The organism is Rahnella sp. AA (assembly GCF_002834385.1).
Taxonomy (GTDB): Bacteria; Pseudomonadota; Gammaproteobacteria; order Enterobacterales; family Enterobacteriaceae; genus Rahnella.
Genome location: NZ_PITQ01000002.1, coordinates 230,687 through 461,372, shown reverse-complemented (window position 1 = coordinate 461,372; position 230,686 = coordinate 230,687). Strand labels below are relative to the sequence as shown.

Annotated in this window: 187 protein-coding genes (2 of these 187 cut by a window edge); 114 read left to right on the top strand and 73 right to left on the bottom strand. The window is 53.3% G+C overall.

Annotated features, from left to right (window positions below; all coding sequences use genetic code 11):
- Positions 1–1,014: the 3' portion of a c-type cytochrome biogenesis protein CcmI gene (gene ccmI, locus CWS43_RS06815; protein WP_101076158.1), read on the top strand. It extends 201 nt beyond the left edge of the window; the window shows 1,014 of its 1,215 coding nt (coding positions 202–1,215); its start codon lies beyond the left edge, outside the window; it ends in the stop codon at positions 1,012–1,014.
- Between the two features lie 34 nt (positions 1,015–1,048).
- The gene (mlaA, locus tag CWS43_RS06810) at positions 1,049–1,816 is read left to right on the top strand and encodes a phospholipid-binding lipoprotein MlaA (RefSeq protein ID WP_101076157.1); all 768 of its coding nucleotides are present in this window, start codon (positions 1,049–1,051) and stop codon (positions 1,814–1,816) included.
- Between the two features lie 74 nt (positions 1,817–1,890).
- Here the strand turns inward: mlaA and fadL are convergent, their stop codons facing one another.
- Positions 1,891–3,168, bottom strand: coding sequence for a long-chain fatty acid transporter FadL (gene fadL, locus CWS43_RS06805; protein WP_101076156.1), 1,278 nt, complete (start codon positions 3,166–3,168; stop codon positions 1,891–1,893).
- Positions 3,169–3,584: 416 nt separating this feature from the next.
- Here fadL and CWS43_RS06800 point away from each other — a divergent pair, with 416 nt between their 5' ends.
- From CWS43_RS06800 to sixA, 4 genes are all read left to right on the top strand, one after another.
- Positions 3,585–3,917 (top strand): YfcZ/YiiS family protein, encoded by a 333-nt coding sequence (locus tag CWS43_RS06800; protein ID WP_101076468.1) that lies wholly within the window; start codon positions 3,585–3,587, stop codon positions 3,915–3,917.
- A gap of 204 nt (positions 3,918–4,121) precedes the next feature.
- Positions 4,122–5,435, top strand: a complete 1,314-nt coding sequence (gene fadI, locus CWS43_RS06795) for an acetyl-CoA C-acyltransferase FadI (RefSeq protein WP_101076155.1) — start codon at positions 4,122–4,124, stop codon at positions 5,433–5,435.
- Between the two features lie 8 nt (positions 5,436–5,443).
- The gene (fadJ, locus tag CWS43_RS06790) at positions 5,444–7,600 is read left to right on the top strand and encodes a fatty acid oxidation complex subunit alpha FadJ (protein WP_101076154.1); all 2,157 of its coding nucleotides are present in this window, start codon (positions 5,444–5,446) and stop codon (positions 7,598–7,600) included.
- A 447-nt stretch (positions 7,601–8,047) separates the two neighbouring features.
- A complete protein-coding gene (gene sixA, locus CWS43_RS06785) occupies positions 8,048–8,536 on the top strand; it encodes a phosphohistidine phosphatase SixA (protein ID WP_101076153.1) in 489 nt (162 codons plus the stop codon).
- 84 nt (positions 8,537–8,620) lie between these two features.
- On the opposite strand, the gene smrB is transcribed toward sixA, so the two are convergent.
- Entirely contained in the window at positions 8,621–9,160 is a 540-nt protein-coding gene (smrB, locus tag CWS43_RS06780; protein ID WP_101076467.1) for an endonuclease SmrB, read from the bottom strand.
- A 202-nt stretch (positions 9,161–9,362) separates the two neighbouring features.
- On the opposite strand from smrB, the gene prmB reads away from it, so the two are divergent.
- From prmB to CWS43_RS06750, 6 genes are all read left to right on the top strand, one after another.
- The gene (prmB, locus tag CWS43_RS06775) at positions 9,363–10,295 is read left to right on the top strand and encodes a 50S ribosomal protein L3 N(5)-glutamine methyltransferase (protein WP_101076152.1); all 933 of its coding nucleotides are present in this window, start codon (positions 9,363–9,365) and stop codon (positions 10,293–10,295) included.
- 81 nt (positions 10,296–10,376) lie between these two features.
- Entirely contained in the window at positions 10,377–11,462 is a 1,086-nt protein-coding gene (gene aroC, locus CWS43_RS06770) for a chorismate synthase (RefSeq protein WP_101076151.1), read from the top strand.
- Between the two features lie 85 nt (positions 11,463–11,547).
- Positions 11,548–12,321, top strand: a complete 774-nt coding sequence (gene mepA / locus CWS43_RS06765) for a penicillin-insensitive murein endopeptidase (RefSeq protein WP_101076466.1) — start codon at positions 11,548–11,550, stop codon at positions 12,319–12,321.
- Between the two features lie 47 nt (positions 12,322–12,368).
- Entirely contained in the window at positions 12,369–13,169 is an 801-nt protein-coding gene (locus tag CWS43_RS06760) for a sulfite exporter TauE/SafE family protein (protein ID WP_101076150.1), read from the top strand.
- Positions 13,170–13,263: 94 nt separating this feature from the next.
- A complete protein-coding gene (locus CWS43_RS06755) occupies positions 13,264–13,821 on the top strand; it encodes an elongation factor P hydroxylase (RefSeq protein WP_101076149.1) in 558 nt (185 codons plus the stop codon).
- A 30-nt stretch (positions 13,822–13,851) separates the two neighbouring features.
- A complete protein-coding gene (locus tag CWS43_RS06750) occupies positions 13,852–14,130 on the top strand; it encodes a YfcL family protein (protein WP_101076148.1) in 279 nt (92 codons plus the stop codon).
- A 69-nt stretch (positions 14,131–14,199) separates the two neighbouring features.
- Here CWS43_RS06750 and mnmC read toward each other — a convergent pair whose 3' ends face one another.
- Positions 14,200–16,230, bottom strand: a complete 2,031-nt coding sequence (mnmC, locus tag CWS43_RS06745; protein WP_101076147.1) for a bifunctional tRNA (5-methylaminomethyl-2-thiouridine)(34)-methyltransferase MnmD/FAD-dependent 5-carboxymethylaminomethyl-2-thiouridine(34) oxidoreductase MnmC — start codon at positions 16,228–16,230, stop codon at positions 14,200–14,202.
- Positions 16,231–16,399: 169 nt separating this feature from the next.
- Here mnmC and fabB point away from each other — a divergent pair, with 169 nt between their 5' ends.
- The 4 genes from fabB (at position 16,400) to CWS43_RS06725 (ending at position 21,174) form a co-directional block, all read left to right on the top strand.
- The gene (gene fabB, locus CWS43_RS06740; protein WP_101076146.1) at positions 16,400–17,620 is read left to right on the top strand and encodes a beta-ketoacyl-ACP synthase I; all 1,221 of its coding nucleotides are present in this window, start codon (positions 16,400–16,402) and stop codon (positions 17,618–17,620) included.
- 228 nt (positions 17,621–17,848) lie between these two features.
- On the top strand, positions 17,849–18,322 hold the full coding sequence (locus tag CWS43_RS06735) for a DUF2946 domain-containing protein (protein WP_101076145.1): 474 nt from the start codon (positions 17,849–17,851) through the stop codon (positions 18,320–18,322).
- An 88-nt stretch (positions 18,323–18,410) separates the two neighbouring features.
- Positions 18,411–19,886: a PepSY domain-containing protein gene (locus CWS43_RS06730; protein WP_101076144.1), complete on the top strand. Its 1,476-nt coding sequence runs from the start codon at positions 18,411–18,413 to the stop codon at positions 19,884–19,886.
- 163 nt (positions 19,887–20,049) lie between these two features.
- Positions 20,050–21,174, top strand: a complete 1,125-nt coding sequence (locus CWS43_RS06725; RefSeq protein WP_101076143.1) for an SLC13 family permease — start codon at positions 20,050–20,052, stop codon at positions 21,172–21,174.
- Here CWS43_RS06725 and CWS43_RS06720 read toward each other — a convergent pair.
- A complete protein-coding gene (locus CWS43_RS06720; RefSeq protein ID WP_232776713.1) occupies positions 21,167–22,642 on the bottom strand; it encodes a PLP-dependent aminotransferase family protein in 1,476 nt (491 codons plus the stop codon). The two genes, CWS43_RS06725 and CWS43_RS06720, sit on opposite strands and share 8 nt — an antisense overlap.
- A 100-nt stretch (positions 22,643–22,742) precedes the next feature.
- On the opposite strand from CWS43_RS06720, the gene CWS43_RS06715 reads away from it, so the two are divergent.
- Positions 22,743–23,198: a rhodanese-like domain-containing protein gene (locus tag CWS43_RS06715; RefSeq protein ID WP_101076141.1), complete on the top strand. Its 456-nt coding sequence runs from the start codon at positions 22,743–22,745 to the stop codon at positions 23,196–23,198.
- Here CWS43_RS06715 and flk read toward each other — a convergent pair.
- Both flk and CWS43_RS06705 read right to left on the bottom strand, forming a co-directional pair.
- A complete protein-coding gene (gene flk / locus CWS43_RS06710) occupies positions 23,195–24,244 on the bottom strand; it encodes a flagella biosynthesis regulator Flk (protein ID WP_101076140.1) in 1,050 nt (349 codons plus the stop codon). The genes CWS43_RS06715 and flk overlap by 4 nt on opposite strands.
- A 252-nt stretch (positions 24,245–24,496) precedes the next feature.
- Positions 24,497–25,393 (bottom strand): DMT family transporter, encoded by an 897-nt coding sequence (locus CWS43_RS06705; RefSeq protein ID WP_101076139.1) that lies wholly within the window; start codon positions 25,391–25,393, stop codon positions 24,497–24,499.
- 127 nt (positions 25,394–25,520) lie between these two features.
- On the opposite strand from CWS43_RS06705, the gene CWS43_RS06700 reads away from it, so the two are divergent.
- The 15 genes from CWS43_RS06700 (at position 25,521) to hisP (ending at position 40,082) form a co-directional block, all read left to right on the top strand.
- On the top strand, positions 25,521–26,312 hold the full coding sequence (locus tag CWS43_RS06700; RefSeq protein ID WP_101076138.1) for a helix-turn-helix domain-containing protein: 792 nt from the start codon (positions 25,521–25,523) through the stop codon (positions 26,310–26,312).
- Positions 26,313–26,411: 99 nt separating this feature from the next.
- The gene (gene pdxB / locus CWS43_RS06695) at positions 26,412–27,539 is read left to right on the top strand and encodes a 4-phosphoerythronate dehydrogenase PdxB (RefSeq protein ID WP_101076137.1); all 1,128 of its coding nucleotides are present in this window, start codon (positions 26,412–26,414) and stop codon (positions 27,537–27,539) included.
- Between the two features lie 128 nt (positions 27,540–27,667).
- On the top strand, positions 27,668–28,678 hold the full coding sequence (locus tag CWS43_RS06690; protein WP_101076136.1) for an aspartate-semialdehyde dehydrogenase: 1,011 nt from the start codon (positions 27,668–27,670) through the stop codon (positions 28,676–28,678).
- Positions 28,679–28,680: 2 nt separating this feature from the next.
- A complete protein-coding gene (gene truA / locus CWS43_RS06685; RefSeq protein ID WP_101076135.1) occupies positions 28,681–29,511 on the top strand; it encodes a tRNA pseudouridine(38-40) synthase TruA in 831 nt (276 codons plus the stop codon).
- Between the two features lie 59 nt (positions 29,512–29,570).
- On the top strand, positions 29,571–30,239 hold the full coding sequence (locus tag CWS43_RS06680) for a DedA family protein (RefSeq protein WP_101076134.1): 669 nt from the start codon (positions 29,571–29,573) through the stop codon (positions 30,237–30,239).
- Positions 30,240–30,500: 261 nt separating this feature from the next.
- Positions 30,501–31,415, top strand: a complete 915-nt coding sequence (gene accD, locus CWS43_RS06675) for an acetyl-CoA carboxylase, carboxyltransferase subunit beta (RefSeq protein WP_101076133.1) — start codon at positions 30,501–30,503, stop codon at positions 31,413–31,415.
- Positions 31,416–31,605: 190 nt separating this feature from the next.
- Positions 31,606–32,892 carry a bifunctional tetrahydrofolate synthase/dihydrofolate synthase gene (gene folC / locus CWS43_RS06670; RefSeq protein ID WP_101076132.1) on the top strand — a complete coding sequence of 429 codons (1,287 nt, stop codon included), beginning with the start codon at positions 31,606–31,608 and terminating at the stop codon, positions 32,890–32,892.
- A complete protein-coding gene (gene dedD, locus CWS43_RS06665) occupies positions 32,882–33,652 on the top strand; it encodes a cell division protein DedD (RefSeq protein WP_101076131.1) in 771 nt (256 codons plus the stop codon). Before folC ends, dedD begins: the two co-directional genes overlap by 11 nt.
- Before the next feature lie 271 nt (positions 33,653–33,923).
- Positions 33,924–34,415: a colicin V production protein gene (gene cvpA, locus CWS43_RS06660; protein WP_013574561.1), complete on the top strand. Its 492-nt coding sequence runs from the start codon at positions 33,924–33,926 to the stop codon at positions 34,413–34,415.
- A gap of 30 nt (positions 34,416–34,445) precedes the next feature.
- A complete protein-coding gene (gene purF / locus CWS43_RS06655) occupies positions 34,446–35,963 on the top strand; it encodes an amidophosphoribosyltransferase (RefSeq protein WP_101076130.1) in 1,518 nt (505 codons plus the stop codon).
- Between the two features lie 132 nt (positions 35,964–36,095).
- Positions 36,096–36,668 (top strand): UbiX family flavin prenyltransferase, encoded by a 573-nt coding sequence (locus tag CWS43_RS06650; RefSeq protein ID WP_101076129.1) that lies wholly within the window; start codon positions 36,096–36,098, stop codon positions 36,666–36,668.
- A gap of 322 nt (positions 36,669–36,990) precedes the next feature.
- The gene (gene argT / locus CWS43_RS06645) at positions 36,991–37,773 is read left to right on the top strand and encodes a lysine/arginine/ornithine ABC transporter substrate-binding protein ArgT (RefSeq protein WP_101076128.1); all 783 of its coding nucleotides are present in this window, start codon (positions 36,991–36,993) and stop codon (positions 37,771–37,773) included.
- Positions 37,774–37,879: 106 nt separating this feature from the next.
- Positions 37,880–38,566, top strand: a complete 687-nt coding sequence (locus tag CWS43_RS06640; protein WP_101076127.1) for a histidine ABC transporter permease HisQ — start codon at positions 37,880–37,882, stop codon at positions 38,564–38,566.
- Entirely contained in the window at positions 38,563–39,279 is a 717-nt protein-coding gene (locus CWS43_RS06635) for an ABC transporter permease (RefSeq protein WP_101076126.1), read from the top strand. Before CWS43_RS06640 ends, CWS43_RS06635 begins: the two co-directional genes overlap by 4 nt.
- Before the next feature lie 29 nt (positions 39,280–39,308).
- A complete protein-coding gene (gene hisP / locus CWS43_RS06630; protein WP_101076125.1) occupies positions 39,309–40,082 on the top strand; it encodes a histidine ABC transporter ATP-binding protein HisP in 774 nt (257 codons plus the stop codon).
- Positions 40,083–40,151: 69 nt separating this feature from the next.
- Here hisP and pepT read toward each other — a convergent pair whose 3' ends face one another.
- Complete coding sequence (gene pepT / locus CWS43_RS06625) at positions 40,152–41,384, bottom strand: peptidase T (protein WP_101076124.1); 1,233 nt, start codon at positions 41,382–41,384, stop codon at positions 40,152–40,154.
- A gap of 159 nt (positions 41,385–41,543) precedes the next feature.
- Between pepT and CWS43_RS06620 the strand changes: the two genes are divergently transcribed.
- Positions 41,544–43,139 carry an ABC transporter substrate-binding protein gene (locus tag CWS43_RS06620; protein WP_101076123.1) on the top strand — a complete coding sequence of 532 codons (1,596 nt, stop codon included), beginning with the start codon at positions 41,544–41,546 and terminating at the stop codon, positions 43,137–43,139.
- A gap of 275 nt (positions 43,140–43,414) precedes the next feature.
- Here the strand turns inward: CWS43_RS06620 and CWS43_RS06615 are convergent, their stop codons facing one another.
- Positions 43,415–44,311: a TIGR01777 family oxidoreductase gene (locus tag CWS43_RS06615; protein WP_101076122.1), complete on the bottom strand. Its 897-nt coding sequence runs from the start codon at positions 44,309–44,311 to the stop codon at positions 43,415–43,417.
- Positions 44,312–44,461: 150 nt separating this feature from the next.
- Positions 44,462–45,091: a GSH-dependent disulfide bond oxidoreductase gene (gene yfcG, locus CWS43_RS06610; protein ID WP_101076121.1), complete on the bottom strand. Its 630-nt coding sequence runs from the start codon at positions 45,089–45,091 to the stop codon at positions 44,462–44,464.
- A 315-nt stretch (positions 45,092–45,406) separates the two neighbouring features.
- Between yfcG and yfcD the strand changes: the two genes are divergently transcribed.
- Complete coding sequence (gene yfcD / locus CWS43_RS06605) at positions 45,407–46,021, top strand: NUDIX hydrolase YfcD (protein ID WP_101076120.1); 615 nt, start codon at positions 45,407–45,409, stop codon at positions 46,019–46,021.
- A gap of 43 nt (positions 46,022–46,064) precedes the next feature.
- Here the strand turns inward: yfcD and CWS43_RS06600 are convergent, their stop codons facing one another.
- Positions 46,065–47,081 (bottom strand): LacI family DNA-binding transcriptional regulator, encoded by a 1,017-nt coding sequence (locus tag CWS43_RS06600; protein WP_101076119.1) that lies wholly within the window; start codon positions 47,079–47,081, stop codon positions 46,065–46,067.
- Between the two features lie 350 nt (positions 47,082–47,431).
- Between CWS43_RS06600 and CWS43_RS06595 the strand changes: the two genes are divergently transcribed.
- From CWS43_RS06595 to CWS43_RS06570, 5 genes are all read left to right on the top strand, one after another.
- A complete protein-coding gene (locus tag CWS43_RS06595) occupies positions 47,432–47,875 on the top strand; it encodes a PTS sugar transporter subunit IIA (RefSeq protein ID WP_101076118.1) in 444 nt (147 codons plus the stop codon).
- A 139-nt stretch (positions 47,876–48,014) separates the two neighbouring features.
- Positions 48,015–48,296: a PTS sugar transporter subunit IIB gene (locus CWS43_RS06590; RefSeq protein ID WP_101076117.1), complete on the top strand. Its 282-nt coding sequence runs from the start codon at positions 48,015–48,017 to the stop codon at positions 48,294–48,296.
- Between the two features lie 174 nt (positions 48,297–48,470).
- Positions 48,471–49,847, top strand: a complete 1,377-nt coding sequence (locus tag CWS43_RS06580) for a PTS ascorbate transporter subunit IIC (RefSeq protein ID WP_101076465.1) — start codon at positions 48,471–48,473, stop codon at positions 49,845–49,847.
- Between the two features lie 104 nt (positions 49,848–49,951).
- Positions 49,952–50,785 carry a transketolase gene (locus CWS43_RS06575; RefSeq protein WP_101076116.1) on the top strand — a complete coding sequence of 278 codons (834 nt, stop codon included), beginning with the start codon at positions 49,952–49,954 and terminating at the stop codon, positions 50,783–50,785.
- Positions 50,778–51,731 (top strand): transketolase family protein, encoded by a 954-nt coding sequence (locus CWS43_RS06570; protein ID WP_101076115.1) that lies wholly within the window; start codon positions 50,778–50,780, stop codon positions 51,729–51,731. Before CWS43_RS06575 ends, CWS43_RS06570 begins: the two co-directional genes overlap by 8 nt.
- 64 nt (positions 51,732–51,795) lie before the next feature.
- On the opposite strand, the gene pta is transcribed toward CWS43_RS06570, so the two are convergent.
- Together pta and ackA are read right to left on the bottom strand one after the other, a co-directional pair.
- Positions 51,796–53,940, bottom strand: coding sequence for a phosphate acetyltransferase (pta, locus tag CWS43_RS06565; RefSeq protein WP_198555797.1), 2,145 nt, complete (start codon positions 53,938–53,940; stop codon positions 51,796–51,798).
- 189 nt (positions 53,941–54,129) lie between these two features.
- Positions 54,130–55,332: an acetate kinase gene (gene ackA / locus CWS43_RS06560; protein ID WP_101076113.1), complete on the bottom strand. Its 1,203-nt coding sequence runs from the start codon at positions 55,330–55,332 to the stop codon at positions 54,130–54,132.
- A gap of 519 nt (positions 55,333–55,851) precedes the next feature.
- Here ackA and yfbV point away from each other — a divergent pair.
- From yfbV to CWS43_RS06535, 4 genes are all read left to right on the top strand, one after another.
- Positions 55,852–56,307 carry a terminus macrodomain insulation protein YfbV gene (gene yfbV / locus CWS43_RS06550; protein WP_101076112.1) on the top strand — a complete coding sequence of 152 codons (456 nt, stop codon included), beginning with the start codon at positions 55,852–55,854 and terminating at the stop codon, positions 56,305–56,307.
- 197 nt (positions 56,308–56,504) lie between these two features.
- Positions 56,505–56,999, top strand: coding sequence for a YfbU family protein (locus tag CWS43_RS06545; RefSeq protein WP_101076111.1), 495 nt, complete (start codon positions 56,505–56,507; stop codon positions 56,997–56,999).
- Between the two features lie 27 nt (positions 57,000–57,026).
- Positions 57,027–57,680 (top strand): sugar phosphatase, encoded by a 654-nt coding sequence (locus CWS43_RS06540; protein ID WP_101076110.1) that lies wholly within the window; start codon positions 57,027–57,029, stop codon positions 57,678–57,680.
- 243 nt (positions 57,681–57,923) lie between these two features.
- Positions 57,924–59,756, top strand: a complete 1,833-nt coding sequence (locus CWS43_RS06535) for an SLC13 family permease (RefSeq protein ID WP_101076464.1) — start codon at positions 57,924–57,926, stop codon at positions 59,754–59,756.
- A 13-nt stretch (positions 59,757–59,769) separates the two neighbouring features.
- Here the strand turns inward: CWS43_RS06535 and yfbR are convergent, their stop codons facing one another.
- A complete protein-coding gene (yfbR, locus tag CWS43_RS06530; RefSeq protein ID WP_101076109.1) occupies positions 59,770–60,369 on the bottom strand; it encodes a 5'-deoxynucleotidase in 600 nt (199 codons plus the stop codon).
- A gap of 114 nt (positions 60,370–60,483) precedes the next feature.
- On the bottom strand, positions 60,484–61,698 hold the full coding sequence (locus CWS43_RS06525) for a pyridoxal phosphate-dependent aminotransferase (protein ID WP_101076108.1): 1,215 nt from the start codon (positions 61,696–61,698) through the stop codon (positions 60,484–60,486).
- A 985-nt stretch (positions 61,699–62,683) separates the two neighbouring features.
- Here CWS43_RS06525 and lrhA point away from each other — a divergent pair.
- From lrhA to menE, 22 genes are all read left to right on the top strand, one after another.
- The gene (gene lrhA / locus CWS43_RS06520; RefSeq protein ID WP_101076107.1) at positions 62,684–63,628 is read left to right on the top strand and encodes a transcriptional regulator LrhA; all 945 of its coding nucleotides are present in this window, start codon (positions 62,684–62,686) and stop codon (positions 63,626–63,628) included.
- Between the two features lie 704 nt (positions 63,629–64,332).
- Positions 64,333–64,776 carry an NADH-quinone oxidoreductase subunit A gene (locus tag CWS43_RS06515; RefSeq protein ID WP_101076106.1) on the top strand — a complete coding sequence of 148 codons (444 nt, stop codon included), beginning with the start codon at positions 64,333–64,335 and terminating at the stop codon, positions 64,774–64,776.
- Between the two features lie 22 nt (positions 64,777–64,798).
- Entirely contained in the window at positions 64,799–65,473 is a 675-nt protein-coding gene (locus tag CWS43_RS06510; RefSeq protein WP_101076105.1) for an NADH-quinone oxidoreductase subunit B family protein, read from the top strand.
- Between the two features lie 80 nt (positions 65,474–65,553).
- Entirely contained in the window at positions 65,554–67,353 is a 1,800-nt protein-coding gene (nuoC, locus tag CWS43_RS06505) for an NADH-quinone oxidoreductase subunit C/D (RefSeq protein WP_101076104.1), read from the top strand.
- 2 nt (positions 67,354–67,355) lie between these two features.
- Positions 67,356–67,892 carry an NADH-quinone oxidoreductase subunit NuoE gene (gene nuoE, locus CWS43_RS06500; RefSeq protein WP_232776711.1) on the top strand — a complete coding sequence of 179 codons (537 nt, stop codon included), beginning with the start codon at positions 67,356–67,358 and terminating at the stop codon, positions 67,890–67,892.
- Positions 67,889–69,250 carry an NADH-quinone oxidoreductase subunit NuoF gene (gene nuoF / locus CWS43_RS06495; RefSeq protein ID WP_101076103.1) on the top strand — a complete coding sequence of 454 codons (1,362 nt, stop codon included), beginning with the start codon at positions 67,889–67,891 and terminating at the stop codon, positions 69,248–69,250. The genes nuoE and nuoF overlap by 4 nt, the downstream gene beginning before the upstream one ends.
- Positions 69,251–69,394: 144 nt before the next feature.
- The gene (gene nuoG / locus CWS43_RS06490) at positions 69,395–72,121 is read left to right on the top strand and encodes an NADH-quinone oxidoreductase subunit NuoG (RefSeq protein ID WP_101076462.1); all 2,727 of its coding nucleotides are present in this window, start codon (positions 69,395–69,397) and stop codon (positions 72,119–72,121) included.
- Positions 72,118–73,095, top strand: a complete 978-nt coding sequence (nuoH, locus tag CWS43_RS06485; protein ID WP_101076102.1) for an NADH-quinone oxidoreductase subunit NuoH — start codon at positions 72,118–72,120, stop codon at positions 73,093–73,095. Before nuoG ends, nuoH begins: the two co-directional genes overlap by 4 nt.
- Positions 73,096–73,109: 14 nt before the next feature.
- Positions 73,110–73,652 (top strand): NADH-quinone oxidoreductase subunit NuoI, encoded by a 543-nt coding sequence (nuoI, locus tag CWS43_RS06480; RefSeq protein ID WP_101076101.1) that lies wholly within the window; start codon positions 73,110–73,112, stop codon positions 73,650–73,652.
- A gap of 12 nt (positions 73,653–73,664) precedes the next feature.
- Positions 73,665–74,222, top strand: a complete 558-nt coding sequence (gene nuoJ, locus CWS43_RS06475) for an NADH-quinone oxidoreductase subunit J (protein ID WP_101076100.1) — start codon at positions 73,665–73,667, stop codon at positions 74,220–74,222.
- Positions 74,219–74,521, top strand: coding sequence for an NADH-quinone oxidoreductase subunit NuoK (gene nuoK / locus CWS43_RS06470; RefSeq protein ID WP_004936014.1), 303 nt, complete (start codon positions 74,219–74,221; stop codon positions 74,519–74,521). The genes nuoJ and nuoK overlap by 4 nt, the downstream gene beginning before the upstream one ends.
- Complete coding sequence (gene nuoL / locus CWS43_RS06465; RefSeq protein WP_101076099.1) at positions 74,518–76,365, top strand: NADH-quinone oxidoreductase subunit L; 1,848 nt, start codon at positions 74,518–74,520, stop codon at positions 76,363–76,365. Before nuoK ends, nuoL begins: the two co-directional genes overlap by 4 nt.
- Before the next feature lie 97 nt (positions 76,366–76,462).
- A complete protein-coding gene (nuoM, locus tag CWS43_RS06460; protein WP_101076098.1) occupies positions 76,463–77,992 on the top strand; it encodes an NADH-quinone oxidoreductase subunit M in 1,530 nt (509 codons plus the stop codon).
- A 6-nt stretch (positions 77,993–77,998) separates the two neighbouring features.
- The gene (gene nuoN / locus CWS43_RS06455) at positions 77,999–79,459 is read left to right on the top strand and encodes an NADH-quinone oxidoreductase subunit NuoN (protein ID WP_101076097.1); all 1,461 of its coding nucleotides are present in this window, start codon (positions 77,999–78,001) and stop codon (positions 79,457–79,459) included.
- 193 nt (positions 79,460–79,652) lie between these two features.
- Positions 79,653–80,168: a DUF1097 domain-containing protein gene (locus CWS43_RS06450; RefSeq protein WP_101076096.1), complete on the top strand. Its 516-nt coding sequence runs from the start codon at positions 79,653–79,655 to the stop codon at positions 80,166–80,168.
- A 104-nt stretch (positions 80,169–80,272) separates the two neighbouring features.
- Positions 80,273–80,581, top strand: a complete 309-nt coding sequence (locus CWS43_RS06445; protein WP_101076095.1) for a DUF883 family protein — start codon at positions 80,273–80,275, stop codon at positions 80,579–80,581.
- A 230-nt stretch (positions 80,582–80,811) separates the two neighbouring features.
- On the top strand, positions 80,812–82,149 hold the full coding sequence (menF, locus tag CWS43_RS06440) for an isochorismate synthase MenF (protein ID WP_101076094.1): 1,338 nt from the start codon (positions 80,812–80,814) through the stop codon (positions 82,147–82,149).
- A gap of 19 nt (positions 82,150–82,168) precedes the next feature.
- A complete protein-coding gene (gene menD / locus CWS43_RS06435) occupies positions 82,169–83,842 on the top strand; it encodes a 2-succinyl-5-enolpyruvyl-6-hydroxy-3-cyclohexene-1-carboxylic-acid synthase (protein WP_101076093.1) in 1,674 nt (557 codons plus the stop codon).
- Complete coding sequence (gene menH, locus CWS43_RS06430; protein ID WP_101076092.1) at positions 83,839–84,636, top strand: 2-succinyl-6-hydroxy-2,4-cyclohexadiene-1-carboxylate synthase; 798 nt, start codon at positions 83,839–83,841, stop codon at positions 84,634–84,636. Before menD ends, menH begins: the two co-directional genes overlap by 4 nt.
- On the top strand, positions 84,623–85,480 hold the full coding sequence (gene menB / locus CWS43_RS06425) for a 1,4-dihydroxy-2-naphthoyl-CoA synthase (protein WP_101076091.1): 858 nt from the start codon (positions 84,623–84,625) through the stop codon (positions 85,478–85,480). Before menH ends, menB begins: the two co-directional genes overlap by 14 nt.
- Positions 85,480–86,481, top strand: a complete 1,002-nt coding sequence (menC, locus tag CWS43_RS06420; RefSeq protein WP_101076090.1) for an o-succinylbenzoate synthase — start codon at positions 85,480–85,482, stop codon at positions 86,479–86,481. Before menB ends, menC begins: the two co-directional genes overlap by 1 nt.
- Positions 86,466–87,842, top strand: a complete 1,377-nt coding sequence (gene menE, locus CWS43_RS06415; RefSeq protein ID WP_101076089.1) for an o-succinylbenzoate--CoA ligase — start codon at positions 86,466–86,468, stop codon at positions 87,840–87,842. Before menC ends, menE begins: the two co-directional genes overlap by 16 nt.
- A gap of 60 nt (positions 87,843–87,902) precedes the next feature.
- On the opposite strand, the gene CWS43_RS06410 is transcribed toward menE, so the two are convergent.
- Positions 87,903–89,336 carry a catalase gene (locus tag CWS43_RS06410; RefSeq protein WP_198555785.1) on the bottom strand — a complete coding sequence of 478 codons (1,434 nt, stop codon included), beginning with the start codon at positions 89,334–89,336 and terminating at the stop codon, positions 87,903–87,905.
- Between the two features lie 320 nt (positions 89,337–89,656).
- Between CWS43_RS06410 and CWS43_RS06405 the strand changes: the two genes are divergently transcribed.
- Together CWS43_RS06405 and CWS43_RS06400 are read left to right on the top strand one after the other, a co-directional pair.
- Entirely contained in the window at positions 89,657–90,202 is a 546-nt protein-coding gene (locus CWS43_RS06405; protein ID WP_101076087.1) for a YfaZ family outer membrane protein, read from the top strand.
- A 262-nt stretch (positions 90,203–90,464) separates the two neighbouring features.
- Positions 90,465–91,670, top strand: a complete 1,206-nt coding sequence (locus tag CWS43_RS06400) for a nicotinamide mononucleotide deamidase-related protein YfaY (RefSeq protein WP_101076086.1) — start codon at positions 90,465–90,467, stop codon at positions 91,668–91,670.
- Between the two features lie 645 nt (positions 91,671–92,315).
- Here CWS43_RS06400 and yfaE read toward each other — a convergent pair.
- The 4 genes from yfaE to ubiG form a co-directional block, all read right to left on the bottom strand.
- The gene (gene yfaE, locus CWS43_RS06395; protein ID WP_101076085.1) at positions 92,316–92,576 is read right to left on the bottom strand and encodes a class I ribonucleotide reductase maintenance protein YfaE; all 261 of its coding nucleotides are present in this window, start codon (positions 92,574–92,576) and stop codon (positions 92,316–92,318) included.
- Positions 92,577–93,707 carry a class Ia ribonucleoside-diphosphate reductase subunit beta gene (gene nrdB, locus CWS43_RS06390; RefSeq protein ID WP_101076084.1) on the bottom strand — a complete coding sequence of 377 codons (1,131 nt, stop codon included), beginning with the start codon at positions 93,705–93,707 and terminating at the stop codon, positions 92,577–92,579.
- A 64-nt stretch (positions 93,708–93,771) separates the two neighbouring features.
- Entirely contained in the window at positions 93,772–96,054 is a 2,283-nt protein-coding gene (nrdA, locus tag CWS43_RS06385) for a class 1a ribonucleoside-diphosphate reductase subunit alpha (protein ID WP_101076083.1), read from the bottom strand.
- Between the two features lie 501 nt (positions 96,055–96,555).
- Positions 96,556–97,293, bottom strand: coding sequence for a bifunctional 2-polyprenyl-6-hydroxyphenol methylase/3-demethylubiquinol 3-O-methyltransferase UbiG (ubiG, locus tag CWS43_RS06380; RefSeq protein WP_101076082.1), 738 nt, complete (start codon positions 97,291–97,293; stop codon positions 96,556–96,558).
- 248 nt (positions 97,294–97,541) lie between these two features.
- Here ubiG and gyrA point away from each other — a divergent pair, with 248 nt between their 5' ends.
- Together gyrA and rcsC are read left to right on the top strand one after the other, a co-directional pair.
- The gene (gene gyrA / locus CWS43_RS06375; RefSeq protein ID WP_101076081.1) at positions 97,542–100,190 is read left to right on the top strand and encodes a DNA topoisomerase (ATP-hydrolyzing) subunit A; all 2,649 of its coding nucleotides are present in this window, start codon (positions 97,542–97,544) and stop codon (positions 100,188–100,190) included.
- Positions 100,191–100,366: 176 nt separating this feature from the next.
- A complete protein-coding gene (rcsC, locus tag CWS43_RS06370) occupies positions 100,367–103,225 on the top strand; it encodes a two-component system sensor histidine kinase RcsC (protein ID WP_101076080.1) in 2,859 nt (952 codons plus the stop codon).
- 64 nt (positions 103,226–103,289) lie between these two features.
- Here rcsC and rcsB read toward each other — a convergent pair whose 3' ends face one another.
- Genes rcsB through CWS43_RS06355 form a run of 3 tightly spaced genes read right to left on the bottom strand, consistent with a single transcriptional unit; the run spans position 103,290 to position 107,861 of the window.
- A complete protein-coding gene (gene rcsB / locus CWS43_RS06365) occupies positions 103,290–103,940 on the bottom strand; it encodes a response regulator transcription factor RcsB (protein WP_013574620.1) in 651 nt (216 codons plus the stop codon).
- A 4-nt stretch (positions 103,941–103,944) separates the two neighbouring features.
- Positions 103,945–106,638: a phosphotransferase RcsD gene (rcsD, locus tag CWS43_RS06360; protein ID WP_101076079.1), complete on the bottom strand. Its 2,694-nt coding sequence runs from the start codon at positions 106,636–106,638 to the stop codon at positions 103,945–103,947.
- Positions 106,639–106,676: 38 nt separating this feature from the next.
- On the bottom strand, positions 106,677–107,861 hold the full coding sequence (locus tag CWS43_RS06355) for an MFS transporter (protein WP_198555784.1): 1,185 nt from the start codon (positions 107,859–107,861) through the stop codon (positions 106,677–106,679).
- 650 nt (positions 107,862–108,511) lie between these two features.
- Between CWS43_RS06355 and CWS43_RS06350 the strand changes: the two genes are divergently transcribed.
- The 4 genes from CWS43_RS06350 to CWS43_RS06335 all read left to right on the top strand — a co-directional run bounded on the left by CWS43_RS06350 (position 108,512) and on the right by CWS43_RS06335 (position 127,227).
- On the top strand, positions 108,512–122,350 hold the full coding sequence (locus tag CWS43_RS06350; RefSeq protein ID WP_101076078.1) for an Ig-like domain-containing protein: 13,839 nt from the start codon (positions 108,512–108,514) through the stop codon (positions 122,348–122,350).
- A gap of 85 nt (positions 122,351–122,435) precedes the next feature.
- Positions 122,436–123,812 (top strand): TolC family outer membrane protein, encoded by a 1,377-nt coding sequence (locus tag CWS43_RS06345; protein WP_101076077.1) that lies wholly within the window; start codon positions 122,436–122,438, stop codon positions 123,810–123,812.
- Positions 123,813–123,862: 50 nt separating this feature from the next.
- A complete protein-coding gene (locus tag CWS43_RS06340) occupies positions 123,863–126,040 on the top strand; it encodes a type I secretion system permease/ATPase (RefSeq protein ID WP_101076076.1) in 2,178 nt (725 codons plus the stop codon).
- A 17-nt stretch (positions 126,041–126,057) separates the two neighbouring features.
- Positions 126,058–127,227, top strand: a complete 1,170-nt coding sequence (locus CWS43_RS06335; RefSeq protein ID WP_101076075.1) for an HlyD family efflux transporter periplasmic adaptor subunit — start codon at positions 126,058–126,060, stop codon at positions 127,225–127,227.
- Positions 127,228–127,964: 737 nt separating this feature from the next.
- On the opposite strand, the gene CWS43_RS06330 is transcribed toward CWS43_RS06335, so the two are convergent.
- Complete coding sequence (locus CWS43_RS06330) at positions 127,965–129,956, bottom strand: DUF4034 domain-containing protein (RefSeq protein ID WP_101076074.1); 1,992 nt, start codon at positions 129,954–129,956, stop codon at positions 127,965–127,967.
- 782 nt (positions 129,957–130,738) lie between these two features.
- Between CWS43_RS06330 and ompC (CWS43_RS06325) the strand changes: the two genes are divergently transcribed.
- Positions 130,739–131,863 carry a porin OmpC gene (ompC, locus tag CWS43_RS06325; protein WP_101076073.1) on the top strand — a complete coding sequence of 375 codons (1,125 nt, stop codon included), beginning with the start codon at positions 130,739–130,741 and terminating at the stop codon, positions 131,861–131,863.
- Between the two features lie 118 nt (positions 131,864–131,981).
- Here the strand turns inward: ompC (CWS43_RS06325) and CWS43_RS06320 are convergent, their stop codons facing one another.
- The 6 genes from CWS43_RS06320 to CWS43_RS06295 form a co-directional block, all read right to left on the bottom strand.
- On the bottom strand, positions 131,982–132,368 hold the full coding sequence (locus CWS43_RS06320) for a helix-turn-helix domain-containing protein (protein WP_101076072.1): 387 nt from the start codon (positions 132,366–132,368) through the stop codon (positions 131,982–131,984).
- Between the two features lie 504 nt (positions 132,369–132,872).
- Complete coding sequence (locus CWS43_RS06315; protein ID WP_101076071.1) at positions 132,873–134,645, bottom strand: penicillin-binding transpeptidase domain-containing protein; 1,773 nt, start codon at positions 134,643–134,645, stop codon at positions 132,873–132,875.
- 221 nt (positions 134,646–134,866) lie between these two features.
- Positions 134,867–135,109, bottom strand: coding sequence for a DinI family protein (locus CWS43_RS06310; protein ID WP_101076070.1), 243 nt, complete (start codon positions 135,107–135,109; stop codon positions 134,867–134,869).
- 75 nt (positions 135,110–135,184) lie between these two features.
- Positions 135,185–136,150, bottom strand: coding sequence for a glutathione S-transferase family protein (locus tag CWS43_RS06305; RefSeq protein WP_101076069.1), 966 nt, complete (start codon positions 136,148–136,150; stop codon positions 135,185–135,187).
- A 185-nt stretch (positions 136,151–136,335) separates the two neighbouring features.
- The gene (gene yejM, locus CWS43_RS06300) at positions 136,336–138,117 is read right to left on the bottom strand and encodes an LPS biosynthesis-modulating metalloenzyme YejM (protein WP_101076068.1); all 1,782 of its coding nucleotides are present in this window, start codon (positions 138,115–138,117) and stop codon (positions 136,336–136,338) included.
- A 24-nt stretch (positions 138,118–138,141) separates the two neighbouring features.
- Complete coding sequence (locus CWS43_RS06295; RefSeq protein ID WP_015696497.1) at positions 138,142–138,369, bottom strand: YejL family protein; 228 nt, start codon at positions 138,367–138,369, stop codon at positions 138,142–138,144.
- 221 nt (positions 138,370–138,590) lie between these two features.
- Between CWS43_RS06295 and yejK the strand changes: the two genes are divergently transcribed.
- Positions 138,591–139,592, top strand: a complete 1,002-nt coding sequence (gene yejK / locus CWS43_RS06290; protein WP_101076067.1) for a nucleoid-associated protein YejK — start codon at positions 138,591–138,593, stop codon at positions 139,590–139,592.
- 237 nt (positions 139,593–139,829) lie between these two features.
- On the opposite strand, the gene rplY is transcribed toward yejK, so the two are convergent.
- Positions 139,830–140,120 (bottom strand): 50S ribosomal protein L25, encoded by a 291-nt coding sequence (gene rplY, locus CWS43_RS06285; protein ID WP_101076066.1) that lies wholly within the window; start codon positions 140,118–140,120, stop codon positions 139,830–139,832.
- A gap of 132 nt (positions 140,121–140,252) precedes the next feature.
- Positions 140,253–142,016 (bottom strand): DEAD/DEAH box helicase, encoded by a 1,764-nt coding sequence (locus CWS43_RS06280; RefSeq protein ID WP_101076065.1) that lies wholly within the window; start codon positions 142,014–142,016, stop codon positions 140,253–140,255.
- Positions 142,017–142,352: 336 nt separating this feature from the next.
- On the opposite strand from CWS43_RS06280, the gene rsuA reads away from it, so the two are divergent.
- The gene (gene rsuA / locus CWS43_RS06275) at positions 142,353–143,060 is read left to right on the top strand and encodes a 16S rRNA pseudouridine(516) synthase RsuA (RefSeq protein WP_101076064.1); all 708 of its coding nucleotides are present in this window, start codon (positions 142,353–142,355) and stop codon (positions 143,058–143,060) included.
- A gap of 28 nt (positions 143,061–143,088) precedes the next feature.
- A complete protein-coding gene (locus CWS43_RS06270) occupies positions 143,089–144,294 on the top strand; it encodes a Bcr/CflA family multidrug efflux MFS transporter (RefSeq protein WP_101076063.1) in 1,206 nt (401 codons plus the stop codon).
- A 42-nt stretch (positions 144,295–144,336) separates the two neighbouring features.
- On the opposite strand, the gene CWS43_RS06265 is transcribed toward CWS43_RS06270, so the two are convergent.
- Together CWS43_RS06265 and CWS43_RS06260 are read right to left on the bottom strand one after the other, a co-directional pair.
- Entirely contained in the window at positions 144,337–145,692 is a 1,356-nt protein-coding gene (locus CWS43_RS06265) for an MFS transporter (RefSeq protein WP_101076062.1), read from the bottom strand.
- Between the two features lie 176 nt (positions 145,693–145,868).
- Positions 145,869–146,852: a LacI family DNA-binding transcriptional regulator gene (locus CWS43_RS06260; protein WP_101076061.1), complete on the bottom strand. Its 984-nt coding sequence runs from the start codon at positions 146,850–146,852 to the stop codon at positions 145,869–145,871.
- A gap of 207 nt (positions 146,853–147,059) precedes the next feature.
- Here CWS43_RS06260 and idnO point away from each other — a divergent pair, with 207 nt between their 5' ends.
- Positions 147,060–147,824 carry a gluconate 5-dehydrogenase gene (gene idnO / locus CWS43_RS06255; RefSeq protein WP_101076060.1) on the top strand — a complete coding sequence of 255 codons (765 nt, stop codon included), beginning with the start codon at positions 147,060–147,062 and terminating at the stop codon, positions 147,822–147,824.
- A 94-nt stretch (positions 147,825–147,918) separates the two neighbouring features.
- Here idnO and CWS43_RS06250 read toward each other — a convergent pair whose 3' ends face one another.
- From CWS43_RS06250 to CWS43_RS06240, 3 genes are read right to left on the bottom strand one after another with little or no spacing between them, the layout of a single operon-like run.
- The gene (locus CWS43_RS06250; RefSeq protein ID WP_101076059.1) at positions 147,919–149,322 is read right to left on the bottom strand and encodes a cytochrome c; all 1,404 of its coding nucleotides are present in this window, start codon (positions 149,320–149,322) and stop codon (positions 147,919–147,921) included.
- The gene (locus CWS43_RS06245) at positions 149,319–150,974 is read right to left on the bottom strand and encodes a GMC family oxidoreductase (protein ID WP_101076058.1); all 1,656 of its coding nucleotides are present in this window, start codon (positions 150,972–150,974) and stop codon (positions 149,319–149,321) included. Before CWS43_RS06245 ends, CWS43_RS06250 begins: the two co-directional genes overlap by 4 nt.
- Positions 150,974–151,588, bottom strand: a complete 615-nt coding sequence (locus tag CWS43_RS06240; RefSeq protein WP_101076057.1) for a sorbitol dehydrogenase family protein — start codon at positions 151,586–151,588, stop codon at positions 150,974–150,976. The genes CWS43_RS06245 and CWS43_RS06240 overlap by 1 nt, the downstream gene beginning before the upstream one ends.
- A 691-nt stretch (positions 151,589–152,279) precedes the next feature.
- Between CWS43_RS06240 and CWS43_RS06235 the strand changes: the two genes are divergently transcribed.
- Entirely contained in the window at positions 152,280–152,624 is a 345-nt protein-coding gene (locus tag CWS43_RS06235; RefSeq protein ID WP_101076056.1) for a YejG family protein, read from the top strand.
- A gap of 17 nt (positions 152,625–152,641) precedes the next feature.
- Here CWS43_RS06235 and yejF read toward each other — a convergent pair whose 3' ends face one another.
- The 8 genes from yejF to CWS43_RS06195 form a co-directional block, all read right to left on the bottom strand.
- Entirely contained in the window at positions 152,642–154,255 is a 1,614-nt protein-coding gene (gene yejF / locus CWS43_RS06230; RefSeq protein ID WP_101076055.1) for a microcin C ABC transporter ATP-binding protein YejF, read from the bottom strand.
- Between the two features lies 1 nt (position 154,256).
- A complete protein-coding gene (locus CWS43_RS06225) occupies positions 154,257–155,306 on the bottom strand; it encodes an ABC transporter permease (protein ID WP_101076054.1) in 1,050 nt (349 codons plus the stop codon).
- Positions 155,306–156,400, bottom strand: coding sequence for a microcin C ABC transporter permease YejB (yejB, locus tag CWS43_RS06220; RefSeq protein WP_101076053.1), 1,095 nt, complete (start codon positions 156,398–156,400; stop codon positions 155,306–155,308). The genes CWS43_RS06225 and yejB overlap by 1 nt, the downstream gene beginning before the upstream one ends.
- Positions 156,401–156,410: 10 nt before the next feature.
- Positions 156,411–158,216 (bottom strand): extracellular solute-binding protein, encoded by a 1,806-nt coding sequence (locus tag CWS43_RS06215; protein WP_101076052.1) that lies wholly within the window; start codon positions 158,214–158,216, stop codon positions 156,411–156,413.
- A 194-nt stretch (positions 158,217–158,410) separates the two neighbouring features.
- Positions 158,411–159,994 (bottom strand): cyclic di-GMP phosphodiesterase, encoded by a 1,584-nt coding sequence (locus tag CWS43_RS06210; protein WP_232776708.1) that lies wholly within the window; start codon positions 159,992–159,994, stop codon positions 158,411–158,413.
- A gap of 163 nt (positions 159,995–160,157) precedes the next feature.
- The gene (gene mepS, locus CWS43_RS06205; protein ID WP_101076051.1) at positions 160,158–160,733 is read right to left on the bottom strand and encodes a bifunctional murein DD-endopeptidase/murein LD-carboxypeptidase; all 576 of its coding nucleotides are present in this window, start codon (positions 160,731–160,733) and stop codon (positions 160,158–160,160) included.
- A gap of 428 nt (positions 160,734–161,161) precedes the next feature.
- Positions 161,162–161,875: a phosphatase PAP2 family protein gene (locus tag CWS43_RS06200; RefSeq protein WP_101076050.1), complete on the bottom strand. Its 714-nt coding sequence runs from the start codon at positions 161,873–161,875 to the stop codon at positions 161,162–161,164.
- Positions 161,876–161,935: 60 nt separating this feature from the next.
- Positions 161,936–162,910, bottom strand: a complete 975-nt coding sequence (locus CWS43_RS06195) for a GTP-binding protein (RefSeq protein WP_101076049.1) — start codon at positions 162,908–162,910, stop codon at positions 161,936–161,938.
- Positions 162,911–163,124: 214 nt separating this feature from the next.
- Here CWS43_RS06195 and CWS43_RS06190 point away from each other — a divergent pair, with 214 nt between their 5' ends.
- Together CWS43_RS06190 and CWS43_RS06185 are read left to right on the top strand one after the other, a co-directional pair.
- The gene (locus tag CWS43_RS06190) at positions 163,125–163,433 is read left to right on the top strand and encodes a type 1 fimbrial protein (protein WP_101076048.1); all 309 of its coding nucleotides are present in this window, start codon (positions 163,125–163,127) and stop codon (positions 163,431–163,433) included.
- A gap of 256 nt (positions 163,434–163,689) precedes the next feature.
- Positions 163,690–164,421 (top strand): GntR family transcriptional regulator, encoded by a 732-nt coding sequence (locus CWS43_RS06185; RefSeq protein ID WP_101076047.1) that lies wholly within the window; start codon positions 163,690–163,692, stop codon positions 164,419–164,421.
- Between the two features lie 58 nt (positions 164,422–164,479).
- Here the strand turns inward: CWS43_RS06185 and CWS43_RS06180 are convergent, their stop codons facing one another.
- Together CWS43_RS06180 and yeiP are read right to left on the bottom strand one after the other, a co-directional pair.
- Positions 164,480–165,949: a mannitol dehydrogenase family protein gene (locus CWS43_RS06180; RefSeq protein WP_101076046.1), complete on the bottom strand. Its 1,470-nt coding sequence runs from the start codon at positions 165,947–165,949 to the stop codon at positions 164,480–164,482.
- Between the two features lie 274 nt (positions 165,950–166,223).
- Positions 166,224–166,796 (bottom strand): elongation factor P-like protein YeiP, encoded by a 573-nt coding sequence (yeiP, locus tag CWS43_RS06175; RefSeq protein ID WP_101076045.1) that lies wholly within the window; start codon positions 166,794–166,796, stop codon positions 166,224–166,226.
- Between the two features lie 244 nt (positions 166,797–167,040).
- Here yeiP and CWS43_RS06170 point away from each other — a divergent pair, with 244 nt between their 5' ends.
- Positions 167,041–167,295 (top strand): YkgJ family cysteine cluster protein, encoded by a 255-nt coding sequence (locus CWS43_RS06170; protein ID WP_101076044.1) that lies wholly within the window; start codon positions 167,041–167,043, stop codon positions 167,293–167,295.
- Here the strand turns inward: CWS43_RS06170 and CWS43_RS06165 are convergent.
- A complete protein-coding gene (locus tag CWS43_RS06165) occupies positions 167,292–168,506 on the bottom strand; it encodes a sugar efflux transporter (RefSeq protein ID WP_101076043.1) in 1,215 nt (404 codons plus the stop codon). The genes CWS43_RS06170 and CWS43_RS06165 overlap by 4 nt on opposite strands.
- 475 nt (positions 168,507–168,981) lie before the next feature.
- Here CWS43_RS06165 and fruB point away from each other — a divergent pair, with 475 nt between their 5' ends.
- Genes fruB through fruA form a run of 3 tightly spaced genes read left to right on the top strand, consistent with a single transcriptional unit; the run spans position 168,982 to position 172,757 of the window.
- The gene (fruB, locus tag CWS43_RS06160) at positions 168,982–170,112 is read left to right on the top strand and encodes a fused PTS fructose transporter subunit IIA/HPr protein (RefSeq protein ID WP_101076042.1); all 1,131 of its coding nucleotides are present in this window, start codon (positions 168,982–168,984) and stop codon (positions 170,110–170,112) included.
- A complete protein-coding gene (gene fruK / locus CWS43_RS06155) occupies positions 170,109–171,044 on the top strand; it encodes a 1-phosphofructokinase (RefSeq protein WP_101076041.1) in 936 nt (311 codons plus the stop codon). Before fruB ends, fruK begins: the two co-directional genes overlap by 4 nt.
- 15 nt (positions 171,045–171,059) lie before the next feature.
- Positions 171,060–172,757, top strand: a complete 1,698-nt coding sequence (fruA, locus tag CWS43_RS06150; RefSeq protein WP_101076040.1) for a PTS fructose transporter subunit IIBC — start codon at positions 171,060–171,062, stop codon at positions 172,755–172,757.
- Between the two features lie 823 nt (positions 172,758–173,580).
- Here the strand turns inward: fruA and nfo are convergent.
- Positions 173,581–174,438, bottom strand: coding sequence for a deoxyribonuclease IV (gene nfo, locus CWS43_RS06140; RefSeq protein WP_101076038.1), 858 nt, complete (start codon positions 174,436–174,438; stop codon positions 173,581–173,583).
- 88 nt (positions 174,439–174,526) lie between these two features.
- Complete coding sequence (locus tag CWS43_RS06135; protein ID WP_101076037.1) at positions 174,527–175,597, bottom strand: YeiH family protein; 1,071 nt, start codon at positions 175,595–175,597, stop codon at positions 174,527–174,529.
- 189 nt (positions 175,598–175,786) lie between these two features.
- Here CWS43_RS06135 and yieE point away from each other — a divergent pair, with 189 nt between their 5' ends.
- From yieE to CWS43_RS06115, 4 genes are all read left to right on the top strand, one after another.
- Positions 175,787–176,656, top strand: coding sequence for a DNA-binding transcriptional regulator YeiE (yieE, locus tag CWS43_RS06130; RefSeq protein ID WP_101076036.1), 870 nt, complete (start codon positions 175,787–175,789; stop codon positions 176,654–176,656).
- A 134-nt stretch (positions 176,657–176,790) separates the two neighbouring features.
- Entirely contained in the window at positions 176,791–178,266 is a 1,476-nt protein-coding gene (locus CWS43_RS06125) for an amino acid permease (protein ID WP_101076035.1), read from the top strand.
- 223 nt (positions 178,267–178,489) lie between these two features.
- On the top strand, positions 178,490–179,572 hold the full coding sequence (locus tag CWS43_RS06120; protein ID WP_101076034.1) for an iron ABC transporter permease: 1,083 nt from the start codon (positions 178,490–178,492) through the stop codon (positions 179,570–179,572).
- A complete protein-coding gene (locus tag CWS43_RS06115; protein WP_101076033.1) occupies positions 179,572–180,408 on the top strand; it encodes an ABC transporter ATP-binding protein in 837 nt (278 codons plus the stop codon). Before CWS43_RS06120 ends, CWS43_RS06115 begins: the two co-directional genes overlap by 1 nt.
- 58 nt (positions 180,409–180,466) lie before the next feature.
- Here the strand turns inward: CWS43_RS06115 and CWS43_RS06110 are convergent, their stop codons facing one another.
- Positions 180,467–181,273, bottom strand: a complete 807-nt coding sequence (locus CWS43_RS06110; protein ID WP_101076032.1) for a 5'-nucleotidase, lipoprotein e(P4) family — start codon at positions 181,271–181,273, stop codon at positions 180,467–180,469.
- A 225-nt stretch (positions 181,274–181,498) separates the two neighbouring features.
- Complete coding sequence (gene ompC / locus CWS43_RS06105; RefSeq protein ID WP_101076031.1) at positions 181,499–182,608, bottom strand: porin OmpC; 1,110 nt, start codon at positions 182,606–182,608, stop codon at positions 181,499–181,501.
- A gap of 323 nt (positions 182,609–182,931) precedes the next feature.
- Between ompC (CWS43_RS06105) and dinG the strand changes: the two genes are divergently transcribed.
- From dinG to CWS43_RS06085, 4 genes are all read left to right on the top strand, one after another.
- Positions 182,932–185,106: an ATP-dependent DNA helicase DinG gene (dinG, locus tag CWS43_RS06100; protein WP_101076030.1), complete on the top strand. Its 2,175-nt coding sequence runs from the start codon at positions 182,932–182,934 to the stop codon at positions 185,104–185,106.
- Between the two features lie 44 nt (positions 185,107–185,150).
- Positions 185,151–186,113: a DNA-binding protein YbiB gene (ybiB, locus tag CWS43_RS06095; RefSeq protein ID WP_101076029.1), complete on the top strand. Its 963-nt coding sequence runs from the start codon at positions 185,151–185,153 to the stop codon at positions 186,111–186,113.
- A gap of 344 nt (positions 186,114–186,457) precedes the next feature.
- On the top strand, positions 186,458–186,799 hold the full coding sequence (locus CWS43_RS06090) for a zinc ribbon domain-containing protein YjdM (RefSeq protein WP_101076028.1): 342 nt from the start codon (positions 186,458–186,460) through the stop codon (positions 186,797–186,799).
- 111 nt (positions 186,800–186,910) lie between these two features.
- Complete coding sequence (locus CWS43_RS06085) at positions 186,911–188,773, top strand: M3 family metallopeptidase (protein WP_101076027.1); 1,863 nt, start codon at positions 186,911–186,913, stop codon at positions 188,771–188,773.
- A gap of 74 nt (positions 188,774–188,847) precedes the next feature.
- On the opposite strand, the gene CWS43_RS06080 is transcribed toward CWS43_RS06085, so the two are convergent.
- A complete protein-coding gene (locus tag CWS43_RS06080) occupies positions 188,848–189,480 on the bottom strand; it encodes a flavin reductase family protein (RefSeq protein WP_101076026.1) in 633 nt (210 codons plus the stop codon).
- A 197-nt stretch (positions 189,481–189,677) separates the two neighbouring features.
- On the opposite strand from CWS43_RS06080, the gene rlmF reads away from it, so the two are divergent.
- Positions 189,678–190,646: a 23S rRNA (adenine(1618)-N(6))-methyltransferase RlmF gene (gene rlmF / locus CWS43_RS06075; RefSeq protein WP_101076025.1), complete on the top strand. Its 969-nt coding sequence runs from the start codon at positions 189,678–189,680 to the stop codon at positions 190,644–190,646.
- A gap of 343 nt (positions 190,647–190,989) precedes the next feature.
- Positions 190,990–192,300: a PAS domain-containing methyl-accepting chemotaxis protein gene (locus CWS43_RS06070; RefSeq protein ID WP_101076024.1), complete on the top strand. Its 1,311-nt coding sequence runs from the start codon at positions 190,990–190,992 to the stop codon at positions 192,298–192,300.
- A 78-nt stretch (positions 192,301–192,378) separates the two neighbouring features.
- On the opposite strand, the gene glnQ is transcribed toward CWS43_RS06070, so the two are convergent.
- The 9 genes from glnQ to rhtA all read right to left on the bottom strand — a co-directional run bounded on the left by glnQ (position 192,379) and on the right by rhtA (position 199,372).
- Positions 192,379–193,101, bottom strand: a complete 723-nt coding sequence (glnQ, locus tag CWS43_RS06065; RefSeq protein WP_101076023.1) for a glutamine ABC transporter ATP-binding protein GlnQ — start codon at positions 193,099–193,101, stop codon at positions 192,379–192,381.
- A complete protein-coding gene (gene glnP / locus CWS43_RS06060; protein WP_101076022.1) occupies positions 193,098–193,757 on the bottom strand; it encodes a glutamine ABC transporter permease GlnP in 660 nt (219 codons plus the stop codon). The genes glnQ and glnP overlap by 4 nt, the downstream gene beginning before the upstream one ends.
- A gap of 124 nt (positions 193,758–193,881) precedes the next feature.
- Positions 193,882–194,625, bottom strand: coding sequence for a glutamine ABC transporter substrate-binding protein GlnH (gene glnH / locus CWS43_RS06055; protein WP_101076021.1), 744 nt, complete (start codon positions 194,623–194,625; stop codon positions 193,882–193,884).
- 401 nt (positions 194,626–195,026) lie between these two features.
- The gene (locus CWS43_RS06045; RefSeq protein WP_101076019.1) at positions 195,027–195,293 is read right to left on the bottom strand and encodes a DksA/TraR family C4-type zinc finger protein; all 267 of its coding nucleotides are present in this window, start codon (positions 195,291–195,293) and stop codon (positions 195,027–195,029) included.
- A gap of 102 nt (positions 195,294–195,395) precedes the next feature.
- Entirely contained in the window at positions 195,396–195,899 is a 504-nt protein-coding gene (gene dps, locus CWS43_RS06040; protein ID WP_101076018.1) for a DNA starvation/stationary phase protection protein Dps, read from the bottom strand.
- Between the two features lie 413 nt (positions 195,900–196,312).
- A complete protein-coding gene (locus CWS43_RS06035; protein WP_101076017.1) occupies positions 196,313–196,990 on the bottom strand; it encodes an anti-sigma factor domain-containing protein in 678 nt (225 codons plus the stop codon).
- Positions 196,987–197,568, bottom strand: a complete 582-nt coding sequence (locus tag CWS43_RS06030; protein WP_101076016.1) for a sigma-70 family RNA polymerase sigma factor — start codon at positions 197,566–197,568, stop codon at positions 196,987–196,989. The genes CWS43_RS06035 and CWS43_RS06030 overlap by 4 nt, the downstream gene beginning before the upstream one ends.
- 64 nt (positions 197,569–197,632) lie before the next feature.
- Entirely contained in the window at positions 197,633–198,196 is a 564-nt protein-coding gene (locus CWS43_RS06025; protein ID WP_101076015.1) for a fasciclin domain-containing protein, read from the bottom strand.
- Positions 198,197–198,385: 189 nt separating this feature from the next.
- Complete coding sequence (rhtA, locus tag CWS43_RS06020) at positions 198,386–199,372, bottom strand: threonine/homoserine exporter RhtA (protein WP_101076014.1); 987 nt, start codon at positions 199,370–199,372, stop codon at positions 198,386–198,388.
- Between the two features lie 399 nt (positions 199,373–199,771).
- Here rhtA and ompX point away from each other — a divergent pair, with 399 nt between their 5' ends.
- The gene (gene ompX / locus CWS43_RS06015; RefSeq protein ID WP_101076460.1) at positions 199,772–200,305 is read left to right on the top strand and encodes an outer membrane protein OmpX; all 534 of its coding nucleotides are present in this window, start codon (positions 199,772–199,774) and stop codon (positions 200,303–200,305) included.
- Between the two features lie 111 nt (positions 200,306–200,416).
- On the opposite strand, the gene CWS43_RS06010 is transcribed toward ompX, so the two are convergent.
- The 3 genes from CWS43_RS06010 to CWS43_RS06000 are packed head-to-tail and all read right to left on the bottom strand — an operon-like array spanning position 200,417 to position 202,465.
- Positions 200,417–201,181: a molybdopterin-dependent oxidoreductase gene (locus tag CWS43_RS06010; RefSeq protein WP_101076013.1), complete on the bottom strand. Its 765-nt coding sequence runs from the start codon at positions 201,179–201,181 to the stop codon at positions 200,417–200,419.
- Positions 201,174–201,815: a cytochrome b/b6 domain-containing protein gene (locus CWS43_RS06005; RefSeq protein ID WP_101076012.1), complete on the bottom strand. Its 642-nt coding sequence runs from the start codon at positions 201,813–201,815 to the stop codon at positions 201,174–201,176. Before CWS43_RS06005 ends, CWS43_RS06010 begins: the two co-directional genes overlap by 8 nt.
- A 26-nt stretch (positions 201,816–201,841) precedes the next feature.
- Entirely contained in the window at positions 201,842–202,465 is a 624-nt protein-coding gene (locus tag CWS43_RS06000) for a hypothetical protein (RefSeq protein WP_101076011.1), read from the bottom strand.
- A 212-nt stretch (positions 202,466–202,677) separates the two neighbouring features.
- On the opposite strand from CWS43_RS06000, the gene CWS43_RS05995 reads away from it, so the two are divergent.
- From CWS43_RS05995 to CWS43_RS05975, 5 genes are all read left to right on the top strand, one after another.
- The gene (locus tag CWS43_RS05995) at positions 202,678–203,352 is read left to right on the top strand and encodes a heavy metal response regulator transcription factor (protein WP_101076010.1); all 675 of its coding nucleotides are present in this window, start codon (positions 202,678–202,680) and stop codon (positions 203,350–203,352) included.
- Positions 203,345–204,790 (top strand): heavy metal sensor histidine kinase, encoded by a 1,446-nt coding sequence (locus CWS43_RS05990; protein WP_101076009.1) that lies wholly within the window; start codon positions 203,345–203,347, stop codon positions 204,788–204,790. Before CWS43_RS05995 ends, CWS43_RS05990 begins: the two co-directional genes overlap by 8 nt.
- Before the next feature lie 235 nt (positions 204,791–205,025).
- A complete protein-coding gene (gene eptB / locus CWS43_RS05985; protein WP_101076008.1) occupies positions 205,026–206,702 on the top strand; it encodes a kdo(2)-lipid A phosphoethanolamine 7''-transferase in 1,677 nt (558 codons plus the stop codon).
- 245 nt (positions 206,703–206,947) lie between these two features.
- Complete coding sequence (locus CWS43_RS05980) at positions 206,948–208,054, top strand: endonuclease/exonuclease/phosphatase family protein (RefSeq protein WP_101076007.1); 1,107 nt, start codon at positions 206,948–206,950, stop codon at positions 208,052–208,054.
- 24 nt (positions 208,055–208,078) lie between these two features.
- The gene (locus tag CWS43_RS05975; RefSeq protein WP_101076006.1) at positions 208,079–208,993 is read left to right on the top strand and encodes a LysR substrate-binding domain-containing protein; all 915 of its coding nucleotides are present in this window, start codon (positions 208,079–208,081) and stop codon (positions 208,991–208,993) included.
- A 5-nt stretch (positions 208,994–208,998) separates the two neighbouring features.
- Here the strand turns inward: CWS43_RS05975 and leuD are convergent, their stop codons facing one another.
- Both leuD and leuC read right to left on the bottom strand, forming a co-directional pair.
- On the bottom strand, positions 208,999–209,607 hold the full coding sequence (gene leuD, locus CWS43_RS05970; RefSeq protein ID WP_101076005.1) for a 3-isopropylmalate dehydratase small subunit: 609 nt from the start codon (positions 209,605–209,607) through the stop codon (positions 208,999–209,001).
- A gap of 10 nt (positions 209,608–209,617) precedes the next feature.
- A complete protein-coding gene (leuC, locus tag CWS43_RS05965) occupies positions 209,618–211,024 on the bottom strand; it encodes a 3-isopropylmalate dehydratase large subunit (protein ID WP_101076004.1) in 1,407 nt (468 codons plus the stop codon).
- A 171-nt stretch (positions 211,025–211,195) separates the two neighbouring features.
- Here leuC and CWS43_RS05960 point away from each other — a divergent pair, with 171 nt between their 5' ends.
- From CWS43_RS05960 to CWS43_RS05950, 3 genes are all read left to right on the top strand, one after another.
- Positions 211,196–212,071 (top strand): alpha/beta fold hydrolase, encoded by an 876-nt coding sequence (locus tag CWS43_RS05960; RefSeq protein WP_101076003.1) that lies wholly within the window; start codon positions 211,196–211,198, stop codon positions 212,069–212,071.
- A 221-nt stretch (positions 212,072–212,292) separates the two neighbouring features.
- Positions 212,293–212,514: a type II toxin-antitoxin system Phd/YefM family antitoxin gene (locus CWS43_RS05955; RefSeq protein ID WP_101076002.1), complete on the top strand. Its 222-nt coding sequence runs from the start codon at positions 212,293–212,295 to the stop codon at positions 212,512–212,514.
- Positions 212,511–212,894 (top strand): type II toxin-antitoxin system death-on-curing family toxin, encoded by a 384-nt coding sequence (locus CWS43_RS05950; protein ID WP_101076001.1) that lies wholly within the window; start codon positions 212,511–212,513, stop codon positions 212,892–212,894. Before CWS43_RS05955 ends, CWS43_RS05950 begins: the two co-directional genes overlap by 4 nt.
- 34 nt (positions 212,895–212,928) lie before the next feature.
- Here CWS43_RS05950 and CWS43_RS05945 read toward each other — a convergent pair whose 3' ends face one another.
- Positions 212,929–214,983, bottom strand: coding sequence for a choline transporter (locus CWS43_RS05945; RefSeq protein WP_101076000.1), 2,055 nt, complete (start codon positions 214,981–214,983; stop codon positions 212,929–212,931).
- Positions 214,984–215,219: 236 nt separating this feature from the next.
- Between CWS43_RS05945 and betI the strand changes: the two genes are divergently transcribed.
- The 4 genes from betI (at position 215,220) to CWS43_RS05925 (ending at position 219,615) form a co-directional block, all read left to right on the top strand.
- Positions 215,220–215,807, top strand: a complete 588-nt coding sequence (gene betI / locus CWS43_RS05940) for a transcriptional regulator BetI (RefSeq protein WP_101075999.1) — start codon at positions 215,220–215,222, stop codon at positions 215,805–215,807.
- A 45-nt stretch (positions 215,808–215,852) separates the two neighbouring features.
- Complete coding sequence (gene betB, locus CWS43_RS05935; RefSeq protein ID WP_101075998.1) at positions 215,853–217,322, top strand: betaine-aldehyde dehydrogenase; 1,470 nt, start codon at positions 215,853–215,855, stop codon at positions 217,320–217,322.
- 24 nt (positions 217,323–217,346) lie between these two features.
- Positions 217,347–219,032, top strand: coding sequence for a choline dehydrogenase (betA, locus tag CWS43_RS05930; RefSeq protein WP_101075997.1), 1,686 nt, complete (start codon positions 217,347–217,349; stop codon positions 219,030–219,032).
- Positions 219,033–219,156: 124 nt separating this feature from the next.
- Positions 219,157–219,615 (top strand): GNAT family N-acetyltransferase, encoded by a 459-nt coding sequence (locus CWS43_RS05925; RefSeq protein WP_101075996.1) that lies wholly within the window; start codon positions 219,157–219,159, stop codon positions 219,613–219,615.
- Between the two features lie 690 nt (positions 219,616–220,305).
- Here CWS43_RS05925 and CWS43_RS05920 read toward each other — a convergent pair.
- Positions 220,306–221,235 carry a LysR family transcriptional regulator gene (locus tag CWS43_RS05920; RefSeq protein ID WP_101075995.1) on the bottom strand — a complete coding sequence of 310 codons (930 nt, stop codon included), beginning with the start codon at positions 221,233–221,235 and terminating at the stop codon, positions 220,306–220,308.
- Between the two features lie 117 nt (positions 221,236–221,352).
- Here CWS43_RS05920 and CWS43_RS05915 point away from each other — a divergent pair, with 117 nt between their 5' ends.
- Together CWS43_RS05915 and CWS43_RS05910 are read left to right on the top strand one after the other, a co-directional pair.
- Positions 221,353–221,787, top strand: a complete 435-nt coding sequence (locus CWS43_RS05915) for a DMT family transporter (protein ID WP_101076459.1) — start codon at positions 221,353–221,355, stop codon at positions 221,785–221,787.
- Between the two features lie 3 nt (positions 221,788–221,790).
- Positions 221,791–222,243, top strand: a complete 453-nt coding sequence (locus CWS43_RS05910) for a DMT family transporter (RefSeq protein WP_101075994.1) — start codon at positions 221,791–221,793, stop codon at positions 222,241–222,243.
- Between the two features lie 48 nt (positions 222,244–222,291).
- Here the strand turns inward: CWS43_RS05910 and CWS43_RS05905 are convergent, their stop codons facing one another.
- On the bottom strand, positions 222,292–222,750 hold the full coding sequence (locus tag CWS43_RS05905) for an RES family NAD+ phosphorylase (RefSeq protein ID WP_101075993.1): 459 nt from the start codon (positions 222,748–222,750) through the stop codon (positions 222,292–222,294).
- A complete protein-coding gene (locus tag CWS43_RS05900; protein ID WP_101075992.1) occupies positions 222,747–223,208 on the bottom strand; it encodes an antitoxin Xre/MbcA/ParS toxin-binding domain-containing protein in 462 nt (153 codons plus the stop codon). The genes CWS43_RS05905 and CWS43_RS05900 overlap by 4 nt, the downstream gene beginning before the upstream one ends.
- 351 nt (positions 223,209–223,559) lie before the next feature.
- Between CWS43_RS05900 and CWS43_RS05895 the strand changes: the two genes are divergently transcribed.
- Together CWS43_RS05895 and CWS43_RS05890 are read left to right on the top strand one after the other, a co-directional pair.
- Complete coding sequence (locus CWS43_RS05895) at positions 223,560–224,447, top strand: nucleoside-specific channel-forming protein Tsx (RefSeq protein ID WP_101075991.1); 888 nt, start codon at positions 223,560–223,562, stop codon at positions 224,445–224,447.
- 188 nt (positions 224,448–224,635) lie between these two features.
- Positions 224,636–226,228 carry an ABC-F family ATPase gene (locus CWS43_RS05890; RefSeq protein WP_101075990.1) on the top strand — a complete coding sequence of 531 codons (1,593 nt, stop codon included), beginning with the start codon at positions 224,636–224,638 and terminating at the stop codon, positions 226,226–226,228.
- Between the two features lie 184 nt (positions 226,229–226,412).
- Here the strand turns inward: CWS43_RS05890 and moeB are convergent, their stop codons facing one another.
- Both moeB and moeA read right to left on the bottom strand, forming a co-directional pair.
- On the bottom strand, positions 226,413–227,174 hold the full coding sequence (moeB, locus tag CWS43_RS05885) for a molybdopterin-synthase adenylyltransferase MoeB (RefSeq protein WP_101075989.1): 762 nt from the start codon (positions 227,172–227,174) through the stop codon (positions 226,413–226,415).
- A 2-nt stretch (positions 227,175–227,176) separates the two neighbouring features.
- A complete protein-coding gene (gene moeA, locus CWS43_RS05880) occupies positions 227,177–228,418 on the bottom strand; it encodes a molybdopterin molybdotransferase MoeA (protein ID WP_101075988.1) in 1,242 nt (413 codons plus the stop codon).
- Between the two features lie 245 nt (positions 228,419–228,663).
- On the opposite strand from moeA, the gene CWS43_RS05875 reads away from it, so the two are divergent.
- Together CWS43_RS05875 and CWS43_RS05870 are read left to right on the top strand one after the other, a co-directional pair.
- Positions 228,664–228,897: a DeoR family transcriptional regulator gene (locus CWS43_RS05875; RefSeq protein WP_101075987.1), complete on the top strand. Its 234-nt coding sequence runs from the start codon at positions 228,664–228,666 to the stop codon at positions 228,895–228,897.
- Positions 228,898–229,053: 156 nt separating this feature from the next.
- Positions 229,054–229,698, top strand: a complete 645-nt coding sequence (locus CWS43_RS05870) for a CPBP family intramembrane glutamic endopeptidase (RefSeq protein WP_157825354.1) — start codon at positions 229,054–229,056, stop codon at positions 229,696–229,698.
- 75 nt (positions 229,699–229,773) lie between these two features.
- On the opposite strand, the gene tsgA is transcribed toward CWS43_RS05870, so the two are convergent.
- A protein-coding gene (tsgA, locus tag CWS43_RS05865; protein ID WP_101075985.1) for an MFS transporter TsgA crosses the window boundary here: on the bottom strand, positions 229,774–230,686 show its 3' portion. The gene runs 284 nt beyond the window's last position; only the last 913 of its 1,197 coding nucleotides appear in the window; its start codon lies beyond the right edge, outside the window; its stop codon occupies positions 229,774–229,776.

Here is a 230,686-nt window from a genome sequence, read left to right as displayed (position 1 = left end):
TTGCAGGAAAATCTGCTGACCGATATCCCTGACGGTCATGCACCGGCAGCGGCGCAGCCGATCGGCCGCTGGACACTGGTGCCGGGCGCGATTTTGCTGGTGATCATCACGCTGGGCCTCTATTTATATGCAGGCGGATTAGGGCAGGTGAGCGCGTGGAACCAGGTCATGCAACACATGCCCGATTTGCGTCACCGCATTGCAGACGACCACGGCACGCCGCTGACCGCCACCGATGTGCAGGATTTAGGGCTCGGATTGCGTACCGATTTACAGGCAAATCCGGCTAATATTCAGGATTGGGTGATGCTGGGCCGGGTAGGAATGGCGCTTAATAACGCCGCGACGGCGACGCAGGCTTACGCCCATGCCTACCAGCTTGCACCGGACGATATGTCAGTGAAACTGGGTTATGCCGAAGTGTTAACGCGCTCGTCTGATCCGCAAGATAACCTTACCGGCGGAAATCTTTTGCGCAGTATGCTGGAGAAATCACAGGGCGATCTGCGTGTACTCAGCCTGCTGGCCTATAATGAATATGAACAAGGCCATTACCCGCAAGCCATTGGTGCGTGGGAAGTTATGTTGAAGATCCTCCCGGCCGGTGATAAGCGTCTTGAGATGGTTCAGGCAAGCATAGAACAGGCAAAACAAAAGGCCGGCCTTGATCAGGTTAAACTGGCCGTCAACGTAACGCTTTCTGCTGATGCTCAGCAGAAACTTCCGCAAGATGGCACGGTCTTTATTTCTGTGACAGATGGCAGCAGCCCGGTGCCGGTTGCCGTTAAAAAACTGCCGCTGAGCCGCTTCCCGCTGGCAATCACGGTAGACGACAGCAATGCGATGATGCCAGAACGCTTGCTTTCTTCGCTGCATCAATTAAAAGTACGCGTTCGTATTTCACAGAATGGCCTGGCAACGCCAGCATCGGGTGACTGGTACGGTGACAGTCCGCTGACAGATTTTTCCGGTAACGGCCAGGTCAGCATTGAGATTAATCAGCAGGTTCCTTAATAAGGAACTGAAGATCAAAAACAGGGAGATATCCATGAACTTACGCCTGACTGGGCTGGCGTTTGCGACAGTTTTTCTGGTCGGTTGTGCCGGCACTTCCGGATCATCGGACAGTGAACAACAGGGACGATCTGATCCGCTGGAAGGCTTCAACCGGACGATGTTCAATTTCAACTACAACTATATGGATCCGTACCTTGTGCGGCCTGTCGCAGTGGCGTGGCGTGATTATGTGCCGCAACCTGCGCGTAACGGTACCAGCAACTTCCTGAGCAATCTGGATGAACCGGCCAGCATGGTCAACTCCTTGCTCAAAGGCGATCCGTACCGTGCCGCGATCCACTTCAACCGCTTCTTCCTGAACACTATTTTGGGGATGGGCGGCCTGATCGACGTGGCCGGGATGGCGAACCCGAAACTGGCACGTGAAGAGGCGCAGGGCTTCGGCAGTACGCTTGGACACTATGGCGTGGGCTATGGCCCTTACGTCGTGTTGCCGGGTTACGGCAGTGCGACCGCTCGTGATGAAGGCGGGGATCTGGTCGATGACCTGTATCCGATGCTCAGTTACCTGACCTTCTGGATGTCGGCGGGCAAATGGGTGCTGGAAGGCGTAGAAACCCGTGCTGAGTTGCTGGATTCTGACGGCCTGGTGAGAAATTCAGCCGATCCTTATCTGTTTATACGTGAAGCTTACTTCCAGCGTCATGACTTCCTGGCGAAGGGCGGCCAGCTGACACCACAGGTCAATCCGAATGCGTCGCTGATTCAGGGTGACCTGAAAGATATCGATTCTGAGTAACCAGTGGTTCAGTGAAGCCCGTAAAAAAAGCGCCTTTCGGCGCTTTTTTCATTTCCGGCATCAGAGTCTGTTGATCAGAAGCTGTAGTTAAAGTTCGCGCCGTATAGCATGGCGGTGCCTTTTGCCTGGAATTCATAGTTTGGTACGCCATCAGCCACTTTCTCGCTGATATTCACGGTCTGACCATGCATGTACGACACGCCGACATCGACGGAAGCATCTTTATTAAAGGCGTAAGTGGTACCGGCTGAAATCCAGAAGCGATCCTGATCCGGGATAGAAATCGTGCGGTTATCTGCCGGAACCGGGCTGTCATCAAAGGCAATACCGGTACGGAAGGTCCAGTTATCGTCGTAGTAATAAGTGGTACCCAGCGCTATGCGGTAAGCATCATGGTAGCCTTCATCTTTTTGGAACAGCGTCTGGCCGTTTGAACCGGTTGCTTTCAGTTCCTGGAACTGGCTCCAGCTGGTGTACGCCAGGCTGTAGTGAATCGCCCATTTTGGCGCGACACGGTTATAGCCGGACAATTCCCACATTTCAGGCAGATTCAGGGTTAATGCACCTGGCACGGTCTGGCCGCCGGTGCCGCCTAAGACCTGAGGAAGATTGCTGCGGTATTCGCCGTCAAAGTCGACTTTAACTTCTGAGCGGTAGGTAAAGCCGTAGCGGTTGTTATCATCCACTTCATACAAAATACCGGCGTTCCAGCCGTAGCCCCATTCATTGCCTTTCAGCTTGGCGGCTTCGGTATCTTCTGAGACCAGGCCTCTGGTTTTCAGCGGTAACAGTTCACCGGCTGTACGGGTGATTTTCGCTTTTGCGTATACCGCATCAAAGCCCAGACCGAAGCTAAAATGCTGATTCAAACGGTAAGCAACACTTAAGTTAGTGTTAATGGTTGTGAGGTCCGTTTCACCGCCGATCGGGCCTGCCGGATAGTTATCGTTAAATTCTGTTGCCAGCCCGTAGTTAGACGTCGCCGAAGCCCCCACTGCCCACTGGTCATTCAGAGGCATAATAAAGTGGATATTAGGGATCCACTGGCTTGGTGCAATGTTACTGGCATCGGTGCTTGCGCCCGTGACCGGAGATTTACCGGTAATGTTGACATCAGGATCGACATAAATCGCCCCGATGGAAAACGCCGGACGATTAAACATGGTCATGGTTGCCGGGTTACGGCTGCCGGACGCTGCGGTATCCGCAATTGCGCCTTCACCAGAGAAAGAGCGACCTAAACCCGCAGCGGTATATTCATTTAACTGAAAACCTGCTGCATATACGTTGGAGGAAACAATTGCCACTGCAGCTGCCAGAGCTGATCTTTTAAACAGGTTTTTCTGGTTCATGACCAAAACCTCAATTTTATGTTTTTATCAAACAATGTTACATGGAGTAACAATGAGCGCGGGATTGTAGGGTCCGTTATCAGTCTGACAAATCAGACCAGTGACGGAAGTATAGGTCTGACCTGTGGTGTAGTTGCAATAATGTTTCACAGATATTTCCTTTTTGATGCAAAAAATTGGATCGACTTAACAAAAAACCAACAATAAAAGTTCAATTAAGAAACGTTAAAGTAAACCGGGTGATTTAGTTTTAACCGTACCGACGCTTTTTGGTGATCTGGATCACCAAAAAGGCACATAAAAAGTAAGTGCTAGCTGTAGCCAGACCGGTGGCGTAAAATACAGGCTGAAAATAAATCTTTAATTCGCAAACAGGCCAGACGGTGGACGTTGCCGTTGATGCCGGGGAGAAAATTATGTCTGACGTAACCATGTCCTCTAAATCCACCCAACCTCTGCATTCCATCAACAAATGTGGCGCGGAAGAAACCGCAGCCTGTTGCTGTGTTGATGTGGGCACCATCATGGACAACACCGATTGCACCGCTTCTTACCTGCACGTCTTCGAAACCGAAGCGCAGGCCAAAGAAATGCTGCAAACCCTGACCGAACGCGCACGCGGCGTTGAATCAGAGCCTTGCGAAATTAACAGTAAGATTGAGAAAGTTGACGGTGGCGTTGAGCTGAAAGTAGATTTCACTTTCTCCTGCCAGGCAGAGACGATGATCTTCCAGCTCGGATTACGTTAATTAATCCTGCTTTTAAAATACCGCTGCCAGCCAGCGGTATTTTTTTGCCTGCCATTTCTTCCGCTTCTTTCTTCTCATTCAAATTTCAGAAAAATTTGCTGTTGCTCGCACTTCAATACCTTTCACTTTGCCAAATGTAAATACATGGTTAAAACTGAGTTATCAGGTCTGACCTCTTAAGACCCTATTTCCTCAGGAGCTTGTATGAATAAAGTCATTCCACTGGTGACGCGTGAAGGCGATCGCATTGCGATTGTTGACGGTTTACGCACGCCGTTTGCGAAACAGGCCACCGCTTATCACGGCATTCCTGCCGTCGATCTCGGCAAAATTGTGGTCAGTGAGCTGCTGGCAAAAAGTGGGATCGACCCGAAAGATATCGATCAACTGGTGTTCGGACAGGTAGTCCAGATGCCGGAAGCGCCAAACATTGCGCGCGAAATCGTGCTCGGCACGGGAATGAATGTTTCTACGGATGCTTACAGCGTTTCCCGCGCCTGCGCGACCAGTTTTCAGGCAGTGGCAAACGTTGCGGAAAGCATACTCAGCGGAACGGTCAGCGTCGGGATTGCCGGCGGGGCGGATTCTTCTTCAGTGCTGCCGATTGGCGTGAGTAAACGCCTCGCCAGAGCACTGGTTGACGTCAATAAGGCCCGCACGTTGTCGCAGCGTCTTTCGATTTTCAGCAAACTGAAATTACGCGATCTGTTGCCGGTTCCCCCTGCAGTGGCGGAATACTCCACTGGCCTGCGCATGGGCGATACCGCCGAACAGATGGCAAAAAGCCACGGAATTTCCCGCGAAGAGCAGGATGAGCTGGCGCACCGTTCGCATACGCTGGCCGCGCTGGCCTGGGAGCAGGGCTACCTGAAATCACAGGTGATGGCGTCACAGGTTCCGCCTTATCGCGAAGTGCTGGAAAAAGACAACAACATCCGCCTGAATTCGGAAATCGGGCAATACGCAAAACTGCGCCCGGCGTTTGACCGTAAACACGGCACTGTCACCGCTGCAACCAGTACGCCGCTGACGGACGGCGCTGCTGCCGTTCTGATGATGAGCGAATCCCGCGCTCGCGAATTAGGGCTTAAGCCGCTGGGGTATCTCACGAGCTTTGCGTTTTCCGCCATTGATGTCTGGGAAGATATGCTTCTCGGCCCGGCATATGCCACGCCGCTGGCTTTAGACCGCGCCGGGCTGACGCTGGCGGATCTGGATCTGATTGATATGCATGAGGCCTTTGCCGCGCAGACGCTGGCAAACATCAAAATGCTGGCCAGTGATGAATTTGCTCGTGAAAAACTGGGGCGCAGTCAGGCAGTTGGCGAAATCGACTGGGATAAATTCAACGTTTTAGGCGGTTCGCTGGCATATGGCCACCCGTTTGCCGCAACCGGTGCGCGGATGATCACACAAACGCTGCATGAATTACGCCGTCGCGGTGGAAAGTACGGGCTGACGACGGCCTGTGCCGCTGGTGGTCTGGGCGCCGCAATGATTCTGGAGGCAGCGCAATGAGGGACAACATGGACAACTCCGTGCTGACAGAACAGTCAGCCGCAGAGCCGGTTTCCGCTTTCTCGCTGATGTTTACGGCAGAACATGTCGGCATCATCACCATTGATGTTCCCGGTGAAAAAGTGAATACCCTGAAGGCTGAATTTGCTCAGCAAATTTGCGCTATTTTGCAAAAAGCGCAGCAGTATCCGAATCTGAAAGGCCTGGTGCTGGTTTCTGGTAAAACTGATTCCTTTATTGCCGGTGCGGACATTACGATGATTTCCGGCTGTAAAACGGCGGCACAAGCCAGCCAGCTGGCGCAAAAAGGCCAGACGGTTATGTCGCAGATTGCCTCATTCTCCGTGCCGGTTGTGGCGGCGATCCACGGTGCCTGCCTTGGCGGCGGGCTTGAACTGGCGCTGGCATGTCATTCACGGGTGTGCTCTCTGGATGATAAAACACAGCTCGGCCTGCCGGAAGTTCAGCTGGGGCTGTTGCCCGGTTCGGGTGGCACGCAGCGTTTACCGCGGTTAATCGGCACGCCGAAAGCGCTGGATATGATGCTCACGGGGCGCAGTATTCGTGCGAAACAGGCACTGAAAATGGGGCTGGTGGATGATGCCGTGCCTTATTCCATTTTGCTGAAAACCGCGCTGGAACGCGTCGCCAAAGGCCGTAAATCCCGGCCACCTTTACCGTGGCCGGCGCGTCTGGCGGGCGGCCCGCTGGGTAAAAGCCTGTTGTTCTATTTTGTGCGTAAACAGACCCGTGCAAAAACACACGGCAATTACCCGGCCACAGAAAAAATTATTGATGTGGTGCAGACGGGTCTCGATCAGGGCAGCGGAAACGGTTATCAGGCAGAGGCCAAAGCTTTTGGCGAGCTGGTCATGACGCCGCAATCTGCCGCACTTCGCGGGTTATTCTTTGCCTCGACGGCGCTGAAAAAAGAAAAAGGCGCTGACGCGGAGCCGTTGCCGGTTCGTCGCGTCGGGATCCTCGGTGGCGGGCTGATGGGCGGCGGCATTGCGAATGTTACCGCGACCCGCGCGGGGCTGCCGGTGCGCATTAAAGATATTAATCACGAAGGCATCCGCCACGCGCTGAAATACAGCTGGGATCTGCTGGAGAAAAAAGTCCGCAGCCGCAGGCTCACCCGTAACGAACAGCAGCGGCAGATGATGCTGATTTCCGGCACCACGGATTACAGCGGTTTTTCGCAGATTGATATTGTGGTGGAAGCCGTGTTTGAAGACCTGGCGCTCAAGCAATCTATGGTGGCGGAAATTGAGAAAAATGCCGCGTCGCGCACTATTTTTGCTTCAAACACTTCTTCTCTGCCGATTCATCAGATTGCGGAAAAGGCCACAAGGCCTGAGCAGGTTATCGGCCTGCATTATTTCAGCCCGGTAGACAAAATGCCGCTGGTGGAGGTTATTCCCCATGCGGGCACCAGCGCACAGACTATTTCGACCACGGTTTCACTGGCGAAGAAACAGGGGAAAACGGCGATTGTGGTCGGCGACAGCGCCGGGTTCTACGTAAACCGCATTCTTGCTCCCTATATCAACGAAGCGGCACGCTGCCTGCTGGCCGGTGAACCTGTCGATCACATCGATAACGCGCTGGTGAATTTTGGTTTCCCGGTCGGACCCATTCAGCTTCTCGACGAAGTGGGCATTGACGTTGGTACCAAAATCGGCCCGATTCTGGTCGAGGCGTTTGGTGAGCGTTTTGCCGCGCCTTCTGGCTTTGACGCTGTCTTGCAAGACGACCGCAAAGGCCGAAAAAATGGCAAAGGTTTTTATCTCTACGGCCAGAAAGGGCGCGGGGCGAAGAAAAAGCAGGTCGATCCGTCGGTCTACCGTTTGCTGAATGTCACGCCTAAAACGCAGTTGTCGGGCGAAGAGATCGCACAGCGCTGCGTCATGCTGATGCTGAATGAAGCCGTACGCTGCCTGGATGAAAATGTTATCCGCAGCCCGCGCGATGGTGATCTTGGCGCAGTCTTCGGTATTGGTTTCCCGCCGTTTCGTGGTGGGCCGTTCCGTTACATCGATACGCTGGAAGCCGCCAGCGTGGTGAAAACGCTGGAACAGCTGGCACAGCGGTATGGTGAGCATTTCACGCCGTGTGAAGGTCTGCGGCAACGGGCGGAGCAGGGGGCACGTTTCTGCCCCTGAGAGCGGTGCGCGAAAAGGTCGGCAGAGTGTGACCAATATCACTGCTTAATGCTGAGTTTCGCGACAATCTGGAACGGATCCTGCTTGCAGCCTGACGACAGCGCGCGGGATCTTTTTTATGGTGAGGCCGGCTTTGTGTACGAACAATCCCAAGCGGTTGATCTACAACCCGAGTGGTTAAATATTCGCCGCAATGGTTTACAAGCTGTAAGGGTTGGTGTAAAAAACAGCGTTTTCTTTACGCGAACTTTCAGGCAAAATGCCCGACCGCTGTTGCTGCACAGACAGAATCTGTGGGCACGGCGTGTTAAGTGGATGTACTGCCTTACAGTTATCTTGTAATGAGAAGGGTCGCCCGAACGGCGATCAAAAAGGCTGGGCAATGGGTAATACAGCACGCAAGGCGTTTCTGTATAGCGCTATTTTTGTTAACAAAAGCGGTGCAATATGCAAGTTGTAATTATGCGTCACGGTGATGCGGTTCTTGAAGCTGCCAGCGATTCGGTTCGCCCGTTAAGCGAATGCGGATGTGACGAATCAGTACATATGGCGGCGTGGCTGAATGGCCGGGGTATCAACATTGATCGCGTTCTGGTCAGTCCTTACCTGCGTGCGCAGCAGACACTCGAAAAAGTTCGTCAGTGTCTGGCTCTGCCTGAAAATGTTGAAATTGATATTCTGAAGGAACTGACGCCGGGCGGCGATCCAGCCCTGGTCGCCAGCGAACTGCAGCATCTGGCGCAGACGGGCGTCAACGCGGTACTGGTGGTTTCCCACCTGCCGCTGGTGGGCTATCTGGTCGCAGAACTGTGTCCGGGAGTTTGCCCGCCGATGTTCGCTACCTCTGCAATGGCGAGCGTGGAGCTGAATGCGCAAACCGGGCAGGGCAGCTTTGACTGGCAGTTTAGTCCGTGCCAGGTGATGGCAAAAGTGTAGTTTTTCGGGACGAAAAACGACACAAAGAAGGGCACAGCTTATGCTGTGCCCTTCTCGTTTCTGAATGCGGGTGATTTTTCGCGGTCAGCTGATTTTGTCATCCAGTTCAATGAGCACCAGCAGGGCCGCGGTGCCGCCTAACTCTTTTGGTGCCTGATGAAAGGCTTCAACGTCAGGATGCTGGGCCAGCCAGAGCGGGGTTTGCTGCTTGAGAATATGTTTGCCGTGGCCGTGCATGACGCACGCGCAGTGAACATGCTCGCGGCGGCAGGCGGCGATCAGCGCCCCTAATTCCTGCTTGGCTTCTTTCTGCGTTAATCCGTGCAAATCGAGAAACAACTCAGGGGAATAATCTCCGCGACGTAATTTTTTCAATTCAAAATGGCTGACGTCTGGCCGGATATGGCGCACCGGACCCTCTTCCTGCAACATCGGCTGGAATTCATCAGAAAAATAGTAGCTTGCGTCCACCTGCTCCTGAATCAGCTTTTTAGGTGACAGCTCTGTTACCTTTTTGCGCTTCGGGCGGTGTGTAATTATATCGTTTTTCAGGCGCTTGACGCCCGGCACAGCCTCGCGAAAGAGCGCGGTTTCCTCCGGGCTGAGCTGGTGTTTTTTCTTCATCTTTTCATCGTCATTTTCGCTCAATACGGACAGTGTACCTTTCGTCGCCCTGTGGTTTAAAGAAAACTCAGGGTTAAATTCTTCGAGACATCGCGCAAGTGCGTTGACTAGCTGCTGATTTGTGGCGGGCTTCGTGGCAAACTATGCGGAAAATTACGGGTTAAACGTCTGTTAAAAACCCTGTACTGCCTGGAGAACAAAATTGGACAAAATTTTCGTCGACGAAGCCGTCAGTGAACTGCATACCATTCAGGATATGCTGCGCTGGACCGTCAGCCGCCTGAACGCGGCCAATGTTTATTACGGCCATGGCACCGATAATCCGTGGGACGAAGCCGTGCAGCTGGTCTTGCCAAGCGTGTTTTTACCGCTCGACATTCCTGAGGATATGCACACGGCGCGCCTGACCTCCAGCGAACGCCACCGTATCGTTGAGCGCGTGATCCGTCGCGTCAACGAACGTATTCCGGTCGCCTATCTGACCAATAAAGCCTGGTTCTGCGATATGGAGTTTTATGTCGACGAACGTGTGTTAGTACCGCGCTCACCGATTGGCGAGCTTATCAGCAACCGCTTCTCCGGCATTTTGCATGACAAGCCACAGCACATCCTCGATATGTGTACCGGCAGCGGCTGTATTGCTATCGCCTGTGCTTATGCTTTCCCGGAAACGGAAGTGGACGCCGTGGATATCTCTGCGGACGCGCTGGCCGTGGCTGAGCGCAATATCGATACGCACGGCATTGAACACTGGGTTACGCCAATCCGCTCCGACCTGTTCCGTGAACTGCCGCCGCTTCAATACGACCTGATCGTCACGAATCCGCCTTACGTTGACGAAGAAGACATGTCCGATTTGCCGCAGGAATATCGCCACGAGCCTGTTCTTGGTCTGGCCTCCGGCACTGATGGCCTGAAACTGACCCGCCGTATTTTGGCCTGCGCACCGGATTATCTGACCGATGACGGCGTGCTGATTTGTGAAGTGGGTAACAGCATGGTGCATCTGATGGAGCAATACCCTGAGATCCCGTTCACCTGGCTGGAATTTGAAAACGGCGGCGACGGTGTATTTATGCTGACTAAACAGCAACTGCAGGATTGTGCAGAATACTTCACCGGCTACCGCGACTAAGTTCCGATACAGGCAACGATGGCCGGCAAATTGCCGGTCATCAGGCAATCAAACAAACAACATAATGGTTAAGGAGCCGTGATGGCAGGGAACAGTATTGGGCAGTTTTTCCGCGTCACTACTTTTGGTGAATCCCACGGCGTGGCGCTGGGTTGTATTATTGATGGCGTGCCGCCGGGCATTTCGCTGACCGAAGCAGACCTGCAACACGATCTCGACCGTCGTCGTCCGGGGACCTCGCGTTATACCACGCAACGTCGCGAAGCCGACGAAGTCAAAATTCTTTCCGGCGTCTTTGAAGGCGTGACGACCGGCACCAGCATTGGTCTGATCATCCAGAATACCGACCAGCGCTCGCAGGATTACAGTGCGATCAAAGACGTGTTCCGTCCGGGGCATGCCGATTACACCTACGAGCAAAAGTATGGCGTGCGCGATTACCGCGGCGGTGGTCGCTCTTCAGCTCGTGAAACGGCGATGCGTGTTGCTGCGGGTGCGGTAGCGAAGAAATATTTACTTGAAAAGTTTGGGGTGAAAGTCCGTGGTTATATGTCACAGATGGGCGATATCGTCTGTGAGCTGAAAGACTGGGATCTGGTCGAAACCAACCCGTTTTTCTGCCCGGATGCCAGTAAGCTGGAAACGCTGGATGAGCTGATGCGTGCCCTGAAAAAAGAGGGCGATTCCATCGGCGCGAAAATTACCGTCGTCGCGGAAAATGTCCCTGTTGGCCTGGGCGAACCGGTATTTGATCGCCTTGATGCTGATCTGGCGCATGCGCTGATGAGCATCAACGCGGTGAAAGGCGTAGAAATCGGCGATGGTTTTGCCGTCGTAGCGAAACGCGGCAGTGAAAACCGTGATGAAATTACGCCAAAAGGCTTCGAAAGCAACCATGCGGGCGGCATTCTTGGTGGGATTAGCAGCGGCCAGCCAGTGGTTGCACATCTGGCGCTGAAACCGACCTCCAGCATCACCGTTCCGGGGCGCACCATTAACCGTGAAGGCGAGCAGGTTGAGATGATCACCAAAGGCCGTCACGATCCGTGCGTGGGGATCCGCGCTGTGCCGATCGCCGAAGCCATGATGGCAATTGTGCTGATGGATCATTTGCTGCGCCAGCGCGCGCAGAACGGCGACGTTCATTCCACCGTGCCACGCTGGTAAGCCTTCGATGAAATTCTTACGCAACGTTCCTGCGTTTAAAATTGCCTGCGCCAGTCTTCTGGCGCTCGCGCTTTGCGCACCTGCTATGGCGGCAACGCCGTGGCAGAAAATTACTCAACCGATTTCCGGCGCACCGCAGGCGGTAGGCAGTTATGCCAACGGATGTCAGATTGGCGCGCAACCTTTGCCCCTGAACTCACCAGATTATCAGGTGATGCGTACCGATCAGCGTCGTTATTTTGGTCAGCCGGATCTGCTGGCGTTCATCACGCGACTCGGTACTCAGGCGCAGCAAAAAGGGCTGGGCACTATGCTGGTGGGAGATATGGCGATGCCAGCGGGCGGGCGTTTCAGCAGCGGCCATGCCAGTCATCAGTCCGGGCTGGATGTGGATATCTGGCTGCAACTGCCACGCCAGCGCTGGAGCGAGCAGATGTTGCTGAAACCGCAGCCGATCGACCTGGTCAGTGCTAACGGCAAATCTATTGTGCCGAGCCAGTGGCAACCGCGTATCGAAACGCTGATCAAAATGGCGGCGCAGGATAAAGACGTGGTGCGCATTTTTGTTAATGCGGCGATCAAACAACAGCTTTGTCAGGATGCGGGCGCAGACCGTGAATGGCTGCACAAAGTGCGTCCGTGGTTTGGTCATCGTGCGCATATGCACGTGCGTCTGCGTTGCCCTGCGGGCAGTACCGAATGCGAGAATCAGGCGCCACCGCCTCCGGGTGACGGATGTGGTGCAGAGCTGCAGAGCTGGTTCCTGCCGCCGAAACCTTCTACCGGTAAACCGGTGAAATCTGAACCACCTCCGTTGCCGCCGACCTGCCAGGCGCTGCTGGATAAACACGTTCTTTAATAACGTTTTGATAATTCTTCGCTACGTAGAGCAGGACTGATAGAGAAATGGACTGGTTGATTGTTGCCCCCTGGGTGTTAGTCGTTTTATTTTTCGTCGCACTGTTTGCTGGTTTCATTGATTCCATCGCGGGGGGAGGCGGGTTAATCAGCCTTCCTGCGCTGCTGGCGGCGGGTGTTCCTCCGGCGCAGGCGATTGCGACCAATAAATTGTCATCCATCGGCGGCTCCTTTTCCGCCAGCCTGTACTTTGTACGGCGTGGTGTCGTGGATCTCAACGATCAAAAGCTCAATATCGCCTGTACATTTGCAGGCTCTGTGATCGGCGCGATTTTGATCCAACATCTTCGTGCCGATATGTTGCGCCAGATCCTGCCGCTCCTGATCATCTGCATTGGCCTGTATTTTTTGCTGACGCCGCGCTTAGGTGAAAGTGACCGGGCGCGCAGGTTGAACGCATTGCCCTATGCATTGGTAGGCGGTGGTTGCGTCGGTTTCTATGATGGGTTTTTCGGGCCTGGTGCCGGTTCATTATATGCGCTGGCTTTCGTGACGTTGTGCGGGTTTAATCTGGCAAAAGCCACGGCACATGCAAAAGTCCTGAATTTCACCTCTAACCTGGGCGGGCTGATCTTCTTTATCCTCGGTGGCAAAGTGATTTGGGTGCTGGGATTTGTGATGGCGGCTGGACAGTTTATCGGTGCCCGGCTGGGGGCGAGAATGGTGCTCAGCAAGGGCCAGAAGATGATTCGCCCGATGGTGGTGGTGGTTTCCGTGGTGATGAGCTGTAAACTGATTTATGACAACCACGGTGCCGAAATCCACCAGTGGCTTGCCCTTCATATTTGAAGCTGCAGAATGCTTGCCCGAAGTCATGAAATAGGTCATTCAATCAAGGGTATATTGTCGCCCCTGATCTTACTTACAGAGTTTCACAGCCAATATGTCTGATTCGACTGCAACACATAACTATCATCAATTGATGGACATTTTTGATTCCTGTTTCTTTGAGGAATTCAACGTGCGCCTGGTGAAAGGCGACGACGAGCCTATCTATCTGCCCACTGATGAGCAGGAATCGTTTAACCGCATTGTGTTTGCACACGGCTATTACGCCAGCGGGATGCATGAAATCTCTCACTGGTGCGTTGCAGGCGCTGAACGCCGCAAGCTGGTGGATTTCGGTTACTGGTATTGCCCGGATGGCCGCGATGCGCAAACCCAAAGCGAATTCGAGAAAGTGGAAATCAAACCACAGTCTTATGAATGGCTGTTTTGCGCTGCTGCCGGCTTTAATTTCAACGTGAGCTGTGACAACCTGAGCGGCGATTGCGAGCCAGACCGCGTGGGCTTCCAGAACAAAGTGCGTGAAGAAGTACTCCGCATGCTGGATCAGGGCATTCCTGAAAGACCGGCGCGCTTTATTAAAGCGTTACAATCGTTTTACAATACCGCCCCTTTGACGCCTGCAGATTTCCCTGCGTTGCAGCCGATTGAATAAAAAAACAGAGTCCGGATACGAGGAAGAGTAATGATCGCAGAATTTGAAACGCGGATTTTAACGCTGATCGACGACATGGTCGAAAGCGCCAGCGACGATGAATTATTTGCCAGTGGCTATCTGCGAGGCCATCTGACCGTCGCGGTTGCTGAAGCGGAAGAGAATGGCGAACATACCGCCGAAGCGCTGAAAATTCGTGTTCAGGATGGTCTGGATAAAGCCATTAAAGCCGGTGAATTATCACCGCGCGATCAGGCTCTGGTTCAGGGCATGTGGGAAACTCTTTATCAGGCTTCATTACCAAACTAACCGGCATCTCAGTAAAAAAAGCGCAGCACGGTGTTACGGCTGCGCTTTTTTATTGCCTGAAAAGGGCAATCAGCGGGATTCGACCGGGCGGCCTTTGAGTAATTTTCTCACCCACATCCGGTTCGGATTCAGCGCGGCCAGCGTTTCACTGTCCAGCGGCAGTGGCTCACCGGCAATCTGCGCAGCCAGCACTTCTGCACCGAGCGGCGCAGAGCTCAGACCACGCGAACCGAGTGCGCCAAACAGGAACAGATTCTCATGCACCGGCGCATTGGCGACCGGACGATGGCGCTGAACGTCGAGATCTAACTTCTGATAACTTTCCAAAAGTGCATCGTAATCAGAAACCGACCCGATCATCGGCAGGTGGTCGCGCGTGGCGCAGCGCACGCCGTTCCGCGCCTGCGCGTCACTGACGTCCACGTCTTTAGGCCATTGCTGCTCCGGCAGGCAGCTCAGCAAACGCTGACGGTTTTCCTGCTGATCGTCTTCACGGTAATCCGTACATTTATCGGCACGATGATAGCTGGCACCGATGCAGTGATGCTGGTTGAGCGGATTCACCGGCGTCAGATAACCGTCGTAGCACAGCACTTGTTTAAGTTTGCTCAGTTCCGGCGTGGTGGGAATATGCGAAACCTGGCCGCTGACCGCATAAACCGGAAGCTTTTCACTCTGGGCAAAATCAGTGATATCCGCACCGTTTGCCAGCACTACGGCCTGATGGCGGGTTTCATGCCCATCGGCAAACTTCAGCGTCCAGTTTTCGCCCGCATCGCGGGTTAGCGCCGTGGCCCGCTGACGATAATGCACCGCTAATCCCTGCGTTTGCGCCAGCGCGATCAGCGATGCGGTCAGTTCCGCCGGGCACAGCCAGGCTCCCAGCGGATACGTGATACCGCCGCTGCCGCAAGGCAATCCGCATAATGCTTCAGCCTCGGCTTCACTCAGCCCTTTCGCCAGCCCTTCCGGCCAGTTACCGCCCAGAATTCCGTCAATTTTGCCCTGGCTTTTTTCGTCATACCCCAGTTGGGTTACACCGCTCCAGCCGTGATCAAAAGGCACGCCCAGCTTTTCCAGCTGGAAATACTGGCGACGGGCGAACGTAAAGGCATGTGCAAAGAACTGTTCCAGCGTGTCGCCCCGGCCATTGAGCAGCGGATAAACCGCGCCCTGACGGTTACCGGATGCGCCCAGCGCCGGTTTTTCATCGGCGCAGTACAGCGTTACGGCATAACCACGGCGCAACAGCGCCAGCGAAAGTACGGCGCTGGCGACGCCGCCGCCAAGAATTGCGAATTCAGTGGCATTTTTAGCAGACGGGCGGAAATACCACGGCGCAGGATGAGGAATATCAATTCCTGCGGGCAGAACGCCGGATAACATATGCCGCTTTTCACCGAACCCGGGCACTTTCGCGATGTCAAAACCCGCGTCCTGCAAGCCGCGGCGCACAAAACCGGCGACGGTGAAAGTGGCGAACGTTCCCTGCGGGCGGGTCATTTTGGCCATCGAACGGAAAAGTGCTTCCGTCCACATGTCCGGATTTTTTGATGGCGCAAATCCGTCCAGGAACCAGGCATCGACCTGCTGATTCATACTGGTGTCACATGCGGGCAGCAGGGTAGTCACATCGCCAAACCAAAGGTCGAGCGTGATGCGTCCGCCCGCGAGTAAAAGGCGGTGACAACCGGCGAACGGCATCGGCCATTGTTCGCAAAGCTCAGCGGAATACGCAGCCAGTTCAGGCCATTGCGCATGGGCAGCAGCCAGATCGCTGGCGGATAACGGGAATTTTTCGTAGCTGATGAAATGCAGGCGTTGCAGCGTGGCGCCGGGACTTTCAGCGCGGAAAGCATCGAACGCCTGCCACAGCGTCAGGAAGTTCAGCCCTGTGCCAAAACCGGTTTCGGCAATGATGCAAAGCGGGCGAGGGTGGGCGGAAAAACGCGCCGGAAAATGGTTGCCATTCAGAAAGACATGACGTGTTTCCAACAAACCGTCCTGATTGGAAAAATAGACGTCATCAAAATGTCGGGAAACAGGTGTACCCTGTTCGTTCCAGCTTAATTCAGCCGGCGTGATCGGGTTATGGCTCACGTGAAACTCTCTCAGTTCAAGGCGATGCCGGAGTTTAACGCTGCGTTTGACCTCGCGCAAATTTACCGCGATTTACACAAGGAATTGCTGATCGGACTTGTTCGGCGTACAACTGTACGCTAGAGTGCGTGACGAAATCCCAAATGGTGAATAGTACAAGAGGTATTAAATGAAACGTGCAGTGATTACTGGCCTGGGTATCATCTCGAGCATCGGTAACAACAAGCAGGAAGTTCTTGCATCTCTGCAGGAAGGTCGCTCTGGGATCACCTTCTCGCAAGAGCTGAAAGATGCCGGGATGCGTAGTCACGTCTGGGGTGATGTCAAATTAGACACCGCAGGCCTTATCGATCGTAAGATTGTGCGTTTCATGAGTGATGCCTCGATCTACGCTTACCTTTCCATGCAACAGGCGATTGAAGACTCCGGTCTGACCCCTGAAATGGTCTCTAACGAACGTACCGGCCTGATTGCAGGTTCCGGCGGCGGTTCTCCACGCAATCAGGTTGCGGGTTCAGACGGCATGCGTGCCAAAGGCCTGCGCGGCGTTGGCCCTTACATGGTGACCAAAGCGATGGCTTCCGGCGTTTCTGCCTGCCTCGCAACCCCGTTCAAAATTCGTGGCGTTAACTATTCCATCAGCTCTGCCTGCGCAACCTCTGCTCACTGCATCGGTAACGCGGTAGAAATGATTCAGCTCGGCAAACAGGACGTTGTCTTTGCCGGTGGCGGTGAAGAACTGTGCTGGGAAATGGCGTGTGAATTTGACGCGATGGGCGCATTGTCCACCAGCTACAACGAAACCCCTGAAAAAGCTTCCCGTACCTACGACAAAGCGCGTGACGGTTTCGTCATTGCAGGCGGCGGCGGTATGGTCGTGGTTGAAGAGCTGGAACACGCTCTGGCACGTGGCGCACATATCTACGCAGAAATCGTTGGCTACGGCGCAACGTCTGACGGCGCAGACATGGTGGCTCCATCTGGCGAAGGCGCAGTGCGTTGCATGAAAATGGCAATGAACGGCGTGGATACCCCAATCGATTACGTTAACGTTCACGGGACTTCTACCCCTGTCGGCGACGTGAAAGAACTGGGTGCAATCCGTGAAGTGTTCGGTTCCAAAACTCCGGCACTGTCTTCCACTAAAGCCATGACCGGTCACTCTCTGGGTGCCGCGGGCGTGCAGGAAGCTATCTACACCTTGCTGATGGCTGAACACGGTTTCATCGCGCCAAGCATCAACATCGAAAACCTCGATGAGCAGGCAGAAGGCATGGACATCATCACTAAACCGACTCAGCGCGAGCTGACGACTGTGATGTCCAACAGCTTCGGCTTCGGTGGCACCAACGCCACTCTGGTGATGCGTAAGCTGAAAAACGACAAATAACTCCTGTCGTTAAGCCATAAATTAAAGCCCGCTTAATGCGGGCTTTTTATATCCTTCATCCTTCAAGCCGCCTCTGCGTTGGCTTCGTTCGTTCACCCCGGTCACTTACTTCAGTAAGCTCCCTGGTTCATTCACTTGCCGCCTTGATGCAACTCGAATGATTTTGGATATCTAATCCAACATTTCAGGTACAATTTCGCCGCTTATTATTTTCACCTTGTTGACATAATGCTCTCACTCCAACGCCTTCATCACCGACATCGGCACTTCCCGGCCTGGCTGGGTATTGTGGCGATTTTGATGTTGTTTATCGCACCGGTGGTTTCTAAATCACTGGTGGCTGAGGGTGCGCAGCACATGATGATGCCCGGAATGGTGATGTCCGATATGGACATGCCGGACGGGGAAATGGCTGACATGGCGTTGTCAGACACCGAAACATCAGGTGAACATTGCCATCCGCAAGCCTGTAAAACGGCGCAACATGACACCGTGAAAGGGTTGCTTTCCGGAGACATGAGCGATGCTGCCTGCGGTTATTGTGTGCTGCTGGCGCATTTACCGCTGCTCGGTTTACAGGCCATGCCGATGCTCTGGTCGCTGGAGCTTTCCAGCCGCGCGCCTCCGCGTTCTCTCAGGCAACGTCCTGTTCCTTCGCTGTTCTTTACCGATTCACAACCCCGCGCCCCGCCTGTTTCCTGATATTCACTTTTTAAGCCATTCCTTTTCAGGTTAACGACGATTTTTCGGCGTTAGCGATGTGCTATTTGAAATTCAGGAAATCAGATTTATGAACCAGCCTGCAAACCTGCGTGCAAACGCGGGGGAAAAACTGCCTGCACAAACCGCGTTTCTCGCCCTGTTGCGGCGTCTGCATTTTTATATTGGTCTGTTTGTCGGGCCGTTTATTTTCGTCGCTGCGCTGACCGGCACGCTGTATGTGCTGACGCCGCAGTTCGAAAATTACCTGTACGCGGACGCGCTGTTTACCGGTTCACAGGGCGCATCACAGCCGCTTTCACGCCAGATAGAGTCGGCGACAAAAGTGGCGGGGATAAATCCAAAAATTTATGCCGTCAGACCCGCGCCGGAACGCGGAGATACCACGCGGGTGATGTTTTCGGATCCGCAACTGGGCGCGTCCAAAAGCCGGGCAATATTCATCGACCCGGTGACGCTGGCGGTAAAAGGCGATATGACAGTTTACGGAACCAGCGGGATTTTGCCGTTCCGCACCTGGCTGGATGACTTACATCGCGGGCTGTTACTGGGAGATATTGGCCGCGTGTACAGTGAACTGGCCGCCTCGTGGTTATGGGTAGCCGCGTTGGGCGGCATTGTTCTCTGGTTCACCGGTCGCAGAAAACCCCATGCGCCACGCAAGCTGAGCGAAAAAATTGCAAAGCAGCAGCGCAGCCGCCACTGGCACAGCACGCTGGGCGTGATTCTGCTGGCCGGGCTGTTGTTCTTTTCCGCGACGGGGCTGACGTGGTCGCAGTGGGCAGGGGACAATATCGGTGTTCTGCGTGCGCATATGGGCTGGATGACACCGGCGGTCAAAACCAGTTTATCTCCTGAGCCGGTGGCCGCTCCGGTGGATGAACATGCAGAACATCATGCGCACATGGCTGACATGCCGGATATGCCCGGTATGGACATGTCGGGTGATGCGATGCCTGCCGCACCGGCTGCCGTGGCGGTTTCCGCGCTCACTTTCGATGGTGTTGTTCAGGCGGCCAGGGCATCAGGTATTGAGGCGCGCCGGATAGAAATCCGCCCGGCTTATACCGCCGGTAAAGCGTGGACGGTGACGGAAGTTGACCGCAGCTGGCCAACACAGGTTGATGCGGTTTCCGTCGATCCGGCATCATTGCAGATTACCGATCACGTGCGTTTTGCGGATTTCCCGTTGCTGGCGAAGCTCACGCGTTGGGGCGTTGACGCTCACATGGGCATCCTGTTTGGCATCTGGAATCAGGTCATTCTGGTTGCCTTTGGCACCGGGCTTTGCGCGATGATCGCCTGGGGATACCGGTTGTGGTGGTTGCGTCGTCAGGGGGATGTCGGCAGCAGCCCGGCCATCACCTTGTTGCAAACCTGGAAACGTGTGCCTTTTGCCCTGCAATGTCCGATAGTGCTGGTCACTTTAGGGTTAGCGATTTCATTGCCGGTCATGGGCGGCAGCCTGGTTATCTTCCTGCTCATTGATATCTTGCGCTGGCAGCGTCAGAAAAAGGCGCTTAAAGCGGCCTCAGCCCTGAGCTGAAATATTTTTTTGGGGTGAATATCCTTCCGGCGGTGCAATATTTGCACCGCCGTTTTTTTATTTGCGCGATGCCTCGGGGAAATCACTTTTGGAGTGGCAGCGATTAATTTCTTCGGGTAACGTCAGCGCATCGGATAACCGGCTTTTTTAATTAAGAAAAACCATGCTTACAACAGCTTTCAGCACAGTTTTTAAACCCTTTCTGCGCGACCGGTTTTTGCATCTTCTGGTGTTGCTGGGCGTCGTCCTGACGCTGTTCCAGACTGAGAAAATCATGCAGTTTCCGCAGTTCGTCGACTGGGATACCATCATCACCTTACTCGGCCTGCTGATGCTGACCAAAGGCGTTGAAGTCAGCGGCTATTTCGATTTTGTTGGTCGCAAAATGATTAACGCCATCGACAACGAACGCAGGCTGGCGTTGTTTCTGGTCACGGCTGCCGCCGTGCTTTCCACCTTTATGACCAATGACGTCGCGCTGTTTATCGTGATCCCGCTGACGATTACGTTGAAAAAACTGACGTCGCTGCCGGTTACGCGGCTGATCATTTTCGAAGCACTGGCGGTGAATGCGGGCTCATTACTGACACCGATTGGCAATCCGCAAAATATCCTTTTATGGAATAAATCCGGCCAGTCATTCCTGCATTTTATCGGGCAGATGGCTCCGCTGGCGCTGGTAACGCTTGCCGCATTGCTGATTGTCACCGGTTTTTGCTTCCCGTCGCGCAGCCTTAAAAAAACGGCGAACAATCAGGGCTATCCGTTTCAGAAACGCCTTTTAGCCAGCTGCGGTGTGTTGTATGTCGTGTTTATAGCCTGCGTGGATCTGGGGCTGGCGCTGTACGGATTGCTCGCGGTGATTTTGTGTTTTCTGCTGCTGGCGCGAAAAGTTCTGCTGCGGATCGACTGGCCGCTGATTCTGGTGTTTATCGTGATGTTTATCGATGTGCGTCTGATTGTCGGGTTAGACGTTTTACAGCCGGTCTTTGCACGAATTAACGGACTGCCGGATTACGGACATTATTTGCTGAGCATCGGTTTATCTCAGGTGATCAGCAACGTTCCGGCGACAATCCTGATGATCAACTATCTGCCTTCCGGCCCGTTGCTCGCCTACGCCGTGAACGCCGGTGGCTTTGGCCTGGCAATGGGATCGCTGGCTAACCTGATTGCATTACGCATGGCGAATGACCGGAAGATCTGGCTGAAATTCCACTTTTACTCTTTCCCGTTTCTGCTGTTCAGCGGACTTGCAGGCTGGTTCCTGCTCCCGTTAATCAGCTGATCGCGCCGGTATCAATAGCGGCCAGCCGGTTAACGGCGGAAGTGATTTCAGCGGGCGTGAGGGCTGAAAAGCCCAGAAGCCAGCCATCACGATGCTGCACATGCGTTTCGTGCTGATTGAGAAACAACGGTGAAAGGCGCGGTGTTTCAACACCCGCTTTTGCGGCCAGTGCGCTGAGCCGCTGCTCTTGTCCTGCGGGCAAATGCGCCGCAAGCTGCAAGCCTCCGGCGGCAACCTGCGGGGTCAGCCAGTCAATTTTTTGCCGGATTTGCTCCAGCAGATGATCGCGGCGGCTGTGATAAAGCTGGCGGGAAAGACGCAGGTGCGAGGCGAAATGGCCGCTTTGCATAAATTCGGCCGTCACCGCCTGCATCAGCTGTGAAGAATGGCCGTCACTGACGGTGCGCAGCGTCACCATCGGTGCGACCAGTGACGGAGGCAGCACGATATAAGCCAGACGCAGCGACGGGAATAAAACCTTCGAGAAGGTGCCCAGATAAATAACCTGCTGATGCTTATCCAGCCCCTGCATGGCCGGAAGCGGGCGTCCGTCGTAATGCAGTTCGCTGTCGTAATCGTCCTCGATGATCCAGCTTTCCTGACGTTTTGCATAATCCAGCAAATGCAGGCGGCGGGGCAAAGTCAGGCTCACGCCGGTGGGGTAATGGTGAGAAGGTGTCAGATAGATCAGGCGCGGCGAAGGAGAGCCGGCAGCGGGATTGAGGCCATGCGCATCCACCGGAATCGCACAAAGGCGCGCACCGGCACTGGTAAATGCATTACGGGCTCCCGGATAACCGGGTTCTTCAAGCCAGACCGTATCGTTGGGATCAATCAGCAACATCGACAGCAGTTGCAGCGCCTGCTGGGAGCTGGTGGTAATCATGATTTGTTCAGCTGTACAAAGCACGCCGCGCGACTGTTGCAGATATCCGGCAATCGCCTGGCGAAGGGGCAAATATCCCAGTGGATCGCCATACCCGAACAATCGTTCGCCGTGCATGCGCAGTTGTTTAGCGGTGATTTGCTTCCAGATTTTCATCGGAAATGCGCGTAAATCGGGCGATCCTGCGGCAAAAGCCGTGGGGAACTGCGGATCGCTGCAACCACCGGTCGCCACAATGATCCGGCCACGCGATGAAAGCGTGGAGAGTTTTGCGGGTGCATTAGCGCTTGCACGTGGCACAGAAGGGCGGGGAAGCGACTGGCTGACGAACGTGCCTTTTCCGGTCTGGCGCTGTAAATACCCCTCGGCCTCTATCTGTGCATAGGCCGCTTCCACCGTAATGCGTGAGAGCTTCAAATCGGCGGCCAGCGTTCGAGAAGAGGGAAGCCGCTGCCCGGCGGCCAGCGTACCGGTATTAATCGCTTTCCGAACAACCGCGCAAAGCCGGTCGCGCAGGCCGGACATTTCGCCCGCGTTTTCAAAAAGAGTAATCAGTGCTGACGGTTGAGGCTGGGTAGCCATAATGGGTCTTATTGATAGACGATAATTGGTATTAATCATAAGGCCAAAAACAGAGATGATGAACCTGTTTTCAACACAGTAAATTGCAGAGGAAAATTTTATGTCACAGACGTCTTATGTTCTGGCTTACGAACCGCCTTCTCCTGAAGTCAGCGCAGCCTATTTGCAGTCAAAGCTGAGCTTTTATACCGATGCCGCTGATGTGGCAGCCGATTTACAAAATGGCGTGACCGGCATTGTGGTTATTGATGCCCGTTCTGCTGAACATTATGCGCGCGGTCATGTGCCCGGTGCGGTCAGTTTTCCGCATAAAAATATGACGGCGGAAAGCACCCGTGGCCTCAATAAAGGCCTGGTGTATGTGACGTATTGCGACGGGATTGGCTGTAACGGTTCTACGCAGGGCGCGTACAAACTGGCGAAGCTGGGCTTCCGCGTGAAAGAAATGATCGGCGGGTTGGATTTCTGGATCCGCGATCAACACCCGCTGGCAACGGGGGAAGAACGCGGGAATTATTCGCCGGAACATGCTCCGGACGATTGTGGTTGCGCTTAAAAAAGCATCCAAAGCAGGAAGACGACGACGACAAACGCAATGAACAGCAACGGTTTGCCGCCAGCAGCCTGCATGGAAGGCGGCAACATCGCGATGAACGGATTCATAATCGGTTTCGGATCGGTGCGTGCCACCGTTGTGAATGTATCGTCGGTATCTTCTGCCCGCGGGGAACGGTCAACCCGCTGGCTGAAGAGCACGCCAATCAGATCACTGACCTGCGCCTGATTCAGCGGTGTGGATAATGTTGCACTGAAATGATTCTCTGCATATTCCGTCAGCTGATGAATTTCATGCGTGCTGGCGGGTTGTTTGAGCACACTCAGCAATGTGGTCAGCGTCGGTGCGCTGGTTTGCTGGCTGAGTGAGGCTTTCACCTGCATAAATTGGCTGAGTAACTGGAAATGCTTCGCCGGAATCGGCTCCCCAACTTTTACACCCACCAGCGTAAACAGCTCATGCCAGACTTTGACCGGTGCTTCGCCAGTGGCTGCACTGAGACGGGTGACCAGTTGCTGAAGGTTATTATGCTCAGCAGGTAACAAAGGGCGATCGGTGACCGGCGTCTGCTGCGGTTGTGGAATATTCATCTGACGTGTCTGAATCAGATCCAGCACTTGTTGCAACTGCGGATGTGTCAGCTGGCTCAGAACGGTATGGCCAAAATTTTGTCGGATAAAATCACTGACGGCCTGACGATTGTTGCCCTGCGGCAACAGATCTGTCAGTTGTAGCATCAGCTGGCGTGAGGCATGGCTGTCCTGTGCCTGCACGAGTTTCCCTTGCAATAGCGCTTCGGCCTGCGGGAACTGCTGTGAGGTGATTTCCGCACCGTGAGGCAGGGAAAGGTCATGGCGCAGGTTGGCCCAGATTTCGGCTGATTTGATGGGCGTCAGCGCCATCAGTTTAACGATCAATTTTTCCAGCGTAGTGCGCTGTATCGGCGTTAACGGAAGCTCAGCCCCTGATTTAGCCGGAACAGCCTGCCCCTGTGGTTGTGTTCTGTTGTCGCCAACCGGCATGCCCGGGCCGCTCAAAGGTTGCATATCACCGTCCTTCGCTGGAAATTTAAAATATCACTTGAACTTCAGTTAAAAGTTGCAAGCACGGCGCAGAGCGCGGAAGCGCCTCATCATACCTGTAAAGTGTATTAATCGACACCGTGAATAGCAGGCAGCTTCAGATTCCTGAGGTTATTTTTTCGTAAAACGACGGGTAAAAATGTCTGGCGGAGCGCGAAAGTGGAAAACAGCAGTTCGCCACCTTCTTTTGTGGAGGTGGCGGAACGGTTAACGGGTTTATTTCTGAGTGTCAGCGTCCTGGCGTGCAAACAGCGGTTTGCGCAGACGTTGTGCCAGAACCACCCCGGCAAGTGTTATTCCACCGCCGATAATATGGTAGCTGTGCAGCTGTTCATGCAAAAACAGCACGGCAATAATAGCGGTGAAAATGGGAGACAGGTTCATGAAAATGGAGGCTTTGTTAGCTCCGAGGCGAATAACCCCCTGGATCCATAAAAAAGGCGCGATGATAGAGGCTGGGATCCCTGCGAAAAGCACCAGCGGGATATTGTGTGCGTTCAGGCTGACGTCGTTTGCCATCAGGAAATTAGGCAGCAACAGTAAAACGCCGAAAATAATCTGCACATACAAAGACTGCCAGTTAGGTAACGGAATTGCCCAGCGCTTGGTCAGTACACCATAAAGTGCATACGACGCTGACGCGGCAAACATCATCAGCTCGCCCTTGCCAATCCCATGCTGTAGTAACTGCGTCGGATCCCCCGCGCTGACCAGCCAGATCAGCCCGCCGAACGAGATAACGCTGCCCAGAGCCACGCCGACAGTAGGAACAACACTCAGGACAAACAGCCCAATCAGCACCGTCAGCAGCGGGATCAGTGAGTTCAGGATCCCCATGAACAGCGCGCTGACGCTGTGCGCGGCGTAGTACGCGAGGCTCTGATACAGCACCATCCCCAGCAAACCGAGGATCAGCAGTTTCCATCCGTATTGTTTTACCGTCCGAAGGTTGCGTAACAAGCCGGGAAGGATGAACGGGGTGAGCGTCAGTAAAGCCAGGAGCCAGCGGTAGAAGGAGATCGCTGCCGGATCTATCGCACTTGCTGATGCTTTACTGACCACCGCATTCAGCGACCAAATCAGTACAGCCAGCAACGGAAAAAGTACATTCATTAAAAATCATCCCTAAGTAAATCGTCACGCCAGTGTACGGTTGTCTTATTCGTTATATATAACGATAATCAGACAATACTTCGCGCAATTCTGACAATCCCGGTATGGCTCACAGACAAAGGTTTTTATGTCACTTCCCCGTTCTTCTCTGCCCCGATATTACCCGCCCCTGCCAGAAAAAACGCCGTTAACTTTGCTTTTTCGCGGTGAGATTGTCGAAGGGAATTCTGAATACGTGCAGCATTCTCATCCGTGGAGCCAGATTATTTGCGTGAAATCCGGCGTTCTGGCGATGATGGTGGCCGGGCAACGTTATCTGGCACCGCGCGAATTCGCCATCTGGTTACCCGCCGGGATTCAGCATTCCAGCTACAACCGCAAAGAGACGCGCTTTTGTGCCATTGATATCGCGCCTGATCTGGATGAAAATTTACCTTCCGCCCCGTGCCTGCTGACGCCGACAGCCATTTTCAACGCGATCGCTGATGATTGCTTCTCACGAAACCTGACGGAACCGCAAACTGAAGCGGATCTGCGCATGTGCCGTGTATTACTGGATCAAATCAGTCTGGCACCCCGTCAGGACACTTATTTACCGATGTCCGAAAATAAGTTGCTGGCTCCGGTACTGGCCGCGCTGGAAAAAAATCCTGCGGATAACACATCGCTGGCGCAATGGGCAACGCGGGTGTATACCACCGAGCGGACACTGTCGCGACGATGCGTGCAGGAACTGGGAATGGGGTTCGCGGAATGGCGGCAGCGCCTGCGTTTTTTACATTCCATTTCTTTGCTGGAGCAGGGGAAAACCGTGCATGAAGTCGCACTTGATGTGGGCTACAGTTCGTCTTCGGCATTTATTGCTATGTTCCAGCAAATTTCAGGCACCACGCCGCAGCGTTTTCGCAATGACAGGTAAACCTGTGCCCTGAAAGTTGGGATCTGCCCTGTATCGTGGCAAAATTGATGCCCTCTTTATTTTCTATTCTTTCTTTAGGCCATGCTGCCGGAGACAAACGTGAAAATCCTGGTTGATGAAAATATGCCGTATGCCGTCGAGCTTTTTAGCCGGTTAGGCACTGTGCTGGCTGTTCCTGGCCGTCCTATCCCACAAGATGCCCTGAACGACGCTGATGCGCTGATGGTGCGTTCTGTGACCAAAGTGAACGAAAGTTTGCTGGCGGGAAAACCGGTGAAATTTATCGGAACAGCGACAGCGGGCACCGATCACGTTGATGATGCCTGGCTGGCCACGCAGGGGATCGGTTTTTCAGCCGCGCCCGGTTGTAATGCCATTGCCGTGGTCGAGTACGTATTTTCTTCATTACTGATCCTTGCCCAGCGCGATGGTTTTCAGTTGCGTGGTAAAACGGTCGGGATCATCGGTGTGGGCAATGTCGGTTCGCGCCTGAACGCCCGTCTGGAAGCGCTGGGTATCCGCACGTTGCTTTGCGATCCACCCCGCGCCGATCGCGGTGACGCCGGTGAATTCTGGCCGCTGGAAAAGCTGGTCGCCGAAGCCGATATTCTGACGTTCCATACTCCGCTGAACATGTCAGGCCCATATGCCACGCATCATCTGGTCGATGCGGATTTACTGGCGCGTCTGCCTGCTGACCGCATTCTGATCAATGCCTGCCGGGGGGAGGTCGTGGACAACGCCGCGCTGCTTGATGCGCTGAACGGAAGCAAAAAACTGACCGCCGTGCTGGATGTCTGGGAACCGGAACCGGATTTATCGCTGGCATTGCTGGATAAAGTCGCCATCGGGACTGCGCACATCGCCGGTTACAGCCTGGAAGGGAAAGCGCGTGGCACCACGCAGGTTTTCGAAGCCTTCAGCCAGTTTATCGGACAACCGCAAACCGTGACGCTGGGATCCCTGCTGCCAGCGCCGGAATTTGCTGAAGTCACCTTACGCGGTGCGCTCAGCGAAGCCAAACTGCTGCGGCTTATCCACTTAGTGTATGATGTGCGCCGCGATGACCGGCCTTTACGCCGTGTCGCCGGTAAACCGGGTGAATTCGACAAGTTGCGCAAGTTTTATGAGGAGCGCCGCGAGTGGTCATCTTTACGCGTGATTTGCGACGATGCCGCAACCGCAGAAACGCTGAAAAAACTGGGTTTCAACAGCCAGTTGGGCTGATTTGAGCCTCGCCTTAACATGGCCTTAAGCTTTTTCGCTTACAGTGATGCGATAACTATTTGAAAGCCGGGCGGTGATTATTCATCGCCCCTTGTATTTTGTACTTTTATTTTCTGGAGAATACCAACATGTCTGATGGCTGGAATATTGCGCTGCTTGGCGCGACGGGCGCAGTCGGTGATGCGTTACTGGAATTATTGGCTGATCGTCAGTTCCCGGTTGGTGAGCTCTTCCCGCTGGCCAGTGAACGCAGTGCGGGTCAGACGGTGCGCTTTAATGGCAAAAGCCTGCGCGTACAGCAGGCGTCCGAATTTGACTGGTCGCAGGTTCAGCTGGCGTTTTTTGTTGCAGGCCACGAAGCCTCTGCATTATATGCCGAAGAAGCGGCAAACCAGGGCTGCCTGGTGATCGACAGCAGCGGCCTGTTCTCGCTTGAACACGATATTCCTTTAGTGGTGCCGGGCGTAAACCCTGATGCGTTGTCGCATTACCGCAACCGCAATATTGTTGCCGTTGCTGATAGCCTGACCAGCCAGCTTCTGACCGCAATCAAACCGCTGACCGAACAGGCCGGGCTTTCCCGCCTGCACGTCACTTCGCTGCTGTCCGTTTCTGCTCTGGGTAAAGCCGCCGTGGACGATCTGGCCGGGCAAAGCGCCCGTCTGCTCAACGGCATTCCGGCAGAAGAAGGCATTTTCAGTAAGCAACTGGCGTTTAACCTGTTACCGCTGGTGAGCGATGAAGAAGGCAGCGTTCGTCAGGAACGTCGTCTGGTCGATCAGGTTCGTAAAGTCCTGCAAGACGATGGCCTGCCAATTTCCGTCAGTTGCGTGCAGTCACCGGTATTTTATGGTCATGCGCAGATTGTGCATCTCGAAGGATTGCGCCCGCTGTCTGCTGAAGAAGCGCGCACAGAACTTGAGAGTATCGATGATATCAATCTCAGCGATGAAGATGATTTCCCGACACAGGTCAGTGATGCATCCGGTAACGCCAATCTGAGCATTGGCTGCATCCGCAATGACTACGGTATTCCTGAGTTACTGCAATTCTGGTCCGTCGCAGACAATGTGCGTTTCGGCGGAGCTTTGATGGCGGTTGAAACGGCCGAAAAGCTGATCAATGAGTACTGGTACTGATTATGTCCGATGAAGTGGTTGCTGACGTCGCCGTTCCGGTTGTTGCGGGGCGCGTGGCGTTAGGCATTGAGTACAATGGCAGTGAATATTATGGCTGGCAGAGGCAGCAGGGTGCGGCAAGTGTTCAGGAATGCCTGGAAAAGGCCCTGAGCCGCGTGGCCGATGCCCCGATTGTGGTGCTCTGCGCCGGTCGTACCGACGCGGGTGTCAGCGCCACCGGGCAGGTGGTGCATTTCGACACGCCGGTTTTGCGCAAAGATGCCGCGTGGACGATGGGCGTCAATACCCATCTGCCGAAAGATATCGCCGTGCGCTGGTGTGCCAGTGTTCCTGAAGATTTTCATGCACGTTTCAGCGCTACCGCACGCCGTTATCGTTACGTGATTTACAATAATCGCTATCGTTCGGCGATTTTGCATACCGGCGTCACGCATGTCCATATGCCGCTGGACGTTGAAAAAATGCAGGCCGCCGGGCAGGCACTGCTTGGCGAGAACGATTTCACGTCGTTTCGTGCGTCCCAGTGCCAGTCGCGCACGCCGTGGCGTTATGTGATGCATCTTAACGTCAGCCGCCACGGTCACTATGTGGTGGTGGATATTAAAGCCAACGCTTTTGTGCACCATATGGTGAGAAATATTGTTGGCAGCCTGGTCGAAATCGGTGCCGGAAATCAGCCGGTGGGCTGGATGGCAGAACTGCTGGCGGCGAAGGATCGTAACCTTGCCGCAGCGACCGGAAAGCCGGAAGGGTTATATCTGGTATCTGTTGATTACCCTGAGAAATTTGCATTACCTCAGGTCAGTATGGGCCCCTTGTTCCTGGAAGATTAGGGAACAGTACACGTGATTTTAACGCCACGTTTTAAAGAACACATGGGACGGTAAATCAGATGAGTTTTATCCACTTTATTATTGATTTTATTCTACATATTGATGTGCATTTAGCGGAGCTGGTTGCGCAGTACGGCATCTGGGTTTACGGGATTTTGTTCCTGATCCTGTTTTGCGAAACGGGGCTGGTGGTGACGCCCTTTTTACCGGGGGATTCGCTGCTGTTTGTGGCAGGCTCGTTAGCTGTTTTGCCAGGTAACGACATTAACGTGCACGTAATGGTGTTGCTGATGGCTATTGCGGCGATCCTTGGCGATGCCGTGAACTACACTATCGGACGGGTGTTTGGTGAGCGGCTGTTCAGCAATCCGGATTCGAAAGTTTTCCGTCGCAGTTATTTAGACAAAACGCACAAATTTTACGAGAAACATGGCGGCAAAACGATTATTCTTGCGCGCTTCGTGCCAATCGTCCGGACTTTTGCGCCGTTTGTGGCCGGTATGGGGCATATGTCCTACCGACATTTTGCGGCCTATAACGTGGCGGGTGCGCTGATTTGGGTGCTGCTGTTTACCTATGCAGGGTACTTTTTCGGAACCTTGCCATTCGTTCAGGAAAATCTGAAATTACTGATTGTTGCCATCATCGTGGTTTCGATTCTGCCGGGTGTGATAGAAATCTGGCGGCACAAACGTGCGGCGGCGAAAGAAAAGCGTCAGCAGGATTAATTCCCGGCGTTTTTGGCGTAAGCGCTTTAAAGTTTAAGACATTAAACCAGAGGGTAAGACCAGTTTTTTATCCACAGTGTCTGGCCGTTATGGTTTAATGAGCGACAATTTATGGTCTGTTCCTGCGAACAACCCTTCTGTGATGCGGTGTGTGAGGTTTTTTATCATGCCGCGCACAGACGTATTTGGGTAAGTTTAGGGGACTTGTTACAGCATGAACAGCGGACTGGCTTCGGCCGGGTTCAAACAGAAAGGTTATCGATGAGCTGGATTGAACGAATTCTTAGTAAGAGCACTGACTCGCAAACCCGTAAGGCAAGCATTCCTGAGGGCGTCTGGACTAAATGTGACAGCTGCGGGCAGGTACTTTATCGCGCCGAGCTTGAGCGCAACCTTATGGTGTGCCCTAAGTGTGACCACCACATGCGCCTTACCGCGCGTATGCGTCTGTCCACTTTCATGGATGAGGGCAGTGAGGTTGAATTAGGCAGCGAGCTTGAGCCTAAAGATGTTCTGAAGTTTAGAGATTCCAAGAAATATAAAGATCGTCTGGTTGCTGCTCAGAAAGAAACCAACGAAAAAGACGCGCTGATCGTCATGAAAGGCACCTTGTTCGGTATGCCAATTGTGGTGGCTTCATTTGAATTTGCCTTCATGGGCGGTTCAATGGCGTCGGTGGTTGGCGCTCGCTTCGTGCGTGCCGTTGAGCAGGCGATAGAAGATAACTGCCCGCTGGTGTGTTTCTCTGCCAGTGGCGGTGCGCGTATGCAGGAAGCGCTGATGTCGCTGATGCAGATGGCGAAAACCAGCGCGGCGCTGGCGAAATTGCAGGAACGCGGCTTGCCGTATATTTCTGTACTGACTGACCCGACGATGGGCGGCGTTTCTGCCAGCCTCGCCATGTTGGGTGATATCAACGTCGCCGAGCCGAAAGCGCTGATCGGTTTTGCCGGTCCACGCGTTATCGAGCAAACCGTCCGTGAAAAGCTGCCGCCGGGCTTCCAGCGTAGTGAATTCCTGATCGAGAAAGGCGCGATTGATATGATCGTCCGTCGTCCGGATATGCGTGCCAAACTGGGCAGCGTTCTGGCGAAGCTGACCGGTCAACCCGAGCCGAATGTGGTTGACGTCCATGTTGCTGTCAACGGTTCTGCCGCTGATAACCAGGATGCCTGATCGAACAGAGTAAAAGCCGGTCAGTTTTCAGGGCGGCCATCTGTTGCTGTGCCGCCCTCGCTGTTCTTCTGCAAAACAGGCAGCCCGTGCTTTTACTCTGTCGGTGAGATCTGACAAAGAGGGCATTGCCTGCTGTCACAGTCTGGTGATGTAGTGTCGAAGTGAACCTGACATAGGTTAAACGGGACTCATGCAAAATCAACTTATCCCCCAAGCCACGTCGCCTTTGGCCACGTGGCTTTATTATCTTGAAAATCTCCATTCTCAGGCTATCGAGCTTGGCCTTGACCGGGTCAAAGCGGTGGCGACAAAACTCGATTTGCTGACACCTGCGCCACGCGTTTTTACCGTCGCAGGAACCAACGGCAAAGGCACCACCTGTGCGACGCTGGAAGCCATTCTGATGGCCGCTGGCTATCGCGTTGGCGTGTACAGCTCCCCGCATCTGGTACGTTACACGGAGCGCGTGCGTATTCAGGGCGAAGAGTTGCCAGAATCGGCGCATTGCGAATCTTTTGCTGTGCTGGAAGCCGGGCGGGGCGATATTTCCCTGACCTATTTCGAGTACGGCACGCTGTCGGCGTTGCAACTGTTTAAACAGGCGAAACTGGATATTGTCATCCTCGAGGTCGGGCTTGGCGGGCGTCTGGATGCGACCAATATCGTTGATGCGGATGTGTCGGTCGTCACCAGCATCGCGCTGGATCATACTGACTGGCTGGGCTCGGACCGCGAAAGCATTGGCCGCGAAAAAGCCGGTATTTTCCGCTCAGGCACGCCCGCTGTGGTCGGTGAACCGGATATGCCGCAGTCGATTGCCGATGTGGCAAAAGAGAAACACGCTGATTTGTACCGCCGGGGTGAAAGCTGGAATTTTACGGCAAGTGCTGGAAACTGGCGCTGGACAGCTTTGCAGGATGGCCAGGAAGTCACCATACTCAACGGATTACCGCTGCCGAATGTTCCGCTGCCGAATGCTGCGACGGCGCTGGCTGCGCTGCATTATTCTACGCTGGATATTCCTGAAGAGGCGTTACGCAACGGCTTACAGCGTGCGGCGTTGCCGGGACGTTTCCAGACGGTCAGTGAATCGCCGCGCCTGATCCTTGACGTGGCACACAACCCGCACGCCGCTGCATATCTGGCCGGACGCCTGGCTGAACAGCCGCGCAATGGCGGGAAAGTACGTGCGGTGGTGGGAATGTTGAAAGACAAAGATATTGCCGGTACGCTGGCTTGTCTGTCGCCTCAGGTGGATGAATGGTATTGCGCACCGCTGGAAGGGCCACGTGGCGCCAGCGTTGAAGAACTGGCCTCACATCTGCCTCAGGCACGCCGGTTCGATGATGTGGAGTCTGCCTGGAGACAGGCTATGCAGGAGGCGGCTCCTCAGGATATTGTGATCGTCTGCGGTTCGTTCCACACCGTAGCGCACGTAATGGATGCTATAGATACGGGGAAAACCAGTGGCAAGTAAGTTTCAAAATCGTCTGGTCGGGACGGTCATTCTGGTAGCGCTGGGCGTTATCATTTTGCCCGGTTTACTCGACGGCAAGAAAAAGCATTACGAAGACGAATTTGCGTCTATTCCATTGGTGCCAAAACCGGGTGATGTTGAGGAGCAGGATTCCGTACCGCCTGTGACGCAATCATTGCCTGCTCAGCCGCCGGAAGGTGCTGATCAAGCCATGAACGCCGGGCAGAATGACAGTGCGGCAAATAACACCCGCGCAGCCAGCCAGGGTAATGTGGCACCGGGTAATACCACGGTAGAACCGCCGCCGGTCACGACGCTCCCTGAGCAGAAAAAGCCCGTGCTGGTGAAACCTCCGGTTCAGAAGCCAAAAGTCATCGAGCCTAAACCGATGGTGGAAGCGAAGCCGACGGTGAAACCAAAGCCTGTCGAACAACCGAAACCGGTTGAGGAACCGAAAGCCGTTGCTGTGCAACCTCAGCCTCAGTCTCAACCCGCGCCGCAAGAAAAAGCGCCTGCAGGACAGTCTTACGTTGTGCAGTTGGGGGCGTTGAAAAATGCCGCGAAAGCGACCGAGATTGTTGCGACTCTGCGGCTTTCCGGGTTCCGTGCTTATTCTGTTCCGGCGACGCCGGTGCAGGGACAAATCACGCGGCTTTATGTGGGCCCGGATGCGTCAAAACAAAAACTGGAAGCTTCACTCCCTCAGCTGCAACAGCTCAGCGGGTTAGGCGGACAGGTGCGCGCTTATTCGGCGCACTAATCTTGCGGTTCCCCGTGAGAACGGGGAGGCCGGAAGGCATTAAAAACACAAAAAATACCAGGGAGGGCACAAGCGATTTGTGCCCTTTTTCTATAAGATCTGCGGGTTCGGATTTTATAGGTTTATGCTGCGGTTGAGGTTTTTTTAATCGCTATTATTAATTTGTCTGACCGGCAGATTTCCCCTACGCAAACGTTTTCTTTTTCTGTTAGAATTCGCCGCGAACTGGATGCCGGGGCAGACGTGACTGGATTAGACACTGGAATAGTTAATGGTCTGGATTGATTACGTCATCATTGCGGTTATCGGATTTTCTGCTTTAGTCAGCTTAATCCGTGGCTTTGTTCGCGAGGCTTTATCGTTGGTAACCTGGGCTTGCGCCTTTTTCGTTGCCAGCCATTATTACCCGTACCTCGCCATCTACTTCACGCGTTTCGAAGATGAGTTAGTTCGAAACGGGATCGCAATTGCCATCTTGTTCATCGCGACGTTGATCGTAGGTGCAATTGTCAACTATGTGATTGGTTCGCTGGTGGAAAGAACCGGGTTGTCCGGCACTGACAGGGTGTTAGGTGTGTGCTTTGGCGCGCTGCGCGGGGTGTTAATTGTCTCCGCGATGCTGTTCTTCCTGGATACCTTCACCGGTTTTTCACAAAGTGAAGACTGGAAGCAATCCCAGTTGATCCCACAGTTTAGTTATATCATCAGGTGGTTTTTTGACTACCTGCAGAGCACGTCGAGTTTCTTGCCAAAACATATTTAGTTCTGGCAGCGCTGAAGAGGAAAAGACAACATGTGCGGTATTGTCGGTATCGCCGGTTTCATGCCGGTAAACCAGTCGATTTATGACGCGTTAACGGTGTTACAACACCGTGGGCAGGATGCCGCGGGCATCACGACCATTGATGCGAATAATAACTTCCGTTTACGTAAAGCGAATGGCCTGGTGAAGGATGTTTTCGAAGCCCGCCATATGCAACGCTTACAGGGCAACATGGGTATCGGCCATGTGCGCTACCCAACGGCTGGTAGTTCCAGCGCTTCAGAAGCTCAACCTTTTTACGTCAACTCTCCGTTCGGCATCACGCTGGCCCACAACGGTAACCTGACCAATGCTCACGAATTGAGAAGTAACCTGTTCGAAGGCCAGCGCCGTCATGTGAACACCACTTCCGATTCTGAGATCCTGCTCAATATTCTGGCGAGTGAACTGGACCGTTTCCAGCATTACCCGCTGGAAGCCGACAACATTTTCGCCGCTGTGGCTGCCGTGAACCTGAAAATTCGTGGCGCTTATGCCTGCGTGGCGATGATCATCGGCCACGGTATGCTGGCGTTCCGTGACCCGCACGGTATCCGTCCGCTGGTTATCGGCAAACGTACGCTGGAAGATGGCCGCAATGAGTACATGGTGGCGTCTGAGAGCGTAGCGCTTGATACGCTGGGCTTTGAGTTCCTGCGTGATGTCGCGCCGGGCGAAGCGGTGTACATCACCGAAAAAGGCCAGCTGTTTACGCGCATGTGTGCTGAGGATCCGCAGTACAACCCGTGCCTGTTCGAGTACGTGTATTTCGCACGTCCTGACTCGTTCATCGACAAAATTTCCGTCTACAGCGCCCGTGTCCGCATGGGTGAAAAGCTGGGCGCGAAAATTGCCCGTGAATGGGAAGATCTGGATATCGATGTGGTGATCCCAATCCCGGAAACCTCCTGCGATATCGCGCTGGAAATCGCGCGTATTCTGGATAAACCGTACCGTCAGGGTTTTGTGAAAAACCGCTACGTGGGCCGTACCTTTATCATGCCGGGGCAGCAGGAGCGCCGTAAGTCAGTTCGTCGTAAACTGAACGCTAACCGCGCGGAGTTCCGTGATAAAAACGTTCTGCTGGTCGATGACTCCATCGTGCGTGGCACTACCTCTCAGCAGATTGTTGAGATGGCGCGTGAAGCCGGTGCGAGACGTGTTTATCTGGCCTCGGCTGCGCCGGAAATTCGTTTCCCGAACGTTTACGGCATTGATATGCCAAGCGCGAACGAACTGATTGCACACGGTCGCGAAGTCAGCGAAATCAATCAGATCATTGGTGCCGATGCGCTAATCTTCCAGGATCTGAGCGACCTTATCGCCGCAGTGAAAGAAGACAATACCGACATCGAGAAATTCGAATGTTCAGTTTTCGACGGTGTTTACGTCACGAAAGACGTTGACCAGAACTATCTGGAATACCTCGAAGCACTGCGCAACGATGACGCTCAGGCGCTACGTGGCCAGCAGGAAGCTGAAAATCTTGAGATGCATAACGAAGGCTAATCAGCGCGTTGCTGACAGTCTCTGATACGCGCCCCTCCGGTGACCTGACCGGGCGGGCGCGTTTTTTTATGCCTGAATTTATGTCAGTATTGGCGCTATCGGGTCTGGTACCATTTTTCTGAGGCAGTGTTCATGAAACGACTTATCGTCGGTATTTCCGGCGCCAGCGGCGCAATTTACGGTGTCAGACTATTGCAAGTTTTGCAGAGCGTGCCGGATATCGAAACTCACCTGGTGATGAGCAATGCTGCCCGCCAGACACTGACGCTGGAAACCGATCTGTCGCTGCGTGAAGTTCAGGCTCTGGCCGATGTGGTGCATGATTCCCGCGACATCGCCGCCAGCATTTCGTCGGGTTCATTTAAAACGGCAGGTATGGTGGTGTTGCCATGTTCAGTCAAAACGCTTTCCGGCATTGTGAACAGCTACACTGACGGCCTGCTAACCCGCGCGGCGGACGTGGTGCTTAAGGAAAGACGTCGGCTGGTGCTGTGTGTCCGCGAAACCCCGCTGCATCTGGGCCATTTACGGCTGATGACGCAGGCCGCTGAGCTGGGCGCAATCATTATGCCGCCGGTTCCGGCGTTTTATCATCGTCCGGCGACGGTCGGGGATATCATCGATCAAACCGTCAACCGGGTCATTGATCAGTTTGATATTGAACTCCCGCAGGACTTATTTGTTCGATGGCAGGGCAGTCACTAAACGTTAACATCCCGTTACGCACTCATTTCGCGCAAGAAGGTAACATTGCACCAACAATGATCACAATTTGATTCATTGAGGTGCATTAATCTTCAGGGCTTCAGCTATTCTTCCTTCAGACCTTTGAAAACTTTCATTATCCCGATGCTTTTTTGAACGGTTTTCGTTCTCCTGCCGGTGAAAATCACGGTACGGAGAAACGGCACGAAACGTGCATGAGAAAACCTGGCAAAAAGCCATTTGCGCCGTTCAGCAAACTATAAAAAGATGTTCATTCACGCACACACAATCACAACAGATGAATAATCACTGAGGCTAATGTATGAAAAAGTTGTTCAAGGTTCTTCCGCTGGTTCTGGTCTTAGCCAGTGCAGGTAGTGCATTTGCTGCCGCGCCTAAAGCAATTAATATCGGTACTGATCCGACTTATGCCCCATTTGAATCAAAAGACTCCAGCGGTAAGCTGGTTGGTTTTGATATCGACCTGGCTAACGAGATGTGCAAACGCGCTGCCATCAAATGTACTTACGTTGAAAGTGATTTCGATGCGCTGATCCCTTCCCTGAAAGCGAAGAAAATTGATGCGATCATCTCCTCCCTGTCGATCACTGAAAAACGTCAGCAGGAAATTGATTTTACAGAAAAACTGTACGCGGCTAACGCCCGTCTGATTGCGCCAAAAGGCTCTAAAATTCTGCCAACGCTGGATGCACTGAAAGGCAAAAACGTCGGTGTTCTGCAGGGTTCGACTCAGGAAGCTTATGCCAACGCAATGTGGCAGCCAAAAGGCATCAACGTGGTGGCTTACCAGAACCAGGATCTGATCTACGCCGATCTGGCTTCAGGCCGTCTGGATGTCGCTTTCCAGGATGAAGTGGCAGGCAGCGAAGGCTTCCTGAAACAAGCCGCTGGTAAAGATTACGCGTTTGCAGGTCCTTCCGTGAAAGACGACAAATTCTTTGGTGTGGGCACCGGTATGGGTCTGCGTAAGAACGAAACCGATCTGCAGGCTGCGCTGAACAAAGCGTTCGACAGCATGCGTAAAGACGGCACTTACGACAAACTGGCTAAAAAATACTTCGACTTTGACGTTTACGGCGGCTGATTAGCGCTGTGAGATGTGCCAAAGGGAGCGGTGTGCCGCTCCCTGCGGTTCTGACGCAGGTTTGAATTTGGCCTGCGCCGGGATCCACTGAAGACAGGAAAACTACATGCTGTATGGGTATTCCCAGGTAATTATCCAGGGCACTTTGGTGACACTGGAACTGGCGATTTCGTCGGTGATCTTAGCGTTGGTGATCGGGCTTATCGGGGCGGGCGGGAAACTGTCAAAAAGCCGGGTTATTTCGGGTTTTTTTGGTTGCTACACCACGCTTATTCGCGGCGTCCCTGACCTGGTGTTGATGTTGCTTATTTTCTACGGATTGCAGATTGCGCTTAACAGCCTGACTGAATCCTTAGGTTTTTCTCAGATTGATATCGATCCCATGAGCGCGGGTATTATTACCCTGGGCTTTATTTACGGCGCTTATTTTACCGAGACGTTCCGCGGTGCTTTTATGGCGGTTCCCCGTGGCCAGATTGAAGCAGCGACGGCGTTTGGTTTCAGCGGTTCGCAAATCTTTCGTCGAATCTTATTCCCGGCCATGATGCGTTTTGCGCTTCCCGGAATTGCCAACAACTGGCAGGTTATTTTGAAAGCCACCGCGCTGGTGTCCCTGCTCGGCCTGAATGACGTGGTGAAAGCGACGCAGCTGGCGGGCAAAGGCACGTATCAGCCTTTCTACTTCGCGATTGTCGCGGGTGTGGTTTATCTGATTTTTACGACGCTGTCGAACGGCGTACTGGTATGGCTTGATCGCCGCTATTCGCTGGGTGTGAAGAGGGCGGATCTATGATCGAAATTTTACAACAATACGGCATGTCCTTGCTGTACAGCGACGGCTACCGTTTTACCGGTCTGGCGATCACGCTGTGGCTGTTGGTCAGCTCCGTGGTGATGGGTGGGTTGCTGGCAGTTCCGATGGCAGTTGGCCGGGTGTCCTCCAACAAATTTATTCGTTATCCGATCTGGCTCTACACCTATATTTTTCGCGGAACGCCGCTGTACGTTCAGTTACTGGTGTTTTACTCCGGGATGTACAGCCTGGAAATCGTGCGCGGTACGGATTTTCTCAATGCGTTTTTCCGCAGCGGCCTGAACTGTACGATCCTCGCGCTGACGCTGAATACCTGTGCATATACCACGGAGATCTTTGCCGGTGCGATCCGTTCGGTTCCGCACGGTGAAATTGAAGCGGCCAATGCCTACGGTTTTTCGCGCTTTAAACTGTACACCTGCATTATTTTGCCGTCGGCCCTGCGTACCGCGCTGCCTGCGTACAGTAACGAAGTGATTCTGATGCTGCATTCCACCGCACTGGCCTTTACCGCCACGGTGCCGGATGTGCTGAAAATCGCCCGCGATATTAATTCCGCGACCTATCAGCCTTTCTACGCATTCGGGATTGCAGCGGTGATTTATCTTTGTGTTTCTTTTGTCCTGATTGGCCTGTTCCGCAAGGCGGAAAAACGCTGGCTGGCGCATGTTAAGCCTCAGTCCAGCCACTGATAAAAATAACCATTGCGGATATAAATATTATGCCAGAAAACAAATTAGCGGTTCTCGACTTACACAAACGCTACGGTGACCATGAAGTGCTCAAAGGCGTGTCTTTGTCTGCGAATGCGGGCGATGTCATCAGCATTATCGGTTCATCTGGTTCCGGGAAAAGTACCTTTTTGCGCTGCATTAACTTCCTGGAAAAACCGAGCGAAGGCTCGATCAGCGTCAATAATCAGGATATCCGTATGGTGCGTGACACCGACGGGCAACTGAAAGTCTTCGACAAAAAACAGCTGCAACTGCTGCGCACCAAACTGACGATGGTTTTCCAGCATTTCAACCTGTGGAGCCACATGACGGTGCTGGAAAACGTTATGGAAGCGCCGGTTCAGGTGCTGGGATTAAGCAAAGCCGAAGCGCGCGAACGTGCGGTGAAATATCTCGATAAAGTGGGTATCGACGCCCGTGCGCAGGGGAAATATCCGGTGAACCTGTCCGGCGGTCAGCAACAGCGTGTGTCTATCGCACGTGCGCTGGCGATGGAGCCGGAAGTGCTGCTGTTCGATGAACCGACGTCAGCGCTTGACCCTGAACTGGTGGGCGAGGTGTTGCGTATCATGCAAAAACTGGCGGAAGAGGGGAAAACTATGGTGGTAGTCACACACGAAATGGAATTTGCCCGTCACGTTTCCAGCCATGTGATTTTCCTGCATCAGGGTGTTATCGAAGAGCAGGGCGATCCTGGTGAAGTCTTTGGTAACCCGAAAAGCGCCCGTTTACAGCAGTTCCTGTCCGGCGCGTTGAAGTAATATCCGTACGCTCCTTCCCCTCTCACGAGGGGAAGGCTGGGATGGTGTGTGGTTTTTACCTGAGGAAAATCAGCCTTTCGCAGCCAGCAGGCAAAGCTGTACGGTCAGTTCATAGGATTTCACAAACGAGTTCACCGGCAGGAACTCATATTTCGAGTGGAAATTATGCGCGCCCGTGAAGTAGTTTGGCGTCAGCAAACCTTTCGCTGACAGCGCTGCACCGTCGGTGCCGCCGCGCATCGGGATCACTTTTGGCTCAACGCCAATCTCTTTCAAACCCGCAAAAATCAAATCAATTGCACGACGGTCTTCGCCGATGGCGCTGCTGATATTGCTGTAGGTATCGCTGATTTCAACTGACACTTTTGCTGTCGGATACTGCGCGGCAATTTCTTTCGCGACATCCTGAATCTTCTGCTTACGCGCAGCAAAACTGGCGCTGTCAAAATCGCGGATGGATGCGTTCAGCTTAGCCCCTTGCTGCGATGCGCTCATGCCGTTAAACCACACATAACCTTCACGGCCTTCGGTGTTTTCCGGCGTCTCAGCGCGGTCAAAATGGCTGATGAAATCCTGTGCCATCAGCAGCGGATTCACCAACACGCCTTTGGCGGACATCGGGTGCGCGGTGACGCCGGTAAAGGTAATTTCAGCGGCGGCGGCATTGAAGTTTTCGTACACCACTTCGCCAAGCTCGCAGCAGTCGATGGTGTAAGCAAAATCCACGTCAAAACGGGCGAGATCCAGCGCTTTTGCACCGCGCAGGCCAATCTCTTCGTCAGGGACAAATGCTACCACGATGTCGCCGTATTCCTGCTCCGCGCTGAGGTTTTCCAGCAGCGTCATCACCACGGTCACGGCCGCTTTGTTATCCGCCCCAAGGACGCTGGTGCCATCGCTGAAAATAATCTCTTCGCCTATATAAGGCAGAATTTCCGGTCTTTGTGCCGGGCGCAGCCAGATATCCTGTTCTTTATTGAGGCACACATCATCGCCGGTGAAACGCAGCGTTTGCGGGTGGATATCCGGACGCAGGCCGACATCCACGGTATCAATATGTGTAATGAAGCCGATACGCGGACCGCCTTTTTTCGTGCCCGGCTTGACGGCGGTGACGGTCGCGTGTTCGTCAATCTGAATGTTCTCCAGGCCGAGCTGGTGCAGTTCATCGGCCAGTAAACGCGCCATATCATGCTGCCCCGGTGTACTTGGCAACGTGGTGGCGCTGGCATCACTTTGTGATGTTACGGAGAGATAGCGGTAGAAACGTTCGGTAAGCTGTTTTGCGATTGTTGTCGACATCTTGACCTCTGAATGATCGCCAATAGGGTTCCTTGTTATAAGATTTTCATATATAACAAAGTATTACTACGTGTTATGTAGATGTTAATCTGTTTTTGCTTTAGGTTCCACGATGAAGAAGATCTAAACACTCTCCGGACAGGGAAAATAGGGAAAATAATGAAACACAACATCTTAAAAATAAGTACAGGGTTACTGGCATTAGCCATCACCGGCGGCGTTTCCGCCAAAACGCTGGTTTACTGTTCTGAAGGGTCGCCGGAGCAATTTAACCCGCAACTCTATACTTCAGGCACGTCAGTTGACGCCAGCGCGGCACCCATCTATAACCGCTTGGTTGATTTCAAAATTGGCACCACGGAGCTGATCCCAAGCCTGGCTGAAAGCTGGGATGTCAGCCCGGACGGCAAAACATACACGTTCCACCTGCGCAAAGGCGTGAAATTCCAGAGCAGCAAACTGTTCACGCCGACCCGTGACTTTAATGCTGACGATGTCATCTTTTCGTTTATGCGCCAGAAAGACGAAAATAATCCTTACCATAAAATTTCTGGCGGCACGTATCTGAACTTCGACAGCCTTAAAATGGGCGATTTGATTGGCAGTATCGACAGGGTGGACGACTATACTGTGCGCTTCAATCTGACCCGTCCGGAAGCGCCATTTGTTGCCGATCTGGCCTGGTATTTTGCGTCTATCCTTTCGGCTGAATATGCCGATCAGATGCTGAAAGCCGGTACGCCGGAGAAGGTGGATCAAAACCCGATCGGGACTGGCCCGTTTGAGCTGGTGCAATATCAGAAAGACACGCGTCTGTTATACAAAGCATTCCCGGATTACTGGCAGGGCAAATCTAAAATCGACCGCCTGGTGTACAGCATCACGCCGGACGCCTCGATGCGTCTGGCAAAACTCGAAAAAAATGAATGTCAGGTGATGCCGTTCCCGAATCCGGCTGATCTTGATCGTATGCGCGCCAATAAAGACATCAACCTGATGAGCAAAGCAGGTCTGAATACCGGTTTCCTGTCTTTCAATACGCAGAAACCGCCGCTGGATAATGTGAAAGTTCGTCAGGCGCTGAGCATGGCGATCAATAAGCCGCAAATCATCGACGCTGTTTTCCACGGCACCGGAACCGTCGCCAAAACGCTGCTGCCAACGGGCGTCTGGAGTTATGACGACAAGCTTGCTGACTACGATTACTCGCCGGAAAAAGCCAAAGCACTGCTGGCGGAAGCCGGGATGCCAAACGGTTTTGATATCGATCTGTGGGCAATGCCGGTTCAGCGTCCGTACAACCCGAATGCGCGGCGTATGGCAGAGATGATTCAGGCCGACTGGGCGAAAATTGGCGTCAAAGCGCACATCATCAGCTATGAGTGGGGCGAATATCAGACCCGCATCCGCAACGGCGAACATATGGCCGCGCTGATGGGCTGGACAACGGCCAACGGTGACCCGGATAACTTCTTCGGCCCGCTGTTCACCTGTAATGCGGCAAAAGGCGGTTCAAACTCCGCAAAATGGTGTTACCCGCCATTCGACCAGCTGATTACCGAAGCCAAGGAAACCACCGACCATGCGAAGCGTGTCGCGCTCTATGAGCAGGCTCAGCAGATGATGCATGATCAGGCACCTGCGGTGATGATCGCGCACTCGACGATTTTCGAACCTGTGCGGAAAGAAGTGAGTGGGTATGAGATTGACCCGTTTGGGAAACATGTCTTTTATCAGACGGATATAAAGGAGTAGGGCTAGCGGCTGGGCCGGTTAAATATAGAATTGTGAAAGTTTCGGTTTTTCAATATATGTGATCGCTTAGCCGTTCGTGCAGAAACCGCCCAAGAGAGGCCCGTCCTGGCCTCTTTTGGGCGGTTTCGGCGAGAATGTCCGGGCGATCCCCGCAATTGAGAAACCGAAACTTTCTCGGTCTAGCCTTCACTGCAAGTAATAAGCCGGAACTCCCTCGATCCAGCCCTCACTGCAAGTGAAAAATCCTCCGAGCGGGTCGAAGGGCAGCAAGCCCTTCACGTAAGCAAATCCTCAAGTGCTTCCTTCAGTTCCTTATGCCGGTAGGCAAATCCCGCGGCTTCTAGCTGTTTCGGCACGGCACGTTGCCCGCCGAGAACTAACACCGCCGATTCCCCCATCAGCAGGCGCACCACCGGCGCCGGTGCGCGCATAAACGCCGGACGGTGCAGGACTTCACCGAGCAGGGCGCTGAACTGTTCATTGCGGGCAGGATAAGGCGAAACCATATTGAACGGGCCGGAGAGCGTTTCGTGCGTCAGCAGGAAAATGATGCCATCAATCATGTCATCGATGTGGATCCACGGCATATATTGCTGACCATCGCCCAGCGGGCCGCCCAGACCGGCGCGGAAAGGCAGCACCATTTTGGCCAGCGCGCCGCCTTTTTCAGCCAGAACGATGCCGGTACGCAACAGACAAACGCGGGTGCGCGGGCTTTCGGCGGCCAGTGCCAGTGCTTCCCAACGTGCGCACAATTGCCAGGTAAACTGCTTATTAGGGGGTTCATCCTCCGGCACCAGTGCCTGACCCTGATCGCCGTAGTAACCGACAGCAGAGCCGGAAATAAAGACCGACGGCGGCGTCTGGCTGGCGTTGATCAGCGTCGCCAGCTTTTCCGTCAATTGCCAGCGACTTTCGCACAACAAGGTTTTATGTTCTTTCGTCCAGCGCTTGTCGGCGATCGGCTCGCCCGCCAGATTAATTACCGCGTCAAAGCCCTCCAGTGATGTTTTGCCGTCGAGGGTTTCCCAGATCTGAACCTGTGGCCCTAATAGTTTTGCCGCCCGTTCAGGCGCGCGGCTCAAAGCGGTAATCTGGTGAGATTGCTCAAGAAGCCGTTCAGTAAGTTTACGGCCAATGAGCCCGGTGGCACCGGTAATCAAGATCTTCATATCGTGATCCTTAACTGTCTGAATACGCGGATGAACTCCTTCTAATCATAGATGAGTCATCATCATTAACTCGCGATATAGAACACAATTAGGAATTATTTATTCAGCGGAAATCAGAATGCCTCCGGCAGGCACCGGAGGCGGAAGCGCTTACTGCACAGTGGCCAGTGCGTAGGCTTTTTGTGTCGCAGGGCGGCCCTTTACCCGTTCGAACCAGTTGCGGATGGCTGGATATTCCTCCAAATCAATGCGCTGGCGTTCGTGCGCGACAACCCACGGATAGGTGGCAATATCAGCGATGCTGTAATGTTCACCGGCGATATAGGCATTTTTTTCCAACCTGCGGTTCAGAACACCATACAGACGCCGGGTTTCCTGCTGAAAGCGTTCAATGGCGTAAGGGACTGGCTGGGGAGCGAAATGAGTGAAGTGGTGATTCTGGCCCAGCATAGGGCCAAATCCCGCAACCTGCCAGGTCAGCCATTCCAGCGTGACGGTCCGTTCACGCAGTTCTTTACTGAGGAATTTCCCGGTTTTTTCTGCCAGGTACTGCAAAATAGCACCGGATTCAAAAACGCTGATGGGGGCACCACCGTCGACGGGATGATTGTCGACGATTGCCGGGATTTTATTGTTGGGGGAAATGGCGAGAAATTCAGGTGTGAACTGGTCACCCGCACTGGTATTGATGCGGTGAATTCTGTACGGCAAGCCACTCTCTTCAAGAAAAAGAGAAATTTTATGGCCGTTAGGCGTTGGTGCGTAATAAAGATCGATCATATTGCCTCCTGCGTTGTTTTAATCACTCTCCGCGGCTTGCGGGGCGGGATGCGTCAATGTGGTATTGATATTCACAAACTTTTTATCTGAATGGATAGGGTATCATAATGCAGATATTTCGCAGTCTATGTCAGAGTTGTCTGATGGCGAACTTTGTGGGGTAACATGGCTTTTACGTTGCATCAACGCATCCATAGCTATTGAAGCAACCCAGCAGACCCAGATAGAATCTCCGGACATTATCGACGTGTTGCAAATCACTGCGCACAGACTTATCGCGCACAGACCAGCGCTTAAAAGAGAAGGTTCCAGCGGATGTCAGAACAAGAGCAAAACATCAGTACGGATGAGTGGGTTGATATCGTCAACGAAGAAAACGAAGTCATTGCCCAGGCCAGCCGAAAACAAATGCGCGCTCAGGTCCTGCGTCACCGTGCCAGCTATATTGTCGTTCATGACGGGATGGGGAATATCTTGATCCAGCGCCGGACGGAAACCAAAGACTTCTACCCGGGCTGGCTGGATGCGACCGCGGGAGGAGTGGTGCAAAGCGGTGAAAATATTCTTGATTCTGCCCGGCGTGAAGCTGAAGAAGAGCTGGGGATTGCGGGTGTCCCTTTCGCGGAGCATGGTCAGTTCTACTTCGAAGAAGAGAATAAATGTCGCGTGTGGGGGGCGTTATTCAGTTGCGTTTCACACGGCCCGTTCGCCCTGCAGGAAGAAGAAATTGATGCTGTACGCTGGATGACGCCGGAAGAAATTACCGCACGGTGTGATGAATTTACGCCGGACTCCCTGAAGGCATTATCCCTGTGGATGACGCGTAACAATGAGAAAGAACACGGCAAACCGCTGATCCGTGAAACGTCAGCGTCAGACGCGGAAAGCGTAAAAAACGATGACGACGCACAGCAAAAAGACGATATCTGATAGCGCATAAGGGGCGGGCGGTGTGAAGCCGTCCGTTCCTTTTTTAGCAACTGTCTCGTTTGCATAATGACGAGGCAATCGTCACTTCCTCCCATTCTTCTTCATGTATTCTCGCCAGTAATGCCTGTGCAGCACGGATACCAATCTCTTTATGCGGTATGGCAATCGTCGTCAGCGGCGGCTGGCAGACTTTACTGACGTCTGAATTCCCAAAACCCACCACGGCAAGATCATCCGGTACTTTGATGCGACGGCGCTGACATTCGTACAGTGCACCGCAGGCCAGATCGTCAGAAACACAAACCAGCGCGTCGATTTCCGGCCAGGCGAGCAAGAATTCCGGCAATTGCTGCGCGCCGGTAGAAAAGCAGGCCGGTTCGGCGGCGTTAATCACGCGATGCGGCGACATGTGCGCCTTGAGCATCGCCTTACGCCAGCCTTGCAGGTGTTGCTGGAAAATCCACTGTTCCTGATTGGCACACAGCATGCCGATGTTCTGATAACCCTTTGCCACCACGGTTTGCGTGAGCTGAAACATAGCCTCGACGTAATCGATGCCGATATTCATGTCGATTGGTGAATCAGTCAGCGCACCGATTTCCAGCACCGGAATCGTCAGGTTGTCCAGCCACTGACGCACATTTGCGGAGTGCTCGACGGAAAGCAAAATAGCTGCCGCCAGATTGTAAGAAAGCAGCGTTTCCAGCAGCTTTTCCTCGCGCTCCATCCTGTGCTGGGATTCCGCCAGCATGATCTGATATCCCGCAGGCTGCAGCACCTTTTGCAAACCGGCAAACATTTCCGCGCAGCCCGCTTCAGAAAGACTCGGCACAATCATCGCAATAGTATTAGACGACGCGGAGGCCAGCGAACTGGCGGCCTGATTGGGCAGATATCCCAGCTGGCTGACCGCTTCTTCAATCTTTTCCCGCAGCTTATCGGAGACCTGTTCCGGCGTTCGCAGCGCGCGGGAAACGGTCATGCTTCCCACGCCCGCAAGCTGCGCGACATCGGCCAGCGTCACTCTCCCGGTACTGCGTCTTTTTTTGTTAATGGACATTCACGATCCTGACTGCGCATCTTGCGCACAAATTATACCCGCAGGCATTGCGAAAAAAACAGGCCGCAGCAGGACCGGTATCGAACAGGAACCACGGCAGAATTCGGTAAATTATCGGCAATTTCCAGACAAAGTATACCGTTATTTATGCGGCCATCGGGCTGATGGTTTCGCAACGGGACTATTTTTGATAGCGCTATCACAGATCTCAATGATAGAAGTTTGGTAGCGCTATCTTTGTGAGATGTATCACAGATGTTAACGCTACCGCTGAAGTAGAGTCTGGATCGTTGGTGGTGTCTGGGGGAAATTCGACCCGCCATCTTAAAAAATAAACCGGAGCCATAACTATGCTGAATGATTGGCTGACTTCTGACAGAATTCAGATCAGAACAGATATCACTGACTGGCGTGAGGCCGTGGAAGTGAGCGCCGAACCGTTGCTCAAAGAAGGGACGATTACGCCCGATTACCTGACGGCGATTTTTGCTCAGCGGGAGAAACTGGGCCCCTATTTTGTTCTGGCCCCCGGCATTGCGATGCCACATGCCAGGCCGGAAGAGGGCGCTAACGGATTAGGATTGTCTTTACTGACATTGCCGCACGGGGTGAAGTTTAATTCGGAAGATAACGACCCGGTATATACGGTCGTGATGTTATCTGCACCCGATAAGCACAGCCATATTGAGCTTATTTCCGAACTGGCAGAATTGTTCTCCAGCGAAGAAGATATGCAGAAAATATTCCGGGCCAAAGCCTTAGATGAAATTCAGGAAGTCATCGCCCGTTATTAATTTTGGTTAAGTGTGGTTTCGCTTATTAACGGGCTGACGATTTCACTCTCAGAAAAATAGTGTTTTTAATATGCATTATCCTGCGTAACGGATACGTGTACCCTACGCTTTTCAAAACAGATAAAAATCAGGTGAATTTATGAAAATTATGGCGATTTGCGGTTCCGGTTTAGGCAGCAGCTTTATGGTAGAAATGAATATCAAGAAAGTCCTGAAGAAATTAAACATTCAGGCCGATGTTCAGCACTCCGATCTGTCATCGGCTATCCCGGGGGAGGCGGATCTGTTTGTCATGGCGAAGGACATTGCTGCCAGCGCCAGTATTCCGGAAAGCCAGCTCGTGGTCATTACGAATATTATTGATATTAATGAACTTGAAACCAAACTGATTGCGCATTTTGAAAAACACCCAATATCCTGATTGGCACTGAAAATACCTGACTAATAAAATTAATATTTCCCCTAAATAATTCGAATGGCAGGAAGGCGGCAAGTGAAGGAATCCCGATGAGCTTACTACTGTAAGTGATTCGGGTGAGTGAACGCAGTCAACGCATCTGCAGTTCGAAGTATGACGGGGAATAACGAGGTTGATATGTTTATCCAAGAGACACTCAAGTTTGTGGTTGATATATTAAAAGTGCCTTCTGTGCTGGTCGGGCTTATTGCATTAATTGGCCTGGTTGCGCAAAAGAAAAACTTTTCAGATGTCGTCAAGGGAACCGTTAAAACAATACTGGGCTTTTTAGTATTGGCCGGCGGTGCCACCGTATTAGTGGGCGCATTAAATCCACTCGGCGGCATGTTTGAACACGCTTTTAATATCCAGGGTATTATTCCAAACAACGAAGCCATTGTTTCCATCGCACTTGAGAAGTTTGGTGCACCGACGGCCTTAATTATGGCGTTCGGTATGGTGGCAAACCTGGTTGTGGCGCGCTTTACCCGTCTGAAATATGTGTTTCTGACCGGCCATCATACGTTTTATATGGCCTGTATGATCAGCGTTATCCTGACCGTTGCCGGTTTTGAAGGGGTTTCGCTGGTCTTCACCGGTTCCCTGACGCTGGGTCTGATCATGGCGTTCTTCCCGGCACTGGCGCAACGTTATATGCGCAAAATCACCGGCAGCGACGATGTGGCATTCGGCCATTTCGGCACCATCGGTTATGTGTTATCGGGTTGGATCGGCAGCAAAGTCGGGAAGGGCTCACGCTCAACCGAAGAAATGAACCTGCCTAAAAATCTCAGCTTCCTGCGAGACAGCTCAATCTCCATCTCGCTGACCATGATCATCATTTACCTGATTATGGCGGTGTTTGCGGGGCAGATTTTCGTCGAGCAAACTTACAGCGCAGGCCAGAACTATCTGGTGTACTCCATCATCATGGCGATTACCTTTGCGGCTGGTGTGTTCATCATCCTGCAAGGTGTGCGTCTGATTCTGGCGGAAATCGTACCGGCGTTCGTCGGCTTCTCTGAAAAACTGGTCCCGAATGCCCGCCCGGCGCTGGATTGCCCGGTTGTGTATCCGTACGCACCGAATGCCGTGCTGATTGGCTTCCTGTTCAGCTTCCTTGGTGGTCTGGTCGGTCTGTTCCTGTTAGGCCAGATGCATCTGGTGCTGATCCTGCCGGGTGTTGTACCGCACTTCTTCACGGGAGCAACGGCGGGCGTATTCGGTAATGCAACCGGTGGCCGCCGCGGCGCGATGGTGGGTGCATTTGCCAACGGCGTGCTGATTACCTTCCTGCCTGTTCTGTTGTTGCCGGTGCTTGGCGCGCTGGGCTTTGCCAACGCGACCTTCTCTGATGCGGACTTCGGCGTTATCGGCATTCTGCTGGGTAATCTGGCCCGCTTCATGTCGAAGGAAGGCATCATGGCGCTGATTGTCGGCATCTTCGCGGTACTGGTTGCCTGGAACTATCTCGGCAAAAAACCGGTGGCTGATAAAGAAGTCACTGAGAAGTAATTCCCTGCATCAATACGTTTCTTAAATCCATCCGGGAAACACTGTCCTGCCTGTTAGCAATAACAGGCCAGGATAAGTGCTCACTAAAATAAGGACCCATCAAGATGAAAGATGTCCAGGAGGTTCGTGAACTGGCCCGCCATATCCGCATCGAAACGCTGAAAATGCTGACCGGTCTGGGGTTTGGGCACTACGGCGGCAGTATGTCAGTGGTGGAAACGCTGGCCGTTTTGTACGGTGATGTGATGCGTATCGACCCGGCTAAACCCGACTGGCAGGCGCGTGATTATTTCGTGCTTTCCAAAGGCCACGCGGGCCCGGCTTTGTACGCCACGCTGGCGCTGAAGGGCTATTTTCCGGTCAGTGAGTTGCAAACGCTGAACCAAAACGGCACCCGTTTGCCGAGCCATCCGGATCGTCTGCGCACCACGGGTGTGGATGCCACAACAGGATCACTCGGGCAGGGTGTTTCCATCGCGGCGGGTATGGCGCTTTCGCATAAACTGGCTGGCCGTTCCAACCGCGTTTTCTGCATTCTTGGCGATGGCGAGCTCAATGAAGGACAGTGCTGGGAAGCCTTCCAGTTTATCGCTCACCACAATCTGCACAACCTGACGCTGTTCATCGATTACAACAAACAGCAACTCGACGGCACGCTGGACGAAGTGATTAAGCCGTTTGATCTGGCAGGAAAATTCAGTGCATTCGGATTTGATGTTCAGACCATTAAAGGGGATGACGTGGTGGCTATCAGTGAAGCCGTTACGCCAGTTCGCCATGCCGAACAACGTCCGCTGGTGGTGATCCTCGACAGCATAAAAGGGCAGGGTGTGAAGTATCTCGAACAGCTGGCGAACTCCCATCACCTGCGCTTAACGCCTGATGTAAAACTGGAAATTGAAAACGCTATTGCTGAGCTGGAGGCCGCCCATGATTGAAGTCACGCTGGAATTGCAGAAAGATGCGGTTGAGATGCGTAAAGTCTATGCCAATACCGTGCGTGAAAAAATTGTCGAAAATACGCCGATAATCGCGCTGGAAGCGGATCTGATGAGTTCGATGGCAATGGATGGCGTACATAAAGATCACCCGGATCACGTGATTAACTGCGGCATCATGGAAGCCAACGTGATTGGCGTCGCGGCGGGTTTATCGCTGACCGGGCGCGTGCCGTTTGTGCATACGTTTACCGCTTTCGCCAGTCGCCGCTGTTTTGATCAGCTGTTTATGTCGCTGGATTACCAGAAGAATAACGTCAAAATCATCGCCTCGGATGCGGGCGTCAGCGCCTGTCACAATGGCGGCACGCATATGTCTTTTGAAGATATGGGCATTGTGCGCGGGCTGGCAAGCTCGGTGGTGATGGAAGTGACCGACGCGGTGATGTTCCGTAATATCCTGTTGCAGCTAATGGATCTGAAAGGTTTTTACTGGGTGCGGACTATCCGCAAACAGGCCACGCAGGTTTACAAGGAAGGTTCGACGTTCACCATTGGTAAGGCGAATCTGCTGCGCGACGGCAGCGATGTAACGCTGATTGCTAACGGTATTATGGTGGCGGAAGCGCTGAAGGCGGCAGAAATGCTGGAGCGCGAAGGCGTCAGCGCCGCGGTGATCGACATGTTTACACTCAAACCTATCGATAAAGACATCATCATCAAGTACGCCGCGAAAACGGGCAAAATCGTGACCTGTGAAAACCACAGTATTCATAACGGTTTGGGATCGGCGGTAGCTGAAGTACTGGTAGAAAATCACCCCGTTCCGATGCGCCGTGTCGGTGTGAAAGAGCGTTACGGTCAGGTGGGAACGCAGGAATTTTTACAGCAGGAATATGGCCTGACGGCGGAACATATTCTGGAAGCCGCAAAAGCGTTGCTGTAATTTTATTTGCGCCAAAAAAAACGCCGGTCGTCAAGACCGGCGTTTTGCGTTCAGAGGGTCTGGCTTATTTAGCCGGAACCGCCGCTTCTGCCTGAGCAGACTGAATCGCTGTCAGGGCAACGGTGTAGACGATATCGTCAACCAGCGCGCCACGGGACAGGTCGTTAACCGGTTTGCGCATGCCCTGCAACATCGGCCCGATAGAGACCAGATCCGCAGAACGCTGAACCGCTTTATACGTGGTGTTACCGGTGTTCAGGTCAGGGAAGATGAACACGGTAGCTTTACCTGCAACCGGTGAGTTTGGTGCTTTGGATTTCGCTACGTCAGCCATGATAGCGGCGTCGTATTGCAGCGGGCCATCGATGATCAGGTCAGGACGTTTTTCCTGCGCCAGACGTGTCGCTTCACGCACTTTCTCAACGTCGCTGCCTGCACCGGAGTTGCCGGTGGAGTAGGAGATCATCGCAACGCGCGGCTCGATACCGAATGCAGCCGCGGAGTCCGCAGACTGGATTGCGATTTCTGACAGCTGTTCAGCGGTTGGATCCGGGTTGATCGCGCAGTCACCGTAAACCAGAACCTGGTCAGGCAACAGCATGAAGAAAACGGAAGAAACCAGTGAGCTGCCCGGTGCAGTTTTGATCAGCTGCAACGGAGGACGGATGGTGTTTGCGGTGGTGTGAACAGCACCTGAAACCAGACCGTCAACGTTACCCTGTTCGAGCATCAGTGTGCCCAGAACCACATTGTCTTCCAGCTGTTCGCGGGCAACCACTTCAGTCATGCCTTTGCTTTTACGCAGCTCAACCAGACGTGCAACGTATTCTTCACGCACAGCAACCGGATCAACGATTTCGATGCCTTTACCCAGCGTCACGCCCTGAGCGGCTGCAACGCGTTTGATTTCGTCAGGGTTACCCAACAGAACGCATTCCGCGATACCACGTTCAGCACACAGCGCTGCGGCTTTCACGGTACGCGGCTCGTCGCCTTCTGGCAGAACGATACGTTTGCCGGCTTTGCGGGCCAGTTCGGTCAGCTGATAACGGAAGGCCGGAGGAGACAGACGACGTGAACGCTCGGAGTGTGCGCTCAGGGAGTTGATCCAGTCCGCGTTGATGTGAGAAGCCACGTATTGTTGCAGTTTCTCAACGCGCTGATGGTCGTCCGCAGGCACTTCCAGATTGAAGCTTTGCAGGCTCAGGGAAGTCTGCCAGGTGTTGGTGTCGACCATGAAGACCGGCAGGCCAGTCTGGAAAGCACGTTCGCAAAGCTGGTTGATGCGGTCATCAATTTCATAACCGCCGGTCAGCAGGATTGCGCCGATCTCAACGCCATTCATCGCGGCCAGACAGGCGGAAACCAGCACATCAGGACGGTCTGCGGAAGTGACCAGCAGTGAACCCGGACGGAAATGTTCCAGCATGTGAGGAATGCTGCGTGCGCAGAACGTCACGGATTTCACGCGGCGGGTTTTGACATCACCTTCGTTGATGATGCGGGCATTCAGGTGTTTTGCCATGTCGATTGCGCGGGTGGCAATCAGTTCAAAGCTCCACGGAATGCAGCCCAGAACCGGCAGCGGGCTGTTGGCAAACAGCTGAGTCGGATCAATGTTCGCAACGCTGGCTTTAGTGGAATCATCAAAGATTTCAGACAGGTCCGGACGCGTACGACCCTGATCGTCAACCGGTGCGTTCAGTTTGTTGATGATAACGCCGGTGATGTTTTTGTTCTTGCTGCCGCCGAAGCTGCTGCGCGCCAGTTCGATACGTTCTTTCAGTTGTGCCGGAGAATCATTACCCAGTGCCAGAACGAAGACGATTTCTGCGTTCAGGGTTTTGGCGATTTCATAGTTCAGGGCATTCGCGAACTGGTGTTTACGGGTCGGAACCAGACCTTCAACCAGAACGACTTCAGCATCTTTGGTGTTTTCGTGGTAACGCGCGATGATTTCTTCCATCAGCACGTCTTGCTGGTTTGAACTCAGCAAGGCCTCAACGTGGCTCATTTTCAGCGGTTCCGCTGCGGTCACGGTGGAGTTAGCACGAATGATGGTAGTGGTCTGGTCAGGTGCATCGCCGCCGGTGCGCGGTTGCGCGATAGGCTTGAAGATGCTCAGGCTGACGCCTTTTTGTTCCATTGCACGGATCACACCCAGGCTGACGCTGGTCAGACCCACGCTGGTGCCTGTTGGGATCAACATAATTGTACGAGACACGGCTAAACCTCTTTGACGGTTGCCAGGCAAGAACATTCGCAGGTTTGTGCAAAGGGGATAATGATCAGCATAAGCGCGATGATTATCCTGCGCGGTGCGTCCAAACGGGCGGCGTTTGCCTTTAGTGATGGTAGAATAATGACTGCCAGCTTTCGCTGGCAGTTTAGGGTCGTTTTATGCGGTCAGACGCGCGGCGTCTTGGGCAATCACCAGCTCTTCGTTGGTTGGAATAACCAGAGCTGCGCGGGTGCCTTCTTTGTTGATCGCGCCTGATTTACCAAAGCGGGCAGCCAGGTTGCGCTCATGGTCAACTTCAAAGCCCAGCAGAGCCAGTTTGTCCAGAGACAGTTCACGAACCATTGCTGCGTTTTCACCGATACCGCCGGTGAAGACAACCGCATCCAGACGGCCTTCCATCAGTGAAGTATAAGCACCGATGTATTTCGCCAGACGGTGGCAGAACACGTCCATCGCACGTTTCGCATCAGCTTTCGTGGTGTAGTTATCTTCAACATAACGGCAATCGCTGGTCACTTCAGTCAGGCCCAGCAGGCCAGATTCTTTGGTCAGCAGTTTGTTGATTTGCTCAACGCTCATGCCCAGGGAATCATGCAGATGGAAGACGATTGCCGGGTCGATGTCACCGCTGCGGGTACCCATGACCAGGCCTTCCAGCGGGGTCAGCCCCATGGAGGTATCCACACATTTGCCGTTACGAATTGCACTGACAGAACCGCCGTTACCCAGATGGCAAGTGATCAGGTTCACTTCTTCCACTGGTTTGTTCAGCATTTTCGCGGCTTCCTGAGTCACATAGAAGTGGCTGGTGCCGTGTGCGCCATAACGACGGATGTGATGATCTTTATACAGGCTGTACGGCAGCGCGTAGAGATAGGATTCTTCAGGCATGGTCTGATGGAAAGCGGTGTCGAAAACGGCAACGTTTTTGTCAGCCAGTTTAGGGAAAGATTTCAGCGCTTCGTCGATGCCGATCAGATGTGCCGGGTTATGCAACGGTGCAAACGGGATAGATTCTTTGATACCCTCAATGACCGCGTCGGTGATCAGCATTGATTGGGTCAGCTTCTCGCCGCCATGAACGATGCGGTGGCCGATTGCAACCAGCTCTGCAGACAGCTCAGGTTTTTTGCTCAGAATGTTGTTAACGATGAATTTCAGCGCTTCGCTGTGTGCGGCACCCGCGCCTAAAGCGGCTTCTTCTTTGCCACCGTCCATTTTCCATTTAATGCGCGCTTCTGGCAGATGGAAACATTCGGCTAAACCTGAAATGTGTTCTTCGCCGTTTGCAGCATCAATGATGGCAAACTTAAGGGAAGAACTACCACAGTTAAGAACCAGTACAAGCTTACTCGACATGGAAGTACCTATTTATTGTTGGTGTTGTTTAAAAAAAACAATACACGTGGTTAATAAATCGTCAGTCTGACATCAAGCGTAGCGCATAATGGCGGTGACAATTATGATTAACATCATGCCGGAGAGCCAAAACCGGCATGATGATGAAAAAGCTGGAGAATCGCCGGGCTTTACTTTATTAAGCCCTCAGATAGCCGAAAATACTTCATGCAGATGCACAAGATGTTTCAGCTATGCGTCTTCAGAATGTTACTAATCAGTAAAAACACTAACAAAAAATACAATAACTAATTACAAAACCGCCCGTAGCAAGGCACTATGCTTAATATGGGGGGCAAACATTGCAATTCACCGCTTTTACCCCAACTTTATAAAAATGCCGTTGCCTGAGAGGTATGGAAGGCTGCGATAGAATAGCGGCAGGTGTCAGCAAAAACAAAATATATTTTATCGTGGTAAACTCCAGTTTGTGTTTTACAACTATTTTTTAAATTTTACGCGCGAAGTTGAGGTGCAAATATGACGAGTAAGCCAACAGGCTCCGTAGGCTGGTTCCAGGTATTCCAGCGCGGGCAGCACTATATGAAGACATGGCCGTCAGATAAGCGCCTGGCTCCGATGTTTCCGGAGAACCGGATTTCCACAGCCACACGCTTTGCTGTGCGCATCATGCCACCGGTTGCCGTGTTTACCCTGACCTGGCAGATAGCGTTGGGCGGGCAACTGGGGCTGGCTGTGGCGACGGCTATTTTTGCCTGCAGCCTGCCAATGCAGGGGCTGTGGTGGTTAGGACGCCGCTCCCTGACGCCACTGCCGCCATCATTACTTGGCTGGTTCCATGATGTTCGCCACAAGCTTGCTGAAGCAGGGCAGGCGCTGGCTCCGATTGACGGTACACCCACTTACCAGTCGCTGGCTGATGTTCTTAAGCGGGCTTTCAAGCAGCTGGACAAGACATTTCTAGACGACCTGTAAGCCTGATTTCCCTCTCCTTACCCAGTCCGGCATCATCTATAGTCTTTCATACGTCGCATTTCACCGGAGGAAAGTCTCCTCCGGTGATTATTTCAGATGAGATCCAGACCCAAATCAAAGAATGGTGTGCTTGCGATTTCGCAGAAGTTTGCGCTATGCCATGCTTTGCTCATTATGCAGACATGAGGATTTTCACGATGGAAATGACTAACGCTCAACGCCTGATTTTGTCGAATCAATACAAAATGATGACCATGCTGGACCCCGATAATGCGGAACGCTATCGCCGGTTACAAACGGTGATCGAACGAGGTTTTGGTTTGCAAATGCGCGAGCTGGACAGGGATTTCGGTGAATTGCCGGAAGAGACCTGTCGCACCGTGATTAACATTATGGAAATGCATCATGCGATGCAGGTGTCATGGACCAACCTGAAAGACTCACAGGATTTGGATCGCCGCCGCCTGGATTTTCTGGGCTTTGATGCCGCAACCGAATCCCGCTATTTAAGCTATGTCCGCTTTATGGTGAATACCGAAGGACGTTACACTGATTTTGATGCGGGGACGCACGGGTTTAACTCACAGACCAAAATGTGGGATAAATACCAGCGGATGCTGTCTGTCTGGCAATCTTGCCCTCGTCAGTACCATTTGAGCGCCGTCGAGATAGCGCAAATCATAAATGCCTAAATTGAGATAACTAAAGAGGAATTGCCTGTGGAGTGCAAAGGTTTCTTGTTCGACCTTGATGGAACGTTAGTGGATTCACTGCCTGCCGTAGAGCGTTCCTGGATTAGCTGGGCGCTTAGCTGGGGGGCTAACCCGCAGGATGTCCTGGCATTTATTCATGGTAAACAGGCAATCACTTCTTTACGCCATTTCATGGAAGGCGCAAGCGAAGAAAAGATTCAGGAAGAGTTCCTCAAACTGGAAAAAATTGAAGCCACCGACACCGAAGGTGTGACGGCTTTGCCGGGTGCTCATCTTATTTTAAGTGAACTCAACCGCATGAACATTCCGTGGGCGATTGTGACGTCGGGTTCCATGCCGGTGGCCAGTGCACGTCATAAAGCTGCACATTTGCCTGAACCGGAAGTGTTCATCACGGCGGAGCAGGTCAAACACGGCAAACCTCAGCCGGATGCCTATCTGCTGGGCGCTGAACGCCTCGGACTGGCACCAGAGGATTGTGCTGTCGTGGAAGACGCCGCAGCGGGCGTGATGGCCGGCCTGGCTGCCGGTTGTAAAGTGATCGCGGTAAATGCGCCGTCAGACACACCGGGAATCGAAGACGTTGATTTCGATCTTTCGACGCTGGAGATTCTGCTGATTAATCCTTCCGAGCACGGTGTGACCGTCAGCCTGCGCTAAGCGTATAAAAAGTACAATTAACGCCTTTTCATTGATATAAACCCCGCAGCAGCGGGGTTTTTTTATGCCATCCTGATACCCGTCATACTTCAAACTGCCTCTGCGTTGGCTGCCTTCACAAATCCCGGTCACTTACTCTTGTAAGCTCCCGGGGTTTATTCCGTTGCCGCCTTGATGCAATTTGAATTATTTGGGGTATTCGCTGAGTTTATGCCCGCCATCTCAACGCAAAAGGAGTTTGTTTTGACCGGTGAATTAATCTGGGTAGTGATACTGCTTGTGATCGCCATGGTGTTATTCGCGCGTAATACGCTGCGGATGGATATTGTGGCGTTACTTGTCATCATTGCTTTCGTGCTGAGCGGAACGCTGACCATCAATGAGGCGCTGGCCGGATTCAGTGACCCGAACGTGATTCTGATTGCCGCGCTGTTTGTTGTCGGGCACGGGCTGGTGAGAACCGGCGTGGCTTATCAGGTGGGCGACTGGCTGATGAAAGTCGCGGGCAACAGTGAAACCCGTATGCTGGTTTTACTGATGTTAACTGTTGCCGGGCTGGGTGCGTTTATGAGTTCGACTGGCGTAGTGGCGATTTTCATTCCTGTCGTAATCAGTGTTTCTGCCCGCATGAAAACGTCTCCCGCGCGGCTGATGATGCCGCTGAGTTTTGCCGGGCTTATCAGCGGGATGATGACGTTGGTTGCCACGCCACCCAACATGGTGGTTAACAGCGAATTACTGCGCGAAGGGTTTGACGGTTTTGGTTTCTTTGGCGTGACGCCTGTAGGGATGGTGGTTCTGATGATGGGCGTGGGATATATGTTGCTTGCCCGTCGCTGGCTATCTGCCGAAGACGCCTCGCAGGATAAACAGCGCTGGAAACGTCGTACTTTCCGTGATCTCATTCGGGATTATCATCTGACTGGCCGTGCGCGCCGTATGACGATCCGTCCTGGCTCCCCGCTGGTCGGGCGTACGCTGGATGATTTGCATCTGCGCTCACGCTATGGCGCAAACGTGGTGGGTATCGAGCGCTGGCGCAAGTTTCGCCGCGTCATGATCAGCGCAACCGGGAACACCGAACTGTTTGCGCGGGATGTATTGCTGCTGGATATGGCCGATCCTGAGGTCTCTGTCCGCCAGTTTTGTACCGATGAAATGCTTGAGCCGATGGTTTTACGCGGTGAGTATTTTTCCGAGCAGTCACGGGATGTCGGTATGGCGGAAGTGTCACTGATCCCTGATTCTGAGCTGCTGGGTAAAACGCTGCGCGACGTGGCGTTCCGCTCGACTTACGGCCTGAACGTGGTGGGTATCCGCCGGCAGGGCGAAGCGCTGGATGGTAAACTGGTTGATGAAGTCTTACAGCTGGGCGATATGTTGCTGGTGATTGGCGACTGGAAGCTCATCCGTCAGTTACAACAGCAGATGCATGATTTCATTGTGCTGAACCTGCCCGCCGAAGTGGATGAAGTTGCGCCCGCACTCAGCCAGGCACCGCACGCGCTATTTTGTCTGGCGCTGATGGTCGCGTTAATGCTCACCGACGACGTGCCCAATGCTATCGCGGCCATTATTGCCTGTATGCTGATGGGGAAATTTCGCTGCATCACAATGGAAGGCGCGTATAAAGCCATTCACTGGCCGAGTCTGCTGCTGATCGTCGGGATGATGCCCTTCGCGCTGGCGCTGCAAAAAACCGGCGGCGTGGCGCTGATCGTCAAAGGCCTGATGGAAGTGAGCGGCGGATACGGCCCGTACATGATGCTGCTGAGCTTGTTTGTGCTCTGCGCTGGTATCGGATTGTTTATTTCCAATACCGCAACGGCGGTACTGATGGCACCGATCGCCATTGCGGCGGCGCATCAGATGGGCGTTTCGCCTTACCCGTTTACCATGATTATCGCGATTGCGGCCTCGGCGGCGTTTATGACGCCGGTTTCATCACCGGTGAATACGCTGGTGATGGTGCCCGGTAACTACAAGTTCGGCGATTTCATCCGTATCGGCGTGCCTTTTACGCTGCTGGTGATGGTCGTCAGCATTTTTCTGGTGCCGGTGCTTTTCCCGTTCTGACGCGCAGAAAGCGTCAGAGCGGAGAATCGAGACTGATTTCATCCAGTGACAGACTGAAGCTGGGGATAAAAACTTCCATGAAGTAGTCCATTTCCGGGCTTTTTCTGTCGGCCAGCGTCTTCTCCAGACGCGCTTTGGCCAGCGTAAATTCGTTATTTCCCGCAGACAATTCTTCCAGACATTTCAGGTATGCGCATAACGCATCGGCCTGTTTTACCGTCAGTTTTTCGTCTTCCGTGTAATAGTGTTCGTCGATTAGCGGGCGGAAATCTTCCTGCAATTCCTTTGGCAGCATTTCAATCAGTTTTTGCTGGGCAATCTTCTCGATTTTTTTGTATTCATGGGCAATTTGCGGATTGTAATACTTAATCGGTGTTGGCATATCGCCAGTCAGCACTTCGCTGGCATCGTGATACATCGCCAGAAGAGCAACGCGTTCTGCGTTCAGGTTACCGTTAAATTTACGGTTTTTAATCACGGCTAATGCGTGAGCCACAAAGGCCACCTGCAGGCTGTGTTCGGACACATTCTCGGTGCGGACGTTGCGCATCAGCGGCCAGCGGCTGATCAGTTTAAGACGGGAAAGGTGGGCAAAAAAATGACTCTGACTCATAGCACTCTCAATAACAACGGTGAATGAGAGACCATTGTGAGCAGTGCGAAACAGTTATGCAAATGCGGAAACCATCAGAAAGAAAAAAGGGCGCAGATGTCTGCGCCCTGATTACTACTGACGGTAAGTTTCGAGGAAACGACCGAACTTGTTCACTGCCATTTCCAGTTCGTCTACGCGCGGGAGTGTCACGATGCGGACGTGATCCGGATAAGGCCAGTTAAAGGCGGAACCCTGAACCAGCAGCACTTTTTGCTGTAACAGCAAATCGAGCACCATTTTCTGGTCGTCGTGGATATTGAAACGCTTGGCATCAATACGCGGGAACATATACAGCGCACCTTTCGGTTTCACGCAAGATACGCCCGGGATCTGATTAATCAATTCCCATGCGCGGTCACGCTGTTCGACCAGACGTCCGCCCGGCTGAATGAATTCGCTGATACTCTGGTAACCGCCCAGCGCCGTCTGAATGGCGTGCTGCATCGGCACGTTGGCGCACAAGCGCATCGAGGCCAGCATTTCCAGACCTTCTATATAGCCTTTGGCGTGCTTTTTCGGGCCGTTCAGCACCATCCAGCCCTGACGGAAACCTGCCACGCGGTAGGTTTTTGACAGACCATTGAATGTGACGGTCAGCAGATCCGGTGCCAGCGATGCAATAGAAATGTGCTGGGCTTCGTCGTACAGGATCTTGTCGTAAATTTCGTCGGCAAAGATAATCAGGTTATGTTCACGTGCAATCTCGACGATCTGCATCAGCAATTCTTTGCTGTAAACCGCGCCGGTCGGATTGTTCGGGTTGATGATCACAATGCCACGGGTACGCGGTGTGATTTTGTCTCGAATATCAGCGATATCCGGGAACCAGTCGGCCCCTTCATCACAGAGGTAGTGCACTGCATTACCGCCAGACAGAGAAACTGCGGCGGTCCACAACGGATAATCGGGCGCGGGCACCAGCATTTCATCGCCCGTGTTCAGCAACGCCTGCATTGACTGAACGATCAGCTCAGAAACGCCGTTACCGATGTAAATGTCTTCAACTGTAATGTCGCGCATATCACGCGCCTGATAGTGCTGCATGATCGCTTTACGCGCAGAAAACAGGCCTTTTGAATCACAGTAGCCCTGTGAGGTCGGCAAATTGCGGATAACGTCGATCAAAATTTCATCAGGCGCATCAAAACCGAACGGGGCGGGGTTACCGATGTTCAGTTTAAGAACTTTGTTACCTTCTTCTTCAAGGCGTTTTGCTTCTTTAAGCACCGGGCCGCGAATGTCGTAACAGACGTTGTCCAGTTTGCGGGATTTTTCAATCGGGGACATGTAAATAGGAACCTTTTGCAATAAAGCCTGTTCTTCCCTGGTGCCGAACGACCGTAGAACAGTGCGAAGGGCTCAATTTACTCCCCCAAAGAAGGCGTGAGAAGGGCTGTGCACCGTTTTGGTGAAAAACAGCAGTAAAGATACTGGTGGTGGGGGTTTACCTTGGGTAATAAGAGATGTAATGGTTTTTAATTCTTATTTTTTAGTATTTTTTGTTTTTTTATTTTGCGAATGCGGGTTTTTTAATCGATAAATTCACTGTTTTTGCTGTGCAACCTCCATTGATGAAGACACGTTTTTGGGCTTTTCTGGCTCAGAACATCATGAAATCTTACCAAAGCTCGACAAATTCTGAAAAAAGAGCAGGTAAATTTGGTTTATCTACAAAATCCTTAACAAGAATCAGTTTTATTTATCTAATGAGTAATAGTGAGTGCTGGATAAATGATCATGTTGTAAGCATTATCTGAACCCTATTTTTTTAGATTATGTAAATGCTTTTACAGCATATATTTACTAAAGCTGGCATCAACAATTTTTGATGAAACGAGAAAAATCTTAATTTTACTTTAACTAAATCCTTTGTGGTTAAATCTGTTATTCATGTGACTCAATGAATTTATTGAATTATATTTTATTTCGTTAGCTTAATTTGTAAATTTAACTTATGTTTTTAGTACGGCGACGGCGTTGAGAGGCGGCTTGTAGTCAGCGTTGGGCGCGCTCAGGCGGCATGTGGAACGGTTTGCAGGGACGGACTATATTAAATAAGACACTCTAATCATTTGGTTCTTGTGAGGAATTAATGTGCACAATTTTAATGTCCAGTCGCTCACAATGATGAAAACTTTCATGCACAAATATTTCTCAATTTCGGTTATCAAATGAGTGAGTATCCGACATATCTGGTATTCTGCATTTTGCGGGTACTTTGACGCACCATCAGGGTAGCTTGTTATTAGATTCTATAAAGTGAAGAAAAACTATGACAATTGCAAATCGTCCAATCCTCAATCTCGACCTTGACCTGTTGAGGACATTTGTAGCTGTTGCTGATTTAAATACGTTCGCTGCGGCAGCTGCTGCTGTGTGTCGTACTCAGTCGGCGGTCAGCCAACAAATGCAACGTCTAGAACAACTCGTGGGAAAAGAACTGTTTGCCAGACATGGACGCAATAAATTATTAACTGAACACGGTATTCAGTTATTGGGGTATGCACGGAAAATTCTTCGTTTCAACGATGAAGCCTGCACCTCTTTGATGTACAGCAATGTTCAGGGTGGGATAACGATTGGTGCGTCAGACGATACGGCTGACACCATCTTGCCTTTCCTGCTCAGCCGCGTGACCTCGGTATACCCGAAGTTGTCTATTGATGTCCGCGTGAAACGTAGCCCGTTTATGTTGTCGATGCTGGAGAGTGAAGAGGTCGATTTGGCTATCACGACGATGACCACTACCGATCATCCCCACATCGTCCTGCGTACTTCGCCTACATTATGGTACTGCTCGGCTGATTTCGCCTACCCGTCAGGGGACAGTGTGCCGCTGGTTGTGCTGGATGAACCCAGCCCGTATCGTTTAATGGCGATAGAGCACCTTAATCAGGCGGGGATCCCGTGGCGTATTGCTTACGTGGCTTCCACCTTATCGGCGATCCGTGCGGCCGTTCGGGCCGGGCTGGGCGTGACTGCGCGACCTATCGAAATGATGAGTCCGGAGTTACGTGTGCTTGGTGAACAGGACGGTTTACCTCGTCTGCCTGATACACAATATGTCCTGTACAAAAATGCCCGTTGTGAAAATGAGCTTGCAATGGCGATTTTCAATGCAGTTGAGCAAGGGAATGATCCGTATTCTCTCAGTGCTTATGGTCCGCGTCCGGCAGTGGATGATGATCAGGAGTTCCTGGCAGACTCTCAAAGTTAAGACAATCCCCCCGGCTTTACCTTCCGCCTCTGGATAACGGGGCGGGGGTAAAGGCTTCTACCTCTTTTGAGGGGTAAAGTTATATTTTTAGTTATTCTGATTGATATCTTACCTTAAACCACCATTTTTTATTGCTAACGCTTCTGACTTCCCGCCAGGACAGCTATCCTTATCAATTTCCTTTGCATTAACTCGCGAAAAAATCAGTGCTTTTCCAGGTTAAAAAAAAGCATCAAATTTTTCCGCAAATCGCTTGTCGTTTTTTGAAAATCAGCAAAACTTGTTAAATGTGTGCCTTTTTTTCTATCAAAATTGACAGAACTCTGACATGGATCAAAAAAATACCCCTATTAAGAGAGTGGAAGCGTTGTCTATTCCTGCGACAATAGGAAAGTTCGAAAGATGTCATAACTCCCATCACAGGTTCATGCTTTATCTCGGTATTTTACTGACACGATTTAGCTTAAGTATCGGCGCATGATATGTTAATTAAATGCTAAGCATGTAAACTAATGTGGAGATACTTTTGTCAAAGTTGACAAAAGGTTATAGAAAAGGGTAAAAAGCCCACAACAAATCACTGGCTTAATCCTTTGTTGAGCCGTGAACTGTGTGGTTTTTAATCCTTCCCTTGAATCGATGTGGTGCGCAAGCTGCCGACGCTATAGAGCAGATGCCAAAGTGCCACTTTTGATGAGTAAGCAATGAGTATGTCAACAGCCACTGAAGTCATCGCTCAACACTGGGCGTTCGCCGTTTTTCTTGTCGTCGCAATGGGGCTTTGTTGCCTGATGTTGCTGGGTGCCGCGTTCCTCGGCGGGAGAGCCAGAGCGCGCTACAAAAACACGCCATTTGAGTCAGGTATCGCCTCCGTCGGCACCGCCCGACTGCGTCTTTCCGCTAAGTTCTATCTGGTCGCAATGTTTTTCGTCATTTTTGACGTTGAAGCCCTGTATCTGTACGCATGGTCAACGTCTATCCGCGAAAGCGGCTGGACCGGATTCGTTGAAGCCACCATTTTCATTTTGGTACTGCTGGCCGGTTTGTTCTATCTAGTGCGAATTGGCGCACTAGACTGGACGCCTACACGTTCGAAAGGACCTGTTAAACCAAGCCCGGCAATTAATACCAACAGTCACCCTCAGTAAGCAGTCATAGCGAGGCATTAAGATGGACTATACGCTCACCCGCATAGACCCGGACGGTGAGAACGACCGTTACCCCCTGCAAAACCAGGAGGTCGTCGGCGATCCTCTTCAGGAGCAGGTTAAACGCAGTGTTTTCATGGGAAATCTCCAGGAATCGCTGCATGGCATGGTGAACTGGGGCCGTAAAAACTCCCTCTGGCCATACAACTTCGGCCTTTCCTGCTGCTACGTTGAAATGGTGACGTCATTCACTGCGGTGCATGATGTTGCGCGTTTTGGCGCAGAAGTACTGCGCGCATCGCCCCGCCAGGCTGACTTTATGGTTGTTGCAGGCACTTGCTTCACCAAAATGGCACCCGTTATTCAGCGTTTATATGACCAGATGCTCGAACCTAAATGGGTGATTTCGATGGGTGCCTGTGCGAACTCGGGTGGCATGTACGATATTTACTCTGTGGTGCAGGGCGTAGATAAATTCCTGCCTGTCGATGTGTACATCCCGGGATGTCCTCCGCGTCCTGAGGCTTATATGCAGGCTCTTTTACTGCTGCAGGAGTCTATCGGTAAAGAACGTCGCCCATTGTCATGGGTCGTCGGCGATCAGGGCGTTTACCGCGCGAATATGCAGTCTGAAAAAGAGCGTAAGCGTGCTGAGCGTATTGCAGTGACAAATCTGCGTTCGCCGGACGAGATTTAACACTGCGGTCTGAGAGTCAACCCTGAGGGGGAGGTGTCCCCCTTACGGCATAAATGACCATTTAGTGTGGTGAAAAAAATATGACAGATTTGACGACGCAAGATTCAGCCCTGCCAGCATGGCATACCCGTGAGCATCTCGATGATCCGGTAATCGGCGAATTGCGTAACCGTTTTGGGCCAGAGGCCTTTACTGTTCAGGCAACCCGTACCGGAATTCCCGTGGTATGGTTCAAGCGCGAACAGGTACTGGAAACGATTACCTTTTTACGAAAACAGCCAAAACCTTATGTCATGCTTTTCGATTTGCATGGCTTTGATGAGCGTTTACGTACGCACCGCGACGGTTTACCGGCTGCGGATTTTTCCGTTTTCTACCACCTGATTTCTGTCGAGCGTAACCGCGACATCATGATCAAAGTGGCGCTGTCGGAAAACGATCTCCATGTTCCGACAGTCACCAAAGTGTTCCCGAATGCCAACTGGTACGAGCGCGAAGTCTGGGACATGTTTGGTATTACCTTTGATGGCCACCCGCACCTGACGCGCATCATGATGCCGCAGACCTGGGAAGGCCACCCGCTGCGTAAAGATTATCCGGCGCGCGCCACTGAGTTCGACCCTTATGAGCTGACTAAGCAAAAAGAAGAACTCGAGATGGAATCGCTGACCTTCAAGCCGGAAGACTGGGGCATGAAGCGCGGCACCGACAACGAGGACTTCATGTTCCTCAACCTCGGGCCAAACCACCCGTCTGCGCACGGTGCTTTCCGTATTGTCTTGCAGCTTGATGGCGAAGAAATTGTCGACTGCATCCCGGACGTTGGCTACCACCACCGTGGTGCTGAAAAGATGGGCGAACGTCAGTCCTGGCACAGCTACATCCCTTACACCGACCGTATCGAATATCTTGGCGGCTGTGTTAACGAAATGCCTTACGTTCTGGCGGTTGAAAAACTGGCCGGTATCGTAACGCCTGATCGCGTTAACACCATCCGCGTGATGCTGTCTGAACTGTTCCGTATCAACAGCCACCTGCTGTATATCTCTACGTTTATTCAGGACGTGGGCGCGATGACGCCAGTGTTCTTCGCCTTTACCGATCGTCAGAAAATCTACGATCTGGTGGAAGCGATCACCGGTTTCCGTATGCACCCGGCCTGGTTCCGTATTGGTGGCGTTGCACATGACCTGCCGAAAGGCTGGGATCGTCTGCTGCGTGAGTTCCTTGACTGGATGCCAGCGCGTCTGGATTCCTACGTCAAAGCGGCACTGAAAAACACCATTCTGATTGGCCGTTCCAAAGGTGTGGCAGCGTATAACGCTGACGACGCTCTGGCCTGGGGCACTACCGGTGCTGGCCTGCGCGCAACGGGTATTCCGTTCGACGTGCGTAAATGGCGTCCATACTCTGGCTACGAAAACTTCGATTTTGAAATCCCGACCGGCGATGGCGTCAGTGACTGCTATTCCCGCGTGATGCTGAAAGTGGAAGAGCTTCGTCAGAGCCTGCGCATTCTGGAACAGTGCTACAAAAACATGCCGGAAGGCCCGTTCAAGGCTGATCATCCGCTGACCACGCCGCCACCGAAAGAGCGCACGCTGCAACACATCGAAACCCTGATCACGCACTTCCTGCAAGTGTCGTGGGGGCCGGTCATGCCTGCGCAAGAATCTTTCCAGATGGTTGAAGCTACCAAAGGGATCAACAGCTACTACCTGACCAGTGACGGCAGCACCATGAGCTACCGCACGCGCGTCCGTACGCCGAGCTTCCCGCATTTGCAGCAGATCCCGTCCGTAATCCGTGGCAGCCTGGTATCCGACCTGATCGTGTATCTTGGCAGTATCGATTTTGTAATGTCAGATGTGGACCGCTAACGATGACAGATATCAACAAAGACTCAGAAGTTCAGTACATCAACGTCAGCGAGCCCGTTGCGCCGCCGGTGTTTGTGCTGAGCGATGCTGAACGTGAAGCGATTGAGCACGAAAAATATCACTACGAAGATGCCCGCGCGGCCTCTATCGAAGCGTTGAAAATCGTGCAGAAAGCGCGTGGTTGGGTGCCAGACGGCGCTATCTACGCGATCTCCGATGTTCTGGGCATTCCCGCCAGCGACGTTGAAGGTGTGGCGACATTCTACAGCCAAATCTTCCGCCAGCCGGTTGGCCGCCATGTGATCCGTTACTGTGACAGCGTGGTGTGCCACATCACCGGTTATCAGGGGATCCAGGCTGCTCTTGAACAACAGTTGCACATCAAGCCGGGCGAAACGACCGATGACGGGCGCTTCACCCTGCTGCCGACCTGCTGCCTGGGGAACTGTGACAAAGGCCCATCAATGATGATTGATGAGGACACGCACAGCCACCTGACGCCAGAAGCGATCGGCCAGCTACTGGAGCGCTACGCATGACCTATACACCCCGACATATCGAACGCACGCCGGAGATGCATCCGCTGACCTGGCGCATGCGCGATGACAAACAGCCTGTCTGGATTGACGAATACCGCAGCAAAAACGGTTACGCCGGTGCAGAAAAAGCGCTGAAAGGCATGGCTCAGGAAGAAATCGTCAATCTGGTGAAAGACGCAGGCCTGAAAGGGCGCGGCGGTGCAGGTTTCTCCACGGGTCTTAAGTGGAGCCTGATGCCGAAAGACGAAAGCATGAACATCCGCTATCTGCTGTGTAACGCCGATGAGATGGAACCGGGTACTTACAAAGACCGCATGCTGATGGAGCAAATGCCGCACCTTCTGGTGGAAGGCATGTTGATCTCCGCGTTCGCGCTGAAATCTTACCGTGGCTACATCTTCCTGCGTGGCGAATACATTGAAGCCGCCGTGAACCTGCGTCGCGCGATCGAAGAAGCCACCGCGGCGGGTCTGCTGGGTAAAAACATTCTCGGCACCGGTTTTGATTTCGAACTGATTGTTCACACCGGTGCGGGTCGCTACATCTGTGGTGAAGAAACCGCGCTGATTAACTCGCTGGAAGGCCGCCGCGCCAACCCGCGTTCCAAGCCACCGTTCCCGGCTTCTGCCGGTGCATGGGGTAAACCGACGTGTGTAAACAACGTCGAAACCCTGTGTAACGTGCCTGCAATCCTTGAGCACGGCGTGGACTGGTACAAAGGTATTTCTGCGGGCAAAAGTGAAGATGCCGGTACCAAACTGATGGGCTTCTCTGGCCGGGTGAAAAATCCGGGCGTATGGGAACTGCCATTTGGTACGACTGCACGTGAAATCCTTGAAGAGTATGCCGGTGGCATGCGCGATGGTCTGACTTTCAAAGCCTGGCAGCCGGGCGGGGCAGGGACTGACTTCCTGACCGCTGACCATCTCGACCTGCCGATGGATTTTGCCAGCATTGGTAAAGCCGGAAGCCGTCTGGGTACGGCACTGGCCATGGCGGTAGATAATGAAATCGGCATGGTCCCGCTGGTGCGTAACCTCGAAGAGTTCTTCGCCCGCGAATCCTGTGGCTGGTGTACACCGTGCCGCGACGGTTTGCCGTGGAGTGTGAAAATTCTGCGCGCGCTGGAACGTGGCGAGGGCCAGCCAGGGGATATCGAAACCCTTGAGCAGCTTTGCCGCCAGCTGGGTCCGGGCAAAACCTTCTGCGCACACGCGCCGGGTGCCGTGGAGCCATTGCAGAGTGCGATTAAATATTTCCGGGAAGAGTTCGAGGCGGGTATCGCCAAACAGCATTACAACAATGCGCGGGCGATTGGCGGTATTCAGCCAAACAACCTGCTCAAACAACGCTGGTAGTGAAGGCAACAGACGGCGGACGTGAGCCCGCTGTGCGCGAATTCCCGGAACAAGGGACGCGCTGCCAACAGGACAGACGCCAACCCGGCAAGAATTTTTGATTAACGCCCGCCGTCAGGTGGGCCACGTGGAAGCATGCTGACTATGGCTACGATTCATGTAGACGGCAAAGAATACGATGTAGACGGAGCGGACAACCTGTTACAGGCTTGCCTCTCTCTCGGACTCGATATTCCTTATTTTTGCTGGCATCCGGCGCTGGGAAGCGTCGGCGCTTGCCGCCAATGTGCGGTTAAGCAATACCAAAATGCGGAAGACACGCGCGGTCGTCTGGTGATGTCATGTATGACACCAGCGTCTGATGGCACCTTCATTTCCATCGACGACGGAGAAGCAAAAGAATTCCGTGAAAGCGTCGTGGAATGGCTGATGACCAACCACCCGCACGACTGTCCGGTGTGTGAGGAAGGCGGTAACTGTCACCTTCAGGATATGACGGTGATGACCGGCCACAGTATGCGCCGCTACCGCTTTACCAAACGTACCCATAACAACCAGGATCTCGGTCCGTTCATCTCGCATGAAATGAACCGCTGTATCGCCTGCTACCGTTGTGTCCGTTACTACAAAGATTACGCGGACGGCACCGATCTGGGTGTCTATGGCGCGCACGACAACGTCTACTTCGGTCGCCCGGAAGATGGCCCGCTGGAAAGCGAGTTCTCCGGTAACCTGGTAGAAGTCTGTCCGACAGGCGTGTTCACCGATAAAACGCACTCCGAACGCTACAACCGTAAATGGGACATGCAGTTTGCACCAAGCATCTGCCAGCAATGTTCTGTTGGCTGCAACACCAGCCCGGGCGAGCGTTATGGCGAACTGCGTCGTATCGAAAACCGCTATAACGGTACCGTAAACCACTATTTCCTCTGCGACCGTGGTCGTTTCGGTTATGGCTACGTGAACCTGAAAGATCGCCCGAAGAAACCACTGCAATTGCGTGGCAACGACTGGATCGAGCTGAACGCCGAACAGGCGATGCAGGGCGCGGCGGATATCATCCGTCAGGCGAAGAAAACCATCGGTATCGGTTCTCCGCGAGCCAGCCTGGAAAGCAACTTTGCGCTGCGTGAACTGGTCGGGGCAGAAAACTTCTACACCGGCATCAACGCGGCAGAACAAGGGCGTCTGCAACTGATGCTCAACGTTCTGCGCAACAGCGGCGTTCACACGCCAGCGCTGCGTGAAATCGAAGAATATGATGCGGTTCTGGTGCTGGGCGAAGATTTAACCCAGACCGGCGCACGTATCGCGCTGTCTGTCCGTCAGGCGGTGAAAGGTAAAGCGCGCGCGATGGCTGCGGCACAACGTGTTGCCGACTGGCAAATCGCGGCGGTGCAAAACATTGGTCAGCACGCCAAGCATCCGTTGTTTATCACGAACGTGGACAACACCAAGCTTGATGATATCGCGGCTTACAATTACCGCGCGCCGGTAGATGAACAAGCGCGTTTCGGCTTTGCTATCGCCCATGCGCTGGATAATTCAGCACCGGCGGTCACTGATCTGGCTGAAGGCCTGAACAAGAAAATCGACGTGATCGTGCAGGCGCTTACCGGTGCCCGCAAGCCACTGATCATCACCGGTTCTAACGCCGGTTCTGACGCGATTATCGAAGCGGCAGCCAACATCGCGAAAGCACTGAAAGTGGCGGGCAGCAATGTCGGCATCACCTTCGTGGCTTCTGCGGCCAACAGCATCGGTTTGTCGATGATTGGCGGCGGCACGCTGGATGACGCGCTTGAGCTTCTGACCCGCGGCGACGCTGACAGCGCCATCGTGATGGAGAATGACCTTTACCGTCAGGCTCCGGCAGCGAATGTGGACGCGGCGTTAGCGAAAGTGCAGAACCTGCTGGTCGTTGACCATCAGCGCACCCGCATCATGGATAAAGCCAGCCTGATCCTGCCTGCGGCAAGTTTTGCTGAAAGCGACGGTACGCTGGTGAATCAGGAAGGCCGCGCACAGCGTTTCTTCCAGGTTTATGACCCGGCTTACTACGACACCACCGTTTCCATGCTGGAAAGCTGGCGCTGGATGCACTCGCTGCATTCCACCCTCAACAGCCGTCATGTGGACTGGACTCAGCTTGATCACGTTATCGACGCCTGCGTTGCAGCACTTCCACAGCTGAAAGGCATGGTGGAAGCCGCGCCAAACGCCAGCTTCCGTATTCGTGGTCAGAAACTGGCACGTTCTCCGCACCGCTCAAGTGGCCGTACCGCAATGCGCGCCAACATCAGCGTGCACGAACCGCGTCAGCCGCAAGATAAAGACACCATGTTTGCCTTCTCGATGGAAGGGAACAACAGCCCGACAGCCAACCGCAATCAGGTGCCATTCGCCTGGGCGCCGGGCTGGAACTCACCGCAAGCCTGGAACAAATTCCAGAGCGAAGTGGGCGGCAGTCTGCGCCACGGTGATCCGGGTGTGCGTCTGATTGAAGCAGGGGAGGGTAACCTCGACTACTTCACCGGTATTCCGGCGGCCTTTACTGCACAGAGCGATAACTGGCGTGTTGCGCCTTACTATCACCTGTTCGGCAGTGAAGAAATGACTCAGCGTTCTGCGGTTATTCAGCAGCGTATGCCACAACCTTATGTGATGGTTAACCCGGCCGATGCGGCTCAGTTAGGCGTGAATGCCGGTTCTCAGGTGGAATTCACCTGCGCCGGTCAGCAGCTTAAACTGCCGGTTCGCCTGAGTGAAACCCTCAGTCAGGGTCAGCTTGGCCTGCCACTGGGCTTACCGGGTATTCCACCGGTGCTGGTTGGCGCAACGATTGAAAATCTGCGGGAGGCAGCACAATGAGCTGGTTTACACCTGTTGTGATCGATTCGTTGATCGCTGTCCTGAAAGCCGTTGTGATCCTGCTGGTCGTCGTGACCTGCGGGGCCTTCATGAGTTTCGGCGAGCGTCGCTTGCTGGGCCTGTTCCAGAACCGGTACGGGCCAAACCGTGTCGGCTGGGGCGGTTCCCTGCAACTCGTTGCTGACATGATCAAGATGTTCTTCAAGGAAGACTGGGTTCCTAAATTCACCGACAAAGCCATCTTTACGCTGGCGCCGATGATTGCGTTTACGTCCCTGTTGATCTCCTTTGCGATCGTGCCGGTCAGCCCGACCTGGTTCGCCGCAGACCTGAACATCGGTATCTTGTTCTTCCTGATGATGGCCGGTCTGACTGTCTATGCGGTGTTGTTTGCTGGCTGGTCGAGTAACAACAAATACTCGCTGCTGGGTGCGATGCGTGCATCGGCCCAGACCCTGAGCTACGAAGTGTTCCTCGGCTTGTCGCTGATGGGCGTTGTGGCGCAGGCGGGTTCGTTTAACCTGCAAGACATCGTGAATTCGCAGGCGCATGTCTGGAACATCATTCCGCAGTTCTTTGGCTTTGTGACCTTTGCGATTGCCGGTGTGGCTGTGTGTCACCGTCACCCGTTTGACCAGCCGGAAGCCGAGCAGGAACTGGCCGATGGTTACCACATTGAATATTCCGGTATGAAATTCGGTCTGTTCTTCGTGGGGGAATACATCGGTATCGTGACTGTCTCTGCGCTGATCGTCACCTTGTTCTTCGGTGGCTGGCAGGGTCCGTTCCTGCCGCCGTTTATCTGGTTTGCGCTGAAAACCGCTTTCTTCATGGTGATGTTCATTTTGATCCGTGCTGCTTTGCCGCGTCCCCGCTACGACCAGGTAATGTCATTTGGCTGGAAAGTTTGCCTGCCGCTGACGTTACTTAATCTGCTGGCGACCGCTGCGGTCATCTTGTACAACGCGCAATAAGGGGTGATGAAACCATGACATTGAAAGACATAGTGGTCGGGTTCGGTACCCAGGTTCGCAGCTTGTGGATGATAGGCCTGCACGCCTTCGCCAAGCGCGAAACCCAGATGTATCCTGAAGTTCCGGTCAATCCACCTCCGCGCTATCGTGGCCGTATCGTGCTGACGCGCGACCCGGACGGCGAAGAGCGCTGCGTTGCCTGTAACCTGTGTGCGGTAGCGTGTCCGGTAGGCTGTATTTCTCTGCAAAAAGCAGAGCATAAAGACGGCCGCTGGTACCCGGAATTCTTCCGCATCAACTTCTCACGCTGCATCTTCTGCGGCCTGTGTGAAGAAGCGTGCCCGACAACCGCGATTCAGCTGACGCCGGACTTTGAACTGGGTGAATTCAAACGCCAGGATCTGGTGTATGAAAAAGAAGATTTGTTGATTTCAGGGCCGGGTAAGTATCCGGAATATAACTTCTACCGGATGTCCGGTATGGCCGTTGACGGTAAGCCGAAAGGCGAAGCGGAAAACGAAGCCAAACCGATCAACGTCAAAGGTCTGTTGCCTTAAGGAGCCGCAAGCATGGAATTTGCATTTTATATTGCAGCCCTGGTGGCCGTGTTGGCGACATTGCGTGTTATCACGCACACCAATCCGGTGCATGCATTGCTGTATCTGATCGTCTCTTTGCTGGCGATTGCTGCGGTCTTCTTCTCGCTCGGTGCCTACTTTGCCGGTGCTCTGGAGATCATCGTTTACGCCGGAGCCATCATGGTTCTGTTCGTGTTCGTCGTGATGATGCTGAACCTTGGCAACGTCCAGGAGCAGGAACGCGCGTGGCTGAAACCCGCGACCTGGATCGGGCCTTCAATTTTGTCGGTCATCCTTCTGGTGGTCATGATCATGTCGATTCTCGGATTGCATGAACACGGCATCAAAGGCGACATGATTGACGCGAAAGCCGTCGGTATCGCGCTGTTCGGGCCTTATGTTCTGGCGGTTGAACTGGCGTCCATGTTGCTGCTGGCCGGTCTGGTGGTGGCGTTCCATATTGGTCGTGAACATAAACCGGGCGAAGTTTTTGGTGACGCACCGGTCACGACAGAAATGGCAAAAAGAAAAACGGAGGAGAGAGCATGATCCCTCTACAACATGGCCTGATTCTGGCTGCAATTCTCTTTGTTCTCGGGCTGACCGGCCTGCTGGTTCGCCGTAATCTGCTGTTTATGCTGATCAGTCTGGAAGTGATGATCAACGCGGCAGCGCTGGCGTTTATCGTGGCGGGAAGCTACTGGGGTCAGGCAGACGGGCAGGTGATGTACATTCTGGCCATCAGTCTGGCTGCGGCGGAGGCCAGTATTGGCCTGGCGTTGCTGCTGCAACTGTATCGCCGTCGCCATACCCTGAATATTGATACTGTCAGTGAGATGCGCGGATGAACTTACTCTATTTAACAATTCTGTTCCCGCTGATTGGCTTTATTTTGCTGGCCTTCTCACGCGGTCGCTGGTCTGAAAACACGTCGGCAACGGTGGGCGTAGGCTCCATTGGTCTGGCTGCACTGACCACTATTTATGTGGGCATCAACTTCCTCAGCCAGAAAGCGGCGGGCGTTGAAATCTTCAACCAGACACTGTGGAACTGGATGCAGGTCGGAAACTTCAACATTTCCGCGACGCTGACCCTCGACGGTTTGTCGATGACCATGTTGTCCGTGGTCACCGGTGTCGGTTTCTTCATCCACATGTTCGCGTCCTGGTACATGCGCGGTGAAGAAGGCTACTCACGCTTCTTCGCGTACACCAACCTGTTTATCGCCAGCATGGTGATTCTGGTACTGGCAGACAACCTTTTGCTGATGTACCTCGGTTGGGAAGGCGTGGGCCTGTGCAGTTACCTGCTGATCGGTTTTTACTACTCCAACCCGGCTAACGGCGCAGCGGCGATGAAAGCGTTCATCGTGACCCGCGTCGGTGACGTGTTCCTGGCTTTCGCACTGTTCATCCTTTACCGCGAACTGGGTACGCTGAACTTCCGTGAGCTGATGGTGCTGGCACCGCAGAAACTGGCGGTTGGCGACACGGCAATTACCTGGGCAACCCTGATGTTACTGGGTGGCGCAGTGGGTAAATCGGCACAGCTTCCGTTGCAGACCTGGCTGGCAGACGCCATGGCCGGTCCGACACCGGTTTCCGCGCTGATCCACGCCGCGACCATGGTGACCGCCGGTGTTTACCTGATTGCACGTACTCACGGCCTGTTCCTGATGGCGCCGGAGATTCTGCATCTGGTCGGTATTATTGGTGCGGTAACGCTGGTGCTCGCAGGCTTTGCGGCGCTGGTACAAACCGATATCAAACGCGTTCTTGCTTACTCGACCATGAGCCAGATTGGTTACATGTTCCTGGCGCTGGGCGTTCAGGCGTGGGATGCCGCCATCTTCCATCTGATGACGCACGCATTCTTCAAAGCCTTACTGTTCCTTTCTTCCGGTTCGGTCATTCTGGCCTGCCACCACGAACAGAACATCTTCAAGATGGGGGGATTACGTAAATCCATTCCGCTTGTTTATATCTGCTTCCTGGTCGGCGGCGCGGCACTTTCCGCCTTACCTGTCATCACTGCGGGCTTCTTCAGTAAAGACGAAATCCTCGCGGGTGCGCTGGCTAACGGCCATCTGAACCTGATGGTTGCCGGTCTGGTGGGGGCGTTTATGACCTCGCTGTACACCTTCCGCATGATCTTCATCGTGTTCCACGGCGAAGAGAAAATCAAAGCGCATGCGGGTAAAGGCATCACTCACCACCTGCCGCTGCTGGTGTTACTGGTTCTGTCCACCTTTATTGGCGCGATGATTGTTCCGCCACTGAAAGGTGTTCTGCCAGAAACCACTGAGCTGGCGCATGGCAGCGTGCTGACCCTGGAAATCACCTCTGGCGTGATTGCGATTGCCGGTATCCTGCTGGCGGCTGCCCTGTATCTGGGTAAACGCTCACTGGTTAACAGCATCGCGAAAAGCGCACCGGGCCGTTTCTTCACGACCTGGTGGTTCCATGCCTGGGGCTTCGACTGGCTGTACGACATGATTTTCGTCAAACCGTATCTGCTGGTGGCGAAACTTCTGCAACGTGACCCGCTGAACTCAATGATGAATCTGCCTGCGATCTTTGCCCGTCTGGGTAACCGCGGCCTGACGTTGAGTGAAAATGGTCAGGTGCGTTGGTATGTCGCGTCAATGGGGCTCGGTGCAGTGGTCGTTCTGGCGCTGCTGCTGGTGATTTAAGCCTGCATTACGGGTGTAGTTATCAATGCTGGTCTGTTGGTGTAACGGGCCAGCAAGTGAAATAGCCTTCGGGCATAAAAGAAGGGAACGACACGCCATGCTATTACCTTGGCTAATATTTATCCCCTTTATCGGCGGCCTGCTGTGCTGGCAGACTGAGCGCTTTGGGACCAAAGTACCGCGCTGGATCGCGTTGATTGCGATGGGGCTGACGCTGGCTCTTTCCGTGCAACTGTGGTTGCAGGGAGGATATTCATTAACGACGCCTGCAGGTATTCCACAGTGGCAGTCCGAATTCTCGGTGCCGTGGATCCCGCGTTTTGGTATCAGTTTCCATCTGGCGCTGGACGGTCTGTCCCTGCTGATGGTGGTGCTGACCGGTCTGCTGGGCGTGCTGGCGATCCTCTGTTCGTGGCGTGAAATCCAGAAATATCAGGGTTTCTTCCACCTGAACCTGCTGTGGATCCTCGGCGGCGTTATCGGCGTGTTCCTGGCCATCGACCTTTTCCTGTTCTTCTTCTTCTGGGAAATGATGCTGGTGCCGATGTACTTCCTGATTGCCTTGTGGGGTCACAAAGCGTCAGACGGTAAAACGCGTATCAGCGCAGCCACTAAATTCTTCATCTATACGCAGTCCAGCGGTCTGGTGATGTTGATTGCCATCCTCGGATTAGTGTTCGTGCACTACAACGCCACTGGCGTGTGGACATTCAACTATGCAGACCTGCTGAAAACGCCGATGTCGCATACCGTTGAATATCTGCTGATGCTGGGCTTCTTCATCGCCTTCGCGGTGAAAATGCCGGTTGTGCCATTGCACGGCTGGTTACCGGATGCTCACAGCCAGGCACCAACCGCCGGTTCCGTTGACTTAGCCGGTATCTTGCTGAAAACCGCGGCCTACGGGATGTTACGTTTCTGTCTGCCACTGTTCCCGGAAGCGTCCCATCAGTTTGCACCGATTGCCATGTGGCTGGGTGTGATTGGTATCTTCTACGGTGCGTGGATGGCGTTCTGCCAGACCGACATCAAACGTCTGATTGCTTACACCTCGGTTTCGCACATGGGCTTCGTGCTGATTGCGATTTACACCGGCAGCCAGCTGGCGTACCAGGGCGCAGTGATTCAGATGATTGCACACGGTCTGTCCGCAGCCGGTATGTTCATCATCTGTGGTCAGCTTTACGAACGTCTGCATACCCGCGATATGCGTCAGATGGGCGGATTGTGGGGACGCATTAAATACCTGCCAGCGTTGTCGCTGTTCTTTGCCGTGGCGACCTTAGGGATGCCGGGTACCGGTAACTTTGTGGGTGAATTCATGATCCTGTTTGGCAGCTTCCCGGTTGTGCCGGTGATCACTGTCATCTCGACCTTCGGCCTGGTGTTCGCTTCGGTGTACTCCCTGGTGATGATGCAGCGCGCTTATTACGGCAAAGCAAAATCCGACGAGCCGCTGCAAGGCATGACCTCACGTGAACTGTCGATCATCCTGTTGCTGGTGGTATTGCTGGTGGCGCTGGGCGTGTTCCCGCAGCCAATTCTGGATACCTCGGGTGCAGCGATGAGCAACATTCAGCACTGGTTCGGGTCTTCAGTTTCCACTATTTCAACGACAAGGCCGTAATTCGCCATGACATTTACACTTCAAAATCTGATCGCACTATTACCGCTGATGATCGTCGGATTGACGGTGGTGGTGGTGATGCTGTCCATTGCGTGGCGACGCGACCATTTTCTCAATGCCACACTGACAGTCATCGGGCTGAACGTTGCCTTACTTTCCCTTTACTACGTCGGGCAGGTCGGGCCGCAGGATGTCACACCGCTGCTGCGTGTTGACGGTTATTCGATGTTCTACATCGGGCTGGTGTTGCTGGCGAGTCTGGCAACCAGTACGTTTGCTTATCCGTGGCTGGCCGGTTATCCGGACAACCGTGAAGAGTTCTACCTGTTAGTTCTCATCGCGGCCATGGGCGGTATTCTGCTGGCCTGTTCTAACCATCTGGCGTCAATGTTCCTGGGGATCGAACTGATTTCCCTGCCATTGTTTGGCCTGGTCGGTTACGCCTATCGTCAGAAACGTTCGCTCGAAGCCGCTATCAAATACATGCTGCTGTCTGCCGCTGCGTCGTCATTCCTGCTGTTCGGTATGGCGTTGCTGTACGCACAATCGGGTGATTTGTCCTTCGCGTCATTGGGCAAAAACCTGGGCGACGGACAGATGCTGCATCAGCCGCTGCTGATGGCCGGTCTGGGCATGATGATTGTCGGTCTGGGCTTCAAACTGTCACTGGTTCCGTTCCACCTGTGGACGCCGGACGTGTATCAGGGTGCTCCGGCGCCGGTATCGACTTTCCTGGCGACCGCCAGCAAGATTGCTATCTTTGCCGTGGTTATGCGTTTGTTCCTTTACGCACCGGTGGCTGACAGCGAATCCATCCGCATCGTTCTGGGCATTATCGCCTTCTGTTCGATTCTGGTCGGTAACCTGATGGCGATAAGCCAGAGCAACATCAAGCGTCTGCTGGGTTACTCGTCAATCGCTCACCTGGGTTATCTGCTGGTGGCGCTGATTGCCGTGCAAACGCATCAGTTGTCGATGGAAACCGTCGGTGTGTATCTGGCCGGTTACCTGTTTAGCAGCCTTGGTGCGTTTGGTGTGGTCAGTCTGATGTCCAGCCCGTACAAAGGCCCGGATGCAGAATCGCTGTTCTCCTACCGTGGGCTGTTCTGGCACAAACCGATTCTGTCTGCGGTGATGACCGTGATGATGCTGTCACTGGCCGGTATCCCGATGACCCTCGGTTTCATTGGTAAGTTCTACGTGATTGCGACTGGTGTGACCGCGCATCTGTGGTGGCTGACCGGCGCTGTGGTAGTCGGTTCTGCGATTGGTCTTTACTACTACCTGCGCGTTACAGTCAGCCTGTATCTCAGCGCGCCGGAAACGCTGGTCCGTGACACCCCGAACAACTGGGCGTTAACGGCAGGCGGCGTGGTGGTTCTGATTTCCGCGATTCTGGTGCTGCTGCTGGGTATCTTCCCGCAACCGTTGATCTCGCTGGTGCAGATGGCTCAACCGCTGCTCTGACAGCCCGTGCGATAAACGACGAAGCCGCTCACATGAGCGGCTTTTTTAATCAATAATCCTGCAATATGTGATGCTGATCACGTTTATATGTACGTTCCACTAATTATTACATCAATTTTGTGATCTCTCCCATTCCATTCTTCCCGTCAATGCGTAAACTGCGCGCTTGTTCAAATTTGTGCAGGTTTTAAACATGAATGTTTTAGTGATGATCGCGATCACCACCGGGATCCTCTCCGGTCTCTGGGGCTGGGTGGCTGTCAGTCTGGGTCTGATCGGCTGGGCAGGTTTCCTGGGCTGCACCGCATATTTCGCCTGCCCGCAGGGTGGGTTGCGCGGACTCGTGATCAGCACGCTGACCTGCATGAGCGGCGTCTTCTGGGCGGTTGTCATTATCGCGGGCAGCGCGATGCGTCCGGAACTGAGTATTCTCGGTTATCTGCTGACCGGCGTTGTTGCCTTCCTGATGTGTATTCAGGCCTGGCAACAGTGGCTGGCGTTTGTTCCCGGCACTTTTATCGGCGCGTGTGCGACGTTTGCTGCACAGGGTGACTGGCGGCAGGTGGTGTTATCGCTGCTGGTGGGGCTGGTGTTTGGCTATGCAATGAAAAACAGCGGATTATGGCTGGCGAAACAGCGCGAAAAACCGCATGCGCAGCCGGAAACCACTGCCGTTTTTGCGAAAGCAAAAGGGTCAGAAGGTTCTTAAATCCCCCGAATTTACGGCAGTTTATGCGGATCTGGCGGGCATTTAATCCCGTTATGCGCTAGGGTTATAGGCAGTGTGAACTTCCACATCATAAGGAGATAATCATGGCTGACCAATTTGAGACACAGCAAAATTCGTTGGATGACGATTTGCGTATGCTGACTGAAACACTGGAAGAAGTGCTGAAATCCTCCGGTGATAAAGCCGATGAAAAGTACGTTCAGATTAAAGCGCGTGCTGAAAATGCACTGAAAGATATAAAATCGCGTATTGATCCCGCCGCCCGTTCCTATTGTAAAAAAGCCCGTCACGTCGCTGAGCAGACGGACAGTTATGTGCGCGAAAACCCGTGGCATGGCGTCGGCGTGGGGGCTGCCGTTGGTTTAGTGGTCGGTTTGCTGCTGCGTCGCTAGATTTGTTTTTCAGGAGCAGCTGTCTGCTGCTCCTGTGTCCGCGTTTGATAACTCCTTTCACTCCCCCTATACTCCTTCTTAGCTATCGGCACTCACTTCAGCTTGATCTGTCGCATATTTTCATTTTTCGTATCGCCGCATAATTCATCCGTAATTGATCCAACCCGTTTTTTGATCCAGAAGGGTATTTACTACCCGTCACTAAACATCCGGTATGGCCCGAGGTAGCGGTGAAACAAATATCAGCAATCATTGAGCAGCTTGATACAGCGCTGACAGGCGAATGGCCTGATGCAGCGGGGATCCGACAGTTCAGTTATTCCCTGCAAAAACAGCCTGACACCGGCCTGCTTGAATGGCTGTCATCGCAGCCCTGCTACCCGAAATTCTACTGGCAACAACGTGAGGGTAATGAGGAAGCGGCTGTTTGTGGCGATGCCTATGCGTTTGGCAATATCCGGCTGGCGCAGGCTTTTATCCGCCAGCATCACGACGTTCCCGATCTGCATGTCTGGGGGCTGAACGCTTTCAACGGCGCTGATGGGTCAGCATTGGCCGCCAACGCACTCTTTCTTCCCCGTATAGAACTCTGCCGCCAGGGCACGACGTACTTTCTGCGCTGCACTGTTTTCAGCACCACATCGTTGCGTGATGAAATGCGTCGTACACGTTTATTCCTGCGCTCACTGGTGGTCAGCCATGCTTTGCCGCCGATAACATCCCGCGTTTTACAGCATCAACATCTACCGGCTGAACCCCAGTGGAATCAGATGATTGCGCGTGCGCTGGCGGGAATTGAACAACAACAATTCGAGAAGGTCGTGCTGGCGCGCAAGACGACCTTAACGCTCAGCCAGCCGCTGAATGCCTGTGCTTTTCTGGCCGCCAGCCGCGAGGTCAATCATCACTGCTATCACTTTATGCTGGCATTCACGCCGCAGCAGGCTTTTCTCGGCTCCAGCCCTGAACGGCTGTTCCTGCGCGATCATTTTGAGCTTTATACCGAAGCGTTAGCGGGCACCGTTGCCAGCCATCCTGATAATCATGAAGCACAGGCACTGGGGGAATGGCTGCTGAATGATGGCAAAAATCAGCGCGAAAATTTGCTGGTCGTTGATGATATCTGCCAGCGCTTACAGGGCGGAGCGCATTCGCTGGATGTGATGCCCGCTGAGATTTTGCGTTTGCGCAAAGTGCAGCATCTGCGCCGCAGTATTCATGGTGAGCTGACCGAATCAGACGATGCCGGATGCCTGCAGCGCCTGCAACCGACGGCGGCGGTGGCCGGGCTACCGCGTCAGGCTGCGCGTGAGTTTATCGCAGAATTTGAACCGTTTGACCGCCAGTGGTATGCCGGTTCTGCGGGTTATCTCAGCACTGAACAAAGCGAATTTACCGTGGCATTGCGTTCTGCGGCTGTAAAGGGGAATCAACTGGAACTTTACGCTGGTGCGGGGATCGTCGCCGGCTCTGATGCTGCACAGGAATGGCAGGAAATCGAAAACAAGGCCGCAGGGTTGCGGACGTTGTTGGAAGAGCACTATACACCTGCCGTCCAGGCCGGATAATCCTTTGCCGGAGTTCATCATGTCTGTTGCCGTCTTTAACCGCCGTTGGGCTACGCTGGTTCTTGAAGCATTAACCCGTCATCAGGTGCAACACGTTTGCATCGCTCCCGGTTCCCGTTCCACACCGTTGACGCTTGCGGCGGCAGCGCATCCGCACCTTATTTGTCATACCCATTTTGATGAACGTGGTCTTGGCCATCTGGCGCTCGGTCTGGCGAAAGCCAGCGGGCAGCGGGTTGCCGTCATTGTGACTTCCGGTACGGCGGTTGCGAATCTTTATCCGGCGCTGATAGAGGCAGGGCTGACCGGCGAGAAACTGGTGCTGCTCACCGCCGATCGCCCGCCAGAGCTTATCGGTTGCGGCGCGAATCAGGCTATCCGCCAGACGGGGATGTTTTCCAACCATCCCGTTGAAACGCTGGATTTACCCCGTCCGACGCCGGAAATCAGCGCCCGCTGGCTGGTGTCGGCGCTCGATAACGCGCTCGCGCAGCAAACGCACGGCGCGGTACATGTCAATTGTCCGTTTGCTGAGCCGCTTTATGGCGAAGATAACGGCGAACATCAGGACTGGCTGCAAACGCTGGGCGACTGGTGGCAGGGAAATCAGCCGTGGCTGTCTTATTCGCCTGTGCAGCATCCGGCTGCGCAGTCTGACTGGTTTTCATGGCGGCAAAAACGCGGTGTGATTATCGCCGGACGAATTTCTGCGCATGAAAGCGAATTGCTGGCGCATTGGGCAGAACAGCTCGGCTGGCCGTTGATCAGTGACGTTCAGGCTTCGACTGGCAACCCGCTTCCCTGTGCGGATCTGTGGCTGGCATCGCCGAAGGCACAGGCCGTGCTGGCGCGCACTCAACTGGTGATTCAGTTTGGCGGCGGTCTGACCGGCAAGCGCTTATTGCAGTGGCAGGCGGCTTGCGGGCCGGAGGATTACTGGCTGATAGATTCGCTGCCTGGCCGTCTGGATCCGGCGCAGCATCGGGGGCGCCGGATCCAGGCTGATGTGGCCGGTTGGTTGCAAGTGCATCCCGCGCAGCCTCAGCCAGACTGGGCTGAAGAGCTCGAACAGTGTTCCCAACGCGCGTTAAACGCAGTGGAAAACCGCCTTGAAGGCACCTCCGGCGAAGCCGCCGCGGCGTGGCTGCTGCCGGCATTATTACCGGAGCACGGTCAGCTTTTCCTCGGCAACAGCCTGATAGTCCGTCTTGTGGACGCTTTCGCGCAGTTGCCTGCCGGTTATCCGGTTTTCGCCAACCGCGGCGCCAGTGGAATCGACGGGCTGCTCTCGACCGCGGCGGGTGTGCAGCGCGCGACCTGCAAGCCCACGCTGGTGCTTCTCGGCGATATCTCAGCACTTTACGATTTAAACGCATTGGCGCTGATGCGCCAGTGTTCTGCCCCCACGGTCATCATCGTGGTGAACAACAACGGCGGGCAGATTTTCTCTCTGCTGCCGACGCCGCAGGCCGAGCGTCAGCGTTTTTACTGCATGCCGCAAAATGTTGAGTTCAGCCACGCCGCAGCGATGTTTGGCCTGGACTATGCCTGCCCGGACTCCATGAGTGCTTTGCGCGAAGCCGTCAGACAATGCTGGCAGCACGGCGGCGTAAAACTTATCGAGCTGAAAGTCAGTGAAACGGAAGGCGCAGAGTGCCTGCGTGATTTAGTTAAAGAGGTCGGTGCATCATGACGCTGGCCTGCACGCGGCTCAACAGCGAGGTCAAAGGGCGTCCGTGGCTGGTCTTTCTCCACGGTTTGCTGGGTAGCGCAACGGACTGGGAGCCGCTGTTCCCTTCACTCAATGGCTGGCCTTGCCTTTTTGTCGATTTACCGGGTCACGGCGGTTCTGCCGCAGTGACGGCGGCCGGGTTTGCTGATGTCAGCCAACTGCTGACGAATACGTTACACCAACAGGGCATAACGGCGTACTGGCTGGTGGGTTATTCGCTGGGGGGGCGTATCAGCCTTTACCATGCCTGTCAGGGAGATCGCTCGGGTTTACAAGGCGTGCTGGTTGAAGGCGCACATCCTGGGCTGACCTGTCAGGCGGATCGCGCGCAGCGCCGTCATCACGACCAGCAATGGGCGACACGTTTTTTGCAATTACCCTGGAAGCATGCCCTCGACAGCTGGTATCGCCAGCCGGTCTTTGCCAGCCTGACGGATGCGAAGCGTCAGCAACTGATCCTGCTGCGTGAAAATAATAATCCGCATACCGTGGCTGCGATGCTGGCTTCCACATCGTTATCCGTACAGCCGGATCTAAGCGAAGAACTGCATCAGCTTCATCTGCCGCTGGCCTGGTTATGCGGCAGCCACGACACTAAATTTACTCATCTTGCGCAGCATTCTGGTTTCGAACTGCGCACTATCGCCAATGCCGGGCATAACGCCCATCGTGACAATCCCGGTGAATTCGCCCGTCAGGCGCTGGCATTTATTATTTCACCTGTCTTAAAGGAAGTTGAACATGATTTATCCTGATGAAAAAGAGCTCTACGCCCCTGTTGAATGGCGTGATTGCACCGGTGAGTTTGAAGATATTCGTTATCACAAATCCATTGATGGCATTGCTAAAATTACGATTAACCGCCCGCAGGTGCGCAACGCATTCCGTCCCCTGACCGTCAAAGAGATGATCCGCGCACTGGATGATGCCCGTAATGACGAAGGCATTGGCGTGATTGTGCTTACGGGCGAAGGTGAAAAAGCGTTCTGTTCAGGGGGCGATCAAAAAGTTCGCGGGGACTACGGCGGTTATCAGGATGACAGCGGTGTGCATCATCTGAACGTGCTGGACTTTCAGCGGCAGATTCGTACTTGTCCGAAACCGGTAGTGGCGATGGTTGCTGGCTATTCTATTGGCGGTGGTCACGTTCTTCATATGATGTGCGACCTGACGATTGCCGCAGATAACGCTATCTTCGGCCAGACTGGCCCTAAAGTGGGATCGTTTGACGGCGGCTGGGGCGCATCTTACATGGCCCGCATTGTCGGCCAGAAAAAAGCCCGCGAAATCTGGTTCCTGTGCCGTCAGTACGATGCTAAGGCTGCGCTGGAGATGGGGCTGGTGAATACCGTGGTTCCTCTGGCCGATCTGGAAAAAGAAACCGTACGCTGGTGTCGTGAAATGCTGGAAAACAGCCCGATGGCGCTGCGTTGCCTGAAAGCCGCGCTGAACGCCGATTGCGACGGTCAGGCCGGGCTGCAGGAACTGGCGGGTAACGCCACCATGCTGTTCTATATGACCGATGAAGGTCAGGAAGGCCGCAACGCGTTTAATGAAAAACGCCAGCCGGACTTCAGCAAATTTAAGCGTAATCCATAATGCGCCGCGCCATGGTGTACCGGTATAGCGTGCCGATGGAGGCAGGCGTGGTGCTGCGTAACCAGCGTCTGAAAACCCGCGACGGGCTTTTGGTTTCATTGTGGCAGGACGATAAAACAGGGTGGGGCGAAATCGCGCCGCTGCCCGGTTTTAGCCTCGAAACGCTGACTCAGGCACAGGACGCCGTCCGGCATGGCCTGAGTCAGTGGATACAGGGCGCATCACTGAAAGCCGTAGCCTCAGCGTTTAGCACGTTACCTTCTGTCGCGTTTGGGCTGAGCTGTGCCGATGCGGAATTGCGCGACGAGCTGCCTCCGGTGTTGAGCACCCGTTGCGCGCCGTTATGTCATGGCGATCCGAACGAGCTGTATGCTCGCCTTGGTGCATTGCCCGCTGATTTATATGGCAAAAAAGTTGCAAAGGTAAAAGTTGGGCTATACGAAGCGGTAGGGGACGGGCTCAATGTCAGCATGTTGCTGGAAGCACTACCCGATCTGCATCTGCGTCTTGACGCCAACCGTAGCTGGACCCCCGTTAAAGCGGAAGGGTTCGCACGGCATGTCGCACCGGAACTTCGTTCGCGTATCGCCTTTATTGAAGAACCTTGCCTTACCCGTGAACAATCCCGCGATTTTACCCGCTTAACCGGCATCGCAATTGCCTGGGATGAAAGTGTGCGTGAAGCCGGTTTTACCGTCGAAGCCGAACCGGGGCTGGCGGCAATTATTATTAAACCAACGCTGACCGGTAGCCTGATGCGTTGTCGCCAGCTGATTGCTAAAGCACACGCGGCAGGGCTGGAGGCAATTATCAGCTCCTCCATTGAGTCCAGCCTCGGGCTGACGCAACTGGCGAGGATCGCGCAGTGGCTGACGCCGGATGCGATTCCCGGACTTGATACACTGGATTTAATGCAGACACAGCTGGTCCGTCGTTGGCCGGATTCTGTATTACCCCTGACTGAAGCCTCTGAGCTGGAGATTTTGTGGCAGAGCAAATAATCAAAGACTGGCCGTGGCGCGACCGGGCGAACCGTTCGCCCTTTGCCGTCGCGCTGCAGGCCGGTGATATCACCTGGTGCTGGCGAGATTTACAACATCGTATCGATTCGCTGGCCGCCGGATTTATCCAACAGGGTGTAGGTGAAGGCCGTGGTGTGGTGTTACGCAGTAAAAACAATCTCGATGCATTACTCAGTTATTTAGCCATATTGCAAACCGGTGCGCGAATATTGCCGCTGAATCCGCAATTGCCCCAAAGCCTGTGCGCAGAACTGCTGCCCCAGATGAATATTGATTTTATTCTCGATTTTACCGGCCAGCCGCTCTGCCTGAATATCCCTGAGCTTGCGCTGCAAAATGCGTATTCTGCCAGCGCCGCCGGGTGGCAGCCACAGCGTATCGCGACGCTGACGCTGACTTCAGGCTCAAGTGGTTTACCTAAAGCAGCAGCGCACAGCATTGAGGCTCATCTTGCCAGTGCGCGCGGCGTACTCGGGCTGATTCCGTTTGCACAAAACGACAGCTGGTTGCTCTCGTTGCCGCTGTTTCATGTTTCGGGGCAGGGGATTATCTGGCGCTGGCTGACGGCGGGAGCCACACTGGTACTGGCTGCTGAGCAAACGTTTGAAACTGCGTTGGCGCAGAGCAGCCATGCGTCGCTGGTACCCACTCAGCTCTGGCGTTTGCTTAAACAGCCTCATTTGCCTGAAAAGCTGAAAGACGTCTTGCTCGGTGGCGCACAAATCCCACGGGAATTAACCGAACAAGCTGAGCTTGCGGGTATTCGTTGCTGGTGTGGCTACGGCATGACGGAAGCAGCTTCAACGGTGACCGCTAAAAGAGCAGACGGTTCTGCTGGTGTCGGGCAGGCACTGGCAGGACGTGAGGTTCGTCTGAGCGACGGTGAAATCTTGATCCGTGCGCAAAGCCTGGCGGCGGGTTACTGGAAAGACGGTCACATAATGCCGCTGACCGGGAGTGATGGCTGGTTACACACCCGTGACCGGGGCGAATGGCTGGGCGATGAACTGCGTATTATTGGCCGGCTGGATAATTTATTTTTCAGCGGTGGTGAAGGTATTCAGCCGGAAGATATTGAGAAAGTGCTGGTCAGCCATCCGAAGGTTTCTCAGGCTTTTGTTGTGCCGGTGGCCGATGAGCAGTTCGGTCATCGGCCGGTGGCCGTGCTCGACGCGCAGGCTGATTTGCACTATGAAGAGCTTCATCTCTGGCTGGGCCATCAGATCCCACATTTTCAGTTACCTGTGGCATATCACGCGCTGCCAGCGGTGCTGATGCAGGGAGGCATCAAAGTTTCCCGCCTCCGTCTCCGCCAGTGGGTAGAAACGCTGAGCGCATGAATACCGGAATAAAAAAGAGGGCCGCTATTGCGGCCCTCATCGTTTCGGCGGGCGGGCAGATCAGGCTTTCAGCGCCCGCTCAACGCCTGCGCCGTACGCCGGATCGACTTTAGAGAACAGGTCAGTCTGGCGTTTTTGCGTTTCAGGTGATGCATGTTTCAGCTCACCGGCAATGCGGGCAAACATACGCTGATGTTCTTCCTCAGACAGCAGATTGAACAGCAAGCGTGGCTGAGTGAAATAATCGTCATCTTCGCGGTGATTCCAGTGGTCCGCTGCGCCTTCAATCGTCAGCGGTGGTTCGCTGTAATCCGGCTGTTCCTGGAATAAACCTGCGCTGTTTGGCTCGTACGTCACGCCGTTGCCGCTGTTGCCGTCAACGCGCATAGCACCGTCACGATGATAATTATGGAACGGACATTTTGGCGCATTAACCGGGATCTGATGATGGTTTACGCCCAAACGATAACGCTGAGCGTCGCCATAAGAGAATAAACGGCCCTGCAACATTCTGTCCGGCGAGAAGCCGATACCGGGCACCACGTTCGCCGGGTTCATCGCCACCTGCTCAACGTCGGCAAAGTAGTTTTCCGGATTACGGTTCAGCTCGAACTCACCGACTTCAATCAGCGGGTAATCGCTGTGCAGCCAGACTTTGGTCAGGTCAAACGGGTTATACGGCAGTTTGGAGGCATCCGCTTCCGGCATGATTTGCACGAACAGTTTCCAGCGCGGGAAATCGCCGCGTTCAATGGCGTCATACAGATCACGCTGTGAACTTTCGCGGTCGGTGCCCACCTGTTTTTCGGCTTCATCGTCCATCAGGTTTTCAATACCCTGCTGGCAGCGGAAATGGAATTTCACCCAGAAACGCGCATTTTCCGCATTGATAAAGCTGAAAGTATGGCTGCCGAAACCGTGAATATGGCGATAAGATGCTGGCAGTCCACGGTCACTGACGTCGATCGTCAGCTGATGCAGCGCTTCCGGCAGATGCGAGAAGAAGTCCCATTTATACGCCGGGTTACGCAGGTTGGTGCGCGGGTCGCGTTTCACAACGTGGTTCAGATCCGGGAATTTCAGCGGATCGCGCAGGTAGAAGATCGGGGTATTATTGCCGACTAAATCCCAGTTACCTTCTTCGGTGTAAAACTTCATAGAGAAGCCGCGGATATCGCGTTCTGCATCCGCCGCGCCGCGCTCACCGGCCACGGTGGAGAAACGGATAAACATGTCGGTTTGCTTACCGATTTCAGAGAAGATTTTCGCACGGGTGTACTGAGTAATATCGTGCGTCACGGTAAACGTCCCGTGCGCGCCGGAGCCTTTTGCATGCATACGACGCTCAGGGATCACTTCGCGGCCAAAGTGCGCCAATTTCTCAAGAAACCAGACATCCTGCAGAAGCAGCGGGCCACGGCGGCCCGCGGTGATGACATTGTTATTATCGACGACGGGTGCGCCAGCGGCAGTTGTTAATCCTTTCTTCGTCATGACAATTCCTTCCAGTTTGAAACGGGTGTGGGATAAAAGGGGCAGTGGTAAGCCTTTTGCATTCCATGTCAGAGGGTTGCTTTCCTAAGCAAAATTCACTCTACTCATAAGTAATAAACCCTATATTGATCATGGGCAAATAGGTGGGAGTTATCATTTCGATTAGAAATCTTCGTTTCATCAATGAAATCGATGTTTCTTACAATTTACCGCCTTCCCGCGAATGTTTTAAAGTTCCAAAAAGTTGTTACAACAGAGTGAATTGCTTTAGACTTCAGGCGGAAGAATCATTGTCGTTTAGCAATTATTTAGGATAAATAATGAAAAAGTTTCTTGTTGCTGGTGTTGCAGCCAGCCTGATGTTCGCGGCGGCTTCTGCAAACGCTGTCAGCGTGAATGGTGAAATTGGCGAACACTACACTCACTTAGGCGTGGGCTTCGGCACCACCACTCCGGGCCTGGCGTTGAGCGGTGACTGGACGCATAACGATGACGACGGCGATGTCGCGGGCCTGGGTCTGGGCTACAACATTCCGCTGGGGCCATTCATGGCAACTGTCGGCGGCAAAGGCCTTTACACGGATCCGAAAGACGGTGACTCAGGCTATGCGGTTGCAGTCGGCGGCGGGCTGCAATTGCCAATCGCTAAACTGTTCACTTTGTACGGCGATTACTATTATTCACCGGATTCACTGTCCAGCGGCATTGGTAATTATAAAGAAGCCAACGCAGGCGTGCGCCTGACGGCGATTCCGTTAGTGACCGTGAGCGTGGGTTACCGCTACATGGCGCTGGACGGCAAAGATGGTAACCGTGACAACATCGTAGCCGATGGCGCGTATGTTGGCGGCGCAATCAACTTCTAATTCTCCGTCATCTTTCGGGCCGCAGATGCGTTGGCTGCTTTCGCTCACCCCGGTCACATACTTGTGTATGCTCCCGGGGATTCGCTCTTTTGCCGCCTTTCTGCAACCCGAAATCTTTCGGGGAATCTTTTGATAGAGCCTGCTTAGCGGGCTTTTTTTTCGTCTGGGCCTTCACTTTGGCGCTCTCACTTTGTGCTTTTGCAATTGTGTTTCGGCCTGAGCCTTTCTACAGTGGGGTGACAATAACCAGAAGGAGAACGGGATGCTTAGGGTTGAGATGCTGAGTACGGGTGATGAAGTGCTGCATGGTCAGATTGTGGATACGAATTCTGCGTGGCTGGCGAATTATCTGTTCGAACAGGGTTTACCGATGACCAGCCGTGAAACGGTGGGTGACAGTCTGGACGCGCTGGTGGCCGTTCTCAAAGAACGCAGCCACATTGCTGATGTGTTAATTGTAAACGGTGGTTTAGGGCCGACGACGGATGACCTGAGCGCGCTGGCCGCTGCCAAAGCCTGTGGCGTGGAACTGGTGGAAGATGCCGGGTGGATCAAAACCATGCAGGCATTCTTCAACGAACGTGGCCGTCCGATGGCTGAATCTAACCGTAAACAGGCGCAGATCCCTGCCAATGCCGAATTGCTGGATAACCCGGTTGGCACCGCCTGCGGGTTCAGCGTGAAGCTCAATCGCTGCCAGATTTTCTTCACGCCGGGCGTACCTTCCGAATTCAAAGTGATGGTTGAACAGCAAATTGTTCCGCGACTTCATAAACAATTCCCCGCACTCGAAGCGCCGTTATGTCTGCGTCTGACCACCTTCGGACGCGGCGAAAGCGATCTCGCCACCGAACTGGATAAACTCGAACTGCCGGATGGTGTGGTGATGGGCTATCGCTCGTCGTCACCGATTATCGAACTGAAAGTCACCGGTCCGCGCTCGCAGGAAGCGGCGATGCATAAAGCTTTCGAACGCGTCCGCGAAGTGGCGGGTGAGAGCACGATTTTTGAAGGCCTTGGGAGTTTGCCGGATCGTCTGGCAGAACGCCTGCTGGCGCAAAACCTGCGTCTTGCGGTCAGTGAAAGTTTCACCGGCGGTCTGCTGTACTGGCGTCTGCAAAGCGCAGGCGTTCCGCTGGCTGGTGGCGAACTGCTGGCGCACAGCGAAGAAGCGTCGCCGGAAAAATCCCTCGAATGCCTGCTGGCGCGTGCGCAAAATCTGGCGGAAAAAAACGATGCACAACTCGCGCTGGCTGTCGGGGCATTATCAGGCGATCAGCTTAGCCTTGCCTTACATACGCCGTCCGGCACCAGCGGATTAACGATTCGTTATACCGCCACACGTCACGGACTGACGTTACGGCAGGAGACGATGGCGATGGTCGCGATGGATATGCTGAGGCGCTACCTGAACGGATGGGAGGTGGTGGCGGACTATCCGTGGTTGGATCGGGTGGAGAAGGTGTAGCTTTTGAAAAGCTAAGGTCAAGACCTTGGGTTGCCACCCAAACTGGCAAAACCTTGGGCTCGCCGCCCAAACTGGCCCAAAGGGCGCGTTAACGCGCGCGCCCTCTGGACACCCGCGCTTTTTAACTCCGCGCTGCCGCTCGCTGACTATGTTTCAGTAATTCCTGCTAGTGCCGCGAAAACTTGCCGCTGCGCGGTACCTTCAATTCGGTCTTCGAGCCTTTCGGTCTCGAAACACTCATTCAGCAAGCTTTCTGAAAGCGGCCACTGCCTATGTAGTTCACAACCTCGCCATCTTTTTTCAACCACTTGAAAGCTAGATATATCGCTCGTTAAGCAAGGCAAAACTGTTTTTTTAAATGGTGAGATGGCGCACTCAAAAATCCTGCTGAACGAAGCGGGCTGGAGACCCAAGGCTCCAGCACCGAGAGAAGGCACCGCGCAGCGGCAGGGTTTTGCGCCACGCGCCCAAGCCTCGGAACATGTCCATCGGCCCAGCGACAGCGCGCAGTGAAAAAACGCGGGAGTCCAGAGGGAGAAGGTTTATTCTCCCTCTGGTCGGTGTGGGCCGATGCCCACGACCTTGATTTTGATTTAGAATTTAAACCGGAAGCCAATCTCAACAGCGGGTACGGGCAGCAGCCCGCTAAAATTCAACTTCAATATCCCCCACCGGCAGGCAGCAGCATGGAAGGACATCTCCTTCCGCCACAAACGCCAACGGTTTCTCACTATACTCAACCGTCCCGCGAACGAGCTTCATGCGGCAAGAGCCGCAATAACCTTCCCGGCACTGGTATTCCACTTCAACCTGATGATGCTCAAACACTTCCAGCAAATTCCGGTGGCCGGATTTGCAGGCCAGTTGCTGGCCGCTTGCTGAAAGTGTGATCGTCCTGTCCGTCATTTAAAGCTCGAAATCACTCAAATCGTCGGCGTGAACTTCAGAGTCAATCTGACCGACCAGATAGGAGCTGACTTCCACTTCCTGTGGCGCAACCTGCACGTTGTCAGAAACCAGCCACGCGTTGATCCATGGGATCGGGTTAGAGCGGGTTTTGAATGGCGCATCCAGACCTACAGCCTGCATACGGATGTTGGTGATGTATTCCACGTACTGGCACAGAATGTCTTTGTTCAGGCCAATCATGGAACCGTCTTTAAACAGATATTCCGCCCAGTCTTTTTCCTGCTGTGCCGCCAGCACAAACAGGTCATGGCATTCCTGCTGACATTCCTGCGCGATTTCTGCCATTTCAGGATCATCCTGACCTGAACGTAACAGGTTCAGCGCGTGCTGAGTGCCGGTCAGATGCAGCGCTTCGTCGCGGGCGATCATCTTGATGATTTTCGCATTCCCTTCCATCAGCTCGCGTTCAGCAAAGGCGAAGGAACAGGCGAAGCTGACGTAGAAACGCACGGCTTCCAGAGCGTTAACGCTCATCAGGCAGATATAGAGTTTTTTCTTCAGTTCACGCAGGTTTACCACGACGGTTTTACCGTTCACCTGATGCGTGCCTTCGCCCAGCAGGTGATAGTAGCTGGTCATTTCGATCAGCGTGTCGTAGTAACCGGAGATGTCTTTCGCACGCTTGAGGATTTCTTCGTTGGTCACGATATCGTCAAATACAATCGCCGGGTCATTCACGATATTGCGGATGATGTGCGTGTAAGAACGGGAGTGAATCGTTTCTGAAAACGCCCAGGTTTCGACCCAGGTTTCCAGCTCTGGAATGGAAATCAGCGGTAACAGCGCAACGTTCGGGCTGCGTCCCTGAATGGAATCGAGCAGAGTCTGGTATTTCAGGTTGCTCAGGAAGATATGCTTTTCGTGATCCGGCAGGGCCTGAAAATCGATACGGTCGCGGGAAACATCAATCTCTTCAGGACGCCAGAAGAAGGACAGCTGCTTTTCGATCAGTTTTTCAAAGATCTCATGTTTCTGCTGGTCGAAACGGGCAACGTTGACTGACTGGCCGAAAAACATCGGTTCCAGCAATTGGTTATTTTTGTTCTGAGAGAAAGTGCTATAAGCCATATTGTCCTCGGACAAAAGCCCCGTTTAAGGGGCTTTATTTAAAATGATAAATCAAAACAGACGATTAGATTTTGCAGGCACCGCTTTCGCAGTCGTCAGCCACTTCCGCTTTCATGTCTTCCTGCACATCGTCAGCACCGTCGCGGGTGTTCTGATAGTACAGAGTTTTCACGCCGAATTTGTAGGCCGTCAGCAAGTCTTTCAACAACTGTTTCATCGGCACTTTACTGTTCGGGAAACGTGACGGGTCGTAGTTGGTGTTCGACGAAATCGCCTGGTCGATGAATTTCTGCATCACGCCAACCAGTTGCAGGTAACCGTCGTTGTTTGGCATATCCCACAGCAGTTCGTACTGATCTTTCAGACGCTCATACTCAGGCACCACCTGACGCAGAATGCCGTCTTTCGACGCTTTAATGCTGATGTGGCCGCGCGGTGGTTCGATGCCGTTGGTGGCGTTGGAGATCTGCGAAGACGTCTCAGAAGGCATCAATGCAGACAGCGTGGAGTTACGCAGGCCGTGGGTTTTGATGCTTTCACGCAGGGAATCCCAGTCCAGATGCAGCGGCTCGTCGCAAATCGCATCCAGATCTTTCTTGTACGTATCGACCGGCATGATGCCTTGCGAGTAAGTGGTTTCGTTGAACCACTGGCACGCACCTTGTTCTTTCGCCAGCTCGTTGGAGGCTTTCAGCAGGTAATACTGAATGGCTTCAAACGTTTTGTGCGTCAGGTTGTTGGCGCTGCCGTCAGAATAACGCACGCCGTTTTTCGCCAGATAGTAAGCGTAGTTGATCACGCCGATACCCAGCGTACGGCGGCCCATCGCACCGCGTTTTGCGGCCTTGATCGGGTAATCCTGATAATCGAGCAGGGCGTCGAGCGCACGAACGGCCAGAACCGCCAGTTCTTCCAGATCGTCCAGGCTTTCAATCGCGCCGAGGTTAAAGGCTGACAGCGTACACAGCGCAATCTCACCGTTTTCGTCGTTAACGTCGTCCAGCGGTTTGGTTGGCAGCGCGATTTCCAGGCACAGGTTGGACTGGCGAACAGGCGCGATAGCCGGATCAAACGGGCTATGGGTGTTGCAGTGATCAACGTGCTGAATGTAGATACGGCCGGTAGAAGCGCGTTCCTGCATCATCAGGGAGAACAGCTCAACCGCTTTCACTTTCTGCTTACGGATGCTGTCGTCCTGCTCGTATTTTTCATACAGACGCTCGAACTCGTCCTGATCGGCGAAGAACGCATCGTACAGGCCCGGGACATCAGACGGACTGAACAGCGTGATGTCGCCGCCTTTCACCAGACGCTGATACATCAGTTTGTTGATCTGCACGCCGTAGTCCATATGACGTACGCGGTTGCCTTCAACACCCCGGTTGTTTTTCAGCACCAGCAGGCTTTCCACTTCCAGATGCCACATCGGGTAGAACAGCGTCGCTGCGCCACCGCGAACGCCACCCTGAGAGCAGGATTTCACTGCGGTCTGGAAGTGTTTGTAGAACGGGATACAACCGGTGTGGAACGCTTCGCCGCCACGGATCGGGCTGCCCAACGCACGGATGCGACCGGCGTTGATACCGATACCGGCACGTTGAGAAACGTATTTCACGATGGCGCTGGACGTCGCATTAATGGAATCCAGGCTGTCGCCACATTCAATCAGAACGCAGGAGCTGAACTGACGGGTTGGGGTGCGCACGCCAGACATGATCGGCGTAGGCAGGGAAATTTTGAACGTAGAAATCGCGTCGTAGAAGCGTTTGATGTAGTCCAGACGGGTTTCACGCGGGTAGCCGGAGAACAGGCACGCGGCAACCAGAATGTAGAGGAACTGTGCGCTCTCGTAGATATCACCGGTTACACGGTTCTGTGCCAGGTATTTCCCTTCCAGCTGTTTTACCGCAGCGTAGGAGAAATTCATATCACGCCAGTGGTCAATAAAACTGTCCATCTGCTCGAACTCTTCAGCCGTGTAGTCTTCCAGCAGATGTTTGTCGTATTTACCCATTTCAACCATGCGGGTGACCTGGTCGATCAGTTTTGGCGGTTCAAACTGGCCGTAGGCTTTTTTACGCAGGTGGAAAATCGCCAGACGGGCAGCCAGATACTGGTAATCCGGAGCGTCTTTAGAGATCAGATCAGCAGCCGCTTTGATAATGGTTTCATGAATATCAGCGGTTTTGATGCCGTCATAGAACTGGATGTGTGAACGAAGTTCTACTTGAGAAACTGATACGTTTTGAAGACCTTCCGCTGCCCAGTCAATGACACGGTGGATTTTATCAAGGTTGATGCGTTCTGTGCGGCCATCACGTTTAGTAACAAGCAGGCTTTGGTTCATGGGGTGCGATACCTTAAAGGTTTATAAAGGGTCTGACCCGACCGCATAAACACGCACGGCAGCACAAAGGGTCCCTTGTGTGCTGGTCAGGATATAAACACAATATATTGTGGGTTTGTTATTTTCTGATGACAAGATAGTGACTGAATGGCCCTTTTGCAAGTGAACAAAACGGGCAGATTTGTGGATAAGTTGGGGAGAAATTTTTAGCCTGAGCCTGAAGAGTCCGTCATTGCTGGCGCGACAAACCTGTCAATATCTGAGATACGATTTTCTTATATTTTTATGAAAGGTGATCGACTGCCGGTTTATTAAACGTTAGAAAAAAACGCTATATTGATCTGGATAACTATTCTAAAAAATCATGTTGCAGCAGACGGGGACACCAACGCCCTAAAAACTAAGGTTTAAGTGAAATTCAGGGGCGGGATGTCTGTGAAAAGTCTGAGAGTTTTAGCCCGGAACGCATCTTCCGGGCTTGACGCGGAGAGATTTTGGCAATCAGCTCGCGCTGGTGTTTTCTGCCTGCGTATGAATCATGTAATTCACATCGACGTTTGGCCCGAGTTTGAAATGGTCGGTCAGCGGATTGTAATGCAGGCCCATGATGTGGCGTTCAAACAGCGGCGTGCGGTCAATCATGCCCAGCAACTCGGAAGGCTTGATGAACTTTTTGATGTCATGCGTGCCCTTTGGCACCATCTTCAGCACGTATTCCGCACCGAAAATTGCCATCAGCCAGGCTTTATTATTGCGGTTGATGGTGGAGAAGAAGACGTGGCCGCCGGGTTTCACCAGACGGGCGCAGGCCGCAACCACAGAAGCCGGGTCCGGTACGTGCTCGAGCATTTCCATGCAGGTGACAACGTCGTATTGCTGCGGATGGGCTTCGGCGTGTGCTTCTACCGTCTCCTGAACGTAATCCACTTTCACACCGCTTTCGAGTGCATGCAAACGCGCAACCTGCAATGGCTCGCCGCCCATGTCCAGACCGGTGACTTCCGCGCCCGCTACCGCCATGCTTTCACTTAAGATCCCGCCGCCGCAGCCGACGTCGAGCACCTTTTTGCCAAACAGGCCATCGGCGCGCTCAAGAATGTAATTCAGGCGCAACGGATTGATCCGGTGCAGGGGCTTGAATTCACCTTCCAGATCCCACCAGCGTGAGGCGACAGCCTCAAATTTAGCGATCTCTTCGTGGTCAATGTTTTGCGTGGTTGAAGACGATGTGGTTGTCATGAGCGTGATGAACTCCTTATATCTTGATTAGCGGATTATACATATTCCATCTGCTTTGGCTCAGTTTTGTCGTTATGGTTAATGTTTGTACGAAATGACTGCCTTTGCGCAAAGGTTTGAATCATGTTGGATAATACTGCGCAAAAGGGGGCGGTTGTTTCCCACGTTTGGCAGGTTTGTGGTATAGTTTTACACCTTTGCCTATACAGGCAGCGGCCATGAATAATCAGTAGAGGGATAGCAGCTCCATGAGCGACCTTGCCAGAGAAATCACACCGATTAACATCGAAGAAGAGCTGAAAAACTCTTACCTGGATTATGCGATGTCCGTTATTGTCGGACGTGCGTTACCAGATGTGCGCGATGGTTTGAAACCGGTGCACCGCCGCGTACTTTTCGCAATGAATGTCCTCGGTAACGACTGGAATAAAGCCTACAAAAAATCGGCCCGTGTGGTCGGTGACGTTATCGGTAAATATCACCCGCACGGTGATACCGCTGTTTATGACACCATCGTTCGTATGGCTCAGCCTTTCTCACTTCGCTATATGCTGGTGGACGGGCAGGGTAACTTCGGTTCGGTGGATGGCGACTCCGCCGCCGCCATGCGTTATACCGAAATCCGCATGTCAAAAATTGCACACGAATTGCTGGCAGACTTAGAAAAAGAAACTGTCGATTTCGTGCCAAACTATGACGGCACCGAACAAATTCCTGCGGTAATGCCAACGCGTATTCCTAACCTGCTGGTTAACGGCTCGTCAGGTATCGCAGTCGGTATGGCGACCAACATTCCGCCGCACAACCTCACTGAGGTGATCAACGGCTGTCTGGCGTACATAGAAGATGAAAACATCAGCATTGAAGGGCTGATGGAACACATCCCGGGGCCTGATTTCCCGACGGCGGCGATCATCAATGGCCGTCGCGGTATCGAAGAAGCTTACCGTACCGGCCGTGGCAAAATCTCCATCCGTGCCCGCGCTGAAGTGGAAGCGGACGCCAAAACCGGTCGCGAAACCATCATTGTTCACGAGATCCCGTATCAGGTGAACAAAGCCCGTCTGATCGAAAAGATCGCCGAGCTGGTTAAAGAGAAACGTGTCGAAGGCATCAGCGCACTGCGTGATGAGTCCGACAAAGACGGTATGCGTATCGTCATCGAAATCAAACGCGACGCCGTCGGTGAAGTGGTCCTGAACAACCTCTATTCACTGACTCAGCTCCAGACCTCTTTCGGCATCAACATGGTGGCATTGCACCAGGGTCAGCCGAAAATTCTCGGTCTGAAAGAAATCCTGTCTGCGTTTGTTCGTCACCGCCGCGAAGTGGTCACGCGTCGTACCATTTTCGAACTGCGCAAAGCCCGTGACCGTGCGCATATCCTTGAAGCGCTGGCGATCGCGCTGGCAAACATCGATCCCATCATCGAACTGATCCGTGCGGCACAATCTCCGGCTGAAGCGAAAGCGGGCCTGATTGCGCGTTCATGGGATCTGGGTAACGTTGCTGCGATGCTGGCAAGCGCTGGTGATGATGCTGCCCGTCCTGAATGGCTGGAACCTGAGTTTGGTATTCACGACGGTAAGTATTTCCTGACTGAACAGCAAGCACAGGCGATTCTGGATCTGCGTTTGCAGAAACTGACCGGCCTTGAGCATGAAAAACTGCTGGATGAATACAAAGAGCTGCTGGTACAAATCGCCGAGCTGCTGTTCATCCTGTCCAGCCCTGAACGTCTGATGGAAGTCATTCGTGAAGAACTGGAAGCAATTCGCGATCAGTATAACGATCCGCGTCGTACCGAAATCACGGCAAACTCTTCTGACATCAACATCGAAGACCTGATCAATCAGGAAGACGTTGTGGTGACCTTGTCGCATCAGGGCTATGTGAAATATCAGCCTCTGACCGACTATGAAGCGCAGCGTCGCGGTGGTAAAGGCAAGTCAGCCGCCCGTATTAAAGAAGAAGACTTTATCGATCGTCTGCTTGTGGCTAACACCCATGACACCATTCTGATGTTCTCAAGTCGCGGACGTTTGTACTGGATGAAAGTCTATCAGTTGCCGGAAGCCAGCCGCGGTGCCCGTGGCCGTCCGATTGTCAACTTACTGCCGCTTGAGCCAAACGAACGTATTACCGCCATTCTTCCTGTACGCGAGTACGAAGAAGGTCGTCATGTGTTTATGGCGACTGCCAGCGGTACCGTAAAGAAAACGGCTCTGACCGATTTCAGCCGCCCACGCAGTGCTGGCATCATCGCCATCAACCTGAACGAGGGTGATGAGTTGATTGGCGTTGACCTGACTGACGGTAAAGATGAAGTCATGCTGTTCTCTGCGGCTGGTAAAGTGGTGCGCTTCTCTGAAGAAGCCGTCCGCTCGATGGGCCGTACGGCGACCGGTGTTCGCGGTATCCGTCTGGGTGAAGGCGACAGCGTTGTGTCCCTGATTATCCCACGCGGCGAAGGTTGTATCCTGACTGTAACGCAAAACGGTTTCGGTAAACGAACTGAGTCCACCGAATATCCAACCAAATCTCGTGCAACGCAGGGCGTTATCTCAATCAAAGTGAGCGAGCGTAACGGGCCGGTTGTTGGCGCGATCCAGGTGGATGAAGCGGATCAGATCATGATGATCACCGACGCCGGTACGCTGGTGCGTACCCGTGTTTCTGAAGTGAGTACCGTAGGCCGTAACACCCAGGGTGTGACGCTTATCCGTACCGCAGAAGAAGAGCACGTCGTCGGCCTGCAGCGTGTTGCAGAACCGGTGGAAGACGAAGAGCTGGATGGTGTGGCCACCGAAGCGGGTGAACTGGAAGCGGCGCAGGCAGCCGATCTGCCAGACGACGCTGAAAGTGAAGACGATCAACCTGCTGACGACGAAGAATAAGTTTTCTGCGTCAGTGAACAGAGGGGCATAACATTTGTTATGCCCCTTTTTACTGGATTCGTCTCAAAACAACGGTTTCACCTGAACGGCGTTATCCTGCGCTTTTTAGAAAGTCTGGCAATAGTGTATTCTGAATCTCATTCCGCTCCCTGAGCCGTTTTGCTAATGGTTAATCCTTGAAATATCTTGCTTCGTTTCGCACAACGCTAAAAATCTCCCGTTATCTTTTCCGGGTGCTGGCGCTTATGTTGTGGACACTGGGTGTGTTGCTGACCACCTTTTATGTGCTGAATATTTTCCACAACAAAGAATCCGAGATCCGCGATGAGGACAACCTCAATTACGGTCTGGCGCAGAGCTACGTCAAAAATTCCAATGACGTTATGCACAGCATTAAGTTTATGGCTGAAAAGCGGCTCAGCGATTCGATGAACGGGCTGGATATTATCAATGGCATGATCAGCACCAAAAATACGCCGCCGACCTACCTTTCATTGTTTCCGGAGTCCGATTGTTCCTTAATTAATGACAGCTACCGAAATTCGCTGGCGTCGCTGGGCAACATGATCCACTACTGGAAAGATAATTTTTCCGATGCTTACGATCTCAACCGGGTGTTCTTCATCAGCGGTGAGAGCCTGTGTCTGGTGGATTTCGGTATCAGCAGCGAACCGCTTGAGCGCGAAAGTCAGGATCAACTGAAGTCCTTGCATGAAAAAATCCTGCAATACCGCAACGGTAAAAGTCAGGATAAAGAGAACAGTCTTTACTGGGTATCGCAATCGGAAAACAAAGACTCAGGCTATATGTACGTGCTGACCCCGATTTATGTCGGCAACAAACTGGAAGCGCTGATGGGCATCCAGCAAAATCTCCGTCTGGAAGACTTACTCAATCCCAATGCCCAACATACCTCGGTCACGCTTCTTGATGCTGACGATCAACCACTGCTGAGCATTTCTGAGGATGGCCGCGACGCCGCATCGGCGGGCAGCTATCCGCCGGATAATTCGTTTTTTGGCTATGTGAACGGCTATAAAGATCTGGTTTACAAAAAGCCGCTGCCACCTTCGTCATTGAGCGTGGTGTATTCTATGCCCTTTAACACCGTGATTGAACGTTTCAAGATACTGATTTTCAATGCTGTTTTACTGAATATATTCTCGGGGCTGCTGCTGTTTATTCTGGCCTGGGTCTTTGAGCGAAAAATGTTTTTACCGGCCGAAGAGAACGCATTTCGGCTGGAAGAACATGAGCAATTCAACCATAAAATTGTGGCTTCGGCGCCGGTGGGCATTTCGATTCTGCGTATCAGCGATGGCGTGAATATCCTGAGTAACGAGCTGGCACATAACTACATCAATATGCTCACGCAGGAAGACCGTCAGCGTATTACGCGGATCATTTGCGATCAGCAGACAAACTTTGTCGACGTTATTACTAAAAACAATAACAACATACAGTTAAGTTTCGTGCATTCACGCTATCGCAATGAGGATGTGGCGATTTGCGTGCTGATTGACGTCAGTGCGCGGGTGAAAATGGAAGAATCCTTGCAGGAAATGGCAAACGCCGCCGAACAGGCCAGCCAGTCGAAATCGATGTTTCTGGCGACGGTCAGCCACGAATTACGCACACCACTCTACGGTATCATTGGTAATCTGGATTTACTGCAAACACAGGGATTGCCGCAGGGGGTTGACCGGCTGGTCACAGCCATGAATAACTCGTCTGCCCTGTTGCTGAAAATCATCAGTGATATTCTCGATTTCTCTAAGATTGAATCTGAGCAGCTGAAAATCGAACCTCAGGAATTTTCCTGTCGCGAGGTGATCACACATATCGCTGGCAACTATTTGCCACTGGTCGTGAAGAAACGTCTGGGCCTCTACTGTTTCATCGAGCATAACGTACCGCTGTCGTTTAATGGCGACCCTGTACGTTTGCAGCAGGTCATATCCAACATCCTTAATAATGCGATTAAATTCACCGATACCGGCTGCATTGTGCTGAATGTCAGAACCTGTGGGAACTATCTCGAGTTTCAGGTGCGCGATACCGGCGTCGGGATCCCCGAGCGTGAAATTACGCGCTTGTTTGACCCGTTTTTCCAGGTGGGAACCGGTGTGCAGCGCCATTTCCAGGGCACCGGCCTTGGCCTGGCAATCTGTGAAAAGCTGATTAACCTGATGGATGGTGATATTGAGGTCGAATCCGAACCGGGGCTTGGCAGTTCCTTTACGGTGCGTATCCCGCTTTATAACGCTACATTCCCATCGGGTGAACCACTGGATAACTGGCAGGATAAAACGGTCTGGCTGGACGTGCGTAATGCTTATCTGGAAAGTTATCTGATGCAACTGATGCGCTATCACGGCGCGAATGTACAACGTTGCGAACCGGGGCTGAAAAGTCAGCGGGAGGATGTGTTGATCACCGATACGCCGCTGATTCATAAAGGTGAACTGGCGGCGCAGATTGAATTCTCCATCGACCATATCGGGCCGCCGGTTGAAACGCGTCCGGGTTACTGGGTGCACAGCACATCAACACCGTTGGAAATCACGGCGCTGCTCAACCGCGTTTATCACCTTGAAACCATGACGGAAGAGGGCGTCGCAGTATCAGAGAGCATCGTTGCGCAAGATTACAGCGACGTCACGCTGCTGGTAGTGGACGATCATCCTATCAACCGCCGCCTGCTGGCAGACCAGCTGGGTACGATGGGCTATATCGTGGTGACGGCGAACGACGGGATCGATGCACTGGACGCCATGCGTGCTCACGAGATTGATATTGTGCTGAGCGACGTCAACATGCCGCGCCTTGATGGTTATGGCCTGACGCAAAAACTACGCGAGCTGGGCCATACGTTACCGGTGATTGGTGTGACGGCTAATGCACTGGCCGAGCAACGTCAGCGTTGCCTGGAGGCCGGGATGGATAACTGTTTATCGAAGCCGGTCACTCTGGAAACGCTGCGTGATACGCTGAGCTACTACAGCGCGCTGGTCAGAAAAAACCGCGAAGCGTAACTGACTAAATTGGCGTAATAAAAAAGGCACCTTCCGGTGCCTTTTGCTTTTTTGCGGGCAAAACTCAGTCTTTATCTACCGGCTGAGAACTTACCGAAGACAGATAGTTCAGCAGGGCAATATCGTTTTCCACGCCCAGTTTCAGCATCGCTGATTTCTTCTGGCTGCTGATGGTTTTGATGCTGCGGTTCAGCTTTTTAGCAATCTCAGTCACCAGGAAGCCTTCTGCAAACAGGCGCAGAACTTCGCTTTCTTTCGGTGACAGGCGCTTGTCGCCGTAACCGTTGGCACTGATTTTTTCCAGCAGCTTCGCCACGCTGTCTGGTGTGAATTTTTTGCCTTTCTGCAGTGCTGCCAGTGCTTTAGGTAAATCGGTTGGCGCGCCTTGCTTAAGGACAATCCCTTCAATATCCAGATCCAATACGGAGCTCAGGATTGCCGGGTTGTTGTTCATGGTCAGAACAATGATGGACAGCTGTGGGTAATGGCGTTTGATGTATTTGATCAACGTAATGCCATCGCCAAATTTGTCGCCTGGCATCGAAAGATCGGTGATCAACACGTGGGCATCAAGTTTGCTTAAGCTGTTGACCAATGCTGTTGAGTCTTCGAACTCACCGACAACGTTCACCCATTCAATTTGTTCAAGGGACTTACGAATACCAAACAGGACGATAGGATGGTCATCAGCAATAATTACGTTCATATTATTCATGTGATTAGCTACCTTGCTGGAGCAGTCTGGAGACAAAAGAATTAATGTGATTGATGGTTTCAGTAATCTGTAAAACATCGCCATCAGCAATGTATTGTTCTAACGATTCACACATTTGCTTGCCTGGGGTCAGGTTCAGCATGGCAAACACCCCCTTGAGGCGATGTGCTGTCTGGGAAAGTGATGTGAAATCACGGCGTTGGTTTTCATTATACAATTTCTCAAGATCTTCCGGTACTGTCTCGACAAAAAGCTGATAGTAATCGCTTGATTTTAGCTGCTTTTCATACTGGTCGAGAGAGTCTTCACCGGGTTCTTCGGGTGAAACACTGTCATCAGTTACAGCAAATTGCTGTTCGATTAACAGTAAGGTTGCGTCGATCAGCGCACTGCTGATGTTGTAATTGACGCGGATATAATGCTTTTCGAGCTGCTGGAAGCCGGATTCATCGTCGGTTAGCAGAAGCGTAAATTTGTCACTGTTCTGCGGGTTGTCCGTCAGTAATACATCGTATTCCCGCGCGACCTGTCGCTCATCAGCCACGATACACACTGCGCCGTATGCATTCATCGTCCGGGTCACAATGCCACGGACTTCATCAGACGTAATGTCGAGCAGGGCGGTGACATCGTTGAGTAACTTTTCATGCTCCGCTTCAACTTCCTGTGCTTCCGGGCGCTGTTTGACACGTACGGTATAGCGCGTGCCGATATTGAGCTTGCTGCGGATTTCTAATTGCCCGCCCAGTTTTTTGCACAGCTGATTGCACAGGAAGAATGTCAGCCCGGAACCGTGATTAAAGCGATCGACTAATGCCTGGCTCAGGAAAGGATAATTCAGATTGCTCAATTCTTCTCTGGAAATTCCGCTGCCGGTATCATTAATGTGGAAAATCAGCTGATCCGGGCGATCTTCGTCCTGTTCGCTGGTTAATGTCACTTTGCCAAGTGACGTGGTGACAATGGCGTAATCGAGCAACAGCGAAAGGATTTTTTTCACTGCCTGCATATCACCGGTGAAGGTGGCTTCCGGCGCAATCTGGAAATGATTCAGCAACCCGAGGCCTTTCTGGTTCAGGCGGGGCAGGGCCTCGAGCAGCAGTTCATCAACCATTGCCGACAGCACATACTTCTCGCCAGAAGGCTGCCAGTCCTGAGTTTCAAGGCGTGTCAGCAGGGTGATATTGTCCACCAGCGTTAATGCATTGCGCGATTCGCTGAGGAGTTTGCTCTCCAGTATCTGGCGCTCTTCCGGTTTTTGTTCTTCCACTAACGCGGTCACCAGACCGTTCAGCTCCTGTAATGGCTGATTCAGCTCAATGCCCAGATTATGCAACATCAGCTTACGCGCCTGCAGGTTCTTTTCAAACTCGCGCTTAGCCTGTTGCAACGTCCGGTTCACCATCACTTCTTTATCCTGATCATGCAGCATGAACAGGTAAGTTTCCGGCGAGATCTGGCTGCGGATCATGCGGATTTCATACACTTCGTTATTCACGGTGGCCTGAATTGTGCCGTGATGCTGTTCCGCCATATTGGCGATTTTATTCAGGCTCAGGTGCGGCAATAGCTGGTCGGCAATTTTATTGCTCAGGATCACGCTGTGGTTACTGAAGTTGTACACCAGCAGGCCAAGAGGAAGGCCGGAAATAATTTCCTGATTCAGCGCCTGCTGTATCTGCAATTGTGCCGCCATATTTTCGCTCGGGCGAATGTACTGGTGGCGGATGAAATAGATGCTGGTCATTGCCAGCCCGATCAGGAACAGGTTGATCAGGATTAACCAGAAGTTATTGCGTGACAGATCGATAATCAGGCTTAAAAGCGGCACATGATAAGTCAGCGAAAGCGGGGAGTTACTCAGCGGTACGTCAAATACCAGCGACCAGCCTTGCATGACAATGCTGCTGGTTGCTGTGCTATCGTCGCCCGGATCACCCTCATTAACGGCGGTAGCATTGCCGTTGAGCTGGAAATTGTCCCGCGCCATGTTGTAGGGGATCAGGTCACTCATCGGTAAATCGAAAGCAATCACCGTCGCCAGATGGCCAGGATTGTTAAATGTGGTGCGCAGCGAGAAGGAATAGTCACTGCTTTGGCGGGATTTACGTAAAGCAGAATAGCTTTCACGTTCGTCCAGCGTGTTGGCCTGTTGCAACATTTCGGCACGGCGCGATTGCAGCGTGCTGGTGAAATAGTTTTCCTTCAGGCGGGAGTCTTGCTGCTGAAGCGGGACAGTGGTGATCAGCAGCATGCTGTTATCCTGCCCGTTCAGGTAATACAGCGAATACGGCAGGGAACTCGCGCCCCACTGGTCATCCAGAAACGAAGAGATTTTCAGGGTGAGATCCAGCGTGGAGCTGTCGTGTGCGCCAAAGATCAGCGCATCTGTTTTCTTATGAGGCTTGGAGACAAAATACATATCCTGACGCAGGCGAATTTCCTGCGCATTAACCACATCAGGTGTTAAAGGCTGACCGTTGAAATTGTCATAAATCTGGTATGTCATATACCGGTATTTATCGATGCGTTTTTGCAACAGTTCGGCGGTGTTCTGGACAGTTCGCAGTTTATCGTTCAGATATGCGTTAGTGTAATTGTAACCGTAAAGGCCCAGCCCCATCACCAGCAGCAAAATAAATAACCAAAAAAATCGTGTGATATTGGTTGATGTCAGCGATAAATATTTACCAGCCATAATGATGAGTTTTTCCCTTCATTCTTGTTATCACTCTCTTATCGGACGACCGCTTTGGCACAGACAGTGACGCATAGCATCATTGCCGCCACGCACCCTAATGCAACAGATAAACTGCTGACCTGCGCGATAAAACCAATCAGCGCCGGGCCTGCCAAAATACCGGCATAGCCCAGCGTTGTCACGGAAGCAATCGCCATACTGGCGGGCATGGACGTCTGGTTTCCCGCCGCGCTGAACATGATCGGTACCAGGTTTGATGCCCCAAAGCCGATCATGACAAAGCCCAGCCCGGCGATCCACAAATTATCAACCGCTGTCAGCAGTATCAGCCCGCAGGTTGCGCACAGGCTGCCGTACATCAGCACGTTATAACGCCCGAGTGCGCTGACGATGCGATCGCCCGCCAGACGTCCTGCGGTCATGGCTACTGAGAAAATAGCGTAGCCCAGTCCGGCCTGATGTGCCGACACGCCACGTTCAGTGGTCAGGAACAGAGCCCCCCAATCCAGCATTGAACCTTCGGTCATAAACATCACAAAACATAAAAAACCCAGCAGAATCACCCAGCCACGAGGGAGCACAAACATTGGCCCGTCACCGTCGTGGCGAGTTTCCCGCCACAAATGCGGGCTGGTTATGGTCACAAGTATTGCCAGCAAAACGACGACCAGCATGACAGACTGAAAAGGCGTCAGGCCCACAAAAAGCAAACCCGTCACAGCCACTGCGCCAAAAATACTGCCCAGGCTGAAAAAACCATGAAACCCCGACATCATTGCGCGTCCGCTGGCCTTTTCTACAACCACCGCGTGCACATTCATCGCCACATCGATCATGCCGATAGCGGCACCGAACACCAGAAGAACCAACGCCATACCGGTGATGCTATCCATCAGTGACAGCAGAGGTAAAGCCAGCAAAAGCAGAATACTGGCGATCAAAATCACGGTCTTGCAGCCAAGCTTTCCGGTCATAAAACCGGTCAGCGGCATCGAGAATGTCGAGCCAGCCCCAATGCATAACAGCAGCAGCCCCAGCGTTCCGTCACTGATTGCCAGCCGCAATTTGACAAAAGGCACCAGCGGAGCCCAGGCCGCCATCGCAAAGCCGGAAAGCAGAAAAATAATGCGCGTCGCATGTTGCTGCGCGACTCCGGGTTGTGCAGCGCCGGTTGCAATAATTGCTGACGATGATTGCGCGGTTATCGGGTCGTGAGACATCTCGGAAAAATTCCTTTTCGGTATATAAAAAAGACTGACTCAGTATCCACCCGCCTGACTGACCGGGCACTTTATCAGAAAGCTTAAGTTCCTGTGATTGCGCATAATCTTAAATACTTTTTCTCAGGAACGCACCGGTACTAAAAAATCTAAAAGGCGGTCACACAATTGGTAAGTCATTTTGATGGGTAACTCTGTGGCTAATGATTGATTTTATTAATAATGACCCTGCTTATGCTCTTGCGTAAAATTTATATAATATTGTTTTTTATGAAATTATTGGGTCGATGGATTAGCTAGATCAGGATCCAGCACGCGTCAAACTCACTTTTCGTACTTCTTTAATGAATTTTTTTTATCTCAATGATTATGTTTTTCTATGGCACTTAACTTAAATCATGCATATAACTTATGGAGTTTTGGGCAAAAATATGCCGGAACGATAAATCATAGAAGTCATAAAAAAAGATCTCAATGCATTAGCGGCGCTTTTATTTGTTCGTTTTGTAGTCTATGACGTTCCCCAACACCAGTTGGAAGTTAACCCATTTTATTAATGGTCTTCATACATGCCAGACCGCCTTTTACTCAAAAAAGGCCGAGGGGCGGTTCGCGTGTGTGCATAACAACTGGCGTAATAGGGGTACCATATGGCTCAGAACGGTAGCGTTGTTATTGATATTCTTTCCCGCAAAGACGGTTCGGTAATCTCCCAGGTTTCCAATTCCAGTCAAAATGTCACCCTCAATCAGGCCAGTATCGTCCGTATCCATGCGGCGCGTGATTCCGTCACCAGTTATGAACGTGTGGGTAACGATTTGATTGTCCACATGAAAGATGGCAGCACTGTCCGCTATCACAGCTTCTTCAATACAGACGGTAAAGACACAGACAGTGAGCTGATTTTCGATGACGGCGTGCATCCGATTGAGCATGCCGCATTTATCGATACCGGCGCGACGGCGGCTGCGGTCCCGATCGTTCCCGCTTATGAAACCATTCCTGAGGTCGGGGCGTTGGTTCTCGACTCTTCCACTTTTAGCACCGCAGCTTTAGCGACTATTTTAGGCGTAGTTGCGCTCGGTGCCGGTATTGCAATTGCAGCAGGCGGTGGCGGCGGTGGTGGTGGGGGCAGCAGCAGTAATGGCGGCGGTGGTACCGGTGGTAATCCTGGGGGAAATCCTGGGGGAAATCCGGGTGGTAATCCTGGGGGAAATCCTGGGGGAAATCCTGAAGGGCAAACGCCAACCCTGACGCTGGCGACCTTTGCCAGCGATAACACCCTCAACCGCTCCGCAGTTGAAAGCACGCAAAACTTCAGCGGTACGACGACCAATGCTGCCGCAGGTAGCACCATTGTGCTGACTATCAATGGCAAAAGTTTCACTACGACGGTTGACGGCAGCGGGAACTGGGGTGTTCCGCTTTCAGCCAGTGAACTGCAAACACTCGCTGACGGGACTTATGTCATTTCCGTCACCCTGACCAATACGGCAGGTGAAAGCATCACCAAAAGCGTCACCGTGGTGGTCGATACCACGCCACCGACGCTGACGGTCAATCCGGTCGATGGCGATAGCGTTCTCGATGCCAATGAACATCAGCAGCCGCTGGTTATCAGTGGTACCGCGTCGGCTTCCGAGGCCGGACGTTCCGTTGATATCGTGCTTAACGGCGTGCATTACAGCGCTACCGTGGGGGCCGATGGCACATGGTCTGTCACGATCCCGTCCGCCATCGTCTCTGCACTGGCCGAGGGCGATTACACGCTGACCGCTTCACTGAGCGATAAAGCGGGTAACACGACGTCAACACCAGAAAGTTTCATGATCAACGACAGCGCGGGCATTTTGACCATTAATGCCATTTCCGGCGATGGTCAGCTTAACGCCACTGAAGCGCAAAGCGCGCTGGTGATCTCTGGCCTTGCGGCTAATGTCGCCACGGGCACCCCGATTACCGTGATCATCGGCGGCGTGGATTATCACACCAACACAACCGCAGGCGGTGGCTGGAGCCTGAGCATTCCACCTTCTGCCTTGCAGGCCCTCAGCGACGGCACAACGTCGGTGACGGTCAGCATGGTGGATACGCAGGGCAACCCGATCAGTCAGGGTTCATCCTTCAACGTTGCCACACATGGCGTTCCGCCGACGCTGAATCCGGCGTTTGGAGGGGACAATACGCTCTCTGCCAATGAGGCCACCTCCAGCCAGACGCTGACCGGTAATACCGGCCTGACCGGCGACGGCCAGACGGTGACGATCACCCTGGGAGGGCAGCATCTTACCGGCACTGTGGCGGCGGATGGCTCTTTCACCGTGACGGTTCCGACTTCTGCGCTGGGTAATCTCTCGCAGGGCGCTAACAATGTGACGGTGACGGTCACTGACCCGGCAGGTAACCATAACAGCGTAACAACATCTTTAAATGTGGACACCGTTGCCCCAACGCTGACCGTCAATCCGCTGCTGGGTGATGGTTACATCAGCGTCAGTGAGGCGTCTGCCGCGATGGTGCTGACCGGTACTGCATCGGTCAGCGACGCCGGGCGTCCGGTGGTTGTGAATATTGACGGTATCGATTTTAGCGGTGCTGTGGTTCAGCCAAACGGTACCTGGAGTGTCACTATTCCGGCGGGTTCCCTGATCAATCAGTATCAGGATGTTACGGTCACTGCGACCCTGACTGACCTGGCAGGTAATCAGACGACCAATATCAGCACCATCCATCTGGCGACCGATCCGATCCTGCAACCGTTTATCAGCATCAATCCGTTTACCGGAGACGATTTTATCAACGGGGCGGAAGTCCAGACCGCGCAGCAATTAAGCGGGACCACCAGCCGCGTTGAGGCGGGTCAGATAGTGACCATCTCATTAAACGGGCTCACCTACACGGCAACCGTGCAGGCCAACGGAAACTGGAGTGTCATTATTCCTGCTGCGGATATCGTTGTGCTGGGGGATAGCCAGCACACCATTACCGCGACGGTTTCTGATAAAGCAGGCAACGTGGCTAACCCGGCCACTGATACCTTTAACCTGGATTCGTCACAAGAAGGTATCTCTATTGCGCCGATCGCCGGTGATAACGTCATCAACGCGCAGGAAACCGTGGACGGCGTGCTGGTTACCGGTACTACGCTGGGCGTATCGACTTTTGAACTGGTCACGCTTCATTTCGGTGTACTGATCCGTCTGGCTTTAGTGCAACCTGATGGCACCTGGGCGGTTCAGCTGACGCAGGCTGAGTTGCAGTCGGCTGGCCTGGGGCCGGGGACTTTGCAATTCACGGCCACCGTTCAGGCCATGGATGGTACGACAGTAAGTAACAGTATTTCAGTGGGTTATGATGCGGTTAACCCGACTCCAAGCCTGAGTACCCCATTTGGCGACGGGTTGCTGAGCATTGCCGAAGCGGCAACGGCGGAAACGCTGTTTGGTTCAACAGGGAAGACAGGCAGTGGTCAGACAGTGACCGTCACGCTGGGCGGCCATACCTATAACGCTATTGTCGCCTCTGATGGTAACTGGAGCCTCAGTGTCCCGGCGGCTGATTTGCAGGCATTGCCGTCAGGCAATAATGCGATTGTGGTACAGGCTACCGACAGCTCAGGCAATTCAGGAACGTTCAATGGAACGGTGGTGGTAGATTTCACACCGCCGGCGCTGACCGTCAATCCGGTCAGTGGCGACGGGTATATCAGCAGCGCTGAGGCGGCCGCAGATATTGTGGTGACCGGCACGACGGGGATCGCTGAGGCAGGGCAATACGTTATTCTCACGCTGAGCGGCCAGACTTACGTCGGCATCGTGGGGGCCAATGGTCAGTGGAGTATCACCGTGCCCGCAGGGGCGCTGGCGGGCGTTGCGGATGGCCAGTATCCAGTCACCGTCCAGCTTTCTGATGCCGCAGGCAACAGCACGACCGTGACATCGAATGTCCAGCTGGTGGCTGATCCGGCTAACGCGCCGACGGTCACACTGAATGCATTCGCTGGTGACAACATTCTTGATGGTGCTGAACAAAGAACCTCGCAGACGGTGAGTGGCACCACGACGCATGTCGAGGCCGGGCAATTAGTGAGCATCACGCTCAATGGTATCGCTTACATTGCCACCGTGGGGGCTGATGGTAGCTGGAGCGCCAGCATTCCGTCAGCAAGCCTTACGGCTCTGGCCAATGGGTCGACGCAGTTAAATGTCACTGTGGTTGATAAGGCAGGCAATCCGGCCAGCGACAGTGAAAATATTACGGTAAACAATCAGCTGAGCGGTTTGTCGGTCAACACCGTTGCCGGTGATAATCAGCTGAATGCCTTTGAAGCGGCAGCCGGTGTCACGATTACCGGTACTTCAACTAACGTGCCGGTAAACGGCGTGGTAACGATTATCCTCAACGGTAAATCCTACACGGCTAACGTTGGCGTGGGTGGTGGCTGGAGTGTACTGGTATCCGCTGCGGATCTGTCGGCGTTAAACGACGGCCCGAACACGATCACCGCCAGTGCCAGAGATACGGCGGGGAACCTGGTCAGCGGCAGCGATGTGCTGAACGTGATCATCCACAATTTGCCGGCAGCGACCCTGAATACACCGTTTGGCGATGGCATTCTCAACGCCGCCGAAGCCGCCGTCGCACAGACACTGACCGGGAATACCGGCGTGTCTGGCAACGGGCAGACGGTCATTGTGACACTGGGCGGGCAGCCTTATACCGCGACGGTAGCCGGTGATGGCTCATTCTCCGTCACGATACCTTCCTCTGCGCTGACGTCACTGGGGCAAACCCCGACGACGGTGCAGGTTGCAGTCACCGATGCGGCGGGAAATACCAGCAACATTACGGTGCCGCTGAATGTTGATACCGTCGCCCCAACGCTGACGGTGAATCCGCTGACGGCCGATGGCATTGTGAACGCCTTTGAGGCCGGTGGATTGTTGTCAGTCACCGGTACTGCGTCTCTGAGTGAAGCCGGACGTACGGTAACCGTGTCCATCGCCGGGCATATTTATACCGGCGTTGTTGCCCCGGATGGCACATGGCACGCAGATATTCCGGCCAATGCCTTGTCGGGGATTGCTAACGGTCAGTATACCCTGACCGCGACGCTGTCTGACGCGGCAGGTAATACGACAACGGCGACTGAACCTCTGACGCTGGCGGCCGATCCGGCTTTACTGCCGACGCTGAGTATTACGACCTTCGCCGGTGATGATGTACTGAGTGGTGCGGAACAGCAGACAGCACAGCTGATAAGCGGCACCACCACCCACGTGGAAGCGGGCCAGATAGTGACGGTTATGCTGGGCAGCCACCAATACTTCGCCGTTGTGCAGGCCAGTGGTGCATGGAGTGTTTCTGTTCCGGCAACTGATCTGCAGGACTTGGGCAATAACCTGTATATCATTACGGCCAGCGTCAGTGATGCGGCGGAGAACCCGCAAAACGCCGCACATCTGATTACTGTAGATGCGACTCTGGGTGGCATTTCTATCGATACCATCTCCGGTGACAACAAGATCAGTGCCTCAGAGGCACTGTCTGATGTCATCATCAGTGGCTCGACGCATAATGTGCCGCCTAATACGGGTGTCGTCACAGTCAGTCTGGGGGGGAAATCCTATATCACGACGACTGACTCACTGGGGAACTGGAGTGTCACGGTTCCTCAGGGGGATATTGCGCGCCTGGCGGATGGCACCAGCCATGTGATCGCCACCACGGTGAGCACCGATCTGGGTACCGTCACCAGTACGGTGGATATTGGTATTTATGCCCATGCGCCGGTACCGACGATCAACACGCCGTTTGGCGACGGGCTGTTGGGCACCGCCGAAGCTGCGGCTGCGCAGACACTCACCGGGACTACCGGTGTAACCGGTGATGGTCAGACGGTCAGTGTGGTGATCGATGGCCACACCCTGACCGGCACTGTGGCGACCAACGGGACATGGACGGTGACTGTCCCTGCGGGCACTCTGACGGGTGTGACGGAAGGCCTGACGCCTGTCCAGGTCACCGTGACGGATGCCGCAGGAAACACGGGCGTAACGAACGGTTCGGTCAATATTGATTTCACACCGCCGACGCTCTCAATCTCCAATATCACCAGCGACAATATTCTCAACGGGCCAGAGCTGGCGGGGGTAATCGCGCTCTCCGGTTCAGCCGGTCAGATTGATGCCGGTCAGACGGTCACGTTGCAATTTAACGGTGAAACCTATCAGGCGCTTGTGCAGAGCAACGGATCCTGGACGGTTAACGTACCTGCCGGTGCCCTCACGGGGGTAGCAGACGGCAGCTATACGCTGACCGCGACCCTGACGGATCAGGCGGGTAACTCGGTGACGACAACGCATTCCTACACCGTTGTTGCTGCGCATCCGCCAGTGCCGTCACTCAACACGCCGTTTGATAATACTTTCCTCAACCGTGATGAAGCCGATTCCGCCCAGACTCTGACCGGGACAACGGGCATTACGGGCGCAGGCCAGACGGTGATGGTCAGTATCGGTGGTGGTGTTGCGCACCCGGCTACTGTGGATGCTAACGGCGTCTGGTCGGTCACCATCAGCGCAACTGATTTGCAGGCCATACCGGAAGGCCCGCAAACGGTGCTGGTCACGGCAACTGACAGCGTCGGCAACGTGGGCACAACCAGCAGCGCGATTACAGTCGATTACACGCTGCCAACGCTGACCTTCGACCCGGTCGCCACTGATAACATCATCAATGCGGCGGAAACCCTGCAACCGGTAGTGATCAGCGGGACGTCAGATATCCCGGATGCGGGGCAGACGGTTTCTGTGGTGCTGAATTTCAACAACACAACCTATACCGCGACGGTACAGCCGGATGGCACCTGGAGTTTCACACTGCCAAGCTCTGTCGTTCAGTCACTGACGGATACGACTTATACGTTCACTGCGACCATTACGGATGCAGCCGGTAACGCGAGGACGGTAACCCATTCGTTCAGCGTTGATGCGGCAGCGGCAAACCTGCCAACGCTGACGATTACCTCTATTTCGGCAGATGACTATATCAATGCCCTTGAGAAAGGGAGCTCTGTCCCGATCACCGGTACCACCACGCATGTCGAAGAAAATCAGGTTGTTTCCGTCGTTTTCAATGGAACAGCGTACCCTGCTACCGTCAATGCGGACGGTACCTGGACGGCGTACGTGCCTGCATTAGCGCTCACGGGATTGTCTGACGGGCAACTGACCGTGACCGCATCGGTCACCGATCTGGCGCAGAACCCGGCGTCGGCAACGCACAATGTCACGGTCATTGCCCAGTCGGGTGACCTGCCGACGCTGACAATCAATGCGGTGTCCGGCGACGATAAAATCAATGCGCTGGAACACAACCAGGGGATGACCATCAGCGGTACCTCAACGCATGTCCCGGTAAACGGGACTGTGACGGTGGTGGTTACCGGTGAAAACTATACGGCGACCTTTACCGCCACAGTGCAGGCTGATGGTAGCTGGAGCTTCCCGATGTCGGCTGCGCAGGTTCAGGCTATGCCTTCGGGCAATAACGTCTTTACCGCCACGGCGAATGATGTGGCGCAAAATCCGGCAACCGCAATCCATAACGTCACTGTCGATACCCTTGCTCCGTCGCTGAGCGTGACGGTAGCGACTGGCGGTGATGGCATCATCAATCTGGCCGAAGCCGCTCTCGGCGTGCCGGTCAGCGGGACAACGGATCCGAACCTGGCGGTAAAAGTTACGTTTAACGGTAAGGATTATCTGACCACTGCGGACAATTTTGGGGCATGGAACCTGACCATCCCTGGCGCAGATGTGCAGGCTGTCACCTCCGATGGCACCAAAACCATCAACGTCAGCGTCAGCGATGCCGCGAATAATAGTGTTAACGGGTCGGCAAGCTTCACGCTGGCCACGCATTCTCTGCCAACGCTGACTATCGATACGATTACAGGCAACGGCGTGCTGAATATCGCGGAAGCGACGGCCGGCATTACCCTGACAGGGACCAGCAGCGGGCTGCTGGCCGGTACAACGGTACTGGTCACTATCCCGGGGCTGGCGCAGCCTATTCCGGGCACGGTGAATTCAGATGGCCTGGGCTGGACCGTGATAGTCGCCCCTGGCGCGCTCAGCGGTTTAACCACCGGCGTGGTGCAGGTCAGCGTCTCGGCTTCTGATGCGGGCCATAACCCGGCATCGTCCAGTACGAGCCTGGATGTTGAGCTGACCCAGCCAGGCATACCGACCATCAATACGCCATTTGTCAACGGCATCCTCAATGCCACAGAGGCAGGGGCTGCTCAGATTCTCACCGGGACAACCGGTATTATCGGTGCCGGCCAGACTGTCACGGTGAAAATTGATAATACGACGCTGACGGCAACCGTTGGCCCTGACGGCGTGTGGACGGCGACAGCTCCGGCTAACGTCTTGCAGGGGCTGACCGATGCGTCACACACCATTACGGTGACGGCAACCGACAGCGCAGGGAACACCAGCAGCAGCGCTGGCTCACTTGATTTTACCGCGCTGACGCACGTTCTGCCTGTCGCAGGCATTAACGTGCCGTTTACTGACGGTGTGCTGAATTTTGATGAGGCCTCCGATCTGGCAGGGCAAGTGATTACCGGGACGACCGGGATCACCAGCGCAGGCCAGACTGTAACGGTGGTGATTAACGGTAATGCTGTACCGGTGCTTGTCAATGCCGCTGCCGGTACCTGGAGTGTGTCGCTCAGCTCGGTGGAACTTCTGGCTTTACAGGACGGCACCTGGCCTGTCGTGGTCACGGTAACTGACAGCGCCGGTAACAGTTCGGTACTGCCTGTTTCTGTCGGGGTGCAGATTCACTCCCTGCCTGCGCCGACCATCGATTTGCCATTTGGCGATGGAACGCTGAATATTTCGGAAGCTTCAGTGCTTACCGGTGGGCAGACAATTACGGGGACAACCGGTGTCATCGGTGCCGGGCAGACGGTCAGTGTGGCTATTGCTGGCATGACCGGAAGTCCGTTTACGGCAACCGTTGATGAGACCACCGGGCTCTGGAGCCTGACCCTGACCCCAACTCAACTGGCAACGCTGGGGCTGGCTACGGCCTCTCACTTGATTACCGTCACGGCAACGGATTCCGTCGGTAACCATACGGATGCAACGCTGAACTTTACCTCACACCTTTCTGCGCCGGTTCCGACCATCAGCCAGCCATTTGGTGACGGTATTCTCAGTATCAGTGAAGCGGCCGGTATCAATGTGATCAGCGGAAATACCGGCATCACCGGTAACAACCAAAACGTGAAACTGACCATTGACGTCGGTGGCACGATTTACACAGGAACCGTTGATCCGCTCACCGGTGCCTGGACGGTCTCTCTGCCTGCCGGTGTCCTCAATTCGCTGGGCAATGGCACCCATGATATCAATGTGACGGTCACGGATGCGGCGGGTAACAGCACACCAACAACCCTGCCATTTACCAGCTTTGTGACGACGCCAAACGTGACAATCGTTACGCCGTTCCTTGATGGTCATCTGAATGCGACTGAAGCCGGAAGTACCCAGACACTGACCGGGACTACCGGGATCCTTGGCGCAGGGCAAACTATTTCAGTCCTGATTGCGGGTCAGACGTTTACCAACGGTACGGTTGACAGCACCGGGCACTGGTCCTTGTCGCTGGACTCTGCGGCGCTCGCCACGCTGGCGCAGGGCGCTCAGACCGTGGTGGTCACGGTAACGGATCCGGGCGGTAACTCCGGCTCGGCCTCGGCTAACGTCGGCATTGCGGTAACCCTGCTGCCGACGGTCAGCGTAACGTCCTTTGCCGGAACCGGGTTTGACCTGAATTACACCGAAAGCCTGAGCCCGCAAACCATTACCGGGTCGACAACCCACGTTGAGGCCGGGCAGAAAGTGACGGTCACGGTGGGCGGTATCAGCCATGACGCCACGGTTCTGGCAGATGGCTCCTGGAGTGTGACACTGACCTCGGCTGAGCTGAACACATTAGCCGGTGCGACTACTGTCAGTGCCTCTGTTTCCGATGTGGCGGGTAACGCTGCGCCGGCGGCCAGCGCGCCAATTACGGTTAACCTGAGTGTTCCTGTTACGCCAACGCTGAGCATCGATCCGGTGACCGGCGATAACATCATTAACGTAGCCGACGGCAACCCGGTGAATATCACCGTGTCCGGTAAAACGATTAGTGTTCCGGATAATACGGTCGTCACGGTCTTTGTCGGAGGAAATCAGCATACGGCAACCGTCACTGCGGGTGTCTGGACGCTAAGTGTGGCAGCCAGCGAGTTTACGGATGGCCTCACGACAACGATTACCGCGACAACGTCGAGCCCGGTAACCAGCGCCATACAAACGGTGCTGGTGGATATCACCGCACCAACCGTCACCATCAACGCCTTTGCAACTGACGATATCCTGAATAATACCGAGTCAAAATCGGCACAAGCCATTTCAGGTACGGCAGACCTGTCGGATGTGGGCCGTGTGGTCACCGTCACGCTGAACGGTAAAACCTATACCGCCACTGTCACATCGAATGTGACCACGGGCGTATGGACGGTCAGCGTACCGGCTGCCGATTTGCAGGCATTACCGCAGACCGCGACAGGCGGAAACAACGTTATCACCGCAACCCTGACGGATGCGGCGGGTAACACCGGCAGTGCGGTGCCGCATCCGATTACGGTTGATACCGCACCACCGCTGCTGGGTATTGATGCGGTGGCTGGCAACAACGTTCTCAATCTGGTGCAGGCGCTGGGTACGGTCTTACTGAGCGGGACATCCTCTGGCGCTGACGGGCAGACCGTGACCCTGACGCTCGGTGGAAGTCCGCTGACAACGGCGGTCATTCAGCCGGGCGGCCTGTGGGCGGTTAGCCTGACGCCAGGGCAGCTCAGTTTGCTCAATGACGGCACGCTGACGCTGGCGGCGACGGTCATGGATGCTGCGGGTAACACCACCAGTGTCAGCACCGGTCTGAATATCTTCTTTAACCACGTGCTGGATCTGTCTCTTACCAGCGGTCTGGGGCTGACCGACGGCTACCTTAATCTGGCGGAATCTCAGGTGGCGCAGGTGCTCAGCGGGACAGCCATCGGGGCAGGGGTAGGATCCATTATCACCACCACCATTGCCGGTACACCGTTGTCTGCGGTTGTCGGTGCTAACGGCTTGTGGTCAATGACGGTGCCTGCGGCGGTTCTCGGCGCGCTGACGAACGGGGCTAAGGTCATTGAGCTGACCATCACCGACTCCTCAGGCAATTTCAAACTTGAAACGCTAAACCTTGATGTCGTCAAAACGGTTCCGGTGCTGGGTGCGCTGAACCCTATCTTTGGCGGCAACAGCCTGCTCAATGCGCTTGAATCAGCGACTACTCAGGCCATTGGCGGGGTGGCAACGGCGGTAGACGGCACAGCAGTGACCGTGACGCTCGGTGGTAAAACATACAACACTACCGTGACGGCAGGGGCCTGGAACATCAATATTCAGCCGTTAGATTTGGCGTTACTGACGGACGGAAATCTGAGTCTGGGAATTACCCTGACCGACGTGGCGGGGAACACCACCAGTACGAATATTCCGGTGGGGATCGCTATCCACAACCTGCCTCAGGTGGTGCTCAACACCGTATTCGGTGATGGCGTACTGAATATTAATGACCTGCTGAGCACGCAGGTGGTGAGCGGTACCATCTCCAATGTGGCAGCGAACACGGCGATTGTGGTGCATATCGGCAGTCAGATCGTAAATGGCGTGGTGGATGCCACCGGTCATTTCTCCGTGAACGTATCGCCGGCCATTCTCTCGACGCTGACCGGAACCTCGGTCGTTGTCAGCGTGGATGTGGCAGATGCTGCGGGTAACCCGGGGACGGCAACGGCCAACGCCGTGCTGGATCTGGTCAGGCCGGTTGTTGCCCTGACGTCAATACTGGGTGATGGCCTGCTCAACGCGACGGACGCGCTGACGGCGCAGGTCATTGGCGGTACGGTCAGCGGCGTGGCGACCGGGACGCAGGTCACCGTCACTCTCGGGGGGAAAACTTTCCTGGGCGCGACAGACAGCACCGGTGCATTCAGCGTGACCCTGCAACCGGGCGACCTGAAAGCGCTGGGGGATGGCTCCTTCACCGTCGGTGTTTCGGTTTCTGACAGCAACGGAAACATTGGCAGCACCAGTGGCTCGCTGACGTCCATCGTCAACGCCGTGCCGAAAATTGTGCTCAACGCAATCTTTGGGCCTGACGGTATTCTGAGTGCCACGGAAGCCCTGTCTTCGCAAGCGATCAGCGGGACAATCACCAACGGGTATCTGGGCGAAACGGTCACTATCCATGTTCCGGGGCTGACGCCTGATCTGACCGCAACGGTGGGCAGTAACGGAACCTTCTCCGTCGCACTGCTGCCAGCTCAGCTCGCACTGCTCAGTGACGGCAATCTGGGCATCACCGTGACCGTCACGGATACGGTGGGGAATACCGCGACCAGCAACGTCGGTCTTGGCGTCATTATTCACAACCTGCCATCGATTGTTCTGAACCCAATCTTTGGCGACGGCGTACTCAACGTGGTTGACCTGCTGACCGGCCAGACCATCAGCGGTATTGCCACCAACGTCGCGGTGGGGGCTCAGATACAGATCACGCTGAATGGCAAAAGCTATGCAGCGACGGTCGGCACCGGTGGCGTCTTCAGCGTGACCGTCCCGACCACCGATCTGACGTCCATCATCAATGGCACATTGACGGTGAACGCCAGCTTCACGGATGCAGCGAGTAACCCGGCTAACGCCAGCGGATTGCTGAGCATTGTCTCTCAGTCACTGCCGACCATTACGCTCAATACCCTGTTTGGTGACGGATTGCTGAATGCGGCCGATTTGCTGCTCACGCAAACCATCAGCGGGACGACGACTAACGCACAGGGTTCGACGGTCAGTATTAACGTCGGCGGTAATGTTCTGACGGCGCTGGTGAAAGCGGATGGCACCTTCAGCGTGGCCGTTCCGCAGCTGGTACTCTCAAACCTGCTTGACGGTACGCTCAATGTTGGCGCATCCGTTACCAACGCCGCCGGTCATGCGGTGAGTGGCAGCGCAACGGCGGCGGTGGGGACGCATACCTTGCCAACGCTGGTGGTCAACACGCTGTTTGGCGGCGACCATTATCTGAATGCGGCCGAAGCGGGTGTGAATACCAACATCACCGGGACATCTAACCTGCTGAACGGCACCGTCAGTGTCACTGTGGGTACGGTGACCCATACCGGGACCATCACTAACGGTGTGTGGAGCGTGCCGTTTACATCGGCAGAGCTGAAAGGCATTGCCGACAGCTCAACGCAGGTTTCTGTTGTGGTGACCGATGCGGTGGGCAATATCGCGACGTCGTCCAGCGCGCTGACGGTCATTACTCACGCACTGCCACTGGCGGCGCTGAACCCGCTTCTCGGACTGACGCTGGGGGTTGTTGGCGGCATTCTGGGCGGGCAGGGTCTGACCCTGAGCGGTACCAGCCGCAATATTGCACAAGGCGGCCTCATCAGCGTCACCTTACTGGGCAATACGCTGGCAGGCACCGTACAGTCTGACGGTTCGTGGACGGTCAAGTTCAGCAGCGCATTGCTGAGCAGCTACGGTCTGACAGGATTACTGGCGGCATTGCTGGGCGCGGTTGTTGAACTCAAAGCCGTCGATGCAGCCGGTAACGGTTTTGATGCACATGTCGGGCTGACGGTCGGGTCAACATTACCTGCGGACACCAGTGCTCTGAGCGTTCAGTCACTGGCGGTGGACGATACCCACACGCTGGCGGCGGTTCATACCTCAGATACCAGTTCTTCAACCACCGATAGCAGCACGACAACGCATGACACCACCGCGGCGGCCAGTACGCTGACCGATCCGCTGGTGACTGCCGATACCAGTTCGTCTTCATCGACCACCACGACGGCCGATACCACTTCCCATGCGGATACTGCGTTCTCAATTGGCGGCGTGACTATCGACCTGACGGCAACGGACGGCGTGGCGGTTGGCGGCGCGGGTAATGACACGATTTCGGTTCATACGCTCGATTTCTCACAAATCGACGGCGGAACCGGTGTCGATACCCTGCTGCTGGCGGGCACCAATCAGCATCTGGACCTGACGCTGCTGGGGCTGAAAGTCGAGCACATCGATATCTTCGATCTGGGCACTTCCGGCACCAACAGTATTTCACTGAACCTGCATGAGGCGCTGAACGTGAAGGATAACCCGGCGGATGAGGTGATCATCAAAGGGGGCGAAGGCAGCCTGGTGAATCTGCAAATGGGCACTGACGGGGCATGGAACGAAACCGGGCAACGCACGGTAGATGGCCTGACCTTCGACGTTTACCACAACGCATCAATGGATGCCTCCAATACGCTGGGAGACGTACTGGTACAACACGGGTTGCACGTTCAGCAAAGCTAATGGTCAATCAGAGCCCGGTCTGCACCTCCCCCTGGCGGGGAGGTGTTGAACCAAAATATATCGGCGTAATTAAGTGGTGTCGGTAATGACAAAAAAGACAGTGATACGGTCAATGGCCGTGATATTGGGCACATTGTGCCTGACAGGATTAACAGGGAATCAGGGTGTGATGGCGGCTGATAAACAGCCGGAATTCAACTGGCAGGCAGCACCAACGGAGGAAATGCGGGCCAGTCTGACATTGCGGGATGCCATCTTGCGGGCGTTTGCGCGAAACCCACAAATTGCGGAAGCGGCGGCGCAAATCCGCGTGGGCGGCGGGAATCTCGATGCCGCGAAAAGTGCGTGGTATCCGCAGGTGTCCTTACAGGGTGCGGCGGGGCAATCCCGGCAGACCTATTCGTCGGGCGATCAGAGCAGCACTGGCTCCGCGGGCATACAGCTCAGCCAGTTGCTTTGGGACTTTGGTAAAACCAACGGCAGCATTGGCGAGCAGGAATACCTGTCGGATTCTTATCGTTTTTCTCTCTACAGCACCATGACCGACGTGGCACTGAGCACGATGCAGGCGTATCTCTCGGTAAAACGCTATCAGGCTCTGGGCCTGGCGGCGCAGGATAATATTGCTTCGCTGACGCGCGTCAGGGATACCGCCAAACTGCGTGCGGATGCTGGCCTGAGTTCGCAGTCAGATGTCTTACAGGCGGAAACCCGCATTGCCGGTATGAAGGCGACCGTCGAGCAATATCGCGCTCAGGAGCGATCGGCGCAGGCGCAGCTGACCGTGCTGACCGGTGTGGTCTCCAACAACTTACCGGATTTGCCGCAAAGCCTTCTTAATCAGAAAGTCACTCTCGACAAAATCCCTTATGAAAACAGCACGCTGGTTCGGGCCGCGCAGGCCAAGCAACAGGCGGCGATCGAACAGGTCAATCAGGCTGAGGCGCAACACTGGCCGACGGTAAAAGTCCAGGCAGGCCGCACCCGTTATGACAATAACGGGACGACCGGTTCTTACTGGGATGACCGGCTACAGCTGGCCGTGGATGCGCCGGTTTATCAGGGGGGCGCGGTGAGTGCCAAAGTCCGGGCGGCAGAAGGGCAGCGGCAGGCGGCGCAGGCGGATGTCGAAAAAGCCAAACTGGATATCAATCAGAAAGCCTCGACGGCGTATGCAGACATGATCGGGGGGCAGCAGCGCAACCTGGCAGGTGAAGAACAATATGCCAGCGCAACACACACCCGCAGCGTGTATCAGGACGAATACAAACTGAGCAAGCGCAGCCTTAACGATTTACTCAGCGTTGAGCAGGACGTTTTTCAGGCCGACACCATGCGCATCGGTGCACTTTACGACGGCTGGGATGCGACGGTGCGGTACGCGGCGGCAGTGGATAATCTGGTCGATATGTTAGGCATCGACCGGCAGAAACAAACGGGTGACACCATCCCGGCGCTGTAAGGCGAAACAGCCCGGAGATATACCAGAAGCATTCGATATCGAGGTTGAAAATGAGTAACGAAACAACAACACCTTTGTCGATCGACGTCTGGATAAGCGCTATGGGGCGCGTAGCCGAAACATTCGGTAAGCCAGCAGATCCGCTTTATCTTCGCCAGCAAATGCGCTGGTTCGAACATCAGCCGTTACGGCGTCAGCTTGACCGGCTCAGTGGCCTGATGGGATTGCAGGTCGGGATGGTCAGCTGGAATCAGGTGCGCTGGCGTCAGGAGGTTTTGCCGGCGGTAATTACCCTTGAACAGGGGGGGATTGCCGTTCTGGAAAGTCTTCATGATGACGGAATGGTGGATTACTGGCTCAGCGACGGCGGTGATTTACTGCGTTCGGCAGAGCTGGTCACGATACTTGAGCAAAGTGCCGGGCCGGTTTTTCTGGTTGGCGTTGCGGCACGCGGGCGTGATGAGCGTATCGACCAGTTTGTTCAGCCGCACCGTAAGCACTGGTTTTGGGAGAATTTCAGAGGGGCAGGACGCAAAATCGCGGAAATCTCTCTGGCCTCTGTTTTGGGTAACGTGCTGGCGCTGGCTGGGATTTTGTTCTCGATGCAGGTCTATGACCGGGTGATCCCGGCGCAATCCTATCCGACCCTGTGGGTACTGTTTTTCGGTGTGGTGCTGGCGGCCATTATGGAATATGTCATCCGCCTGATGCGTACGCTGGTGTCTGATCTGATGGGTAAGAAGGTCGATCTTAAAGTATCGTCGCTGTTCTTTGTCAGGGCGATGAACATCAAAAATGATGACCGGCCAAAATCCACCGGCTCCTTTATTTCCCAGTTGCGTGAAATCGACCAGGTACGCGAACTGCTGACCTCAACCACCATCAGCGCTGCGGCGGATATGCCTTTTGTGTTGCTGTTCCTCGGCATCATGTTTTTCATTGGCGGCCCGCTGGTGATCATCCCTCTGCTGGCGATCCCGCTCATTGTCATTCCCGGCATTCTTATCCAGTGGCCGATGGCAAAACTGGCCAAAGAGGGCATGCGGGAAAGTGCGCTGCGTAACGCGGTGCTGGTGGAAACCATTGAAGGCATTGAAGACATCAAAGCTTTGCAGGCGGAAGCGTATTTCCAACGGCAGTGGGAACAGACGCATGAAGTCAGTGCCGCCGTCGGGATGAAACAGCGTGTCTGGGGCGCACGCCTGACCGGCTGGGCTTCGACGGTTCAGCAACTGACTTACGGGGGCATGCTGGTATTTGGGGTGTATCTGGTGCTGAACGGCGAGATAACGACCGGTACGCTGGTTGCCAGCAGCATGCTGTCCTCACGGACTATTGCGCCTCTGATGCAACTGACGATGGTCTTCTCCCGCTGGCAGCACGCCAAAAGTGCCATGCACGGGCTGGATGAATTGCTGAAAAAGCCTATCGACCGGCCCGCTGACGCCGAGTTGTCGCATTGCCCGACGCTGAGCGGCCATTTCAATGTGCGTAATTTGCAATACACCTACGACAAAGAAAATGCGCCTAACGTGCTGGGTATCGGGCAACTGGAAATCAAACCCGGCGAACGTGTGGCGATCCTCGGTAAAGTTGGCGCGGGTAAATCCACGCTGCTGAAATTGCTTTCCGGCCAGGCGAGCCCGTCGCAGGGGAAAATCCTGATCGATGGCGTGGACATGACGAAAGTCGAACCGGCAGATATCCGCCGCCAGCTGGGTTATCTGTCGCAAGATTCACGGTTGTTCTTCGGCACGCTGCGCCAGAACCTGATGCTCGGCTATCCGCATGCTACCGATCAGGAAATGTTGCAGGCACTGCGTATCAGCGGTGCGCTGTCGATGGTGCAGGCTGATGCCTCAAGCCTTGATAAAATGATCAATGAAGGCGGGCGGGGGTTATCTGGTGGTCAGCGCCAGATGGTGATGCTGAGCCGCATGATCCTGCGTAACCCGCAGGTGGTGCTGATGGATGAGCCCACCGCATCGATGGATGAACAACTGGAGGAGTACGTCATTCGCCAGCTCCACGCCTGGCTGGTCGGGCGCACATTGATTGTGGTGACGCATCGCCCGGCGCTGCTCAAACTGGTGGACAGAATTGTGGTGATGGATAACGGGCGCGTAGTGGCTGACGGACCGCGGGATCAGATACTGGCGAAAGCAGCCAGCAATACACTGGCTCCGGCGGCTGCCGTCGTAGCCGATAACAAACAAGGCGCAGCCTGAGCTGCTAAGGGCATCGTATGGCACATGTTACATTGCACGATGAGCTGGATGCAGAAAACCGCAAAGTCTCGTGGATTATCTGGGCGATACTGGCCAGTCTGGTGATTTTCTTTGTCTGGGCACGCTTTGCTGTGTTGGATGAAGTGACGGTGGGGACGGGGAAAGTCACGCCGTCCAGTAAAGCGCAGCAGATTGATTCGCTCGACGGCGGTGTCATCCTGAAACTGATGGTTCAGGAAGGGTCGGTGGTGAGTCGCGGACAGCTTCTGGCACAGCTTGATCCCACCCGTTCGCAGTCAAATTACGGGGAGGCTGCGTCACGCGTCAGAACCCTTCGCGCTTCTTCTGAAAGGCTGAGTGCAGAACTGACCGGCGCGCCGCTGAAATTCAGCCCGGAAACCATGAAAGCCCCGGAGCTGGTCGCGCGTGAACGCCAGCTTTATCTGTCGCGTAAACAAAATCGTGATGAAACAGTTGGCAATCTCCAGCAGTCTCTCAAACTGGTCAATGACGAAATTAACATGACCCAGCCGCTGGTCGCGAAAGGGGCAGCAGGGCAGGTGGAGGTGATCCGTCTGAAACGTCAGGCCAGTGAGCTGCGCGGTAAAATTGACGATGCGGTCAACCAGTATGCGGTAAGGGCGCGTGAGGAGCAGGTAAAAAACAACGCCGATCTGGACGCTGAATTGCAGGTGATGGCGGGGAAAGAAGATCAGGTCACACGCTCCGAGCTGTATTCACCAGTACACGGAATTGTTAAAGATATTCAGGTTTCCACCGTCGGTGGTGTTTTGCAGCCAGGGGGCAAATTGATGGAAATCGTCCCGATTGAAGATCAGTTGCTGATCGAAACGCGCATTAACCCGCGTGATATCGCGTATATCCGACCGGGGCTTCCGGCAACGGTGAAAATATCGGCCTACGACTCTTCTATTTATGGTGACCTGGACGGGAAAGTTGAAGGCGTTTCGCCGGACACCTTACAGGATGAGGTGAAGCGCGATCAGTATTATTACCGCGTGTATGTCCGGACGGATAAAGCGTTCCTGACCAACAAAGCCGGACGCCAGTTCCCGATTGTGCCGGGGATGGTGGCGAACGTAGATATCAAAACCGGCCAGAAAAGCGTTCTGGACTATCTGATTAAACCATTGAACAAAGTGAAGGAGTCGCTGAGGGAGCGGTAAGTTAACAGGTAAGCCGCCTGTTTTTTCGGCTTTTAAAAGCCTGAAATTTCAGGTTAAAGCCTTGGGGTGCCATCCAGACTGGCAAAACCTTGGGCTCGCCGCCCAAACTGGCCCAAAGGGCGCGTTAACGCGCGCGCCCTCTGGACACCCGCGCTTTTTAACTGCGCGCTGCCGCTCGCTGGCTATGTTCCAGAAACTTCGGCTATTGCCGCAAACGCCGCCGCTGCGCGGTACTTTCGCTTCGGGTTCGAATCTGCTCGGAAAAGACTTTCGCTGTTTCTCACCTCTCACTCAACGTCGTTTTGAAAGCGGCCACAGACTTTCTAAATCGCAACCTCACTGCGGATTGCTACTTAAAAATACCGTTGAATTTAGATAAGCCCCCAGCCGCTTTCAAAAAGCATGCTGAATTACATAGCCAGTGGCCGCTTTCAGAAAGCTTGCCGAGCGAAGTGTTTCGAGACCAATGGCTCGAAACCGAGTAAGGGAACCGCGCAGCGGCAAGTTTTCGCGGCAATAGCTATTGTGTCTGAAACATAACCAGCAAGCGGCAGCGCGCAGTTAAAAAAACGCAGGATTCCAAAGGGTTTCGTTTAAAACCCTTTGGGCCAGTTTGGGCGGCGAGCCCAAGGTCTTGCCGGTTTGGGTGGCAACCCAAGGTTTTGATCTAAGCGATCACCGCATATGAAAAACCTAAATTTGCACCTTTCCAAAAGGTACAAAACTCCAGTATTAGCTTATTCCAGCGGCTCTTGGCGCAGAAACTCCGCGACCGGATCTTCCATTTCGGCTTTCCGTTTATCCTGCCATAAATTCATTCGTGCCCGCAGTGAACCGTTGAGATCCTGATGCACCTGTTTTGCGGCTTCGGATTCTGGATTTAACGCCAGCACAAACTCCATAAACTTATCCGCCGTATAACGGTTCTTCTTCACGCCGGTGCCTGTAAGCCAGGCCATACCCAGCGTGTAAGCCGCTTCGGCGCGCTCGGGATGCGCAGGATTTTGCAAAATATCCGGTAACCAGATTTCCGCCGCCTGGCGTTTTTCAGTCTCTGAACCATTGTCCAGTGCACAACTGGCGCGGAAGTAGGCGGCGGATAAATGCCCGGCTTCCATTGCCCGCTGATACCAGTGCATAGCCTGTTCGTAGTCCGGTTCTGCGCCAAGCCCTTCACGCAGGGCGTTAGCACAGGTAAACATAGCCGGAACCAACCCGGAACGCGCGGCGCTGAGCACGCAATCCATCGCGTTGCTGTCGTTGTGGTATTGCTCCGGGACATCCTGATGCCAGCTGTTGCGGTAAAAGAAATACAGCTCGTAGCAGTGAATGGCGCTGCCGTGGCGGGCCATTTCAGTCATCAGGTAATGGGCCGCATCAATATCGTCATTGATTGCCATATCGTGGGCCAGCGTGACCAGATCTTTAACCGGTTGCTCGTCACCGGATTGCTGCATCAAAGACCAGGCGTGCTCCATTAACCCGCTGCTCAGCTCCGGTCTGGCAGGCAATCCGTACAAACCATATTGCAGGGCGGCGGCGGCAAAGCCGACCAGCACCGGATCGGTGGCCTGACTCAGCGCGCGGGTCAGCAGTTGCGTCAGCACCGGTAATCCTTCCTGGTGGCCGTTCGCCAGCACCGCACGGGAGATAAACAACGCGGCAAAGTGGCCGGGCATCGCCTGCGGGGAAACCGCGAAGAGATCCTGATAAACCGCCAGCCCGGCCTGATCGTCATCCTGCCAGTAAGCCATGCAAATCCCGGCCAGATCCAGCAGACGGATACGGGTTTCCGGCACCAGGGGCTGAGCCAGTAAGCCTGCCAGGCACTCCTGCAATTGCGCAGCGCGTGGGGATCCCAGGTCTGCAATATCGCCGGATAAGGCATCGCACAGGGCATTTGCACGGAACTGGTTGCGTTCATCGTCGGTAAATTCAGCACACAGCGGGCTGTCGATAATCAGCATCTGCTGCTCATCGCCGCCGCCCCAAAATGCGGAATGAAATAAAAGATAGGATTCCATCGTGCCGACGTCCGCGTGACGTACTGACATCGCCATGCGCAGCCAGTAATCCAGCGCTTCTTCGTCCGCTTTGCGGGTTTGTTGCAGGGCAGCAGGTAAGGACTGTGGCCAGTGCGTCGCGGGTTCAAAACCGAGTGCATGAATGTGCGCGATGCCCGCCTGCCAGATTTCACTGCCCTGAATCGAAAACTTTTCATGCAGCGGTTTGGGAATTTCACCGGCGAATAAGGATTTCAGCCAGTAAGGTTCGCCGAAGCCACCGCTCAGATTCATCATATGACGGAATGCATGCGTCGGACGTGCGTGCAATTCTATGGCGCGCAGGAAAGCCAGAACGGCATAATTACAGCACAACTGGGCACCGAGCCACTGGTGATCTTCGATGTCTTCTTCATTGGGCGCCTGGCGGATCACCCAGGCATTTTCGTGCCAGACCATCCCCAGCAAAACATGTGCATGATAGCTCTGCGGACATTGCTGCGCCCAGTCGCTGAGGATCTCCAGCGGATTCAGCGCCTGGAACTCCGTGCCGCCAAACAGCGTGGACGGATGCATTAATAATCCGTAATCGCTGTGGCTTTCGCCCTGATTCTGCCAGCCACGCATTTGTGACAACAGCCACTCGTCGAGTTTGAGAAAACGGCGGGTTGCCAGAAGCATTCTGGCTTTAGAAATGTTGTCGGGCTGGTGATCCTGTTGTGGCATGAGGTTCCCTGAACGGTTGAATAAGTAAGGTATTGCGTGGCACGGGCAGTCTAACGGTCTTCCCCGGAACGAACAGCGGGATTGGTCTGACTTTCACTATAGTAACGGATCTGAACCGCAGGTGACCAACAAAGCCTCTCCATAATGTCGATAATAATGATTAATAATTTTCCTAAAATATCTTATTAATTTAAAGGATTAGATATCGACTATTAAGAAAATCGTAATTGAGAAGATGGAGAAAGTGTGGGGTAATTATGGAGAAGTATTGTCAACCCGCGCGATATAATTAGTGATGAATATCACAATGAGTAATTATCTCTTTGGAAAACAAAAAAAACCGACCCAAAAGGGTCGGCTGTTGTTTCCACAAAACGGGGAATGAGGGTAATAAAATAACAAATAATGATGATAGCGAGAGAGAGTATATATTATTGCTGAATGTATGCTTTATCACTTAGTGCGGTAAGTATTTTTTATATGTTATTGTTTTTAAATGTTTTTAAGCTAAATTAGCTTTGCGTGCTTTATTTTAACAAATATTGCAAGGTTTAAAATTGCTCAATATTAATCTTTTGTTACACCTTTAAATATAAAGGAAATGTCTTAACTAATTTCGTATCATTTTCTTTCTGGATTAATAGTATTTATATCCAGAGAATGGAATTGCCATGTCGGGCCAAAATTCATACCGATACTCAAAAGCGTTAAACAGATTTAAATCAGTAAAAACGTGTACTTTACATTCAGTGGCGCGGTCCGACACCTATCGAGGACAAAAAATGAAACTCCGTGTTCTTTCACTCATGATCCCTGCATTGATTGTTGCGGGCTCAGCAAGTGCGGCAGAAGTTTATAATAAAGATGGTAATAAGCTGGACCTTTACGGTTTAGTTGATGGTTTACACTACTTTTCAAACAACGCGGGTAGCGACGGCGATCAGAGCTACATCCGTCTGGGTTTCAAAGGCGAAACGCAGATTACTGATCAACTGACCGGTTACGGCCAGTGGGAATATCAGGTTCAGGCTAACCAGGACGAAGGATCCAGCAACACGTCATTCACCCGTTACGGTTTCGCTGGTTTGAAATTCGGCGACATGGGCTCTTTCGACTATGGTCGTAACAACGGCGTAATGTATGACGTCGCGGCCTGGACCGATATGCAGCCTGAGTTTGATGGCTCCACCTACGGTGCTGACCAGTTCCTGTATCAGCGTACCAACGGTGTGGCGACCTACCGTAACGACAACTTCTTCGGCCTGGTCGATGGCTTGCACTTTGCTCTGCAATATCAGGGTAAAAACGACAGCGGTGGCTCAGAACTCGGTACCCGTGATGTGCTGATGCAAAACGGTGACGGTTACGGTATGTCCCTGAGCTACGATATTGGCGCGGGTGTCAGCGTGGCAGGTGCATTCTTCAACTCTGATCGTACTGACGAGCAAAACACGGCGCCTGGCGTGATGGGTTACGGTAAAAAAGCAGAAGGTTACAGCGGTGGCCTGAAATATGATGCCAACAATATCTATCTGGCAGCGATGTATACCCAGGCTTACAATGCTTCACGTTTCGGTACTTATAAGGATTCAGAAGCTTTCGGTTATGCGAACGAATCCCAGGCCTTTGAAGCCTACGCAAGCTACCAGTTTGATTTCGGCCTGCGTCCGTTCGTGGCCTATAACCAAACCCGTGGTAAAGATTTAGGTTCTGATAGCCTGGGTAATAACTACCAAAATCAGGATCTGGTTAAATTTGTTGACCTGGGGGCGACCTACTACTTCAACAAAAATATGTCAGCTTACGTTGACTACAAAATTAACCTGATCGACAGCAGCACCTTCACGGATAACGCTGGCATCAACACCGACGACGTTACCGCCGTAGGTCTGGTATACCAGTTCTAAGAGTGCCTTTCTCAGACACAGAATAGCGCTTAGCACTAAAAGAACGCGGCCTCTGAAGGTCGCGTTTTTTTATGCGTCTGGCGCACCCGGACCTGAGTGATTTCGACTTCTGGCAACTTCAGGCTGATTTTTGGTGGATCAGATGCAGCGGCGGGGAAACATCGAGTTCGATGTCAGGATTCTGACGGAATTCATGCGGCGTAATATTGAAACGCTTGCGGAACATGTAGGTGAAATGCGACTGTGAGCCGAAACCGAAATCCATTGCGATATCGAAAATGGGGGTCTCACTGCTGCTCAGCTGATAAACAGCGCTCGCCAGACGTCGTTCCCTGATGTACTTCCCCAGAGAAATGCCTGTCGATTCTTTGAACAATTTTTGCATGTGCCAGAGCGAATAGCCTGAATACTCAGCCAGTTCTTCAAGGTGGATCACACGGCCAAGGTGGCCTTCAATCCATTTGCTGAGTGCGCAGACAATAGCGATATGAATATCTTGAGCCATAACCAGTCTGTATTAAGGTTGAATATCGCTATTATACACGACTTCGCCATGATGGCGTGGCAGGTGTTGCTCAGCGGCGTACAACGGCGGAAGTGAACAAAAATGGCCCGCTGAGCAGGGCTGGCAAACAGCCTGACGGGCCATGACTTAACGTAACAGGATCCAGTGAATTAATCGGGCGATGCCATCGTCCACCAGTACTATCCCGACGAGAATAAGAACAATAAAAATCACAAAGTTCTTACCGGTTGGCACAGTGATGTCTCCCTTTATCCCCTCAGGGTTTGGAACTCAGTTACCAGGGACCACTGCCCTGCATATTCAGTGCAATAACGCCTAAGCAAACCGCGACAAATATCAAAAAAACGATAAGAAGCCGTTTCATTCGTTTCTTACAGAGCGTGCGCTCTTCCTCCGGCATGGATCATTGGCTAATAAAACATGCGCACGTTAACCGCTTATCTTCGTGAGATCCAGTCTGTCAGGGATTTTTATCGCGTTCGTTTAACCATCCGTTGCCGGGCGTCTCACTAGATCCGTTTTCTGACCGCCGTTGATGATAGTCGTTGGCGGTGTTTCCGGCACCAATGCATCAGGCGCAATATTCATATGGTTGAGGATTTCACCCATAATTTGCCCAAAGATCGGGCCTGCGACCGACCCGCCAAAGTGCTTGCCGGCCTGCGGATTATTGACCATAACCACCAGCGCTACGCGCGGATTACTGGCCGGTGCTACGCCTGCGGTATAGTTGATGTAACCGCCATCGTATTTACCACTTGTCCCCATTTTTTCTGCCGTACCGGTTTTAATCGCCAGACGATAGCCTGGAACAGCAGCGCTGAGGCCGGAGCCCCCCGGCAGGGCGTCACTTTCCATCATATGAATAACGGTTTTCACCACGTCAGCCGACATTACGCGGGTGCCCAGCACCGGCGGTGTCACCTTGGTAATGGATAGCGGGCGGTAAATGCCTTCTGCGCCAATCGTGGCGTATTCGCGGGCAATTTGTAGCGGTGTGACACGCAGACCATATCCAAACGAGAAGGTCGCGCGTTCGATATCTGCCCACCGGTCACGGTGCAAAGGGAAATAGCCGCTGCTTTCGCCACCGATGCCTAAGTCTGTTGCTTTGCCCAGGCCAAAAGACTGGTAAAGCTGGACCAGAACGTTGGCGGGCATGGCCAGAGCAATATGTGAAACCGCAATGTCGCTGGATTTTTGTAAAATGCCGGTGATGGTGAGCGCCGGCCAGTGGCCGACGTCTTTAATCAGGTGTCCGTTTACGGTGTACGGATGCGTATCGAGAACGGAGTCCGGGCGGATCATATGACGATTCAGGCCCGCCATGACCACCAGAGGTTTGACGGTTGAACCTGGCTCAAAGCTGTCGCTGATTGCCACGTTTCGCATATCTTTTGCCTGAACGCCGGCATAGTTATTCGGGTTATAGGAAGGGTAGGATGCCATCCCTAATATCTCACCCGTACTGACATCCACCAGAACGGCAGCACCGGATTCAGCCTGGTTGAGCATGACACCATCACGCAGGCGGGAATACAGCACGTACTGCATAAAGCTGTCGATGCTCAGGTTAATGGTCGGCGGTTGTTGTGGGGCCACTTCTTTTAATATGCCGACCACATTGCCATGCCGGTCCTGGCGATATTCGCGCATGCCCGGTTTGCCTTGCAGCAATGTGTTAAAGCCTTTTTCGATGCCGGTTAGACCCTGATTATCCGTCCCAACGACGCCGACCAGGTTTGCTGCGGCTTCACTCATCGGATAATAACGGCTGTCATCGTTCTGGCTGCTGACACCACCCAGACGTAACTGGCCGATATCTGCCGCAATGCCTTCTTCAATTTTACGGCCGAGATAAACAAAGCGACGCTGAGGATCGCTGGTAATCATTTGTTGTAACTGGGAAAGCGGCATATTCAGCGCGGAGGCCAGATACTGCCATTTAGGGCTGTTCAGATCACTGTGCAATTCGAGAACGCGGAACGGGTCGGCAATAATATCTTTCGATGCCACACTCAGCGCCAGCGGATGCCCGTTGCGGTCCACGATGGTGCCGCGCCCGGCCGGAATAATGCTTGAACGCAGAGAGCGGGAGTCTGCCTCTTTTTCCAGCATGGGTTGGCTGAGAAGCTGCAGATAGCCGATACGGCCAAGAAGGAACACCATACAGCAAACGATACCGAGGCAAATCAGCGCAAAGCGCTTGGCGTAAAAATTAGGTTGGGCGCTGGATTTCTTTGGGCTCGTTGGCATGGCTGTTTCGCAAAGTCATTGACGTGTTTGAAGCGAAAAGCGATGAAGCGGCGGACACATTGCCGGATAAAATTAACCCAGCCTGTACCCGGTATAAGTGCAACTCATCGCTCTGATAGATAATGAATTTCGTATAACACGCACATCTTATATTAAGCCATAGCTATGGATTGTTTATTTCAATTGCCCTTTGTAAGCAAGTGCAACGGTGGAGTGCATTTTTACTCCACAGAAAGCCAATCGTCGGCTTCTTCAAACATTTCTTCTAACATTTGGTTTAATTGCGAACGTTCCTGCTTGCTGGCGCCGTGGGTGTTCAGCCCGTTAGCCTGCATCGGTTTCACTTTTACTTCCGCTTCAGGAAACAGCCGGTGAACCCGTTTAACCAGTTCTGCTTCAATTTTTTCGCTGGCATTGGGGATGCCGGAGACATTCCGTTTGTCAAAAATCAGTTCGACCCGCATAGCTTTCCTCATAAAAAGACAGGGAGAAATAACTGGTGAAATATACAGTGTTATCTTTGCGGGTCCAAGCAGTTTTTAGCCTGCTATTTTGAAAATTCCCCGACCGTTGAGGCGCTGGCGGTTGTGGGGGCGGCGGAGATCTAATTCGGGGCCAGCCGGAACGATGCCCGTTGGATTGAGCCACAGAATGCCGTAATACCCTTGTTTAATATGCGCGAGGTTGACGGTGTCGCTGATCCCATGCCACTGATAGAGTTCGCGCAAATAATTTGAAAGATTAGGATAGTCTTCGATACGCCGTACGTTACATTTGAAAGCACCGTGATAAGCGCTGTCGAAACGTACCAGGGTAACAAACAAACGCCAGTCAGCTTCGGTGAGATATTCACCTGCAATATAGCGGTGGCTGTCTAAGTGAGCTTCCAGCGTGCCCAGCGTGCTGAAAAGCCGGGTGACCGCATCATTGTAGCTTTCCTGTGTTTTGGCAAAGCCGGTTTTGTACACACCGTTATTGACGTCGTGATAAATAACTTCGTTCCAGCGGTCGATCTCCTCACGCAGCGGGGCAGGGTAGAAGTCATCCTGATTACCGTTCAGCGCGTCGAAAGCGTGGTTAAGGATACGAATGATGTCAGCTGATTCGTTGTTCACGATGCGGCCTTCCTGGCGATCCCACAAAACGGGCACAGAAACTTTGCCGGTGTAATGTGCATCGCTGGCGGTATACAGTTCATGAACGTGGCGAATGGCCGGGATTTTATCTCCGACATCCTGCGGCTCATCGAACGTCCAGCCATTTTCGCCAATGACCGGTTGTGCGATGGAAACGGAAATAAACTTTTCCAGCCCTTTCAGATGGCGGAAGATCAGCGTGCGCGAGGCCCACGGACACAGATAAGAAACGAAAAGCTGGTATCGTCCAGCCTGTGGCTCAATGTGTGTTTCACGAAAGGCCGTTTCTTCACGATGAAACGCGCCGTTTTTAATTTCTTCTTTCGCGACGTCGCCGCTTACCCATTTTCCGTTGACCAGTCCAGACACGATGGATGCACTCCGCTGAATTTTTATGATGTTGTTATTGTGAAGCCTCCAACGTAACGGTTTCGGGCCACGCAATAAACGACATAATTTTCAAAAAGAAGGTCAAATAATTTGAACGCAGGGAGGCCAATAAAAAAGCCAACCGGTCAGGGTTGGCTTTTCGTCTTCAATGTCAGCGGATTATGTCAGTTTGCCAGGAAGCGCTTTTCATCCGTCAGCACCTGGAGCAACAATCCAAGCTCCGGTTTCTGATCTTTAATCCGTTTACCGTTGCTGTCGAAGGCCCGGTAGTCGCCGTCGCTCTCCAGTTCCAGCGTCTGGTCCGGGGTCGTGATGATAAGCGTGCCGTCATCGCTGGTCGTAACCCAGTTATGGCGGCGCTTGGCGGCAAACAAATCCTCACCCTGCGAGTAATCGGCAGGGGCGGTGGTGACATGCAACAGCCGCTGCATCAGCGTCGTCATCACATCGGCATGGTCTGTCAGCTTATTGATACTTTGTGCCGGTGTGCCAGGCCAGTGGATAATTAGCGGAACCTGCAACTGGCGGCGGTTCATTGCATTACCTGAGCCCCAGGTACCGTTTTCGTTAAACTCAATCCCGTGAGACGCAGTGATGACCACCACGGTTTTATCCAGTTCACCCCGGTCTTGCAGCGACTGCAGGATGCTCCGGACTTGCTCATCAACACTCTTCGCGCCAGCCTGATACCGGTGGATAAAGGTATTCCCCGTCGGTACGCTGGCACCATCCTGACGCAATGAACTGCTGATCCCGTTCAGGCTGACATAGGAGAACCACGGGCCATTGCCGCGGACATTCAACCATTGTTGCCATTGATAAACCGTCTGCTCATCAGATTGTTTCACCGGTGGCGGCAGGGTGAAGTCAGTCAGCAGCGCCTGACGATACAGCGGGCTGTTAAAACCATCAGAGGCGAATAAACCAAATTCATAGCCTTGTTGTTCCAGCGATGTGACCAGCGCTGAAGGCTTGCGTGCCGCCAGAATGCCCTGCATATAGCTTGGCGAAATACCATAGAACAGACCGAACTGGCCGGTATCGTTACGGTTTCCGGAGCTGAAATGCTGGTCAAAACGGATATTGTGTTTGGCGAAATCGCTCAGCGCCGGCATATCCTGATCCAGCGTGGTGGTATGTACACCATCAAGCACGATCATCAGCAAATTGTACTTAGAACCGGTTTTGTTGAAGCTGATGGTATTGAGCGGATATTCGACCGCCAGCGCTTCAGGGTTCCCTTGTTCGATAAGCCGCTTCTGGTATTCCTCGGCGTTGAGCAGGCCATGTTTCTCAAGGAATTTACGTGCCGTCATCGGATACGACAGCGGAAGATTCGCGCGTTGCATCGTGATTGGGCGGTAGAAGTTCGCATCGGCCCAGATGTACATCAGATGCGAAGCAAAGAAGCTGGCAATGAACAGAATGACGATCGGCTTGGCGAAATTGCGACGGTTCAGGCTGCGCAGTTTTTGCCATGCCCAGGTGCCAAATAGCATCTCAAGCAGGAAAATGAGCGGCACGGCAATAAACATCAGTTGCCAGTCGCGTGCCATTTCCCCCTGACCTGGGTTGACCACCAGTTCCCAGACCACCGGATTCACATGTAAATGGAAACGGGTGAAGACTTCGGTATCAACCAGCAGCAGTGTCAGCCCGGCGGTCGCCAGAATGGCGGATAAAAATCGCAGCAAGCGCTGCGACATCACCACAAATGTCAGCGGGAAGATGATCAGCAAATAGGCCGAGAAACCGATAAAGCTGAAATGCCCAAGCCAGCTGACCAGCGCGTAAATACGCCCTTGCAATGAAGAAGGCCAGTCAGAAACAAACAGGTAGCGGCTGCCGAGCCCAAGAATGAGCAGAATATTAAACAGGGCGAACCAGTGGCCCCAGCTGATCATCTGGGATACTTTTTCGCGATAACGCTGACGATTTGTCACCATGAGAGGTATTGGGCAATTTGTGGATTAATGGGCTTTATCTTCTCTTATCGACGCTTGCAAAGCTTTAGCAAAAGATTGGGACAATGCTTTACGCTGTGCAGGAGCGACGCTGGTGTTAATAAGGTTTGTCACCATATTGCCGAGAACCATCAAAGAAAGGTCAGTCGGGGCGCGGTGTTTTTCCAGAACCGTTGCTAACTCGGAAAGAAGTTGTTCAACGTGTTCGTCACTGTAACGGGATGATTGTGCCATAGAGTAATGTGCTTCTTGATCTGACAAAGTCCAATATCTTAGCTGATCACGCCACCACTTTCCGCATTTTTATAACGGAGGGCGTGTCGGGGTAGCGATCGCATCTATTAATCAGTATTTCAGGGGCTGGAACAGGTTGCGGCTTTGGCGCTTCGGTGTTTGAATACGCCCGCAGGCAAGCCCTTCTTACACGGCTGCAATTCTTACAGGAGAAAGCCCCCATGAGTCTGGATATTGAGCAGATCGCTCTGCACCAGTTGAACAAACGTGATGAGCAAACGCTGGATGTTGTGCTGCGCGATACGCTTTTGACCCCAAATGCCGCCGTTGATGAAATGATGGCAGAGCTGCACCGTGTTTACAGCGCCAAAAGCAAAGCGTACGGCCTGTTCAACGAGGACAGCGAACTGTCAGCGGCGCTGCGCAGTTGTCGTAAAGGGGACGATGATTTCCTGTCATTCAGCCGTGCCGCGACCGGGCGTCTTCGCGATGAGCTGGCCAAATATCCCTTCGCAGAAGGCGGCGTGGTGCTTTTTTGTCATTACCGTTTCCTGGCCGTGGAATATTTGCTGGTTGCCGTGCTTAACAGCCGCAGCAGCATGCGTGTCAACGAACAGCTGGACGTCAGCAGCATCCATTATCTTGATATCAACCACGCCGATATCGTGGCGCGTATTGATCTGACCGAATGGGAAACCAATCCGGAATCTTCCCGCTACCTGACCTTCCTGAAAGGCCGCGTAGGGCGCAAAGTTTCTGACTTCTTCATGGATTTCCTGGGCGCTTCTGAAGGCCTGGATACCAAGGCGCAAAACCGCGGTTTGTTGCAGGCGGTAGATGATTTCTGTGCTGAAGCGCAGCTCGATAAAAACGAGCGTCAGAACTATCGTCAGCAGGTATATACCTACTGCAATGAGCAGTTGCAGGCGGGCGAAGAAATCGCGCTGGATGATTTATCCGAAGAGCTGCCGCCGTGGAATGACAAGAAATTCAAAGAATTCACGCAGGAACAGGGTTATCAGCTGGAAGAAACGTTCCCGGCCGATCGCAGCACATTACGCCAGCTCACCAAATTTGCCGGCAGCGGCGGTGGCCTGAGTATTAACTTCGACGCGATGTTAATGGGCGAACGTATTTTCTGGGATCCGGCGACCGATACGCTGACCATTAAAGGCACTCCGCCGAATCTGCGGGATCAGTTACAGCGTAAAGCGGGCAAATAAATACCCGTCATACTTCAGGCCGCAGGCGCGTTGGCTGCGCTCGTTCACCCCGGTCACTTAGTTATCTAAGCTCCCGGGGATTCGCGAACTTGCCGCCTTCCTGCAACCTGAATTATTTAGGGTATTCCGGCATCCCCGGTAAATCGCAGACAATAAAAAACGCCGCCTATATTGCTATGGCGGCGTTTTTTATTTGTTCTCGCACGGCGTCCCGATGCGCAACAACTCAGTCAGCGATTAAACGCGAACGAAGTCGATGTGAGCCAGTTTTGGCTTGAACGGGTGACGCTGTACAGCCTGAACTTTAACTTTGGTTTCTTTACCGTCGATAACCAGAGTAATCGCTTCAGAGTAGAACTCCGCTTTAACTTCCATGTTCTTAACAGAATCATGGTCCAGTTTGATAGAAACTGGAGCAGCTGAGCCACCGTAAACGATAGCTGGGAATTTGTTTTCTAAACGCAGGCGGCGGCTCGCACCTTTGCCCTGCTCGTCCTGTGGACGTACTTCTACATTGATAGTGAACATGTATGTTTCTCTATTAGAAAGTTTGCCCCGCCACCTGCGACCGAGTGACGAGTTGAGTACTGCAGCCTTCGCATGGCGAAAGCGGGCGGTATAATACCGGATAATGGGTAGGACTAAAAGACCTATTGTTTATTACCCGCGCAGTTCATTTGCCCGCCGGTAACGGCCTTCATAATCAAACATTTTTTCGCGCACCTGCCAGAACTGGCCTTTCATCCGGGCAACCACAAAATCCGGATGGCGGAGCAAAGGCTGCTGCGCCACGATATCGGCCGCTGTTTGCCATTCCAGCGCGATACCCGGTGCGCGCTGATGCGGGCGCAGGAAGTTATGCAAAAATGCCATTCGCTGAGCCGGTGTTTGCAGGCGGAAACGCTCGGAAACGTCCGCGCCGTCCTCATCGTAATAAGTTATTTTCAGCCATTCACCTTTGTCGTCGCGTCCGTGCTCCAGATTCATGCCGCCGCAGCGTAAGACCAGTGCATCTTTCAGACGCAGTGCCGCTTTGAGCATATCGTCCGGGTCGACCAGAATTTCCTGGCACTGATGACAACGGCGGGCGGCAATATCGTTTTCCGCGCCGCAGTGCGGGCAGCTTTTGAAACGGAAACGAAAATCGCACTGTTCACGGTTACCGTCGTCATCTTCCAGCACGCCCTGACAGCGGCGGCCAAAGTGCTCGATGATCGTGCCGTCTTCGGTGGTTTTCCCCCAGAATATGTTGGCGAAACCGCAGGCCGGGCAGAACACCTGCACCGGTTTGTTGTCGCCCGCGGGTTTGTGACTGCCCACTTCCGGTGTAAACAGGTCATGCGGATTTCCGGCATAATCGAGGATCAGGCAATCCGTTTTGCCTGGCGACAGACGCAGCCCGCGCCCGACGATCTGCTGATAAAGGCTGACGGATTCGGTCGGGCGCAGTATCGCAATCAGATCCACATGCGGCGCGTCAAAGCCGGTAGTCAGCACTGAGACGTTCACCAGATAGCGCAGTTCCTGCTGCTTAAAGGCCGTGATCAGCCGGTCGCGTTCGACGGCGTGCGTTTGTGCGCTGATCAGCGCCGCTTCGCCTTTGGGCAGCAAACCGAAAATTTCACCGGCGTGCTCCACCGTTGAGGCAAAAATCATCACGCCTTTGCGATCGTGCGCGAATTCAACAATCTGGCTGATGATATGAGGCGTGATGCGTTTTTGCTGACGCAACTCATCGTTAAGATCCGCCTCGCTGAACAGCCCGTTACTGTTGGCCTGCAACCGGCTGAAATCATAGCTGACCACCGGCATATCGAGCCGCTCCGGCGGCACCAGAAAGCCGTTTTTAATCATATAGCGCAGGGGCAGTTCATAAATACAGTCGCGGAATAAACTGTTGGAATCGCCGCGCACAATGCCCTGATGGTGATACTGATAAATCCAGCCTTTGCCCAGACGGTAGGGCGTAGCCGTCAGCCCGAGCAGCCGTAAACGCGGGTTTTGCGCTTTAAGGTGGCCGATAATTTGCTGGTACTGGCTGTTGTCGTCGTCGGAAATACGGTGGCACTCGTCGATAATCAGCAGGGAAAACTCGCCGCTGAACTCTGCCAGATTGGGCGCGACGGACTGCACGCTGCCGAACACCACTTTGCCGCTGCTTTGCTTGAGATTCAGACCCGCCGCGAAGATATCCGCTTCCAGCCCGTAAGAGAGATATTTACTGTGGTTCTGCGCCACCAGCTCTTTGACATGGGCAAGCACCAGTACGCGCCCGCGCGCAACCCTTGCCAGTTCGGCAATCACCAGGCTTTTTCCTGCGCCGGTGGGCAGTACGATCACTGCCGGTTCATCGTGCTGGCGGAAATGACGCAGCGTGGCATCCACGGCATCTTGCTGATAGGGGCGAAGGGTAAAAGCGCTCACGACAATGATGACCTGCTAATCTTACTGTTAATAAATACAGTGTTAAGTATGCCAATAAATCGGGCCGATGGCGATGTACAAAAAAATCACTGGCCGTGAATGTTTAGCCTGCTTATTTCCCTTCTTCCTTCCCGTATGCGCGGCTATACTACTGCTCTCAATGCGGTAGTGTATCCGCCTCCCCGAAGTAATCATCACTCGTTGAAATTATGACGAATTGAAAGTATTACGAACCGAACAACCCTGAACCCTGTCAGTTGCTTGATTGCGATGGCGGGGTCTTGTGTTTTATCAGTAACGCGATCACTCAGATCGCCATGAAGGCAAGTCGATCCAATGCGTCTGGACAAGTTTCTTTCTCAGCAATTAGGTGTAAGCCGCGCGCTCGTTTTACGTGAGCTTCGCAACAAACGTGTCACCGTTGACGGTGAAATCGTCAAAACCGGTTCAATGAAAATCAGCCCTGAGCAGCGTGTAGAATTCGACGGCAACGTGCTGGATCAAATCACCGGCCCGCGCTATTTCATGCTTAACAAACCGCAGGGTTACGTGTGTTCCACCGACGATCCGGATCACCCGACGGTGTTGTACTTCCTCGAAGAGCCGGTCGCTTACAAGCTGCATGCCGCAGGACGTCTGGATATTGATACTACCGGTCTGGTATTGATGACTGACGACGGTCAGTGGTCACACCGCATCACTTCACCGCGCCATCATTGCGAGAAAACCTATCTGGTGACGCTCGAAAACCCGCTGGCTGACGACACGGCTGCGCAGTTTGAAGCGGGCGTGCAACTGCATAATGAAGATTCCCTGACCAAACCGGCGAAGCTTGAGCAAATCGAAGAGAATCTGGTGCGTCTGACCATCAGCGAAGGGCGTTATCATCAGGTGAAACGCATGTTTGCGGCGGTCGGTAATCGCGTGGTCGCGCTGCACCGTGAGCGGATCGGTGAAATCGTAATGGATGAAGATTTAGAACCGGGACAGTACCGGCCTTTAACTGAGCAGGAAATTGCCAGCGTTGGCGTTCCCTCGCGATAGTTTTTTCTGATAACTGGAGCAGCTGAAAGTGCAAGAAAAACCGGTATCCCACATCGGACTGATTTTCATCCTGGGATTGATATCGATGCTGATGCCATTAGCTATCGATATGTATCTGCCAAGTATGCCCGTTATCGCACAGGAATATGGTGTTCCGGCGGGCAGTGTGCAAATGACCCTCAGCGCGTATGTGCTGGGTTTTGCGATAGGGCAGCTGTTTTACGGACCGATGGCCGACAGCCTCGGGCGTAAGCCGGTTATCTTCTGGGGCGTTCTGGTCTTTGCTGTAGCGGCGGGGGCCTGTGCGCTCGCGCAGTCGGTCGAACAACTGGTGTGGATGCGTTTCTTGCACGGTTTAGCGGCGGCGGCGGCCAGCGTGGTCATTAATGCGCTGATGCGTGACATGTTCACCAAAGACGAATTCTCGCGAATGATGTCTTTTGTGGTGCTGGTCATGACCGTTGCGCCGCTGCTGGCACCGATGCTCGGTGGCCTGCTGATGGCAATTTTCAGCTGGCACGCGATTTTCTGGGCGATGGCGATTGCGGCTTTGATCGCCGCCACGTTGGTGGGTGTTTACATCAAGGAAACGCTGCCCAAAGAGCGGCGGCAAAAATTCCACCTGCGTACCAGTGTGGGCAATTTCGTCTCCCTGTTCCGTCACAAGCGCGTGCTGAGCTACATGCTGGCGAGCGGTTTCTCGTTCGCAGGAATGTTCTCCTTCCTCAGCGCCGGGCCGTTCGTTTACATCGAACTCAATAACGTTTCGCCACAGCATTTCGGTTTCTACTTTGCGCTGAACATTGTCGCGCTGGTGATCCTGACGCTGATTAACAGCCGCAACGTACGCCGTGCGGGCGCGGTGAAAATGTTCCGCTTCGGCTTGTTTGTTCAGCTGACGATGGGCATCTGGCTGGTGGTAGTGTGCGCGTTCGGGCTGCCGTTCTGGGCGATGGTGATTGGCGTGGCGGGATATGTTGGCGTAATCGCGATGGTTACATCGAATGCGATGGCCGTCATCATGGATGATTTTCCGCACATGGCAGGAACAGCGGCTTCTCTGGCCGGAACAATTCGTTTTGGTACCGGTGCGGCAATAGGTTCAGTGCTGTCGCTGTTTACGGCCCAAAGCGCCTGGCCGATGGTAGGGTCTATGGCGTTTTGCGTGATTTCCGCCACGTTGCTGTATCTGTATGCCAGCCGTCCTGCGAAAGTTGTCGCCGAAGCGGTGTGATTCATAGAGCTCCCTCCCTTGTGAAGGGGAGGGAGCTACAAACTAACCGGTAATTTCTGCTTTCACTCCCCGAACTCTCAGCGCCGCTTTAGCTCTGGCGTATTCGTCGGCCATTGCTTTGGCTTTTGCGCCCGGCACCAGCGCCATATCACACTCTTTCGGCAACAGCGTCGTGACCAGCGCAGCAATCAGCAAGGACGCGACCAGTGCATAAATCGCCGTGCTCTGGCCGTACAGGCTGACTAACACACCGACCAGATACGGGCCGCAGAAACCGCCCAGATTCCCTAAGCCGTTAATCACACCACGCGCACTGCCTGCCACTTCCGGCGTGGTCACTTTGCCCGGAATGGTCCAGAAGGCGCTGGTGGCGGCTTGCAGGAAGAAACCGGCACCGACCAGGAAGCCATATGCCGCCATAATGTTGTGGCCGAAAGCCACGGACGCCGCCAGACAGGCTGCAAAGCCACACAGCGGCAGGGCGATAAACATGCGGCGTTTGCCGGTTTTATCAGACAGCACTGACATCGCCAGGATCCCCAGCATGGTGCCTACGTAAGGGATAATCGCCAGCATGCCGACTGAACTCATGTCGCCGCCGGTCAGGTTTTTCAGGATAGTCGGCAGCCACAGCGTGTAGCCATAAATCCCTGTCTGATAGAAGAAGTTAATGACAATCAGTTTAACGATAGATTTATTGCGAAATACCTCTTTGAGCGGCGCGTTATTCACCGGTGCCAGCGCCCGCAGTGCTTCGCGTTCACGGTTTAATTCGGTGACCAGGTAATCGCGTTCACGCTCTGACAACCATTTCGCTTCTTCCGGCCGGTCGCTGATGGTGAACCACCAGAACAACATCACCACGAAAGATAAGGTCCCTTCGATGATAAACAGCCAGCGCCAGTCGAGCGTGTCCAGGATCAGCCCTGACAGCGGTGCGGTGATCATCCCACCTAGCGGGGCAAACATCAGGACGTAAGCGTTGGCGCGCCCCCGTTCTTTATCCGGGAACCAGTTACTGACCATCGTCAGCACCACCGGCAACATACCACCCTCTGCCACACCCAGCGCAAAACGTAAGAACAGCAACTGGTACTGGTTGGTGATAAAGCCGGTCAGAATGGAAATCACCGCCCACGCAATCAGCGAGCAGGCGATAAATTTACGGCCACTGCCGTGAACCGCCAGGCTGCCGCCGGGAACCTGCAGAAATAAATAACCGATGAAGAAAATACCGGCAGCCAGACCGGCCATTGATGCGGTGATGCCTAATTCTGCGTCCATTCCGCCGGGCATGGCGAAACTTATATTGACCCTGTCCATGAATGAAATAATGCAGGCGATAAGAATCGGGGTGATTACACGTAACCAGCGGGCCTTGGGAATTTTATTATTCATCGTCTTTCCTCTGTTTACTCGACATCCGGGGATGGCCTAATAAAAGCATTTTCAGGAAAGTATTTCGTGACACGAATCACGTTGAATTATGTTAAGAAAAGGTGTTACCACATACGTGATCCGGCACCGACGTCAGCGTGCAGCATGATAAGAGGAAAATTGAGGGAAAGGGAGCGTTAAATCGTGCCGCCGAGGGAAATCTGATAGTGCAGATCGACACGCTCTATGGTCGGCAGATTTTTGATTTTCTTCAGTAATATTTCGGCAACGACCTTACCCATTTCAAAGCGCGGTGTGATGACGCTGGCGAGCAACGGCGTGGTGGCCAGCCCGATATCCAGCCCGTGGAAACCGGAAATTGCCATGTCCTGCGGTACGCGGATCCCCAGTTTTATACATTCCTGTAACACGCCGACGGCAAGATCGTCGTTGGTACACAAAATCGCGTTGGTTTGTGGATAGAGCTGGCGCGCCATTGAAAGCATACCGGCACCAATGGAGACTGAGGAAACCTTGTTCGGCGTAATGTGTACCGGCGTCAGCCCGCGTTCAGTCATCGCCCGGCTGTAGCCCTGATAACGTTTTTGATCACGCGCGTCAGACATCGAACCGAAATACACCACATGCTCTTTGCCGCTGGCGAGCAGGGTGTTGGCCATATCGTAACCGGCCTGCTGGTTATCAAAACCGACCGCGATACGCCCGTGGGGATCATCAAGATCCATCACCTGCGCGACAGGGATCTCGGCCGCATTCAGATACTTATCGGCTTTCAGCGTGTGCACGGAATCCGTGAGAATAAGCCCCGCCAGCTGATAACCCAGCAGGTTGATAATATGCTCTTCTTCACGGTCTTTGCTGTAATCGTAATTCACGACCAGTGTCTGATAACCCTGCGCGGACGTCACGGACTCAATACCGGCCAGTAAATCGGAGAAAATCTGATTATTAAACGAGGGCACCAGAATGCCGATGCGTGGCGCTTTGGCCGGCCCGCGCGCTTCTTCCAGCGGATAACCCACTTCTTCCATCACTTTAGTGATGCGTTCTCGGGTTTCAGGAGACACCTTTTCCGGCGTGCGCAGAAAACGGCTGACCGTCATCTTCGTGACGTCAGCCAGTTGTGCGATGTCCTGCAGTGTCACGCGCTGGTTTCTCATGCGGAATTTTCCTGGTTGGGGCTGAAAATATACCTGATTATTGAAACAGAAAGCGCCGGAAATTGTTATCAAAATGATGATGATCACATCCGGAGTAACAGGGTTTCTTAACATCCCGGAGAGTGATCTGCATCACAGTTTGGCGGCGGGTAAACCGTTGTAGTGAGGCTAACTTTTCATAAGCAGCTTTTTAATAAGGCCAACGTCATGACAAATCTCTTCTCACTGGATAACAAAAAGATACTGGTTACCGGTTCTACGCGCGGTCTGGGTTTCCTGCTTGCGAAAGGTCTGGCACAGCATGGGGCGGAAATTATCGTCAACGGGACGCAACCTGAATCAACCCGGAAAGCCGCAGAAGCGCTGCGCGCGGAAGGCTTTATCGCACACTCTGTGTCATTTGATGTGACAAACAGCCAGGCGGTGAATCAGGCGATTGACCATATTGAAAAAACCATCGGGCCGGTTGATGTGCTGGTGAACAACGCCGGGATCCAGCGTCGTCACAAATTTACCGAATTCCCGGAAAAAGACTGGGACGATGTGATTGCGGTGAATCAGAAATCCGTTTTCCTGGTGTCGCAGGCGGTGGCACGTTACATGATCCAGCGCGAACGCGGCAAAATTATCAATATCGGTTCGATGCAAAGCGAACTGGGCCGCGACACCATTACGCCGTATGCTGCCTCAAAAGGGGCCGTCAAAATGCTGACACGCGGTATGTGCGTTGAACTGGCGCGCTACAATATTCAGGTGAACGGCATTGCGCCGGGGTATTTTAAAACCGACATGACGCAGGCGCTGGTGGATAACAAAGAGTTCTCCGAGTGGCTGTGCAAACGCACGCCAGCCGCGCGCTGGGGTAATCCGGAAGAGCTGGTCGGAGGCGCAGTGTACTTGTCATCCAAAGCTTCCGACTTCGTTAACGGGCATTTGCTCTTTATCGACGGCGGCATGCTGGCGGCAGTTTAATGGCCTCCATTTGCGTGAACGGCTATTTTCTCAGGGCTATTCAGCGCAGACAAAACGGCCCGAATAGGGCCGTTTTGCATTTCATCTTCCGTGATTATGCTTTGCTTACTTTACGCTTTCTGCCGAGCCAGAAAATTAACACCAGCAGAATGATCACGCCGATGACCATTGCAGGTGCCATGAGCGGTTGCAGCTTCGCCAGCAAGGTGACCGGGCCGCCCGCTCGCAACACGGCGACATCCTGCGCGCTGACCTGCACGCTGGCATTACCGTAGTTCTTCAACACATAGTTGGAAATATCCGCAATCTGCTGGTCGTCGAGCTGGCCGACGTACGAACCCACGCCAAATTTCGGCATCAGAACATGATGGTCGCCCACCTGACGATCGACGCCGTAAAGAATGGCGGAAATCAGGTTAGATGCATTCCCCAGGCCGGTCGCGGTGTTGTTAAACAGCGACGGATACGCCTGGTTTTTACTGCCTGAGCCGTCCGGCTGATGGCAACTGGCGCAATATCCGCTGAATAATGCTGCACCGTTGTCGATGGTTTTGTTCGAGTTAAACGGATGCGCACCGCGCAGCCCTTCCTCGACATTCGCCGGCTTGCCGAAGGTGTCCGCCGCCTGTGTATCACGCGGATCGCGAACCGGCGTGCTGTTTTTCAGGTAGAAGGCAATCGCGTTCAGATCGGTGTCAGACATGTATTGCAGGCTGTTTTGCACCGCTTCCGCCATGCCGCCAGCGGCCTGGTTTTTCCCGGCCGTCCGGCCAGTTTTCAGGTATTCCACCAGCTGAGCCTGCGTCCAGTTGCCAATCCCGCTGACCGGGTCAGAACTGATGTTCGGCGCATACCACGGGCCGACCATGCCGCCCGCCAGCGGTTTATCCGTCACCGAACCCATCATCAGGTTACGCGGTGTATGGCACGTATCGCAGTGTCCGGCACCGTTCACCAGATATGCGCCACGGTTCCATTGCTCACTTTTGGTCGGATCCGGCTTAAACGGCGTGCTGTCGAGATACATCAGATTCCAGCCCGCCATCGCAATACGCATGTTGAACGGGAACGGCAGGGCAGTTTCGGTATTCGGCTGTTCGACCGGCTTCACACCTTGCTGGAAATACGCATACAGCGCGTGCATATCGGCATCGCTCATATGGCTGTAAGAGGTGTAAGGCATGGCCGGATACAGATTTGCACCGTCCGGACGCACCCCTTCGCGCACGGCGCGGGTGAACTGTTCTTCGGTGTAATTCCCGATACCAAACTGCTTCGACGGCGTGATGTTGGTGGTGTAAATCGTGCCCATCGGCGAATGGATTTCATATCCGCCCGCGAACGGTTTTCCACCCTCAGGTGCCGTATGGCAGGCCTGACAGTCTGCGGCCGTCGCGACTTCCTGGCCCTGACGGACGAGTTCAGCCTGATTGTCCTGTGCGGCGGCAAAACCGCTCAGGGACGCACTTAACAGGCAGGCGGTGAGAAGTTTTTTCATGCTGCACCTGCCAGTTTTTTTGACATGTCGTCCGCGGCTTTCAGCGCCAGCGCGGCCATGGTCAGCGTACTGTTCACCACGCTGGAAGACGGGATCGCGCCGCCGCCCGGCAACCACAGGTTGGCATGGTCGTGCGTCCGGCAGTCGCCGTTCACCACGGAATCCTTCGGATCGTTGCCCATAATCGTGCCACCCATGATGTGGTTGTTGGCGTTCAGGCTGGTGGTGATGTTGAATTCTTCCGCCATAAACAGCGAGCCAATGTGCTCAAGTTGTTTATGCGCCGCTTCCGCGCCTTTACGTACGTAATCGCCGACGTCGTAATGAATGTCCGGACACGGCAGACCGTGCGGATCTTTACGGGTTTTGCTCAGCGTCAGGCGGTTATCCGGGTCCGGCAACGGTTCCAGGCTGATAGACAGGTCCACGCCGAAGATAGAACGGCGGCGGATTTCTTCGTCCAGCTCCTGACCTACCAGCCCCATCTGTAACGCTTTGGACGTCGCAGGGATCACGCGGCTGATGTTGTTGAGGATCATTTTGTTGGCGGAATAATCTTTGCGGAAATCACCGTCGCGCGGGCCGACCAGACAGCTGCTCTGTGCCGGGCCACGGCCAATCCACAGCGGCTCTTTGGCGATGAACGTACAGTGGAAGCCGGAGTGGTCCATCATGTTACGGCCCACATGATCAGAGGAGTTGGCGATGCCGTTCGGGTTCTTTTCGTTGGCCGCCATCAGCAGCAGGCGCGGAGTCTCGATGCCGTTACAGGCCAGCGCGAACACTTTGCCGGTCGCTTTGTGGGATTTTTTCTGGTTATCCAGCCAGTAAACTGCCGTCACATTGTTGTTTTCGTCGGTATCAATCTTGTAAACCACGGCCTCGGCCAGCACCACGGCGCCTTTGTTTTCAGCGCGTTCGACGTGTGCGATACCGTTGTACATCGCGCCAATCGGGCAGATTGGCTGGCAGTTGTTATTGCCGCAACAGGTCGGGCGGCCGTTCCACGGACGGGTGCTGCGCCCTTGCGGGATCGGCACTGAGCGGTAACCGTGCGGGTTCACAATCTCGGCGAAACGCGTATCGCCATAGCCGTAAGGAACCTGTTCCATCGGGTAAGGCTTACTGCGTTCGGAAGGGGATTGCAGTTCCGGGTCGTTCGGGCCTGCGACGCCGATCTCTTCTTCGGCACGGCAGTAATAAGGCTCAAGCTCGTCATAGGAAATTGGCCAGTCGCGGCCCACGCCATACAGCGTTTTCATTTTGAAATCGTTCGGGACGTGACGCCAGCAGGACGCCGCCCAGTGCCAGGTGGTGCCGCCGACGGTGCGCAGATAGCCTTGTTTGAAGCTGCCTGCACTTGGCCCGGTCAGATGAACATAGTTATTTTCCGGGAAGTACAGCGGGGCTGGGGCGTTTTCTGACTGCGGGTACAGCCCCTGGAAGTCAGAGCCCGCACGGTTATCGAAAGGCATGTTGCGCCAGTTTTCGACGGCCTGCGCACGTTCGATGCGTAAACCGGCTTCCAGCACCAGAACGGAATAACCTTCGCTGACCAGCTGATCGGCAATCATGCCACCTACGACGCCGGAACCGACAACAATCACATCAGCAGACGCATCGCCGTCTGCGGTAAATACAGGTTTTTTCATCAGGCTTTGCTCACATCAGATTCAGAAGTACGGGTAAAACGATCGGCGTTCATAGACTCAGGCATCGCGGCATCAGGCGGTGCAGCGGTGAAGTACAGCGGGCCGTTACCGCAATAAGTTGGCACAATCAGGCCGTCGCTCACCGGGCGATACATCAGCGCATCTTTATAAGAAACTAAAATGGAATCGGTTCCATGTCCGACCGTGCCGGTATACCAGGCCGTGACGATGCTCGTCACCAGTTCGCCCAGACCGTTTTGCTGCGCGGCTTTCTGCAAATCTTTCGCGGCTTGGCCCGGTTTAACCAGTGCATGTAGTTTGCTGACCTGAGCCGGGAAGTCAGGCCGGGAGCGGAAGAAGGCGTTGAAAATCTGGGCGGAAGTTCCTTCACTGATATTCTTATGTTCGGTGATGGCCTGTGATACCAGATAGAACTGACCGAAGATGACCGGTGACTGCGTGGCGGCTTCTTTCTCAGCCTGACTCAGGAACGGAAAACCGAGAAGGGTCGTTGCGACCATCGCGGAGGTCAGCCCTTTCAGCAATTCGCGCCGACTGAAACCGGTTCCATTTTCTGATGTATTGCTTCCAATGATTGAAGGATCGTTTTCCATCTCTTTCTCTCTGGGAATGGGTTGTTTTGCCAAATGGCGGTGAATTCGCTTACCTGCTTCTTATTATGTTTTGCTAAATGTGAGGTTTGTCAGTGCGTTAGTGCCTCTGATGTTACCCCGTCAGAGGATCACCAGTAAGGATACCAGTAATAACGGTGCGGATGATAAGCCAAAGAAGAGATAATTGTGCAAACAAATTGTGCTGATTTATTAACATTAGATCACTAATTTAACGTATGATGCACCGCAATGAAAATGTAACCAACTGGTTCATTTCAGTCTGAAATTAACAGATGACAACAATGTTTCATAATGACGTTTATTTTCTAACATAATGATTATCAATGTTTTTATTGATTTTATGTTCTTTGGGATTGTGACGTGTTGTTTAATAAATGTAAAAAAATAAGCCATCAAAAGTAACGTTAGTTGGTTAAAATAGTTGTAGAACAGGCCGGAAAAGGTTACAAATAACTCAAAATGAGATCTGTCTCTCAGAATATCCGGGAGCAGGCATAAAAATATCTGAGGCCTGATAACTTGCAACTGGTGACGTTAATTTAATGTTAATTATTTGAACGTAAAGTGGGCAAAGCCAGGTCTGTCGGCTATAACTTAATCAGTGCGGTTGTAGCTATTTTGTAAAAACATCGTGTAAAAGATGTGTGTAAATCATTGTCTGGGGAACCCCGTGAATAATATCCAACTTTCGGTAGTACATCGTTTGCCGCAAAGTTATCGCTGGTTGTCAGGTTTTGCCGGTATCAAAGTTGAACCGATTCCGCTGCCTGGTAACGATGAAGATAACAATCTGATCGGCCTGAAGTTGCTCAGCCACGAAGGCGAATTCGCCTGGCAGGTGATGCACCAGTTAACCGATGCCTTAGAAGATATTCAGGTTAAAGCGGCGATTGTTGAAATCGACGGCGAGCCTTGTTTATTTGTTCAACGTGAAGATGAAAGTGCGACTCTTTGCTGCCTGAAAAATATCGGCGCAGCGATCGCTGAATCTGTCACTGCGCTTTATCCATTCTGAACCGCCTGATAACAACGTCAGGCGATTTGCTCCTGCGCATCGAACGCATCTGACGCACTCAGCAATTCGCGGGTGTAATCCTGCTGCGGCGTAGTAAAAATCTGCTCGCAATCTCCCTGTTCAACCACTTCCCCGTTTCTTAGCACCAGCAACTGATGACACAAAGACCTGACGACATGCAAATCATGGCTGATAAACAAATAGGTCAGGCCATGGCGTTGCTGAAGTTCGCTCAGAATCGCCAGAATCTGCGCCTGCACCGATTTATCCAGAGACGACGTCGGTTCATCGAGGATCAGCATTTCGGGTTGTAAAATCAGTGCGCGGGCGATAGCAATACGCTGGCGCTGACCGCCGGAAAATTCAGTCGGATAACGGTGGCGTGTCTGAGGATCCAGCCCGACTTCCTGCATCGCCCGTATCACTGCCTGTTCACGCTCCTGCGCGCTCACTTTCCGGTGAACCAGCAAACCTTCTGCAATAATCTGTTCCACGGTAAACCGCGGATTCAGCGCCGAGAAGGGATCCTGAAATACGACCTGTATCCGGCTGCGGAACGGCAGCATTTGCTTGCGCGAAAACGTGTGCAGCGGCTGGCCGTCAAACCAGATTTCACCGTGCGATTTCATCAGGCGTAAAAGCGCCAGCCCGGTCGTACTCTTCCCTGAACCTGATTCGCCCACGACACCCAGACTTTCGCCGCGTCGTAGTTGAAAACTCAGCTGATTAACGGCGTGTTTAACACCGACGGTGCGGCGCAGCAGGCCGCGTTTTATCGGGAAGCCCACATCAAGGTTTTTCACGTCCAGCAAAACGGCAGGCTCACCTTTCAGCGGCTGCGGACGCCCCTGAGGTTCGGCCTGCAACAGGTGCTGCGTATATGGGTGCTGAGGTTGGCTGAAAAGTGTGGCACGCGGTTGTTGCTCGACCAGACGCCCTTGTTGCATGACGGCAACGTTATCCGCCAGACGTCGCACGATGCGCAGGTTATGGGTGATAAACAGCATTGCCATGCCCATTTCCTGCTTCAGCTCGTCGAGCAGGGACAAAATCTGCGCCTGAACGGACACGTCCAGTGCGGTGGTCGGTTCATCGGCAATCAGCAGTTTTGGCTTTGTCAGCACGGCCATCGCGATCATGACGCGCTGGCGTTCGCCGCCGGAAAGCTGATGTGGGAAATCACGCAGACGGGAAGCCGCCTGGCGGATACCCACACGATCAAGGCAGCTTAAGATTTCGCTCCGCGCCGCATCACCCCGCAGACCGCGATGCAGCGTAAGCACCTCAGTCAGCTGCTTTTCAAGGGTATGCAGCGGATTAAGTGAAACCATCGGTTCCTGAAAAATCATCGAAATCTGGTTACCGCGGATCTGACGCAGGGCCGTGCCGTCGGCTTTGAGCAGCGACCGGCCTTCAAAGAGAATATCCCCTTGCGGATAGACGGCGACAGGAGGCAGCAGGCGCAGCACGGACAGCGCGGTGACACTTTTGCCTGAACCGGATTCCCCCACCAGCGCCAGCGTTTCGCCCGCGTGAATATCCAGGGAGACGTCGCTGACCACCTCACGCTGCTGATTTCCCTGACGGAAAGCCACGCTCAGGTTGCGGATTTGCAGTAAAGAGTCCGTCATTTCAGAGCGCCTCGCCGTGATGTGCTGAAGGATTAAAGGCGTCGCGGACAGCTTCACCAATGAAAATCAGTAACGACAGCAGGGACGCGAGCACGACGAACGCACTGATGCCCAGCCACGGTGCCTGCAAATTGTTTTTACCTTCCAGCAGCAGCGTACCCAGCGAAGGTGAGCCCAGCGGTAATCCGAAACCGAGGAAATCCAGCGACGTCAGCGTGGTAATCGAACCGCAAAGGATAAATGGCAGGTAGGTCAGCGTGGCGACCATCGCATTGGGCAACATATGACGCCACATAATGGCCCGGTCGCTGACGCCCATCGCCTGTGCTGCGCGGATGTAATCAAAATTACGGGTGCGCAGGAATTCGGCGCGCACGACGCTGACCAGCGTCATCCAGCCCGAAAGCACGGTAATCAGCAGCAGCCACCAGAAATTGGGTTGTACCACGCTGGCCAGAATAATGATCAGGAACAGTGTCGGAATGCTGGACCACACTTCGATAAAACGTTGTCCGAGCAGGTCGATAAGCCCGCCGTAATAACCCTGCGTGGCGCCGGCAATAATGCCGATGACCGACGTCAGCACAGTGAGGAAAATGCCGAAGAATAATGAGATCCGTAAACCATAAAGGATCTGCGCCAGCACGTCGTGCCCGTTGCTGTCGGTGCCCAGCCAGTTTTTTGCCGAGGGCGGGGAAGGGAAGGGCTGCGTGGTCGAGAAATTAATCGACTTATAGCTGCTGCGCACCGGTGCCCAGATGGCCCAGCCGTGTTCTTCCAGCTGTTTGAGCACAAACGGATCCTGATAATCCGCGGGTGTTTCCAGCTCACCGCCAAACGTGGTTTCGCTGTAATTCACCATAAAAGGCACATACCAGTGCCCCTGATAACGCGCCAGCAGCGGCTTGTCGTTGGCGAGAACGTTGGACAGCAGCACCAGAACCAGCAGAACCATAAAGATCCACAGCGACCAGAAACCGCGCCGGTTTTGGCAAAAACGTGCCCAGCGCGCCTGAGTGACAGTGCTGAGTTTGAAGAGTCTCACGGTCATCAGTGACGGCCCTCGAAGTCGATACGCGGGTCAACCAGCGTGTAAGTGATGTCGCTGACGATATTGAGCAGTAAACCAATCAGCGTGAAAACGTAAAGCGTGCCGAAAATCACCGGGAAGTCGCGCTGGACGATAGCGTCGTAGCCCAGTAACCCTAAACCCTGCAGGGAAAACATCACTTCAATCAGCAGGGAGCCGGTGAAGAACATGCTGATAAACGTGGCCGGAAAACCGGCAATCACCAGCAGCATAGCGTTGCGAAAGACATGACGGTACAAGATCTGCTTTTCATTCAGCCCTTTCGCCCGCGCGGTCACGACGTACTGTTTGCTCACTTCATCCATAAAGGAGTTTTTGGTCAGCATGGTCAGCGTTGCGAACCCGCCAATGACCGTCGCCAGTACCGGTAATGTGACATGCCAGAGATAATCGGTGACTTTCCCGTACCACGGCAGCGTATCGAAGTTGGGCGACGTCAGACCGCGCAGCGGGAACCAGTCGAGATAACTGCCGCCGGTAAACAGAACAATCAGCAGGATGGCAAACAGGAACGGCGGCACGGCGTAGCCGATGATAATGAAGGAACTGCTCCAGGTATCAAACCGCGAGCCGTTGCGCACCGCTTTGCGGATACCCAGGGGGATCGACACCAGATAAATAATCAGCGTGCTCCACAGGCCGATGCTGACGGACACCGGCAATGCACTTTTCACCAACCCCATCACGGTTGAGCCGCGAAACAGGCTGTCGCCGAAATCAAAGCGCACATAGCTGGAGAGCATGTCGAAATAGCGAACGTGCAGCGGTTTATCAAAACCAAAGCGATGAGTAATCTCTGCGATAACTTCAGGGTCGAGACCCCGTGCGCCACGGTACTGGCCTTCACCAAACTGCGCCACGCCGGGTGACGCTTTTCCGTTACCGCTGTTACCGGCAGAATTCGGCAGCCCGCTGGATTGCCCCATTTCTATCGCCGCAATGGCCTGATCAACCGGACCACCGGGCGCAATTTGCACGATAAAAAAGTTAATGGTGATGATGGCCCAAAGCGTTGGGATCACCAGAAGCAGTCGTCTTAAGAGATAAGCGGCCACAATGTGCTCCTCAACGGCGTTGCGCAGGCAAACGTGCTGCACGGTTCATGTCATACCACCACGTATCCAGCTCCAGTCCGTTGGCCGGAGCGATCGCAGGCATCGAGAATTTATCCCAATAGGCATAGCGTTCGTGATGGGTGTACCACATCGGGATCATGTACATATTCCAGGTCAGTACCCGATCCAGCGCATGCCCGAGTGCCAGCAGCGCGTCCGGTTTGCCCTGGTTAGCGGCAATCTCATCGGTAAGTTTGTCAATGGCCGGATCGCTGACACCCGGTTTGTTGTAAGTGGAATCCAGATATTTGGTGTTCCAGTAAATCTGCAAATCACTGCTCGGGTAAGACATCGCCGGATAAACCGTCGGGATCATGTCGTAATCGCGCTGGCGCATGCGGCGGACAAACTGAGAATTGTCGACTTCACGAATCGACATTTTGATGCCCAGGCGCTGCAAATTATGCTGGAACGGCAGGACATACTGCGAGTTACCGCCGCCGGGCAGCAGGAGTTCAAAGGTAAACGGCTTACCGGTTTTGCTGTTGACCAGCACCTGATTTCTGACTTCCCAGCCGGCTTCTTTCAGCAGCGCAGTCGCTTTGAGCAGATTTGCACGGTCATTGCCGGTGCCGTCCGTGCGCGGCGGTTGATACAAGGTGCTGAACGCTTCAGCCGGAACCTGATCCTTAAGCGGGCCGAGCCACGCCAGTTCCGCCACATTCGGGTAATCTTTCGCGGCGTATTCCGTATTCTGGAAATAACTGTCAACGCGCTGATAGGCATCGAAATAAAGCGCCCGGTTCATCCAGTCAAAATCAAAGGCCAGCGTCAGGGCTTCGCGCACCTTGCGGTCGGCAAACTGAGGGCGGTGAATATTGAAAGCCAGCCAGCGCGTATCCTGCGCGGCCTGATTTTCTTCATCGGCCTTCACGATAAAGTTTTTGCTGAAATTGCCGCCCAGATATTGCGTTGACCAGTTCTTGGGGGAGGTTTCCATCCGGAAATCAAAAGCACCGGATTTGAAAGCTTCGAGGGCGACGTTGTCGTCGAGATAGTAATCGTAGCGGATCGTATCGAAATTATAGCGGCCACGGTTAACGGGCAGATTGGCGGCCCAGTAATCCGGCACGCGCGAGTACGTGATGTACTGACCAAGCTTATAATCACTGATACGGTATGGGCCGCTGCCCAGCGGTGGCGTGCTCAGCGGCTCATTGAATTTATGTTTTTCCCAGAATGCTTTCGGCAGGATCGGCAGGCCGAGCAGCCCGAGCATCATGTCTTTGTCAGCTTTTGGCAGCACCATGCGTACCGTCAGCCGTGAGATGGCTTTAACTTCCACACCTTTATACACCACGCGGAACTGAGGAACGCCTTCCGTCATGAACTTTTTGAACGTGAATTCCACGTCGCTGGCGGTGATCGGTGTGTTGTCATTGAAACGGGCGCGGGGATTGATATCCACTTCGACCCAGCGGTACTGGCTGTCGTAACGTGCGGAATCGGCAATCAGCGGATAATAGCTGCCGATTTCATCACTCGACGTCGTGAAAAGCGGGTCGTACAGCGAACCGCTGCGCACCGCCGGGTTGCCGCGGGAGGCGAAACGGTTGAAGTTGTCATAAGTGCCGATGGCAGCCAGCGTAATCTGCCCGCCTTTCGGCGCGGCGGGATTGACGTAGTCAAAACTGGTGAAGTTTGAGACATATTTCGGTTCGCCTAAAATAGCGAACGCGTAGCTGTCTTGTATGACCTCGGCCTGTGCGCTGAGACTCAGCAGGCACAGCGCAACGGCAAACACGCGAGAAAACATCCTGGATCTGCACTCCTTTGATGGCGATAGCCTGCGTGGTATCAACGCAGGCTATTGTTAAGTATTAATCAATTGATCTCGAAGACCTTGTGGGCGCAGGTCTCGGATGTCATCCCTGATTTCGGCCTTTTTATCATATCCGGAGACCGTCGCCTAAAAGAAAAATGGAACAAAAGGTGAGGGGCAGACTCGGGTCAAATCTGGTAAGCCGCTTCTTTCTCGTTGAAATCACGGATGAAGTCCATGAGCACGGGCAATCCTAACGGTTTACTGTAGAGATATCCCTGTAAAAAGGTGACGCCATGATTGCGCAGATACTCGGCCTGCATCTGTGTTTCTACACCTTCAGCCACCGTTTTGAGCTTCAGCTCTTCTGTCAGTTTGAGCACGGTATCCAGAACCGGGGCGATAAGGGTTTTCTGATCAATCGACATCACAAAGCCACGATCAATTTTCAGGTAATCCAGTGTGAATTTTTCAAGATAGATGAGCGCACTGTGCCCGGTACCGAAATCATCAATAGCGATTTCAATCTTATGGCGGCGCAGCCAGTTGAACTCACGCAGCGCATCTTCCGTATCAATCATCCCGCGTTCTGTAATTTCAAAAACGACCTGAAAAGCGTTCTCTGGTAACGCTTCGATAAAATTCATGACGTCATCGTGGAAACTGACTTTGCCCATGTGATGCGGGGAAATATTGATGCTGAGCTTTCCCGGGGCTGAAAATGCGTGTTGCAGCTGATGGGCGTCTGCGGCAACGAGCGACATCATGTGCTGTGTCAGCTCGACGATCAGCCCCTGATTTTCTGCATATCCGATAAAAACATCCGGTGGAATGCGCCCTTCAATGGGGTGTTGCCAGCGGAGCAAGGCTTCCACACCTCTGATTTTGAGATTTTTTGAATCTATAATAGGCTGATATTCAACGAAAAATTCTTTATTTTTTAGCCCCCTAATAATCTCCCGTTCCACGTTATGCCGGTTAAGCAGGCTGTGGTAGATGAGTGCGCAAACCATCAGGCTAAGCAGCAGGCCTCCTGACAAAGTGAAAAGAACATTATCGCTGGTCAGTGAAGGGGAATAGAGCCTCACGGTGAAAGGGTAATTTTCAACGTTAACTTCAATAAAATGGCTATCCGGCAACTGGCTCACAGGTAGCAGCCTATCATGAGAGGAGGTGAGCGCGGTGTCTCCGACCAGCAGAGCGAAGCCGCGATAGCCGGAACCTGGCTGTGCAAAGAGCATATAAGGCGATAATGTCAGCTCCAGCGTGGCAAGCACGCCATCATTCGATACGCCAGGATTACGTTGCCAGACAATGATCACCGCCCGGTTGGGAACCGCAGGGGTGCCCATCTGCAGATCGATACTCATCATCTTGTCAAAGTCGATGCCGTGCAGGGTGCTGTTAGCAGGCATATTTTGCGTGCCGGAAGCAGAAGAACAAAAAACCATCCCGTTACGGACCAGCTGAAAATCACGGACGCCAATACTGAAGGCGGCATCACGGTTTAATTCACCGGCAACAGAGTTGCAGGGCTCGTCCGTCAGTAAGCTAATCCGGTGCATGGTATCGGTGAGCTGGTGCAGGTAGTTTTCTGTGAACTGGGCAGTTCGCTGAGCAATTTGATTTTGCTCCCGGAGGGTGTTGGTTTTAATGACAATGAGCGTGAAGACGGTAAAGAAAATAAAAAATAACGTGGAGAAAAGGACACTTTTTTTCAGATACCGGCGCTTGGGTAATACGGTGTGTGTTAGCGCCGTTTTTAAACCCATATGTTTTGCCCTTTTTCGCCGAGGAAATAAAAGTATAACGCAGTCAAAAAAACAACAGCCATCTAATACACTTTATTACAGGCATAAAAAAACGCCATTCAAGATGACGTTTTTTTATTCGCTTGGCATAGGACAACAAGAACTAAATCATGAGTTAACGCAATCAGCCGTTAACCAAAACTCGTCTTGCTTCACGGTATCGTTTATTCCAGTAGGAATCATTCAGGCTTGAAATCATCACACCCGCGCTCGTGGATGCGTGAACAAACTGATCATTACCTAAATAAATACCGACGTGACGGCCTGTTGAGCCAGCACGGAACAGAACCAGATCACCCGGACGCAGTTTAGTGCGCTGAATTTTCTTGCCTGTGTCTTCCTGTTCATAAGTTGAACGAGGTAAATCCATACCAAATTGTTCGCGGAATGTTACCTGAACGAACGCTGAGCAATCGATACCACGCTTGCTGTCACCGCCTAACCGATAACGAACGCCTTTCCAGCCAGCGTACTGTTCCATAATTTTGGATTTTACGTTGACGTTGCGAACCATTGCTTCGAATTCATCCTGAGAGGCTTGCAGTAGAAGACCGTCTTTGTCATTTACTGCACGCATATCAGTTTGTGCGTTTTCTGTGTTCGAAGAATGCATACCACTACACGCAGAGAGAAGAATTGCTGCGCCAATCGCGGGAATTATCCGCGTGATATATCTCAGAAACGGTTGAGACTTGACCATTATTGTTGTTATCCCTTGCTGTCCTTAACGATGAAATCGTTATTAAAATTGCCAAACGAAGCGAGACTACCTGCCCTGATCACAGGGGACAAACACCTCTTGGGTAAAATGTGCGTTACAGCACGTTTTTTCCATCAATGCGTGTGTTTTTACCCCATTTCTATATGGGCGTTTTGGAGATTACCGTAATGAATAAGGGATTGCGAGAGGTTTTACGGGATTTTTTATAAGAAATTGTGATGTAAGCTGATGTAAGTAAAGATGTTAAAAATGGTGGGTGTTTTTTATACTAATTTGGATTAAAACCACATCATTAAGGGGTTTTGAGCCCACAATTGAGCAAAATAACGCTGAGAATTATCTGGAAAAAAGATCAGGCATATCAGAAAGATTCACCTGACCATAATTAAAAACTATGAGTCTTGAAATTACGCCGAAGTTTTAGGATTTTTTTTACCGGGTAATTTTCTCTCCAGCCAGTTAATCAGCATATCGCTGGCAGGCGTCATCAGCCACCAGCTGGCACCCACCAGTACGACTGACATTGAACCGACCGCAATATCGGTGAACCAGTGCGCCCCAATCATTACGCGTGGCAATGAAAAGATAAGTGTAATCAGCAGCGCGATGACAAACGCAAACCGGCTCAGATAGCGCAACATAAAGCAGGAGAAAATAATCAGCATCATGCCGTGGTCGCCAGGGAAGCTGTCTGCGGACGAATCTTTAGTCGGGATACCGGTCAGCTGGCTGACGCGGTTGACACCTTCAAAGCTCAGCGACGGGCTTTTATGGCTGACCGGCAGTAAATGCCCAAGCTGATTTAGTACCACAGCGGTCATCAGCATCACGATGCCAATGATGATATAGCGGCGACGGCCGGCGCTATCCTGCTTCAGGAAGTAGCTCAGGTATAACAATCCCATCGCCAGCAATGAAATAAGGTCAAAAGCCCGATTATTGGTGATCGCGACCAGGTGCAGGAACCAGGCATCGGTGACCAGGTGTCGATTGAAAAAGAAGAAAACTGACTTATCAATCGGGAACCAGAAACCGTGGTTTGCGGGCAGGTAGAAAGATAAAAAAAGCGCAATGCCCAATATATTGAGTATCAGGATTGCAGGAATATTCCGGCGATACATAATTAAAAACCTATTCTTAGCAGGATAATGATTTTCGTAGTGAGCGTTAACTTAATCCGTTTAAGTTAAACGAATCTTCAACAAAGAGGATTGAAGTGCATTCCACTGGGCATTATCGCGAGTAATCAGTTCAATTCTGCTGTCTAACGGCGCCGCCGGTTTTGTTTCAATGTGCAGATCATTTCCCTGGCGGTTAATCAGCAGGGCGCCTTCTTTTATCCGAATAATACCTTTTACCCGATCAACCGGAGCCAGACGTGCCCAGTCGAGGATACCGGCAGTATCAAATTGCGTTTCACCGTCAAATATCCATCCGCAGCTGGTATATCCGTCGGCCTGATTAAGCGCCCGCCTCCAGCGTTGTGTGCCCGGCAGGCTGAGCGCTGCCAATCCACGGGGAGAAGTATGCGAATGATGATGTTTCCCTTCCGGCAGTTCGGCCTGATTTTTGCGCGGTAAATCGAGCAAGGCGGGGTCAATTTCCCCCTGAGTGGCCAGCACTAACTGGCGGGCACCGCCATTGTGGCTAAACCATTCTTCCAGCGCCTGCTTATCTTTCGCCTGAGCAACGTCAGATTTATTGGCGACAATCACGTCAGCGGAAGCCAGCTGATCGCGGAAATTTTCATTTTCAATGACTCGCTGGTCGCTTAACTGACGCGGATCCATCAGGCATAGCGTGGCGTTAAGTGTCAGCCAGTTGCTGTAAATCTCAGATGTTAATAAAGAAAGTATTTGCTTCGGATGGCCCAGTCCGGTGGGTTCAATTAACAGGCGATCGGGTTTTTCCCGCTGCAGCAGCATGTTAAGGCCTACCTGCATAGGCAAGCCATTCACGCAACACATGCATCCTCCGGGGATCTCCTTTAGCACCGCGCCGCTGTCAGCCAGTAATGCGCCGTCGATACCCACCTCCCCGAACTCATTGACCAATATGGCCCATCTTTCACCCTCAGGCTTTTGAGCCAGCAGATGGCGTAGCGTGGTCGTTTTGCCGCTGCCCAGAAAGCCAGTGATCAGGTTGGTTTTGGTCATTTTCGTGCGCTCGTTTTAAAAAATTTACAGGCCAATGTGCAATTTCGATTTAAGAAAATCCAGCGTTGTGCCGATGGATGACATGGATTGCTAAGTTTTGGCCCGGCGGTGCCCAATTATTTTGCGTGCAGAGATGCGAATTGCTTTAGATGCATTAATGTTAAGTAGAAGTTGCGGGAAAATTAATTATGTAAATTTTAAATGAGGTGTTGCCATGAACAGAATCAAATGGGGACTGTTTTTGGGCGTTTTTGCCTCAGGGATGATGCAGTACGTCAGCGCAGGATCAACCGGTACCATTCATTTTTATGGGGCAATTGTTGATGGCGGTTGCACGTTTAATACCGGTGGGAATCAGCTCGTCAGCCACTGTGAGCGGGGCGGGGCGCAGGTTAAACAGACGCGCCAAATCAGCACGACAAACCCACTTTCTTTTAACCTGCCGCTGTCTTTAGGCCACGTCACGACGCAGCAGGTCGGCAACAATCCTCATCTGGCGATTATGACCGTATCGTATAACTGAACCGGATAAATGATGAGTGTTACTGATTAGTTTATCACCGGTCATTTTCCTCCCGGCGTTGATCAGGGCGAAAGTGGCCCGACAACTTTAAAAACTGGCTGACCCAATTTTGATCGGGTCGTCAGTTTTCCCCTTCGGTTCTTCCCCTTTGTGCCCGCATGTTATAATTTTCTCTCCTGTATCAGGCATTCTGTGCGGTTAAAAAGCCGTTTCAGGTGTAGGACCAATTTTAAAGTATGACCAACGGGGCGACATTATGCGACTTTATCAGGAGATTGGCGGTCATCTGCGCCGTGATATCCATGCCGGGAAATATGCCCCTGGCGATCGTCTTCCTCCTGAACGTGATATTGCTGAATCTTACTCGGTGAGCCGCAGTGTGGTGAGAGAAGCGCTGATTATGCTTGAACTTGAGAAGATCGTGGAAGTGCGTAAAGGTTCCGGCGTTTATGTAATGCAGCAGCCGGATGTGTTGCCGCCGGAAGATGCGGACAGAGGTTACGGCCCGTTTGAGCTGTTGCAGGCACGGCAGTTGCTGGAGAGTGAAGTGGCGGCATTTGCGGCCATGCAGGCCACCAAAACCGACATTCTGCAAATGCGTGATGCGATTGAAGCGCAACGAAGCTGTATTGCACGCGGCATTTCTGACGATGTTGAAGATCAGCGTTTTCACGCCCTGCTGGCGCAGGCGTCACAGAACAGCGTACTGGTAAAACTGGTGGACGATTTATGGCAGATTCGCCAGCGCAGCTCGATGTGGGAAGGGATCCATCAGCACGTCGGGGATAAAAACTACAGTCAGATATGGCTTCTGGACCATCAGGCAATCCTGCAGGCAGTATTACGACGCGATGCCAAAGCCGCGAAACAGGCGATGTGGCAGCATCTGGAAAACGTAAAAGATATGCTGCTGAAAGTCTCTGATGCCGATGATCCTTCTTTTGATGGATTCCTGTTTTCGTCCGTACCCTCAGAACTGAACGACTGACCCTGCGGCACAAACAGAAACGGCTGCCGGAGCAGCCGTTTCTTCATACGATGGATTTTCAGCCCATATATTTCGCGACGGTTTTCTTCGCGCCCACTCTTTGCAGGTCAGCATAGGCATTCAGAATGGCCTGAACCACTTTTTCTTCCTGCGGCAATTGCTCACCGAATACGCCCGTCAGCGCCAGCAGCGCTTTTACACGCGGTTCGCCGTCAGCGGTAGACGCCACGATTTCAGCTAAGGTTTCAGCCATCGGATCTTTAATCTCGATAGGCTGACCCGCATCGTCCGTTCCGCCGATATAACGCATCCAACCCGCGACACCGAGCGCCAGCAACTCATAAGAGCCCCCGTTTTTCACATGCCAGCGGATGGAGTCGAGCATACGTTGCGGAAGCTTCATCGTTCCGTCCATGGCGATTTGCCAGGTGCGGTGTTTCAGCGCCGTGTTGCAGTAACGGGCAATCAGGCTGTCGGCATAAGCGGTGAGATCCACACCTTCAACGCTCAGCGTGGGTGCCTGCTCGTGCAGCATCAGGCGATGGGCTGCTGCTTTATAATTCGCATCTTCCATGCAATCGTTGATGTGCTGATAACCGGCCAGATAACCGAGATAGGCCAGGAATGAGTGGCTGCCGTTCAGCATTCGCAGTTTCATCTGCTCAAAGGGCAGAACGTCGGAAACCATCTGTGCACCGGCCTTCTCCCAGTCAGGGCGTCCGGCAACAAAGTGATCTTCTACCACCCACTGAATGAATGGTTCGCAGGCAATGCCGCACGGGTCCGTTACGCCACCCAGCGCTTCGGTGATTTCTTCCAGAGTAGTGTCGGTGGCCGCCGGAACAATACGGTCAACCATGGTGCTTGGGAAAGAAACGTTCTCAGCGATCCACTTCGCCAGTTCGGCGGAACGGGCTCTCGCCATGCCCAGAACGGCGTTTTTGACCACCAGACCATTTTCAGGAATGTTGTCGCAACACAACACGGTAAAGCCTGGCAGGCCGCGCTCATGACGCAGACGCAGCGCTTCCACTAACACGCCAGGCGCGGTGCAGGGTGCCTGACCACCGGCCAGATCCTGCTGAATTTTCGGGTTTTGCAGATCCAGTTCGCCGGAGCCGGGTTCAATGCAATAGCCTTTTTCGGTGATGGTCAGTGACACGATCGCCACCTGGGGTTCGGTGAGTTTTGCCAGCACGGCATCCAGCCCGTCGATCCCGCCATGGACGGACTCATGCGCAGAGCCGACGATAATGGCCTGATTCCCTTCGGCACCTTTTTCCAGAACGGTAAAAAGATGATCCTGCTCGCGTAAACTTTTGATTAACGACTCATTGCCAAACAGGCTGACTTCACAGATCCCCCAGTCGCCACCTTGCTGATTTAACACCCGGTTAGTCAGTAATGCCTGATGGGCGCGATGGAAAGCACCAAATCCGAGATGAACAATGCGGCTTTTCAATGCGTCACGATCATAACCAGGTAATGACACTGCTGCTGGCAGAGACGCTGTGGCAATAGTTTTCATGCAATACTCCAGGCAAGTCAGAAATAATGAAATTGGTCAGGCCAAATTGGGGCTGTTTACCCGTCAGTTTAAAATTATGCTGGATAAAGCGACGATTTAAGCCGAAATCAGGCTTTAGAGTGTAAAGTCATATGATAGAAAGGGGAATTGGTAAGTCCAGACAGCCACTCGTTTTGTGATGCAGATCGAGTGTCTGAGAAATTTGTGATGAGAAGTGCGAAGCAAAAAAAAAGGAACGCCGTGGCGTTCCCTTTAAAAAGCGGGGCAACTGACCTTAGTCAGCGCGGCCCATATAACGACGTTCAGCAATATGGATGCGGATTTTGTCGCCGGAGCTCAGATATTCTGGCACCTGGATATTCAGGCCGGTAGCCATCACAGCGGGTTTGGTACGTGAGCTTGCAGACGCACCTTTGATGCCCGGCGCGGTTTCAATAATCTCCAGATCCACCGTCTGTGGCATTTCCAGCGCCAGCAGCTGGCTGTCCAGCGTCAGAACCTGCATACCCTGCAAACCTTCTTCAGGAATGAACAACAGTTCGTCTTCAATCTGCGCTTTGTTGAAGGTGTAAGGCGTGAAGTCTTCGTCATCCATAAAGATGTACTCGTCGCCGTCAACGTAGGAGAAATTCACCTTACGGCGGGTCAGGGTCACGGTATCGAGAATATCGTCACCTTTGAAGCGTTCTTCCACTTTGCCGCCGGTACGCACATCGGCGAAACGCATTTTGTACAAGGTGCTGGCACCACGGGCGCTTGGGCTCTGCACATCAATGTCTTTTACCAGCAGCAATTTGCCGTCGTAGTTCACAACGAAGCCGCGTTTAATTTCGTTAGCACGTGCCATATAAATAACCTGTCAGCAGAGAGAATAATAATTTGCGACACGTTACCCGCGCCGCTGATTTCAGGCAAGCAGATAGCGTAAAAAGAGTCGGGAAAACCCGCTTTCTGACGCAATTTTTGTGGTCTGCCTGCCGACATTAAAAATGTTCGATATACAGTGTTAAAGAGTCGTAAATATTTCGCTGGTGGCGGTGTTGCGCGCCTGCTATTGTCGCGCCTCAAAATGTGGCCTGAGGAGGCTGTTAATGGACTGTCGTACCGATTGCGGAGCCTGTTGCATAGCGCCTTCAATTTCCAGCCCGATCCCCGGAATGCCGGACGGCAAACCCGCCAACACCCGCTGTATTCATCTGGCCGATAACTTCCTGTGCCAGATTTTCACCTCGCCGCTGCGGCCAAAAGTTTGCGGCAGCCTGCAGGCCAGCCGCGAAATGTGTTTTACACACCGCGACCAGGCGCTGACTTACCTCATTAAACTCGAAGCGGACACCGCGCCTTAAGCCACGGCTTCCGGCGTTTCTTCCGCTGGCTTATCGACGTTTTTCACATTCCAGATGCACGCAACCGCGCCCACGACCATTACCAGCGCGGCGTAAAACACCGCGTGATACGTCCAGAACTGGGCAATCACGCCCGCCAGTGAACCGGCGAGGATCCAGCCCGCACGGGTGGAGTTGGTGAACAGCGTTGTTGCCGCTCCCGCCTGACCCGGCATTAAATCCTGAAAATACAGCATGCCGATGCCGGCCAGAATGCCGATGAAAATGGCGTTCAGCAGCTGTAAAGCAATCATCGCTGCGGCCCCGGTCGTAAACAAAATACAGGTGTAGAAAATCACCCCCGCCAGCACGGCAAACCGCATCAGGAAACGCTTACCTAACTGTTTTGCCAGATATCCGGCAATCAGCATGGTCGGGATTTCCAGACAGGCGGCGCTGCCCATCAGCACGCCCGCCAGCTTTTCAGGCAAGCCCAGTTCGCGCACCACATACAGCGGCATGTTGATCAGATAAATACTGTTGGCCGCCCACATCAGAGAACAGGCAACAAACAGCATCAGCGTATCGCGACGGTTGCGGCGCGGGGCTTCCAGCGTAGCGGTTGTTTTGATGTGCGCCTTAGGCATGGAAGGCAGGAACATCCACACCATTACGCCACACAGCAGAAATGCCAGCGTGGCGGCGCAGTACATGAAGGTAAAACCGAATCCCATCGACAGGGCGAAAGCCAGTGGCGGCCCGACTACCCAGGCCAGAGAAACTTGTGCGCGCAAAATAGAGCTGAACATCACGGCTTCGCGCCCTGTTTTTTCGGAATGTTCACGCGCAAGGGCAAACATTTGCGGGTTGGCGGTCGAGCCAAAGCTTGATAATAAAACGCCGATAAACAGCCAAATAAAGTAGTTACGATTGAAGGCGAAAAGGACACATGCCAGCGCGCCCAGAATGCAGCAATACAGGATCAGCGTTTTGCGGTCACCGCGTTTGTCGGACCAGGTCGCCAGCAGCTGGCTGACGAAAATACCAATCACGGCGCTGCCGGTAAAGAAGATGCCGACCATAAACGGGCTGACGTGTACCTGAGAGGTCAGGAACAGGCTGAGCGTCGGGGTCTGAAGTGCACCCGCAATCCCGGTAAGAAAGGCGATGATCAGAAAAGCAGTCGACGTCATGTCGGGTAAGCGGCGGGCTGACGTTGTAGAAATTCGCATTAGATAGCTGAACCAGAATGAAGAGAAGGGGGGACAAAATTTGCGCGAATGTTACGACAGTTTAAAAAAAACAAAAACAGGTTTTGATCATCAAAAATGTAAACCGGAGTGTATTTGCCATACTGAATAATAAAACCGCACATTGTGTTAAAAATAACCCATTCTGGCATGAGCCGGATAACAGGAGGTCATCAGCTTAGATCCGTCAGCTGACTTCAGCTAATCTGTCCCCGGTTGTTTCAGCCTGACTTCAGCATTTGTGTTAAGTCACGGGCTTCAGGGCGTCAAAAAAAGGAAACTGTGCGTGGCATCAAAAAATTGTTACGCAAAATCAGGGAAAACTTGATTTAAAAACAGGCCGGATTAAGACTCCTTGAAACGTTTCAGCGTTGTCAGTTTCTCTTCTGAAATTTGATGGCGCTCCTTTTTTCTCAGTAAAGCTGAAACGATTCAATTTCAGCAGGAGAGGAGAATTATGTTCCAACTGTCACAGCAAGATATTCATCTCGGTGCGGCTGCCAGCGATAAGCAGGAAGCAATTCGCCAGGTCGCGGCGGCACTGACTCAGGCCGGCCGCGTCAGCGAAGGCTATGTAGACGGTATGCTGGCGCGTGAGCTGCAAACCTCGACTTACCTTGGCAACGGCATTGCTATCCCGCACGGCACCACCGATACCCGTGATCTGGTGCTTGATACCGGCGTCCAGGTATTCCAGTTCCCGCAGGGCATCGCATGGGGTGAAGGTCAGACCGCTTATGTCGTGATCGGCATCGCAGCGCGTTCTGATGAACACCTCGGTTTGCTGCGTCAGCTGACGCACGTCTTAAGTGACGACAGCGTGGCTGAGCGTCTGGCAAAAACAGATTCCGCTGAAGAACTGCGCAGCCTGCTGATGGGCGAGAAAAATGCCGCTGAATTCCTGTTTGATACCCAACTGATTGCTGTGGATGTGGCGGCGGAAAGCCTGATCACATTACAGGCGCTGAACGCAGGCCGTCTGCAACAGGTTGGCGCTGTAGATACCGCTTTCGTCAGTGATGTGATCAGCCGCAAACCGCTGAATCTGGGTCATGGTATCTGGCTGAGCGACAGCACGGAAGGCAACCTGAAAAGTGCCGCTACCGTCAGCCGCGCACAGCAGGCATTTGATCTGGCCGGCGAAAAAGTGTCTATGCTGCTGACGATTTCTGTCGCAGATGACCAGCCGCTGGACGTGCTGAATTACCTGAGCGACCTGCTGATTGCTAATAAAGCTGAACGCTTGCTGACGGCTGATGCGGTGGGCGTGCTGGCTTTACTGACCAGCGAAGTCGAAGAACAAGCCAACGTGCTGGCGGCTGAATTCGTTATCCGTAACGAACATGGCCTGCATGCGCGTCCGGGCACGGCATTAGTGAACGTGATCAAACAGTTCAGCAGCGAAATCACCGTAACCAATCTTGATGGCAGCGGAAAACCTGCCAACGGCCGCAGCCTGATGAAAGTCGTGGCGCTGGGCGTGAAAAAAGGTCACCACCTGCGCTTTACTGCCAGTGGTGAAGATGCAGAACTGGCATTAAAAACCATCGGTGAAGCGATTGCTGATGGCCTTGGGGAGGGCGCATGAGCCGTCGAGTCGCCACAATTACCTTAAACCCGGCATACGATTTAGTGGGCTATGTGCCTGAAATCGAACGCGGTGAAGTCAATCTGGTGCAAACCACCGGTCTGCACGCCGCAGGTAAAGGCATCAACGTTGCGAAAGTGCTGAAAGATCTCGGTATCGATGTCACCGTTGGGGGCTTCCTGGGCAAAGAAAATCAGGACGGCTTCCAGCTGTTGTTCAGCGATCTGGGCATCGCGAACCGTTTCCAGGTCGTGAATGGCCGTACGCGTATTAACGTCAAGCTGACTGAAAAAGATGGCGAAGTCAGTGACTTCAACTTCTCCGGCTTCACTGTGACGCCGGCCGACTGGGAACGTTTCGTGACAGATTCCCTGTCATGGCTGGGCCAGTTCGACATGGTCGCCGTGAGCGGCAGCTTGCCAGCAGGCGTGGATCCTGACGCATTCACTGACTGGATGAAACGTCTGCGTGCGCAGTGTCCGTGCATCATTTTCGACAGCAGCCGTGAAGCACTGGTTGCCGGTCTGAAAGCTGCGCCGTGGCTGGTTAAACCTAACCGCCGTGAGCTGGAAATCTGGGCTGGTCGTAAATTGCCAGAACTGAGTGACGTGGTAGAAGCTGCGCACGCCTTGCGCGATCAGGGGATTGCCCACGTGGTGATTTCTCTGGGTGCTGAAGGCGCATTGTGGGTTAACGCCTCCGGCGCGTGGATCGCCAAACCGCCAGCCTGTGAAGTTGTCAGCACCGTCGGTGCCGGCGATTCCATGGTCGGTGGCCTGATCTACGGTCTGCTGATGCGCGAATCCAGCGAACATACGTTACGCCTGGCAACGGCTGTTGCCGCACTGGCTGTCAGCCAGAGTAATGTCGGTGTCACCGATCGTCCGCAACTGGCGGCGATGATGGCCCGTGTTGATCTGAAACCCTTTTAATCCGCAGGAGGCAGAATGAAAACGCTGCTGATGATAGACAGTTCGCTGGGACAGGCTCGCAGCCATCTGGCGAAAAATTTGCTCGCTGCTGCTGCGGCGAAAGCAGGGCATCAGGTGGTCGGACAGGCCGCTGACGCTGAAGTGGTGATCGTGGCCGGTGAAACCGTGCCGAACGACGCGGCGCTGACGGGCAAAAACATTTACACTGGTGATGTGGCGGATGCAGTCCGTGATCCTCAGGCATTTCTGGCACGTGCACTGACAGAAGCCAAACCTTACGTGGCACCGGCAGTTGCCGTGTCAGCACCTGCCGCTGCGGCGGGTCCAAAACGTATCGTTGCTATCACCGCCTGCCCGACCGGCGTTGCGCACACTTTCATGGCGGCTGAAGCCATTGAAAGCGAAGCCAAAAAACGCGGCTGGTGGGTGAAAGTGGAAACCCGCGGTTCCGTCGGTGCCGGTAACGCCATCACGCCTGAAGAAGTGGCGGCGGCAGATCTGGTCATCGTTGCGGCTGACATCGAAGTCGATCTGGCGAAGTTCGCCGGTAAGCCGATGTACCGTACCTCTACCGGTCTGGCATTGAAAAAGACCAAACAGGAGCTGGATAAAGCACTGGTTGAAGCGGAAGTGTTTGCCCCTAACGCACAGGGCGCAACTTCCACGGCGAAGAAGAAAGAAGCGGGCGGTTCTGGGCCATATCGCCACCTGCTGACCGGCGTGTCTTACATGCTGCCGATGGTGGTTGCGGGCGGGTTGTGTATCGCGCTGTCTTTCGTTTTCGGTATTAAAGCCTTCGAAGTAAAAGGCACGCTGGCGGCTGCGCTGATGCAAATCGGTGGCGCTTCAGCCTTCGCGCTGATGGTTCCGGTTCTGGCTGGCTTTATTGCCTTCTCCATCGCTGACCGTCCTGGCCTGACGCCGGGTCTTATCGGCGGTATGTTAGCCGTGAGCACCGGTGCTGGTTTCCTTGGCGGTATCATCGCCGGTTTCCTCGCGGGTTACGTGGCGAAAGCTATCAGCGGCAAGCTGAAGTTACCGCAAAGTATGGAAGCCCTTAAACCTATCCTGATCATCCCGCTGGTCGCGAGCCTGATTACGGGTCTGGTGATGATTTATGTTGTCGGTACGCCGGTGGCAAAAATCATGGCAGGTCTGACCGCATGGCTGCAATCTCTGGGTACTGCGAACGCCGTACTGCTCGGCGCAATCCTCGGTGCGATGATGTGTACCGACATGGGTGGCCCGGTAAACAAAGCGGCTTACGCATTCGGCGTCGCGTTGCTGAGTTCTTCCGTGTACGCACCAATGGCCGCCATCATGGCAGCGGGTATGGTGCCACCACTGGCGATGGGTCTGGCGACCTTGCTGGCGCGTAACAAGTTCGAACAAAGTGAACGAGAAGGCGGTAAAGCAGCGCTGGTTCTGGGTCTGTGCTTTATCTCTGAAGGTGCGATTCCGTTCGCTGCCCGTGACCCGATGCGTGTTCTGCCGTGCTGTATCGCCGGTGGTGCGCTGACCGGTGCGTTGTCCATGGCATTCCATGCACAGCTGATGGCACCACACGGTGGTCTGTTTGTTCTGCTGATCCCTGGCGCAATCACACCGGTTATCGGTTATCTGGTGGCGATTATCGCTGGTACCGTTCTGGCGGGTGGCGCTTATGCGGTTCTGAAACGTTCAGATGCGCAACTGGCGGCTAAAGTAGCCTGATAATTGCTGTTCAGCAGGTGACAGAAGCGCGACTTGAAAAATGAGTCGCGCTTTTTTTTTGCAGATGGCCGCTGCAAGTGACGGCATGGATAACGCGATCGAGAAAGTTTCGGTTTTTCATGTGCGGTGCTCGCTTAGATCAAAACCTTGGGTTGCCACCCAAACCGGCAAGACCTTGGGCTCGCCGCCCAAACTGGCCCAAAGGGTTTTAAACGAAACCCTTTGGAATCCTGCGTTTTTTTAACTGCGCGCTACCGCTCGCTGGCTATGTTTCAGACACAATAGTGATTGCCGCGAAAACTTGCCGCTGCGCGGTTCCCTTACTCGGTTTCGAGCCACAGGTCTCGAAACGCTTCGCTCGGCAAGCTTTCTGAAAGCGGCCACTGGCTATGTAATTCAGCATGCTTTTTGAAAGCAGCTGGAGGCTTATCTAGAGTCAAAAGCAGAAGGGTTTTAATCTTTTTAGATAAGTGGGCTGGCGCGCTCAAAATCCAGCTGAACGGAGCGGCTTCGAGACCTATGGCTCGAAGACCGAGTGAAGGCAGCACGAAGTGCCTGGATTTGCGCCACATGCAGGAGTAACAGAACACGTCCGTCGACCCAGCGATAGCGCGCAGTTTAAGAGCCCGGGATTCTCAAGGGGCGCGGCGATAGGCGCTCCTTGAGGCCAGTTTGGGCGGCGAGCCCAAGGTGTTGACCTTGAAGCCCTTTTGGGTGGCAACCCAAGGTTTTGACCTGAGTTTTAAGCATCACTGCAAGTGATAAACCGAAATCGTCTCGATCCAAGCCTTTAGGCCGCCACTTGCAACGGCTATCTGCAAATTTAAGCCGCGACTTCAGCCGCCGCTTCCCCCTTCAACCACGCGATCTCATCTTTCCAGATCTCCGGATCGACCGTCTCGAGGATCATCGGGATACCGTCAAACCGCGCGTCGCGCATCATCCAGCTGAACACCGTGTTGCCAATGTTCCCCTGACCGAGGCTGTGGTGGCGGTCGACGCGGCTGTTGAATTCGCTTTTCGCATCGTTGAGGTGCATACCGCGCAGGTACTTAAATCCGACGACGTCTTCGAAATGTTTGAAGGTCTTCTCGCACTCTTCGACGGTACGCAGATCGTAACCGGCGGCGAAAGCGTGGCAGGTATCGATGCAGACACCGACGCGGCTTTTGTCTTCGACGCCATCAATGATTTTCGCCAGATGCTCGAAGCGGAAGCCCAGATTGCTGCCCTGACCGGCGGTGTTTTCAATGACCGCGGTGACGCCCTGCGTCTGCGCCAGCGCAATGTTCAGGGATTCAGAGATTCGTTCGAGGCATTTGTCTTCGTCGATTTGCATCAGGTGGCTTCCCGGATGGAAATTCAGCAACGAAAGGCCGAGCTGCTCGCAACGTTGCAGCTCGTCGAGAAAGGCCTCGCGGGATTTTTCCAGCGCATCGGTGACCGGATGGCCGAGGTTAATCAGATAGCTGTCATGCGGCAAAATCTGGTTACTCTGATAGCCATATTTTTCACAGGCTGCTTTGAATTTTTCGATGACGTCTTCCGGCAGCGGTGCCGCTTTCCACTGGCGCTGGTTCTTGGTGAAAAGCGCAAAAGCCGTGGCTTCCAGCTCGTGTGCCCGCAGTACGGCCTGATCGACGCCGCCCGCAGCACTCACGTGTGCTCCTATAAACTTCATTCCCGCTCCTCATTTATTTTTCATCCAAGGGGGAATGATAGCGCCTGCACGGGGCAGGCGCAGCAGAGAAGTGTTAAAACCCGCAACATTAGCCAAAAAGATGCTGAACCAGCTGGTTGATCCCCGCGCCGCCAGCAATCAGCCAGACAAACAATATGGCCGCCAGCAACATCGGTTTCAGCCCCGCCTGACGCAGTGCGCTGACATGTGTTGTCAGGCCCAGCGCCGCCATTGCCATCGCGAGCAGCACTGTGTCGAGCGTGATGAGCGGTGGGATCCAGCTGTGTGGCAGAATATCCAGCGAGTTAAACGCCGCCACCAGGATGAACATCAGTGCGAACCACGGGATCGTGATGTTACGCAAACCTGATTTCTCACCGCCTTCGTTCACGCTTTTACCGCGGGCAACCCAGCCGGATAACAGCAGCAGGAACGGAGCCAGCATCATGACGCGGATCATCTTGGCAATCACCGCTGCGTTTTCAGCGTCCGGGTTGACGCCCTGACCGGCAGCAACCACCTGCGCCACTTCATGCACCGTTGAGCCGGTATAAATGCCGAACTGTGCAGCCGTGAAGTTCACCCAGTGATAATGCTCATTAAGCTGCCATAACCACGGATACAGGAAGATGGCGGCGGTACCGAAAATAACCACTGTGGCCACGGCAACGGTAACTTTTTCGGCTTTAGCGTTGAGCACCGGTTCCGTCGCCATCACGGCGGCTGCACCGCAGATGCTGCTGCCTGCACCGATGAGCATCGAGGTATCGCGGTCTAATTTAAACACGCGTTGTCCCAGCCAGCAGGCCAGAGCAAAGGTAGAGCACAGCATCATGGCGTCAATCAGAATGCCGGTTGCACCGACGTCTGCTATCTGCGCAAAGGTGAGTCGCAGGCCGTAAAGGATGATGCCGAGCCGTAACAGACGCTGTTTTGCCAGCGTAACGCCTTCCTCACACCACGGCTTGGCGGCAGGATAAAACGTGTTGCCGGCAACCATGCCGATAACGATCGCCAGCGTCAGTGCGCTCAGACCAAGCTGATTCAACGCGGGAATGTCGCTTAACCAGATGGCCAGTACGGTGATAAGCCCCGTCAGAGCCAGGCCGGGTAAGGCACGGCTAAACCCTGCTGACTGCTTAAGTACGAGAGTATTCATTGTCTGTTCCTCTTTATTCAGGAGATGAGACAACGTTACGCTTTGCTTATATAAATATGAAATAGATTATAATTTTATAATCTATCTTAAAAAGTGGTATAGAATGCGTCGCAATGAGAGCACCTGAACGACCGGCTGGCCAACGGGTCTATACTTAACAAAGAGAAGCGTGAGGATAGCGGGACATTTATGCACATTACATTGCGACAACTTGAAGTCTTCGCCGAAGTGCTGAAAAGCGGTTCGACCACGCAGGCGTCAGTTGTACTTTCATTATCGCAATCAGCGGTCAGTGCGGCGCTGGCCGATATTGAAGGGCAACTTGGCGTGCAGTTATTTGACCGGGTCGGAAAACGGCTGGTGACGAACGAACATGGACGCCTGTTATACCCGAAAGCGCTGGCGTTGCTGGAGCAGGCGGGAGAAATCGAGCGTCTGTTTAATCACGACAACGGTTCGCTGCGCATCGGCGCCAGCAGCACTATCGGCAATTACATGCTGCCGGCGATGATTGCGGAATACCGGCTGGATTTCCCGCATACGCCGCTGGAGCTGAACGTGGGCAACACTAACGACGTGATTAACGCCGTCTCTGACTTTAGGGTGGATCTGGGCCTTATCGAAGGGCCATGCCAGTTGCCGGAGCTGATCACGCAGCCGTGGCTCGATGACGAACTGGTGGTATTTGTCGCGCCGGAAAATCCGCTGGTGAACAAGGTTGTTTCGCTGGAAGCGCTGGCGCGGGAACCGTGGATTTTGCGTGAACGCGGCTCGGGTACGCGCGAAGTGTTAGATCACATGTTGCTGCCGCAGTTACCGGATTTCAATCTGGTGATGGAGCTGGGAAATTCCGAAGCCATCAAACACGCGGTTCGCCATGGTATTGGTATCAGTTGCCTGTCGCGCCGCGTGATTGCCGAGCAGCTTAGCAGCGGCTCGCTGGTGGAAATCCGCCTGCCGGTTGCCCCGCTGGTGCGTAAGCTTTATCTCATTCATCACCGCCAGAAACACATCTCCAACGCCTTGTCGCGGTTTTTAACCTACTGCCGCGAATCCTGATTACGGTCTTTCACTAATGATCCACGGCCTGTTATGAAGGTGTCTTATAACAGGTCGTTCCTGCTATTCAGGGCGACAGGTTTTGCTACAATCCGCGCTTAAATTTTATAATGACGAGCGGATATAGGGTAAAAATGGCTCAACAACCTACAAAAAATACGCAGGTGGTTCCCACACTGCGTCGCGAGCTCAAGGCACGTCACTTAACGATGATCGCCATCGGCGGTTCAATTGGTACGGGTTTATTCGTCGCCTCCGGCGCAACAGTTTCACAGGCAGGCCCGGGTGGGGCGCTGCTGTCCTACGCACTGATCGGCATCATGGTGTATTTCCTGATGACCAGCCTCGGTGAACTCGCCGCGTTCATGCCGGTTTCCGGTTCATTCTCCACCTACGGCTCGCGCTATGTGGAAGAAGGTTTTGGTTTCGCACTGGGCTGGAACTACTGGTACAACTGGGCGGTGACTATTGCGGTTGATCTCGTGGCTTCGCAACTGGTGATGAACTACTGGTTCCCTGACTCGCCGGGCTGGATCTGGAGCGCTTTGTTCCTCGGCCTGATCTTCCTGCTTAACTACATTTCCGTACGCGGTTTCGGCGAAGCAGAATACTGGTTCTCTCTGATCAAAGTGGTCACTGTCATCATCTTCATCGCCGTGGGCGTGCTGATGATCACCGGCATTATGCGCGGCGCAGAAACGGCAGGCTGGCATAACTGGACTATCGGTGACGCGCCGTTCGCAGGCGGATTTGCCTCGATGATAGGCGTGGCGATGATCGTCGGTTTCTCCTTCCAGGGAACCGAACTGATTGGCGTGGCTGCCGGTGAGTCTGAAAACCCGGGCAAAAACATTCCACGCGCGGTGCGTCAGGTATTCTGGCGTATCCTGCTGTTCTATATCCTGGCGATTCTGGTCATCAGCCTGATCATTCCTTACACCGATCCAAGCTTGCTGCGTAACGAAGTGGGCGATATCTCCGTCAGCCCGTTCACGCTGGTGTTCCGTAATGCCGGCCTGCTGTCCGCCGCTGCGGTAATGAACGCCGTGATCCTGACTGCCGTATTGTCTGCCGGTAACTCAGGCATGTACGCGTCAACCCGTATGCTGTTCACGCTGGCCAGCGAAGGCAAAGCGCCACGCATGTTCGCTAAACTGTCGAAAGGCGGCGTGCCGCGCAATGCACTTTACGCCACCACCATTGTGGCCGCGCTGTGCTTCCTGAGTTCAATGTTTGGTAACCAGACCGTTTACTTGTGGCTGCTGAACACGTCCGGTATGACGGGCTTTATTGCGTGGCTGGGCATCGCGGTGAGCCATTACCGTTTCCGTCGCGGCTATGTTTCACAAGGTCTTGACCTGAAGAAGTTGCCTTATCTGTCCGGCTTCTTCCCGTTCGGCCCGGTCTTTGCGTTTGTGCTGTGTCTGATCATCACGCTGGGCCAGAACTATCAGGCGTTCCTGAAAGATACCATTGACTGGGGAGGCGTTGCGGCGACGTACATTGGTCTGCCGTTGTTCCTGATCATCTGGTTTGGTTACAAGCTGACCAAAGGCACCAAAGTGGTGAAATACAGCGAAATGGAATTCCCGGAGCACACTGATAAGTAACCGGCCCGGATAACCATGACATTTGAAAAGCGAGGCTCAGGCTTCGCTTTTTTTATGTCTGGTTTTCTCTGATTTTCGGCAAGCTGACGTAACGCTTTGTTACGCCTCGATCAACCTGTACGCTTGATAGGTTTTGCAAAACACATTGATAATTATTATCATTTATTTCCTTTTTTCGGGGATACCCGCTGTAAGTTTTTAACTTAATGAGATTGAAGCGAAAATGAGTGCAACAACCGAACCCGCTCTGGTGGTGAAAGGCAACGCCGAAGACAGCGTTATGGGGCGATATCAGAATATCGTCCGCCGCCGCCTGTTAATCATGCTGATCCTGGTGATGGCGATAGTCGTCTCACTGGTGATTGATTTCATTATGGGGCCGTCAGGATTGTCACTCGGTACGCTGTGGAAAACGCTGTTTGACGCCGCCGCTGCTGACCCGGGTACGCGGGTGATCGTTTGGGATATCCGCCTGCCGTATGCGCTGATGGCCGTTGCGGTGGGCATGTCCCTTGGCCTTGCCGGTGCGGAAATGCAGACTATCCTCAATAACCCGCTTGCCAGCCCGTTTACATTGGGGGTTTCCTCTGCGGCGGCGTTTGGTGCCGCGCTGGCAATCGTGCTGGGTATTGGCATTCCGGGCGTTCCGGACCAGTGGTTTATCTCCGCCAACGCTTTCATTTTTGCCCTGTTTGCCGCACTGATGCTTGACGGCATCACCCGCTGGACGCGCGTCGCCAGTTCCGGCGTCGTGCTGTTTGGTATCGCGCTGGTCTTTACCTTTAACGCGCTGGTTTCACTGATGCAATTTATCGCCACAGAAGACACTTTGCAGGGGCTGGTCTTCTGGACCATGGGCAGCCTGGCGCGTGCATCTTGGGTAAAACTCGGCGTCATGGTGCTGGCATTCCTGATTTTACTGCCATGGTCGATGATGAGCGCATGGAAGCTGACGGCGCTGCGCCTGGGCGAAGACCGTGCGATCAGTTTTGGCATCGACGTACGGCGCCTGCGCCTTGGTACGTTGCTGCGTATCAGTATTCTCTCCGCGCTGGCGGTCGCATTTGTCGGGCCGATTGGCTTTATCGGTCTGGTGGCTCCTCATATCGCGCGGCTGATGTTCGGTGAAGATCACCGTTTCTACCTGCCCGCCAGTGCGCTGATTGGTGCGCTGGTGCTGTCAATGGCGTCGGTTGCCTCTAAAAACCTGGTGCCTGGCGTTATCATTCCGGTGGGCATTGTGACCTCGCTGGTCGGTGTGCCGTTCTTCCTGAGTATTATTCTTCGTCACCGGGGGAACGTCTGATGTCTGAGATGTTAGAAACGCGTGCCGGAAACGTGCTTAACGCCGCCTCGCAGGGGCTGCAAATCCGTGATTTTAATGCGGGTTATCCGAAGCGTCATGTGATCCGCAACCTCAACGTGCCGATGCTGCCGCGCGGGAAAATCACCGTGCTGCTTGGGCCAAACGGCAGCGGCAAATCTACACTGTTGCGCTCCCTCGCCGGTCTTAGCCGTGCTGAAGGGCAGTTGCTCCTCGATGGTCACGACTTAATGCCGATGCCATTTGCGCGCCGCGCCGAGCAGGTTGTCTATCTGCCCCAGACGTTGCCTGCGGGTGTGCATTTGCATGTGCTGGAATCAATCATCGTGGCGCAACGTGCATCCGGCGGAAAAGGTAAGGCCTCGGAAGGGACGGAGAGCGTCATGGCGCTTTTGCGACAGCTTGGCATTGAACATCTGGCGCTGAGTTATCTGGATCAGCTTTCCGGTGGGCAGAAACAACTGGTGGGCCTCGCGCAATCCTTAATCCGCCAGCCTTCACTCCTGCTGCTTGATGAACCGCTTAGCGCGCTCGATCTCAATTATCAGTTCCACGTAATGGATCTGGTGCGCAAGGAAACGCAGAAACGCAACATCGTGACCGTCGTTGTGGTACATGACATCAATATTGCTTTGCGGCACGGTGATCGTGTTCTGATGTTAAAAGACGGCAATCTGATCGCCGATGGTGAACCAGAAGCGGTGATCACCGCCGACAGCCTGGCGCGTGTTTACGGTGTTCGCGGGCGGATCGAGCGCTGTTCGCAGGGCACGCCGCAAGTCCTGATTGATGGGTTAGTTGGCGCGCCGGAGATTTAATCGTTTTGGTACTCCCCCGTGTGAAGGGGGAGTACGCTAAAACAGTCATTTAGTGTGACTACTTCCCGCCCCACGCTTTTAAATTTTGCTCACGCACGTTCAGTTTCTGCTCTGGTGTTAGCTTGTTGTAATCCTTCGCCAGACCACTCTCCCAGTCACCATAAAGCGGATTCGGCAGAACGATATATTGGGTGCCGAACTGCTGATGGTTCTGATTCACAAAGGCGCGGCGCTGCGCGTTATCCTGGTGGTAGGTCGCGGAGCCGAAATCATTCAGATTATCGCCGACGTACAATACGACGTGATAACCCGCCGCTTTGATTGAATCAAAACGCGCCTGCTTGTTCGATGTGTCTGAACTTAGCAGCATCGTTTTTTCATTCGCGCCTGTGAAGCCAAGGCGATTCATATTATCCAGGGTTGCAGCGTATTCACTGGTTTTACGGTTTGATACGTAGAACACGGTGCCACCGTGGGTGTTGACATAGTTGGCAAATTCTACCGCGCCGGGCACGGCGGTTGCCTGACGCGCTGCCGTCCATTGTGACCAGGTTTTGCTGTCGAACGGCTTGTTCGCTTTGACCTGCCAGGCGCTGTATGCGCTGTTATCCAGCATGGTTTCATCAAGATCTACCACCACCGCTTTCTGCTGTCCGGCCAGCGGTTGCGCGTGGTCAAACGCCATTTTAGCCGTGTTAAATGCCTGATAAGCCAGTGCCTGATATTCACCGGATTGCTGGAACCAGTTCAGCGCCATCACGGACTGATCGTTCAGTTTTTGTTGGGCATCTGGTTTTTGCTGCGCACAGCCACTGAGGGCCAGCATGATCAATGCACTGGTAGCGCAAAGCGAAATCTTAGTCATTTGTCATCCCTATGCTTGTTAAGAAAAATTCGCATTAATATGAAAATCTCTAAAACTGTAGCAGATTCAGCGGGCTGCGAAAGCGGGAATTTAACATTACGCGAGACAGGCCGAAAAAGAGAAAAGGGCAGGCCGGACGGGGAGGAATGAAAAAGGCCGGAGGGTGAGTCCGGCCAAAAAAATCAAGGACAGAGAAATAACAATGAAGCGATTCTTTAACTTAAATCAGAACTGATAAACCAGGCCGACAGCAGTAACGTCGTCGTTATTCAGAGCCAATTTATTGTCGTCAGACAGTTGGTTGATTTTATAATCAACATACGCAGACATGTTTTTGTTGAAGTAATACGTTGCCGCTACGTCAACATATTTAACCAGGTCTGCATCACCGATATTTTCAATATCTTTCGCTTTAGTCTGAACATAACCCAGTGACGGACGCAGGCCATTTTCAAACTGATATTGTGCAACAGCTTCGAAGGTTTGTGTTTTATTAGCAAAACCGCTGCCTGCCGGTGCGCCTGCAATACCACCAGGAACGGTGATTGCAACCATATTACGGGTTTCAGCATACATTGCGGCTAAATAAACGCCATTAGCATCATATTTCATGCCGCCAGTCCATGCGTCAGCTTTGTCACCTTTACCGTAAGCAGAGTTGCTTTGCGCCGTGGTGCGGTCAGATGAAGCATAAGCGCCGCCGAAGCTTACACCGGTATCGCCCAGAGCGTAAGTTGTAGACAGTGCATAACCGTCGCCGTTTGCCGTGCTGCTGCCGCGACCGTCGTTTTCATTTTTACCCTGGTACTGAACGGCAACGTTCAGGCCGTCAACCAGGCCGAAGAAGCCACGGTTACGGTAAGTTGCCACGCCGTTAGTACGGCCAGTCATGAAGCGGTCAGCCTTGGTGTAACCGTCGCCACCGAATTCAGGGAACATATCGGTCCAGGCTTCAACGTCGTACAGAGCACCGTAGTTACGGCCGTAGTCAACTGAGCCGTACTGACCGAATTTCAGACCTGCGAAGCCCAGACGGGTTTTAGTGCCCGTGGTGCTTGGAGTTTTGCTGTCGGACTCAGCATGGTTAGCCATGACGTTGTATTCCCACTGGCCGTAACCAGTGATGAGGTCATTAATTTGTGTTTGGCCTTTAAAACCGAAACGAATATAACTCTGGTCACCATCATTGCTGGTTGAGTCAGAGAAATAATGCAGTCCTTTCACTTTACCGTACAGATCCAGTTTATTACCGTCTTTATTATAAACTTCTGCTGCGTGAGCTCCTGAAGCAATCAGCAAACCAGGAATTAAAAGTGCCAGAATATTACGTTTCATGAATTTTACCCTGCATTTTTTATTAAAAGCTTTTCGGGAAAGCTTTATATGAAGTCTTATGGAAAGACGCTATTCATCATTTTCGCTGTACATTCCGTGTGGACTCGGATTTTTCTCAGCGAGAGTTTTTTACCGTAGATTTGTGATCAATTTATGACAATCAGAAATGAACTTTTCTTTTTTTTACAAGTCCTCCACTTTTTCCACAGAAAGTGGAGGAGGAAAAGGTCATTCATCAAGGGTGATTTCGGGCTGCGCGAAAAGGCGGTCTGTGGGACAATAGCGACCAAACCCCGGTTCCGGCCTTCAACAAAAAGAGATGCATGGCGCTTTCCCCCGCAGTAAAAAATCAGATAAGCCAGTGGTACAAAGCCCTGCAACAGCAAATCCCGGATTTCATTTCCCGTGCTCCGCAACGTCAGATGATTGCTGAGGTCGCGAAAGCTTTCTCCGGGGATTCGGCGCGGCATCTGGCTATTGAAGCGCCGACTGGCGTTGGGAAAACGCTGTCTTATCTCATCCCCGGCATTGCGGTCAGCCGCGAGGAAGAAAAGCCGCTGATTGTCAGCACGGCCAACGTGGCGTTGCAGGATCAGATTTTCAGTAAAGATTTACCGCTGCTGAAAAAAATCATCCCCGACCTGAAATTTACCGGCGCTTTCGGGCGCGGGCGCTACGTTTGTCCGCGAAATCTGGCGGCGATGAGTAATGAGAATGCGCAGGGCGATCTGGGATTATTTCTCGGGGATGAGTTAGCGCCTTCAAGCGGTGAAGAACAGAAATTCTGCAAAACGCTGGAAACGGCGCTTTCACGTTATGAATGGGACGGACTGCGGGATCACTATCAAAAAACCATCGACGATCCGTTATGGATAAAAATCAGTACGGATAAAGCGAACTGCCTCAGCCGCAACTGTCACTATTTCCGTGAATGCCCGTATTTTGTGGCACGCAAGGAGATCGAAAGTGCTGACGTCGTGGTGACAAACCATGCGCTGGTGATGGCGGCGCTGGAGTCCGAATCGGTGCTGCCGCCTGCCAAAGATTTGCTGCTGGTGCTGGATGAAGGGCATCATCTGCCGGAAGTGGCACGCGATGCGCTCGAAGTGGACGCTGAAATCACCGCCGTCTGGAACCATCTGCAACTGGACAATTTTGTGCGCCAGATTGAGCAATGTCTGGCGCTGTTTACCCCGAAAAATCCGCCACCGCTGACCAATCCTGAACGTCTGCAAAATCACTGTGCAGAGATGCGGGAATTGCTGCTCGCCGTGGAGCAATCGGTGAGTCTGTCTTTACCGCCTGACCAGACGGAAGCCGAATACCGTTTTGAGCTGGGCATGCTGCCGCCTGAATTAACCGAGCAGTGCAGCCGTTTGTTCAAGCTGACCGATGGCCTGCGCAGCCTGGCGGAGTACATGGTCAACGATCTGAGCGAAAAAACCGGTAAGCACGATATCATGCGCTTGCATCGCGCCATCCTGCACATGAGCCGTATGCAGGGCTATCTCGAAACGATGAGTAAGCTGTGGCGGCTGGCGGCGCTGGATAAAGCCTCAAATGCACCGATCGGCAAATGGGTGACACGCACGTATTTCGATAACCAGACGCATTTAATCTTCCACTGTGCGGGGATCCGCGTCAGTGAACAGCTGGAGAAAATGCTCTGGCGCAAAGTGCCTCATGTGGTTATCACGTCTGCAACGCTGCGTTCGCTCAACAGTTTTTCCCGTTTACAGGAAATGACCGGGCTGACGGAGAAAGCGGGTGACCTTTTTGTCAGCCTGGATTCGCCATTTAATCACGTCGAACAGGGCAAACTGGTTATCCCGCAAATGACGCTTGAGCCGCTGATGGCGAATGAAGCCGCGCATTTGCAGGAGATGGCCGATTTCTTCCGCGCAGAGCTGGCAAAAGGGCTGCATACCGGCCAGCTGGTATTGTTCGCCAGCAACCGTGCGTTACAGCAATTTGTTTCGCTGCTGCCAGATCTGCGCCTGATGCTGCTGGTGCAAGGCGATCAGCCACGTTACAGGCTGGTTGAGGAGCACCGTAAGCGCGTAGCGGCCGGAACAACAAGCGTGCTGGTCGGGTTACAGTCTTTTGCTGAGGGATTAGATCTTAAAGGCGAATTGCTGACGCAGGTGCATATTCATAAGATAGCGTTCCCGCCGATCGACAGCCCGGTGATCCTGACTGAGGGGGAATGGCTGAAAACGCTAAAACGTTATCCGTTCGAAGTACAAAGCCTGCCGAGTGCATCATTCAATCTGATCCAGCAGGTGGGACGTTTGATCCGCAGTCATCAGTGCACGGGCGAAATCGTGATTTACGATAAACGACTGCTGACGAAAAACTACGGCGCGCGCCTGCTGGCCGCCTTGCCCGTCTTCCCGATAGAGCAACGCGAGATGCCCGCACCCGGTTCGGTGAAGCGTCCGGATATTCTGAAAACGGTGAAGAAAGACCCGGTGCGCCGCCGCACCCGCAAACGATGATGCTTTGCACTGACAGCTATTTGCACAGATAAGGTAAGGGAACGATGGATTACACCAAACTCATCAAAGAAGTGGGGCGTGGAAAAAATCACGCCCGTGATTTGGACCGGCAGCAGTCGATGGCGTTGTACCGGGATATTCTGGCCGGTGATGTGCCGGATCTGCAACTGGGCGCATTACTGATTGCGTTTCGTATTAAAGGCGAAGCGGAAGAAGAAATGCTCGGTTTTTATGATGCGATGGAAGCGTGCGTAATGCGCCTTCATGCTCCGGAAAATCGCCCGATGCCGGTTGTTATCCCGACTTACAACGGTGCGCGTAAACAGGCAAACCTTACGCCACTTCTGGCTATTCTTCTCAGCCGCCTCGGTTTACCCGTGCTGGTTCACGGTGTTGATGAAGATCCGACGCGTATCACCAGCGCGGAGATTTTCCGCGCGCTGGGTATTGATGCTGCTCAGACGCAGGAACAGGCACAACAACAGCTCGATGCAGGGAATGCGCCGGTGTTTGTGCCGGTTTCCGTTTTGTGCCCGCCGATAGAAAAACAGCTCGCGTTGCGCTGGCAGATGGGGGTGCGCAACAGCAGCCATACGCTGGCGAAACTGATTACGCCGTTTATCGGGCAGGATTCCCTGCGGATATCAAGCGTTTCTCATCCGGAGTATGTTCAGCGTGTCTCCTCATTCTTCCGCCAGATTGATGGCCGTGGCCTGCTTATACAAGGCACGGAAGGCGAAGTGTACGCTAACCCGCAACGCTTCCCGCAAACGCACTTTATCGCCAGTGGCGGGCAGAGCGTTTTGGCTGAAAAGCAGGAATTTGCGGATGCTGACATTCCTGCCACGAAGGACGTCGCCGCGACGGTTTCTTACATCAACGGGTGTCTGAATGGTGAACGTGCGATCCCGCAGGCGATCCTCATTCAGCTGGCGTGCTGCCTGGTGGCTGCGGGGGTATCGGGGGATATGGCGGAAGCGCTGATGATCGTAGAGCAGGTGTTTTAATGATGCCGGACCGGGCATCGATGCGGTTCAGACTGATCGACAAGATTTCGGTTTCTCAATAATAGTTATCACATGGCTTTTCGCGCCGAAACCGAGCAGAGAGGAAAAGCATTTTCCTCTCTGCTCGGTTTCGGCGCGAGCCGCTGAGTGATCACCGCGCATGAAAAACCGAAATTTTCTCGTTCTGCTGTAAGCGCCAAAAACTGAACAGGGTATTCGGTTTGATACCCGAAAATACCTCTTACCCTGTTCAAACCCGCAGTTAAAAGCTAAAATAAGCGATGTGTGAAATTTATTTCATGATTTTAATGGCTTTTTTAAAAGCATAACCTGAGGTTTTAGTTATGGAAACGTTGCCAAGTTGTCCAACTTGTAAATCTGAATTTACCTGGCAGGACGGCGAAATGCTTAACTGCCCTGAATGTGGGCATGTCTGGTCTCTGGCCGGTGATGCTGCGGGTGATGACGATGCGCTGAAGGTTGTCGATGCGAACGGGAATCTGCTGGCGGACGGTGATTCCGTCACGGTAATCAAAGACCTGAAAGTGAAAGGCAGCTCTTCCATGCTGAAGATCGGCACTAAAGTGAAAGGCATCCGTCTGGTCGAAGGCGACCACAATATTGACTGCAAAATTGACGGTTTTGGACAGATGAAGCTCAAATCTGAGTTCGTTAAGAAAAACTAATCTCAAATTCTGTTGCCTGCCCGCATTCAGCGGTTTTGCCATATCGACAGAACCGCTGTCTGAACATACACTCAATGTAAAATCTCTTTAACATTCAGCAGAGAAGATTACATGGAACAGGCTCAGGAATATTTTAACGCTCTCAATCGCGACTACCTCAAAGTGCATCAGGACAAAGAAAATTTGTTCTGGCAAAACTATATGGGCACCGGTGATGAAAACGTCTCCGGAGCTTTCTCCGCTGCCGAAACCGCTTACAAACGTTTTATTGCCGAACCTTCCCGCCCTGCGCAATTACGCGATCAGATCGCCAGCCTTGAAAAAGAACATGCCAGCGAAGAGCGTGACGCTTTGCTTCACGGCCTGCGCGGCTGGCTGAGTTTCTTTGATTGCAACGTTATTGAAGATCCGAAAGCACAGGTGCTGCTCGATGAAATTATTCAGGCTGAATCTTCGCTGTTTGGTAAACGCAAGCAATACCGCATGACACATATCAACAGCAAAGGAGAGCGCGTGAATGCTTCCCTCGGCGAACTGTTGACTAATCAGGCGAACAACGAAAATGAAGCCTATCGCCGCAGTTCGCAAAACGCGTTACGTGAACTGGAAGAGTGGCTGCTTTATAACGGCTTGCCGGAGCTGATTGGCCTGCGCAACCGCTTTGCCCGCCAGCTCGGTTATCGCAACTATTTTGACTATAAAGTGAATAAGACCGAGCGGATGACGCCGGAACAATTGTTCGCCATTCTTGACCGTTTCGAAGAGCAGACCCGCGAAAGCAACACCCGCAGCCTGAACGAGCTGGTGGCTCGCGAAGGCGATGCTGCACTGTTACCGTGGAATATCCGTTTTGCCAGCGCCGGTGACGTCACCCGCCAGCTTGATCCTTATTTCCCGTTTGCCGATTCCCTGCGTCGGTGGATTGACAGCTTTAAGCGGCTGAACATTGGCTTTAATGGCGCAGACATGCAGCTGGATTTGCTGGTGCGCGAAGGTAAATACGAGAATGGCTTTATGCACGGGCCGGTGCCGCCGTTTTATGACAACGGCAAATGGGTCCCTGCGGTGATCAACTTCACCAGTCTGGCAAAACCGGATCAAATCGGCAGCGGCGCCAGCGGCCTGAATACGCTGTTCCACGAAGGCGGCCACGCGGCGCATTTCGCCAACATCCGCCAGAATGCACCGTGTTTTTCACAGGAATTCCCGCCAACGTCCATGGCATATGCTGAAACGCAGTCGATGTTCTGCGACAGCCTGCTGGAAGATGCCGACTGGCTGAAACGTTATGCGAAAAACACGGCTGGTGAACCGGTACCGGATGCACTGATCCACGCCAGTATTGAAGCCCGCCAGCCGATGCGTTCTTTCAATGAGCGCCACATTCTTCTGGTCCCGTATTTCGAATGGCAACTGTACCAGTGGCCGGATGAGAAGCGCACGCCGGAAGCCATGATTGCGCTGGCGCGTGATGTTGAAACCCATATTCTGGGTGTCACCGGTAGCCCGCGTCCGACGCTGGCAATCCCGCATCTTCTGTCCATGGAATCTGCCTGCTCTTATCAGGGATATCTGCTGGCAATGATGGCAGTCGAGCAAACACGTGCGTTCTTCCTCAAACGGGACGGTTATCTTACCGATAATCCGGCCATTGGCCCTGATCTGGCGAAACATTACTGGACACCGGGAAACAGCGTTACCCACGATGACACCCTGCGCAGCCTGACCGGCGAAGGTTTTAATCCGGCTTATCTGGCACAGGCGTGTAATCAGACGGTAGACGCCGCGTGGGAAGATGCGCAGCGCACGATTGAGGAGGCTGCTGCCCGTGAACAGCCAGAAGCGGATTTTGATCTCAACGTTCACATCCGTGTTGTAGATGGAAAGCGGGTTCTGGCGGACAGCGCCGACGGTGATGACGCGATGTGCCAGGATTTCGCGGATTTTGTGGATCAGAATTACGGTTCGAAATAATCCCGCTCTAACGTAAAAAAACCGCCATCCGGTGCTGAACCGGTGGCGGTTTTTTTTATAGCTTTAATCAGCAGTTATTTACGTGCGTCGGGGCGCGTGAGGTCGAAACGCAAATCTTCAGAAATACCGTAGTAAGCAGAAGGGCCACCGGCGCGCAGGACTGGTTCCGCCAGCGCGGTCTGATAAATACCGTCGGCAAGCAGATGTGGCGCGATATGCACAGCTACAACTTCACCGAGCACCAGCCAGGTATCAATTTTGCCGCCAGCGGCGGTTTCCAGCTGGATGCACTGCGTCAGCTTACATTCAAAGTTTACCGGGCTTTCCAGCACGCGATCTACCGCCACAATTTTGCCCGGCTGAGGCGTCAGGCCAGCAAACGCAAACTCGTCTTCGCCGCGTGCCAGCGTGGCTGAACTTTCATTCATTTTGACCGCCAGCGATCGCGTGGTCAGGTTCCAGACAAATTCACCGGTTTCGACGATATTCGCTACGCTGTCTTTCCAGCCGCTGCTGGCAAAACCAATGACCGGTGGCCGGTAATTAAAACAGTTGAAGAAACTGTAGGGCGCGAGATTGCGCTGCCCGGCGGCGCTGCGTGAGGAAATCCAACCGATCGGACGTGGTCCAACAATGGCATTCAAAGGGTCATGCGGCAGGCCATGGCCCTTTGCGGGTTCATAGTAATAACGATCATCAACGTTCATGATTTTCCTCAGATATATAATTCATTAAGGTTATGATTTGTACATTACCCGATCTCAGCGTGCCTTGAGCGTTTTTATGTGCCCGGATGCACCCGGCAGGCGGCGCAGCTTTGTGGTATCTTGTGCGCCATTGATGAATATCAAACGCCCCATCGCATGTTGTATGCGTCGCGCACACCTTTCGGAGAGTTAATCAGGTGGAAAAAAAGAAAGTCTTCCCTCAGGAAAAAAGCGGTCTTCACCCGCGAAATCGCCATCGCAGCCGCTATGATTTCCCGGCCCTGATTGCCAGCAGCCCGGAACTGGCTCCGTTTGTCAGTGAAAATAAATGGGGCGATTTGTCCGTTGATTTCGCCAATCCACAGGCGGTTAAAGCCCTGAACCGTGCCTTACTGCGTGACTGTTATCAGATAGAAAACTGGGATATTCCTGCAGATTATCTTTGCCCGCCGATCCCCGGACGCGCTGATTATGTTCATCATCTGGCTGATTTACTGGCGAGCAGCAATAACGGCACTATCCCGCAAGGCAAAGATATTTCTGTGCTGGACATTGGCGTGGGCGCCAACTGTATTTATCCGATTATCGGGTTGCGCGAATATGGCTGGCGCTTTACCGCCAGTGAAATTGATCCGGTTTCTATGGCGGCGGCCAAGAAAATTGTCGCGACCAATCCGCAACTGACGAATCAGGTGCGTTTCCGCTTGCAGGCAAAACCGCAGCGCATCCTGGATACCATTATCCGCCATGACGAGCGCTATGATGCGGTGCTGTGTAATCCACCATTCCATGCGTCTGCTGCCGATGCCGCATCAGGCAGCCAGCGTAAACGTCAGAATTTGGGGTTGGATCGCCGTGCAGGCCCGGCAGAGCTGAACTTTGGGGGGCAGCACAACGAACTGTGGTGTGAAGGGGGCGAAGAGGCATTTGTGGTTCGCATGGCACAAGAGAGCGCAGGCAAAGCACAGAACTGTTTCTGGTACACCGTGCTGGTGTCTAAAAAAACAACACTTCCGCTACTGTATGACGCGCTCAACGAAGAGGGTGTAACGGATATCCGCACCATTGAAATGACGCAGGGCAATAAAATCAGCCGCTTCGTCGCCTGGACATTCCTGACGCCATCGCAGCAAAAAAGTTGGGCTATCAAACGTTGGTCAGTCTGATTACGATGTAAATTGCTTTATTCCAGCCGCTTCAGCTGATGGTGTTGCGGCTGGAAAAAATAGTCCGACATCCTCTTTCTTTTTTAGTGGATTAAATTATGCTTAATTTACTATAAGAAAGTTGATTAATTATCAGAGTAATGATTTTGCTGGTGATTTTATTTTTCATCGCATGATGTTTGACTATGTTCGTACCTGCCTGAATCCCACCCAGGGGCCAGACTAATACTCGCGGATTATTAGTAATGTGACTAATGACCCGCGGAAATTAGCACGTGTTTGTTTTTTAAATTAATTGCGATCGCGCATTAATTCACGTTATCAGCCACAGGGTGCTTGTCCTATGCAATTATTTTCTCATCAATTTAGTACAGCATGGCGTGATAAATTCGCTGCTATTCAGCAAACGGTTCCGATGATTGCCTTCACGCCTGAAGGTGTGGTGCTTGAGGTCAATGATCTGTTTCTTAATAGTATGGGTTACAGCAGGGATGAGGTTATCGGCCAGCCTCACCGGATTTTTTGTACCCCGGAGTTTGTCGCCAGCGATGCGTATCGTCTGCACTGGGAAGGTTTACGCCAGGGAAAGTCCGTTAGCGGAAATATTAAGCGTGTACAGAAAGGAGGAAACTTAATCTGGCTGGAAGCAACTTATATTCCTGTAAAAAATAAATTGGGCAAAGTCACTGAAATAATTAAAATTGCCAGTGATGTCTCCGAAAGAATTAACGAATCGCACGAACACCAGGGTATTTTTCAGGCTCTCGACCGTTCTATGGCACTGATTACCTTCACCCCCGAAGGTCATGTGATTTCTGCGAACAATAACTTCCTGAAAGTCATGGGTTATTCCCTGCAACAAATTAAAGGCCACGCTCACGCGATGTTCTGTACGCCTCAATATCGTGATTCTCATGACTACCGTAATCACTGGCAGCGCCTGCGCAATGGTGAATTTATTCTGGGGCGTTTTGAACGCATGAATGGCAGGGGGGAGGTTATCTGGCTGGAGGCGAGCTATAACCCGGTGCTTGATGACGATGGCAAAGTGGTCAAAATTGTCAAAATAGCCCAGGACATCACCAGCCAGATGGCTCAGCAGCGCCAGCAGGAAAGTATGATGACGCATGTGCATGAGCTTTCCCTCACGACCGATAAAACTGCTGCGGAAGGCGTCACTATTGTTCAGAGAGCGGTCGAAGATATGCAGGAGGTGGAAGCGCTGGCACGGCGGACCTCTGACATTATCGGCCAGCTTGGTCAGACTTCTGAACGCATCGGCGAAATGGTGGATACCATCCGGCGTATATCGTCGCAGACTAATTTACTGGCGATCAACGCCACTATCGAAGCCGCGCATGCCGGTGAACAGGGAAGGGGGTTTGCGGTGGTTGCAGGTGAAGTCCGTTCGCTGGCCGATCAGTCCCGTAAAGCTGCCGTAGAGATTGATCAGCTGACACAAAGTATCCGTGACGGCGTTATGGCTGCGATTGATGGTATGGGCAACTGTGTCAACCGCGCGGGTGGCGGGGTTACACTGAGCCGTAATGCGGGGGATGTGATTAATCAGGTCAACCTGGGAATGCAGGATCTGGTCCGGATGATGGCGGAGTTTTCAGTGATTGCCGGGGGACACGGGCAAACGAGACATTAACTGAGAACCGCTGTTATAAGCGACTTTTAAGGGCGTGATGCCATTAAAAGTCGCCATTTTGCAGCGGCCCTCTGCAAATTAAGAAACGTGTTGCAGGAATTCCCGCAGACGCTCACTCGGTGGATTATTGACCAGATCCGCCGGTTTGCCGTCTTCTGCGATACGGCCTTTGTCGATGAAGATTAGCCGTGATGCCACTTTCTCAGCGAAGCCCACTTCATGGGTTACGATGACCATCGTCATCCCTTCTTCTGCCAGCTGCTTCATCACCGTCAATACTTCATGACGTAATTCCGGATCCAGCGCGGAAGTTGGCTCATCAAACAGCATCAGCTTAGGTTTCACCGCCAGCGCACGGGCGATGGCTACGCGTTGCTGCTGACCGCCGGAAAGTTCCGAAGGGTAGTGGTTGGCACGTTCAGAAAGGCCGACTTTCGCCAGCAATTCTTTCGCCAGTTTGTTGGCTTCTTCCTTCGACGCACCGCGAACGCGGATCGGGCCGAAAGCCACATTTTCCAACGCTGTCATGTGCGGGAACAGATAGAACTGCTGGAACACCATACCGGCTTCCTGGCGGATCAGACGTTCATCGACTTTCGGGTCATTCACTTTCAGACCATCAACAATCAGATCGCCAGAGGTGATTTCTTCCAGCTTGTTGATGCAACGCAGCAAAGTGGATTTACCTGAGCCTGACGGCCCGATAATGACCACAACTTCACCCTGAGAAATGTTCAGACTGATGTCGTGGAGCACCTGGGTTTTACCAAAGTGTTTTGAGACGTTCTTGAATTCAATCATATAATTTTCAGTTTGCGTTCTAAGCGGCGCAGAACAAAGCTCAGAGCCAGCGTGATGATCAGATAGATAACAGCAACCGCACTCCAGATTTCCATAGCGCGGAAGTTGCCGGCGATGATTTCCTGGCCCTGACGGGTCAGCTCAGCCACACCGATGACGATAAACAGCGAGGTATCTTTGATACTCACAATCCACTGGTTACCAAGCGGTGGCAGCATGCGGCGCAACGCCAGCGGCATGATGATATAACGCAGGGTTGCACGGCGCGACAGCCCCAGCGCCAGACCGGCTTCACGGAAACCATTATGGATGGACAACACGGCGCCACGCGTAATTTCAGCGATATAAGCACCCGAGTTGATCATGATCGTTACCACCGCCGCGCTGAAGGGATCGATACGCAGATCCTGCACCATCATCGGCAGTGCGAAGTAAATAAACATTACCTGTACGACAATAGGCGTACCGCGAATGAGCTCGATAAATACCAGTGCGATGTTGCTGCTAAACCAGCCACCGAACGCGCGGGCAAAACCCGCAACCACACCAATAATCAGACCACCAACCAGACCGAGGACCGAAATCCACAATGTCATCTTGGCACCTTCGAGCAGGATAGGCAGAGCGGGCCAAATTACGCTCCAGTCAAACTGCATGCATTATCTCCTGGTAAAACAACAAACTGCGCCTGTCTGGACATCGTCCGGCAGGCGCTTCTTATCAAGTCAGATTTCTTTAAAGAATATTTCTGAAAAAGGAACGACTTAAATAAACAACGACTTATTTAGGTTCAGAATCAAACCATTTTTTGTAGATTGCCGCGTAAGTACCATTCTCTTTGATGGTTTTCAGCGCCGCGTTAGCTTTTTCACGCAGGTCGCTGCCTTGCGGGAAGGCGATACCGTATTGCTGGCCCGCCAGTGAATCACCGACGGCTTTGAACTGGCCTTTACCGGCAGTTTTGATGAAGTACAGGATATTTGGCGTGTCGTGCATTACGGCATCAGCACGGCCAGTGCCCAGTTCCATGTAAGCGCTGTCGATGTTCGGGAACTGGCGCAGATCTTTGGTCTGTACGTTGGCTTTCATGTAGTCAACGGAGCTGGTGCCGCTTTTAACTGCAACCACTTTACCTTTCAGATCATTAACACTTTTGATGGCGTCGTTGTTGCTCTTAACCATCACCATCAGACCGCTGTTGTAGTAGCCGTCAGAGAAGTCGATCGCTTTTTTACGTTCAGGGGTGATGGTGATCCCCGCCAGTGCCAGATCGATATTGTGAGTTTGCAGAGCCGGGATGATGCCACCGAAATCCATTGGTTTCAGTTCATAAGAGACTTTCATCTCTTTGGCGACCGCGTCCCACAGGTCAATGTCGAAGCCGACGTACTTGTCGCCTTGTTTGAATTCAAACGGTACAAACGCAGTGTCGGTAGCTACGATCAGTTTTTTTTCTGCTGCGTGGGAGCTAACGGCAAAGGCCAGAGTTAACGCGGCCAGGGAAACTTTTAAGAGTGACTTCATCAGTGAATTTCCTTTGTACATATTATGGGAACGACCTTATATTACGGCGCTTTAATGCAAAATTCATGCCAAAACTTATGTATATTAAAATTCAATGGCTTATCGACGTGCTGAACCGTTTAAGTGGTAACGAAATGATGTTATGCACCATAATGTCGCATGGCGGTATATTACAGTGCTCACTGATGGTGCATTACTTCATCATTAACCATATGCTGTATTTTAAACAATCATTAATTAACAAATGCGCCACGTAAATGATAGCTACCTCTAACTTTAGTGACGCATGAGTAAAACGAGTGCTCAATTTTGAAGCAATTGTGAAGAGGGGGAAACCCCTGTTTACTGCGGAGATGACTTTTTATGAACCATTGTGGTGCAATCATGCATAAGGATAAGTTCTATCGTAGCTGGCTATCTTTACTGCCACGTCGATTATAACCGGCGTGGTCCTGTTGTTTTTGGTCCCGCCCGGTCTGGCAGTTCACGCAATATTGCACGCCTTTCAGTGCCATGCGGCGAGCTTCCGGGATCGGTTCTCCACATTCCCGGCAAAAATGGTCACTTTCGCCATGTCCCAGCGACTGACGTGCACGGTCAACCGCGTCATTGATTGTCGAATCAATCTGATCCTGAACTGCGCCATCTTGCGCCCATCCGCTTGCCATAGTGACCTCCGGAAAAGTAAAAACGGGCTGGCAATTATTGCCAACCCGCTTCGTATCAATCACTCCGATTCCCGCAGAAACTCATGCGGTGCCGGACCCTGATTATTCGATATTAGATTCGATAAACCACAGGAATTTATCCAGATCGCGGGATGCCGCAGTGAAAATATCCGCAGTATCTTCATCTTCCACTTCGCTGATGGCTTTGCGGGTGTCGTTTGCCACAACGGCATAACGTTCTGCCAGCGCTTTCAGGTGTTCCTGTACAGTGTGGATGTTGGTCGGATAGCTTTTAAGTGGGGTTTTATCGTTAACAACCTGCACGGTGCCCAGTGCCACGCCGCCTAACTGAACAACACGTTCTGCAATGGTGTCCTGATGGTCGATGATGGCGGTCCGGAACCCATCCAGCATTTCATGCACAGCGATAAAGTTTGCGCCACGCATATTCCAGTGAGCCTGTTTGGTGATCAGTGACAAATCAATATATTCCGTCACCAGATGGTTCAGCACCTTAATAGTATTGATTTTGACATTTTCATCTAAATCATTACGTGTATAAATAAGTTCAGAAGATTTCGTTTTGACCAGTTTAGCGGTACCCATATTCATATCTCCTTGTTTCGTTAAATTAAATTGCTAATTAATGTCATTCATCAATGCATTCAGTATAGCAATAAATTGCAGCTTTGCAGGGCAGCGACTCCTATCGTTCTGATAGCGTACGTCTTAAAGATCTCACTGCCACCACGCCTCCAAGTTATCACATTGATTTATAAGGTCGATAGGGCTCATTCTGAATTTGTTATTCGATTGTGTTTATGAAATGTAGCCATAGTGATAATAATTTTCATTACAGCGGTTGGAATATTATTAAATGTAAAATGAAGTGTGGGAATATATTCTTCGCGTAGGGTTGTTCCGGGTTGGAAATATTAATGAGCAAGGCCGTATATTAAGAGTCTTCTATTAAAAAAGCGGCAGGAAAAATCCCGCCACTTTTTCACTTTTTGCGCGACTTATAACGCCAGCGCACCGCTATACAGTACTGCACCGGTAGGCTGTCCGGTTGGTGAGCCACCACGAGGCTCGAGGCTTATTGCCAGCGTATAACCCGGATCCGGCATCTTCGCCGCAAGCGCTAACTGTGTCGGCTGTTGCGTATTCAGCAGGCCCAGCGACCGCGGTTTACCGCCAGGGGGTATCGCCCAAAGTTCTAAGCTGCGGTCAGATGCGACATTTTGTGCATTAAGCGGCGTCAGCATCAGGCTTCGCGTACTCATGTCTGCACTGACGACCCATTGTCCGTTTGGCGCACCTGCACTGCTGGCCAAAATCGCCACCGGCGTAGGTGTCGCTGGCTGCACCAAAAGGCGTGGGATCAGCAGTAATGCGGCAAGCCCGGCAGCCAGCGCCCAGCCGATGTAAGCCCTGACGGGTTTCCGGGCGGGTGGCGTGAATTTAGCGGGCTGAAGTGCCAGGCTGTGCTGAATGCGTTTCCACACCGAAGAAGGCGGGAGCACCGGAACAATCTGATTGTCCAGCTGTGTGAACGCTTCCTGCCAGCGGGCAACTTCTGCCGCCAGTTCAGGGTCGTTGTGCATTTTCTGCTCGAACTGAATTCGGGCTGCGCCGCGTAAAGTGCCGAGCGCATATTCAGCCGCGAGGGCAGCATGATAATGGCTTCTGCTTTTCATAGTCCGACGCAGCTCTTTAAGTGATCCAGGGCGCGACGTATCCAGCTCTTAATCGTCCCCAGCGGTTGTTGTAAATGCGATGAAACCTCACCGTGAGATAAGCCCTGATAATAGGCAAGGATCAGGCTTTGTCTTTGTTCTGCAGGGAGATGGGCGAGGCAGTTCGCCAGGATTTTGGCATCGCTGTCTTGCTGCAACCGTTGCAGGGGGTCATCACTGTCTTCGGTGAAACCGTCGGCAATATTGTCATCTAGCTCATCCAATTGGTTGTCGCTCCCGCGCATCCAGTCGATAGCGCGGTTGCGGACAATGTGTGTGAGCCAGGTCATCGGAGAACTGAGGGCGGGGTTATAACACGCCGCCCGGTTCCACGCGGTGATGTAGCTGTCGTGCAATACTTCCTCTGCCCAGGCGTGCCGGCGCAACATACGCAACGCAACGGCAAACAACCTGGATGAGGTCAGACGGTATAACTGTTCAAACGCCTGACGATCGCCGGCTGCCATGGCGCTCATCAGTTCTCGCTGGATTTCCAGCGCTTTCTCTGGTGTTGGCTTAACTAAAAAATTGTCATGCATTCGCCCGTCCTGACTTACTGAGGTGCTGTTTCATAAAGAAATCATGCCCTCAGTATAGTCGGTTTTATTTTGGCATCAGGACGGTATCAATGACGTCGATCACACCGTTCTTCTGCTGGACGTCATAAGTGCTGATATTCGCGATATTGCCTTTGCCATCTTTCAACTGAATGTTATGCGGGCCATTATTCATGATCCACAGCGGCTGGCCGTTAACGGTTTTCAATTCAGCCGTACCGTTGCCTTTTTTCAGCAATTTTTCCAGGTCTTTCATTTCATATTTACCGGCAACCACGTGGTAAGTCAGGATGCTGGTCAGTGTGGCTTTGTTTTCTGGTTTCACCAGGCTGTCGACGGTTCCTGCTGGCAATTTAGCGAACGCCGCATTGGTCGGGGCGAAGACGGTGAACGGGCCTTTGCTTTGCAAGGTATCGACCAGACCGGCCGCTTTAACCGCGGCAACCAGCGTCGTGTGGTCTTTCGAATTCAGGGCGTTTTCTACAATATTTTTAGACGGGTACATTTCAGCACCACCGACCATGGTGGTTTGTTCAGACATCATTGCAGCCATTGACGCAGTGCTCAGCAGAATTGAAGCGCAGATAGCGGTACGGAGTAATGTTTTCATGATGGTGTCCTTTGTTTATTGAGTAGGTAAGGTCTTGCCTCACATCTATACATACGAACGGACACCCGCTTTTGGATGCAGGAAAAGATGAAAAAAAGTGAAATTATTGAAAGTTATTTTCAATGCATTGATTAAAAAGAAAAAAGCCATGATTTTATTTCATGGCTGTTATGCGATTTCAATCCGAATTTACTTTCCTGAAGGATTATTGCCCGCAACATCGACTGTTTCGATCTTCGTTTTGCGCTGAAGCGTCAGCGTCGACCCTGCGGATGCTGCAATAATCGCCGCCAGCCCGAGCCATTGTGAGCGGTTCAGAAACTCACCAAGGAAGATAATCCCTGAAAGGGCCGCCATCGCCGGTTCCATACTCATCAGCGTGCCGAAAGTTTTTGCCGGGAGTTTGGTCAGTGCCATCATTTCCAGCGAATAAGGGATCGCTGACGTGAGCAGGGCGATCAACAGCCCCAGCGGTAAAATTTCCCAACTGAAAATTGAGGTATGTGCCTGCGCCACGCCAATGGGGAAGAAAATCAGCGCCGCGACCAGCGAACCCATCGCCGCTGTACCCGGACCGTAGCTGCTTCCGGCGCGTTGCCCGGCAAGAATATAGACTGCCCAACAGGCACCGGCGGTTAATGCGAAACACGCGCCTTTCAAATCAACACCACCGACGCTTTGCCCGAGCGGCAGCAGGAACAACAACCCGGCGACGGCCAGCACCACCCAGACGAAGTCTACGGGACGGCGTGAAGAGAACATCGCAACGGCAAGCGGCCCGGTGAATTCGAGCGCCACAGCAATACCCAGAGGAACGGTGCGTATCGCCAGGTAAAAGGTGTAATTCATACATCCCAGCGCCAGGCCATACATCAGCAGTGCACGCAGATTACCGCCGCGCATCTTCAAACGCCAAGGCCGAAAATAGAGCAGCAGCAGAATGGATCCGATCCCCAGACGTAATGCAGTCACGCCTTGCGGGCCTACTATCGGGAAAAGAGATTTAGCCAGTGATGCCCCCCCTTGAAGCGAAAGCATCGCAATCAGCAGCAGCAGGATCGCCATCAGAGGAGAGGTTTTTTTCGGTAATGCCACAACCGGTGGGCTGTTGTTATGCGCAGTGGCCTGCTGAGCTTTCTGCAGATCCTGCGGCTGGTTTGGTCCTGACTGTGTCATCCATAGCGCCTTTTGCGATAATCCTGATAATCGGAAATTTTCAGATTTATAGTTTTGAAAAGAAAGGTAAAGAGCCGTCAGTGTAGTGGGAAATCAGGGGAGAAAAAATCCTCGAAAAAATTATTTTTCAAAACACTTTTCGCCAAAAAACGCTGAAAACTGTTGTTTTTTTGTCCATATTTTTAGGAATTATCTGCTAATCCCAAAAAGTTCAATAAGTTTATCTTATAGTTTGTGTGACTAAAATCTCAATTAAATTAATGGGATAGATAGCACTGGAAACTTCCTGTTACACCATATGATGCTTTGGACATCTTAATTGAGGCAGAGTTTCACACTGGTTTTTGGTATATTTTCCAACGTGAAGGTTACTTTGGTTTCTCATTTGAGGTGGTTATGATGAAAAAAATCGCATGTCTTTCCGCATTAGCTTGCGTAGTTGCACTGGGCGTTTCTTCTAGCGCATTCGCAGGTACAAGCACTGTTACCGCTGGTTATGCACAGGGCGACGCACAAGGCGTTGTTAACAAAGCAAACGGCTTCAACCTGAAATACCGCTACGAGCAAGATAACAACCCACTGGGCGTTATCGGTTCTTTCACCTACATTCAGGATGACAGCAACCCAACTTCCGGTGACTACCGTAAAGCTCAGTACTACGGCATCACTGCTGGTCCTGCTTACCGCATCAACGACTGGGTTTCTGCTTACGGCGTAATCGGTCTGGGCTACGGTAAATTCCAGTACAACGAAAACGTAGCTTCTGCTGCTAACCGTGAAAAATCAGATACCAGCGATTACGGTTTCTCTTACGGTGCTGGTCTGCAGTTCAACCCAATCCAGAACGTTGCTCTGGATGTATCCTACGAACAGTCCCGCATCCGCAGTGTTGATGTTGGCACCTGGATCGCAGGCGTGGGTTACAGCTTCTAATTCTTCGCTCTGTGTAACGCTTGCCGTTACCCTGTCGCGAAAACAAAAACCGCTCGAAAGAGCGGTTTTTTTATATCTGTTATCCGGCAAAGTGTTCGTACCCGGCAGCAATCAAATCCCGCTATACCAGTTATAACCCTGATCTTCCCAGTAGCCGCCCGGATTGTTATTGGTGACGAAAATCGCGCCGATATGTTTGGCGTTCTTGAAGCCTAACTTGGTGGGCATTCTCAGCCGCAGCGGGTATCCGAAATCCGGAGGCAGCGGTTTGCCGCCAAAATCCAGTGCCAGAATGGTTTGCGGATGCAGTGCGGTGGCCATATCGATGCTCGAGTAATAGCGGTCATCGCATTTAAACCCGACATAATTAGCTGTCAGATCGGCTCCGACGTGCTGAAGAAATGTTTTAAGCGGTACGCCTTTCCACTGCCCGATGGCGCTCCAGCCTTCAATACAAATCAGCCGGGTGATCTGACTTTCCTGCGGCAGGCGTTGCAGCTGTTCCAGCGTCCACGAGGCTTTCTTTTGCACCAGCCCGGACACTTCCAGCCGGTAATTCGGGATGTCGATTTCCGGCACATTGTATTCGGGGTAATACGCGTTGAAGCGAAACGGCGTCGTAATCTGGTCGGCGCGGTAAGTTTGCGCCAGCTTTTGCCCGCCGAATAACCAGCCCTGAACGCGGTCATTCCAGCGCGACATCGCCCACAGCACTTTGTCGACTTCATCGCCGTCCTGCAAATTACAGCCGGTCAGCATGGAAACGGCACCGAGTGTTAATCCTGAGCGCAGCAGTAAACGGCGCTGGATATTCACCAGTTGCTTGCGCTGATCGGGCTCCAGAATGATTTTTGGCCGTTGTGATTTTTCACTCATCGGCGCTTTCCTCTTTATTCATTGCCTTGCCGCCGGTAATCATCGCCACAAATGTTTTCGGCACCAGCAGCACCATCAGGACATGAATGACCACAAACAGCATCACGCCACTCATAGCAAAAAAGTGCACATAACGGGCAATATCGAACCCGCCGAACAGCCACACCAGCCCGCTGAACTGCACCGGTTTCCAGATGGATAAACCGGATAGCACCAGCAGAAGCCCCAGCAACAGAACGCCGCTGTACATCAGTTTTTGCACGGCGTTGTACTGGCCGAGTTTATGGGGCAGATGGAAGGTCAGGGCGCGAACGGTATCGCGCCAGACTGTGCGGGGTGAAAACGGGAAAAAGTCCCGTTTAAAATGGCCGCTGAAAATGCCCCACAGCAGATAAAACACTGCGTTAGCCGCCAGCAGCCACATCACGGCGAGATGCCAGGCGATGTTGCCGCCCAGCCAGCCGCCGAGCGTGGTGTTTTGCGGGAACGTAAAGGTGAACAGGGGATCCGCGTTATAAATCCCCCAGCCGCTCATCACCATGCCAATCATTGCCAGAAGATTAATCCAGTGGCTGAGACGCACCGGCCAGGAATGGATCCTGCGTTTTAGAACTGAAGAGGGCTGAGGTTTCACGGTAAATCTCCTGTTAAACAGCCTGATTACATCGGTGGCGCGATGCCGTCTTTACCGGCCGCGATGCCGCGGGCAACCAGGTTCCCTTTGTCATCTTTCAGCGCAAACAGAACGATTTTTGTGCCTGGTTTCAGCAGGCTGCGGTCACCCGGTGCCAGCAGAACAACCGGTACATCATCAGGCACGACAACGGTTTTCTCCGCATCGTGATATTTCACGGTGAGCGTGCGGCCATTGCTGTTCACCAGCTTGCCGACGGTACCGTTGGTCATGGTATTGATTTTTCCGTCAGCGGATTCAAACGGGTTGAAGCCTTCGCCGCTGCCGCGCAGGCTTGGTGCGAAGACGTGAACCTCCAGTGCTTTCAGCGTACCGTCGGCCTGCGGAACGGCGGCTGTACCGATAAAGCTGTCGGCTTTAATATCGCTGATCTGGCCTTTGGTGACGGCGTTGATTTTGGTCTGGTCGGTCAGCTTTACGTCGAGCTTTTCACCCTGACGGGTAGTAATTTGTACGGATGAGTCATTAACTGAATCAATGGTTCCACGTGTTGGTTTGATCACATTATCGGCGGCAAAAGCGGATGTCATTCCGCTGCACATCAGCAGGGAACCGAGTAACAGACCTGCAAGGCGTGTGGTGGCTTTCATGGCTAACTCTCCAGTTTCTTTTGTTATTTCATTCTGTTAAATGAATCACTGAACCTTTCAGTGATGAATGACCTCTCTAAGAGTGGACGATAAACTGGGATCGGTTGGTGACAAATCGATGACAAAATTGTCATCAAAGGTGTCTGATGAAACTGATAAACTTCCTCTGAATCATTCTTTGGGAGAATGGTCTTGCGGCGCTGAGGGCCTGAATGCGGATACTGGTGATAGAAGATGATGTCAGCACCGGCGACTACCTGAAAAAGGGGCTGACGGAGGCGGGGTACAGCGTGGATCTGGCACGTAACGGCGCGGATGGCCTGTTTCTGGCGCTGGAGGAGAGCTATGACACCGTAATCCTCGACGTCATGCTGCCGGGCCTGGATGGCTGGCAGGTGATGGAAGTCCTGCGCAAAAAGAGCGATGTTCCGGTGCTGTTTCTGACCGCCCGCGATGAGGTTCAGGATCGTATTCACGGGCTGGAACTGGGTGCGGATGATTATCTGATAAAGCCTTTCTCTTTCACTGAACTGGTTCTGCGCATCCGCACTCTGTTACGTCGCCCTGCAGCCCGTGAGCCTGATGTTTATTCGGTTGCTGACCTGAATCTGGACGTGCTGAGACGTCGTGTGACCCGGCAGGATCAAACCATTGCACTGACCAATAAAGAATTCATGTTGTTGCAACTGCTGATGCGCCGGGAGGGCGAAGTGCTGTCACGGACCATGATCGCCTCACAGGTGTGGGATATGAATTTCGACAGCGACACAAACGTTGTGGATGTCGCGATCAAAAGGTTGCGCGGCAAAGTTGACCGCACCTTTGATGTGAAGCTAATCCACACCGTACGCGGCATCGGTTATGTATGCGAAGTGCGCAATGACTGAATCCCGGCAACCTGAAATGCCAAAACGTGCGATGTCACTGACATTGCGTGCCACATTATTGTTTGCGCTGATTGCCTCGCTGGTGATCAGCGCGGTCGGTTTTTATCTCTATTATTCGATGAATAAAGAGCTGGTGCGCCGTGCAGATTATCAGGTCAGCGGGCGTGTTCAGTATTTTCGCCATCTGCTGGCGAATGAATTCCCCTTGTCTCAGCTGAGCCGCAACCCTGGCCTGTTTGAAAATATGCTGGGCAATGAGCGCGATATTCTGGTTTTTCGCCTGGCAGATCAGAAACCGCTGATTAACGTCAACCCATCACGCCTGAGTTTGCCGCCGGTTGCGCCGGTGCCTGAAGGGGAGCCGCTGACGCTCAAAACAGTGCATTCCCTGACTGCGCCGGATGGCACACCGGTGCGCTTCGCCCGTGCGGCAGTGAAAATACAGGACGGACGGCTCGTCGAAATTACCTCCGGCCATTTCATGACCGAAGAATCGCGCCTGTTAGAAACATTTCGCTGGGAAATTATTGCGGCGGTGCTGTTTGCCTATGTGCTGATTGCTGTGCTGGGCTACATGGTGATTCGCCGCGGGCTGCGGCCGCTGCGCAACATGGCGCAGGAGGCCACACAAATTCATCCGTCCAGCCTGTCAACCCGGCTCAGCACGGAAAATGCACCTCAGGAATTGCAGCTGTTAATCCATTCTTTCAACGACATGCTGGAAAGACTTTCAGAAGGTTATCAGCGTCTGACGCAGTTCTCCGCCGATCTGGCCCATGAAATCCGCACGCCGGTGGGCGCACTGATGGGGCATTGCCAGGTGGCGTTGTATCAGCCACGCTCGGTGGAAGAGTATGAAACGCTGCTGGCAAACAATATGGAAGAGCTGGAACGTATTTCCCGCATGGTGGAAAACATCCTGTTTCTTGCCCGTGCTTCTGATGCGCGTTCGGTACTGACGATTACCAGCATTGATGTATCGTCCGAAATTACCCGTATACAAGAATATTTCGAAGGGTTGGCTGATGAACGCGAGATGACGCTGCGGGGAGAAGGTGAGGGTGTTCTCTTTGCTGATGCAATGCTGTTTCAGCGTGCGCTCAGTAATCTGGTGGCAAATGCTGTGCGCTATGGTCGTGAAGGCAGCGCTATCGTATTGCGCGCAGAGCCTGACGCAAAAGGGATGAATATCCATGTGATCAGCCAGGGAACCCCCATTTTGCCGGAGAAACTGAGCAAGCTTTTCGATCGCTTTTACCGGGCCGACGCATCGCGCAGCGAAGGGGGCAGTTCGAGCGGCCTGGGATTATCCATCGTTCAGGCCATCATGGCGCTGCATCAGGGAAGTGTTCGGGTAACCAGTTCTGCGCAAGGTGAGACAATATTTACGTTGTCGTTCCCGGGCCAAATATCAGAAAAGGATCACAAGCTTTCTTAATAATTCCTCAACGGCTCCGAAAAAATTCAGAAAATTTTAAAGAAATGACATTTTTTACTTATTGATAAGTAAGGGTTTCGTTAATTTAGTTACATTATCACAATGGCAGAAGCCTTTAGAGTTGAACAAAAATGCTCGTCCCGGGGTCTGAATAAGCCAAAGGAGTGGGTTCCATCCTCCGGTTCGAACGGTCAGTACGACGTAAACAGACTCACAAAAGAGCCATTTATTACTAATGCATAAAATACGTTCACTTTCGCTGCAGAGCATTTCTGTTTTCATTGCGCTTTATCTTGGGATTTTGTTAAACCTTCCGATTTTTTTCCGTCGTTATCACCAGTTGCATTATGACAATGCGCTGTCGGTCGTGGTTGAGATGGTGGCGTGCTTTGCCCTGGTTTACTTCCTTTGTATGCTCCTCTCTTATACCGGCAAAACGGTTTTTCGTGTGCTGATGAGCGCCATTGTGATTTCCTCGGCGGCAGCCAGTTATTACATGATTCTGTTCAACGTCGATATCGGCTACGGGATTTTGGCGGCGGCATTAGCATCAGATTCTATTGATTTGTCGAAAGAATCTGTCGGTACGCATTTTATGGCGTGGACGGTGTTGGTGAGTTTACTTCCGGTCCTGCTGTTGTGGCTAAGTAAGATGCCCGGTGCTGCACTGACGCAAACTACGTTTAAAAAAATGGCGGTGAAAACCAGCCTGTTGGTGCTCTCCGGTCTGCTTTGCTACATGCCGCTTCGCCTGATGGGAAAAGTGCAGGACAGCCACGACAAAGTGAACAACCGCACGACGGCAAGTTATGGCGGAGTGGTCGCCGGCACTTACTCCCCGTCTAACTGGCTTTCTGCCCTGGGTCTGTTTTCCTATAGCAGCTACAGCAAGGCGGAAGACAACAAAAACCTTTACGATCCCGCCAGGCATTTCACCTATAACGCACCGGCTGATGCCAAAGATATGTATGTGATCTTTATCATTGGCGAGAGTGCGCGCCGTGACCATATGGGCGTGTATGGCTATGAGCGCGATAACACACCCAATCTCGATAAAGAGAAAAATCTCGTCGCTTTGCAGGGGTATTCGTGCGACACCGCCACCAAGCTTTCCCTGCGCTGTATGTTTGTGCGCGAGGGCGGGGCATCTGAAGCGCCACAGCGCACCCTGAAAGAGGCCAACGTCTTTTCTGTGCTGAAAAGCAATGGCTGGAGTTCGGAGCTTTACTCCATGCAAAGTGAAGCCTGGTTCTATAATAAAACCCGGGCTGATGATTATTCCTTGCGCGAAAGTATCGCGTCAGAAAAACGCAATGCAGGTAAGCCGGTGGATGACATGCTGCTGGTGGACGAAATGAAAGATTCGATGGCGAATCATCCTGAGGGTAAGCATCTGATTATTCTGCATACCAAAGGCTCCCATTACCTGTATTCAGAACGTTATCCGCGCTCATTTGCCAAATATCAGCCGGAATGTATGGGTATTGATGATTCTTGTTCTACCGAAGAAATGATCAACGCCTACGATAACTCGCTGTTGTACACAGATTATTTCCTTTCGCAGGTATTCGACCAATTGCGGGATAAGAATGCGATTGTGTTCTATGCCTCCGATCATGGTGAATCGATTTCCAAAAGCATGCATTTCCACGGTACGCCGCGTGATCATGCGCCAATTGAGCAACGCACTGTGCCGATCATGGTCTGGGCTTCTGATAAATTCCTGTCTAACGATCAGAACAGGGCCAGTTTCGAGCAGTTGCAAAAAATGGCGGCTGAGAAGAAGCCGGCTTTCCATGAAAAGCTGTATGACACTATCCTGGGTTGTATCGGTTATACCTCACCAAATGGTGGGATCGTCGAGCAGCATAACTGGTGCCATGTGCCTGCTCAGGCTGAGGCCGCGAAGTAACACCGCTAAAACCGCCGCCTTTTTCTGATGAATGAAAAAGGCGGCGACATCCTCCCTGTTTTTAAGCCACAATCGGTTAACAAAATTCCCGTCATACTTCACGTTGCATGTGCGTTGGCTACGCTTACTCACCCGAATCACTGACTTATGTCAGCTCATCGGGATTCCTCAGCTTGCCGCCTTCCTGCAATGCGAATTATCTAGGGTATTACTAATTGATTTCTCTTTATCAGGGCTGATAACCGATGCAAGCACTCCGAATTATCGTCTGCGTTCTGACGGTCATCATGACCTTACTGACGCTGCTTCCTCTTTCCAAAAATCAGCGCTGGTGGGTGCGTGTGTGGGATTTCCCGCGCCTGCAAATGGTTTCCCTTTGTCTGCTTTTTCTGCTGACTGAACTGCTGATTTTGCCGTTTGACGGCGTGCTGACCGGCATCGTGATTATCCTGACAGTTGCCTGCATGGCGTATCAGGGGTGGTGGATCCTGCCCTACACCCGTTTATATCGGGTACAGGTGAAGAAAACGGTGCCCAACGGCCATTCGCGTATCAAAATCATGAACAGCAATGTGCTCACTACCAACCGGGAGAGCGCGCAGTTACTCAGTCAGATTCAGGAACATAAACCGGACATCATCGTGCTGCTGGAAACCGACCAGTGGTGGGAGGACCAGATGACCCCGCTGGAGGCCGATTACCCGCACAGCCTGCGCTGCCCGCTGGACAACCTCTACGGTATGCACGTCTATTCGCGTTTGCCGATGCACGGCGAGCAGATTCAGTTTCTGGTGGCGAAAGATATTCCTTCCATGCATTTTCGCGCAGAACTGCCGTCGGGCGAACAGGTGGTGCTTCACTGTCTGCACCCGAGGCCGCCAAGCCCGACCGAAGCGGATGAATCAACCGCCCGTGATGGCGAGCTGATCGCCGTCGGGCATACCGCCGCGAAAGCGCATTTCCCGACCATCGTGACCGGTGACCTGAATGACGTGGCGTGGTCACGCACCACCCGGTTATTTATGAAAATCAGCGGATTGCTCGATCCGCGTCGTGGCCGGGGTATGTACAATACTTTTCACGCCAGCTATCCGTTTTTGCGCTGGCCGCTGGATCATGTTTTCCACAGCAAAGACTTCACGCTGATTGATCTGAAACGGCTGGATTTCATGGGCTCCGATCACTTCCCGATCCTGGTCGAACTTGCGCTGACGCCTTGTCAGGGGAAAGATCAGGAACCGCTGGAAATCGAAAGCGACGATCTGGAAGAAGCCAGGGAAAAATTGGAACTGGCGGGTGTAAAACTTACGGATATCTATCCGCACAATAAAAATCCTGCCAATAACAAATAATGTGAGGGCTTACGGGCTTAAACCATGACCACTGAACGTGACCGTTTGCCGCTGGCCGAAGACTTACGGGTTTTTCTGGCGGTGGTGAACAAGCAAAGCTTTGCTGCGGCGGCGACCGAACTCGGGCAGTCTCCGGCCTATGTCAGTAAGCGTATTCAGATCCTCGAAGAGTCCCTGAACGCCCGTTTGCTGCACCGTTCGACCCGTGGCGTTCGCCTGACTGAAGATGGCGAACGGGCGCAACGCTGGGCGCTGCAAATTCTCGACACGTTCGATCAGTTTATTGGTGATGTTTCAGATTCCCGCAGCGAGGTACGCGGCAACGTGCATATTTGCAGTTCGTTCGGTTTCGGACGCTGCCACGTTGCGCCCGCAGTTGCAGAACTTGCCGAACGTTATCCGCAGCTTAACCTGCGACTCGACCTGTTTGACCGGGTTGTTGATCTGGTCGCCGAAGGCATTGATCTCGAAATTCTGGTCGGCGATGACATTCCCGAACAACACATCGGTAAAAAACTCGCGCAGCATCAGCGTATTCTTTGCGCGTCTCCCCGGTATCTGGCCACGCACGGCGAACCCGGTTCGCCGGACGCCCTGACGCAACACCAGTGTCTGGTGCTCAGAGAACGTGACAACCCGTTTGGCATCTGGTCGCTGACCGGAGAAGGGCAGGAACAGCGCGTCCGGGTAAAAGGCGTGTTGTCATCTAACAGCGGCGAAGTGGTGTTGCAGTGGGCGCTGAAACACCACGGAATTATTTTGCGCTCTGAGTGGGACGTCCGGCCATACATCGACCGGGGCGAACTGGTGCAGGTTTTACCGCAGTTTTCCCAGCCCGCCAGCGTCTGGGCGGTCTATCCCACACGGCTGGCAGATTCTGCAAAACTGCGGGTTTGCGTTGAATTCCTGCATCAGCGCTTTAGCCAGTTACTGAAATAACGTTTTCACGCCAGCCACGGGTTACGCTGCAAATGCGCCTGCTGAAATTCACGGATTTCATCGCTGTATCGCAGCGTATTCCCCACCGCATCCAGCCCGTTGAGCAGGGACATTTTGCTGAGTTCGTCGATGTTGAAAGCGATCTCTTTACCGTCGTGTAAGCTTATGGTTTGTGCCGGTAAATCGACGGTAATTTTGTTGCTTTCCGCCTGCATAATCTGTTCAGCCAGCTGTGCCCATTGATCGGGTGTGAGCTGTACGGTGAGCACGCCGTTACGCTGGCAGTTGTCGAAAAAGATCCCCGCAAACGTGGTGCCGATCAGCGCCCGTATTCCCAGTTGTTTCAGCCCCCACACCGCATGTTCGCGGCTGGAGCCACAGCCAAAGTTCGGGCCGACCAGCAGAAATTTGGCCTCCTGCCATCCGGGCTGGTTGAGGATAAATGCCGGATCGGGTGAGCCGTCGGCCTGAAAGCGCAAATCAAAGAAAACGCCCTGGTCCAGACCGCTGCGGTCGATGCCTTTCAGAAACTGCTTCGGCATAATCACATCGGTATCGACGTTGGCCGCCGGGAAGGGCGCGGCTGCGCCGGTTAACACGGTAAATGCTTGCATGTTTTTCTCCTCACACTTCGCGAACATCGGTCAGATGGCCGCAAATTGCGGCGGCGGCAACCATCGCCGGGCTCATCAGATGGGTTCGCGCACCGGCACCCTGACGGCCTTCGAAATTACGGTTGGTGCTCGACGCACACCGGTCGCCCGGCGACAACACGTCGTCATTCATTGCCAGACACATTGAACAGCCGGACTGCCGCCATTCAAAACCGGCTTCAATAAAAATCTCCGCCAGCCCTTCGGCTTCGGCCTGCGCGCGCACCTGGCTTGAGCCGGGAACGATCATCGCCCGAACCTCTGACGCCACTTTTTTGCCACGCACAACGTCGGCGGCGGCGCGCAAATCTTCAATGCGCGCATTGGTGCAGGAGCCGATAAAGGCATGGCTGATACCGATGCTGTTAAGCGGTTGCCCGGCACGTAATCCCATATAGCTGAGTGCGCGTTGCAGGTCTTTGCGCCGTGCGGCATCAGGTTCAGACTCCGGATCGGGTACGTGTCCGCCAATCGCCAATGCCTGATCCGGGCTGGTTCCCCAGCTGACCATCGGGGCGATATCTGCGGCGCTCAGCTCAACTTCGCGGTCAAACACGGCGTCCGGGTCACTGCGCAGCGTACGCCAGACGTCGATGGCCTCCAGCCATTGCTGGCCTTTTGGCGCGCGGGGTTTGTCTTTCAGGTAAGCAAACACTTTGTCATCCGGTGCCATAAACGCTCCGCGCGCACCGGCTTCCACCGCCATATTGCAGATGGTCATGCGGCCTTCGACGCTCAGCATATCGATGCCCTGACCGCAGAACTCGATGGCATAACCCGTTGCTCCAGAAGCGCCGATTTTCGCCACCAGCGCCATTACCACGTCTTTGGCGGTAATGCCGTTGTGCAGCTCGCCATTTACCGTCACTCGCAGGGTTTTCAGGCGTTTGTAGACCAGCGTCTGGGTTGCCAGCAAATGTTCAATTTCTGATGTGCCGATACCAAAACCGAATGCGCCGAGCGCGCCATAGGTAGTGGTGTGGCTGTCACCGGCGGCAATCACCATGCCCGGCAAGATAAAGCCCTGCTCCGGCGCGACCACGTGTTCAATGCCCTGGCGGGAATCAAGAATATCAAACAGCTCAATACCAAATTCTGCGCAGTTCTCGGCCAGATACGAAACCTGCCGCGCGCCACCGGCGTCCGGCATCTGGCGTGTGCGCAAAGGCGCAGTCGGATTGACGTGATCGACCACTGCCAGTGATGTTTCCGGTCGCCAGACGCGACGGCCCGCGTCGCGCAAACCGCTGAAGGCCTGCGGGCTGGTGTATTCGTTAATTACCTGCCGGTCGATGTACAGCAACACGTGCCCTTTGTCGTCCAGCGTGCGGACGGTGTGGCTGTCGATGTGCTTTTCATACAGCGTTTTTGGCTTCATTTCATTGCCCTGATGAACGTAATGGATAATGCCAGCGTCGCAAAATTACCCGTTCCCGGGCAACGGCCTGAGTGTGGTGTCTCAAAACACAGATCGTGAAGCGGCAATCTTCATTTGTGACCTTGTTGCTGAAAAGCCAGCGACTAAGATGGGTAAAAAAGGAGAACACCCATGTTTGAACATTTTACCCAAGGCCGTATGCAGGTCAGCGGAACGGAGATCGCTTACCGGATCGCCGGGCAGGGCGAGCCTCTGCTGTTACTGCACGGACACCCGCAAACACAGGCTATCTGGCATAAAGTCGCGCCGTTTCTGACGTCTCAGTTCACCGTCGTTCTGGCCGATTTGCGTGGCTATGGCGACAGCGGCAAACCCGAACCCGATGCGGAACATCTGCGCTACAGCAAACGCGAAATGGCGCGAGACCAGCAGGAGTTAATGGCCGCCCTCGGCTTCAGCCGGTTCAGCGTTATTGCCCATGACCGGGGTGCCCGCGTGGCGCACCGGCTGGCGCTGGATCATCCACAGGCCGTTAAACGCCTGGTGCTGATGGATATCGCGCCGACGCTTTCTATGTATCAGCAAACCAATGAAGCTTTTGCCCGTGCTTACTGGCACTGGTTTTTCCTGATCCGCCCGGCGCCGCTGCCGGAAACGCTGATCACCGCCGATCCGGATCAGTATCTGCGCAGCGTCATGGGCAGCCGCAGCGGCGGTATGCAGCCTTTCACCGACGAAGCTTACGCAGATTATTTGCGCTGTCTCCAACAAAATGGAACGGCGCGCGGGATTTGCGAGGACTACCGGGCGTCGGCAAGTATCGACCTGCAACACGACAAAGAAGATCTGGATGCAGCCCGCAAACTGAGTTGTCCGTTGCTGGTGCTTTGGGGCGCGAAAGGCACGGTCGGTCAATGTTTTGCGCCGCTGGAAGAGTGGCGCAAAGTTGCGGAAGACGTGCAGGGGGAAGCGCTGCCTTGCGGCCATTATATTGCCGAAGAACAACCGGAACTGCTGCTGGAGAAGGTGTTACCTTTTTTGCGATAAAAGCCATGCTAAGCTGACAAACATTAAACTGAAGTCAGTTTTGCGGGATGTCCTGGAAAAATGGGCGATTCCGCTGGCATGAGATGAGTTGATATCCAATAGTGCGTCCTGCCGATCATTTATACAGGACATAACGATGTTTAATTTGCCAGCCAGATGTTTAAAAGGTACATTTTACCTGTACATGTTTTATGTACCTTTAACGTAAAGGGCAAATAATTATGAAAGAATTTAACTACACCGATGCCCGTCAAAATCTAGCTGATGTTATTCAGATGGCTGCAGAGGGTGAGCCAGTCACCATTACCCGCCGGGGTAAAGCGCCAGCTGTGATCATCAGTGCAGAAGAATATGCGGCATTCCTCAAACACAAGCTTGACCGCGAATTCGAAGAAATGATGGGAGTTCATGGTGATGCGATACGTGCTTTGGCTGACAGATGAATGAATTAAAATTTATTTCCGCAGAGGAGATAATAGGTTTTCATGAAAGAATTCTAATGACGCCTCCGGGTGTACAAGGCTTTTCAGATCCGGGCAGGGTAGAAGCAATTATCTCAAGAGTTATCAATTTGCATGAATATGAAAGTATCAGCGATGTGATCACTTTGGGGGCAGCGCATTTGATTGCTGTGGCGCGAGGGCATGTTTTCACCGATGGTAACAAACGAACCGCGCTGATGGTCGTCCTGATTTTTCTCCGGCGTAATGGTGTGAGTCTGGTCAAAAGCGACTCACTCGTTCAGCTGACCGTTGATTGTGCTGAAGGTGCGGTTAACTTGCCTGAAGCCGCAGCGAAACTAAGATTACTGATTAACCATTAAAAAACCCGCTTTCGCGGGTTTTTGTGAGTCTGTGTTAAACCGGTTGTTCCGGGAATGTCAGCGTATTCCCCGGCGCTTCGCGGTTAATATGCAGGAAATTCAGATGGCGTTCGTACTGATCCAGAATGTCATTGATCACCTGATGTTTGGTGAAGTCCATCAGGTCATTGCCCTGCGTGCCTTCTAGCAGGAACGTCTCCAGCCGGTAATAGTGCGATTTCCCGGCGCGGGCGCGGTAGGTAAACGCCGGAACCGCGTAACGTACCGGCCAGATCTGGTACACAAAGTTCTGCTCTTCGCCCAGCGCCACCTGCAATTCCAGCGGCCCGATTTTTTCATCTTCCTGCGGCTCATGTTCGTTGAACGTGACTTTCGCGCCGCGCAATTCCAGTTCCTGCGCCACTTCCTGCATCGCCGGACGGCACACGGTATCCATCATTTTTTGTGTATGGCGCGTGCCCGGATAATTCATGACCCGTGAAAGGCGTTGCTTCCAGTTCAGCGCCGCGTCGCTCGTCGCCGGAAGCGGTGCCAGCGATTGCTGGGTGCTGGCGCGGCGGTAATCTTCCAGACGCAGGGATTTATACAGCCCGGCCATGATGAAGAAAATCACAAAACTGAACGGCAGCCCCATGATGACCGTGGTGTTTTGCAGTGCAGAAACGCCGTCGGTCATCAGCATGCCGAGCGTCAGCACGCCGATGGTGACTGACCAGAAAATCCGTAACCAGTTCGGCGCATCGTTGTTAATATCCGCCAGTTTTGAGGTGAAGTTCCCCAGTACCAGCGAACCGGAATCCGCCGAGGTGACATAAAACAGCAGGCCGGTGATGGTCGCGACAGACGCACTGAGCGTAAAGCCCGGATACTGCGCCAGCAGGCTGTAAACGCCGCGCTCAGGGTGCGAGATCACTTCGTTCGCAAAATCCAGATTGCCGTGCAGAATCTGATACAGCGCGCTGTTACCGAAAATCGACAGCCACAGCAGGGTGAAGACGAACGGGATGATAAGCGTCCCCAGCACAAACTGGCGGATGGTGCGGCCACGGGAAATACGCGCCAGGAACAGGCCGACAAACGGCGACCACGCCACCCACCACGCCCAGAAGAACAGCGTCCAGCTGTTCATCCACTCTGTCGGGCGGTCGAACGCAAAGGTGTTCAGCGTCATCCCCATAAACCGGTTGATGTAATCGCCGATATTCAGTACCAGCGCGTTCAGCAGGAATTCGGTGTTGCCGAAGAACAGCAGGAACAGAATCAGCCCCAGCGCCAGCAGCACGTTCAGCTCCGAAAGAATACGGATGCCTTTATTCACGCCGGACGTGACCGAGACCGTCGCCATGATCACCGACAGCAAAATCAGCGCTGCCTGCACGGTCAGGTTTTCCGGAATATGGAACAGCACTTTCAGCCCGTAGTTCAGCTGCACAACGCCGATCCCAAGCGTTGTTGCAATCCCAAAAATTGTCCCGACGACGGCGGCGATATCCACGCTGTGGCCGATAGGCCCGTTGATTCGCTTGCCAAAAATCGGGTAGAGCGCCGAACGGATGGTCAGCGGCAGGTTATAACGGTAGCTGAAATACCCGAGCGCGATACCCATCAGCGCGTACATCGCCCAGCCGGTCAGCCCGTAGTGAAACAACGTCCAGGTCATCGCCTGTCGTGCGGCTTCCAGCGTCTGGCCGTTGCCTTCCGGCGGTAACATGTATTGCGTTACCGGTTCGGCGACCGAGAAAAACATCAGGTCGATGCCGATCCCGGCAGCAAATAACATCGCCGCCCAGCTCATCATGCTGAATTCGGGTTTGGATTGTTCAGGGCCTAACTTGATCGAACCGAAGCGCGAGCAGGCTATGAACACTACAAACACGATGTACAGCGTCGCCGCCAGCATGTAATACCAGCCGAAGGTGGCGGATACCCAGTTGAGCGTCAGGCTGATCCATTTTCCCGATAAATCGGTGAAGAAAATGGTCATCAAAGTGAAGGCTAAAATCAGACCGGCGGAGGTGAAAAATACCACCTTGTTGAGCTGGTCACGTGGTTTCTCAGGTAATTTCTCTTTCGTATCGGCAATCGCCATCTTTTCCCCTGTCTTGTTAATTATTCACTGTTTTTCAATAAATTGGCGCTAAATTCATCTCAATAATCATACAAAATACTAACGTATTGGTAATAAAATATATGCATTTTTAATTGAACGTTCAATCAAAAAAAAGTTAAATAGGTGACGTCAGAGCGTTAACAAGGTTGGACGAAAGCGTAAAAAAACGGTTTTTTAAGCGCGTCTCAACCCGCTCATTTTCAGGAGCCGGATCCATGCCCAAAGTAGGAATGCAGCCCATCAGACGGCAGCAATTGATTGAGGCAACGCTGGCCGCAGTGAACGAAGTCGGGATGCACGATGCCTCGATTTCGCAAATTGCGCGCCGCGCAGGCGTCTCCAACGGCATCATCAGTCACTATTTTCGTGACAAGAATGGGCTGCTGGAAGCGACCATGCGCTATCTGCTCAGTCATCTGGGGGAAGGGGTGCAGTTGCGGTTGTCGCAACTGACGGATACCGCACCGACGGCGCGGCTGCATGCGATTGCAGAAGCCAATTTTGACGACAGTCAGACCAACAGCGCGGCGATGAAAACCTGGCTGGCCTTCTGGGCGAGCAGCATGCATCACCCGCAGTTGTACCGGCTGCAACAGGTCAACAGCCGCCGGCTCTATTCAAATTTATGTTCTGAATTCAGGCATTTTCTGCCCAAAGGCGAAGCGCGACTCGCGGCGCAAAGTACCGCTGCACTGATTGACGGCCTGTGGCTGCGCGGTGCGCTGAGCGGTAAGGAATTTAACCGCGCCGAGGCGATGCAAATTACCCGCCGCCACATTGAGTCGCAGCTGGTTACGCCGTAATTCACGCAGAGAATCCATCAGACCGCACAGACCGAGGAGAGATTTATGTCCCGCTACGGCAAGCAAAAACTTTATATCAACGGGCATTTTCAGGACAGTACCGGGGATGACACCTTCGACGCCGTGAATCCGGCCAATGGCGAAGTGATTGCGCAGGTGCAATCCGCCACGCACGCAGACGTTGATCTGGCGGTGAAAGCCGCGCAAAAAGGCCAGAAAGTCTGGGCAGCGATGACGGCCATGAGCCGTTCGCGCATCCTGCGCCGTGCGGTAGATATTCTGCGCGACCGCAACGATGAGCTGGCGGCGATAGAAACCGCCGACACCGGTAAACCGCTGTCCGAAACGCTGGCAGTAGATATCGTGACCGGCGCAGACGTGCTGGAATACTACGCCGGATTAATTCCTGCCATCGAAGGCCAGCAGATCCCGCTGCGCGATTCTTCCTTTGTCTACACCCGCCGCGAACCGCTGGGCGTGGTGGCCGGGATCGGCGCGTGGAATTACCCGATTCAGATTGCGTTGTGGAAATCTGCACCCGCGCTGGCGGCCGGTAACGCGATGGTCTTCAAGCCAAGTGAAAATACGTCACTGACCGCACTGAAACTGGCGGAAATTTACACCGAAGCCGGCGTGCCGGACGGCGTATTCAGCGTCGTCACCGGTGCGGCAGACGTCGGGCAGGCATTAACGGATCATCCTGACATCGCCAAAGTGTCTTTCACCGGCGGCATCAAAACCGGCAAGAAAGTGATGGCCAGCGCGTCGGCATCGACCCTGAAAGAAGTAACGATGGAACTCGGTGGCAAATCTCCGCTCATTATTTTTGACGACGCGGATCTCGATAAAGCTGCCGACATCGCCATGATGGCGAATTTTTACAGCTCGGGGCAGGTCTGCACCAACGGTACGCGCGTATTCATTCCGAAATCGCTGCACAAAGCCTTCGAAGCCAAAGTGCTCGAGCGCGTGAAACGCATTCGTTTGGGTGATCCGACGGATGAGAACGTCAACTTCGGCCCGCTGGTCAGCTTCGCGCACATGGAATCTGTGCTGCGTTATATCGAAAGCGGTAAACGCGAAGGCGCAACGCTGCTGACCGGCGGCGAACGCGTCACCACCGGCGACTTTGCCCGTGGCGCTTACGTTGCCCCGACGGTCTTTACCGACTGCCGAGATGACATGCTGATCGTCCGTGAAGAAATCTTCGGGCCGGTGATGAGCATCCTGACCTATGAGAGCGAAGAAGAAGTGATCCGCCGCGCCAACGATACCGAATACGGTCTGGCCGCCGGGCTGGTCACGCAAGATCTCAACCGCGCGCATCGCGTGATCCACAAGCTGGAAGCCGGGATTTGCTGGATCAACACCTGGGGCGAATCCGCCGCAGAAATGCCGGTGGGCGGTTACAAACATTCCGGCGTCGGGCGCGAAAACGGCGTCACCACGCTTGAGCATTACACCCAAATCAAATCCGTGCAGGTCGAACTGGGCGAATTCAGCTCAGTCTTTTAATCCGCCGCAACAGAGGAGATTTTAATGGATTACGATTACATCATTATTGGTGCCGGTTCTGCCGGCAACGTACTCGCCACCCGACTGACCGAAGACAGCGCCGTCAATGTACTGCTGCTCGAAGCCGGTGGCCCGGATTATCGTCTGGATTTCCGCACGCAGATGCCTGCCGCACTGGCTTTCCCGTTGCAGGGGCGTCGTTATAACTGGGCGTATGAAACCGACCCGGAGCCGCACATGAACAACCGCCGTATGGAATGCGGACGCGGCAAAGGGCTGGGTGGTTCGTCGCTGATCAATGGCATGTGTTACATCCGCGGTAACGCGATGGATTTCGACAACTGGGCAAAAGCGCCGGGGCTGGAAGACTGGAGTTATCTGGATTGCCTGCCGTATTTCCGCAAGGCAGAAACCCGCGATATCGGCCCGAATGATTTTCACGGTGGCGATGGCCCGGTGAGCGTCGCGACGCCTAAAAAAGGCAACAATCCGTTATTCCACGCGATGATTGAAGCGGGCGTTCAGGCCGGTTATCCGCGCACTGACGATCTGAACGGGTATCAGCAGGAAGGTTTTGGCCCGATGGACCGGACCGTTACGCCGAAAGGTCGACGCGCCAGTACCGCTCGCGGTTATCTTGATCAGGCAAAACCGCGCGCGAACCTGACTATCGTCACGCACGCCATGACCGACAGAATCCTCTTTGAAGGCAAACGCGCCGTTGGCGTCAGCTATTTCAAAGGTGACGGCGATAAAGCGGTGAAGGCCAAAGCGAAGCGGGAAGTGTTGCTGTGCAGCGGCGCGATAGCCTCTCCGCAAATTCTGCAACGTTCGGGCGTTGGCCCGGCAGAATTGCTCAATAAGCTGGATATTCCGGTGGTGCATGATTTGCCGGGCGTCGGCGAGAATTTGCAGGATCACCTGGAAATGTACCTGCAATACAGCTGTACCCGGCCGGTTTCACTGTATCCGGCCTTGCAGATGCACAATCAGCCCGCGATCGGTGCGGAATGGTTGTTCAAAGGCACCGGCGTTGGCGCGAGTAATCAGTTCGAAGCGGGCGGCTTTATCCGCAGCCGTGAAGAATTTGCGTGGCCGAATATTCAGTATCACTTCCTGCCGGTGGCGATTAACTACAACGGCAGTAACGCGGTGAAAGAGCACGGTTTCCAGGCGCACGTAGGCTCGATGCGTTCACCGAGCCGCGGACGCATACAGGTGAAATCGAAAGATCCGCATCAGCATCCGAGCATTTTGTTTAACTACATGGCGAGCGAGCAGGACTGGCAGGAATTCCGCGATGCGATCCGCATCACGCGTGAAATCATGGCTCAACCGGCGCTGGATGCTTATCGTGGCCGTGAAATCAGCCCGGGCAAACATGTGCAGACCGACGAAGAGCTGGACGCGTTTATCCGCGAACATGCGGAAACGGCGTTCCACCCGTCCTGTTCGTGCAAAATGGGCACCGACGACATGGCGGTAGTGGACGGGCAGGGACGTGTTCACGGCACCGAAGCGCTGCGTGTGGTCGATGCTTCCATCATGCCGCAAATCATCACCGGCAACCTGAACGCCACGACGATCATGATCGCCGAGAAGATTGCCGACAAAATCCGCGGACGTCAGCCTTTGCCGCGCAGCACGGCGGATTACTACACCGCAGGCGACGCGCCGGTACGCACCGGACCATTAAAAAAATCTGCCTGAATGTTTTTACAGGCTGGTTACAAATAGCCTTTAAGGCATGATACAAAGAGATATTCTTCGGGATATCTCTTTTTTTTTTGCAGCCAGATAACGGCGAATTCAGGTAAGGGCGGGGCATCTATTCATGAGCGAATCTTCTTCTCTCCACTGGCAGGATTATCATCACAGCGAACTTAACGCCGCGCAGATTTACGCCATTCTGGCCCTGCGCAGCGAAGTGTTTGTGGTTGAGCAAGCCTGTGTTTATCAGGATATCGACGGGCAGGATCTGGCTGGTGAAAACCGTCATATCGTTGCATGGCTCGGCGGGAAACCGGCGGCGTATGCGCGTATTTTGCGTCATGAAGATGACGTCGCCATCGGACGTGTGATCGTCGCGCCTTCCGCCCGTGGCCTGAAACTGGGCTACCAGTTGATGGAACAGGCGCTGGCGGCGTGCCAGAAACACTGGCCGGGCGAGCGGATTGCGATTTCCGCGCAGGCGCACTTACAACAGTTTTACGGCAGACTGGGGTTTGTGGCGTATACGGAGATTTATGATGAAGATGGGATCGCGCATGTAGGGATGGAGTTTAAGGTTTAGTTTTCAATTTCAACTTCAACTTTAAGGTCAAAACCGTGGGCGTCGGCCCACACCAACGTCAAGGTCGTGGGCATCGGCCCACACCGACCAAAGACCCGGTAACGCGCGGGTCTCTGGACTCTGCGCTTTTTTAACTGCGCGCTACCGCTTGATGGCTATGTTTCAGGTGCCACAGCTATTGCCGCAAAATCCCGCCGCTGCGCGGTTCCCTCCTCTCGGGTTACAAACCGCGCGAACAGATACGCGGTTTTCCACCTCTCGCTACGGCGTGATTTTTGAAAGCGGCTGGGGGCTTATCTAAATTCAAAGGTATCCTGTTTTCATACTTAATTTCTGGTGAAACCGCCTGTTCATTTTTTAAAAAACAATTAGCGGTGAGGTTGTGAATTAGAAAGCTTGTGGCCGCTTTCAAAACGACGTTGAGAGAGTGGTGAGAAACAGCGAGAGTGTTTTTTCGAGCCGGTTCGAACCCGAAGCGAAAGAACCGCGCAGCGGCGGCGTTTGCGGCACTCGCCGGAGTTGCTGAAACAATGCCAACGAGCGGTAGCGCGCAGTGAAAAGACGCGAGAGATCCAAGAGAGGCCCGTCCTGGCCTCTTTTGGGCGGTTTCGGCACGATGAATTAAGTGATCACCGCTCATGAGAAACCGAAATTTTCTCGATCAAATATGAAATCCCCGGTGCAGCCGCCTCATTCCCAATAAGCTGGCTCCCCAAACTTCTCCACCAGATAATCAATCACCACCCGCACCTTAACTGAAGCCCTGCGGGCATTCGGATACAACGCCGAGATAGTCTGTGGTTCCGGCGACGTGGAAACCTGGTACTCAGGCAATACGCTCACCAGAGTTCCGGCGCGCAGCGCATCGCCAATCAGCCAGGTTGGGAAAACCACTAACCCCATTCCGCCGATGGCTGCCTGCGTCAGGGTTTCAGCGTTATTGCTGGTGAGAGCGCCGCGCAGGTTCCATGAACGCCATTCTTTTTCCGGCTGGCGGAAGTACCAGCGCTGGGAACCGGCAAACCCTTTAAAAACCAGACAACTGTGGTTTGAAAGATCGTCCGGCGTAGCAGGAATGCCCGCACGGGCGAGATATGCCGGGCTGGCGGCGAGACGGAAATTCTGGTGCCCGAGCGTTCGTGCCTGAAGGGTGGAATCGGCCATGACGCCAATCCGGATAAGAAGATCGACGCTGTCCTGCAACGGATCGATGAAATCATCCGTCTGCATCAGTTCGATGTTCAGCCGGGGAAAACGCGTACTCAGTTCCGCCAGCCAGGGCGCAACATGACGCTGACCAAAAACTACCGGCGCATTAATTCGTACCAGCCCGCCCGGTTCGCTGCTTTGTTCCTGTAAATCCTGCTCGGCGAGATCCAGCTGCGTCAGCACCTGACGCGCATGCTCCGCCAGTAACTTTCCGGATTCTGTCGGGCTGACCGCCCGCGTGTTGCGGTACAGCAACTGCGTCTGTAAAGCCTGCTCCAGCTGGGCAATAACGCGTGAAACCGTGGACGGTGACATCGCTTCGCGTCGCGCCACTTCGGAGAAATTCCCCTGGTCGAGCACCGCCACAAACAGGCGCAAAGACTGGATGTTGATCTGATTGAAGCTTTTCATCTGTGCGATTCCTGCAAAGGTATTTTCCTGATTGTGCTGTTTTTCGCATAACGTTGTCACGCTATAGTCGCCGCTTCTTAAATACCGGGCAGTAAAAATAATGAGAACAGGGCAATGATGAATCTGATGTTAATTCCGCTGGTCGTTCTGGCGGGGATGGGGCTTTCACTGGAGGCGGGGCTTATCGGCCCGCTGGGAACAGAAGTCGGGCACTTATGGGCGACGCTCAGCATTTTTGGCGTCGGCGCGGTGCTGACCGGTTTACTGGTGCTGTTTTTCAGCCCGCGGAATGCGCCTTCTTACACTCAGCAACCCGGCTGGCAACTGCTCGGCGGCGTGCTGGGGCCGGTGTATGTCGTGGTGCTGACTATTGCGACACCGGTGATTGGTATCGGGATGACGATGATCGCGATTTTGTCCGGGCAGGTGGCGAAAAGTGTTCTGATCGACCATTTCGGCTGGTTTGGCACACCGCATAAAAAAGTGGGCGGTGAACGCCTGCTGGCGCTGGTGTTTATTGTTGCTGCACTTGTTCTGATTGCCTGGGGTTAACCAATGACTGAAATGATTATGATTGTTCTGGCTATCGTGGCCGGTGCGGCGCTGAGTATGCAGGCGGCGGTAAACGGGCAACTGGGCGAAAAGGTCGGCGTCCTGAAAAGCGCATTTCTGACGTTCAGCGTCGGCGCGGCCATCACGGCGGTGCTGATTCTGTTTCTGCAAACGCCGCAGCAGGCAACGTTGCTCACCGTACCCAAATGGCAGCTAATGGGCGCGTTATTTGGTGTGCCTTACATCATTGTGATGGTGACAGCCGTGCCGCGGGTAGGGACGGCGGTCGCTACGGTCGCCGTGATTTTAGGGCAACTGGCGATGGGAATGCTCATCGACAATTTCGGCTGGCTGGATAACCCGCAAATCGCGCTGTCATGGCACCGTCTCGCGGCGATCCCCTGCCTGATTATCGCACTGGCGCTTATTTACCGGAGCAACCGGAAAGCAGCATAAGAACGTGAGTGCGGCGATTTGCCTCATGCCTTGTTACTGGCAAACTCACTATTGCAGACGCGGGTCAAACATCATGGGCTCGCGTTCTACGGAATCCAGCAACTGTGCGAAATCGGGATGCTGCGGATTGAGCAGCACGTTATATTCCGTCGGGACTATCACTGACGGAACCCTCAGCCCGACGTATTCACCGTCTGCCAGCCACGCTTCACCCTGACGCTGCGTGCTGTCCGGCGGGGAAGGGCTGCGCCAGTCAGCCGCCAGTTCGTCGACTTCTAAAGTATCGAGCTGCGCTTGCGTCACTTCAATACTGAGCAGTGTGTACGAATGCATCAGCATACTGTTTTGCAAATGCACCAGTATTTCCAGAATCGCCAGCGAAATGCTGGTGGTCAGATAAACCACTGGCCTGCCGGGCGGGTTCCAGCGGCCGCCGTAAATCTGGGCTCCGGCACCCGTCCAGGCTGTGGCTAAATGCTGCGTCTGAATAATGCGGAACAGCTTCAACTGAAAACCCCGTGCTGAAGACGGCCAATCAGCCGGTTCACTTCAACGGCTCCCGATTCGGAAGATAAAAGCTCCAGCGGCTTTGAACCCGCCAGCGCAGGGGCCGGGCGGGTTATCCAATCCAGTGCCGCAATACGATCGCCTTCAAACAGATCCGTCGCCGCATCGATGGTGCGCACCAGCCGAGCAACGCGCTCGCTTTCATCGCTTTTCAGCAATCCGTTTCCCGCTTTACGCCGCGCATAATTGCGTTCGTTAATTCCCATTATTTCCAGCAAAACCATTTTCGGCCACCCAAGCTCTGTGTTCAGTCGGTTGATACTATCAACCGGAAATCCTTTCTGTATGGCATTTAGCAAACTGATTCCGCTGCCTGCGGGAAGCCCCGCAGTTTGCCAGAGCGGCGTTACAGGCTCTTTCATTTGTCTGGAAGACAGCCCGGTAGTTTTTGAATTCATAATCCTGGCCTCCACACCGTTAATTGTCATTACTATATCATGACAATTAACGGTTTGTTGGTTTTGTAACCATTTTTTCTTTTACAGTGCTGACATATGAATGAAATCACCGTGAAACATAAATGTGATCAATGTCACATTAAGGATGTATCAGAATGAAACAGAAATTGACAAACCTTGACCAAATCTATTTATTAGCTAAGAAAAGTCGACTCTTGTAGGAAGTAACTGGAAATTGCGGGTTTTTTGCACTATGTGCAGCAATCGGTTGCGGATCACAGTTTTAGGGTTTGTTTTATGCAACGTCTGAAAGTGGCAAGGCGTTGTCCCACCCCCGCTTCTGGTAAAAATATGAAAAATAAAATTATTGCAGCAGGCGCTTTGATGGCTTTGTCCTACAGCGCGACCGTGCTCGCTGATGATAGCAAGGGCGAATTTGTTTCTGACTGGTGGCACCAGAGTGTCAACGTTGTAGGGAGCGCCGACACCCGTTTCGGACCAACGCTGCGTAACGACGTTTACCTTGAATATGAAGCGTTTGCGCACAAAGACTGGTTTGATTTCTACGGCTATATCGATATCCCTAAAACCTTCGGCGCAGGTAACGGCAACGACACCGGTATCTGGGATAAGAACGGTTCTCCGCTGTTTATGGAAATCGAACCACGCTTCTCTATCGATAAGCTGACCGGCACTGACCTGAGCTTTGGCCCGTTCAAAGAATGGTACTTCGCGAACAACTATATCTACGATATGGGCCCGGACAGCGATAACCGTCAGAACACCTGGTATATGGGTCTGGGGACCGATATTGATACTCATCTGCCGATGAGCCTGTCCCTGAACGTGTATGCGAAATACCAGTGGGAAAACTACGGTGCGGCGAACGAAAACAGCTGGGACGGCTACCGTTTCAAAGTGAAATACTTCGTTCCTCTGACGCAACTGTGGGGCGGTAACCTGAGCTACATCGGGTTCACCAACTTTGACTGGGGCTCCTCACTGGGCGATGACGATTTCCGTGACCTGAACGGCAATAAAGCGCGTTCAAACAACTCTATCGCGTCCAGCCACATCCTTTCATTGAACTACACGCACTGGCATTACTCGTTCGTGGCGCGTTACTTCCACAACGGCGGCCAGTGGGCTGACGGCGCTGAGCTGAACTTCGGTAACGGTAATTTCGATGTGAAATCTACCGGCTGGGGTTACTACGGCGTGATCGGTTACAACTTCTGATTTCAGTTGTTAACCAGAGAAAACCCGGCTGATGCCGGGTTTTTTGCATTTCTGACCCTCTGATAATCCTTCGCATGACACACTTTTTTAGCTATTGAGTGAAAAATGAACACAACTACAGGCGATCCCATCGCGCCGTTGTGGCATAATGCGCGCCAAATCACATTTCCCAATGAAGAGCGAGCGTTGTGCTAAGTACTTACAACATCACCATGCAATTCGGCAGCAAGCCGTTATTTGAAAACATTAACGTCAAATTTGGCGGCGGTAACCGCTATGGCCTGATTGGCGCGAACGGTTGTGGTAAATCCACTTTCATGAAAATCCTCGGTGGCGATTTAGTGCCATCCGGCGGCAACGTGGTTCTCGACCCGAACGAGCGTCTGGGTAAACTGCGCCAGGATCAGTTCGCATTCGAACAGTTCAGCGTGCTGGACACCGTGATCATGGGCCACACCGAATTGTGGGAAGTGAAGGAAGAGCGCGACCGCATTTATGCAATGGCAGAAATGAGCGAAGAAGACGGCTACAAAGTGGCTGATCTGGAAGTCGCTTACGGCGAGATGGACGGCTACAGCGCCGAATCCCGCGCCGGTGAACTGCTGCTGGGCGTTGGCATTCCTGTTGAGCAACATTACGGCCCGATGAGCGAAATCGCACCGGGCTTTAAACTGCGCGTATTGCTGGCTCAGGCGCTGTTCTCTGACCCGGAAATTCTGCTGCTCGACGAACCGACGAACAACCTGGACATCGATACCATTCGCTGGCTGGAGCAGGTGCTGAACGAGCGTAACAGCACCATGATCATCATTTCGCATGACCGTCACTTCCTGAACATGGTGTGTACGCACATGGCGGATCTGGACTACGGCGAACTGCGCGTTTATCCGGGTAACTACGACGAATACATGACGGCGGCAACGCAGGCTCGTGAACTTCTGAGTGCTAATAACGCCAAGAAAAAAGCGCAAATTGCCGAGCTGCAATCCTTCGTCAGCCGCTTCAGCGCCAACGCCTCCAAATCTAAACAGGCGACTTCCCGTGCCCGTCAGATTGATAAAATTCAGCTCGACGAAATCAAAGCGTCCAGCCGCCAGAACCCTTACATGCGTTTTGAGCAGGACAAGAAATTGTTCCGTAATGCGCTGGAAGTGGAGAAAATCACCAAAGGTTTCGACAACGGTCCGCTGTTTAAAAACCTGGGCCTGATGCTGGAAGTCGGCGAGAAAGTCGCGATTTTGGGCGCCAACGGTATCGGTAAATCGACCCTGTTGAAAACGCTGGTCGGCGAGCACGAGCCGGAAAGCGGTTCAGTTAAATGGTCTGAAAACTCAAAAATCGGTTACTACGCGCAGGATCACGAATATGAATTCGACGATACCCTGAACGTTTTCGACTGGATGAGTCAGTGGAAATCCGAGAAAGACGACGAGCAGGCTGTGCGCGGTGTTCTCGGGCGTCTGCTGTTCGGTCAGGACGACATTAAGAAGAAAGTGAAAGTGCTTTCCGGTGGTGAGAAAGGTCGTATGTTATTCGGGAAACTGATGATGCAGCGTCCTAACATCCTGATCATGGATGAACCAACCAACCACCTGGATATGGAATCTATCGAGTCACTGAACATGGCGCTGGAAATGTACGAAGGCACGCTGATCTTCGTTTCCCACGACCGTGAATTCGTCAGCTCGCTGGCGACGCGTATTCTGGAAATGACACCGACCCGTGTCATCGACTTCTCCGGTAACTACGAAGATTACCTGCGTAGTCAGGGCATCAACTAAACCTCGTCATCCTTCAAGCTGCCTCTGCTGCGTTGGCTGTCTTCGCGAACCCCGGTCACATACTGATGTATGCTCCCGGGGATTCACTCAGTTGCCGCCTTGATGCAACCCGAATGATTTAGAGGTTGGTATTATTAAAAAACCGTCATTATCCGGCGGTTTTTTTGTGTCTTAAATCTGAGAATCAGCAACCCCCGCAAACCTCGCAATCCGGGTCTTTCATCAGGTTCATCTGGCGAAATTGCAGCGTCATGGCGTCGTACATCAGCAGTTTTCCGCGTGGCGTTTCGCCAAAGCGGGTCAGCAGCTTGATGGTTTCCATCGCCTGTAAGCTGCCGATGGTGCCGACCAGCGGTGACATCACACCGGCTTCGACACAGGTCAGTGCGTTTTCGCCAAACAGGCGGCTCAGACAGCGATAGCACGGCTCGCCGGGCTGCCACGTAAACACGCTGAGCTGGCCTTCCATGCGGATGGCAGCACCGGACACCAGCGGTTTTTTCTGCGTAAAACATTGCTGATTGAGCTGATTCCGGGTCGTGACGTTGTCGGTGCAATCGACGACGACGTCGCAGGCGGCAATCAGTTCGCGCAGCATTTGGTCATCGGCCAGTGCATCAACCTGATTCAGCTGAATGTGAGGGTTAATTGCCGCCAGCGCCAGCGCGGCGGATCCCACTTTTGACATGCCGATTCTGGCGTCGGTATGCAGCGTCTGGCGCTGTAAATTGGACAGCGAAACGGTGTCGAAATCCAGCAATGTCAGCGTGCCTGTTCCGGCGGCTGCCAGATATTGCCCCGCCGCACAGCCCAGACCGCCCAGACCGACAATCAGCGCGTGGCTGGCTTTCAGCTTTTCCTGCGCATCAAAATCAAACCCTTTCAGCACGATCTGGCGGTTATAACGCAGGGTTTCGGCGTCCGTCAGTTCCGGCAGCGTCGCCATGATCAGCTCCGAAGCAGGGCGTTGAAAGGTTCGATTTCCACGATTTCACCTGCTGCGACGTTTTCGCGCTCGCGTTCGAGCACCACAAAGCAGTTTGCCAGGCTGAACGAACTGAAAACGTGCGAGCCCTGATGGCCGGTGGTGCGCACTTCAAGCTGGCCTTCGGCGTTCGTGCTGAAAATACCGCGCTGGAAATCGAGGCGCCCGGCGGATTTCTTCAGCGGCGTCACAGCTTTCGCTTTCAGACGCGGCGGAAACTGCCAGGCGGTGTGGCCGGAAAGTTGTGCAATAAATGGCTGTACCAGCTGATAAAACGTCAGTGCAGCAGAAACCGGATTACCCGGCAGGCCGCAGAACCAGCTGCCCTGCAATTTGCCGAAGGCGAACGGTTTGCCCGGTTTCATCGCCAGTTTCCAGAAACCAATCTCACCCAGTTCATCGAGCATTTGCTTGGTGTAATCAGCTTCGCCAACGGAAACGCCACCGCTGGAAATCACCAGGTCGGCAAACGCATTGGCTTCTTCAAAGGCTTTGCGCAGCGCCTGCGGGTTATCGCGGATAATCCCTAAATCCAGCACCGTGCAGCCGAGTTGCTCGAGCATCAGGCGTACGGCGAAACGGTTGGTGTCGTAAATCTGGCCTTCCTCTAACGGCGTGCCGACGGGTTGCAGTTCATCTCCGGTCGAAAATACCGCGACTTTGAGCGCTTTCCAGACGTTAACTTCCGTCACACCCAGAGAGGCCAGCAGCGGTAATTCTGCTGCGCCGAGGCGCACACCGGCAGGCAGCACGCTGTCGCCTTGTTTGATGTCGTCGCCGGTCAGACGGATATTCTGGCCTTTTTTCACTCCGGCGGTGAAGTGCACGCCAGCTTCTGAGACTTCGGCCTGTTCCTGCATGATCACCGCGTCGGCACCTTGCGGAACCGGTGCGCCGGTCATGATGCGGATACAGGCTCCGGCAGGCCATTCACCGTGGAAAGGCGCACCGGCAAAGGCTTTACCTGCCACAGGCAGAACGGCGTCCGTGTGCAAATCGGCGCAGCGCACGGCGTAACCGTCCATCGCTGAATTATCAAAAGGTGGGACGAAAACCGGGGATTTCACCGGCGTGGCGGTAATGCGGCCTGCGGCGGCGGCAAGCGGGAGATATTCTGCATCTTTCGCTGTTTTGGACGGGACATAGGCGCGCATTTTTTCCAGCGCTTCTTCCAGCGAGATCAGACCGGCAGTATTGAATTCCATGAAAATTCCTTTGAGGTTCATCCCGGCGGAACGGGTGTTTTCACCGGAACCGGGCGGGGAATTGGAGCATGGGCATAGTATGACAGAGAAATGCGGTGAACCAAAAATTGCCGAAGGCGTAAAAACTTCGTGGGGATTCCTGAAAAATTGAGATCGATCCCAAAATTAACAATGTAACGCAGGTATCATGGTTTCCGTTATTTGTGATGATCATCACATAACTGTCATTTAAACAGGAATAACCCGTGCTTAAAAAAAATCGCCATCAGGCCATCCTTCAGCTGGTTGAACAGCATGAAGTGTTACAGGTTAGCGAACTGGCACAATCGCTGGATGTGAGTCTTGAAACCATTCGTCGTGACCTGAGTGAAATGCAGGATAAAGGGTTGATTCTGCGTCGTCACGGCCGCGCCCGTCGTCTGGTTGCTCAGCCTGAAACATCCTGGCTCAACAGTTTGCAGCGCTGCCCGCAGCTTTAATCACGGCAGTGAAATAAGAATAGGGAAGGCTCCGCAGAGTCTTCCCTTTTTTATGCTTATTTTTAGGGTTTCAGGTAGAAAAACGTGCCGTTAATACAGTGACTCGGATAGAATCTCGGCCAAAATATCCTTATTTATTATATGGAATCTCTACTGATGGACGAGTCACAAACTAAATTGGGCAATTCGCTACTTTGCCTGGGAATGTTTTTTCTGTGGTACATGATTTCATTTGCCATTGCGTTGTTTCCTTGGGCGAAAATGCTCACTGAAACGGGCTATGACCTGGTGATATTCCATTTAAGCGAGGCGTTGCTGATGGGGTATTTGCTGATGCGTTACCGCCGTCACGGGCTTGATGTCAATCTGGGTTCACCGAGCCGCAGTATGTTCATACATTTTGTTCTTGCGACACTGGGGCTGATTTGCGTTTCGCAGTTCTTCGCAACTCAGGAACCCTGGGTGGCGGATTATCTGAAGTTTTCCAGCACAGCAGATATGACCCTAATTTTGACTCTGCTGGTGATTGCTCCGATTGGAGAAGAAATTGTTTTTCGCGGTTTTTTCCTGCAAGCATTTCTCTTGTGGGGCGGCAAAGTCGCCAGCGCCGGTATTGTTATTAGTGCTGCATTTTTTACCATGATTCACTGGCAGTATTCAGACCCCGTAACGTTCGTGAGTCTTTTTATGATTGCCGTATTGCTGGCTTATGCACGGATCAAAAGTGGCGGCTTAATGCTCCCAGTCATTCTGCATATGTTACTTAACAGTATTTCGCTAGGAACTATGTTGTTCCTCTAGATTTCCAGAGCACAATATAAGAATAGGGAAGGCTCCGCAGAGTCTTCCCTTTTTTATGCACAGTACTTAAGTAAATCAGTGCGCCGGTTGCTGCTCCAGCGCTTCGGCTTTGCTGTTGACTGAGGCAAAAATCAGCGCCGCCAGCAGGAAGACATAGGCGATGGTCGCGGTATTCAGCGCCCAGAATAACCCGTACTGACTGTACACCAGCGACGACAGCGTGGAGAAAATCAGCGTCCCGATAGTGCCGATAGTCAGCAGGGCAGACGTCAGCGTTGGCGGAGAGTTTCTGACCTGCAAACTGCCGTAGCTCATGATGCCGGAGAACAGGCCGGAGTTGCAGAAGCCAAACAGACCGGCGCAAATCAGGATAAGCATCGGATTCCCGCTGTTGGCCGCCACGGCCAGACTCACAAGGCCGACGCCCGCTGAAACCAGCAAATAGGTGCGCAGTTTCACGAAGCGAACGGTGAATTGGTTCACAAACAGGCCGATGGATTTCACCGTCCAGTAGGTTGTGATGTAGAACGCCGCGCGGTCAGCCGCCATCCCGAAATGCTCTTTCAGCCAGCTTGGCAGCCACATGGTGAACACCGGTTCTGCCAGCAGGAAAGCAAACAGCGCGAAGCACAACACCCACACCGAAAAGCCCCAGCGGTCGTGCTGCGGACTGGTGGATGATTTTTTCTCAGTGGCCTGTGGAATAGACGGGAATTTCTGCCCGACGCACAGCACGATCATCATCAGGCTTAGCACCGCCATGACGCCGTACATCGCCAGCCAGCTTGCGCCGTGCTGGAATAAATACCCCAGCAGCAGGGACAGAATCACGCCCGCCAGTGCAAAGAAGAAATCGGTAAGAATCAAATTCGCCGAGCGTTTTTTCGGATCTTCGTTAATGCGCACCACCAGATAGCTGCCGATGGACATCATGATGCCGGACGCCGCGCCAATCAGGAAAACGCCGATGCCGAACATTGTGATAGTC

Excerpts from the sequence above, each read along its gene's own strand:
- CWS43_RS06515 (WP_101076106.1), top strand. The coding sequence starts at position 64,333 with ATGAGTATGTCAACAGCCACTGAAGTCATCGCTCAACACTGGGCGTTC.
- yfcD (WP_101076120.1), top strand. The coding sequence starts at position 45,407 with ATGTCAGAACAAGAGCAAAACATCAGTACGGATGAGTGGGTTGATATC.
- CWS43_RS05915 (WP_101076459.1), top strand. The coding sequence starts at position 221,353 with ATGAATCTGATGTTAATTCCGCTGGTCGTTCTGGCGGGGATGGGGCTT.
- fruB (WP_101076042.1), top strand. The coding sequence starts at position 168,982 with ATGTTCCAACTGTCACAGCAAGATATTCATCTCGGTGCGGCTGCCAGC.
- rcsB (WP_013574620.1), bottom strand. The coding sequence starts at position 103,940 with ATGAATAATATGAACGTAATTATTGCTGATGACCATCCTATCGTCCTG.
- rcsD (WP_101076079.1), bottom strand. The coding sequence starts at position 106,638 with ATGGCTGGTAAATATTTATCGCTGACATCAACCAATATCACACGATTT.
- ompC (WP_101076031.1), bottom strand. The coding sequence starts at position 182,608 with ATGAAACGTAATATTCTGGCACTTTTAATTCCTGGTTTGCTGATTGCT.
- moeA (WP_101075988.1), bottom strand. The coding sequence starts at position 228,418 with ATGGAATTCAATACTGCCGGTCTGATCTCGCTGGAAGAAGCGCTGGAA.
- CWS43_RS06240 (WP_101076057.1), bottom strand. The coding sequence starts at position 151,588 with ATGGAAAACGATCCTTCAATCATTGGAAGCAATACATCAGAAAATGGA.
- nrdA (WP_101076083.1), bottom strand. The coding sequence starts at position 96,054 with ATGAACCAAAGCCTGCTTGTTACTAAACGTGATGGCCGCACAGAACGC.
- CWS43_RS06165 (WP_101076043.1), bottom strand. The coding sequence starts at position 168,506 with ATGCGAATTTCTACAACGTCAGCCCGCCGCTTACCCGACATGACGTCG.
- nuoK (WP_004936014.1), top strand. The coding sequence starts at position 74,219 with ATGATCCCTCTACAACATGGCCTGATTCTGGCTGCAATTCTCTTTGTT.
- rsuA (WP_101076064.1), top strand. The coding sequence starts at position 142,353 with ATGCGTCTGGACAAGTTTCTTTCTCAGCAATTAGGTGTAAGCCGCGCG.
- cvpA (WP_013574561.1), top strand. The coding sequence starts at position 33,924 with ATGGTCTGGATTGATTACGTCATCATTGCGGTTATCGGATTTTCTGCT.
- lrhA (WP_101076107.1), top strand. The coding sequence starts at position 62,684 with ATGACAATTGCAAATCGTCCAATCCTCAATCTCGACCTTGACCTGTTG.
- CWS43_RS06195 (WP_101076049.1), bottom strand. The coding sequence starts at position 162,910 with ATGACCAAAACCAACCTGATCACTGGCTTTCTGGGCAGCGGCAAAACG.
- CWS43_RS06800 (WP_101076468.1), top strand. The coding sequence starts at position 3,585 with ATGTCTGACGTAACCATGTCCTCTAAATCCACCCAACCTCTGCATTCC.
- nrdB (WP_101076084.1), bottom strand. The coding sequence starts at position 93,707 with ATGGCTTATAGCACTTTCTCTCAGAACAAAAATAACCAATTGCTGGAA.
- ompC (WP_101076073.1), top strand. The coding sequence starts at position 130,739 with ATGAAACTCCGTGTTCTTTCACTCATGATCCCTGCATTGATTGTTGCG.
- CWS43_RS06750 (WP_101076148.1), top strand. The coding sequence starts at position 13,852 with ATGATCGCAGAATTTGAAACGCGGATTTTAACGCTGATCGACGACATG.
- CWS43_RS05910 (WP_101075994.1), top strand. The coding sequence starts at position 221,791 with ATGACTGAAATGATTATGATTGTTCTGGCTATCGTGGCCGGTGCGGCG.
- nuoF (WP_101076103.1), top strand. The coding sequence starts at position 67,889 with ATGACCTATACACCCCGACATATCGAACGCACGCCGGAGATGCATCCG.
- eptB (WP_101076008.1), top strand. The coding sequence starts at position 205,026 with ATGCATAAAATACGTTCACTTTCGCTGCAGAGCATTTCTGTTTTCATT.
- menD (WP_101076093.1), top strand. The coding sequence starts at position 82,169 with ATGTCTGTTGCCGTCTTTAACCGCCGTTGGGCTACGCTGGTTCTTGAA.
- truA (WP_101076135.1), top strand. The coding sequence starts at position 28,681 with ATGTCCGATGAAGTGGTTGCTGACGTCGCCGTTCCGGTTGTTGCGGGG.
- nuoL (WP_101076099.1), top strand. The coding sequence starts at position 74,518 with ATGAACTTACTCTATTTAACAATTCTGTTCCCGCTGATTGGCTTTATT.
- leuD (WP_101076005.1), bottom strand. The coding sequence starts at position 209,607 with ATGCAAGCATTTACCGTGTTAACCGGCGCAGCCGCGCCCTTCCCGGCG.
- yejF (WP_101076055.1), bottom strand. The coding sequence starts at position 154,255 with ATGACGGACTCTTTACTGCAAATCCGCAACCTGAGCGTGGCTTTCCGT.
- CWS43_RS05895 (WP_101075991.1), top strand. The coding sequence starts at position 223,560 with ATGAAAAATAAAATTATTGCAGCAGGCGCTTTGATGGCTTTGTCCTAC.
- ompX (WP_101076460.1), top strand. The coding sequence starts at position 199,772 with ATGAAAAAAATCGCATGTCTTTCCGCATTAGCTTGCGTAGTTGCACTG.
- CWS43_RS06010 (WP_101076013.1), bottom strand. The coding sequence starts at position 201,181 with ATGAGTGAAAAATCACAACGGCCAAAAATCATTCTGGAGCCCGATCAG.
- menC (WP_101076090.1), top strand. The coding sequence starts at position 85,480 with ATGCGCCGCGCCATGGTGTACCGGTATAGCGTGCCGATGGAGGCAGGC.
- CWS43_RS05925 (WP_101075996.1), top strand. The coding sequence starts at position 219,157 with ATGAGCGAATCTTCTTCTCTCCACTGGCAGGATTATCATCACAGCGAA.
- CWS43_RS06310 (WP_101076070.1), bottom strand. The coding sequence starts at position 135,109 with ATGCGGGTCGAACTGATTTTTGACAAACGGAATGTCTCCGGCATCCCC.
- dinG (WP_101076030.1), top strand. The coding sequence starts at position 182,932 with ATGGCGCTTTCCCCCGCAGTAAAAAATCAGATAAGCCAGTGGTACAAA.
- fadJ (WP_101076154.1), top strand. The coding sequence starts at position 5,444 with ATGGACAACTCCGTGCTGACAGAACAGTCAGCCGCAGAGCCGGTTTCC.
- CWS43_RS06635 (WP_101076126.1), top strand. The coding sequence starts at position 38,563 with ATGATCGAAATTTTACAACAATACGGCATGTCCTTGCTGTACAGCGAC.
- rhtA (WP_101076014.1), bottom strand. The coding sequence starts at position 199,372 with ATGACACAGTCAGGACCAAACCAGCCGCAGGATCTGCAGAAAGCTCAG.
- CWS43_RS06445 (WP_101076095.1), top strand. The coding sequence starts at position 80,273 with ATGGCTGACCAATTTGAGACACAGCAAAATTCGTTGGATGACGATTTG.
- CWS43_RS06590 (WP_101076117.1), top strand. The coding sequence starts at position 48,015 with ATGAAAATTATGGCGATTTGCGGTTCCGGTTTAGGCAGCAGCTTTATG.
- CWS43_RS06200 (WP_101076050.1), bottom strand. The coding sequence starts at position 161,875 with ATGTATCGCCGGAATATTCCTGCAATCCTGATACTCAATATATTGGGC.
- sixA (WP_101076153.1), top strand. The coding sequence starts at position 8,048 with ATGCAAGTTGTAATTATGCGTCACGGTGATGCGGTTCTTGAAGCTGCC.
- CWS43_RS06715 (WP_101076141.1), top strand. The coding sequence starts at position 22,743 with ATGTCACAGACGTCTTATGTTCTGGCTTACGAACCGCCTTCTCCTGAA.
- CWS43_RS05975 (WP_101076006.1), top strand. The coding sequence starts at position 208,079 with ATGACCACTGAACGTGACCGTTTGCCGCTGGCCGAAGACTTACGGGTT.
- CWS43_RS06755 (WP_101076149.1), top strand. The coding sequence starts at position 13,264 with ATGTCTGATTCGACTGCAACACATAACTATCATCAATTGATGGACATT.
- CWS43_RS06085 (WP_101076027.1), top strand. The coding sequence starts at position 186,911 with ATGGAACAGGCTCAGGAATATTTTAACGCTCTCAATCGCGACTACCTC.
- mepA (WP_101076466.1), top strand. The coding sequence starts at position 11,548 with ATGGCGGCAACGCCGTGGCAGAAAATTACTCAACCGATTTCCGGCGCA.
- yejK (WP_101076067.1), top strand. The coding sequence starts at position 138,591 with ATGAGTCTGGATATTGAGCAGATCGCTCTGCACCAGTTGAACAAACGT.
- CWS43_RS06245 (WP_101076058.1), bottom strand. The coding sequence starts at position 150,974 with ATGAAAAAACCTGTATTTACCGCAGACGGCGATGCGTCTGCTGATGTG.
- CWS43_RS06680 (WP_101076134.1), top strand. The coding sequence starts at position 29,571 with ATGAGTTTTATCCACTTTATTATTGATTTTATTCTACATATTGATGTG.
- ackA (WP_101076113.1), bottom strand. The coding sequence starts at position 55,332 with ATGTCGAGTAAGCTTGTACTGGTTCTTAACTGTGGTAGTTCTTCCCTT.
- CWS43_RS06525 (WP_101076108.1), bottom strand. The coding sequence starts at position 61,698 with ATGTCCCCGATTGAAAAATCCCGCAAACTGGACAACGTCTGTTACGAC.
- CWS43_RS06180 (WP_101076046.1), bottom strand. The coding sequence starts at position 165,949 with ATGAAAACTATTGCCACAGCGTCTCTGCCAGCAGCAGTGTCATTACCT.
- mlaA (WP_101076157.1), top strand. The coding sequence starts at position 1,049 with ATGAACTTACGCCTGACTGGGCTGGCGTTTGCGACAGTTTTTCTGGTC.
- fadI (WP_101076155.1), top strand. The coding sequence starts at position 4,122 with ATGAATAAAGTCATTCCACTGGTGACGCGTGAAGGCGATCGCATTGCG.
- CWS43_RS06125 (WP_101076035.1), top strand. The coding sequence starts at position 176,791 with ATGGCTCAACAACCTACAAAAAATACGCAGGTGGTTCCCACACTGCGT.
- CWS43_RS06000 (WP_101076011.1), bottom strand. The coding sequence starts at position 202,465 with ATGAAAGCCACCACACGCCTTGCAGGTCTGTTACTCGGTTCCCTGCTG.
- CWS43_RS05945 (WP_101076000.1), bottom strand. The coding sequence starts at position 214,983 with ATGGCGATTGCCGATACGAAAGAGAAATTACCTGAGAAACCACGTGAC.
- leuC (WP_101076004.1), bottom strand. The coding sequence starts at position 211,024 with ATGAAGCCAAAAACGCTGTATGAAAAGCACATCGACAGCCACACCGTC.
- CWS43_RS06260 (WP_101076061.1), bottom strand. The coding sequence starts at position 146,852 with ATGAGAAACCAGCGCGTGACACTGCAGGACATCGCACAACTGGCTGAC.
- fabB (WP_101076146.1), top strand. The coding sequence starts at position 16,400 with ATGAAACGTGCAGTGATTACTGGCCTGGGTATCATCTCGAGCATCGGT.
- purF (WP_101076130.1), top strand. The coding sequence starts at position 34,446 with ATGTGCGGTATTGTCGGTATCGCCGGTTTCATGCCGGTAAACCAGTCG.
- CWS43_RS06615 (WP_101076122.1), bottom strand. The coding sequence starts at position 44,311 with ATGAAGATCTTGATTACCGGTGCCACCGGGCTCATTGGCCGTAAACTT.
- yeiP (WP_101076045.1), bottom strand. The coding sequence starts at position 166,796 with ATGGCACGTGCTAACGAAATTAAACGCGGCTTCGTTGTGAACTACGAC.
- CWS43_RS06120 (WP_101076034.1), top strand. The coding sequence starts at position 178,490 with ATGAGTGCAACAACCGAACCCGCTCTGGTGGTGAAAGGCAACGCCGAA.
- CWS43_RS06405 (WP_101076087.1), top strand. The coding sequence starts at position 89,657 with ATGAAAAAGTTTCTTGTTGCTGGTGTTGCAGCCAGCCTGATGTTCGCG.
- CWS43_RS06725 (WP_101076143.1), top strand. The coding sequence starts at position 20,050 with ATGCTTACAACAGCTTTCAGCACAGTTTTTAAACCCTTTCTGCGCGAC.
- yfbR (WP_101076109.1), bottom strand. The coding sequence starts at position 60,369 with ATGAGTCAGAGTCATTTTTTTGCCCACCTTTCCCGTCTTAAACTGATC.
- CWS43_RS06355 (WP_198555784.1), bottom strand. The coding sequence starts at position 107,861 with ATGTCTCACGACCCGATAACCGCGCAATCATCGTCAGCAATTATTGCA.
- CWS43_RS06035 (WP_101076017.1), bottom strand. The coding sequence starts at position 196,990 with ATGAAAAGCAGAAGCCATTATCATGCTGCCCTCGCGGCTGAATATGCG.
- CWS43_RS06210 (WP_232776708.1), bottom strand. The coding sequence starts at position 159,994 with ATGGGTTTAAAAACGGCGCTAACACACACCGTATTACCCAAGCGCCGG.
- CWS43_RS06400 (WP_101076086.1), top strand. The coding sequence starts at position 90,465 with ATGCTTAGGGTTGAGATGCTGAGTACGGGTGATGAAGTGCTGCATGGT.
- flk (WP_101076140.1), bottom strand. The coding sequence starts at position 24,244 with ATGCAACCTTTGAGCGGCCCGGGCATGCCGGTTGGCGACAACAGAACA.
- pepT (WP_101076124.1), bottom strand. The coding sequence starts at position 41,384 with ATGTCGACAACAATCGCAAAACAGCTTACCGAACGTTTCTACCGCTAT.
- CWS43_RS06510 (WP_101076105.1), top strand. The coding sequence starts at position 64,799 with ATGGACTATACGCTCACCCGCATAGACCCGGACGGTGAGAACGACCGT.
- CWS43_RS06135 (WP_101076037.1), bottom strand. The coding sequence starts at position 175,597 with ATGAATACTCTCGTACTTAAGCAGTCAGCAGGGTTTAGCCGTGCCTTA.
- CWS43_RS06730 (WP_101076144.1), top strand. The coding sequence starts at position 18,411 with ATGAACCAGCCTGCAAACCTGCGTGCAAACGCGGGGGAAAAACTGCCT.
- CWS43_RS06215 (WP_101076052.1), bottom strand. The coding sequence starts at position 158,216 with ATGTTTTCTCGCGTGTTTGCCGTTGCGCTGTGCCTGCTGAGTCTCAGC.
- CWS43_RS06340 (WP_101076076.1), top strand. The coding sequence starts at position 123,863 with ATGAGTAACGAAACAACAACACCTTTGTCGATCGACGTCTGGATAAGC.
- CWS43_RS06295 (WP_015696497.1), bottom strand. The coding sequence starts at position 138,369 with ATGGCACAATCATCCCGTTACAGTGACGAACACGTTGAACAACTTCTT.
- fadL (WP_101076156.1), bottom strand. The coding sequence starts at position 3,168 with ATGAACCAGAAAAACCTGTTTAAAAGATCAGCTCTGGCAGCTGCAGTG.
- dps (WP_101076018.1), bottom strand. The coding sequence starts at position 195,899 with ATGGGTACCGCTAAACTGGTCAAAACGAAATCTTCTGAACTTATTTAT.
- menB (WP_101076091.1), top strand. The coding sequence starts at position 84,623 with ATGATTTATCCTGATGAAAAAGAGCTCTACGCCCCTGTTGAATGGCGT.
- fruA (WP_101076040.1), top strand. The coding sequence starts at position 171,060 with ATGAAAACGCTGCTGATGATAGACAGTTCGCTGGGACAGGCTCGCAGC.
- CWS43_RS05955 (WP_101076002.1), top strand. The coding sequence starts at position 212,293 with ATGAAAGAATTTAACTACACCGATGCCCGTCAAAATCTAGCTGATGTT.
- nuoM (WP_101076098.1), top strand. The coding sequence starts at position 76,463 with ATGCTATTACCTTGGCTAATATTTATCCCCTTTATCGGCGGCCTGCTG.
- CWS43_RS05920 (WP_101075995.1), bottom strand. The coding sequence starts at position 221,235 with ATGAAAAGCTTCAATCAGATCAACATCCAGTCTTTGCGCCTGTTTGTG.
- CWS43_RS06410 (WP_198555785.1), bottom strand. The coding sequence starts at position 89,336 with ATGACGAAGAAAGGATTAACAACTGCCGCTGGCGCACCCGTCGTCGAT.
- CWS43_RS06190 (WP_101076048.1), top strand. The coding sequence starts at position 163,125 with ATGAACAGAATCAAATGGGGACTGTTTTTGGGCGTTTTTGCCTCAGGG.
- rplY (WP_101076066.1), bottom strand. The coding sequence starts at position 140,120 with ATGTTCACTATCAATGTAGAAGTACGTCCACAGGACGAGCAGGGCAAA.
- CWS43_RS06640 (WP_101076127.1), top strand. The coding sequence starts at position 37,880 with ATGCTGTATGGGTATTCCCAGGTAATTATCCAGGGCACTTTGGTGACA.
- CWS43_RS06620 (WP_101076123.1), top strand. The coding sequence starts at position 41,544 with ATGAAACACAACATCTTAAAAATAAGTACAGGGTTACTGGCATTAGCC.
- CWS43_RS06315 (WP_101076071.1), bottom strand. The coding sequence starts at position 134,645 with ATGCCAACGAGCCCAAAGAAATCCAGCGCCCAACCTAATTTTTACGCC.
- hisP (WP_101076125.1), top strand. The coding sequence starts at position 39,309 with ATGCCAGAAAACAAATTAGCGGTTCTCGACTTACACAAACGCTACGGT.
- nfo (WP_101076038.1), bottom strand. The coding sequence starts at position 174,438 with ATGAAGTTTATAGGAGCACACGTGAGTGCTGCGGGCGGCGTCGATCAG.
- CWS43_RS05950 (WP_101076001.1), top strand. The coding sequence starts at position 212,511 with ATGAATGAATTAAAATTTATTTCCGCAGAGGAGATAATAGGTTTTCAT.
- CWS43_RS06580 (WP_101076465.1), top strand. The coding sequence starts at position 48,471 with ATGTTTATCCAAGAGACACTCAAGTTTGTGGTTGATATATTAAAAGTG.
- yfbV (WP_101076112.1), top strand. The coding sequence starts at position 55,852 with ATGACGAGTAAGCCAACAGGCTCCGTAGGCTGGTTCCAGGTATTCCAG.
- betI (WP_101075999.1), top strand. The coding sequence starts at position 215,220 with ATGCCCAAAGTAGGAATGCAGCCCATCAGACGGCAGCAATTGATTGAG.
- CWS43_RS06690 (WP_101076136.1), top strand. The coding sequence starts at position 27,668 with ATGTCTGATGGCTGGAATATTGCGCTGCTTGGCGCGACGGGCGCAGTC.
- CWS43_RS06720 (WP_232776713.1), bottom strand. The coding sequence starts at position 22,642 with ATGGCTACCCAGCCTCAACCGTCAGCACTGATTACTCTTTTTGAAAAC.
- CWS43_RS06575 (WP_101076116.1), top strand. The coding sequence starts at position 49,952 with ATGAAAGATGTCCAGGAGGTTCGTGAACTGGCCCGCCATATCCGCATC.
- pta (WP_198555797.1), bottom strand. The coding sequence starts at position 53,940 with ATGTTGATCCCAACAGGCACCAGCGTGGGTCTGACCAGCGTCAGCCTG.
- nuoE (WP_232776711.1), top strand. The coding sequence starts at position 67,356 with ATGACAGATATCAACAAAGACTCAGAAGTTCAGTACATCAACGTCAGC.
- fruK (WP_101076041.1), top strand. The coding sequence starts at position 170,109 with ATGAGCCGTCGAGTCGCCACAATTACCTTAAACCCGGCATACGATTTA.
- CWS43_RS06350 (WP_101076078.1), top strand. The coding sequence starts at position 108,512 with ATGGCTCAGAACGGTAGCGTTGTTATTGATATTCTTTCCCGCAAAGAC.
- glnQ (WP_101076023.1), bottom strand. The coding sequence starts at position 193,101 with ATGATTGAATTCAAGAACGTCTCAAAACACTTTGGTAAAACCCAGGTG.
- menH (WP_101076092.1), top strand. The coding sequence starts at position 83,839 with ATGACGCTGGCCTGCACGCGGCTCAACAGCGAGGTCAAAGGGCGTCCG.
- CWS43_RS05980 (WP_101076007.1), top strand. The coding sequence starts at position 206,948 with ATGCAAGCACTCCGAATTATCGTCTGCGTTCTGACGGTCATCATGACC.
- betA (WP_101075997.1), top strand. The coding sequence starts at position 217,347 with ATGGATTACGATTACATCATTATTGGTGCCGGTTCTGCCGGCAACGTA.
- CWS43_RS06030 (WP_101076016.1), bottom strand. The coding sequence starts at position 197,568 with ATGCATGACAATTTTTTAGTTAAGCCAACACCAGAGAAAGCGCTGGAA.
- CWS43_RS05870 (WP_157825354.1), top strand. The coding sequence starts at position 229,054 with ATGGACGAGTCACAAACTAAATTGGGCAATTCGCTACTTTGCCTGGGA.
- mepS (WP_101076051.1), bottom strand. The coding sequence starts at position 160,733 with ATGGTCAAGTCTCAACCGTTTCTGAGATATATCACGCGGATAATTCCC.
- CWS43_RS06345 (WP_101076077.1), top strand. The coding sequence starts at position 122,436 with ATGACAAAAAAGACAGTGATACGGTCAATGGCCGTGATATTGGGCACA.
- CWS43_RS06185 (WP_101076047.1), top strand. The coding sequence starts at position 163,690 with ATGCGACTTTATCAGGAGATTGGCGGTCATCTGCGCCGTGATATCCAT.
- CWS43_RS06735 (WP_101076145.1), top strand. The coding sequence starts at position 17,849 with ATGCTCTCACTCCAACGCCTTCATCACCGACATCGGCACTTCCCGGCC.
- CWS43_RS06045 (WP_101076019.1), bottom strand. The coding sequence starts at position 195,293 with ATGGCAAGCGGATGGGCGCAAGATGGCGCAGTTCAGGATCAGATTGAT.
- yfaE (WP_101076085.1), bottom strand. The coding sequence starts at position 92,576 with ATGACGGACAGGACGATCACACTTTCAGCAAGCGGCCAGCAACTGGCC.
- aroC (WP_101076151.1), top strand. The coding sequence starts at position 10,377 with ATGGCAGGGAACAGTATTGGGCAGTTTTTCCGCGTCACTACTTTTGGT.
- CWS43_RS06650 (WP_101076129.1), top strand. The coding sequence starts at position 36,096 with ATGAAACGACTTATCGTCGGTATTTCCGGCGCCAGCGGCGCAATTTAC.
- gyrA (WP_101076081.1), top strand. The coding sequence starts at position 97,542 with ATGAGCGACCTTGCCAGAGAAATCACACCGATTAACATCGAAGAAGAG.
- CWS43_RS06025 (WP_101076015.1), bottom strand. The coding sequence starts at position 198,196 with ATGAAAACATTACTCCGTACCGCTATCTGCGCTTCAATTCTGCTGAGC.
- CWS43_RS06570 (WP_101076115.1), top strand. The coding sequence starts at position 50,778 with ATGATTGAAGTCACGCTGGAATTGCAGAAAGATGCGGTTGAGATGCGT.
- ybiB (WP_101076029.1), top strand. The coding sequence starts at position 185,151 with ATGGATTACACCAAACTCATCAAAGAAGTGGGGCGTGGAAAAAATCAC.
- CWS43_RS06320 (WP_101076072.1), bottom strand. The coding sequence starts at position 132,368 with ATGGCTCAAGATATTCATATCGCTATTGTCTGCGCACTCAGCAAATGG.
- betB (WP_101075998.1), top strand. The coding sequence starts at position 215,853 with ATGTCCCGCTACGGCAAGCAAAAACTTTATATCAACGGGCATTTTCAG.
- CWS43_RS06110 (WP_101076032.1), bottom strand. The coding sequence starts at position 181,273 with ATGACTAAGATTTCGCTTTGCGCTACCAGTGCATTGATCATGCTGGCC.
- accD (WP_101076133.1), top strand. The coding sequence starts at position 30,501 with ATGAGCTGGATTGAACGAATTCTTAGTAAGAGCACTGACTCGCAAACC.
- CWS43_RS06700 (WP_101076138.1), top strand. The coding sequence starts at position 25,521 with ATGTCACTTCCCCGTTCTTCTCTGCCCCGATATTACCCGCCCCTGCCA.
- CWS43_RS06330 (WP_101076074.1), bottom strand. The coding sequence starts at position 129,956 with ATGCCACAACAGGATCACCAGCCCGACAACATTTCTAAAGCCAGAATG.
- idnO (WP_101076060.1), top strand. The coding sequence starts at position 147,060 with ATGACAAATCTCTTCTCACTGGATAACAAAAAGATACTGGTTACCGGT.
- CWS43_RS05995 (WP_101076010.1), top strand. The coding sequence starts at position 202,678 with ATGCGGATACTGGTGATAGAAGATGATGTCAGCACCGGCGACTACCTG.
- yejM (WP_101076068.1), bottom strand. The coding sequence starts at position 138,117 with ATGGTGACAAATCGTCAGCGTTATCGCGAAAAAGTATCCCAGATGATC.
- folC (WP_101076132.1), top strand. The coding sequence starts at position 31,606 with ATGCAAAATCAACTTATCCCCCAAGCCACGTCGCCTTTGGCCACGTGG.
- CWS43_RS05990 (WP_101076009.1), top strand. The coding sequence starts at position 203,345 with ATGACTGAATCCCGGCAACCTGAAATGCCAAAACGTGCGATGTCACTG.
- CWS43_RS06335 (WP_101076075.1), top strand. The coding sequence starts at position 126,058 with ATGGCACATGTTACATTGCACGATGAGCTGGATGCAGAAAACCGCAAA.
- CWS43_RS06760 (WP_101076150.1), top strand. The coding sequence starts at position 12,369 with ATGGACTGGTTGATTGTTGCCCCCTGGGTGTTAGTCGTTTTATTTTTC.
- yfcG (WP_101076121.1), bottom strand. The coding sequence starts at position 45,091 with ATGATCGATCTTTATTACGCACCAACGCCTAACGGCCATAAAATTTCT.
- CWS43_RS05900 (WP_101075992.1), bottom strand. The coding sequence starts at position 223,208 with ATGAATTCAAAAACTACCGGGCTGTCTTCCAGACAAATGAAAGAGCCT.
- glnP (WP_101076022.1), bottom strand. The coding sequence starts at position 193,757 with ATGCAGTTTGACTGGAGCGTAATTTGGCCCGCTCTGCCTATCCTGCTC.
- CWS43_RS06545 (WP_101076111.1), top strand. The coding sequence starts at position 56,505 with ATGGAAATGACTAACGCTCAACGCCTGATTTTGTCGAATCAATACAAA.
- smrB (WP_101076467.1), bottom strand. The coding sequence starts at position 9,160 with ATGAAGAAAAAACACCAGCTCAGCCCGGAGGAAACCGCGCTCTTTCGC.
- nuoC (WP_101076104.1), top strand. The coding sequence starts at position 65,554 with ATGACAGATTTGACGACGCAAGATTCAGCCCTGCCAGCATGGCATACC.
- nuoN (WP_101076097.1), top strand. The coding sequence starts at position 77,999 with ATGACATTTACACTTCAAAATCTGATCGCACTATTACCGCTGATGATC.
- CWS43_RS06090 (WP_101076028.1), top strand. The coding sequence starts at position 186,458 with ATGGAAACGTTGCCAAGTTGTCCAACTTGTAAATCTGAATTTACCTGG.
- CWS43_RS06600 (WP_101076119.1), bottom strand. The coding sequence starts at position 47,081 with ATGTCCATTAACAAAAAAAGACGCAGTACCGGGAGAGTGACGCTGGCC.
- CWS43_RS06225 (WP_101076054.1), bottom strand. The coding sequence starts at position 155,306 with ATGACCGTGAGACTCTTCAAACTCAGCACTGTCACTCAGGCGCGCTGG.
- argT (WP_101076128.1), top strand. The coding sequence starts at position 36,991 with ATGAAAAAGTTGTTCAAGGTTCTTCCGCTGGTTCTGGTCTTAGCCAGT.
- nuoH (WP_101076102.1), top strand. The coding sequence starts at position 72,118 with ATGAGCTGGTTTACACCTGTTGTGATCGATTCGTTGATCGCTGTCCTG.
- moeB (WP_101075989.1), bottom strand. The coding sequence starts at position 227,174 with ATGGCGACGCTGCCGGAACTGACGGACGCCGAAACCCTGCGTTATAAC.
- CWS43_RS06080 (WP_101076026.1), bottom strand. The coding sequence starts at position 189,480 with ATGAACGTTGATGATCGTTATTACTATGAACCCGCAAAGGGCCATGGC.
- CWS43_RS06265 (WP_101076062.1), bottom strand. The coding sequence starts at position 145,692 with ATGAATAATAAAATTCCCAAGGCCCGCTGGTTACGTGTAATCACCCCG.
- CWS43_RS06250 (WP_101076059.1), bottom strand. The coding sequence starts at position 149,322 with ATGAAAAAACTTCTCACCGCCTGCCTGTTAAGTGCGTCCCTGAGCGGT.
- CWS43_RS06115 (WP_101076033.1), top strand. The coding sequence starts at position 179,572 with ATGTCTGAGATGTTAGAAACGCGTGCCGGAAACGTGCTTAACGCCGCC.
- CWS43_RS06595 (WP_101076118.1), top strand. The coding sequence starts at position 47,432 with ATGCTGAATGATTGGCTGACTTCTGACAGAATTCAGATCAGAACAGAT.
- CWS43_RS06450 (WP_101076096.1), top strand. The coding sequence starts at position 79,653 with ATGAATGTTTTAGTGATGATCGCGATCACCACCGGGATCCTCTCCGGT.
- CWS43_RS06705 (WP_101076139.1), bottom strand. The coding sequence starts at position 25,393 with ATGAATGTACTTTTTCCGTTGCTGGCTGTACTGATTTGGTCGCTGAAT.
- CWS43_RS06070 (WP_101076024.1), top strand. The coding sequence starts at position 190,990 with ATGCAATTATTTTCTCATCAATTTAGTACAGCATGGCGTGATAAATTC.
- CWS43_RS06170 (WP_101076044.1), top strand. The coding sequence starts at position 167,041 with ATGGACTGTCGTACCGATTGCGGAGCCTGTTGCATAGCGCCTTCAATT.
- ubiG (WP_101076082.1), bottom strand. The coding sequence starts at position 97,293 with ATGACAACCACATCGTCTTCAACCACGCAAAACATTGACCACGAAGAG.
- glnH (WP_101076021.1), bottom strand. The coding sequence starts at position 194,625 with ATGAAGTCACTCTTAAAAGTTTCCCTGGCCGCGTTAACTCTGGCCTTT.
- nuoJ (WP_101076100.1), top strand. The coding sequence starts at position 73,665 with ATGGAATTTGCATTTTATATTGCAGCCCTGGTGGCCGTGTTGGCGACA.
- nuoG (WP_101076462.1), top strand. The coding sequence starts at position 69,395 with ATGGCTACGATTCATGTAGACGGCAAAGAATACGATGTAGACGGAGCG.
- yieE (WP_101076036.1), top strand. The coding sequence starts at position 175,787 with ATGCACATTACATTGCGACAACTTGAAGTCTTCGCCGAAGTGCTGAAA.
- nuoI (WP_101076101.1), top strand. The coding sequence starts at position 73,110 with ATGACATTGAAAGACATAGTGGTCGGGTTCGGTACCCAGGTTCGCAGC.
- CWS43_RS05960 (WP_101076003.1), top strand. The coding sequence starts at position 211,196 with ATGTTTGAACATTTTACCCAAGGCCGTATGCAGGTCAGCGGAACGGAG.